Here is a 173,201-nt window from a genome sequence, read left to right on the forward strand (position 1 = left end):
CGATCTTGCCCAACGGGGGTCGTCCACACATGAATCATCAAGTTTATAGGCAGTTGATCGAGGCTTTGCGTTTCTGATTGCGATGTCGGTAAGTGGCATAGGACGGCGCCCTTTCCACTCGGAGACCCCAGCGCGGCGGTCTCCCTCATCCTTCCAAACGCCAAAACCCCAAAGTACCCCCAGAAATGTCTGGATGCGGGTGGAAAGAGCGGTCAGGGACAGACGAACGGGGACGGAAAAGTCGCCGTTTTCTGAGGTTTTACACCATTTTCAGGGCAATTTTAGAAGGACGGCTGGAGCGGGTAGCGGGAATCGAACCCGCATAGCCAGCTTGGAAGGCTGGAGCTTTACCACTAAGCTATACCCGCTCGTGCAGCCGCGAGGCCGCGCGGCCTGGCCGCGTTGTGCAGGGGCGCTTGCCACGGTCGGGTCGCTTTCGTCAACGACTCTCTGTATCGAAGCCTCGTTCGGGGGACCTTGATGGCGGATCGCCGGGGCGGCTTCTGCCTGGCGGGACCTGCAGAATGGCGGCTGTAGGCCATTTTCGCGCCGCACTGGGGCGTGCGAGGGCCTCGCACGTATTCTCTGCGAGTGCGAGCGATGGTAGCCTCGCCATGCCAGTTGAGGACGAGGACATCATGAACACTTCGCGGACGCGCACGGCTTCCGAGGTTCCGGCCACCGCACGGCGGCGCAATCCGCTGGACCTGCTGATGAACTCGGGTCTCGGCAAGCTGCTGCGCGGCATCGGCGTCGCGCCCCGGCAGGACAGCGGCGAAAGCCTGCTCGATCTCGCGGATGCGCTGCTCTCGCTGCGCGGGCGGGCGTCCGGGCCGGCGCTGGCCTCCGCCTTCTTCGACCTCTACGAGGCGAGCGACCCGGAAGCGCGGCAGGAATTCCTCGCCAAGGTCCACGACCTGCACCCGGCCGATGCCAAGGCGATCGACAAGGCGATCGCCCGGTGGAACGAGAAGCGCGACGAGGGCTCCGCCCTGGCGCTGAACGCCGCCAGCGAATCGCCGATGCGGCGCCTCATTACGCAGCTCAACCTGGCGCCGCAGGGCACGCCGCGGCTGATCGACTTGCGCGAGGATCTGCTGGCGGTGCCGAAGGCCGCCTCCACGCCGGGGCTGGCCGCGCTCGACCGCGAGCTGGAGAGCGCGTTCACCGCCTGGTTCAACGCCGGGTTCCTGGAACTGCGGCGGATCGGGTGGGACAGCTCGGCCCAGCTGCTCGAACGGATCATCCGCTACGAGGCGGTCCACCAGATCCAGGGGTGGGACGACCTGCGCCGCCGCGTCGAGCCGCTCGACCGGCGCTGCTACGGCTTCTTCCACCCGCAGATGCGTGACGATCCGCTGATCTTCGTCGAAGTGGCGCTGACGCCGCAGATTCCCGGCGCGATCCACCAGGTCATCGCCGAGGAGCGCGCGGTGACGCCGCCGAGCGAGGCGAACTGCGCGATCTTCTACTCGATCAGCAACTGCCAGGTCGGCCTCAAGGGCATCCCCTTCGGCAACCACCTGATCAAGCGCGTGGTCGGGCTGCTCAAGGAGGAACTGCCCCACCTGACCACCTTCGCCACGCTCTCGCCGGTGCCGGGCTTCGCCAAGTGGCTCGCCAAGGAACAGGGCGCAGAGGCGGCCGTCCCGGGCGCCAGGGAACTGCGCCACCTGGCCGCCCGCTATCTGTGCGAGGCGAAGGGCAAGGGCAACCAGCCGCTCGACCCGGTGGCGCGCTTCCACCTCGGCAACGGCGCGAGGCTCGAGGCGGTGCACGCCAATGCCGACCTCTCCGCAAACGGGCAGAAGCAGTCGCACGGCGTCATGGTGAACTACCTCTACGAACTTGCCGATATCGAGGCGAACTTCTTCGCGCTAACCGAGCTGGGCACGGTCGCCACCTCCAAGGCGGTGCAGGCGCTGGTCGAGGAGCCGGAGGGCGCGAGGAAGGCGGGCGGAAAGAAGACGAAGGACGCGGACGCGGTGCCGGCCTGAACGTAGCGCCCGCTCCAGGGCGTGTTCCCGCCCCAGCCCCGGGCCGGGCTGCGCCCTCAGCCCGCCAGCATGCGGGCGAACAGGAATTCGGCGTCGCGCTGCTCGCCGACCATGAAGTGGATGTCCGCCGCTTTGGCGAAGCCGTAGCGGGCATAGAACTTCTGCGCGCCGGGGTTGTCGGCATAGACCGAGAGCTGGATCTCGTCCGCGCCGAAGCGGACGGCCTCGGCCATGGCCCAGTCCATCAGCTGCGCACCGATGCCGCGGCCGGTCGCGGATGGGTCGGTGTAGAGCTGCTTGAGCTCGATCGTGTTGCCGCCGCGAGCGTGCTCGGGCCAGCCGCAGGCCATGACCAGCTTGCAGAAGCCGAGCAGTTGCCCGTCCTCCTCCGCGAGCATGACGCGCATCGTCGGATCGGCGATCTCGCGCGCGACCTTCTCCTCCGTGTGCGCCCCGGCCAGGAAGGTCTGCAGGTCGGCCGGGCGATAGAGATGGCCGAACTTGGCCACGAAACTGGTGGCTCCCAGCGCCGCAAGCGTGGCGGCATCGGCAGCAGCGGCCTGGCGCAAATCCATCACAGCGCCCGCGTCATGCACATCGAGAAGTCGTCCGACACGTAGTCGCCGAACGGCGCGCACTCGGCGAAGCCATGCGCGCGGTAGAGCCGCTGCGCCGGTGCGAACGGCTCGGGCCGGCCGGTCTCGAGGCTCACGCGCGCATAGCCCCGCGCGCGCGCTTCCTCGATCAGCCGCAGCAGGATCGCCTTGCCGACGCCGCGGTTGCGATAGGCGGGCGCGGCGCGCATGGACTTGAGTTCGCCGTGCCCGTCATCGAGATGCTTGATGGCGCCGCAGCCGGCGACCGTCCCCCCGTCCCAGGCCGAGAAGAAGGCGACATCGGGCTGGCGCAGGCGCTCGGCCGGCATGGCATGGACGCTCTCGGGCGGGGACCAGCGGTGCATCTCGTCGAGATGGAACTGGAGCAGCCCCAGCACCGCTTCGCCGGTGAGGTCGTCGGGGACGATGCGCAGTGTCTCGATCGGGGTGTGGGGCATGAGCTCAGGAATCCGCGTGCTTGTCGGCCTTGCGCCGCCCCATGCGCATGCCCGCTTCCAGCCGTGCCCGCAACTGCGCGTAGTAGTCGGCGAGGAAGCGCCGCTCATCGCCCCAGCCGTCGTTGCGCCCCATCTTGCCCGAGATCGTCGCGTAGACCGCCTCGATCGAATCCTGCCGGTCTTCGCGCAGGACGCGCTCCAGCGCCTTCAGCTCGAACTCGCCGTAGAGCGCGAGGTCGTCGTCGCCGAAGCGGTAGGCGCTCGCCTCCGGCGCTGCAGGGCCGCCGGCGGTCATCGCCGCCTCCAGCTTCTGGCGCGGCCGCTCGAGCACCCAGCTTCCCGCGATCACGTCCCCGGCGCGCAGGTGATCGCGGTTGAACAGGGGAAAGAGCATGAAGATCAGGAACCAGGCAGTGGCCGCCAGCCAGGCGATGCCGTTCTGCGCCCCTGCCATCATGACCAAAGGGATCGGCAGGAACAGCTCGATGTCGCGCAGCAGGTTGCGGGCGATCACCATCTCCGCGGTCAGCCGTCCGCCGTCGCGCGCGGCGATGCGGATGCCGGTGAGCCGCTTGCCCGGCGTGGCGCCGCGCGGGCCCAGCTCGAAGAACAGGAAATAGGCGTTGCGGAACAGGAACATCACGATGATCCACACGATCACCAGGAACTGCCGCGCCTGCCCTGCCGCTCCCTCCGCGCGAGCGGCCTGATCGAGCGTGCCCAGCCCTCCCGCGATCCGCGTCAGCGCAAGGGTAGAGCCGATCATCAGCACCAGGATGAAGAGGAGGTCGAGGATCAGCGCACCGGCCCTTGCGCTGCGCCCGGCGACCGTGACCGGCAGTGCGATGCCCTCAGGCGTGACCAGCACGCGCCGCCGGTCGGCAGCGGCGGCACGGGGCCTGCGGCGGGAGGCGGCGCTCACCGGGCGCTCCGGCGCGAGCGCGGCCCGGCGTTGCCGCGGAAGGCGAAGAAGTAGGCGCACCACAGCAGCAGCATGAAGCCACCGACGAGGAAGCGGCCTGCGGTCTGGTCCACCAGCTGGCGCGCGAAGCCTTCCAGCAGCGCCGCGACCACCAGCATGAGCACGACGCCGGTCATCACCAGCGCCGCCCGTCGGCCCGCCGCCGCGGTCGCCTCCAGCACCGGGCGTTCGCCGGGGAAGGCGACGGCGCGGCCGATGTGCAGGCCCGCGGCGCCCGAGAGCAGGATCGCGAAGAGCTCGGTCGTGCCATGGACGCAGATCCATCCGGCGAAGTCGAGCAGCAGGCCCTTGCCATGATAGAGCCAGCCCATCGCCCCCAGCAGCGCCAGGTTGTGGACCAGCAGCAGCAGCGAGGGGATGCCGAGCGCGAAGCCGAGCGCGAAGGCGAGGATCGAGACCTGCGCGTTGTTGCTGAACAGCTGCGCCGCGAAGCGGCTCATGCCGTCGCGCTCGGCATGACCGAACAGCGTCGCGCGCAGCACTTCGGCGCTCGCCCCGGGCACGCGCTCGCCCGCCATCGGCCGGGAGATCAGCGCGAAGTACCATTCGGGATCGTGCGCCACGAGCAGCCAGCCCACGACCACTCCCGCCACCATGACGGCCAGCGCCACCAGCACGTCGAGCCAGATCGCGCGCACGGCCGCGCTCCAGCCGCCGCCGAGGAACGCGCGCAGCCATTCCCACAGCGAGGAGCGGGGCCCGTAGACGACGAACCAGGCACGCTGCACCAGCGCTTCCAGGTAGGCGAGCGTGGCGCCGTCGAGCGAGGTCTCCCGCGCGATCGACAAGCTGGAGGCGACCGTGCGGTAGAGCTGGGGCAGGTCGAGCAGGTCCTCGTCCGCGATGCCGCGCAGGCGCCCCTTCTCCATGCGCGCGACGATGGCCTCCAGGCGCTGCCAGTCGCCCTCCCGCTCCAGGCGGAAGCGGTCGGAGCGCAGCGCGGCGGTCTCGATGGCGCTGGTCGCGGCAATGGCTGTCATCCGATCGCTCCTGATCGCTTGATGGCGAGATAGGCGTCCAGCAGGCGCGTACCCATCTGGTGCCAGGGTGCCTCGATCACGTCCACGCCGATCTGGCGCAGCCGCCGCACCACCAGCGCGCGCTGGCGCAGCAGCCCGTCGGCCGAGACCGCCATCGACAGCGCCTCGAGGTCGTCCGGGGCCGCTCCGGACAGATCCTCCAGTTCGTCGTCGGCCAGGGTGACGAAGAGCACGACATGGCGCGAGATGAGCCGGCCGATGCTCTCGATCATCAGCTCGGCGCTGGTCGGGTCGGTGAAGTCGGAAAACACCACGATCAAGGAGCGGCGCTGCAGGCGCGAGGCCAGCGTCGCCAGCGCGAGCGTGAAGTTCGGCCCCTCGGAGCGGTACTCCAGCCCGGCGGCGGCGCGCTGCAGCCGGTGGAACTCGGCGCTCGCGGCAATGAAGGGAGTGGAGACCTCGGGCCGGGCGGCGAAGCCGAACAGCGCCACGCGATCCCCGCCCTTGAGCCCGACGTAGGCCGTCGCCAGCGCTGCCGACACTGCGCGGTCCAGCCGCGGCATGCCGGCGATCGGCTCGCACATCGCCTGCCCGCAGTCGAAGGCGAAGACGATCTGGTTGTTGCGCTCGGTCTCGTATTCCTTGGCGTAGAGATGGACGTGGCGGGCCGAGCTCTTCCAGTCGATGCGGCGCCGGTCCATGCCGGGCTGGTACTCCGCCAGCGATTCGAACTGGCTCCCCTCGCCGCGGATGCGCCGGGCAAGCAGGCCGTACTGCGCATCCTTGAGGAAGGTCTGCAGCGCCGGCGAGCGGACCGCGGCGATGTTGGGCCAGACGCGCACACCCTCGTCCAGCGGACCCGAGAGCTGCCGCGCGCCGAGGCCGAGCGGGCCGGTCCAGCGCAGCCAGGCGCGGGCGACCGCGCCGGTCCCGCGACGGGCCGGGGTGAAGCCGCCGCTGCCGCTCCAGCCCTCCTCGCCCGGTGCCAGGGGAAACACCAGTCGCCCGCCGGCGGCGAGCCGGGGATCGCATTCGAGCGCCATCTCCACGCGCGAGGGGCGGCCGCGGAACGCGACCCGCGCCGTCATCGCGGCGGGGGCGCCGACCTCTACGTCGGCCGGCACCACCACGCGCAGGTCGCGCGTCCCGCCCGCCAGCAGCGCATCGACGAAGACCAGCCCCAGCACCACCAGCCCGAGCACGGGCGCGACGATCCACAAGGCCGGGCTGGCCGCGGCGATCACCAGCGCCACCGGCGCGCAGGCCGCCAGCACGATCGCGGCCCGGGCGGTGGGGACGATCGGCGCTTGGCCCGCGCCAGGCCGGCCGGGGGAAGAGGGGGCTGCCGGCACCGGGATCAGCGCGGCGCTTCGGTCTGCTCGACGAGCTGGTGGACGAGCTCCTCCACTTGCTTGCCTTCGATCTCGGCCGCGGGGCTAAGCAGGAGGCGGTGGCGCAGCACCGCGCCGGCCAGCGCCTTGACATCGTCGGGCACCACGTAGTCGCGCCCGTCCAGCGCGGCGCGGGCGCGCGCGGCGCCCGCCAGCAGCACCGCCGAGCGGGGCGAGGCTCCGGAGGCGAGATCCGCGCTTTCGCGGGTGGCGCGCACGAGGCGCACCACGTAGTCGACGACGCTGTCGGCCAGCTTTACCGAGGCGACCGCCCGGCTCGCCGCTTCCAGCTGGGCCGGGCTGGCGACGGAGACGATGCCGACTTCCGCGGGGGTCGGAGCCCCTCGGTTCTCGCCGTAGCGGGCAACGATGCGCCGCTCCTCCTCGACGCTGGGATAATCGACCAGCAGCTTGAAGAGGAAGCGGTCGAGCTGCGCCTCGGGCAGCGGGTAGACGCCCTGGCTCTCGATCGGGTTCTGCGTCGCGACAACGGTGAAGTGCGCAGGCAGCGGGTGGGCGGTCCCGTCCAGCGTCACCCGGCGCTCCTGCATCGCCTCCAGCAGCGCCGCCTGCGTCTTGGGCGGGGTGCGGTTGATCTCGTCCGCGAGCAGCAGGTCGCAGAAGATCGGGCCGTGGGTCAGCGTGAACTGGCTGGTCTGGAAGTTGAAGAGGTTGGAGCCGAGGATGTCGCCCGGCATCAGGTCCGGCGTGAACTGGATGCGCCCGAAGTCCAGCCCCAGGCTGGCCGCGAAGCACTGCGCCAGGAAGGTCTTGGCCGTGCCCGGGGGACCTTCAAGCAGGACGTGGCCCCGCGCCATGAGGGCGATCAGCAAGTGGTCGATGGTCTCGGCCTGGCCGACCACGCCCTTGGCCACTTCCGCCCGGATCGCATCCGCCAGAGCGCCCACCGCGCCGATGTCGGGCGTGATTTCGGGAGCCATCTCGGGAGCGTCCTCGACTGGGGATTCGGTCGCGGGAAGGTCGGTCATCGGATGAGTATCCTTTCGAGCGCGTGGAGGTCGCGCGCTGCCTCGATCAGGTCATGGGGACGGCGCGCCGCGCGCAGGCGGGCGGCGACGACAGAGAAGGGCTGCGCCGCGTGCCCGCGTGCAGCCAGGGCGCGATCGATCGCCGCCTCGGCAGCGGCGGCATCGAGCGTGCGGGGCAGCGCCAGGGCCTGAACCAGCCGCTCGCGGGTCCGCTCGGCGTAGGGCGCGGCGATCAGGTGCAGCCGACCGGAGCGGCGCACCAGCCCGGCGGCGTTGGCGACGAGCGCGCGCTTGCCGAAGGCGATCGCCCGGCCCGGGACCAGCGGCGGCCCGAAGCGCAGGAAGGCCCGCCAGCCCACCGCCAGCGCCGCCAGCAGGAGGCACAGCGTCGCGGCCAGGAACGGCGGCGTGAAAGCCAGCGTCAGCAGGTTCTGCGCGCGGGCATAGCCGTTGAGCGTCATGTCGAACATCACCGGCGCACCGGGTGCCACCCCGCTCGCGCGGACCAGCGCCTCGGCCAGGCGGGCGTTCGCGAGGCGGGCCATGCCGTAGTTGTCGAGAAGGTCGGGCTCGAACACCAGGATCAGCGGATGGAGCCCCGCGGTCTCGCCCGAATGGAGCACGCGGTCCTGCGCGATCGCCTCCAGGCCCGGATAGGCGCCGCCATCGTCCAGGTAGCCGGCGAGCGTCAGCCGACCGTCGCGGCTCCCCACGATCCGCACCAGCCCGGTCCCCCCGCCCGAGAGCACCTGCCGGTGATCGGGAAGCCTCCCGCTGAGCCCGGCCCCTGCCCAGGCCGCCCGGCGCGGGGGTAGCGGCGCGATGCTGACGGAAAGCTGGTCGAGGAACCCGCGCCACTCGGGCGGCATCGGCCCGCCGAGCCGGACCCAGCCCTGCTTCGCCTGCGCCTGCTGCTGCCGGCCAGGGCGAACCGCCAGCCACTTGGGCGTGACGACCAGCGTCGGCCCGATGCGCCGGCGGCGGGCGACGATCTTCTGGATCTCCTCGCCGTCGGCGAAGGCGGGCGGCGTCAGCACCAGCAGCCCGGGCCGCTCCAGCGCGCCGGGATTGCGCACCATGCCCACGGCATAGCCCCTACGCTCGAGATAGCGGGCCATCGCCGCATAGCCGTTGAGCCCCCGACCCTCGCCATGCGCCTGCCCGTCGTTGGCAGAGCCCATGCCGGTGCCGGTGGCGATCATCCACAGCAGCGCCACGAAGAGCAGCGTGCCGAGCAGCACGATGGCGAGCACCGCCCAGCGCGAGAAGGGGTTGGTGCCCACCGTCACCGGGGGGCTGACGCCGGGCGCAGCGCTCATGCCCGCAGCGCGATCTGCGCGAACTCGGCATAGGCGCCGCGCGCCGCCTGCCAGTCCTGCGCGTCGAGCGGGCGCAGCGCGAAAATGGCGCGCTCCACCCGGCCGGCGATTACCCCGAAGGCGCGGCGCCCTGCCGTGGGCAGCATCGGCAGCGCGGCGATCTCGCGCGCGGTGCTCGCGGCGGTCAGCCACTCGGGCCGGGCCTCGGAGATCTGGCGCACGCTGCGGTGGAGCAGGAGCTGCGCCGCCTCGCCGTAGCGGCCCTGCGCCGCCAGCCGGTCCGCGTCTTCCAGCAGCACCTCCGCCTCCGCCCGGCTGGGGACCCAATGGACCTCCTGAGCCGGCCGGCGATTGCGGCGCGCTTCCAGCAGGGGCTCGAGCACCAGGCGCCACAGCAGGAACAGCGCGAGCAGCACGGCCAGGCCGAGCAGGACGTACTGGAACACAGGCCAGGACAATCCGAGCAGCCGCCCGATCGGCTCGAAGATCGCCTCCAGCAGCCGGCCCAGCGCCCTCAGCCACCAGGGCACATCCGGAGTGGGCGGAGCCTTGGGTTCGGGCAGCGGTGTATACTGGAGGTCGGCGGCGGCACGCACGGCGCGCCAGTCTTCCGCCGCTTCCGCGGCCGGTCCCGCGCCCTGGCCCCTGCCGATCGTCACATGGGCCACGATTGCACGCCCCGGCAGGCGGTGCAAGGGGGCGTGCGCGGCAAGCCGGGAGCGACCGGCGCGCCCACCGGATCAGCCGCGGGGTCGGGCCTGGAGGTAGGTCCCCAGCGGACGCACGTACTTGCAGTGGAACGCCAGCTCCTGCAGCGCGGAATCCACGCGGGGGTCGCCCGGCGCGCCCTCGATGTCGGCGTAGAAGGTCGTCGCGGCGAAGCTGGCGCCGATCTGGTAGCTTTCCAGCTTGGTCATGTTCACGCCGTTGGTGGCGAAGCCGCCGAGCGCCTTGTAGAGCGCCGCCGCGATGTTCTTCACCTCGAAGATGAAGGTGGTCATCGCCGGCCGGCCCTGCAGCTCGAAGGGGTCGAGCGGCTCGCGCGCCAGCACGACGAAGCGGGTGGTGTTGTCGGCCGCGTCCTCGACGTTGTCCTCGACGACGTCCAGGCCGTAGAGCTCGGCTGCCAGCCGCGGGGCGATGGCGCAGGCCGCGGGATCGCCCTGCTCGCGCACCAGCGCGGCGGCGCCGGCGGTGTCGGCATAGGCCATCGGCACGATGCCGCGGTCCCTCAGGTAGTGGCGCGACTGGCCGAGCGCCTGCGGATGGCTGTAGGCGGCCGAGAACGGCCCGGTCGCGCCGGGCAGCGCCATCAGCGCGTGGTGGATCGGCGTGAAGTGCTCGCCCACGATCGACAGGCCGCTCTCCGGCAGGAGGAAGTGGATGTCGGCCACCCGGCCGTGCTGGGAGTTCTCGATCGGGATGATCGCCCGCTCGGCCCGGCCGTCCTTCACCGCGTCGAGCGCGTCCTCGAACGAGAAGCAGGGCAGCGGCAGGCAGCCGGCGTCGTACTCGTTCGCGGCCCGGTGGCCGTTGCAGCCGGGCGCCCCCTGAAGGGCCACCGCGCGGGCGGGCTGCGCCGCCGCGGCGGCTTCCATTTCGGCCACAAGGGCCAGCGCGGGTTCGGGATAGGCATGCATGACGAACGCGCGATTAGGCGGCCACGGCGATATCCGCAATGGCTCTTGCGCTGGCTCCAGCCGGAGATTAGAGCCCCAAGCCAACAGGATGAGCTAATAATCACCCGCGGGGCATGCTGAATGGACGATCGTTTCAATACAATCGCCGGTTGGACTCTGTTCTCAGGCATCGTCGGCCTGGGACTGAGCATCGCCAGCTCGATGTACTTCCAGGCTGACAAGCACCACGCGCCCGAGACCGCGGGCTATGCCGTCGAAGGCGTGGCCGAGGAAGGCGAAGGCGGCGGCGACGTGCCAATCGCCACGCTGCTGGCCGCAGCCGATGTCGCCAAGGGCGAGGCCACTTTCGCCAAGTGCACCTCGTGCCACACGATCAACGCCGGCGGCGCCAACGGCATCGGCCCCAACCTCCACGGCGTCGTGGGCGAAGGGATCGGCACCGGCGCGGGCGGCTTCGCCTTCTCGGATGCGCTCAAGAGCAAGGGCGGCACCTGGACCTTCGACGCGCTGAACGAATGGCTCAAGAGCCCCAAGGCCTTCGCGCCGGGCACCAAGATGACCTTCGCCGGCCTCTCCAAGCCGGAAGACCGCGCCAACGTCATCGCCTACCTGAACTCGCAGGGCTCCAACCTGCCGCTGCCCGCGGCCCCGGCACCCGGCGCCGCCCCGGCCGAAGGCGCTGAGGCCGACGCCGTCGCCGCGCCCGAAGGCGAGCCGACCGGCGTGCCCGCAGGGCCGGCGGGCGTCGCCGACCGCGCCGTCGGCGCGGTGTCGGAGACGCAGGCCAAGGTCGGCTCCAGCGAGCCCTGATCCTGCGCGAATCCTGCCCGGTGCATCCGCCCGGGTCGGTTGAAAACGGTCCGCCAGCGTCGCCGAGTCGCTTGCGGGCCGTTTTCGTCGCAAGACGGGCAAACGGCGGTGCCACGCCGCTCCACAAGGGGAGCTAGCCCGGGCACAGCGAGACGCCCGCCGGCGAGCGCGGGATAACGCCAAGGGAAACACGCGGAGCGAAGCGAACATCGGACCGGCGTCGGGGCGCCCGAAACGTGGGGGCGCGGGAGGGGTGCTGCGCGTGCGAATGGCCGGGTAGCAGCAGGAACAGCCCGGCTCGGCCCTGGGATCGGACTCGGTCGGGACGGCGGAGCGGGCTCGCAGTCTGCGCGCGTCCCGGTGAGCACCCGCGCCTCGGCGGGGTCGTGACCGGTCCGGGTCAGGCGCTGAGGCGAGGACCTCGGCTTTCCACCGCACCCCTGCCCGACGACACCGGCCCGATACACCGCGACGGACGTGGCCACGCCCGCTTCGGATGGCGGGACTTATAACCTATAAGGTTCAAAGCGTCAAGCATTTTCGCTCTGCGGTCCGGATCAGCGGCCCTTGAACCCCTTGGCGATGACGTACCACTCCGAGGAATCCTTGCGGCTCGCCGGCGGCTTGGCGTGCTTGACGCTGGCGAAATGCCGCTTGAGCAGTGCCAGCAGCGCGGTGTCGGTCCCGCCCGCCAGCACCTTGGCGACGAAGGTCCCGCCGGGCGCCAGCGTCGCGATCGCGAAGTCGGCCGCCGTCTCCACCAGTCCCATCGTGCGCAAGTGGTCGGTCTGCTTGTGGCCCACCGTGTTGGCCGCCATGTCCGACAGCACGAGGTCGGGCGCGCCGTCCAGCGCGCCTTCCAGCGCGGCGGGGGCCTCGTCGGCCATGAAGTCCATCTGGAAGATGGTCACCCCTTCGATCGGGTCGGTGGGCAACAGATCGATGCCCACCACGCGCGCCTTGGGGGACCTGAGCCGCAGCACCTGGCTCCACCCGCCGGGTGCGATGCCGAGGTCGACCGCCCGCTCGATGCCCTTGAGCAGGCCGAACTTCTCGTCCAGTTCGATCAGCTTGTAGGCGGCGCGGCTGCGATAGCCGTCGGCCTTGGCCTTCTTGACGTAGGGATCGTTGAGCTGGCGCGTCAGCCAGCGCGCCGAGCTGGTCGAGCGCTTCTTGGCGGTGCGCAGCCGCTCGCCGGGATCGCGACCGGAGCGGCTCATCGCGCGTTCACCGCGTTGCGCACCGCGTCCTGCGCCGCGCGGCTGGCGGGCGCATGGCCGAGCTCGGCGCCGCGGGCGAGGCCGCTTCCCGGGCTGTGCGAAGCGATCAGGCTGCGCAGGATGCCCTCGCGGATGCCCCGGTCGGCCACCCCGAGCCGGGCCGCCGGCCAGAGGTCCAGGATCGCCTCCAGGATGGCGCAACCGGCGACCACCAGGTCCGCCCGCTCGCGCCCGATGCAGGCGAGCTCACGGCGGTCCTCGATCGCCATCGACGACAGCCGCGCGGAGATTTCGCGCATCGATTCGGCCGGCACGATCAGGCCGTCGACCATGCGGCGGTCGTACTGCGGCAGCTCCAGGTGCAGGCTGGCGAGCGTGGTCACGGTGCCGCTGGTCCCCAGCAGGCGCAGCGGCCCGTCCTGGCCGGCGCTGGCGCGTGCGGGTGCGACGCGCTTGGAAAAGGCGGCAAAGCTTTCCGCCACCAGGCTGTGCATGTGGCGGTAGCGAGCGAGCCGCTCCTCCTGCGTGGTCCCTTCGGGCCCGCAGCTCTCGGTCAGCGAGACGACGCCCCAGGGCACGCTCTGCCAGTCGAGGATGCGCGGCACGGTGCCGGTGCTCTCGATCAGCACCAGTTCGGTCGAGCCGCCGCCGATGTCGAAGATCATCGCCGGGCCGAAGCCGTGCTCCAGCAGCACGTGGCAGCCCAGCACCGCCAGGCGCGCTTCCTCGCGCGCGCTGATGATGTCGAGCGCGATGCCGGTCTCGCGCCGCACGCGCTCGATGAACTCCGGTCCGTTGACGGCGCGGCGGCAGGCTTCGGTCGCCACCGAGCGGGCGAGGAAGACGTTGCGGCGCATCAGCTTGTCCGCGCAGACCCGCAGCGCGGCCAGCGTGCGCTCCATCGCCGCGTCGGAAAGCCGGCCCGACTGCGCGATCCCCTCCCCCAGCCGCACCACGCGGCTGAAGGCGTCGATCACGGTAAAGTTCTCGCCAGAGGGTCGCGCGATGAGGAGCCGGCAGTTGTTCGTGCCGAGGTCGATTGCGGCGTAGGATTGGCGGCCGAGCGGCTGCGCCAGCACCGCGGCGCGGGCCGGCGGCGGGGCAAGCTGCTCCACGGTCTGCCGGGCCGGCTGCGAAGACGCCTCCGCGCGCGCACCGCCCGCCGAGCGGCCCTCCTGGGCCGACGCGGCCATCGGCGTCTCGGCCCGCCGGGCCTTCCCCGCGCTGCCGCTCGCCTTTCCCCGCGCCGCTGCGCCGGGATTCACCTTCGCCTTGGCTGTGCCGGCAGTCTGAGGGCCGGTCGGCGAGCCCGCCTTCGCCCTGCGACCCTTGCGCCGCCGTCCCGGGCGGCCCGACACATCGACTTTCGCTGCCGGCGGATCTTGCTCCGCCATGTATCGTACTCGTTCCAATGTCTTCCCGCCCTTGCGGCGGGCACCTGGCGCCAATGCTAACGCCCTGCAAGGCCTGCGGCAAGTGCCCCTGCATGAACCCGCGATCAGGCGCTTGACGCGAATCGCGAGCCCCTCTAGAGGGGCGCCCTCCGGTGCCCCGTCGTCTAATGGTAAGACTACGGATTCTGATTCCGTCTATCGAGGTTCGAATCCTCGCGGGGCATCCAACACTTCCCCTCACAGCATTGCTCTCGACACCGGCGCGGGCCGTTCGCCCTCCCGAGTGACGCCCGCACGACGTCGCGCCGTGCGTTGGAGTGCCGGCGTTCGATCGTCGAGAGTGGGGCCCTGCATAGCTGCGTCTTCGCCGGGAGGGCCTGCCTCGCTGGCGAAGAGCACAACCGCCCCGGGCGGGTCAGGCGGTGAAGCGGCGCTCGCCCCAGCGGACGGCGCGGGCCTCGCTCGTCACGCCGGAGATGCCCTGGCTAGCGATCGTCGGCACGAAATGCCATTCGCCCCTCACCGCCTCGGGCGTGACCTGCATCGACACGTAGCCGCGGCGGCTGGTATCGACAAAGGACAGGCCGGGGTTGGCCGCCTGCATCGCCTTGCCGAGATCGGCCGGCGCCACCGCGGGCAGGTAGTCCTCGTAGCCGGGCGAGGTCACCGATTGGCCTGCATATTCGACACCCACCGGGCGCCCTTCGAGCGCGAGGTCGTTGCCCCAGGCATTGTGGCTGTCGCCGGACAGGACCACGAGGTTGCAGTCCGCCTCGGCCGCGGCGCGCAGCAGGCGCTCGCGCGCGGCGGGATAGCCGTCCCACGAGTCCATGTTGAACGGCAACCCGGCCCTCGACGCGGCGCCGATCGCCATGAGCGCGGCGGCGACCTTGGGGTCGCCCCCGCTGGTGGCGAGCTCGGCGATCTGCGGCGGCGCCTTGAGCGAGCCCATGACCACCTGCTGCGCCAGCACCTGCCACCGCGTGCCGGCCTTGGCCGAGGCCGCCATGTCCTTGTAGAGCCGGCTCTCCTGCGCCGCGCCCATCAGCGTGCGGTCGGCCGCCATCCACGGGCCATCGCGGAAGGCGGCGAGGGCCTTCATGAGGTCGCCCCCCTGGTTCCCGGCGCCCTTGAGCGCCACGCCGATGTCGAGCTGCTCGGTGCGGCCGGTCAGCCGGGTCTCGGGGCGGAAGATCGTCGCGAGCGCGCCGATCTGGTAGCTTTCGTAGCTCTTTTCGGAGACGGGCATCCACTCGCGGTAGGCTTTCTGCGCGGCGGCCTTTCGCACCGACCAGGGGCCTTCCTGGCCGGGCGTGTGGTTCTCGGCGCCGTCCCGGTATGCATCGTTGGCGCTCTCGTGGTCGTCCCACTGCGCCACCATCGGGAACGCGCGGTGCAGCGCGCGCAGGTCCGGGTCGAGCCGGTAGCTGGCGAGGCGCAGGCGATAGTCGGCCAGCGTCAGCGTCTCGTTCAGAGGCTCGATCCTGCGGCCCGGCATCGGGTGCTCCGGATAGTGCCCGTACTCGTATTCGTAGAAGTAGTCGCCGACATGGACCACGAGGTCGAGGTCGTCGCGCCGGGCGGCGTGGGCATAGGCGTTGAACCAGCCGAACGGCAGGTTGGCGCAGGAGAACAGGGCGATGCCGAAGCGACCGACCTCGCCCACCGGCAGGGTTCGCGTGCGGCCGACCTCGCTCATCGAGCCATCGGGCGCGACGAAGCGGTAGAAGTACCACGTGCCCGGTACGAGGCCGGTGACGGTCAGCTTGGCGCAGCAGTCGTGCGCGGGAGAGGCGGTCACCTCGCCGCCGCCCGCGACCTTGCGAAAGGCCTCGTCTTCGGCGACCTCGCAGCGCAGCTTCGTCTCGCCGCTGCCGACGTAGCGGGTCCATAGCAGGACCGAGCGGGCGGCCGGCTCGCCGCTAGCCACGCCATGGGTGAAGCCGCGCGCGGTGAGGATCTGCGCGACGCCCGGGGTGGAGAGCGCGGCCAGGCCGAAAGTTCCGGCCTTGAGCAGCAGGCGGCGGTCGAGAACGAGCGTCATGGGTCTGTCCTGTCCTGGTGTGCCGCCCGCCGGGAGAGTCGCTCGCGGCGGGCGCCGGAGATCGGGGCCGTCAGTACCGTGCGGTCAGCTCGATACCGTAGGTGCGCGGTTCGGCGGGGATGAAGGTGGGGTAGCCGAAGGAGCCGCCGGTGTTGCCGGCGTCGAGCAGGTAGTGCCGGTCGGTCAGGTTGCGGGCATAGCCGGCGACCTCGAGCCGGCCATCCATCAGCGCCACGCCGCCGCGCAGGTTGACGAGCGTGACCGCGTCCTGGCTGATGTTCTGCGAGTTCGGGATCTCGAAGTAGATCTTGCTGCGGTAGGTGACGCTGGGGGACAGGAACAGGCTGGCGGTCTCGGACAGCGGGGCGTTCAGGTTGAAGCCCGCCGCCCACTGCCACTTGGGCTGGAGCCGGAACTGGTCGCCGGCGTAGGCCCCGTTCTCCGCCTTGTCGTCGATCCCGCCGCTGATGAAGCCGACGTTGCCGAAGGCGCTCAGCCAGGAGGTGAAGCGCGCTTCCAGCTCGGCCTCGACGCCGAGGTTGGATGCCGAGCCGGCGCTGCGCGTGACCGACTGGCCGTTCTCGACCACCGAGACCTGGAAGTCGTCATACTTGTTGTAGTAGACGCCCAGCGAGCCCGAGACCATGCCGGCCGAGCCCTTGATGCCGACCTCGTAGTTCCACACCGTCTCGGATCGGATCAGGTCGAGGTCGGGCACGCCTCCCGCCGCCGCCGACAGCTGGACCACCGGCGAGCGACGGCCTTCCGAGATCGTGGCGTAGAGGTTGAGCGAAGGGTTGAGGTGATAGAGCAGGTTCACGCGCGGCAGCACCGCGGCGTAGGACTTGCGCGCGCGGAAGGTCTCGCCGCCGGTGTCGAAGAGCGGCAGCAGCGGGCGGCCGTAGACCGGGGCGTTGGGCTGGAAGGCGGCATAGCCCGAACGGCGCGTCTCGATCAGCACGCGGGCGCCGCCGGTTACCTCCAGCTCGGGAACGGGCTTCCAGGTGACGTCGCCGAACATCGACCAGGTCTGGTTGCGACCCTCGTTGCGATACCAGCTGGTGTAAGGCACCGCGGTGAACGCGCCGCCGGTCAGCAGCGCCGTGGCGCGGGAGGCCGGGACCGTGTTGTCGGCCGCGACGCAGCCCAGCCCCGGGATCAGGTTGGCGCTGCACTGCAGGTATGTGCCGAGCTCGGAGGACAGCGGCACGTACTGCGAGGAGTCCTCGATGAAGTAGTTCCACCCGAACGAGGCGCGCCACTGGTCGTCGCTGTAGGTGAAGCGGCCTTCGTGGCTGGCCTGCCATCCCTTCGCGCGTTCGGCGAACTCCAGGTACCATGCGGCCGAGCCGTCGGCGTCGAACACCTCGAGCGCGTCGAAGTCGCGGTAGCCGTTGACGGTCGTGAAGTTCCAGCCCTCCGCGAAGTCCCAGCTCAGCGTCAGGTTGGCATCGTAGACGTCGCGGTCGAGGCCCAGCTTCTCGGCGCCCAGCACTTGCGCCGACACAGGCGATCCGCCGAGGTAGGCCGCATCGTAGAGCCCCTCGACCGCGGTCGAGCCCAGGTTGCGCGAGAGGAACGGCGTGCCCGAATTGCGCTGCCGGTCATAGGTGAACACGAAGTCGGCGGTGAAATCGGTGGTGGGCGCGAAGCGCAGCGAGCCGCGCAGGCCGAGCTGGTCCTGAGCGTAGAGGTCGTCCTGGCCCGGCGCGAGGTTCTCGATGTAGCCGTCGCGCTTCTTCCACTGGCCGGCAATGCGCGCGGCAAAGACCTCGTTGCCCATGTTGACGAAGCCCTCGACGCGGGTCGCGTCGAGGTTGCCGTAGGCGCCCGTCAGCGCGGCCGAAGTGCCGGCCTCGGGCTTGGCCGAGACGAAGCTGATCGCGCCGATGGTGGCGGCGGTGCCGAACAGCGTCGCCTGCGGCCCCTTGGCCACTTCGACGCGGTCGAGATCGTAGACACCCTGATAGGCGCCGCGCGAGCGCGAGATATCGACCCCGTTGTAGTAGAGCGTGACACGCGGGCCCTGCTGGGCCGAGCCGCTGTCCGAGGTGATGCCGCGAATGACGAAGCCCGGGTTGTTGGCGCTCTGGACCTGGACATTGAGCCCGGGAACATAGTTGGACAGCTCGCCGATGTCGGTGACGCCGAGTTTGCGCATGCGCTCGCCGCTCTGCACCGAGAGGGTGATCGGCACGTCGACGGCGCGCTGCTCCACCTTCTGCGTGGTGACGACGATCTGGTTGGCATCGCCGTTGGCACCCGCCTCGTCGCCCTCGTCGGCCACGGCGGGGCTACCGGCCAGCGCCGTGCACGCCAGCAGCGAAGAAGCGTAAACGCCGAATTTCATGGACAATCCCCTGGAGTCTGTTGCCAGCGCTGCGACTATATCGGCCATGTGAATGTTTCGTGGCGGGTTCGGGCAGATATCACCGGCCGGATGCACTCGTGCCCTATCGGCTTGCGTCCTGCGTGACACCCATCAGCCATTCCGAGAACGTCCGCATCGCGCCGGTCACCGGCCGCGAGGACAGGCGCGTGAGCCAGTAGCTGCCGCGATCGACCGCCAGGTCGAAGGGCGCGACCAACGATCCGCTCTCGCGCTCGCGCCTGAACATGGGGAGCGGCAGCAATCCCACGCCGAGCCCCCGCGCGGCGGCGGCGGCGATGAGGTGCGATGCGTCGAAGACGGGCCCGCTGGCGACGACGCCGCGCACCTGCGCGGCGCCCAGCCAGGCCGTCCAGTCGTGCAGCCGGTACGAGCGCAACAGCGAAAAGCGCGCCAGGTCGCCGGGGCGCGCGATCTGCTCGGCGACGCCAGCACTGCACATCGGGGCGAGAGGCGCGGGCATCAGCAGCTCGGCGGCAACCCCGTGCCAGGACCCGTCGCCGAAGCGGATCGCGAGGTCGAGGCTCTCGGTCCACAGGTCGACCGCGTTGTTGTTGGTCAACAGCCGCACCGCCACGCCGGGATGCGCCGCCTCGAACTCGGGCAGCCGTTCCATGAGGATGCCGAGCGCGAACGTGCCGACCGCGCCGACGGTCAGGACCTCGCGAACCCCCTCGCCCGCCACGACGGACAGCGCCGCGTTAACCCGGCCGAGGGCATCGGACACGACGGGGGCCAGCACGTTGCCCTCGTCGCTGAGCACCAGCCCCCGGGTCGTGCGCCGGAACAGGGCCTTGCCGACATGGCTCTCCAACATCTTCACCTGCTGGCTGACCGCCGCCTGCGTGACGCACAGCTCGTCCGCCGCCCGGGTGAAGTTGAGATGCCGCGCCGAGGCCTCGAAGGCACGCAAGGTGTTGAGCGACAGGGTCCTGATATCCACGCCCGTTCCTAGATTTCCTGGGGACGGAGCGTAGAAACCACCGTTTGCCTCTGCTGGCAATGCTGGTGGAGATTGCCCCTGAAAGGTCCAACCAAGGGGAGAAAACTTCATGTTCGACAGGCGCAGCATCATGGCAGGGGCGATCGCCGCATTCGCGGCAGGCTGCGGGCAGGTGCATCCCGTCATGAGCAAAACTGAAGACGGCTCGGCGGGAGCACGGGGACTGGAGCGGATCGAGCGGGCTGCCGGCGGCCGGCTGGGCGCTTTCGTCCTCGATCCGACCAGCGGCGCCAGCTTCGGCTGGCGAGAGGACGAGCGCTTCGCCCACTGCAGTTCGTTCAAGCTCTCGCTGGCGGCCATGCTGCTCGCCCGCGCGGATCGGGGCGAGGTCGATCTCGACGAAGTGCTGCAATGGTCGCAGGCGGACGTGCTCTCGGTCAGCCCGGTGACCGCGCCGCACCTCGCGGACGGGCTGCCGGTGCGCGCGCTTGCCCGGGGCACGCTGGTGACCAGCGACAACACCGCCGCCAATGTCCTGCTGCGCCGCTTCGGCGGTCCGGCGGCGCTGACGCGGTTCTGGCGGGAGACCGGCGACCCCGTGAGCCGTCTCGACCGCTACGAGCCCGAGCTCAACAGCACTCCGCCCGGCACGCAGCTGGACACGACCACACCGGCCGCGATGGCCCGGACTCTGGCGAACCTGGTCACGGGCCCCGTCCTCGCACCCGGCAGCCGCGCGACCCTGCGCGAGTGGATGACCGCGGTGGCGACCGGGCGAGACCGCATCCGCGCCGGCTTCCCGGCCGACTGGATCTCGGGCGACAAGACCGGCACCGGCATCACCGAGACCCGCCACACCTATGTCGACCTGGCCTTCGGCGGTGCGCCGGGCACGCCCCCGATCATCGTCGCGGCCTATTTCGAGCCGGCGCGCCTGGTCGAACCGATGGATCCGGCCTCGACCGGCGTGCTCGCCGCGGTGGGGCGCCTCGCAGCCGCCACGCTGCGAGGCTTGGGACAAGGCCGCTGACCGTGCGCGCCGTGCAGGCTACTTCGGCGGGGTGACGCCGCGGCGTTCGAGGAAGCCGAAGATCGTGTTCCACACGTGGACGCTGATCTTCGGCCCGCGCACCGCATGGGTCTGGCCCGGGTAGAGCATCATCTCGAACGGCGCCGCCTCGGCCTGCAGGCGGGCCACCAGGGTACTGCTGTTCTCGAACACCACGTTGTCGTCCGCCATGCCGTGGATCAGCAACAGCGGGTCGGCGATCTTGCCCGCGTCCTCCAGCGTGCCGGACTTGCGGTAGGCCTCCACCACCTGGCGCGGGTCGCCCATGTAGCGTTCGGTGTAGTGCGTGTCGTAGAGCTCCCAGCGCGTCACCGGCGCGCCGGCAACGCCCGCGGCGTAGAGGCCCTGGTCCGCCTCCAGCATCTTGAGCGTCATGTAGCCGCCATAGGACCAGCCGTAGGTTGCGATCTTGGCGGGATCGACGAAGTCCAGCGTCTTCAGGTACTGCGCCCCGGCACGCTGGTCGGCCACTTCGACCGTACCCATCGCCTGGCGGATCTGCGATTCGAAGGCCACGCCGCGGTTGGCGCTGCCGCGGTTGTCGATCGCGAAGTAGATGTAGCCCTTATCGACGATGGCCTGCGCCAGAGCGCCCTTCCAGCCGCGCGTGACCGTCTGCACGTGCGGGCCGCCATAGTGCTCGAAGAACACCGGATAGCGCTTGCCCGGCTCCAGCGGCGGGGTGATCATCATCCAGTGCAGGTCCGACCCGTCGGCCGCCTTAATCATGCCGAAGCGGGTGGGACGATGGCTGGCCACGTAGGGGGCGTAGGGGTGCGTAGCGTCCAGCTTGTTCTCCTCCACCCAGGCGAGCCGCTTGCCGTTCCCGTCGGCGACGTAGGTCTGCGAGGGCTGGGTGGTGGAGGAGCGGGTGACGATCACGGTCGAGCCGTCGCGGCTGGCGACCGCCGCGTTCGACCAGCCGGCCTCGGTCAGCTGTTCAGGCGCGGCGGGCCGCGCGAGGTCGACGGCGTAGAGCTGGGGCGCCAGCACGTCGTCGCGGTTGCCGGTGAAGAGGACGCGGCCCCTGGCCTCGTCCACCGCGACGAGCTTGTCGACCACCCACGAACCCGAGGTGAGCTGCCGCCAGCGCCCGTCGCGGAAGTGGTAGAGGTGGCCGAAGCCGTCCCGCTCGGACCACCAGACGAGGCTGCCGTCCTTGAGCAGGCGGTAGTTGTCGGTGAGGTTGACCCAGCTTCCGGCGCGGGCCTCCTCGGTGAACAGCACCCGGCTCCTGCCGGTCGCGGGGTCCACCGCCAACATGTCGAGCCGGGTCTGGGCCCGGTTCTGGCGCTGGACGTAGAGCGTGCGCCCGTCGCGCGACCAGTCCACCCGCGCGAGGTAGATGTCGGGGTCGGAGCCGAGGTCCACGGCGACCGCGGCGCTGCCATCGGGTTTCATCACGTGGAGAGAGACGCGCACGTTGGGCGTGCCCGCCGCGGGATAGCGCTGCTCGTAGGTGCGGGTGCCGTCCGCGCCGATCGCGGCCCGGGTGACCACGCCGACCGGTGCCTCGTCGTAGCGCTCGACGGCGATGTGCGCGTCGTCGGGCGACCACCAGTAGCCCTTCATCCGCGCCATTTCCTCCTGCGCGACGAACTCGGCCTCGCCCCAGTGGACGGTGTCCGCGCTTTCCTGCGGGGTGATCGGCCGGTGCTCGGTTCCCGTGAGCGGGCCGACGAAGAGCCGCCCCTCGCGCACGAAGGAGACGAAGGCGCCCTTGGGGCTGAGCGCGGCGTTCAGCTCGTCCTGGGGCGAATCGGTGAGGCGCCGCACCGTGCCGTCGAGGCCGGCGAGGTAGAGATCGCCGTCGAGCGGCACGAGGATGGCGCGGCCGTCCTCGGTCCATTCGTAGGAGATGATGCCCTTGAGGCTGCCGACGCGCTGGCGCTCGCGCTGCATCTTCTCCGCCTCGCTCAAAGCCCGGCCCGAGCCGAGACGGAGCGAATCGACGAGCATGCGCCACTCGCCGCTGCGCCGGTCGAACGCCCACAGGTCGTAGCGCTCGCGGTCGTCGGCGCGGTTGCGCAGCACCGTGAGGTAACGGCCGTCGGGAGAGACCTTCGCGCCCCGCGGCTGCTGCCCGTCGAGCGAGGGGCTGGCGAACACGCGGTCGAAGGTGAGGGTACCGGCGGTCTGGGGCATGGCGGCGCTCCGGTGGGCGGCCGGTGCGGCCTGGGCGGCCCGGGCGGCAAGGCAGGTGGCGGGGAGGAAGGAGGCGGCGGGCAGCGCCGCCAGCAGGCCGGCGCTCAGCAATCGGGATCGGTTCATGCCCTCGTTCCTAGAACAGGATCGCCGCGATTTGAAACCTCATTGCAGCCGCGACGGGCGTATCGTCCACCGCCGCGCCGCGCCGGGCGCTCCCGCCTACCAGAGCACGCCGTGGCGGTCGGGCTGGAGCGGCTCGGGCGCCTCCTCGCCGATCGCCTGGAGCAGGTCGATCTCGATCGTGCGGCACATGGCGTTGAGCGGCAGGTCGTGCACGTCGTTGGCAAAGGGATCGACCAGTTCGTCGCCGATGGTCAGCACCGCCAGGAACATGAGCCCGGCGATGGTCGAGCCGAGCGGCGTCGCGAACTGCAGCGTCTCGACCAGGCCGATCGGCAGCAGCACGCAGAACAGGTGGGTGAACAGCACCGGCAGGAATCGGTACTGGAACGGCAGCGGCGTGTTCTTGAGGCGCTCCATCCCGCCTTGCGCATTGGCGATGTCGACCAGCACCGCCTCCATCTGCGTCTGCTGGATGGTGTCTATCCAGCCCTTGCGCCGCGCTTCGTCGATCCGCCGGCCCGTGCCGTCGAGGATGCCGTTGGCGACGTTCACCCGGCCCAGCGCCAGGTCCGCCTCGTGGCGCGGGAGCAGGCGGATCACCTCCTCGTCGGGGGGCAGCCGGCGCAATTGGCAGCGCAGCGCGTTGACGTAGGCGATCTGGCGATAGACGATCCGCCGCTTGAGGTCCGACGCCTCCGGATCGGGCATGAAGTTGCGCGCGGAACGGGCGATGTTGCGGCTGGCGTTGATCATCAGCCCCCACAGCCCGCGCCCTTCCCACCAGCGCTGATAGGCCGAGTTGCTGCGGAAGCCGAGGAACAGCGCCAGCGCCGAGCCGAACAGCGTCACCGGCAGTTCCGGCGCGTCGAAAGGCAGCACATAGTACGTGAGGGTGACGATGACGTCCCACACGAAGAGCAGGGTCAGCGGCTTCCAGATCTCCCGCGCGAGGCGCTTGGGATTGGGTATCTTGCTAACGATCATCGGGGCAGAGCGATCTCCGGTCGGCGCGCCTGGTCCGCAGCGTGCCGGGCGGCAGCCTCGGTGGAACGGGCCATGGCGATCGAGGTTCCGGTCGCCGGGCGGATCGCGAACCAGTCCAGGCGGTCCACCGCCACCAGGAACGCCAGCACTCCGCAGCCGAACAGGAGCAGCAGGCCGTTGCCCACCAGGGCGTCGCGAAGGCGGGTGCGTTCCGCCTGCGTCATGTTACGCATGGTCAATCTCCGTCGATCAGGTTGCAGCGCCTAAGCTGGGCACCTGTGATTTCGATTGCATCTGCGTTCTGCGACAAAATTTTGCTGCGGCGCAACATCCCGGTGTGCAGTGCAACAGACGAGACAAGATGCGGCCGCATCCGCATCTTCATATTGATCCGATTGGAAAATCAGGCGCTCGGGAAAGCGCGGCCCGAATCAGAACGGCAGCGCGTCACGGGCGAGGATGAGCGCGAGTGCGCAGCCGCCCACAATGAAGGGACGCAGCCGCTCGGCGCGCGAGACGTGGCGCGAAGATCGTGTGAAAGCCAGGATGCGACCCATGGGGCCGTCCATGCACCGGCCTGCGTTTCCAAACGATTAAGCGAGCCCTACGGGAGAGCAGAAGGCGCTCAGAGGCGGGCGGGCATCTGCTGGCTGGAGCAGTGGAACGAGCCGCCCCCGGCCAGCACGGCGTCGGCTATCACGCCCACTGTCTCACGGTCCGGGAACAGCGCGGCGATTGCGGCGACCCCGTCCGCATCGTGAGGGGTGCCGTAGATCGGCACGACCACCAGGCGCGAGGTGACCGCGAAGTTCATGTAGCTCGCTGGCTCGATCCGACCCTCCGTCTCGACCCGTCCGGGCGAAGGCACCTCGGCAACGGCCACGCCCATCGCCTCGGCCCGCGCCCGCGCATCGGCGTAGATCGCCGCGTTGGGATCGTTCGAGCCCGTCGCGCGGGGCAGCGCGAGCACGCCAGGCGCCACGAACCGCGCCAGATTGTCCACGTGCCCATCGGTGTGATCGTTGATGAGCCCCTCGCCCAGCCACAACACGCGGTCGTAGCCGAGGTCGCGCTGCAACCGCATCTCGAGGTCGGCGCGCGTCAGGTGCGGGTTGCGGTTGGGATTGAGCAGGCACTGCTCGGTCGTCGCCACCAATCCGGTGCCGTCCCCATCCAGCGCGCCGCCTTCCAGGACCCAGTCGGAGGTCTCCACCTCCAGCCCCGCCTCGCGGGCCAGCTCCTCGCCGATTTCCTGGTCGCCCTCCATCAGGTACTTGCCGCCCCAGCCGTTGAAGCCGAAGCGCATCGCCTTGCGCCCGCCCCTGCCGTCGGCGACGACCAGCGGCCCGGTGTCGCGCAGCCACACGTCGCCGTAGCGACGAGTCTCCAGCTGAACCTTGGCCGAGACGAGCTCCATCGCCCGCGCCCGGTTCGCCTCGTCCCGCACCAGCAGGCGCACGTCCTGCCCGCTCTCCGCCACGGCATTGGCGAAGGCCGCCATCTGCTCCTGCGCCGCGGCGAGGAAGCCGGGCCATTCGACCGGATCGTGCGGGAAGCCGATCCAGATCCAGTCCTGCGGGTGCCATTCGGGTGGAAGGGTGTAGTGCGCCATGGTCCTGCTTCGCGTGTCCTGCCGATGTCGCGCCGGCATCCCGGCGCCGGCACACCCTTCGACCACAAGGCGATGAACTGCAACGCCGAAAGCCGCTGGGATGCGACCGCCATGGGCCGCGGCGCCATGCTGCAGGGCGTTGTGCGCAGCAGGCGTATGCTCGGTTCGGCGCAAGGCACGCTCCAATCACCGGAGCAACCTACCTACTCCGCAGCAACGTTCATCAACCCGCAAGGTTGGCCTGAACACCCAGGAGATCCCTGGCGTCCCGGAGCGGTTCCCCACCGCAGTCCGCGCCGCCGGCGGGAGGGGGTTCCGGCAGCCGGACACGCCGACGGGCGGGAAGGCGGCCGGACGAAAAGCTGCAGCCCGCAGGCCCGACAGGTCGAGTTTGAAGGAGTAGCGCAATGAGTGTCATGTCCAAGAGCCCGCAGGGCCTCCTGTTGCTTGCCACGCTTGCCGTCGCGGCGCCCGCCGGACTGTCCGCGCAGACGCAGGAGCCGCCGGAGGCGGACGTTTCCGCGACGGTCTATGGCGCGCGTCCGGAGCCAGTGGCGATGACCGAGGGCCCCGAGGTGGAGGGCATCATCTCCGCTCGCAGCGGCGACAGGATGCAGGTCACCGCCCAAGACGGCACCCGTTCCGTCATCACCATCGACGACAACACCCGCATCACCGCCAAGAAGGGCCTGTTCGGCCTCGGCAAGGACAAGCTCGCGGCCACCTCGCTGCTCAACGGCCTGCCCGTCACGGTGAAGACCATGCAGTCGGGCGACGGGCTGGTGGCGAGCCGGATCCAGCTGCAGAGCAAGGACCTGCGGACCGCCTCGATGATCCACAACGGCACCGACCAGCGCTTCGCCGAGCAGACCGCGGCGACCGAGGCGCTGCGCGGCCGCATGGGCGACATCGACCAGTACAACGTCAAGAGCACGACCAACGTGAACTTCGACACCGGCAAGGCGGCGCTCTCGCCCCAGGCCAAGAACGACCTGTGCGCCACGGCGGCCTCGGCACAGGACATGGACAACGCACTGCTGCTCGTCGTCGGGTACACCGATTCGACCGGTAGCCCCGAGTACAACCAGGTGCTCAGCGAGAAGCGGGCCGGCAGCGTGGTCAACTATCTCCAGCAGGCCTGCGGCTGGAAGCCCTACCGCATGCTCACCCCGACCGGCATGTCGGAAGCCGATCCTCTGGCGGACAACACCACCGTCGAGGGCAAGGCGCAGAACCGCCGCGTCGCCGTCAACATCCTGGTCAGCAAGGGCCTGGACGGCCTGTAAGGCGCGCGGGGCGGGCTCGCTACCGCCCCCTGCCGCGGCCCGGCTTCTGGCCGCGCGCGGCGCGCCTCAGCGCGCGCCGCTGCAGCCGCCCCGCGCCGCGGCGCAGGACGCGTCGCGGATGGCGCGAAACTCGTCGCCCGGGCGCCAGTTGGGCCAGGCCGCGCTGTCGGCCAGCTCGCGGCCCAGCGCATAGTAGAGCGACACGTCCTGGGCGATGCCCGACCAGTCCCAGTCCTCGGCATATTCGTCCGCCGGGGCGTGGTAGCGGTTGTCGGTATAGTCCTGCGAGGCCTTCTCGCCCGCCGCGGTGCCGCCGGTGGCGAGATCGTTGCTGCGCTCCACGTTGAACATCGGCACCCCGCGCTTGGCGAGGCTGAAGTGATCCGAACGGTAGTAGCTGCCGCGCTCGGGGTGATCCTCCGCCACGTCGGTCAGTCCGCGCGCGGCGAGCGTCTGGCGGTAGATGTCGCCCAGCTCGGACTTGTCCCCGCCGACCATCGTGTAGGAGCGTGCGGGGCCGACCGGCAGCAGTGCGTCCATGTTCACGCCGCCGACGGTGTGGTCGAGCGGGTAGAGCGGGTTCACGCCGTAGTATTCCGAGCCGAGCAGGCCGGACTCCTCCAGCGTCAGCGCCACGAAGACCTGGCTGCGCGCCGCGGGGCCGGCGTCGGCGTTCATCTTGGCGATGGCCGTCATCGCCGCCACGCCGGTGGCGTTGTCGACCGCGCCGTTGCAGATGTCGTCGCCGGTCGCGTCGGGCGTGCAGCGGCCGAGGTGGTCCCAGTGCGCCGAGTACAGCACGTACTCGTCGGGGTGCGTGCGCCCGGGCAGGATGCCCACCACGTTGTTCGAGGTGGAGCGGCGGATCGCGTTGTCGAAGCCGAAGCTGGCCTTGAGCCCCAGCGGTACGGCGCGGAAGCCCTTCTGCTGCGCGGCGCGCGTCAGCGTGGCGAGGTCCTTGCCGGCGGCGGCGAGGATCGCCTCGGCCACGGGCTTCTGGACCCAGCCGTTGGCGACCGTCTGGTCCATGCCGTCACCCGGCTTCTGGACGTAGTACTGCGCGCCGGTCCAGCTGGAGTTGACGACGTTCCAGCCATAGGCGGCGGGGAAGGTATCGTGCACGATCAGCGCGGCGGTGGCGCCCTGCCGCGCGGCTTCCTCGAACTTGTAGGTCCAGCGGCCGTAGTAGGTCATCCGCCGGCCCTTGAACGGCCCTTCCTCGCCTTCCATGGCATAGTCCGGGTCGTTGACCAGGATGACGGCGGTCTTCCCCTTCATGTCGACGCCGGCGTAGTCGTTCCAGCCCAGTTCGGGCGCGTTGATGCCATATCCCACGAAGACCAGCTCGCTGTCCGCCACCCGGGTGCGCGGCGTCACGCGGTAGCTGGCGGCGACGTAGTCCTCCCCGAACTTGAACGAAAGCTGCGCGGCGGGTCCGGAGACCGCGAGCGGGCGGTAGCCACTGCCGGTGATCTCCACCGTCGGCACCGGCTGCAGCCACTGGCCGGCGTTGCCCGGCTGCAGCCCGGCCTTGCGGAACTGCTCGACGATGTAGGCGAGCACCCGCGGCTCGGCCGGGGTGCTGGGCGCGCGCCCCTCGAAGTCGTCGGCCGAGAGGCTTCGGGTGATCTCCTGCATCAGCGCCACCGGTTCGTCCGGCGTGGCGCCCGCGTCGGGCGGCGGCGGCAGGGCGGTGCCCTTGGGCAGCGAGGCGCCTTGCGTCCCGCCCGTGTTCGGAGCGGTGGCGCAGGCGCCGAGCAGGAGCGCGGCGGCAATGGGCAGGAAGCGCGTCATCGGGGATCCCCTCTGCTGGAACCGGCCACAGGTGCCAGACCGGCCTCCAACGCACAAGGCGCCGCACAAGACGCCGCGCGCCGCGCGAACAGGGCCCTTGCCCGGCGCCGCGGCGGAAGGCAGGAAGCGGCATGACCGCCGATCCGAGCCACGCCGACTGGACAGGCGCCCTTGCCCGTGCGCGGGCCCACGCCCCGTACCTCGCCGGCGCGCTCGACCGCCTTCCCGCGCTGGCCGAGCGGCTGGCGGCGGGGGACGGCGCCGGCGCCCTTGCCCTCGCCCGCGCGGCAGGAGCCGGCGCTCCCAACCCCGGCTCGGCGCTGCGGCGAGAGAAGCAGGCGCTTTCGCTCGCGCTCGCGATCGGCGATCTCGCCGGCGCCTTTCCCCTGCTGGAGGTGACCGGCACCCTTTCCGCCTTCGCCGACCGCGCGCTCGATGCCGCCATCGTCGAGGGCATCCGCCGCCGCGTGCCGGACTTCGACCCCGCGGCGGCCGCCACCGGCTTCCTGGCCCTCGCGCTCGGCAAGCACGGCGCGGGCGAGCTCAACTACAGCTCGGACATCGACCCGATCCTGCTGTTCGACCCCGCGCTGCTCCCCCGGCGCGAGCGCGACGAGCCCGGAGAGGCGGCGCAGCGGGTGGCGCGCGCGGTGGTCGAGACGCTCTCGCGCGTGGACCACGAAGGCTACGTCTTCCGCGTCGACCTGCGGCTGCGCCCTGCTTCCGAAGTCAGCCCGCTGGCGATCTCGGTGGGGGCCGCGCTCACACACTACGAATCCTCCGCGCTCGCGTGGGAGCGCGCCGCCTTCATCCGCGCCCGCGCCTGCGCCGGGGACATCGCCGCGGGAGAGGCCTTCCTGGCCGCCATCCGCCCCTTCGTCTGGCGTCGCAGCCTGGACTTCGGCGCCATCGCCGAGATCGGCCGCCTCACTGCGCAGATCCGCGCCAGCGCCCGCGGCGGTCCGGTCGTCGGGCCCGGGTTCGACCTCAAGAAAGGGCGCGGCGGCATCCGCGAGGTGGAGTTCTACGCCCAGACGCACCAGCTCATCCACGGCGGCCGCAACCCGGCGCTGCGCCTGCGCGGCACCCGCGCGACGCTCGACGCGCTCGCCGCCGCCGGGCTGGTCGCCGCCGAGGACGCGGCGCTGCTGGGCGCAAGCTACGACCGCCTGCGCACCGTCGAGCACCGGCTGCAGATGATCCAGGACCAGCAGACCCACAGTCTGCCGCGAACGCCCGAGGGGATCGACGCCGTGGCCCGGCTCGACGGCTTGCCGGACGGGCAGGCGCTGCTGGACGAGCTGGCGACGATCACCGAGGCCGTCGGGGCGCGCTACGACGCGCTCATCATGGCCAACACCCCGCTCGGCAGCGTGCCGGTGGCCCTGCCCGACCAGTCGTCGCTGGTGGAAAAGCTGGAGCGCCTCGGCTTCGCGGACCCGCCGGCGCTGGCCGCGCGGATCGAGGGCTGGCTGGGCGGCAAGGTCCGCGCCCTGCGCTCGGACGCGGCGCGCAACGCTTTCGCTGCGATCAGCCCCGACCTCCTCGCCGCCTTCGCCGCCGCGCCCGAGCCGGAGCGCGCGCTGGCCCGGTGGGAGCAGCTGCTGGACAACCTGCCGAGCGCGATCAACCTGTTCAACCTGCTGGAGGCCCGCCCGGCGCTGCTGGGACTGCTCGCGCGTATCCTCGGCCTGGCCCCGCCGCTCGCAGACGCGCTGGCCCGGCGCGCCGACCTGCTCGACCCGCTGATCGACGCCAGCGCCTTCGAGCTGCCGGGTGCGGTCGACCGGATCGTCGCCGAGCTCACCCGCTACGAGGTCGGCGACGACTACGAGCGCAAGCTCGACGCGGTGCGCCGCAAGGTCGGCGAGCTGCGCTTCAAGCTCGGCGTGCAGCTGATCGAGGGCGCCCACGACGCGATCGAGATCGGCCATGCCCTAGCCCGCATCGCCGAAGCGGCGCTCTCGGTGCTGACCGCGGCGACCGAGGAGGAGTTCCGCCGGGCCCATGGCACCGTCCCCGCCAGCGAGATGCTCATCCTGGGCCTCGGCCGGATGGGTGGCGGGGTGCTGACCCACGCCTCCGACCTCGACCTGGTGTTCCTGTTCAGCGGGGATTTCACCGCCGAGTCCGACGGCCGCCGACCGCTGGGCGCGACACACTACTACAACCGCCTTTCGCAGCGAATCATCTCCGCGCTTTCGGTGCCGACCGCGCAGGGCGCGCTGTTCGAGGTGGACACGCGGCTGCGGCCCTCGGGCGATCAGGGCCCGCCGGCCGCCAGCCTCGACAGCTTCGAGCGCTACCAGCGCGAGCAGGCCTGGACCTGGGAGCACATGGCCCTGTGCCGCGCCCGCGCGCTCCACGGCTCGGCCGCCGGGTGCGCCGAGCTCGACGCGATTGTCGCGGGAGTGCTGCGCGCGCCGCGCGATCCGGGCAAGCTGCGGGCCGACGTGCTCGAGATGCGTGCCACGATAGCCCGCCACAAGCCCGCCAAGGGCCCGCTCGACGTCAAGCTGCTGCGCGGCGGGCTCGTCGACCTGGAGTTCATCGTCCACTTCGTCCAGCTGCGCGAGCACGGCCCCGGGCTCGACCCCGACCTCGGCGAGGCGGTCCGCGCGCTCGCCGCGCTGGGACTGGTGCCGGCCTCGCTCGTGGAGGCGCACGACGCGCTCACCCGCCTGCTGGTCGCCGGCCGGCTGCTCGCGCCCGACGCCCAGGTGCCGGGCCCCGCTGCCTGCATGGCGCTGGAGCGCGCATGCGGCTATGGCGACCGGCAGGCGCTGGAACAGGGCCTCGCCCAGGCCCGCGCGCACGTCGCGCAGGCCTGGGTCGAGGCGTTCGGCGAAGCATTGGAGATCCGCGAATGACCACCCGAGCCGGCGTCGGCGACGCCTTCCCCGACATCGCCCTGGAGACTCCCGAGGGCGGCAGCGTGAAGCCGTCCGACTTCGCAGGGCGCAAGCTGGTGGTGTTCTTCTACCCCAAGGACAGCACGCCGGGCTGCACCACCGAGAACATCGACTTCTCCGCGCTCAAGCCCGAGTTCGACGCCGCCGGCGTGGCGCTGCTGGGCGTGAGCAAGGACCCCGCGAAGAAGCACCTGAGCTTCATCGCTAAGCACGACCTCAAGGCCCCTCTCGCCACCGATGCGGCGGAGAACGGCCTGTCCGACGCGCTCGGGATCTGGACCGAGAAGCAGAACTACGGCCGCACCTACATGGGCATGGTCCGCACGACCTACCTGATCGGTGCCGACGGCCGCATCGCGCGCGTGTGGGACAAGGTGAAGGTCAAGAACCACGCCGCCGACGTGCTGGAAGCCGCGAAGGCGTTGTGAGCGGCAAAACCGTCGCCGGCGCCATCCGCGCCGCGCTGTGCGAGCGCGATGCCCGAAGCAAGGTCATGGCCGCGCGCCGGGTGGCTCGCGACTGGCGGTTGGGTCGGCTCGCCTTCGCCTTCGAGGTCGCCATGCCGGACGCCCCGGGCCGTCCCGAGGCACCCGAGCTCCTGGCCCCCGGCCGCATGCCCAAGCGCGGCAAGGCCGGCTCGGAGCGGGGACGCATCGCCCTGTGGCACGCGCTCGCGCACATCGAGTTCGTCGCCATCGACCTCGCGCTCGACATGGCCGGCCGCTTCGGGGCCGAGATGGGACCGCAGTTCGTCTCGGACTTCCTGGCCGTGGCCGCGGACGAGGCGATGCACTTCGCGCTGCTCGACCGGCATTTGCGCACGCTGGGCAGCCACTACGGAGCGCTGCCGGCGCACGCGGGGCTGTGGAGCGCCGCGCACGACACGCGGCACGATGTCGGCGCGCGGCTGGCGGTCGTACCGATGGTGCTGGAAGCGCGCGGGCTGGACGTCACGCCGGGCACCATAGATCGCGTTCGCGCGGTCGGCGACGAACGCGGTGCCCGGATCCTGGAACGAATCCTTGACGACGAAATCCGCCACGTTCGTTTCGGCGCAAACCATTTCGACGCCTGGGCTGCTCGATTGGGCGCAGACCCTCAAGAACTGTGGAAATCCCTGGTTTTGCGTTACTTCCGCGGCAACCTGAAACCGCCGTTCAACGACTCGGCGCGGCTTGCAGCCGGTTTGTCGCGCGATCTTTATGCAGGGGTTGCTTGCGCCAAATCTAACGGGATAAGTCATGCCTCGCGAGACGGCGGGGGGTTCCGACCATCTCCATAACCGGATGCGTGCCTGACTCTTGCAGGTCGGGTGCGCTGCCAAAAACGTCGAGTCCTCAGCGGATTACGGCGGACAGCAAGGTATTGCGAGTGGTCGTAACGAATTTCTTCGCCAAGTTCCGCGCAGTGACCGGCCTCGTCGTCGCCGCGGGTCTCACCGTCGCCGCCCAGCCCGCGATGGCCAACAGCAGCGCCGCCGCGGCCGACATCTCCGCCCCGCTGCGCACCGCCCAGGCCGCGAACCAGTCGGTCGCCGGCGGAGAGGACGAGCAGTTCCGCCAGCTGTTCAGCTCCTGGCAGAATTACGAGGAGACCGGCCTCGCCGCGGCGAAGCCCAAGGTCCCCGTCTCTGGCGGCATGGCCTCGGTTTCCATCCCTTCGCGCAACCCGCTCACCGCCTCGCGCATGAGCAGCAGCTTCGGCATGCGCGAGCACCCGATCCTCGGCGGTCGCCGCGGCCACAAGGGCGTCGACCTCGCCGCCCCGGTCGGCACCCCGATCTACGCCACCGCCGATGGCACCGTCAGCCGCGCCTCGTGGTTCAGCGGCTACGGCCTGTTCGTCTCGCTCGAGCATGGCGGTGAGATGCAGACCCGCTATGGCCACATGTCGCGCCTCAACGTCGCGGAAGGCCAGCGCGTCCACAAGGGCGACATCATCGGTTTCGTCGGCAGCACCGGCAACTCCACCGGCCCGCACCTGCACTACGAAGTGCGCGTGAGCGGCGAGGCGGTGAACCCCATCCCCTACATGCAGTCCACCATCGCGTCCGCGGAAGGCGAAGCGAAGGGCGGCTGATCCCGGCTTTACGGTTGAGAGGAGGGAAGAGGCGGTCTTCGGGCCGCCTTTTCTTTTGCCTGCGGCCGCGTCGCCTGTTCAGGCCCGCCCTGCCGTCGGACGAAAAAGGGGCGGCCCGTCACGAGGTCGGGCCGCCCATGAGTTGGGGAGAAGCGGTTCGCACCGGGGGTCCGCCAGGGCGGGGGTGGTGCGAGGACCGGCACGACGGTTCTTCGCAGAACCCACCGCAGGCGACATTGATCGTCGTCAAATGGGCAGCCGTCCCCGGATCACACCGCCGAGCTGAAGCGGTGCAGAGCCTGGCGGCGATAGGGATCGAAGCGCGCCGCGATCGAGCGGGCATAGGGCAGCCCCGCCGGCCGGATCACCAGGTCGTTCCCGTCCGCCTCGCAGAGCCCCGCGTCGCAGTAGGGCAGCAGCAGCGGCCACGCCTCCGCCTGAAGGTCCGCATCGACCGCGGCGCGCCCCTGGCACAGCAGCGCCTCGATCACGGCGCCGCGACGGCGATCCTCCGCGCTGCGCCCGATGCCGCGCGTGGCCGTCAGCCGCTCCTGCGAGAGCATCATGCGGTACCGGCCGGTGTTCTTCTCGTTCTGCGCCAGAAGCGCGGGGAAGCTGCTGATCGCCGAGGCGCCGAGGCCGACGAGGACCGGCGCCGTGTCGTCGGTGAAGCCTTGGAAGTTGCGGCGCAGGTGCCCGCTGAGGGTCGCCTGGGCGAGCGGGTCGCCTGGCCGCGCGAAGTGGTCAAACCCCACCTGGACATACCCTTCCCCGACCAGGAACGCATGGCCGAAAGCCGCCATGGCGAAGCGCGCGGCGGCGTCGGGCAGCGCCGCGGCATCGATCCGGCGCTGCCGCGCGATCAGGTGCGGGACGTGGGCATAGCCGAACAGCGCCACCCGGTCCGCCCCCAGCGCGACGGTCCGCCGCAGCGAATCCTCGAGGTCGTGCAAGCTCTGCCCCGGCAGGCCGTACATGAGGTCGAAGTTGAGCGAGCGCACCCCCGCGGCGCGCAGCATGGCGGTGGCGTCCTCGATCATCGCCGCAGGCTGGATGCGGCCGATCGCCTGCTGCAGCGCGGGCGCGAAAGTCTGCACGCCCAGGCTCGCGCGCTCGACGCCGACGGTGCGGATCACGGCTCCCCAATCCTGCCCCAGGGTGCGCGGATCCAGCTCGATCGAGATGACCGGGCACGACGTCGCGAACTTCAGCGTCAGCGCATCGACCAGGCGCACGAAGTCGATCGCCGAGATGCCGTTGGGACTGCCGCCCCCAAAGGCGATGCGCCGCACCCGCGCGGCCCCAGGCAGCCGCTCGGCGACGAGGTCGATCTCGCGGTGCAGCGCGTCGAGGTAGCTGGCGACGCGCGCCGAGCCCCTTCCGGTGCGGTGGACCGCGCTGGTGTTGCAGCCGCAGTACCAGCAGATCTTCTCGCAGAACGGGATGTGCGCGTAGAGCGAGACTTCGCCCGTGGCCCCTTCCAGCGCGGCGCCGAGTTCAGCGGCGCCCGCGCCCTCGCCGAACTCGGCGGCGGTGGGGAAGCTGGTGTAGCGCGGCACGGGCACCGCGAGCAGTTCGGGATGATAGGTCCACATGCCGCGGACCCTGGCTCAGGCGAAGGCGACGATCATTGCGTTCGATCAACCCGCTTGCGCTTGTTGTCGGAATGGCACCCCTTGGCGCAGCAGGGGCCCTGCGGGGGCCCCGGCGGCGCGTCGCGCGGGACGAGGGGGACGAGCGCGGTGCCGCCGCCGCAGAGCGGCGCCGCCAGGGTGCGCGCCTGCGCCTCCAGCGGCCCGACCATCGCGGGCAGCAGCGCCAGCGTGCCGAACAGGGCGAGCAGCCGCGTCATCGCGCCGCGTCGTCGTCGATCAGGATGCGGTTGGCGGCGCCGTCGAGGTCCTCGTACTGGCCGCTGCGCATCGCCCAGAGGAACGCGCCGAGGCCGGCAAGGCCCATTGCCAGCGCCAGCGGGATCATGAAGCCCAGGATCGTCATGTCGCGCTCCTCACCTCTGCGCCCACCAGGTCCTTGCCCGCCGCGCGCGCCAGCCGCAGCGAATTGCCCACGACCAGCAGCGAGCTGCCCGACATCGCCAGCGCCGCCAGCAGCGGCGTCACGAAGCCGGCGATCGCCAGCGGCACCGCAAGGACGTTGTAGGCCACCGCCATCGCGAAGTTCTCCCGTACCACGCGCATGGTGGCGCGCGCCACCCTGACCGCAAGCCCCACGGGCATCAGCCGCTCGCCGACGAAGACCGCGTCGGCCGCCTGCTGCGACACGTCGCTCGCCCCGCCCGGCGCGAGGCTGACGTGGGCGCCGGCCAATGCCGGCCCGTCGTTGAGCCCGTCGCCCACCATCAGCACGCGGTGCCCCACCGCGGCCCGGCGCTCCAGCAGCGCGAGCTTGTCCGCCGGACGCATCATGGCGGTGGCGAAGAGCCCCAGCGCGCGCGCCACGTCGCCGACGGGGCCGGTGCGGTCGCCCGAGGCGATCGCAACCGGCAGGCCCAGCCCTGCCAGCGCCGCCAGCGTCTCGCGCACGTCGGGGCGCATCGGGTCGGCGAAGGCGATCCGCGTTCGCGCACTGCCGATCGCGAGGTCGACCGCGAGCCCGCCGGTCTCGACCTCGGGACGGAGCAGCGCGACGGGCAGGCCCTGCCAGTGGCCGCTCATGCCGCTGCCCGCGGTCTCCGCCACGCCTTCGATCGCGGCGGGCTCCACGCCGGCGTCGTACAGCGCACGGGCGAGGCCGCGGCTGAGCGGGTGGCGGCTCGCCTGGGCCAGGCTCAGCGCGACGGCGCGCTGCTGCGGATCGAGCGCCTCGAGCCCGGCGGGGCGCGGCTCGCCCAGCGTCAGGGTGCCGGTCTTGTCGAGCAGCACCTCGTCGACCTCCGCCAGCCGTTCCAGCGCCGAGCCGTCCTTGATGAGCAGCCCGCGCCGCATCAGCGCGCCTGCCGCCACCACCTGCGCCGCCGGCACCGCCAGCCCGAGCGCGCAGGGGCAGGTGATGATGAGCACGGCGGTGGCGATCGTCAGCGCCTTGTAGACGCCCGCGCCTGCCAGCATCCAGCCGCAGAAGCTGAGGAACGCGAGCGTGTGGACGGCGGGTGCGTAGAGCCGCGCCGCACGGTCCGCCACGCGCACGTAGCGCGAACGGGACTGCCCCGCCTCGTCCATCAGCCGCGCGATGTCGGCCAACGCGGTGTCCTGCGCCGCGGCGGTGACGCGCACGCGCACCGGGTTGCCGAGGTTGATCATGCCGGCATGGACGAGGTCGCCCGGCGCGGCCGGTCGCGGGTCGCTCTCGCCCGTCAGCATCGAGGCGTCGATGGTGGTGCGCCCCTCGACGATCTCGCCGTCCGCCGCCAGCGCCTCGCCCGCCGCGACCAGCATCAGCATGCCCGGCGCCAACGCCTCGGCGGCCAGGTAGTGCGCGGCGCCGTCCTCGCCGACCACGTGCGCGCCCCGGCCCATGCGTCCGAGCAGCGCGGCGATCCCCGAGCGGGCGCGGCCCCGCATCATCGCATCGAGCGTGCGGCCGGCGAGCAGGAAGAACAGCAGCATCACGGCGCCGTCGAAGTAGGCGTGCTCCCCGCCGGTGACGGTCTCGTAAAGGCTCATGCCCGTCGCCAGCACCACGCCGATCGAGATCGGCACGTCCATGTTGGTGCGGCCATGGCGCAGCGCCATCGCCGCCGAGGCGAAGAACGGCCGCCCCGAGTAGGCGATCACCGGCAGCGCGATCAGCGCGCTGATCCAGTGGAACATCCCGCGCGTCGCGACGTCGGCTCCCGACCACACCGAGACGGAGAACAGCATGACGTTCATCATGCCGAAGCCCGCCACTCCCAGCGCGCGCACCAGTCGGCGCATCTCCCCGTCGTCGCGCGCCAGCGGGTTGTCGGCGGCGCGCTCGGCCTCGAAGCCCAGCCGGCGCAGCGCCGCGATCAACGCCTCGGCGTCGAGCGAGGGCGCGTGCCGGACGGCCACGCGCCGGGCCGAGAAGTTGACCCGCGCGGCGGCGACGCCCGGCAGTTCGGCCAGCCCGCGCTCGATCTTGCCGATGCACCCCGCGCAGCGCATGCCCGGCACGGTGAGGCGGGTGTCGCTCAGCGTCTCCGCGACAGGCGCGGCCGGCGCGAGCGCAGTCATGCCCCGATCTCCCGCTCGGCGCGCCACCGGGAACCCTGCCCCGCGACTTCGAAGCGCAGGACCCAGCGGGCGGGTGGCAAGGCCTGCTCGCTCACCCAGCGCTCCCCTTCGCGGCGAAAGGTGAGCGCGACGTCGGGCAGGCGGCCGAGGGGATGGCGGGCCACGGCGGTCAGCGTGGCGGGGGCTGCGGGGGCTTCGACAAGCTCAGCCTGAGCGGGTCGGGGAGGGATTGGTCCTTCGCGGGCCGGTGCGAAGGCGCGCCCGCCCTCGGCCTGCGGCGCCCCCCGCTCATCCTGAGCCTGTCGAAGGGCCTGACCGTGTCGAAGGGCAAGATCCACCACCACCACACCCCCGCTTCCACGCCGCGCGTCGAGGTGCCAGCCCAGCGCCTTCTCGCGCGCCGCCTCGTCGAGCCAGCGGTTGAAGTCCTGGCTGGCGACATAGGAGTTCTCCACCACCGCGCCGCCGAAGGTGGTGCTGGCCAGCGTCGCCATCGCGACGTTGACGCCGATCACCACGCCGAAGCCGGCGACGAGGATGGCGGTCATGTGCCGGCCAGTGAACCGGGCAGGCGCGGTCTTGCGGATCGGGACGGTCATGGGGTCGCCTCCTGCGGCGTGTCGAAGCGGGCTGCGGAACGATCGGTCTCGCGCGCCTCGCCGCGGGCCTGGATGCGGAACGCGAAGTCCTGCGCGGGCGTGGTGGCGGGTGCGACGACGTAGACGCGCACGGCCCGGGTGGCGTCGGCGGGAACGGTGCGGGTGAGCACGCGGGCGGCCTGGGATCGCGAGGACTCGTCGGTCCACATGCGCGCGCCGGGCAGGCCCTCGATTGCGATCTCCATCGCGCGCGGGCGGCTCTGCATGTTGCGCAGGCGCAGCGTGTAGGCGTTGCGGACTGCGCCGTCGCTCATCAGGATGTAGGGCGGGTTGCGGTCCTTGGCGAGCGTCAGCCCGGTGTGGACGCGCGTGCCCAGCAGGAACAGGAGGGCCAGGCCGATCCCCGCCCACACGGCGAAGTAGGCGATGGTGCGCGGGCGCCAGATCAGCTTGAGGTGGCGGGTCGGCGGGCGCCCGGCCTTCTCGGCCTCGGCGTCCTCCAGCGTCGCGTAATCGATCAGCCCACGGGGGCGGCCGGTCTCGGCCATCACCCGGTCGCAGGCGTCGATGCACAGCGCGCAGGTGATGCAGCCGACCTGGGGCCCTTCGCGGATGTCGATGCCGGTGGGGCAGACCGCGACGCACTGGTTGCAGTCGATGCAGTCGCCGAACTGGCCGGGGTTCTTCTGCGCCTTCTTGAGGCTGCCGCGCGGCTCGCCGCGCCAGTCCTTGTAGGTGACGGTGAGCGACTTCTCGTCGGTCATCGCGGTCTGGATCCGCGGCCAGGGGCACATGTAGATGCACACCTGCTCGCGCATGAACCCGCCGAGCACGAAGGTCGTGGCGGTCAGCACCGCGACGGTGGCGTAGGCCACCGGATCGGCAGTGCCGGTCCAGAACGTGCGCTGCAGCGTCGGCGCGTCGGCGAAGTAGAAGATCCAGGCGCCCCCGGTGGCGAAGCTGATGACGAGGTAGATCGTCCACTTGAGCAAGCGCCGCGCGATCTTGGCGGGACCCCACGGCGCCTTGTGGAGCCGGAAGCGCGCGTTGCGGTCGCCGTCGATCAGGCGGTCGACGTGCTGGAACAGGTCGGTCCAGACCGTCTGCGGGCAGGCATAGCCGCACCACGCGCGGCCCACCGCGCTGGTCACCAGGAACAGGCCGATGCCGGCCATGATGAGTAGCCCGGCGACGAAGTAGAACTCGTGCGGCCAGATCTCGATGCCGAACATGTAGAAGCGCCGGCGGGCGAGATCGACCAGCACCGCCTGGTCGGGCGCGTAGGCGCCGCGGTCCCAGCGCAGCCAGGGCGTGCCCCAGTAGACCGCCAGGCACAGCGCCATGACCGTCCACTTGAGGCGGCGGAACTTGCCGTCGATGCGGCGATTGAAGACCGGCTCGCGCTTCGCATAGAGCGAGGGGGGCGGCGTGCCGGGCTTGCGGGCGAGTTGCTGATCCTGTGTCATGGTGTGATTGTCCGTTGGGACGCGGGCCGGGAGCGCCGGCCCCGTCCGCCTCAGCGTGCCTCCGTGGGGGTGGGGCTCGGCTGGCCTTGCGGGGCCGCGCGGGCGCCCTGCTCCGCCGGCTCGCGCGTCGCATCGGGCACGGCCGCGAAGCGCTCGCCGCCGCCCAGCGAGTGGACGTAGGCGGCCAGCATCTTGATCGTCACAGGGTCCAGCCGCCCGCCCCACGCCGGCATCACGCCCAGGTGCGGGCGGTCGATCTGCGCCGCCACGTCCTCGTGGCTGGCGCCGTCGAGCCAGATCGCGTCGGTGAGGTTCGGCGCGCCGAACTGGCGGCTCCCCTTGCCCGCCGGCCCGTGGCAGACCGCGCAGTTGTCGGCGAAGATCCGCGCGCCCGCGGCGTTCGGCCGCGCCTTGCCGGAGAACGAGCGGACGTGGCTCGCCACCTGGTCGATCTGCTCGGGCGTCAGCAGGCCATCGGCGCCGAAGGCGGGCATGATCGACTGGCGGGTCTTGTCGTCGCCCGGCTGGCGGATGCCGTGGATCAGCGTCTGCTCGATGGCCGCGAGGTCACCGCCCCACAGCCAGTCGTCGTCGTTGAGGTTGGGGAAGCCCTTCGAGCCCGCTGCGCCGGCGCCGTGGCACTGCACGCAGTTGACCTTGAAGGCCGCCGCCCCGCCCGCCACCGCCGCCCGCATCAGCTCGGGCTTGCCGGGCAGCGACTGGATCGGCGTGATCGCCAGCTCCGCCACCAGCCGCGAGCGTTCCTGCTGCTGCTGCGCCAGGTCTCCCGCCAGCTCGCTCCGGCTCGACCAGCCGAGCACGCCGTCGCTCGCCTTGGAGAGCATCGGCCAGGCCGGGTAGGCCACCGAGTAGCCCAGCGCAAAGACGATCGTCGCGTAGAAGGTCCAGAGCCACCAGCGCGGCAGCGGCGTGTTCAGTTCCTCGATCCCGTCCCACTCGTGGCCGACGGTCTCGGTCTGCGTGGCTTCGTCGAGACGTCCCTTGGGCTCAGACATCGTTCTCGTCCTTGAAGATCAGGGTGGCGGCGGCCTTGTTCTTCGCCCGGTGGCCGGGCCGGAAGGGCCAGGCGACCAGCACCAGGAACACCCCCAGCATCGCCAGCAGGCCCCAGCTGTCGGCGATGTGCCGCAGCATGTCGTAGGTGGAGTGCGCGCTCGCGGTCATCGGCCCTTCTCCGAGGCCAGCTCCTCCTGCGCGGCGGCGCTGTCGACGTCGACCATGGTGCCCAACACCTGCAGGTAGGCGACCAGCGCATCCATCTCGGTCACCCGCTTGGGATCGCCGTCGAAGTCGCGGACCTGCGCCTTGGGATAGCGCTTGGCGAGATCGCCCGCGTCCGCCTCGGGATCGGCCTGGGCGTTGAGGTCGGCCAGCGCGCTTTCGATGTCGCGGTCGGTATAGGGCACGCCCACGCGGCGCAGCGCGGTGAGGCTGGCTGCGGGATCGGGCACCTGGAGGTCGCGCTCGGCGAGGAAGCCGTATTGCGGCATCACCGATTCGGGCACCACGCTCTGCGGGTTCTTCAGGTGCTGGACGTGCCAGCTGTCCGAATAGCGCCCACCCACGCGCGCGAGGTCGGGCCCGGTACGCTTGGAGCCCCACTGGAACGGATGGTCGTACATCGATTCCGCGGCCAGGCTGTAGTGGCCGTAGCGCTCGGTCTCGTCGCGGAACGGACGGATCATCTGGCTGTGGCAGGTGTAGCACCCCTCGCGCACGTAGATGTCGCGGCCCGCCTGCTCGAGCGGGGTGTACGGGCGCACGCCCTCCACCTTCTCGATGGTGTTGTCGATCCAGAATAGCGGCGCGATCTCGACGATGCCGCCTATGGCGACGACGACCAGCGAGCAGATGCCCAGCAGGGTGACGTTCTTCTCGAGCGTCTTGTGGCGTTCGACGATGGTGGTCATGGTGTGTGTCCTTTCGTCGCTCAGGCTGCCGGAGCCGGAAGCGGACGGTCGCGCTCAGCGTCGTAGGCGGCGTCGCGCAGGGGGGCCTCGCGGCGCAGCTTGCCCAGGATCGTCGCCCAGACGTTGACGGTCATGATGACCGCGCCCGAGAGGTAGAGCAGGCCGCCGAAGACGCGCATGATGAACATCGGGTGGATCGCGGCGACGCTGTCGGCGAAGGAGTTCACCAGGTAGCCGTCAGCCCCGTACTCGCGCCACATGAGACCCTGGGTGATACCCGAGACCCACATCGAGGCGGCGTAGAAGACGATCCCCAGCGTCGCGAGCCAGAAGTGCCAGTTCACCATCCGCAGCGAGTAGAGGCGCGTCCGGCCCCACAGCCGCGGCACGAGGTAGTAGATCGCGCCGAAGGTAATCATCCCGTTCCAGCCCAGCGCGCCGGAATGGACGTGGCCGATGGTCCAGTCGGTGTAGTGCGAGAGCGAGTTCACGCTCTTGATCGACATCATCGGGCCTTCGAAGGTGCTCATGCCGTAGAAGGCGAGCGCCATCACCATCATGCGGATGATCGGGTCGGTGCGGACCTTGTCCCAGGCGCCGTTGAGCGTCATCAGCCCGTTGATCATGCCGCCCCAGCTCGGCATCCACAGCATGATCGAGAACACCATGCCCAGCGTCTGCGCCCAGTCCGGAAGCGCGGTGTAGTGGAGGTGGTGCGGGCCCGCCCAGATGTAGAGGAAGATCAGCGACCAGAAGTGGATGATCGAGAGCCGGTAGGAGTAGATCGGGCGCTCGGCCTGCTTGGGCACGAAGTAGTACATCATCGCCAGGAAGCCGGCGGTGAGGAAGAAGCCGACCGCGTTGTGGCCGTACCACCACTGCACCAGCGCGCCCTGCACGCCCGCGAACAGCGAGTAGCTCTTGGAACCGAGCAGGCTGACCGGCAGGTCGAGGTTGTTGACCACGTGCAGCATCGCCACCGTGACGATGAAGCCGAGGTAGAACCAGTTGGCGACGTAGATGTGCGGTTCGCTGCGCTTCACGATCGTGCCGACGAACACCGCAAGGTAGCTCACCCACACCACCGTCAGCCACCAGTCGACGTACCACTCGGGCTCGGCGTATTCCTTGCCCTCGCTGATGCCCAGCAGGTAGCCGGTGGCGGCGAGCACGATGAACAGCTGGTAGCCCCAGAACACGAAGCGGGCGAGGCCGGGGAAGGCCAGCCGCGCGCGGCAGGTGCGCTGGACGACGTAGTAGCTCGTCGCGATCAGGGCGTTGCCGCCGAAGGCGAAGACCACCGCCGAGGTGTGCAGCGGGCGCACCCGCCCGAAGTTCAGGTACGGCTCCAGGTTCAGCCAGGGCCAGGCGAGCTGCGCGGCGATGAACAGGCCCGCGGCGAAGCCCGCCATGCCCCAGAACACCGTCGCGATCACGCCCCAGCGGATCGGGTCGTCGTCATAGCGCCCGGCATCGGGGAAGCGCAGCACGCCGCGCGCGATGCCGTCGTAGTCGGCCCCGCGCAGCGCGAACCAGAGGGCCGCGAACGCCGCGAGCGCGACGATCCCCATGTGGACGGCGAACCCCTGGTCCGCCGCCAGCGCGGAGGCCATCACGGCCAGGAAGAGCACGACAAGCCACACGCCCGCCCGTGCAAGGACCGAAACCATAAGCTGCTCTTTTCGAGATGAGTTGCTGATCGGTCCCGGCCTTGGGCGCTCGGGGCTGGAGTCGCATTGACGGCGATCAAAATTAGGGGCGGAGCTTCGACAGGCTCCGCCTGCGCCGGTCGGCTGGGAGGAGGCGAGACGTTTCGCCCGTGCTTGACGTGAGCTGATCGCCGCTCGCGGCGCCGTGCTCCCTGCTCCCTGCCCCGCTCGGCTGCGCCTGTCGAAGCCCCGCCCCCCTGGGATAGCCCCCGACCCATTTTCCACCAGTTGCGCCCGATCAATTCGCTTCGGCGACCGGGAGCGCAAAGAGCGGGGGCCGCTCAAGAGGGGGGATCCGCAAGGTGCGGCCTCGGCGGCAAGGAAAGACACAGCTATGCGCACGATCACCCTGCTCGCCGCCCTGACCGCCGGCACGGCCGCCACCGCCCTCGCCACGCCGGCGCTGGCCGGAAGCCCGGATGGCAAGCTCCAGGTCAAGGTGCTCGCGACCGGGGTGCTGCCGGACGGCGGGATCGACAAGATCACGTCGATCGATCCCGGGCTTGCCGCGACGCTCGGGACCCTGGGCGTCGGCGACGTCGACGCAAAGGCCAGCGACAACGTCGTGCCGACGCTGGCGGTCGAGTACTTCTTCAGCAAGGCGGTCTCGGTGGAGACCATCTGCTGCTTCACGCAGCACCACGTCAACGGCGCGGCCGACCTGGCCGGCACGCGGCTTGTCGATCACGTGCTGATCCTGCCCGCCACGCTGACCGCCAAGCTGCATCTCGACACCGGCGGCCCGATCAAGCCCTACCTCGGCGCAGGGCCGGCCTGGTTCGTCGTCTTCGACGAGAAGCCGGGCGCCACGGCCGAGGCGCTGGGGGTGGACCGGGTGAAGATGTCCAATTCGCTCGGGTTGGCGCTGCAGGGCGGCGTCGACATCGCGCTGGGCCAGAGCGGCTACGGCATCTCGCTCGATGCCAAGAAGTACTTCGTCAAGCCGACCGCACGGTTCTACGCCGGGGAGGCCAAGGTGCTGGAGACCAAGCACGACCTCGATCCCTGGGTGGTCAGCGCCGGGCTGTCCTACCGCTTCTGACTTGACATATGTAACCACATCGGTTATATGCCCCGACATCCCGAGCCGGCGGTGTACACGTCGGCCCGGGTGTTTCGGGTCGGCGTCGCGGGCCGGGTACGGCGTACAAGTCGTGATCACGCCGCAGCGTCCGACCGGAGCGGTTCATCGGGCAGGGCGGCTTGCGGCCCTCCCCACCCCAGGTTTTCCGCACTTGCCGTGCCTTCTTCGCAAGGTCGGCCGCGGGAGGCCGGATACGGCGCCAGTTTGCGAGCCCGCACCGCCGATCCGAACCGCTTCGACCAGGGCCGAGCCGGGCTGCGCCGACTGCTACCCGGCCGTTCGCACGAGACGGTCTCCCCCCGTGCCCCTGCACGGGCGCCCCGACGCCGGCCCGATGTCATTCTTCGGCTNGCCCCGGCGTAACCCCGCATTCGCCAGCGGGCGCTTTCGCTTGCGTGTCGCGCGCGGGCGCCCTCAAACCTCGTGGAAGTTCAGCGTCGCGTTGAGGATGAACACCAGCGTCCCGGAAAACAGCGACACCAGCACCCGCGCCAACAGGTAATGGGTGTCGAGCGGCCCCGTCAGCAGCGCGAAGCCGCCCAGGATCACCGCCAGCCCGACCAGCGCGTTGACGAGGTAGTAGAAGTAGCCGGTGAAGATCCCGCGGTCGCTCTCGCGGAACACCCAGCTCCGCGCCAGCACGTAGTTGAGCGAGTTGGCCGCAAGGAAGCCCAGCGTCACCGCCACGAACTTGTCGATCCCCAGCTGCGACACCATCAGCCAGATCAGCGCCATGTCGACCGCGAAGCAGAAGCAGGAGGACACCGCGTTGCGCACGAAGAGCACCGCCCCGTGGCGGCTGAACAGCCCGGGATGTCCGGGATGACCGGCGCCCACGGCGGCGCGGCGGCCCGGCGCGATGGGAGAATGGAACATGCCTTGGCGAACTCCGGCGAGCGGTCAAAGTTTCCCGCAGTGCAGCATGCCCTGGCCGCGGCGCGACGGGCCGTTAACCCGCCTCGGCGACCAGCGCCTCATAGTCGAGGATCGTCACTTCGCGGCGGGAGGGCAGGTCGATCACCCCTTCCTGGCGCAGGCGGGTGAACTGGCGGCTCACCGTCTCGATCGTCAGCCCGAGCACGTCGGCGATCTGCTGGCGCGAGAACGGCAGGGTGAGCATGCGCTGGTTGGGCCGGTCGCGGTCGATCCGGCAGCCGGAGCCGGCCAGGCGCTCGACCATCTCGACCAGGAAGCTCGCCATCTTCTCGGCGGCGGACTTGCGCCCCAGCAGCAGCATCCAGCGCCGGGTGCGGTCGAGCTCGCCCAGCGTGCGCTCCAGCAGCTTGTGCTCCAGCGCCGGGTGCTCGCGCGCGAAGGCGTCGAAGTCGCGGCGCGAGAAGACGCAGACCTTGGCCTCGGTCAGCGCGGTGACCCCATGCCCGGTGGTCCCGCCGAAGGGACGACCGATGAAGTCGGAAGGGTAGACCACGCCGACGATCTGCTCGCGCCCGTCCTCGGTGTTGGTGGACAGCTTGAGCACGCCGTCGATCACGTTGGCGACCAGGACCGAATCCTCGCCCTCCCAGATGATCGATTCCCCCGCGTCGAGGTTGCGGGTGCGACCGATCGCATTGAGCGCGGCCAGTTCGCCGGCGTCGAGCGCCGCACAGATCGCCCGGTTACGGACGACGCAAAGGTCACAGCTGGCCATGGATCTCGTTCACCGGGGACATACGCTTCTCATCGAGGCGCATAGCGGAAAGTACGCGGGGTGGGAACCTCGCGCGCCGTCACAGCTGCCGCTTCTCGAGCTTGCGCGCCAGGGTGCGGCGGTGCAGCCCCAGCCGCCGCGCGGTTTCCGAGATGTTGAAGTCGCATTCCACCAGGGTGCGGTGGATGTATTCCCATTCCAGCGTCTTGATCGAGCTGGGGCGGCCTTCGACCGGCACGCTGGCATCGCCGCGCAGGCTGCCGAAGGCGGCCTCGATGTCGTCGGTGTTGGACGGCTTGGCTAGGTAATGCGCCGCGCCCAGCTTGATCGCCTCCACGGCGGTGGCGATGCTGGCGTAGCCGGTCAGCACCACGATCCGCGTGGCCGGCGAGCGCGCGTGCAGCGCCTCCACCACCGCCAGGCCCGAGGCGCCGCCGAGCTTGAGGTCGACCACCGCGAAGTCGAACGCCTGCGCCGCGGTGAGCTCCTCCGCCTCCTCCGGCCCCGCCGCCGAGGCCACGCGGTAGCCGCGCCGCTCGAACGAGCGCCGCAGGGTGCGGGCGAAGGTGGGATCGTCCTCGACGATCAGGAGGCTGGCGCCGGCCGCGGGCGCCTCTGCTGCAGGCTCGCTCATGAGTCCTCCTCGTCGGCGCCTTCGGGGGGCGGGTCCAGCGCCAATGTAGCGAGCGGGATCGTCAGTTGCACCACCGCACCGCCGTCGCGCCGGTTCTCGACCGAGACCGCGCCGCCCAGCTTGCGGATCACGTTGACTACCAGGAACAGGCCGAGGCCGCCGCCGTCCCGACCCTTGGTCGAGGCATAGGGCTGGCCGATCCGCTCCAGCATCTCGGGCGCGAAGCCCGGCCCGCGGTCGCTGACGGTGAGAACGAGCTCGCGCCCGCCGCCCGCGTCCTCCAGCCAGGCCTCGACCACCACCAGCGCGGGAGAGACCTCGACGGCGTTGTCGATGACGTTGCCGATCACCTGCCGCAGGCCCGGGTCGGCGATGATCGGCACGTCCTCGTCCAGCCGGTCGACCAGCCGCAGGTCTCCCGGCATGCGACCGCGCCATTCCTGCGCGATGTCCTCGACGAAGGCGCGCACCCCGGTCACCGCCGGGTCGATCCCGCGCACCTCGCCCGCCGACATCAGGATGCCCGAGACGATGGTCTTGCACCGCTCCAGCTCGCGCCGCACGTCCGCCAGGTCGGCCGCGCGGTCGGCGTCACCGGCGAGCACCGGGTCGCGGCTCCAGTCGCCCAGGATCACCGAGATCGACGACAGCGGCGTGCCCAGTTCGTGCGCCGCCCCCGAGGCGAGCAGGCCCATGCGGATGATGTGGTCCTCCTCCGCCGCCCGCTGGCGCAACGCAGCGAGCTGGGCGTCGCTCTCGCGCCGGTTGCGATCGAGCCGGGCGACGAAGACGATCAGCAGCACCGCCGCCAGCACGAAGCAGAACAGGCTCCCCAGGATGTAGAGCCGGAACGGGTCCGCGGCATAAGGCGCGGGCAGCGCCAGGGGCACGTAGCGGAAGGTCAGCAGCGTCATGCACAGGCAGGCGTTGACCGCCACCAGCCAGCTCCACCGTGCCTCCAGGATGATCGCGCCGATGACGATCTGCAGCAGGAACAGGAACGTGAACGGGTTGGTCGCCCCGCCCGAGTGGTAGAGCTGCCAGCTGAGCGCCACGACGTCGATCATCAGCGCCGAGAACAGCTCGCGCTGCGAGAAGGCCCGGCGGCGCTGCAGCACCCCCGCGACCGACAGGTTGATGACCATCAGCAGCAGCGGGGCCAGCAACAGCGGCGCGAGCGGCAGGCGGACCTTGAGCCCCTGCGAGACCACGACGATGGTCGCCAGCTGCCCGAACACCGCGATCCAGCGCAGCTGCGTCAGCAGGATCACGCTCGACCGGCTGGGCGTGCTGCCCACCACCGCCGGAGGCGCGAACAGCGTGGCCCAGCTGAGGGCCGGGCCCCGCCCGCTCACGCGCGGCGCCAGGCGAAGACGAGGCCGACGGCGCAGAGCAGCGCCATGCCGAACCAGGTCAGCGCATAGACCAGGTGGTTGTCGGCGAACTGGACCTGCGTCAGCCCGGCGACCGGGGCGGATGCCGAATTGCGAGGGCGCGCACCCTGCTCCGCCTGCGCATCGACGAAGGCGGGGGAGACCCGCTCCAGCCCGCGCGCGGCGGCGAGCGCGGCCACGTCGCGCGAATACCAGCGCTCGTCCTCCGGCCGGTTGGCCTGGAGCAGGCTGCCGCCCGGCTCGTTCGCGCGCAGCAGCCCGGTCACCGTGGCCCTGCCGGCGGGGACCGAGGCCTCCGCCACGGCGCGCGTCGTGCCCTGCGGCACATAGCCGCGGTTGATCCAGACGCGCCGGCCATCGTCCAGCCGCAGCGCGGTCATCGCCCAGTAGCCGGTGCCGAGCGCGGTGGCGGCGCGCACCAGCGTGCTCGACCCGGCCTCGTAGGAGCCGGCGACCCGCACCCGCAGGTATTCCAGCGCCTTCGCCTTGTCCCCGGCGAGCCGCGCATCGGGCGGCAGCGCCACCGGCGCGGCATGGACCCGCGCCTCGACCCGCGCGATCAGCGCGTGCTTCCAGTGCAGCCGCTGGACCTGCCAGACGCCGAGCGCGGCGAAGAGCGCGATCGCCGCAAGCAGAAGCGCGGCGAGCCCGATGGGCCGCCGCGCCGTGTTCCCGTGCCGTGACGGATCCTGCGTCAGGGCATCTGCCTCATGTCGTGCGTCATCGGCATCATGTTGTGGTTGAGGTGGTACATGACCCAGAGCGAACCCGAGAGCGCGATCACCACGATCACGATGGTGAAGATCAGCGCCATCACCGTCCAGCCGCTCTCCGACTTGGTGTTCATGTGCAGGAAGTAGATCATGTGGACCACGATCTGCACGATGGCGAAGGCCATGATGACCAGCGCGGTGGTCTGCTTGTCGGGGATCGCCCCGGTCATGACCAGCCAGAACGGGATCGCGGTGAGCACCACCGAGAGCACGAAGCCGACGACGTACTCGCGCAGCGAGCCATGGCCGCCGTGCTCCATCGCCTCGTGAGCGTCGGCCTCCGGGTGGGGGTGCGCGTGCTTCTCGCCGCGGGCGTAGTAGGATTCGGCCATCACAGCATTCCCATGAGGTAGACGAAGGTGAAGACGCCGATCCAGATGACGTCGAGGAAGTGCCAGAACAGCGACAGGCACATCAGGCGCCGCTTGTTGGCGGGGATCAGGCCCTTGGTGCCGACCTGGACCACCAGCGTGAACAGCCAGATCAGGCCGAAGGTGACGTGCAGCCCGTGCGTGCCCACCAGCGAGAAGAACGCGGTGAGGAAGCCCGAGCGCATCGGCGTCGCGCCCTCGTGGATCAGGTGGCTGAACTCGTAGAGCTCGATGCCGAGGAAGGCGGCGCCGAACACCGCGGTGACCAGCAGCCAGAGCTGGGTGCCGCCCTTGCTGCCCTTCTCCATCGCCAGCATGGCGAAGCCGTAGGTGATCGACGAGAACAGCAGCATGGCGGTGTTGAGCGCCACCAGCGGCAGGTCGAACAGGTCCTTCGGCCCGGGGCCGGCGGCCAGGCTGGTGCCCAGCACGCCGTAGGCGGCGAACAGCATCGCGAAGATGAGGCAATCGCTCATCAGGTAGATCCAGAAGCCCAGCATGGTGCTGGCGCCTTCCGGATGGTGGTGCTCCTCCAGCTCGTAGAACGCGGCGCGCAGCTGCTCGGGGCTGAGGTCGTGGGTCGGCTTCACGGTCGTCGCGGTCATGGCTCAGGCTCCCGCTGCTGCGAGCTGGCGGGTACGCGCGGCTTCGGTCTCGGCGACGGTCTCCGCCGGGATGTGGTAGTCGCGGTCGTAGTTGAAGGTATGGAAGATGGCGTAGGCGACGATGCCGAGGAACGACACCGCGGCCAGCCACCAGATGTACCAGATCATCGCGAAGCCGCAGACCGCCGAGAGCGCCGCCAGCACCACGCCGGCGCCGGTACCCTTGGGCATGTGGATCGGGAGGAAGCCCTCGACCGGACGGGTCACGCCGCAGCGCTTCATGTCGTCGTAGGCGTCGACGTCCTGGATGATCGGGGTGAAGGCGAAGTTGTACTCCGGCGGGGGCGAGGAGGTCGCCCACTCGAGCGTGCGGCCACCCCAGGGATCGCCGGTTTCGTCGCGCAGCTCGTGGCGCTTCCAGATCGACACCGCGAACTGGATGAGCATGGCCGCGATGCCGCCCGCGATCATGGCCGCGCCGATGCCGGCGATGACGAACCAGATCTGCAGCGAGGGATCGTCGAAAACTCGCATGCGGCGCGTTACCCCCATCAGGCCCAGGATGTAGAGCGGCATGAAGGCGAACCAGAAGCCGGGCACCCACAGCCAGAAGCTGACCTTGCCCCAGAACTGGTTGAGCTTGAAGCCGAAGGCCTTGGGCCACCAGAAGTTGATCGCCGCGAACAGGCCGAACAGCACGCCGCCGATGATGACGTTGTGGAAGTGCGCGATCAGGAACAGCGAGTTGTGGAGCACGAAGTCCGCGGGCGGGACGGCGAGCAGCACGCCGGTCATGCCTCCGACGGTGAAGGTCAGCATGAAGGCGACGGTCCACATCATCGGCAGCTCGAAGCGGATGCGGCCGCGGTACATCGTGAACAGCCAGTTGAACAGCTTGGCGCCGGTCGGGATCGAGATCACCATGGTGGTGATGCCGAAGAACGAGTTGACGCTGGCGCCCGAGCCCATCGTGAAGAAGTGGTGCAGCCACACGATGTACGACAGGATGGTGATGACCAGCGTGGCGTAGACCATCGAGGAGTAACCGAACAGCCGCTTGCCCGAGAAGGTCGAGGTCACTTCCGAGAACACGCCGAACAGCGGCAGGATCAGGATGTAGACCTCCGGGTGGCCCCAGATCCAGATCAGGTTCACGTACATCATCGGGCTGCCCCCGAAGTCGTTCGTGAAGAAGTTGAAGCCAAGGTAGCGGTCCATCGTCAGCATCGTCATCACCGCCGTCAGCACCGGGAAGGCGGCGACGATCAGGATGTTGGTGCAGAGCGCGGTCCAGGTGAAGATCGGCATGCGCATCATCAGCATGCCGGGGGCACGCATCTTCACGATCGTGACGATCAGGTTCACGCCCGAGAGCAAGGTGCCCACGCCCGCGATCTGCAAGGCCCAGATGTAGTAGTCGACGCCGACCCACGGGCTGTACGAGAGGTTCGACAGCGGTGGGTAGGCCAGCCACCCGGTCTGCGCGAACTCGCCGATGAACAGGCTCATCATGACCAGCACCGCGCCGGCGGTGGTCATCCAGAAGCTGAAGTTGTTGAGGAACGGGAAGCTGACGTCACGCGCGCCGATCTGCAGCGGCACGAGGTAGTTCATGAGCCCGGTGACGAAGGGCATCGCCACGAAGAAGATCATGATGACGCCGTGCGCGGTGAAGATCTGGTCGTAGTGGTGGGCATTGAGGTAGCCCTCGCTGCCGTTGAAGGCGATCGCCTGCTGGATGCGCATCATCACCGCGTCGGCGAAGCCGCGCAGGAACATGACGAGGCCCAGCACCATGTACATGATGCCGATCTTCTTGTGGTCCACGCTGGTGAACCACTCCTTCCACAGGTAGCCCCAGAGCTTGAAGTAGGTGAGCGCACCCAGGACGGCGAGGCCGCCGAGCACCACGACCACGAAGGTCGCGAGCACGATCGGCTCCTGCGGGATGGCGTCCAGCCACAGGCGGCCCAGCAGGGGGCTCCAGTGGGAGTGGTCTACGGCGGCTTCGGTTGCCATTGTCTGTCAGTTCCGGGAAATCAGGGAGACGTGAGCGGGCCGGGCGGCGGAGGGCGCGGGCGCGTCTTCCGCTCCGAGCCCGATCGACTGCGGCGCAGGCATGCCGGCGCCGTTGAGCGCGCGCAGGTCGGTCGGCGCCTTGACGGTGCCGTCGCGGGCCTGGCCGGGCATCTGGGCGCAGAGCGCGCGGACCCAGGCGAGCTCGCGGCGCACCGCGGCGTCGGGGTCGGCGTTCGCCTCGGCGGCGACCTGGCGGCCGTGCTTGTCGTAGGCGAGCATCGCCACGTTGCGGATGCCCGCCTTGCCGAGGCCGCCGCGCGCGTCGATGGCCATCATCTCGCTGTTGCACATCTTGCCGGGCTCGACGCACATGTCGACGATGGCGTCGTAGAGATCGGGCGCGACTGCGGCGTAGCGGATCACCGGCACCTTCTCGCTCGGCTTCTCCAGCTGGAGGTAGGCCGCGCGGTCCAGCGTCCCGCCCATCGGCAGGCCGCGCGGATCGCCCGGAAGCGGGTCGTCGGCGGGCTGGCCGGCGCGGCCGGGCTGCGCCGGGGTCGCCTTCACCCGCGCCACCCACTGCCCGAACTGCGCGTCCGAGACCGCGTGCGTGGCGAAGCGCATGTTGGAGAAGCCCGCGCCCGAGTAGTTGGCGGAGAAGCCGACGAACTTGCCCGGCTCGTTCATCACCGCGTGCAGGCGCGTCTCCATGCCGGGCATCGCGTAGATCTGGCCGGCCATCGCGGGCACGTAGAACGAGTTCATCACGCTCGAGGCGGTGATGCGGAAGCGCAGCGGGCGGCCGGTCGGCACCACCAGCTCGTTGACCGTGGCGATGCCCTGCTCGGGGTAGATGAACAGCCACTTCCAGTCGAGCGCGACCACGTCCACTTCGAGGGGACGGGTGTCGTGGCGCACCTGGGTGCGCGCGTCGATCCGGCCCAGCGAACGGTAGGGGTCGAGCAGGTGGGTGCTGACCCAGGTCACCGCGCCGAGGCAGATGATGATGAGCAGCGGCGCCGACCAGATCAGCAGCTCCAGCTGGGTCGAGTGGTCCCAGTCGGGCTCGTACTTCGCCTCGGTGTTCGACGCGCGGTAGCGCCAGGCGAAGACCACCACGGCCAGCATCACCGGCACCACGATCAGCAGCATCAGCACCGTCGCGATGACGACGAGATCGCCCTGCTGGCGCGCAACGTCGCCCGCCGGGTCGAGCACGACCGAATGGCAGGCGGACAGGGCGCCCGCCAGCCCGAGGGCGGACAGCGTGCGCAGGGCTCGGAAGCGACTCGGCGCGGAACGGCCGGGCGGGTTCATGCGTGACTCGGGCGGATGCATGGCGGTGCGCCTAGGCTCGTGCTGCGGATGCGAACATAGGACATTTTGTCCAATCCCCTTGTGCACCGCCAATGACGATAGGGCGGCGAACGTGAAGCCGCGCGCCTGTACGCGCCGGCCCGATTCGTGGAACGCGCGGAGGCATTCCCGCGTTCCACGCGTTAGTAGCAGACGAAGGCCGCGAACCTGCAGATGAGCACGACCACAGCCCATGCCGGCCCTGCCGGCGCTCCGACCCGCGAGGAACTCGGCCTGCCGACCTTCAAGGCGCAGCACACGATCTCGCCGGGAGAGATCGCGATCGGCGTCATCATCGGGCGGACCTCGGAGTTCTTCGACTTCTTCGTCTACGCCATCGCCTCGGTGCTGGTCTTCCCCAAGCTGTTCTTCCCCTTCGTCGACCCGCTGACCGGGACGCTCTACTCCTTCGCGGTCTTCGCGCTGGCCTTCCTGGCGCGGCCGGTGGGTTCGCTGGTGTTCATGGCGATCGACCGCGCCTACGGCCGCGGCGTCAAGCTGACGATCGCGCTGTTCGGGCTCGGCGGATCGACCGCGGCGATCGCCTTCCTGCCCGCCTACGCCGACGCGGGCGTCGCCTCGATCTGGCTGCTGGCGCTGTTCCGGCTGGGGCAGGGTTTCTCGCTCGGCGGCACCTGGGACGGCCTCGCCTCGCTGCTCGCGCTCAACGCGCCGGAAAACCGCCGCGGCTGGTACGCGATGATCCCGCAGCTCGGTGCGCCGTTCGGCCTGATCGTCGCCAGCCTGCTGTTCGCCTTCATGATCGCCACCCTGCCGGCGGCCGACTTCCTCGACTGGGGCTGGCGCTATCCGTTCTTCGTGGCCTTCGCGATCAACGTCGTGGCGCTCTTCGCGCGCCTGCGCATCGTCGTCACCGACGAGTTCGACCATCTCTTCAAGACCCGTGACCTCCAGCCCGTCAGCATCGTCGGCACCGTCCGCGACGAATGGCGCACCATCGTCATCGGCGCCTTCGCCCCCCTCGCCAGCTTCGCGCTGTTCCACATGGTCACCGTGTTCCCGCTCTCGTGGGTCTTCCTCTTCACCCGCGAGGCGCCCACCGGCTTCCTGCTGATCGAGGCGCTGGCCGCAGCCTTCGGCGTCGTCGCCATGGTCCTCTCGGGCCGCCTCGCCGATCGCTACGGCCGCCGCACGCTGCTGGGCGCCTGCGCCGTGGGCATCGCGGTGTTCAGCGGCTTCGCGCCGCAGCTGCTCGATGCCGGGACCGCGGGCGAGATCGTCTTCATGATCGCCGGCTTCGTCCTGCTCGGCCTCGCCTTCGGCCAGTCCTCGGGCGTCGTCTCCTCCGCCTTCGCGACCGAGCACCGCTACACCGGCTCGGCCTTCACCAGCGATCTCGCCTGGCTGTTCGGTGCCGGCTTCGCGCCGCTGGCCGCGCTGCTGCTGTCGATCAACTTCGGGCTGATCGCCTCGGGCGGCTACCTGCTCTCGGGCGCGCTGGCGACGCTGGCAGCCCTGTGGCTGAACAAGGAACTGGCGAGCCGCTGAGGCGCGCCCTTCGAAAAAAGGGCCGCCCTTGCGGGCGGCCCCTTTTTCCGGTGATGCTCTGCTGGGGTGGCGCTCAGCGCTCCAGGAACTCGATCACGTTGCCCGCGCCGTCGCGGATGAACAGGCCGCGGCCGAAGCGCTCGCCCACTTCCAGCACGATCGCGATCCCGCGCGCCACCAGGTCGGCGCGGAAGGCGTCGTAGTCGGCGACGGTGAAGGCCACGTGCTTGTTGCCGGCGGTCTTGAGGTCCTCGCGCGGATCCAGCCGGTCGGCGGGGATCGGCATCGGATCGGCGACCTGGAACAGCTCGATCCGCAGGCCGTCGCGCTCCAGGAACATCGCCTGCGTCCCTCCCGGGATCGGGAAGCGCCGCTCGACGCGGAAGCCGAGCACCTCTTCGTACCAGCGCGCCGCGGCCTCGATGTCGATCACCGACATCGCCGCGTGATGGAAGCCGAGCGCGGCCATCAGGGCGCCGCGGCCGCGATCACGCCCAGCGCGGCCTGGGCGTCGATCACCTCCCCGATCTTGGCGCGGATGTCGAACAGGTTCGCCTCGTGCGGGCGCGGGTCGCGGTCGGCGCAGGCATCCGCCACCACCAGCGGCACGAAGCCGTGGCACAGCGCGTCGAGCGCGCTGGCGCGGATGCAGCCCGAGGTCGAGTAGCCGCAGATCAGCAGGGTATCGACCCGCTCGGCCACCAGCATCGAGGCCAGCGCGGTGCCGAAGAAGGCGGAAGGATAGAACTTGGTCAGCACCCGGTCGCCGGGCTGCGGGGTCAGGCTCTCGGGAAAGGCGCCGAGCGCGGAGCCTTCCATGAAGTTCCTGAGCCCGGGCACCTTGCGGAAGAACATCCCGCCTTCGCTGCCGTCCACGAAGGAAACGTTGGTCAGGATCACCGGCACTCCGGCGGCGCGCGCCGCCTCGGCCAGCCGGACCGCCTGCGCCAGCGCCGCCTCGCCATGGGCGTAGAGCGGCGAGGCGGGGTCGAGGTACGCCATCACCATGTCCACCAGCAGCAGCGCCGGCCGGTGGCCCGGCTCCAGCCCGCCGCCGAAGCCGGCGCTCACGTAGTCGCCGGCAAGGTCGGCCTTCTCAGCAGTCATGCGTGGGTCCTCGTTCTTGCAGGCCGCTCAGCCGAGCTGGCCGGGAATGTGGTCCTCGTGGTTCTCCAGGTACCACGCGGCGATCTCCTCGCGCGTCGCCCACCACACGCCGGGCAGCGACTTGGCGTGCTCGATGAACTCGCGCAGTGCGCGCACGCGGTGGGCGCGGCCCGAGACGTGCGGGTGGAGGCCGACGTTCATGATCCGGCCGCTCTTCGCCCCTTCGGCGTGGAGCACGTCGAGCTCCTCGATCAGCGCATCGCGGAACTGGTCGGTTGTGAAGTTCTTGCGGGTGATAAAGGTGAAGTCGTTGATCTCGTTCGAGTAGGGAACCGAGACGATCGGGCCGTTGGGCGTGCGCAGCAGGAACGGCTGGTCGTCGTTCATGATGTCGCAGTAGAAGGTGCAGCCTTCCGCGGCGAGGATGTCGGCGGTCTGCAGCGTGCCGCGCAGGCTCGACGAGAGCCAGCCCTTGGCCTTGCGGCCGGTGAACTTCTCGAACTGCTCCAGCGAGCGCAGGACGATCTCGCGCTCCTTGGCCGGGTCGCCCGCGAAGCCGGACAGCAGTTCGCCCTGCTCCCAGTTGTGCGCCAGCAGCTCCCAGCCGCGCTCCAGCACGGCGTCGGTCATCGCCTTGCGGCGCTCGAAGGTCACCGCGTTGGTGGTGCAGCTCGCCGGCACGCCCAGCTCGTCGAACAGCTCGAACAGGCGCCAGATGCCCACGCGCTGGCCATATTCGCGCCAGGTGAAGTTCGGGAAGTCGGCCACGTTGCCGGGCAGGATGTCGGGCAGGATCGCCGGCCCACCCGCGTAGTAGGGCTTGTCGGTGTCCTTGGTGAGGTCCCAGGTCTCGAGGTTGAAGGTCAGGATCAGCGCCACCTGCGCGCCATTGGGCCACTTGAGCGGCTTGCGCTGCGGGAGGGGGACGTAATCGTATTCCATGGACTTTACCTCCGGAAGCTTGCGGCCGCACCGGGGCGGGGCCGCGATGCGCATGGGGCGCCTTATGCGGTCCCGACTAGGTCGGCCAGTAGCCCTCGGCCTAGCTGCGAATGACTCTATCCTCGCCTGTCGAGAAGCGCAGGCGCCGGTATCCTGCCCCGGGGACCGTAAGGCGCTAAGCCGGGCTCGCGCCACGCCTTGCCTTGAGATGGCATACCCTGGAGACCCCCTCCCATGACCCGCTCCGCTTCGCTCCCGCTCCTGACGCTGCTGATGGCCTGCGCCGCTCCCGCCATTGCGGCGGCTGCGCCTGCGCCTGCGCCCGTGCCGGCGCCCGCACCTGCGCCCGCCCCCGCGCCGATCGCCGTCACCGACCCCGTCACGATCGTCCAGGGCCCTGCCGGGCGAGCGCTGCTGCTGCGCGTGACCGCGCCGCTCGGCGGCCGCGACCTCCCGGTGCTGGTGCTCAGCCACGGCAATCTGCTGGGTCGCGCCGACTACCCCCCGCTAGTGGAGGCGCTCGCGCGCGACGGCTGGATCGTCATCCAGCCCGACCATCCCGATGCCTCGCGTGAAGGCTTCCCGCCCGCGCCCTACCCGGCCGACACCTGGCGGATCCGCCTCGAACAGGTCGACTGGATCGCCGCCCACCTGGGCCAGGTGCTGGACCGCGTGCCCGGCCTTCGCGCGCGGGCGGACAGCGGGCGCCTCGCGCTGATGGGCCACAGCTTCGGCGGCCACACCGCGGCACTGGCGATGGGGGCGCGGGTCGAAGACCAGGACCAGCCCGCCCCCACCGGACGGTTCCGTGCCGCGGTGCTGCTCTCGCCGCCGGGCAACTGGGAAGGGCTGACCGCGCAGTGGCAGCAGCGCGGCCCGTACATGAAGGTCGACTGGACCGGGCTGCGCGGACCGGTGCTGATGGTCAACGGCACGGCGGACACCACCCCGCTCACCGACCAGGGGCCCGCCTGGCACGACGACGGCTTCCGCCTGGCCCGCGCCGATGCCGATGCCTGCCTGATGCATGTGGAGGGTGCCGGGCACTACCTCGGCGGCATCGACAGCGTGCTGCGCGGTCCGCAGGGCGACGCCACGCCCGAGCGGCGCGCCCGCGTCTTCGCGGCGGTCACGGCGTTCCTCGACGCCGCCGTCTCCCGGCCGACCGGCGCTGCGGCGCAGTGGCCGGCGATCCGCGCCGGGCTCGCCTGCAAGCGCTGAGCGGGCGGGCCGGCCGGGGCGCGGCTCAGCCGGCCTTGAGCGCGACGAGGAGGTTGTCGACGATCTGCCTGCGCCGCGTCTCGAGCCGGGCCTCGGTCTCGGCGTCGGGCTGGTGTGCGTCGATCTCGGCGGCGGTGATGCCGTGGCGGGCCAGCAGCGCCTCGGTGACGATCTGGCGGTCGCAGACCACCCAGAGCTCGCGGGCCAGCGCCAGCACCGCCTCGGCGACGTCGTCGATCCGCGAAGACGGGAGGATCTGGCGCTCGGCCGTGATGTCGCCGCCGTGGGCGGGGAGGTCGATATCGAGGCTCATGCCGGCTTCCGTCCGTAGATGATGTAAGGATCGCGCCCGGGATTGGGCTGCCAGCCGCGCACGTCGACGAACCCGGCGGCGCGCGCCAGCGGCTCCATGTCGAGCCGCGCGGTCGAGCGCCAGAACGGCTCCCCGCCCCAGCGCGCCAGCCAGTCGAAGCGCCAGGCGGTGAGCCGGTCGAGGCTCTGGGTGCGCGCGACGTCGGCCATCACCAGGTCGCCGCCGGGCTCGAGCACGCGGAACGCCTCGGCGAAGATCGCCTCGATCGCCTTGACCGGCATCTCGTGGTGGATGGCATAGGCGGTGACGAGGTCGAAGCTGCCGTCCGCGAACATCGGCATGTCCTCCCCGACGCCGGTGTGAAGGTCCCAGGCAAGGCCCTTCTCGTTGGCGACGCGCTGGGCCTGCTCCAGCATGCGCAGCGACGGGTCGATGCCCGTCAGGTGCGCCTCGGGGAAGACCTCGGCGATCGCGACCGAGTGGTGCCCTGACGAAGTCCCGATCTCCAGGATCCGGCGGTAGTCGTCGCGCGGCAGGCTGCGCAGGACCAGGCGGCGGTTGCCGTAGATGTCGCCCGGGAAGATCTTCGAGACATACTTCTTGTGGACCAGCTCGCCGTGGACGAAGCCGTTCCAGGGCCCGGCGTCCCACCCGCCGCGGGTGCGGTGGAACCACACCTTCGACCAGTAGTGCGGCGCCGTGAAGTCGTGCTCGGTGATCGTGGTGCCGCCCTCGCGCAGCGCCTCCAGCTGGGGCAGCAGCGCCTCCTCGATCTCGGCGAAGGCCTGTTCGGCGGCGCGGCCGTGCTGCTTGGCGCACCATTCGCCGAGCAGGGCACGGGCCTGGTAGGCGGGGGACTGCGCCAGCGCGGCGTCGATCGTACGGTGGCGCTGCTCCATGTCCTCGGGCAGCGTCGCGGCATCGAGCCCCTGCGCGGCGAGCTCTCCTTCCACCTGCTGCTGCAGCCGCGAGGCGGCGAGCCGGGTGGTCACTTCGAAATCCATCAGCGCGCGCCCGCGCTGGCCGAGGCTGAACTGCATCGCTCGTTCTCCTGTTCCTGAGGGGCGATTGCCACGCCCCCGCCGTGCCGGCCAGCCAAGCGCCCCTGCCTGTTCGCAGTGCGACAATCGGCCCGCCAGCCCATTTGGACCCGCCCCGGGCTGTGACAGCTAGGGCGCATCAGATCAACGCCGGCCGCCAAAAGCCGTATAAGCCCGCATGGGGGGAAACTCGAATGAATACCAAGTGGAAGGCCGCTTCGGCCGCAGCAATCGCGCTCGCCGCCGGCCTTGCCTGGCCGGCCATGGCCCAGGAGACCGGCGCCTCCACCGACAGCGCCGGCGGCGACATCATCGTCACGGCCCGCAAGCGCGAGGAGAGCATCCAGTCGATCCCCGCCGCGGTCGCGGCGGTGACGCAGGAGACGCTGACCCGCTCGGGCGCGCAGTCGCTCGACGACGTGGTTCGCCTGACGCCGGGCGTCACCTTCAACTCGGGCAACGCCGGCGGCCTCGCCGCGCCGGCCATGCGCGGCATCACCAACATCACCACCACCACCTTCGACAACAACGTCGGCGTGTTCCTCGACGGCGTCTACCTCTCGGCCAAGTCGAACCTCGACATCGACCTGTTCAACCTCGCCCGCGTCGAGGTCATCAAGGGCCCGCAGAGCGCCCTCTACGGCAACAACGCCTTCGCCGGCGCCATCAACTATGTGCTGGACCGCCCCGGCGACAGCCTGGACGGCCGCATCAAGGCCTCGGTCGGCACCGACGACCTCTACGAAGTGGCGGGCAAGATCTCGGCCCCGATCACCGATTCGCTCAGCGTCATGGCGGTGGGTACCTATTCGCACTTCGGCGGCACCATCGACAACGTGCAGGGCTCCAACCTGGGCGGCTGGGACTACAAGTTCTCCGGCTCGGGCATGATCGACTTCGACCCGGGCAGCGGCCTCACCGCAAACCTGTTCTACTACCACTACGAGGACAAGCTCGACGGCGGTGCGAACTACATGTTCACCAACGATTGCGGCGGGACCATCTCGCCCGTGATCCTGCCCAACCGGGGCGGCAGCGACCGCCGCTTCAAGTGCGGCACGCTGGAGGCGCCCGACGCGGTGAACGTCGATACCGGCTCGTTCTCCAAGCGCAAGACCAACCTGGGCATCGCGCGCCTCGGCTACGACTTCGGCCCGGTCGCGCTGCGCTACACCGGCTCCTACGCGAAATACGACACCTACGCGCTGCAGGACCAGCACCTCAACTCCTACGGCGGCACGCTGACCACCGCGCAGCGCCGCTTCACCCAGCCCTACGTCGGCCCGGTGCGCGAATGGAGCAGCGAGCTGCGCCTCGAGTCCTACGGCAACACCGTGTTCGACTGGGCGCTGGGCGGCTACTACTACGACCGCAAGGCGAACCAGACGGTCAAGGTCGGCTACGGCTACGACCAGACCAGCCCGTCGCTGGACCTCATGAACATCGAGAACACGACGATGAAGTCGGTCTTCGGCCTCGCCAACTTCAAGATCACCCCCACCCTCAGCATCGAGGCGCAGGGCCGGTGGACCTGGGAGGACAAGGAGGGCGTCTACACCAACCGCCTGACCAACGCCGTGCTGCGGCCCGAGGACGACTTTTCCTACGGCACCTATCGCGTGACCGGCAACTGGGAGTGGGACGCCGACAAGATCCTCTACGCGGTGGTCGCCAGCGGCACCAAGTCGGGCGGCTTCAACAACACCGCGGTGGTCACCGAACAGTCCTACGGCCCCGAGAAGAACACCAGCTTCGAGATCGGCAGCAAGAACACGTTCCTGGACGGACGCGTCATCATCAACGTGGCCGCCTACTACATCGACTGGACCGACGTGCAGCTCTCCGTCCCGTCCGCGATCACCGGGCAGGTCAACCCCGTCACCAACATCGGCTCGGCCACGGTCAAGGGCTTCGAGTTCTCGACCGCCTTCAAGCCGACCCCCGAATGGGACGTCAGCTTCGGCTACAACTATGCCGATTCGACCTGGGACAAGGGCACCGTGGACTACAGCGCCTCGCGCATCTGCCCCACGGCGGCCGCCTGCGGCCTGACGCAGGTCGGCACCGGCATCGACGTGAGCGGCTTCATGATCCCGCGTATCTCGGAGCACCAGGTCGCCGCGGCGACCACCTACACGGTGCCGCTCGCCACCTCGGACCTGTACGTCCACGCCGACATGTCGTTCCGCTCCGAGCAGGGCACCAACGCCATCGCCCTGCAGAAGGTCCCGGCCCAGACCTTCGTCAACGGCCGCATCGGCTGGATCAAGGACGGCTACGAGATCGCGATCTTCGCCAAGAACCTGTTCAACGAGCGCTACGTGATCTCGTCCGTGAACGAGCCGGAGTTCGTCCCCTCGACGACCTTCACCACCGGCTTCATCGGCAACGGCCGCGTCGTCGGCGCGAGCGTCGAGGCCAAGTTCTGATCGTGCCGGCGCGCGGCAGGACACGCCGGATCGGGGCGGGGCCACGCGGCCTCGCCGCCCTCCTCGCGCCCATCCTGCCGCCCATCCTGCCGCTCGCCCTTCTGTTCGTCCTGCCGCTCGCCCCGGCGGGCGCGCAGCCGGCGCCCGGCGGCGAGACCGAGGCCGCCCCCGACTACACGCGCGCGGACGCCTGGGCCGTGCGCGAGACAGCGCCCTCGCCGCGCGAGGCCGACGTCTTCTACATCCACCCGACCACGTTCGCCTCGCAAGCCTGGAACCAGCCGATGGCGGACGCGCAGACCCGGGCCTGGACCCGGGCGAGCGTGGCCGACCGCCAGCTGAGCGCCTTCGCCGCCTGCTGCCGGCGCTTCATGCCGTTCTACCGCCAGGCCTCCACCCGCGCCTTCGTGGCCCGCGACGGCCGCGGTGCGCAGGCCTACGACCTCGCCTACCAGGACGTGCGCCGCGCCTTCCGCGCCTGGCTCGCGGCGCAACGGGCCGAAGATCGCGGGCGTCCCTTCATCCTCGCCGGGCACAGCCAGGGCGCCCTGCTCGGCCTGCGCCTGCTGAAGGAGGAAATCGCGGGCACGCCGCTCGCCGGGCGGCTGGTCGCCGCCTACCTCCCCGGCATCGGCATCCCGGCCGGCGCCCTGCCAACCGACGTGCCGCCGTGCCTCACGCCCGCGCAGACGCGCTGCCTGGTCTCGTGGAACGGCTTCACCGCCGCCGCCGACACGGCCGAGTGGACCCGCCGCTCGGTGGCGGACTACGGCGTGCCCGGGCACGACCCGGCGATCGTCTGCACCAACCCGATCACCTTCGACGCGGCCCGTCCCTTCGCTGCAGCAGCCGAGGGCAAGGGCATGCTCCCCGTCGCACAGAAGGCCGCTGCGCAGAAGGACGCCGCGCCGGCGGCGATGGTCGCCCATCCCGCCGCCGCGCGGTGCCAGGACGGCGTGCTGCAGGTAGAGCCGGCGCCCGGCGTCGCGGCTCCGCCCCTTCCCAACGGCAGCCTGCACATGCACGATATCGCCCTGTTCTGGGGAGACATCTCCGCCAACGCCGCGCTGCGCGTCCGAAGCTGGCGCAGGGAGCACCGATGACCCGCATGCCCGCCCTCGATCGCCGCGCCCTGCTCGGCGGCGCCCTTGCCGCCCCGGCACTCGCCGCGGTTCCCGCCGCCTTGCCCGCCCTCGCCGCCGCCCCCGCGGGAGCCCCCGCAGGCCCCTGGACCGAGGCCGGCAGCGTCGTGCGAGCCGGAGGCCGCCTCGCCTGGCGTGCGCTCGGACCGCGGGACGGCGCGCCCGTGGTCCTGCTGCACAAGCTGGGCGGATGGGCGTCCGACTGGCGCGGCGTTGCCCCGCGGCTCGGGGCCGGCCGCCGCGTGATCGCCTTCGACCTTCCCGGCCACGGCGATTCGGTGATGCTCGGCAACCCGCCCTATGTGCAGACCGTCGCCGAGACGGCGGCGATGCTCGTGGCCGCGCTGGACGAGCTCGGCATCGCCCGCGCCAGCTTCGCCGGCAACTCGCTGGGCGGAGTGGTCTCCACCGCCATCGCCGCCACCTGGCCGGCGCGGGTGGAGCGCCTGGTGCTCGCCAGCGTCAGCCTGTTTCCAGGCTACGACCGCGCCCGCCTTGCGGAACTGGAGGCGCAGCGCGATCCCAAGGTCTACACGGCCGACTGGCGCCCGGTCCCCCGCGCCGCGGGCGGGGCCGGCGACTTCGCCACGCTGGTGCCCGAGGTGGAGACCGAGCAGGACGCCAGCCGCGCCCGGGCCGACCGCTGGATCCGCCCGAACGAGCGCGGGGTCGGCCTGTTCAACACCCAGGCCGCGCTGGCCCGCACGATCGCCCCGCTGCTGTTCGTCTATGGCGATCGCGGACACTACGTGAAGTACGTGGAGACCGGCAGGGCGCTGCGCGGCGACGCGCGCGTGGTGCAGCTCGCCGAAACCGGCTCCTTCGTCCACCAGGAACGCCCGGTGGAGGTGGCCGCCGCGATGCGCCGCTTCCTCGACGGCGAGGGCTGAGACTCAGGCTACGACGCGGATGGTGAAGCGCCCTGCCGCCGCGCGCAGCGGGGCGAGCGCGGCGTATTCGGGCGAGGCGATGTAGGCCCGCGCCGCCGCCGCGTCGGCGAAGCCGAGCACGACGACGACTTCGCCAGCCGCGCCCTCTCCCTCCAGCACCTCGGCCACCGCGCCGCGGACGAGCATGTCGCCGCCGAGCAGCGCGTTCACCTTGCCCACCGCGCTGCGGTAGTCGGTGAAGGCCGCGGGATCGGTGACGGTCACGGTGGTGAGGATGAAGGCGCCATGCATCTCGGGTCTCCTGCTGCGGAAAGCACGGCCTAGCACCGGCGGACGGTGCCGCGCTGCGCGTACAGGACCCGATTCTCGCGCTGCGAGAATTCGCCACCGCTTCGAGCGCGCGGCGCCGGGCAGGCGTGCTAGCCCGCGGCCTCGACCAAGGAGAGCGTGCGATGATGCAGGAAGCCGAGACGATCTACAGCGAGATCCCCAAGAGCGTACCCGGCTGGATCGCCTCGCTGCGCCTGGAGCAGACCATCGCCAACCGCGACGTGCCCGCCGCGCGCCGCAGCGTCGTCCACCCGGCCGATGGCGCCGTCATCGCCGAGTGCCCCGAAGCCGGCGTGGCGGACGTCGATGCGGCGGTCGCCGCGGCGCGCGAGGCCTATCCCGGCTGGGCCGCGCTGTCGTGGTCGGCGCGCCGCGCACGGCTGGAAGCCTTCGCCGACGCCTTGTTCCAGAACCGCAAGGCGCTCGCCTTCATCATCGCCGCCGAGACCGGCCGCCCGCTGCGGCGCGCCTGGAGCGAGGTGTTCTTCTCGGTCGACTTCGTGCGGACCATCGCCGCGCAGGACCTGCCCGAGACCGTCTACGACCGCGCCGGGCTCAAGGCGCGCCTCGTCCACCGGCCGCTCGGCGTGGTCGGCGCAATCGCGCCTTGGAACGCGCCGGTGATCCTGGGCGTCGCCAAGATCGCCAACGCCCTGCTGGCGGGCGACACCATCGTCCTGCGCCCCGCGCCGCAGACGCCGCTCTCCGCGCTGTTCATGGGCCTGCTCGCGCGCGAGGTGTTCCCGGCGGGCGTCTACAACACCATCACCGGCGACGCGGCGGTCGGCGCGGCCATGGCGGCGCACCCTGGGATCGCCAAGATCTCGTTCACCGGCTCCACCCAGACCGGCCGGCTGATCGCCGCCGCCGCGGCGCCGACGCTCAAGAAGCTGACGCTCGAACTGGGCGGCAACGACGCGGCGATCGTGCTCGACGATGCCGACCCGGCGGAAGTCGCCGCCTGCGCCTACCGCATCTCGCTGGAGAACGCCGGCCAGTTCTGCGCCGCGATCAAGCGGCTCTATGTCCACGAGAGCCTGTACGGTGCGGTCCGCGACCGCCTGCTGATGCTGATGGAGACCGCCAGCGCCGGCTCGCCGTTCGAGGCCACCTCGACGATGGCGCCGCTGCAGAGCCAGGCGCAGCTCGACCGCGTGACCGGCTTCGCCGAGGACGCCGCGGCGCGCGGCTGCACCGTCCACCAGCGCCCCTTCGCGGCCGATACCCAGGGCTATTTCATGGCCCCGGCGCTCGTCGAGGGCTGCGAGGCCGGGATGCCGCTGGTCGACGAGGAGCAGTTCGGCCCGATCCTGCCGATCATGCCGTTCCGCGACGAGGAGGCCGTGCTTGCTGCAGCCAACGCGGGCGAATACGGCCTGGGGGGGTCGGTATGGAGCGCCGACGTCGAGCGCGCGCTCGCCCTTGCCGCGCGGCTGGAGAGCGGGACGGCCTGGGTCAACCAGCACGGCGCCTATTCGGCCGGGCTGCCGCTGCCCTTCGCCAAGCAGTCCGGCGTCGGTATGGACTATGCCCACTTCGGCGTGCTGGAACATGCGCGGGCCATGCTGCTCAACGCCCGCGTCCCGGACGCCGCCCCGGCCTGACCCGGTCGGATCGGCGAGCCGCATCGGCGGGCCGGCTCTTCGGGCCGGCTCGCCGGGCGCCGGCTCATTCCTCCAACTCGATGTCCCAGTAGAGCCAGTCGCGCCAGGTCTCGTGCAGGTGGTTCGGCGGAAAGCCCCGGCCACGCTCCTGCAGTTGCCAGCTGGTCGGCCTTATCGGCTGGACCAGCGGCGGCATGTTGGCCTGCTTGGGCGTGCGCCCGCCCTTCTTGAGGTTGCAAGGCGCGCAGGCGGTCAGGATGTTCTCCCAGCTGGTGCGCCCGCCGAGGCGCCGCGGGATCACGTGGTCGAAGGTCAGGTGGTGCGGGCTGCCGCAGTACTGGCAGGAGAAGCGGTCGCGGAGGAACAGGTTGAAGCGGGTGAAGGCGGGGAACTCGCTCGGCTTCACGTACTGGCGCAGCGCGATCACCGAAGGGATCTGCATCGTCCAGCTGGGGCTGTGCACCGCCCGGTCGTAGCTGGAGACGATGTCCACCCGCTCCAGCACCACCGCCTTGATCGCCGTCTGCCACGGCCACAGGCTGAGCGGATAGTAGGAGAGCGGCGTGTAGTCCGCGTTCAGGACAAGGGCGGGACAGTCGGAAAGACTTCGGGAGGGGTCCCCCTCCGCGCTGCGGAAACGGGCCGCGCGCTCGATCAGGTCCGACCTGAGCATGGCCTCCTGTCGCAGGCCCTGATTGCGGTTTCATGGCAGCGCATGGCCCTTTTGCAGCACTTGCGCGAGTCCGCGTCAAGATGGCTGTTCCCTGCCGCTTCCGCGCAATCCACAGGATGGCTTGCGAGCGGCACGAGGGGCGCTAGGACGGGCTGCGATGCGCACCCGCTTCGCTCCCAGCCCCAACGGCCCGCTGCACCTTGGCCACGCCTACGCTGCGCTCGTGGCGCATGACGCCGCGCGTACCCGCGGCGGCGCCTTCGTCCTGCGGGTCGAGGACATCGACGGCGAGCGCAGCCGGGCCGAATTCGTCGCGTCGGCCTTCGAGGACCTGGAATGGCTCGGCCTGCGGTGGGACGAAGAGGCGGTGTTCCAGTCGCACCGGCTGGCGCGCTATGCGGCGGCCGGGGAGCGGCTGAAGGACATGGGCCTGCTCTACCCCTGCACCTGCACGCGTGCCGAGATCGCCGCCGCGGCGCGCGCGTCCGGGCCGGACGGCCCGGTCTATCCCGGGACCTGCCGCGGCCGCGGCGTCGATGGCGCGCATGCCGCCTGGCGGCTCGACGTTGCCCGGGCCCTGGCCCTGACGGGGCCGCTCGCGTGGCGGGACGAAGCCGCCGGCACGCAAGTCGCCACGCCGGAGATCTTCGGCGACGTCGTGCTGCTCAGGAAGGACCTCCCGGCCAGCTATCACCTCGCCGCCACGCTCGACGACGCGGCGGACGGCGTGACCCTCGTCACCCGCGGCATGGACCTGTTCCCCGCCAGCCACGTCCACCGCCTGCTCCAGGCCCTGCTCGAGCTTCCCGTGCCCACCTGGCTGCACCACCCGCTGCTGCTGGAGGCGGACGGCCGCAAGCTCGCGAAGCGCCGCGGCTCGCCCGCGCTCGCCGACCGGCGCGCGGCGGGGGAGGACGGCAGCGCGATCGCCGATGCGTTGCGCGCCGGGCGGCTGCCTGCTGGCATTTCGCTGTCGCAGGGCCTACATCACAGGCCATGAACTATTTCATCGCCATCATCGTGGGCGTGCTGATGATCATGGTCGTCGTCAGCCTGGTGCGCGGCATCGTCGCGTTCATGAACAGCACCAAGGAAGACCTCCATCGCGATCCGAACGCGACGGGGCCGAGCCCGAACCAGATCCTGCAGAACAAGATGATGTTCAACCGCATCAAGTACCAGGCGGCCGCCGTGCTGGTCTGCGCGGTGCTGCTCGCGATGGCGCGCTGAGCCTTGGTCCGGCTCAACAAGATCTACACCCGTACCGGGGACGACGGTACCACCGGCCTGGTGGACGGCTCCCGCCTGCCCAAGCACGCGGCGCGGATGGAGGCGATCGGCGCGGTGGACGAGGCGAACAGCGCCATCGGCCTCGCCGTCTGCGCGCTCGCCGGCAGCGAGCATGCGCTCGCGTTGACGCGCATCCAGAACGACCTGTTCGACCTCGGCGCCGATCTGGCCACGCCCGCTGCACCGGGAGAGGACTTCGCCCCGGGCGAGATGACGCTCAGGGTCGTGCAGGCGCAGGTCGACTGGCTCGAGGGTGCGATCGACGCGGTCAACGCGCGGCTTGCCCCTCTGCGCAGCTTCATCTTGCCCGGTGGGAGCGAAGCCGCCGCGCGCGTCCACGTCGCCCGGGCCTCCGCACGCGCGGCGGAGCGCCGCGCCACGGCGCTGGCCGCCGCCGATCCGGTGAATCCCGCCGCGCTCGCCTACCTCAACCGGCTGAGCGACTATCTCTTCGTCCTCGCCCGGGCGGTCAATCGCGACGGCGCCGACGACGTGCTTTGGGTGCCAGGACAGAATCGCTAGGTTCCCTCGCTGCGCGCCAGCCGCTACCCCGCGGCGGCAAGGTAGAGAGAGGGAGTGTGGCAGTGCAGACAGTCGGCATCATCGGCGCAGGCATCATGGGCTCGGGCATCGCCCAGACCGTGGCGAGCAAGGGCATGGACGTGGTCCTCACCGACGTCAGCCTGGAGAACGCCGAAAAGGGCAAGGCCGGCATCGCCAAGGGGCTGGCCCGGCTGGTGGCGAAGGATAAGCTCACCCAGGCCGATGCCGACGCCCTGCTGGGTCGCATCACCCTCGCCGCCGACTACGCCGCGATGTCGGGCGCCGACCTCATCATCGAGGCGGCGACGGAGCGCGAGGACATCAAGCACACGATCTTCGAGGCGGCCGGAAAAGTACTGGGCGCCAACGCGATCATGGCCTCGAACACCAGCTCGATCCCGATCACCCGCATGGCGGCCTCCTCGCCCGACCCGGCGCGCTTCTGCGGGCTGCACTTCTTCAACCCGGTTCCGGTCATGGGCCTGGTCGAAGTGATCCCCGGCCTCGCCACCTCGCAGGACACCATCGCGAGGATGAAGGCCTTCGGCGAGACGCTGGGCAAGACCGTGGTCCTCGCCGGCGACGAGCCCGGCTTCGTCGTCAACCGTATCCTGTGCCCGATGCTGAACGAGGCGATCTTCGTGCTCGGGGCGGGCATCGGCTCGGTCGAGGACATCGACGCGGGCTGCCGGATCGGCCTCAACCATCCGATGGGCCCGCTGACGCTGGCGGACTTCGTGGGGCTCGACACCCTCTACGAGATCATGAAGGTGTTCCACGCCACCACGGGTGATCCCAAGTACCGCCCCGCGCCGCTGCTGCAGAAGTACGTCGAGGCGGGCTGGTACGGCCGCAAGACCGGCAAGGGCTTCTACGACTATTCGGGCGAGACGCCGGTCCCGACCCGCTGACGCGCGAGGCCCGCTGCCCTCCGAAGGGATAGCGGGCCGCCTGCCGGGCCGCTCCACCGGATTTCCCGTGCCCTGGCGGAACCGCCTGCTCGGCCGTTCCGTTACAGGGGCAAAGGAGATTTTTTCCGATGATCGAACGCCCCGACGACCTCGCCCATGAAACCGACCAGGACATGGAGGAAGAGGAAAGCCAGGCCCAGACCGTCACCGACGAGGCGCGGCTGCGCAACACCGCGGCACAGGGCCTGAGCGACAGCGAGAAGCCCTCCAACCCGCTCGACCCCGCCGACACGCCCGACGTCGTCGATCACATCAACCAGATGGAACGCGACGGCCGGGTCGACATGTCCGCATTCGACGGCGAGGAGACGATGGACGACCTCGAGAACCGCTACGGCAGCCGCCACGCCGCCGACGAGCAGTTCTCCGAAGACGATTCCTGATCGCTCACGCGCCCGCCTCGCGCTTGAGATCGTAGAGGATCTCCAGCGCGTCGCGCGGCGACAAGGCATCCACGTCCAGCGCGCGCAAGGTGTCGCGCAGCGTGTCGCAGGCCTCCTCGCGCGCTTCCTGCGCCGCGACGAAAAGCGGCAGGTCTCCTAGGCCGGCCGCCAGCCCGCCGGTCTCCGCGCGGCCCTTTTCCAGCTTGTCCAGCACCGACTTGGCGCGGCTGATGACTTTGGGCGGCACCCCCGCCAGGCGCGCCACCGCCAGTCCGTAGCTGCGGTCGGCCGGGCCGTCGGCGAGTTCGTGCAGCAGGACCAGATCCCCCTTCCATTCGCGCGCGCGCACGTGGTGCAGCGAGAGCGCCTCGCAGGTCTCCGCTAGCCGGGCGAGCTCGTGGTAGTGCGTGGCGAACAGGCAGCGGCAGCGGTTGGTCTCGTGGACCGCCTCGGCCACCGCCCAGGCCAGCGCGAGGCCGTCGTACGTGGATGTCCCCCGGCCCACCTCGTCGAGGATCACGAAGCTGCGCTCGGTCGCTTGGGCGAGGATGGCGGCCGTCTCCACCATCTCCACCATGAAGGTCGAGCGCCCGCGCGCCAGGTTGTCCGAGGCGCCGACGCGGCTGAACAGGCGGTCGACCAGCCCGATCCGCGCGGAGCGGGCCGGCACGAACCCGCCCGCCTGCGCCAGCAGGACGATCAGCGCGTTCTGGCGCAGGAAGGTGGACTTGCCGCCCATGTTGGGCCCGCCGATCAGCCACAGCCGGTCGTGGCTGGCGAGGCGGCAATCGTTGGCGACGAAGCGCTCGCCCTGGGCCTTCAGCGCCGCCTCCACCACCGGATGGCGCCCGCCCTCGATCTCGAGCGAAAGCCCGTCCACCACTTGCGGACGCGTCCAGTTTCCTTCCGCCGCCCGCTCGGCCTGGCCGGCAGCGACGTCGATGCGCGCCAGCGCGGCCGCGGTCAGCGCGATCGCCTGCCGCGACGCGACGGCCTCGGCGACCAGCGCCTCGAAGTGCGACTCCTCGGCCGCGAGCGCGTGCGCCCCCGCCTCGGTGATGCGCGCCGCCTCCTCGTGCAGCGCCAGCGCGTTGAACCGCATGGCGCCCGCCATCGTCTGGCGGTGCGAGAACCCGCTCTCAGCCTCGAGCAGCCTGTCGGCGTGGCGCTGCGGCACCTCGATGAAGTAGCCGAGGACGTTGTTGTGCTTGATCTTGAGCGCCGCGACGCCGGTCTCGTCGCGGTACTTCGCCTCCAGCGCGGCGATGGCGCGCCGGGCATTGCCGGACATGACCCGCAGTTCGTCCAGCGCGGCGTCGTAGCCGGAGGCGATGTACCCGCCCTGCCCGCGCTCGGTGGGTGGGGCCGGCACCAGCGCCCGCTCGAAGTGATCGACGAGCGCACCGTGGCCGGCGAGATCGGGCAGCAGCCGCTCCAGCAGCACCGGCACGCCCTCCAAATCCGCCAGCCGGTCGCCGACCCGGCGCGCGCCTGCCAGGCCATCCCGCAGCTGGCCCAGATCACGCGGCGAGCCGCGCCCGGCCACCACGCGGCCGAGCGCGCGACCGACGTCGGGAAGTGCCCGCAGCGCCGCACGCAGGTCCTCGCGCAGGAGCGCATGGCGGTGCAGCCACTCGACCAGCTCCAGGCGCTCGGCGATGGCCGCCCGGCTCATCAGCGGCGCCGAGAGGTCTTCCGCGAGCTGGCGCGCGCCCGCGCCGGTGACGCAGCGGTCGATGGCGTCGATCAGGCTGCCCCGGCGCCCGCCTTGCGCCGCCTCGAGGATCTCCAGGCTCGCGCGGGTCGCCTCGTCCATCGCCAGCACCGCGTCCCCGGCGCGGGCCTCGGGGGGCAGCAGCAGCGGCAGCGCACCCCGGCCGACATGGTCGAGGTAGGCGATGAGCCCGCCCGCCGCGGCCAGCATCGACCGGGTGAAGGCCCCGAAGCCGTCGAGCGTGGCGACGCCGTGGATACCCTTGAGCCGCGCCTCGCCCCCGTCGGCGGAGAACTCGTGCGCGCCGCGCCGGATCGCCCCCTCGGGGCCGGCCTCCCAGCCCTCGGGCACCACCAGCTCGCTGGCGCCCAGCCGCGCGAGCGCCGCCGCCAGCCGCTCGGGCGCGCATTCCTCCAGCGCCATGCGGCCGGTCGAGATGTCGCAGGCGGCGATGCCGACGCTGCCCCGCAGCTCGCAGGCGGCGGCGAGCACGTTGGCGCGGCGCGGCTCGAGCAGCGCCTCCTCGGTCAGGGTGCCGGCGGTCACGAAGCGCACGATGTCGCGCGCGACGAGCGCCTTCGAGCCGCCGCGCTTCTTCGCCTCCGCCGGGGTTTCGACCTGCTCCGCGATGGCGACGCGGCACCCCGCCTTGATCAGCCGCGCAAGGTAGCTCTCGGCGGCATGGACCGGCACGCCGCACATCGGAATGGGCTGGCCCAAGTGCTCGCCGCGCGTGGTCAGCGCGATGTCCAGGATCGTGCTTGCGGTCCGCGCATCCTCGAAGAACAGCTCGAAGAAGTCGCCCATGCGGTAAAACAGCAGGCAGTCGCCCGCCTCCTCGCGCAGCGCCAGGTATTGCGCCATCATCGGAGTCGCGCCGGAAGTCATGGCGGCCAGCGTTAGCGCCGGCGCACAGCCTTTGTGAAGCGCGCGTCCGGCGCCTTTCCCCTATCGCGTCGGCGCGACATTCGTTAGGGCGCAGGCGAAACCGGGAGAATACGCTTGTCCGACAAAGCCAAGGTCCAGTTCACCGAGCGCGAGGCGCTGTTCTATCACCAGACGATCCGTCCGGGTAAGATCGAGATCATCGCCAGCAAGCCCATGGCCACCCAGCGCGACCTCAGCCTGGCCTACTCGCCGGGCGTGGCCGTACCGGTGCAGGCCATCGCCGACGATCCCGCGACGGCCTACGACTACACCGCCAAGGGCAACCTCGTCGCGGTCATCTCGAACGGGACGGCGATCCTGGGCATGGGCAACCTCGGCGCGCTGGCCTCCAAGCCGGTGATGGAAGGCAAGGCCGTCCTGTTCAAGCGCTTCGCCGACGTCGATTCGATCGACATCGAGCTTGCCAGCGAGGACACCGAGGCGCTGATCGAGGCGATCGCGATGATGGAGCCGAGCTTCGGCGGCATCAACCTGGAAGACATCAAGGCGCCCGAGTGCTTCATCATCGAGCAGGCCCTGCGCGAGCGGATGAACATCCCGGTCATGCACGACGACCAGCACGGCACCGCGATCATCGCGGCGGCCGGCCTCATCAACGCCTGCCTCATCACCGGTCGCAAGCTGGACGAGATCAAGGTGGTGGTGAACGGCGCCGGCGCCTCGGCGCTCGCCTGCACCTCGCTCATCAAGTCGATGGGCGTGAAGCACGACAACGTGCTGGTCTGCGACACGCGCGGCGTGATCTATCCCGGCCGCGAGCGGGTGGATCAGTTCAAGTCTACCCACGCGGTCGCAACCGACAAGCGCACGCTGCTCGAAGCGATCGAGGGCGCGGACGTGTTCCTCGGCCTCTCGGCCAAGGGCGCGGTGACGCAGGACATGGTCAAGCGGATGGCTCCCGAGCCGATCATCTTCGCGATGGCCAACCCGGACCCGGAGATCACCCCGCCCGAGGCCAAGGCCGTCCGTCCCGACGCGATCGTCGCCACCGGCCGTTCGGACTATCCGAACCAGGTCAACAACGTGCTCGGCTTCCCCTTCATCTTCCGCGGCGCGCTCGACGTGCGGGCGACCGCGATCAACGAGGAGATGAAGATCGCCGCCGCCACCGCCATCGCCGAGCTGGCGCGCGAACAGGTCCACGAGGATGTCGCCGCGGCCTATGGCGAAGCGCAGCAGTTCGGCCGCGACTACATCATCCCCGCGCCCTTCGACCCGCGCCTGATGGAAGTCGTGCCGATGGCGGTCGCCAAGGCGGCCATGGACTCGGGCGTGGCGCAGAAGCCGATCGAGGACTTCGAGGCCTACCGCGACCAGCTGAAGGCCCGCCTCAACCCCACCACCTCGATTCTCACCCGCGTCTACGAGCAGGTCCGCGCCAACCCCAAGCGGGTGATCTTTGCGGAGGCCGACAACGAGGTCGTCCTGCGCGCCGCGATCCAGTACCGCGACTTCGGCTACGGTGAGCCGGTGCTGGTGGGCCGCACGCAGGTCATCCTCGACAGGATGGCGGAGCTCGGGGTTCCCAATCCGGAGAGCTACCAGATCGAGAACTCGATGGTCTCCGACCACGTCGCGCCGATGGTGGAGATGGTTTACGAGCGCCTCAAGCGCCGCGGCTTCCTGCAGCGCGACGTCCAGCGCATGGTCAACACCGACCGCAACATCTTCGCCGCGGGGCTGCTCAAGCTGGGCGTCGGCGATGCCCTGATCACCGGCATGACGCGCCCCTTCGCGCAGACGATCAAGGAAGTGCGGCGGGTACTCGACCCCGCCGAAGGCAAGCTCGCCTTCGGGATCCACATGCTGGTGGGCAAGAACCACACGGTGTTCATGGCCGATACCACCATCAACGAACGCCCGGATGCAGCGCAGCTCGCGGTGATCGCCCAGGAGACCGCCGCGGTCGCCCGGCGCCTCGGCCACGAGCCCCGCGTCGCCTTCCTCAGCTACTCGACCTTCGGCAACCCCTCGGGCAAGTGGCTGGAGACCACGCGCGAGGCGATCCGCATCCTGGACGAGGAGCAGGTGGACTTCGAGTACGAGGGCGAGATGGCGCCCGACGCCGCGCTCAACCCGAAGATCATGGCGCTCTATCCGTTCAGCCGCCTGTCGGCGCCGGCCAACGTGCTGATCATGCCGGGGCTGCAGTCAGCCAACATCTCGGCCAAGCTGCTCAAGGAGATCGGCGGCACCACCTCGATCGGCCCGATGCTGCTGGGCGCCGAGAAGCCGGTGCAGATCGTGCCGATGACGGCGCTGGCACCCGATGTGCTGACGCTCGCGGTGCTGGCCGCCGCGGGCATCGCCGGCTGAACCCGCGCCCGCACGCTGCCTGACCGCGGGGGGCCGGGCAGCGCGCGGGCCGCGGCGTCACGTGCGCCGGTAGCGGAAGTACCAAACCTCGTGGCCGTAGACGGTGCGCGCCTTGTTCTCGTAGCGCGTCTCGGGCCAGCCGCCGGGGCGGACCTGGAAGTCGCGCGGGCGCTCGCACTGCCATGCGAACTGGTCGGTATGGCGCTGCATCACCATCAGCGCATGGCGCAGGTAGACGGCATGATCGGTGCCGAAGCGGAACTCGCCGCCGGGCTTGAGCTTGGCCGCGAACATATCCACCGGGCCGTCGTTCATCATGCGCCGCTTGGCGTGGCGTGCCTTGGGCCAGGGATCGGGATGGAGCAGATAGAGGAACGATAGCGCCCCGTCAGGGACGCGGGAGAGCACCTCCAGCGCGTCGCCGTGATGGATCCGCACGTTGCCGATGGGCGGGTGTGCGCCGTTGTCGCCGCTGACGTGGAGCAGCGCCTGCGCGACGCCGTTGAGGAACGGCTCGGCGCCGATGAAGCCGTGGTCGGGCAGCATGTCCGCGCGCGCCGCCATGTGCTCGCCGCCGCCGAAGCCGATCTCGAAGTGGAGGGGGCAGTCGTGGCCGAACAGCCGCTCAGCGGTGACGGGGCCTTCGCGCGGCACTGCGATGCGCGGCAGCAGGTCGTCGACGAGTCCCTGCTGCCCGGCGCGCAAGGGCTTGCCCTTGGCCCGGCCGTAGAGGCGGTTGAGCGTGGTCGGATCGCCGGATTTGTATGCCGTCATGGCGCGCGCCACTGACACCCTCGCCGGTCCGGGTCAATGGAGTGGTGATGCCGGGGGCCCCTGGCGCGGATTGCGCATTGCCACCGGCCGCTCCGGCCTGCTTTATCCGCCCATGCTGCCCGCCATCTTCCTGCTGCTCGCCTGCCAGCTCGCCGGAGAGGCGATCCACCGCCTGACGGGACTACCGCTGCCGGGCGCGGTCACCGGCATGCTCCTGCTGCTGTCCTGGCTGGCGCTGGTCCCGCGCGAGCGGCCGGTGCTCGGCACCGTGACCGGCTGGCTCACCGCGCACCTGGCGGTGATGTTCGTGCCGGCCGCGGTAGGCCTGGTGGACGAGGGCGCCGTGCTGTCGCGCTACGGCCTGGGGCTGGCGGTCGCCACCGCGGTGTCGACCGCCCTCACCCTGGTGGTCACCGCGCTGGTGTTCCGCTGGGCGCTGCGCCGGTTCGCTGCGGAGGGCGACTCGTGATGGAGCCGGTGTTCCTGGCCCTCCCGCTCGTCTGGCTCACGGCGACGCTGGGGGTCTTCGTGCTGTTCGACGCGCTGTCGCGCCGGTGCGGGCGCCATCCGCTCTGCCACCCGGTGCTCTGGTCCACGCCGGTGCTGATCGGGGCGCTGCTGGCGACCGGGACCTCCTATACGACCTACAAGGCCGCCACCGCGCCGCTCAGCTTCCTGCTCGGCCCGGCGGTCGTCGGGCTGGCGGTGCCCGTCTGGCGAGAGCGCCGCCGCATCCGCAAGCTGGCGGTGCCGGTCACCCTGGCGCTCCTGGCCGGCGCAGTGACGTCGATCGCCAGCGCCGTGGGTGTCCTCGCGCTGCTCGGAGCCCCGCGCGAGATCCTCGCCTCGATCGCGCCCCGCGCCACGACCACCCCGGTCGCGATGGCGGTGGCGGGGCAGCTGGGCGGCATCCCGGCTCTGGCAGCCGTCATCGTGCTCTTCGCCGGCGTGCTCGGCGCCATGATAGCGACGCCGCTGCTCGATGCGCTGGGCTTGCGCGACTACCGGGTGCGCGGCTTCGCGGTCGGACTGGCAGCGCACGGGATCGGCGCTGCCCGTGCCTTCCAGGTGGATGCCACCGCCGGCGCGCTCGCCAGCCTGGCCATGGCGCTCAATGCGGTGCTCACCGCCGCGCTGCTCTCGCTTGTCGCCCTGGCGATCTGAATGGCCACAGCCCACGGCCCTGCAAGGGCGCGGGCTCCGGACGGTCAGGCCGCCTCGGCCGCCTCGTCCGGGTCGCGCAGCACGTAGCCGCGGCCCCACACCGTCTCGATGTAGTTGGCACCGCCGCAGGCATGGGCGAGCTTCTTGCGCAGCTTGCAGATGAAGACATCGATGATCTTCAGCTCGGGCTCGTCCATGCCGCCGTAGAGATGGTTGAGGAACATCTCCTTGGTCAGCGTGGTGCCCTTGCGCAAGCTGAGCAGCTCGAGCATCGCGTATTCCTTGCCCGTCAGGTGCACGCGGGCGCCATCGACCTCCACCGTCTTGGCGTCGAGGTTGACCACCAGCTTGCCGGTCCGGATGACCGACTGCGAGTGTCCCTTGGAACGGCGCACGACAGCGTGGATGCGGGCGATCAGCTCCTCCCGGTGGAAGGGCTTGGTCACGTAGTCGTCCGCGCCGAATCCGAACGAGCGGACCTTGCTGTCCATCTCCGAGATGCCCGAGAGGATCAGGACCGGCGTCTGCACCTTGGCGACGCGCAGCTTCTTGAGCACGTCGTAGCCGTGCATGTCCGGCAGGTTGAGGTCCAGCAGGATGATGTCGTAGTCGTAGAGCTTCCCGAGATCGAGGCCTTCCTCGCCCAAGTCGGTGGAGTAGACGTTGAATCCCTCCGCGGTCAGCATGAGCTCAATGGCCCGGGCGGTGGTCGGTTCATCCTCGATCAGCAGCACTCGCATGGGTTGCGTCCCTTCTTGCCCCGCTATCCGCCACGCCTGTGGACGTTTGACGAACTGGCTCTTTATTAACCATATGAGCGATGAGGGTTAAAGGTTAATTTGGGGTAAACTCCGTGAATGCCCTTAACAGATTGTAATCCGGGGCCCCGAAGGCAGCATGCGGCCGCGGGACCGATGGGAGCGCGTCCGCTTCCGGTTAATGGCTGCGCCCGTCGCGAGCGAGGGAGCGATGCCGACTCGGCGACGCCTGCAGAGCCTGGCTACGCCGTCAGCCTGCGGACTCGTCCTTGTCCGCCGCATCGGACGAGCGGACCACGCGCATCGGCGCGCCCAGCGTGCGCGGACGCGGCGGCGTGCCGGCCTCCCGGCCTTCGTCGTCGAGATCGGCGCGTCCGAGCAGTCGCCAGGCCGCCAGCAGCAGCAGGCCGTGCGAGAGCGAAAGGGCGAGGATGTCGACCATCGCCATGGCCGTAGCAGCAACGGGTTGACGGCGCGTTAAGCGTTGCGTGCTAGGCTGGCCGCCATGACCCGCGTCCTCCACGTGCTCGACCATTCGCTGCCGGTCCACAGCGGCTACACCTTCCGCACGCGCGCGATCCTCAAGGCGCAGGAAGGGCTCGGCATCGACGTGCGCGGGGTCACCGGGCCGCGCTACAACGCCGGCGAAGGCGGTCCCGAGCTTCACGACGGGCTGCTGTTCCACCGCACCCCCGGCGAGCCCAAGGGCCCGCCCGGCCTGCGCGAGTGGCGCGAGGTGGGGCTCTTCGCCGACGGGATCGAGCGCGCCGTGGCCGCATGGCGGCCCGATGTGCTCCACGCCCATTCGCCGCTGCTCTGCGGCCAGGCGGCGCTGCGCGTGGCACGCCGGCTCGGCATCCCGCTGGTCTACGAGATCCGCGCCTTCTGGGAAGATGCAGCGGTAGGCAACGGCACGGGGCGTGAAGGCTCGCTCAAGTATCGGCTGACGCGCGCGCTCGAGACCCGCCTGGCGCGCCAGGCCGACGCGGTGGTGACGATCTGCCAGGGGCTGCGCGCCGATCTCGTCCGGCGCGGCATTCCGGAGGACAAGATCACCGTCGTGCCCAACGGCGTGGACCTCTCGCTCTTCGGGGAGCCCCTGCCCCGCGATGCCGCGCTGGCCGAAGCCCTGGGCTTCGACGGCCCGGCAGGCCCCAGCCCCGTCGTGGGCTTCATCGGCAGCTTCTACGACTACGAGGGCCTCGACCTTCTGATCGCCGCGATGCCGGCGCTCGTCGCCCGCCAGCCGGAGGCCAAGCTGCTCCTCGTGGGCGGCGGACCGCGCGAGGAGGCGCTGCGCGCGCAGGCGGCGGCCTCTCCCGCGGCGGCCGCGATCCGCTTCGTGGGCCGCGTTCCGCATAAGGAGGTGGACCGCTACTACGCGCTGTGCGACGTCATGGCCTATCCCCGCAAGCGCAGCCGCCTCACCGACCTGGTCACGCCGCTCAAGCCGCTGGAGGCGATGGCGCAGGGCAAGCTGGTGGCGGCGAGCGACGTCGGCGGCCACCGCGAACTGGTGGAGGACGGGCGGACCGGCGTGCTTTTCGCACCCGACGATGCGGCGGCCTGCGCCGCTGCGCTGGCCCGGCTCCTGGAGTCCCGCGGGGAGTGGGAGGCCTATCGCCGGGCCGGCCGCGAGCATGTGGAAACGCGGCACGACTGGGCCTACAATGCCCGTCGTTATGGTCTCGTTTACCAGATGCTGGCACCACCGGACCCGGACGGACGGCTTGTCGCAGCCGCCTAAGGGTGCCGTAAGGGCCACTTAACGAAGCAGTACGGGGTAAGGTTCACGTGGCTCAGACCAGGCGCAGCACCACCGGAGCGGACCAGCCGATCACGCGACACCCGCTGTTTCCGGCCATTGTCGCGCTCTGGAGCGCTGCGGTGTTCGCGCTGGCCAGCATCGCCGTCAGCCCGGCCCTGCTGGAGAACTTGGTGGCGGCGACGGGGGTCGAGAGGGTCTTGCCGATGGCAGCGCCCCCCCTGGGGACCACGACTCGCGTGCTGCTCGCGCTGGCCATGGCGGCGCTGGGCGCCCTGGCAGGCGCGCTCGTCGCCCGCCGCATCGCTGCCGGCACCGCCCCGAAGCGCCTTCGCTCCGCCGCCCTCGCGGTCGACGCCGGCACGGCGCAAGAGGATGAGGCGCAAGCCTCGCTTCCCCGCCGCCGCCGCGCGCTGGCGATGGACCCCACCGCCGCGCAGGACTGGAGCGCCGAGGCGCCGACGGCGGATGGCGAGCCGCGGATCCTCAACGTGGCCGACTTCGACATCGAGGACTTGGACGGCAACGCCGTCGACGACGCCGCGTTCCGCCGCGCGCTGGGCAAAGCGAGCGAGACCGGTGCGGACGACCAGCCGCTGCCGCCCTGGCTCGACACCGACGCCGCATGGCGCACGCCGGACGACGCGAACGGCTCCGCGCCTGTCGGCGGGCCAGTGTTCCCGTCGGAGCGGGAGGCGACCGGGGCAGCGCCGGCGAGCACGCCCGCGCCCACCAGCGTCGAGAAATCCGGCCCCGGGTTCAAGCTGCTGCCGCGCCTGCCGCAGGGCGACTGGAGCGCGGACATGCCGGACGAGGCCCCTGCCCCGCGCCCCTTCGATGCGCCACCCGCGTCCGACGCGCGCTACGGCGCCGCGCCCGGCACCGCCGCCACGTTCGACGCACCGGCGCCGTTCGCGGCGCTGGAGGCCGCGGCCCAGGACGCGGCGCGGCTTCGCGATGAGGGCCGCAGCGCCGCGCAGCGCATCGCCGAAGCCCGCCTCGACGACCTTTCGCCGGTCGAGCTGGTCGAGCGCCTCGCGCTCGCCCTGGCGCGTCGCCGCGAGGAGGCCCGCCGCGCCGCCGAGGCGGCGCCGGACCTGCGGCCAGGCCCAATCTCACCTCTGGAATTCACCCCGCCCCCGGCGCTCGCCCCGGCCCCGTTCACGGCGCCGGTAGTGGCGCCCGTGGCCCCGGACGCGAGCCCCGGCGACACCGTCGCGGCGGCAAGGCCGGTCCCGGCCGCGCTGCGCCCCGTCACGACCGGCCTGTCCGGGGCCGAGGTCGAGCCGCTCCCCGGCTACCAGCCGCCCCGCTCGATCGGCCTGGCGGCCGCCACCCCCCCACGTGCGGCGCTCGACGCCATTCCCTTCCCGACCAGCCCGTTCACCGCCGAGGCCGGCGCCGGGCAGGACGACGAGGCCGCGGTGCTCGAACGGGGCTATTCCTCGCTGCTCGACCTGTCGCGGCAGGCGGGCGCACGGCGCGCCTTCCTGACGTTCGATCACGAGGACGGGGGCGAGGACGGGGGCGAAGACCCGGCGCTGCAGGGGCCGCCCTTGGACGCCGCGCCTTTCGCCCGCCCGGTGCTGGCCGCCGCGCCCGATGCGGCGCCGTTCGACCCGCCGGCGGGCACCGTCAGCGTGCCCGCGACGGCTGCGGAGGGTCCCCGCCCGTTCGACGCGCCGCCGCTGCCGGTGGCGAGCGAGACCGAGCGCGCCTTGCGCGAAGCGCTTGCCACGCTCCAGCGGGTGAGCGGCGCCGCCTGACCTGTGGCACTCCGCAGGTCGACCTGCGCTTGCGCAGGATCGCTCCGGCACTGTCCCGGATAATAAAATGCCGGGATTCCCGGCCTGGACGCCACCATCCTGCGCGCCGGGGCCGGTTCGCCATTGCAAAACCGTCCTGCAATCGTCATGGGGACCTTGGGGTCACTATGCCGCGTGGGGCTGTGTGCACGATTCGCGCGCACTCCGCAGGCGCGCCCGGTGGGCCCCGGCAAAAAAATGACAGGATGGGTTCTATCGATGGGATTTCCTAAGCCCCAAGGCCTTTATGATGCGCGCAATGAACACGACGCCTGCGGTGTGGGCTTCGTCGCCCATATCAAGGGCCAGAAAAACCATGCGATCATTATCCAGGCCCTGGAGATTCTGAAAAACCTCGACCACCGCGGTGCGGTGGGCGCCGACCCGCTGCTGGGCGACGGCGCGGGCATCCTGACGCAGATTCCCGACCAGCTGTTCCGTACCTGGGCCGCGGGCGCAGGCGTCACTCTGCCGCAGCCCGGCGACTATGCCGTCGCGATGTGCTTCCTGCCGCAGGACCAGGCCGCGCACGACTTCATCGTCGCCACCTTCGAGAAGTTCATCAAGAAGGAAGGCCAGACGCTCCTCGGCTGGCGCGACGTCCCCGTCACCACCGACGGCCTGGGCAAGACCGTGCTCGAATCGATGCCGGTGATCCGCCAGTGCTTCGTGGGCCGCGGCGAGAACTGCACCGACCAGGACGCGTTCGAGCGCAAGATCCTGGCGATCCGCAAGCAGACCCAGAACCCGCTGGCGGCGCTGGCGGAAAAGCACGGCATGCCCGGGCTCACCGAGCTCTACATGCCCAGCTTCTCCAGCCGCACGATCGTCTACAAGGGCCTGCTGCTGGCGACCCAGGTCGGCTCGTTCTACGACGACCTGCGCGATCCCGAGTTCGTCTCGGCGCTCGGCCTCGTCCACCAGCGCTTCAGCACCAACACCTTCCCGAGCTGGAAGCTGGCGCACCCGTTCCGCTTCATGGCGCACAACGGCGAGATCAACACGGTTCGCGGCAACGTGAACTGGATGAACGCGCGCCGCCGCACCATGGAATCCGAGCTGCTCGGCGCCGACCTCGACAAGATGTGGCCGCTGATCCCGCACGGCCAGTCGGACACCGCCTGCCTCGACAACGCGCTCGAGCTGCTGATCGCGGGCGGCTACAGCCTGGTCCACGCGATGATGATCCTCATCCCCGAGGCCTGGGCGGGCAACCCGCTGATGACCCCGGAACGCCGCGCGTTCTACGAGTATCACGCCGCCCTGATGGAGCCGTGGGACGGCCCTGCCGCCGTCGCCTTCACCGACGGTCGCCAGATCGGCGCCACGCTCGACCGCAACGGCCTGCGCCCCGCGCGCTTCCTCGTCACCGACGACGACCTGTGCGTGATGGCCTCGGAAAGCGGCGTGCTTCCGATCAAGGAAGACAACATCGTGCGCAAGTGGCGCCTCCAGCCCGGCCGCATGCTGCTGATCGACTTCGAGGAAGGCCGCATCATCGAGGACGAGGAGATCAAGACCAAGCTGGCCGAGGCCGAGCCCTACGAGAAGTGGCTCGACCAGGCGCAGTACAAGCTGGTCGATCTCGACGTGATCGAACCCGAGCTGGCCGAGCTGCCCAAGCCCACCGGCACCCTGCTCGATCGCCAGCAGGCCTTCGGCTACACGCAGGAGGACGTCAGCCGCTTCCTCGAGCCGATGGCCGTCATGGCCGACGATCCGCTCGGCTCGATGGGCACCGACACGCCGATCCCGGTGCTGTCGAACAAGTCGCGCCTGCTCTACGACTACTTCAAGCAGAACTTCGCGCAGGTCACCAACCCGCCGATCGACCCGATCCGCGAGGAACTGGTGATGAGCCTGGTCACCATGATCGGGCCGCGGCCGAACCTGCTGGGCCATGATGCGGGCACGCACAAGCGCCTGGAAGTGAGCCAGCCGATCCTGACCGACCTCGGCCTTGCCAAGATCCGCTCGGTGGAGGCCGCGCTCGATGGCGCGTTCCGCACCGCCACCATCGACATGACCTGGGACGCCGCGACCGGCGCCGCCGGGCTGGAGATGGCGATCAAGGAGATGTGCTGGGCCGCGACCGAGGCGGTGCTGGCGGACAAGAACATCCTGGTCCTGTCCGACCGCGCCCAGGGGCCCGACCGCATCCCGATGCCGGCGCTGCTGGCGACGGCGGCCGTCCACCACCACCTCGTCCGCCAGGGCCTGCGCATGCAGACCGGCCTCGTGGTGGAAACCGGCGAAGCGCGCGAAGTCCACCACTTCTGCGCGCTGGCGGGCTACGGCGCCGAGGCGATCAACCCCTACCTCGCGCTCGAGACGATCGAGGCGATCCGCGTGCGCAAGAACCTGCCGGTGTCGGCCGAGCAGGCGGCGAAGAACTACGTCTACGCCATCGGCAAGGGCATCCGGAAGGTCATGTCCAAGATGGGCATCTCGACCTACCAGTCCTACTGCGGCGCGCAGATCTTCGACGCGGTCGGCCTGTCCAGCGCCTTCGTCGACAAGTACTTCACCGGGACCGCGACCACGATCGAGGGCGCCGGCCTGATGGAGATCGCGGAGGAGACCGTGCGCCGCCACGCGGACGCCTACGGCGACAACCCGATCTACAAGTCGATGCTCGACGTGGGCGGCATGTACGGCCAGCGCATCCGCGGCGAGGAGCACGCCTGGACCAGCACCAACATCGGCCTGCTCCAGCACGCCGTGCGCGGCAACCTGCCGGAGAAGTATAGGGAGTTCGCGCAGACCATCAACGACCAGTCGGAGCGCATGCTCACGATCCGCGGGCTGATGGACTTCGTGCCGGGCTCGTCGATCCCGCTCGAGGAGGTCGAGCCCGCCAGCGCGATCGTCAAGCGCTTCGCCACCGGCGCGATGAGCTACGGCTCGATCTCGTGGGAGGCGCATACCACGCTGGCGCTGGCGATGAACCGCATCGGCGGCAAGTCCAACACCGGCGAGGGCGGCGAGGATCCGCGGCGCTTCAAGCCGCTGGAAAACGGCGATTCGATGCGCTCGTCGATCAAGCAGGTGGCCTCGGGGCGCTTCGGCGTCACCACCGAGTACCTCGTCAACGCCGATGACATCCAGATCAAGATGGCGCAGGGCGCGAAGCCTGGGGAGGGCGGGCAGCTTCCCGGTGACAAGGTGGACCGCACCATCGGCGCCACCCGCCACTCGACCCCGGGCGTGGGCCTCATCAGCCCGCCGCCGCACCACGACATCTACTCGATCGAGGACATCGCCCAGCTCATCCACGACCTCAAGAACGTGAACCCCAGGGCGCGCGTCTCGGTCAAGCTGGTGTCCGAAGTGGGCGTCGGCACGGTCGCGGCCGGCGTCTCCAAGGCGCGGGCGGACCACATCACCATCGCCGGCTACGAAGGGGGCACCGGCGCTTCGCCGCTGACCTCGCTGACCCACGCCGGTTCGCCGTGGGAGATCGGCCTTGCCGAGACGCAGCAGACGCTGCTGCTCAACAACCTGCGCAGCCGCGTGGTGGTGCAGGCCGACGGCGGCCTGCGCACCGGGCGCGACGTCGCCATCGCGGCGCTGCTCGGCGCCGACGAGTTCGGCTTCGCCACCGCCCCGCTGATCGCGGCCGGCTGCATCATGATGCGCAAGTGCCACCTCAACACCTGCCCGGTCGGCGTCGCCACGCAGGACCCGGTGCTGCGCGCGCGCTTCACCGGCCAGCCCGAGCACGTCATCAACTACTTCTTCTTCGTCGCCGAGGAACTGCGCGCGATCATGGCCGAGCTCGGCTTCCGCACGCTGGCGGAGATGGTCGGCCGGGTCGACCGGCTGAACATGAAGAAGGCGATCGGCCACTGGAAGGCCAAGGGCGTGGACCTCTCCAAGGTCCTCTACCAGGCGCCGCAGGGCGACAGCCCCTCGCTCAACTGGAGCCAGACGCAGGACCACGGCCTCGAGAACGCGCTCGACAACGCGCTGATCGAAGCCGCGGCCGAGGCCCTGGAAAGCCGCCAGCCGGTGCGCATCGAGAAGTCGATCATCAACGTCAACCGCACGGTCGGCGCGATGCTCTCGGGCGAAGTGGCCAAGCGCTACGGGCACGCGGGCCTGCCGGACAACACGATCAACGTGAAGCTCACCGGCGTCGCCGGCCAGAGCTTCGCCGCCTGGCTCGCCCACGGCGTCACGCTCGACCTCACCGGCGATGCCAACGACTACGTCGGCAAGGGCCTCTCGGGCGGCCGCGTGATCGTGCGCCAGCCGAGCCACGTCGACCGCGACCCCACCAAGAACATCATCGTCGGCAACACCGTGCTCTACGGCGCGATCTCGGGCGAGGCGTTCTTCAACGGCGTGGGCGGCGAGCGCTTCGCGGTCCGCAACTCGGGCGCCATCGCGGTGGTCGAGGGCTGCGGCGACCATGGCTGCGAGTACATGACCGGCGGCGTCGTGGCGGTGCTGGGCAAGACCGGCCGCAACTTCGCGGCAGGCATGTCGGGCGGCGTCGCCTACGTCTACGACGAGGACGGCGAGTTCGCCAAGCTGGTCAACGGCGCGATGGTCGACCTGCTGCCGATTGCGGCCGAAGCCGACGAGGAAGAAGGCACGGACGATTCCTGGGGCCGCCCGCAGCAGCGCACCGTCTCGGTCACCGACCTCGGCATGGGCGATCCGCTGCGCCACGACGCGGAGCGGCTGCGCATCCTGCTCGAACGCCACCACCTGCACACCGGCTCGAAGCGCGCCCGGGCGCTGCTCGACGACTGGTCGAACACGCTGGGCAAGTTCGTCAAGGTGATGCCGCGCGACTACGCCAGGGCCCTGCGCCAGCAGGAGGCCGAGCGCCTCCAGGCCGCCTCGGTCGCAGCAGAATAAGATTTAGGATCGCATCGAAATGGGCAAGGAAACCGGCTTCCTCGAACTCGACCGCCAGGACCGTACGTACGGTCCGGTCGAGGATCGCCTGAAGAACTACAACGAGTTCGTCGTCCCGCTCTCGCAGGACGCGCTCCGCGACCAGGCGTCGCGCTGCATGAACTGCGGCGTGCCGCACTGCCACACCGGCTGTCCGGTCAACAACATGATCCCGGACTGGAACCACCTCGTCTACGAGGACGACTTCCGCAACGCGCTCGACGTCCTGCACTCGACCAACAACTTCCCCGAGTTCACCGGCCGCATCTGCCCCGCCCCGTGCGAGGCGGCCTGCACGCTGAACATCATCGACGAGCCGGTGACCATCAAGTCGGTGGAATGCGCGATCGTCGACAAGGGCTGGCAGGAAGGCTGGATCGTACCGGCCCCGGCCAAGACGCGGACCGGCAAGTCGGTCGCGGTGGTGGGCTCGGGCCCGGCCGGCATGGCCTGCGCACAGCAGCTGGCGCGGGCCGGCCACTCGGTCACGGTGTTCGAGAAGAACGACCGCGTGGGCGGGCTGATGCGCTACGGCATCCCCGACTTCAAGATGGAGAAGCACCTCATCAACCGCCGGCTGGTGCAGATGATGGCCGAGGGCGTGGAGTTCAAGACCTCCACCGAAGTGGGCGTCACCGTCTCGGTGGCCTCGCTCAAGGAGAACTTCGACGCGGTCGTCTTCGCCGGCGGCGCCGAGGATCCCCGCCCGCTCAACATCCCCGGCTTCGAGCTGCCCGGGGTGCGCTTCGCGATGGAGTTCCTGACCCAGCAGAACAAGCGCAACGCCGGCGACGACGAGCTGCGCGCCGCGCCGCGCGGCTCGCTGACCGCGACCGGCAAGCACGTGATCGTCATCGGCGGCGGCGACACCGGCTCGGACTGCGTGGGCACCTCGAACCGCCAGGGCGCCGCCTCGGTGACCCAGCTCGAGATCATGCCGCGCCCGCCCGAGAAGGAGAACAAGGCGCTGTCGTGGCCGTTCTGGCCGCTCAAGCTGCGGACCTCCTCCAGCCACGAGGAAGGCGCCACCCGCGACTGGGCCGTGCTGACCAAGCGCGTAGTCGGCGACAACGACGTCAAGGGACTGGAATGCGTCCGCGTCGAGTGGAAGGACGGCAGGATGGAGGAGGTCCCCGGCAGCGAGTTCACGCTGCAGGCCGATCTCATCCTGCTGGCCATGGGCTTCGTGGGTCCGCGCAAGGCCGGCATGATCGACCAGTCGGGCGTCGAGCTCGACGCGCGCGGCAACGTCAAGGCGAACGTCTTCGAGTACCGCACCAGCGACGAGAAGATCTGGTCCTGCGGCGACATGCGCCGGGGCCAGTCGCTGGTGGTCTGGGCGATCCGCGAAGGCCGCCAGTGCGCCCGCGCGGTGGACGAGGCGCTGATGGGCGCAAGCCTGCTGCCGCGCTGAGCGTCCCCGACCTTCTCGAACGAGGGGCGTGCCGCAAGGTGCGCCCCTTTTTCGTTGCGGGTGTGGCGGCCGGGGCTTCGACAAGCTCAGCCTGAGCGGGATTTTGGGGGCCTTTCACGCCTCGCTTGCGCATGCCCTTGGAAGCCAAAGTGGACCGCTCAAGATGAGCCTGCCCCCGCCGCTCTCATCCCGCTCAGGCTGAGCCTGTCGAAGCCCCCCCAGGCTCAATCTGCCCACGCCGCTCTGATCCGCTCGCGCTGAGCCTGTCGAAGCCCTGTCACGCGCACGCGCCGACGCGATCACTTCCGTCGCACCCTTGACCGCCGGTCGCGCGCCGGCTCTCTCGCAGCCAAAGAGGGAGACCGCCGATGTTGCTCGAAGTCGCCGAAATCGAAGTGCGCCCCGGCGCCGAGGACCAGTTCGCCAGCGCCATGCGCGAGGCCGGCATCGCCCACCTGGCCGCCTGCGACGGCGTCGTCTCGGTTCGCTTCGGCCGCGGGGTGGAGAACCCCTCCAAGTTCACCTTCAACGTCGTGTGGACCTCGATGGAGGCGCACCAGGAGGCGCGCGGGCTGGAGGCCTTCGGCAAGTTCCGCGCGTGCTTCGGCGACCTCACCGTAGGCGGGGCCATGAGCCACTACGTCATGGACGAGGCCGTGCCCGGCGCCTCCGCCTGAAAGATCACCAGTCGATCGTGCCTCGCCCGTGCCGGGCGAGGAAGGCGTTGGCCTTGCTGAAGTGCGCGCATCCGAAGAACCCGGAGTGGGCCGATAACGGGCTCGGGTGGGGCGCCGTCAGCACCAGGTGATGGCCCTCGGCCAGCCCGGGCACGCGCATCGCCTTCTTGCGCGCGTGGTTGCCCCAGAGCAGGAACACGCAGGGCTCCGGCTTGGCCGCCACCGCGGCGACGGCGGCATCTGTGATCGCCTCCCAGCCGCGGTTCTGGTGCGAGCCGGCCTGCCCTTCCTCCACCGTCAGCGCGTTGTTGAGCAGCAGCACGCCCTGGCGCGCCCAGTGCTCGAGGTTGCCGTGCCCTGGCGCCTGGACGCCGCAATCGCGCGCCAGTTCCTTGTAGATGTTCACCAGCGAAGGCGGCACCCGCACGCCTTCGGGAACCGAGAACGCAAGGCCGTGCGCCTGGCCCGCGCCGTGGTAGGGGTCCTGGCCCAGGATCACGACGCGCACCGCGTCCAGCGGCGTCAGTTCCAGCGCCCGCAGCCGTGCGCCCGCGGGCGGATAGATCCGCTTGCCGGCCGCTTCCTCGCCCTTCAGCCATCCGCCCAGCCGCCGCGCCTCGGTCGTCGCCAGCGCGGGCGCGAGCGCCGCGGCCCAGCTTGGGGCGATGCTCTGCACGTCCTGTGTTGCCGTCATGCCCGCGACCTTTCGAAAAACCAGTGCGCCGGGGCGCGCCCGGGCTTGCGGGCATTGCGAAACACCCGACCAGTCCCTAAGCATTCCCGGATCATGGCTGTCCATCTCCACGAAGAAGATCTCCCCGAAGGCGTGCTCGCGCCGGGTCCCGTCGCCATCGACACCGAGACCATGGGCCTCATCACCGCCCGCGACCGGCTCTGCCTGGTGCAGATCTCGGACGGCCAGGGGGACGAGCACCTCGTCCGCTTCGCCGCCGGCAGCCGCTTTGCCGCGCCGAATCTGAAAGCGGTGCTCGCCGATCCGGCCCGCCTCAAGCTCTACCACTTCGCGCGCTTCGATCTGGCCGCGATCGAGCATTACCTCGGGGTCACCGCGGCGCCGGTGTTCTGCACCAAGATCGCCAGCAAGCTGGTGCGCACCTACACCGATCGCCACGGCCTCAAGGATCTGGTGCGCGAACTCCTCGGCAAGGAGGTGTCCAAGCAGCAGCAGTCCAGCGACTGGGGCGCGCCCGAACTGAGCGACGCGCAGAAGGACTACGCCGCGTCGGACGTGCGCTACCTCCACGCCATGCACGCGATCCTGGTGGAACGCCTCGCACGCGAAGGACGCACCGAACTGGCGCAAGCCTGCTTCGACTTCCTGCCCGCGCGCGCCCGGCTCGACCTTGCGGGCTGGCCGGACCACGACATCTTCAGCCACGAAGCCGCCTGATCGCGGCACTCTTCTCGCCCCGGGGAGTTTCCCGAAACGCCATGTCCGTCGACGCCGTCCAGATCCGCAACCGCCGCCGGCACTTCGCCGCGCCCGGCGGTTCGCACGACCGGCTGGTGGCGCTGCTGGCGAAAGTGCTGCCGGCCGGCATCGGGCTGGTGGCCGCGGTGATGATCCTGGTGCCGCTTTCCCCCCGCGGAGAGATCAGCTTCCTGCTGGACCGCAACAAGGTGGCGGTCACCGGCGAGCGGCTGCGCGCGGACGATGCCGCCTATCGCGGCAAGGACAACAAGAACCGCGACTTCGTGGTGACCTCCGGCACCGCCGTGCAGAAGACCGCGACCACGCCGATCGTCGAGATGCTGGACCTCAAGGCCCTCATGCACCTGAACGACGGCCCGGCCCAGATCGTCGCCCCCCGGGGCGCCTACAACTACGACACCGAGCAGATCGCGGTGGCCGGGCCGGTCAACTTCGCCGCGCCCGACGGCTACCGCATGACCACGCGCAACGTCGCCATCGACGTGAAGAAGCAGGTTGCGGTGGGATCGGGCGGGGTCGATGGCACCGTCCCCACGGGGACCTTCCGGGCCGATTCGATGAAGGCGGACCTGGAAGGCCGCACCGTCACCCTGGAAGGCAATGCCCGCCTGCGCATGACGCCCGGCAAGCTGAGGATACCGCAATGATGCCCGCCCCGAAGATCCTCCTGCGCGCGGCGATCGCCGCCCCGATCCTTGGCATCGCGGCCTTCGCGGCCGTGCCGCAGCCCGAGGCGCAGGTGTTCAGCGGCCACAACTCCGATGCCCCGGTGGACTATGCGGCCGACCGCATCGAGCTGCAGGACCGGCAGGACCGCGTGATCCTGTCCGGTAACGTCGACGTGAAGCAGGCCGAACTGCGCCTGCGCGCGGCCCGCACGGTGGTGAACTTCACCAATGCCGGAGCGCTCCAGATCCAGCGCATCACCGCGAGCGGCGGCGTCGTCGTCACCCGCGGCAGCGAGACGGCGACCGGGGACGTCGGCATCTACGACTTCAACCAGAAGATCATCACCATGACCGGCAACGCCACGATCAAGCGTGCCAATGGCGACACGCTGCGCGGCGGTCGCCTGGTCGTGGACCTCAAGAGCGGCGTGTCCTCGGCCTCGGGCGGCAAGGGTGGCCGCGTCTCGGGCACGTTCAGCGTGCCCAAGCAAAGCGGCAACTGATTTCGAATCGGGGCCTGGCGCCCCGATCGCTTCCACGCCGATGGCACTTCGCCGCGCGGGCCGTAGGCCGGCATGCCGGCGCGGCCCGGTGCGTGCGCAGCGCCTCAGAAGGCGCGATCGTGGACGAGCACGCGCATCGTCAGCAGGATGATCTGGATGTCGCGGGTGATCGTCCAGCCCTCCAGGTATTCGAGGTCGGCCTGAAGGCGGTTTACGAGGTCCGATTCGTGGTCGGTGGCGCCGCGGAAGCCGCGCACCTGGGCCAGGCCCGAGAGCCCGGGCTTGAGCGAGTGGCGCTGCCAGTAGCGCGTGTCCACTTCCCAGAACAGCTTGTCGCCCGCGAGCGAACCGGTGGCGTGGGGACGCGGCCCGACCAGGCTCATGTCACCCAGCAGCACGTTGAACAGCTGCGGCAGCTCGTCGATGCTGGTCTTGCGGATGAAGCGGCCGACGCGGGTGATGCGCTGGTCATCCTTGGACGCGGAGACGTTGCCGTTCGAATCGCACAGCGCCTGCGTCATCGAGCGGAACTTGTACATGTTGAAGAAGCGGTTGCCGCGACCCATCCGGCGCTGCATGAAGAACACCGGGCCGCGGTCCTGCACCTTCACCGCGATGGCGACGGCGATCAGCAGTGGCGACAGCGCGAGGATGGCGCTGCCTGCGAAGACGATATCGAACAGGCGCTTGATCGCGCGGTCCCGCAAGCCGAGCGGGCCGGCGGAGACCAGGAGCAGGCCGTGCTTGCCGACAACGCGCGCGCCCTGGGCGCCAAGGCGCACCACTTCGTCGTCCAGCACTTCGCCGTCGACGTTGGCTCCCTTGAGCATCATCGCCCATTCCGCGCGGCGTCCCGCCGGGCAGCTCACGATGACCCGGTCGATGTTGCGCAGGACCAGCCCGACGCGGTCCAGCGCGTCCGGGTCGTTGAGGTTGGGCCGCAGCCCCATCGCGGCCGCGGAGATCCGGATCGCGCCGCGCAGGTTCACCTGGGGGCCGCCATCGTCGATGATGAGCTCGTTGATGATGGTCTCGCCGCAGCGCCAGCGCACGAAGGCGCGCAGCTGCAGGCGCAGCCAGGCGATCGCCAGGATCGCCGCGAGCGCGCCGCCGTTGAAGCTCGAGCGCGAGACATTGGCGTCGGGGCGGATCAGGAACTGCACGAAGACCACCACCACGACCGCGATCACCATCGCGATCAGGCCGCGGAACACGCCCCTCCAGCCTTCCTGCAAGGTCGCGATCGAATAGGAGCCGTTGTAGAGCGCCAGAGTCAGGTAGATCGGCAGGATCAGCTGCGCATGGATCAGGCTTTCGGAGAGCCCCTCGGCGCCGGCGAGCACGTACCCGGTCGCCGCGAAGCCGAGGAACACCGCGGCGATGTCTCCCAGCACCAGCGCGAGATAGCACTGGAGACGGCGCCGCTCCCGCGAGGGCGCGACCAGCAGCTCCTCGGCCTCGGTGCGAACCTTGGTGTCGGGTCGCGCAGCGAAAGGCGCATTCATCGGATGGAGACTCCCGATTGCGTACTCACGCCGATGCCTCCCTGAACAGACATAGTCAGCGGATGCGGCATGAGGTTCATGCTGCGATGCAATACCTATATGCCTCTAGGGCAAAGTGGCGCAATCGAAAAAACCGATTCGTCAGCGCGTGGGTATTGTCCGTTGTCTGGATTCGGGCCGTGCGCTGCGGGCGATCACCAGCAATCCATCGGCCAACAACAGCTCGGCGTCCTGGCTGTTCGACAGCAAGGACTGGTGCAGCCCGATCAGCCGCGCCACCAACCGCGCCAGCTTGGGCCCGCGCCAGAGCTGCAGCTGCGTCGCCAGCGCCGGCTGGTCCTTCCAGAAGATCCGGCGGGCGGCCGCTTCCCCCTTGAGGAACCCGGCGACATCGCCCCCGCGGCCCATCCGCGCGTTCAGGGCCGCGAGCTGGGCTGTGCGGCGCTCGAACGCCAGCAACAGGCCGACGGGGTTCATCGCCTGCTCGCGCATGCGCCGCAGCTCCGGCGCGATCGCCTCCCGCCGCCCGCCCAGCACCGCGTCGACCAGGGGCGCGAAATCGTCGTCCTCGGTGGCGGCGCCGATCGCGTCGAGATCGGCGGCGGACACCGGCCGCGGCGTCTCGGGCGAGGCGTCGAGGTAGAGCGCGAGCTTGGCGATCTCGGACCGCGCAAGGCGGGTGTCCATGCCCGCGCCGCGCGCGATGCGCTCGGCCAGCTCGCTGCCGAGCTTCAGCCCCGCGCCGTTCGCCGCGGTGCGCACCGTGGCCGTCACCGAGGCGAGGTCCGGGGGGTAGAACATCGCCACCAGCCCGTCCGGCCGGGAGGCCAGCAGCTTGGCGGTGCGCGACTTGTCGGTGGCGCCGGTGGCGACGATCAGCACCGGGCACCCTTCGACCGCGTTGTCGAGCAGGGTCTGCACCGCGTCGTGGGCCTCGTCCCCGGCGGCGCGGACCCAGATGTGGCGCGCACCGCCGAACAGCGAGGTGGAGCGGGCCTCGTCCCCCAGGCGCACCGGGTCGCGCCGCAGCTCCGCGCCCGCCATCTCGACCCGTTCGCCGGGATCGGCCAGCAGCGAGACGATTCGCGCGGCGGCGTCCGATGCGCCCGATTCGTCGGGTCCGCAGAAGAAGAACACGCGCGCTTCGCGAGCGGCCCGCTGGGCGATCCCGGCGAACTCCTTCTGGGTGGCCTTCACGGGCCCTTACTGGTTGGTGTCGCCGCGCAGGCGCAGCGCGACATTGGTGACGATGCGCCCGGCCACGTCCTTGGCCATGTTCTCCAGCGCCGTCTGCTCGGCGGCGATGGTCGCGTAGTCGGAGGAGACCACGTCGATCCCGGCGTCCGAACCCGCGGTCTGGTCCAGCACGATCGCGCCGCTGCCGATGTCGACGAGCTGGTAGCGGGCGCGCAGCGTGCGGCGCTCCCGGCCCACGGTGTCGTCGGACAGCAGCGCGAAGCTTTCCAGGCTGTCATCGAGGCGCACGTCGAGGCGGTAGCGGGGCGACACCCCGCGCGCGCCGGAGACGCCCAGCTCGTCGACCAGCGCGTTGCGCACCAGCCAGCCGGCGCGCCCCTCGATGGCCGAGACCTCGACCCCCGCAAGGCCCTGCGCCACGGCGGCACTGCCGCCGCCCGCATACATCGGCTGCAGCCCGCAGCCGGCGAGCGCGAACGTCGCGAGAAGGGCGGCGAGGACCCTCACGCGACGAGATTGACCAGCCGGTCGGGCACCACGATCACCTTGCGCACCTGAGCTCCATCGAGCGCACGCTGCACTTTCTCGCTGGCGAGGGCAAGCGCCTCCAGGTCTTCCTTCGAGGTGCCCTTGGCGACGATCAGCGTGTCGCGCAGCTTGCCCTTGACCTGGAGGGCGACCGTCACTTCGTCGTCCACCAGCAGCGCCGGGTCGACCGCGGGCCACGCGGCGTCGGCGACGAGGCCTTCCCCGATCGCGGCCCATGCCTCTTCGGCCAGGTGCGGCATCATCGGCGAGACCAGCAGCAGCAGCGTGCGGATCGCCTGCGAGCGGGTCGCGGACGGCGCGGCCTTCTCGACCGCGCCGGTCAGCTCGTAGATGCGCGCGACGGCCTTGTTGAAGCCCAGCGATTCGATGTCGCGCGCCGCGGCATCGACCGTCTGGTGGACCTTGCGGTCAAGCGCCTTGTCCTCGCCGGAAGCGGCGCCGTCGAACTGGCCGAACAGGCGCCACAAGCGCTGCACGAAGCGGCCGCAGCCCTCGATCCCGGCCTCGGACCAGGGCAGGTCGCGCTCGGGCGGGCTGTCGGAGAGCATGAACCAGCGGATCGCGTCGGCGCCGTAGGTCGCGACGATCTCGTCGGGATCGACGACGTTCTTCTTCGACTTCGACATCTTGATGACGCGGCCGATCTCGACCGGGGCGCCATCGGCCCTGAGCCTGGCCGTCTCGGCGCCGCGCTCCACCTCGCTCGGCGCGAAGTAGACCGGCTGGCCGTTGGCGTCGTTGATGCGGAAGTACGTCTCGTGCGTGACCATGCCTTGCGTGAACAGGCTGCCGAACGGCTCCTTGACCTCGATCTTGCCGATGCGGGCGAGCGCACGGGTCCAGAACCGGGCGTAGAGCAAGTGCAGGATCGCGTGCTCGATGCCGCCGATGTACTGTTCCACCGGGAGCCACTCGGCAATTTTTGCCGGGTCGAACGGGCGGTCGTCGGGTTGGCTGGCGAAGCGCAGGAAGTACCACGAGGAATCGACGAAGGTGTCGAGCGTGTCGGTCTCGCGGCGGGCCGGGTGGCCGCACTGCGGGCAGTCGACGTGCTTCCAGGTGGGATGGCGCACCAGCGGGTTGCCGGGCGTCTGGAAATCGACGTCCTCGGGCAGCACGACGGGCAGGTGCTTCTTGGGCACCGGCACCACGCCGCAGACCTCGCAGTGGATGAACGGGATCGGCGTGCCCCAGTAGCGCTGGCGCGAGACGCCCCAGTCGCGCAGGCGCCACACCGTCTTGCCCTCGCCCCAGCCCTCGCTCTCGGCGCGCCCAATGACGGCGGCCTTGGCTTCGGCGACGCTCATGCCGTTCAGGAAATCGGAGTTCACCAGCACCCCGTCACCCGCCTCGGCCTCGCCGGCGAAAGGCGTGTCGGCCTCCGCCGCACTGGCCGCGACGACGCGCACGATCGGCAGCGCGTACTTGGTGGCGAACTCGAAGTCGCGCTGGTCGTGGCCGGGGACGGCCATGACCGCGCCGGTGCCGTAGTCCATCAGCACGAAGTTGGCGATGTAGACCGGCAGCTGCGCGCCGGTGAACGGGTGCCTTGCGGTGATTCCGGTGTCGAAGCCCAGCTTCTCGGCCGTCTCCAGCTCGGCGGCGGTGGTGCCGCCCTGCTTGCACAGCGCGATGAAGTCCTGGACGTCCTGCCGGCCCACGGCGGCCGCCTGCGCGATCGGGTGATCGGCAGCGACGGCGACGAAGCTGGCGCCAAAGATGGTGTCGGGACGGGTCGAGTAGACCTCGACCTTGCCGCCGGTGGAGAGATCGAAACTGAACTGCAGACCCTGCGACTTGCCGATCCAGTTCTCCTGCATCGTGCGGACCTTCTCGGGCCACTTGTCGAGCGTGGAGAGGCCTTCGAGCAGTTCGTCGGCGAAGTCGGTGATCTTGAGGAACCACTGCGAGAGCTTGCGCTTCTCCACCAGCGCGCCCGAGCGCCAGCCGCGCCCGTCGATCACCTGTTCGTTGGCGAGCACGGTCTGGTCGACCGGATCCCAGTTGACCGCCGATTCCTTGCGGTAGACGAGGCCGTTCTCGTAAAGGTCGAGGAACAGCGCCTGCTCGTGGCCGTAGTATTCGGGCTCGCAGGTGGCGATCTCGCGGCTCCAGTCGAGCGCGAAGCCCAGGCGCTTGAGCTGCGCCTTCATGTTGGCGATGTTCTCGCGGGTCCAGCCGCCGGGGTGGACGCCCTTTTCCATGGCCGCGTTCTCGGCCGGCATGCCGAAGGCGTCCCAGCCCATCGGGTGGAGGACCTCGAAGCCCTTCATCCGCTTGTAGCGCGCCAGCACGTCGCCCATCGTGTAGTTGCGCACGTGGCCGATGTGGATGCGCCCCGACGGATAGGGGAACATCTCCAGAACGTAGCTGCGCGGTTTGGTGGAGGTGTCGTCGGCGCGGAAGCTCTGCGCTTCGTCCCACGCAGCCTGCCAGCGCGTGTCCGCCTGTGCGGGATCGAACCGCTCGGTCATCTTGGTCTAAACTCCTGCGGGTGAACGGACCCGCCCAGTGATGCGGGCGGCGCGGTCCGCCGCCCGGTGAAACTTACCCGCCGATCGAATCGCGGCGCAGGTCGCGGGCGCGGGTGAGGATGATGTCCTCCAGCTTCTGCACGGTGGCCGCCTGGACCGGCGCGGGCACCCAACCGCCGCCCTGCGCCACTTCGCGCACCGCGGTGACGCGCAGCGCATCGGCGCGCAGGTCCTGGTCGAGGATCGCGATCGAGACCTTCACCCGCTCGGTGGGGCTCTTGGGGTTGACGTACCAGTCGGTGATGATGACGCCGCCGGCGCTGTCGGACTGCAGCAGCGGCATGAACGAGACCGAATCGAGGCTGGCGCGCCACAGGTAGCTGTTCACGCCGATGGTGGTGACCTGGGAAGGCGCCAGTTCCGCGCGCACCTCCTTCTTGCCGCCGCACCCGGCGAGCGCGAGCGCCGCCACGACGCAGAGGCCCGCGCCCATCGCCTTGGGCGCCAGCGTGCGCACGGTGAGGAGGCGGTTAACGGTGCTGCCTGTCATGTTCGTTCCCAGTCATGTGTTCGCGGCTCCAGGCCCGGCAACGTCGGACCTGTCCTCAAGACGCTCTATAGCCGCCGATGCACCAGCGGCAAGTGCGGCTTTCCGCGCCCGCCTAAGCGGTGCCGGGCTGAGCCGTTGCTGAACGCGGCGGCAGGGGGAGCGGCGCCCTCCCGCCCTGACCCCCGCCCGGGCCCGCGCCCTGGCGCCCGCTCTGGCTCCCGCGCTGGCCCTGGCGCGGGCTTGCTGTGGTCCTTTGCAGCGCACTCACCGCATGTTAATAGGGGTGACGCAATCTTGAGCTTGTGGGGCGCCTGCCGCGCTCCTTGAACGAACAGCGTGGAACGGGCACTCGATCATGGCAACCCAGCGTGAGAACGCAGCGAAAGGCGGCATGAAGGGCAGCCTGCTGCTGGCCGGCTGCGTCACCCTTCTCGCCCTGCCGAGCGCGGTGCTCGCCTTCTCCACCGACTTCGCGCCTTCTTCGCCCGGCGCCCCCGCAATCGATTCGCTGGATGCCGCATCGACGCCCGAGAGTCTCTCGCGCGCGATTTCGATGCGCTCGCTCGCCACGGGGCAGCCGTTCTCGTTCACGCCCGCCGGCACGCCCAACCGCCACGATCGCGCGGTCACCGTCGCGGTCCGGGTGGATCCGGAATCGGCGCAGGCGATCATCGTGCGGGGCCGTTCGCCGCTGCAGCCTTCCGGCCAGGAGGTCGCCCGCCTGCGCATCGCCCCCACCGCCTTCACGCTGGGCGTCTCGCGCGGGTACCAGAACTTCGCGCAGAACCTCGTCCCCCAGCCGCCGGCGCGGCCGGTGGCCGAACTGCCCGACCTGAAGAAGTTCAGCCTGAGTCCCGGCACCGTCCACGGCCCCGAGCCGCGCTTCTCGCCGCGCATCTCGATCGACGAGAAGCGGCCCGCCGGGCGCGCGCCCCGCACTTTCGCGGGCGAGGCGGGCGAAGTCGATCTCGGCGGCGCCTACCGCCTGACCGACAATCTCGACGTCACCGCCGGCGTCCGCTACTCGCAGGACCGCGAGCGGCTGGTGCCGCTGACCGACGGCAAGCAGGACAGCCAGGCGGTCTACGTGGGCACGCAGTTCAAGTTCTGATCTGGGTTCTTGCGCTTGCAATTTGCGCACGTCGCGTGCCGCAGGTGGGGTGCATTTGAGTCAGCCTCCGGCCTTGCCGCCGTCATATTCCTTCCATAGCACTGTCGCGGAGTGATGCTCCAAAGGCGAAAGGCTAGTTATGGCGCGTGTTGCAGTTGTTACAGGCGGAACCCGGGGAATCGGCGAGGCGATCTCGCTGGCGCTGCAGGAGCGCGGCCACACCGTGGTCGCCAATTACGCCGGCAATGACGAGAAAGCCCGCGCCTTCTCGGAGAGGACCGGGATCGCGACGTACAAGTGGGACGTGGGCGACCATGAGGCCACGCAGGAGTACTGCGACCGTATCGCCGCCGAAGTCGGCCCGATCGACATCGTCATCAACAACGCCGGCATCACCCGCGACGGCGTGCTGCAGCGGATGAGCTTCGACGACTGGAACGACGTCATGCGCATCAACCTGGGCGGCTGCTTCAACACCGCCAAGGCGACGTTCGCCGGCATGCGCGAGCGCGGCTGGGGCCGCATCGTCAACATCGGCTCGATCAACGGCCAGGCGGGCCAGTACGGGCAGGTGAACTATGCCGCCGCCAAGAGCGGCATCCACGGCTTCACCAAGGCGCTGGCGCAGGAAGGGGCCAAGTACGGCGTCACCGTCAATGCCATCGCGCCCGGCTACATCGACACCGACATGGTCGCGGCCGTGCCCGCCCCGGTGCTGGAGAAGATCGTCGCCAAGATCCCGGTCGGCCGCCTCGGCAACGCCTACGAGATCGCCCGCGGCTGCGCCTTCCTGTGCTCCGAGAACGCCGGGTTCGTGACCGGATCGACGCTGAGCATCAACGGCGGCCAGCACATGTATTGACACAGCGGCGCCGGGCGTCCGGCGTCAGGGGCGAGGGAGAAGGCGGGGGAGGAAGGCGGGGGCCGAGCGGCGCCCCGCCACCCTCAGGCGAAGCCCATCGTCCGGGCCCAGGCGCGCCAGAGGTCGGGCCAGGCTTCCACCGGCTTGCCGATCGCACGGCGCAGGCCGAAGCCGTGGCCGCCGTTGGCGAAGAGGTGCATCTCGACCGGAATGCCCTTCGCCTTGAGCGCGGCGCGCAGGCGCACGGTGTTCTCCACCGGCACGACCTCGTCGTCCTCGGCATGGAGCAGGAAGTGCGGCGGGGCGTCGGCGGGGACGTTGCGCTCGGGCGAGTGCGCCGCCTCCAGCGCCGCGCTGGGCGATGGGCCCAGCAGCAGGTTGCGCGAACCGGCGTGGGCAATCGCCGGATCCATGCTCACCACCGGATAGACCGGCGCGGCAAGGAACGGCCGTGCCGAGAGCCGGTCCGCCGCGTCGACGGGATCGTAGACCCTCGTCGCGAAACGCGTCGCGAGGTCGGCGCACAGGTGCCCGCCGGCGGAAAAGCCCATCGCGGCGACCCGCTCGGGATCGACGGCGAAGTCGCGCGCGCGGTGGCGGATCAGACGCATGGCGCGCTGCGCGTCGGCGAGCGGCGTGTCGGGGCCGCTGGACCATCCCTCGCCCGGCAGGCGGTAGAACAGGACGAAGGCGGTGAAGCCCCGCGCCGTCAGCCAGCGCGCGATCTCGTACCCTTCCTTGTCGACGACGATCCACTTGTAGCCGCCGCCGGGCGTGAGCAGCACCGCGGCGCCGTTCGGACGATCGGGACGGAACACCGCCATGCGCGGGCGGGTGACGCCATAGACCGCACGGTCGCTGACGAGCGCGTCGGTGGAGCGTTCGTCCACGGTCTCGGTGAGGGGAGAGGCGGGCCGGGAGGGCGGGCCCTTGGGCCAGAGGTCGATCGTCTCGGTGGGTTGCGGCAGGCCGGGCGGGAGGGCCTTGGCGGCGGCGGGCGGGGGCGTCTGCGCACCGGCCCGGGCGGCGAGGCCGGCGGCAGCCAGCGAGCCGGCGATCAGGGTCCTGCGATCGAGCATGTCGTCACTTTCGCTGTCAGATCAGGCGCGGAGCCCGGATCGTCGCCTCAGCGCCGCGAATGACGGGGAAGAAAAAAGAGGCGTGATCCGCCGCAGGGCAGCGGATCACGCGTCAGGGAGGGATCAGATCTTGGCGCGCGCCCCGAACAGGATCGTGCGGCCGAAGTGGTTGTTCTCGTAGTTACGCTCCGCGTAGATGTCGTTGGTGCGGTAGCGGTACTCGTCGGTCAGGTTGTTGCCGTCGATCGACAGCTCCAGCCATTCGGTGGCCTTGTAGCGGATCGCCGCATCGACGCTGGTGTACGAGCCGTAACCCTCGAAGATGTTGCCGGTCGCGCTGGTGGCGTCGCTGAACGGGCCGCGGTAGCTGATCGAGCCGCGGATGCTGAACTTGCCGTCGTCGTAGTACAGCGTGGCGTTCCAGGCCTTCTCCGACACGCCGAGCAGCGTGTTGTTGTAGATGGCCGAGACACCGGTGAGACCGCAGGCGCCGGTCGTCGCGTTGCGGGTGCAGGCCGAGACCGCCGGGCCGGTGATCTGGTAGTCCGCGCTGCTGTCGATGAAGGTGGCGTTGCCCTGGAAGCCGGTCTTGCTGAGGATGCCCGGCAGGAAGGTGAAGGGCATCTGCAGCGCGATCTCGACGCCCTTGAGCGTCGCACCCGAGCCGTTGACCTGCGAGGAGACCACGTATTCTTGGTTGGGATCGTAGTTGATGTAGGCCGGCGTGCTCTGGCCCAGAACGTCGCGGCCCAGGCCCAGCTGCGGCAGCGTGGCGACGTAAGTGCCCGCGACCGGGAAGCTCTCGATCTTCTTGATGAAGCCGGCCACCGAGAACAGCGCTTGCGGCGCGAAGTACCACTCGACCGAGAGGTCGAAGTTGGTCGCCCGGTAGGGATCGAGGAACGGGTTGCCGAAGGTGACGCGGTAGTTGAAGCCGTCGACCGAGCCGCCCGGGTTCAGGTTGCCCAGCGACGGACGGGTGATGACCTTGGCGATGGCGCCGCGCACGATCACGTCGTGGTGCGGGTAGAGCGCGATGTTCATCGCCGGCAGCCAGTCGTCGTAGCTGCGCTCCACCGTGGCGGCGACGCCGGCGGTGTAGCCGGTCGAGGTCTGCTTGGTGTGGGCGTAGCGGATGCCGGCGTTGCCCGCGTACTCGAGGCCGAAGATCTCGCCCTTCACGTCGAACTGCAGGTAGCCGCCCGAGGTCTCTTCCCGCACGCGGCGGTTGTTGCCGAGGTCCTCGATGGCGGTGCGGCCGTAGAGGTTGGTGTATTCGGCGGCGTTGTTGATGTCGGCCACCAGCCACGAATCGGTCGTGCCGTTCGGCTGGCCGGCATCGCCCAGGTCGATGAGGTCCGAAATGCCCGAGGTCACCGGCAGGCCGTAGACCGTGGACGAGCAGGTCACCGTGCCCAGGATCAGGTCGCGCGTGCCGTTGGCGCCGCAGGCGGCGGTGTCACGCTGGAACAGCTGGGTGCGGAAGTCGTAGCGCCGCCACACCGCGCCGGTCTTGACCGTGAAGCCGTCGGTCAGGTCCCATTCGGTGCGCAGCTGCGCGGTCTTGAACTTGTTCTTCACGTAGGAAGGACGGTCGCGGATCTCGGCGAGCTGGAAGTTCGCCGGGTTGGTCACGTCGAGGTCGTAGCTCAGGACCGGCGACTTCATGTCGCTGTAGTCGTAGCTGAAGCCGTTGGCGTTGCGGTTGTCGTAGGCGAACGTCGTCTCGACCGGGATGCTGGCATCCGACTGCGAGAAACCGCCGAGCAGCGTGAAGCGGAACGTGTCGCTGACGTCCTGGTCCCAGGTCGCGCCGACCTGGTAGAACTCGGTCTCCGACTTGCGCAGGTAGCTTTCGGTGCGGACATAGGCGTTGTTGATGGTCGCGCTGACCATGTTGCCGCTGTCGTCGTAGACCGGATCGACCACATCGAAGCGGCGCTCGTTCGAGCGGGCGAGCACTTCGAGCCACTGCTCGGCGCGGTCTTCCTTGAACGAGGAGTAGAGGCCGTCGATCGAGATCTTGGTGCGGTCGGTCGGCTCGAACTGGACCGAGCCGGTCAGGCCGAGGCGGCGGCGGTCATGCTCGACCACGCCGTAGCGCGGGATGCGCGGGTGGAACGAGAGCGAGGCCGCATCGCAGGCCGCGGAAGGGCGATAGCCGCCACCCGAGTTGACCGGGGTGCCGCCGGTCGGGCCGACGTTCGAGTAGAAGCAGGGCGTGCCGTCCACCGAGTTGAAGTAGGCCTGCGCCCAGCGCACGGTGTTGTTGCCGCTCTCGATCGTGTCCGTGTGCGAGTAGGCCGCCGAGAGGTTGACGCCGAAGGTGCCGGCGTCGTTGCGCCAGGACAGCAGGCCGGCGATGCGCGGGCCGACGTTGTCGGACAGGTCGTTGTACGAACCCTGGACGTTGAGCACGGCCGAAAGGCCGGCCTTCCCCGCCAGCGGATTGCCGGTGTTGAGGTCGACGACCGCGCCCAGCGAGCCTTCGTCGAGGCTCGCTTCGGCGGTCTTGTGGACGACCAGGCTGCTGAACAGCTCCGAGGCGAAGACGTTGAAGTCGAACGCGCGGTCGCGGTTGGCCGAGGCGCCGTCCGAGCTGGTGGCGATCGTCTCCAGCCCGTTGACGCGCACGCGGGTGAACTGCGCGCCGAGACCGCGCACGGTGATCGCGCGGCCTTCGCCGCCGTCCTTCTGGATCGAGATGCCGGGGATGCGCTGCAGCGATTCCGCCAGGTTCTGGTCGGGGAACTTGGCCATGTCCTCGGCCACGACCGCGTCGACCGCCGAGATCGATTCGCGCTTCACGTTGAGCGCGGCCTGGAGCGACTGACGGTAGCCGGTGACGACGATCTCTTCCGAGTTCACCGGGTCAGCGGCGGCGGCGTTGTCGGCAGCGGCGGCTTCGGCGTTCGCCGCGGCGGCAGCATCGGTGGCGGTGCCGGTGGTGCCGGTGGCGTCCTGCGCGAACGCGCCCGGCGCCCCCAGGGTGGTCAGCGTGAGCGCGCTGCCGGCGAACAAAGCGGCCTTAATAAGCGAAATTCCGGAAACATGCTGGCGCATGACTACATCCCCTCACGACCCCTCGGGTCCATTGATACCGGTGTCAGAAAGGAGCGTAGCAACGCGCGCTCTGTTTCCGGCACCTCTACTCCCGCTCCCCATCGGAGGAGCATCGCAGGCGATCCCGAGATCGCCCCACCTGTTCCAAAGATCGTCCTTGCGAGCAGTGGTAACCGGTGTCATTGTGTGTGCCGCAGGGAGAACGCCCTGTCAAGAACCTCTGCCGACGGGAGAACGATGGTGGAAAGCCACTTACAGGCCAGCCGGATCGCCGTGCCGGCGGACCTCGCCTTCTTCGGGATGCATCCCCGGTGATCGGCGCCACGCTCCTGCTCGCGGCCGCCACTTCGGCGCCCCTGCCCTCCGTCGCGCCCTCCGTCGCGCCCTCCGCCACGCCCGCCGCCACGGCACGGCCGGCGCCGCCCATGGCGGTGATCGACGAACGCGACACCGTCCGCGAGGAAGCGCCGCCCCACGGCGCCATCGGCATGAGCACGGCCTACCGTATCTCGGACGCCGCGCTGGCGCCGCGCACGATGGAATTCCGCCGCCGCGTGCTGCACAAGGGCGCCGCGATCGGCGCGCACCCCATCGCCCACGACGAGGTCTACTACGTGCTCTCCGGCGAGGGCGAGGTGGTCTCGGACGGCCAGCGCGCCACGCTCCGCCCCGGCATGACCGCCTACCTCTACGAAGGCGCGGTGGTCGGCATCTGGCAGCGCGGCGACGCGCCGCTCTCGCTGGTGATCGCCTACCCCAACCCCGCGCCAGCGCGGCGGCCTTGACAACCAGTACCAGATAGGTTATAAGCCCCGCCATCCGCTGCGGGACGGGCGCTCGTTCCGAAGCGGTGTTTCGGGCCGGCGTCGTGGGCCGTACGCGAGTGCAAGTCGTGGACCACGCCCACAGCGTCCCCCGGAGCGGTTCCGGGTACCGCGATCCGTCGAGGTACCAAGGCCTTCCGCAAACGGCCGGCCCTCACGAGGGTGGTTTCCCGGAAAGTAGCCTGAGAGAACCGGCGCTCGCCTGCGAGTCCGCGCCGCCGGTTCGTTCCGCTCCGCCAGGACCGAGCCGGGCTGCCAGCATGCTACCCGGCCGTTCGCACAGAGCAGGCCCCCTCCTTGCGTGCCGCAAGGACGCCTCGACGCCGGCCCGATGTCCCTTCTTCGGCTGCGTTCGCTTCCCAGGCGTTATCCCGCGCTCGCCGGCGGGCGACCTGCCGTGCCTGCGCTTGTCTCCCCTGCAGGGGAGCCGCGCCAGCCGCTTCCCCCTTCAGGTCCCCGGCTGCACGTAGGGCGCCGTCGCCCAGAGCTCGCGCTGCCAGCGGCGCGGGTCGTTCTCCAGCCGCACGACGTCGTCGAACACCATCGTCGCGCGGTCGGGGAGGCGATAGGGGGACCACTCGGACAGGCCCGGGCGCCCGGTCTTGGCGAGGCCGGTGAAGGCGCGCATCATCGTCGCGCTCAGCGCGCGCGCCGGCTGGTCGACGCCCGAGTAGCTGCCCTTCGCCGCCAAAGTGCCGAACACGTAGGGGATGTCGTCCGTGTGCGCGGCGCCGCGCAGCGGGTCGATCGGCGAGCGGCGATCCAGCTGGTACACCCAGGTCGCCTCTGCCCCGGCCGCGGCGCGCGCGTCCGCCTCGATCACCTGCCCCGGCCAGGACCGACCGGCGGTGGTCGCCGCATAGTAGACCTGCTCGGGCGTCCAGCCGGGCTCGTGCCGGCGGTACTGCTCCACCACCCACACCGGGTCGAGGTCGATCTTCACCTCGGGCTGGATGCGCGCGGCGATGTTGCTCCAGTCGAGCCCCTGGAGCTTGGGGCCGCGCGGGTTGAGGAAGGCGCGCGTCTCCTCGATCACGTTGCCCAGGATCATCGGCACGCCGCGCGACTGCGGCGCCGCGTCGGGCCAGAAGGGGTGGCGCGGCAGGTTGGTCATGTCGAGCACCGGCCCGAAATAGACCGGCCCGCCCATGATCGGGTCCACCGCGTCGAGCCCTTCGACCAGGCGCTCGACCGGCATCGTGCGCAGCCCCTCGACATCGCCGGGCGCCAGCTTGAGCGCGGCAATGAATGCCTGCGTGCGGGCCCAGGCGTGGCCGGGTCCGCTGGCCTGGACCTGCTGCCCGCTCATCGTCGCCGCCGCATGGAACAGGCCCGCCGCCGCGGGCATCGCCATCAGCGTCGCGATCTTGGCGCCGCCGCCGGACTGGCCGAAGACCATGACGCGCGCCGGGTCGCCCCCGAAGGCGGCGATGTGGTCGCGCACCCACTGCAGCGCCAGGATCAGGTCGAGCTGGCCGAGGTTGCCGCTGTCGGCATAGGCGGCGCCGAACGGCTTGAGCCAGGCGTAGCCGAGCGCGTTGAGCCGCTGGTTCACCGTCACCACCACCACGTCGCCGTCGGCGGCGAGGCGGGCGCCGTGCGTGAGCGGGTCGGTCACCGAGCCGGTGGTGTAGGCGCCGCCGTGGAAGTAGACCATGACGGCGCGCTTGGCGCGCGGGTCGGTCTCCGGCGTCCACACGTTGAGGAACAGGCAGTCCTCGGCCTGCGCCTCGTCGTCCATCGCGCGCTGGGGGCAGATCGGGCCGAACCGGCCGGCGGTGACGGGCGCGCCGTCCCAGGGCTCCGCGACCGCCCTGGCGAAGCGGGCGGCGCGGCCGTAGCGGATACCCTTGAAGGCGTGGACGCCCTCCTCGGCAACGCCGGCGTAGCGCCCGACCCGCGCCGGCTTCGGGCTGCGGGCCAGCAGCGGAACCGGCGCCGCGGCGGCCAGCGCCGCGGTGGCCTTGACGAGGGTGCGGCGCGTGATTCCGGACCTGGTCGCGTGCATGCTGCTCTCTCCCTTTTCTTCGTCGCCCCCGCGCGGGGGCTGGCGCTCCGCCTTCGGATGACGCCGGGCGTGGCCGGGCTGCGCTACCGCCGCACGTCGCCGCCGCTGGCGGAGAACGCCTCGAGCTCCTCCGCGCCGACCAGGCCCATGTCGCCCGGCACGGTGTGCTTGAGGACGGTGTAGGCAAGGCCAGCCTGCGCGGTGGCGACGAGGTCGCCGCCCTCAAGCCACTTGTGCAGCACGCCCGCCGCGAAGGCGTCGCCGGTGCCGATGCGATCGACGATGCCGGTGACGTCGACTTCCGCGGTCTGGTGCGCGCCCTCGCGCGAATCGAGCCGGGCGGCGATGCGGTGGTGGCCGGAGTGGACGACGTGGCGCGCGGTCGAGGCGATCAGCTGCAGCCGCGGGAAGGCGGCGAAGGCGGCCTGCGCGGCCTCGCGCCGGCGCTCCGAGCCGTCGCCGGAGAAGGCCTTGCCCAGCAGCAGCGAGATGTCGCGGTGGTTGCCGATCATCACCGTGGCCGACTGCATCAGCCCGGTAAGGATGCCGCGCGGATCGCTGTCCCAGGATTCCCACAGGAGCGCGCGATAGTTGCCGTCGAAACAGACAGGCACGCCGGCGGCATCGGCCGCGGCGACGGCGGCTTGCGCAAGCGCGACGCCGCCGGGGCCGAGCGCCGGCGTGATCCCGGACAGGTGTAACAGCCGGGCTCCCTCGAGAGCGGAAGCGAAGTCGAAATCGCCGGAGGAGGACCCTGCGAAAAGACTACCCGCGCGATCGTAGGTGATCGAGGAGGGCCGAAGCCCCGCTCCGCTCTCGAGAAAGTAGAGACCCATGCGTCCCGGTGCGCGGCCCACCAGGGTGGTGTCCACGCCCGCGGCGCCCAGGGCCGCACGCGCCTTGTCGCCGAGCGGGCTCGACGGCAGGCGCGTCAGCATCTTCACGTCATGCCCCAGCGAGGCGAGCCCCGCCGCGACATTGGCCTCGGCCCCACCGACGACCATGTCCAGCGCGTCGCACTGGACCGTCAGCCGGTGGCCGGGCGTGGCAAAGCGCAGCAGCACTTCGCCGAAACACAGGACATGCCCCGCCACGGCGCCCTCAGCGCGCCAGCCAGCCGCCGTCCACCGCCAGCACGTGGCCGGTGACGTAGTCGGAGGCGGGCGAGGCGAGGAACACCGCGGCGCCCGCGATGTCCTCCGGCTGGCCCCAGCGGCCGGTCGGGATGCGCTCCAGGATCTGGCGGTTGCGCGTTTCGTCGGCGACAAGGGCTGCGGTGTTGTTGGTGGTGATGTAGCCCGGCGCGATGGCGTTGACCTGCACGCCCCGGGGCGCCAGTTCGTTGGCCATCGCCTTGGTCACGCCGCTCACGCCCGACTTGGCGGCCGCGTAGCTCGGGACGCGGATGCCGCCCTGGAAGGTCAGCAGCGAGGCGATGTTGATGATCTTGCCGCCGCTCCCGCGCTCGACCATGCCCCTGGCCGCGGCCTGGCTGAGGAAGAACAGCGTCTTGAGATTGGTGTCGATCACCGCGTCCCAGTCCTCCTCGGAGAACTGGAGCAGGTCGTCGCGGCGGATGATGCCGGCGTTGTTGACGAGGATGTCGACCTTGCCGAGCCCGGCGACGGCCTCGTCGATCACGCGGCCGACCGGCTCGACGCTGGACAGATCAGCCTTGATGTTGACGGCCTTGCGGCCCGTGGCCGCGATCAGGGCCAGCGTCTCGGTGGGCTCGGAGCGACCTGCCACGGCGACGTCCGCGCCCGCTTCGGCCAGCGCGACCGCGATGGCCTGGCCGATGCCGGTGTTGGCGCCGGTGACGAGCGCGGCCTTGCCCGTCAGGTCGAAGGAAATTGCCATGATACCATCTCGCCACTGCGGGCGCCGTCACGCGGGTGTCCGCGTGCGGCGTTCCGGATTGTTCGTCGTTGCGTTCGGCGCCGGGCCGGCTCCTACTGGAGCTGGCAGATATCCAGCACGTTCATGTCGGTGTAGTCGAGGTTCTCGCCGCCCATCGCCCAGATGAAGGCGTACTTCTTGGTGCCCGAGCCCATGTGGATCGACCACGGCGGGCTGATGACGGCCTCTTCGTTGGCGATGACGATGTGGCGCATCTGGTCGGGCTCGCCCATGTAATGGAAGATGCGGTCGTTCTCTTCGGGCAGCTCGAAGTAGAGGTAGATTTCCGAGCGGCGGTCGTGGAGGTGCGGCGGCATCGTGTTCCACACCGAGCCTTCTTCCAGCACGGTGAGGCCGAGCAGCAGCTGCGCGCTCTCGCACACGCCGGGAATCACCAGCTGGTAGATCGTGCGCTGGTTCGAGTTGGCGAGGTCGCCGCGCGCCAGCGGGTTGGCCTGGTCGAGCGTGATGTGCTTGACCGGCAGCGCCTTGTGGGCCGGGACCGACGCGATGTAGAAGCGCGCGCCCTCACCCTCGAAGATCACCTCGTTGGTGCCCATAGGCACGTAGAGGCATTCCTTGTTCTTCATCTCGAAGCGCTGGCCGTCCACCGTGATCGCGCCCGGACCGCCGATGTTGGTGATGCCGGCCTCGCGGCGCTCGAAGAAGGACTTGCCCTCGGCGCTCTTGGGAACGGTCTGCAGCGGCAGCGGGAGCGGCGTCGCGCCCGGGACCGCGCCACCGATGATGAAGCGCTCGTTGTGCGAGTAGTTGAGGTTGACCTCGCCGTCCTTGAACATGCCCGTCACCAGGTAGCGGTCGCGCAGTTCCTCGTTGGAGACGCACTCCATCATGTCCGGATGGGTGGCGTGGTACGTCTTGCAGAACACTTCGAACTCTCCCGTTCAGCTCTCGGGAGCATTCGTATCCGGTTATGGTAACCGGTGTCAACGGCTCTCGGGGGGATAGGTGATCGCCGATGCGCGCCGCACCAGGTCGGACAGGAAGATCGACGGCTCCGACGCCGCGGAGCTCGGGTGGATCAGCTTCGCCGCGGCGGTGCGGGCCATGGCGCGGATCGGCCAGCGCACGGTCGTGAGCGGCGGCCAGATATGCGCGGCGGTGGCGGTATCGTCGAACCCGATGATCGACAGGTCCTCGGGCACGTCGAGGCCGCGCTCGCGCGCCGCGTGGAGGACACCCGCCGCCATCTCGTCGTTGCTGGAGAAGACCGCGGTGGGCGGCGTCGGCGCCGACAGCAGCTGCTCGCCCGCGGCGCGCCCCGATTCGAAGCGGTAGGTGCCGCGGGTCATGATCGCGGGATCGGGCTTCAGCCCGGCGCGGGCGAGGCCGTCGTGGAAACCCAGCTCGCGTTCGCGCGCCGAGCGGAAGCCCTCGGGGCCGGCGACGAAGCCGATGCGGCTGTGGCCGAGCTCGGCCAGCCAGGCCACCGCATCGCTCACCGCCTGGCGGTCGTTGGAGGCGACCAGGTGGGCATCGTCGTCGAGCCGCGCCGAGCCCATGCGCACCACCGTGCAGCCCAGATCGCGGCACAGCTGGGCCAGGTCGTCGCGCTCGGACAGGGGCGGCAGCAGCATGACGCCGTAGAGCCGCTGCTGCTCGATGAAGCGGCGGATGTCGTCGAACAGGGTGGGCGAGTGACGGTCCACCGGCCGCACCACCAGCGCGAACTCGGTGCTGCGGATGGTGTCGAGGATGCCCTCCTGCACCCCCAGCACCATCTGCGCGTTGGGGTTGTCGTGGATCAGCCCGATGAGGAAGTTCCGCCGCAGCGCCAGGGCCCGGGCCTGCAGGTTGGGCACGTAGCCGAGATCGGCGATGACCGATTCGACCTTCTCGCGCGTGGCCTGGTTGAGCAGCGGCGACTTGTTGATGACGCGGCTCACCGTCTTCTTCGAGACACCGGACAGGCGCGCGACGTCGTTGATCGTGGGTTTCTGCGCGTCTGCCATGCGGCGTCCTGGTGACCTCTCGTGGTGCAATCCGATTTTGTGACTTGCCTTCGCGCAGGTCGAAAGGCAAGATGACACCGGTTACCATTCCCCTGGCGATGCTTCCGGGCAGCGCCGCGGCATGGTGACGGTTTGCGCGGGAGCGACGCTCGGCGCGGACGGGAAGGGATCGACTGGCCGGCACTGACACCGGTTTCCAGACACGACCTGCATATCGGCACAATTTGGGTGTGGGGATTGGTTTGACAGAGACGGCAAAGACGGTCGCCGAGGCATTCGTCGCGGCGCGGCGCGAGAAGCGCGCACTGGTGTCCTATCCCGGGCAGGCGCCGACGGACCTGGGCGGCGCATACGTGATCCAGGACATGGCCATCGCACTCGACGGTCGCACCGTCGCGGGGTGGAAGGTCGGCAAGATCAACCCGCCGCTCGACGCGCAGCTCGCCAGCAACCGGCTGGCCGGGCCCATCTTCGACGACAGCGTGGTGAGGCCCGCCCCCGGCGAGGCACCGCAGATGCCGGTGTTCGCCGACGGTTTCGCCGCCGCCGAGGCGGAGTTCCTGCTGCACGTCGCGCCGGGCTGGGACGGCGTGGTGCCGACCGACGACGCGGGCACGCGCGCGCTGCTCGACGCCGTCCACCTCGGCATCGAGGTCGCGAGCTCGCCCTATCCGCGGATCAACGAGGACGGACCGCCGGTCACCGTCTCCGATTACGGCAACAACTATGGCATGGTGGTCGGCCCCGAACTGGCCGGCTGGCAGAGCGTGGACTTCGCCAGCATCCCGGTCCGCCTGGAGATCGACGGCGAAGTGGCCGGCGAAGCGACGACCGCGACCATGCTCGACGGCCCGCTCGGCGCGGTGCGGTTCCTGCTCGGCAATCTCGCCGCGCGCGGGATCGACTGCAGCGGCGGCACCTGGGTTTCGACGGGCGCCGTCACCGGCGTCCATCCGGTCCGCCCGGGCCAGGCCGTGCTCGCCACCTTCGAGGGGCAGGGAACGGTCGCTTGCGGCATCATCGCGGCGGCCTGACAATCGACTAGTGCGCGGCAGGACGAAGAGACGGGCCGCGAAGGGAGCAGGACAATGGATGCAGGAACCGGCACCCCGCAGGCGGCTCAGGCCAGCCAGGGCGGCGCCAAGGTAGGGCGCTATCGCTGGGTGGTGGTGGCGCTGCTGTTCGCGGCGACGGCCATCAACTACATCGATCGCCAGATGATCGGCGTGCTGAAGCCGACGCTGGCGGCCGAGTTCAACTGGTCGGAGTCCGACTTCGCGGGCATCGTCTTCTGGTTCCAGCTCGCCTACGCGATCGGCTATCTCTCGTTCGGCAAGGTCGTCGACATGTTCGGCGCCCGGCTGGGCTACACCATCGCCATCGTCATCTGGACGGTGAGCCACATGGCGCACGGCTTCGCCACCGGCGTCGTCTCGTTTGCGATGGCCCGCTTCGGCCTGGGCGTGGGCGAATCGGGGAACTTCCCGGCCGGTATCCGCGCCGTCACCGACTGGTTCCCCCAGAAGGAGCGCGCCTTCGCGATCGGCGTGTTCAACGCCGGCGCCAACGTCGGCGCGATCGTCACGCCGCTGCTGGTGCCGCTGCTGGTGCTGTGGTTCGACTGGCGCGTCGCGTTCTTCGTCACCGGCGTGTTCGGCATCGTCTGGCTGGCGGTCTGGTGGGTCGTCTACCGCCACCCCAGCGAGCATGCCCGCGTCACCCCCGCCGAGCTCGCCTGGATCCAGCAGGACCCGGCCGACCCGGTCGAGAAGATCGGCTGGGCCCGCCTGCTCACCGTTCGCGAGACCTGGGCCTATGCCCTCGGCAAGTTCCTGATCGACCCGATCTGGTGGTTCTTCCTGTTCTGGCTGCCCGGCTACCTGTTCGACCGCTACGACCTCGACCTCAAGACCTTCGGCCTCCCGCTCGCGGCGATCTACCTGATCTCGGACGTGGGCAGCGTCGCCGGCGGCTGGCTGTCGTCCAAGCTCATCAAGGCGGGCCGCACGCCCAACTTCGCCCGCAAGGTAACGATGCTGATCTGCGCGGTCTGCGTGCTGCCGATCTGGTTCGTCCAGGGCATCGACAACGTCTGGGCGGCAGTGCTGGTGATCGGCCTCGCGACGGCGGCGCACCAGGCGTTCTCGGCCAACCTCTACACCCTGCCCTCCGACGTCTTCCCGCGCGGCGCGGTGGGCTCGGTGGTCGGCATCGGCGGCACCGTGGGCGCCTTCGGCGGCATGGGCATGGCGCTCTTCGCAGGCTACATCCTCGATGCCACCCACAGCTACGAGGTGCTGTTCGCGATCTGCGCCAGCGCGTACCTGGTGGCGCTGCTGGTGGTCCACCTGCTCAGCCCCCGCCTCGCGCCCGTCCGCATCTGACGCGCGGCGCTGCCGGAAGGCGATAGGCCCGGCGGGACGCTGTCGTCCCCGCCGGGCCGCCGACGGCGCCATCCACGTGACCCGCACAGCCTGCACTTGGTCTTAGGCCCCTCGGCTGCGCGGGATCATCCTTCGACAGGATCAGGATGAGCGGAGTTGGGGGAAGGCCGGACGAAGCGGGGCCAGAGCCGCCGACGGCGATCGCGACCTCCGCTCCTGCTCCCCTTGGACGCTGAGCCCGGCCGAATCGCGCCGAGGGCCAACCAAACTCAGGACCCGCTCCCCCAGACCCGCTCGGCCTGAGCTTGTCGAAGGCCCCGCGCCCGTACGCGCAGGCCATCCTTCGACGGGCTCGCGTCGAGCGGAACCGGCAGCCGCACACGCGGGCTTCGATCGGGCGCGGAATCGGACAATCCGGAAACGACCGGGCGCCTGCGACGTTGTGGCGGCACGAGCATCCTCGAGGGACCTTGCCTTGCGTGCCTTCCCCTGCCCCAACTGCCGCCGCCTCAACCACTTCGAGGTCCGGGTCTGCCCGGGCTGCCAGGCGACGCTGGGCTATGACCCGGCGATCGACGGCTTCCGCTTCCTGGCCGACGAAGCCACCGTCTGGCGCGATGGCAAGGGCGGCGTCGCCGAGGTGGTGGTCTGCGCCAACAACAACGACTACCAGATCTGCAACTGGCTGGTGGCGACCGACGACACCACCCCGCTGTGCCGCGCCTGCCGCCACAACCGCACCATCCCGGACCTGACCGAGCCTTCGGTGCCGCCGCGCTGGGCCAAGATCGAGGCGGCCAAGCGGCGCCTGTTCCACACCCTCATCAAGCTGGGCCTGCCGCTGGAGACCAAGCTGGAGGAAGAACCCGGCGCGCAGGGCCTGGCCTTCGACTTCCTCTACGACGCCGCTGCGGAGCGCGACGGCACGCCGCAGGTCTACACCGGGCACGACGGCGGGGTCATCACGCTCAACCTGATCGAGGCCGACGATGCCGAGCGCGAGCGCATCCGCCTGGCGATGGGCGAGCCCTACCGCACCTTGCTGGGGCACTTCCGCCACGAGGTCGGGCATCACTACTGGTCGCGCCTGGTGGAGCCCGATATCGTCGAGGTCGAAGCCTTCCGCAAGGTCTTCGGCGACGAGCGGATGGACTACCAGGAGGCGATGAAGGCGCACTACTCGGACGGCGGCAACAAGGTCTGGACCGACGACTTCGTCAGCTTCTACGCCACGATGCACCCGTGGGAGGACTTCGCCGAGACTTTCGCCCACTACCTCCACATCGTCGACGTGCTGGCGACCGCCGGGGGGTTCGACCTGTCGCTGGCGGCGCTCCCGGGCGAAGCGGCGGCGCTGGAAGTGGAGCTGGACTTCGATCCCTACACCGCCGACACCGCGGCGCTGGTGGAGCAGATGGGCCCGCTGTCCTTCGCGATGAACGCGATCAACCGCTCCATGGGGCAGCCGGACCTCTACCCCTTCCACCTGTCGGACGCGATCGTGGCCAAGCTGGACTACGTCCACGAACTGGTTGCCAAGGCGCGCAAGGATGCAGCCCCCGCCCCCGCCGACACCGACACCGGCACCGCCCCCGCCGACACCGCCGAGGACCAGGCCGCTTCCTTGTCGATGAACCCGGGGTAGAAGGCCGGCTCGCGGACCGACAAGCGCCGCGGGAAGCTGCGAGATGCCGCGGCGAGCCAGGCCGGACCCAACTGCCATGCAGCCGTGCGGAAAGGAAGCGCAAGGCCGAGAGGCCGGCGATGCGGCCGGGCGGGAACGTTTGCCGGCTCCCCGGCATTCCTCACAAGTACCTGGAGGGGCGGCGAGGAGAGACGCCATGGAAATTCTTTGGGCCTTCGTCATCATCGGCGGGCCGATTCTGCTCGGGCTTGCCATTGCCTACGCGACGTTCAGCTACTGGCGGCGCGACCGCCGGGTCGACCGCGTCTCCGAAGCCTCGGCACGCGAGGTGCGCGAGGACATCCGGCAGGAAGAGCGCCGCGCGGGCTGAGCCCGCTGGCCGTCAGATGAGGCCGGCGAGCGGGCTCGACGGATCGGCGTAGCGGCGCGTCGGCATGCGGCCGGCCAGGTATGCGTCCCGGCCGGCCTCGACCGCCAGCCGCATCGCGCGGGCCATGCGCACCGGGTCGCGCGCCTCGGCGATGGCGGTGTTCATCAGCACGCCGTCGCAGCCCAGCTCCATCGCCACGGCGGCATCGGAGGCGGTGCCGACCCCGGCGTCGACCAGCACCGGCACCTTGGCACCCTCCACGATCAGGCGGATGGTGACCTTGTTCTGGATGCCCAGCCCCGAGCCGATCGGCGCGCCCAGCGGCATGATCGCCACCGCGCCGGCATCTTCCAGCTGGCGCGCGGCGATCGGATCGTCGGCGCAGTAGACCATCGGCGCGAAGCCCTCTCCCGCGAGCACCTCGGTCGCCTTCAGCGTCTCGCGCATGTCGGGATAGAGCGTGCGCGCCTCGCCCAGCACCTCCAGCTTGACCAGGTCCCATCCGCCCGCCTCACGCGCCAGGCGCAGGGTGCGCACCGCCTCGTCGGCGTTGAAGCAGCCGGCGGTGTTAGGAAGATAGGTGATCGTCTTGGGATCGATGAAGTCCGTCAGCATCGGCGCCTTGGGATCGGACACGTTGACGCGGCGCACCGCGACGGTGACGATCTCGGCGCCCGAGGCGGCCACGGCCGCCGCGTTCTGCGCGAAATCCTTGTACTTGCCGGTGCCGACGATCAGGCGCGAAGTGAAGGTGCGTCCTGCAACGGTCCAGGTATCGGCGGGGGTTTCGGTCACGAAGCGCGTCCTTTCGGGGAGCGGAGGAGGGAAGATCGGCGGACGCGAGGGTCAGCCGCCGCCCACGAAGTGGACGATCTCGAGCACGTCGCCATCGGCCAGGATGACGTCCGCCAGCGTCGAGCGCGGCGCGATCTCGCCGTTGCGCTCGACGGCCACCTTCTGCGGGTCCAGCCCGATCTGCGCCACCAGTTCCGCCACGCTGGAACCGGGGGCGATGCGGCGCGGTTCGCCGTTGACGGTGAGCAGGAGTTCGTCGGCCATGCCCGCGAAATAGCGCTCAGCAGGCGGCGTGCAAGTTCCGAATGTGTGCCAGCGCGACGAGCGCCACGCCCAGGATCGTCAGCACCGCTTCGGGAAGGCCGTGGCCGACGAGCAGCGCCGCGGCCATCAGCGAGAGACCGAGGCCGCCGATCACCAGCGGGGCGATGCGCCCGTGGCGCAGCACGCCGAAGCCGAGCGAGACGAGGCCGACGCCCAGCGCAAGCCCGAGGCCGATGCGGTGGATCTCGGGCGCGAGCAGCGCCTCCCCGCCCAGTCCGAGCACGCCGACCAGGACCACGCCCAGCACGCAATGCACGGCGCACAGGCCACTCAGGAGGATTCCGGCACGGTCGAGACGATCACGAATCGCAAGGAGGGCACTGCGCATGCGGGCCATGTATGTAACACTGTAACATCATTCAAGGCCTGACTCGCCATCGACACGGCCGAACGACGCAAGGCTTGCGCATTCCGGCGCGAAAACGCAGGAAACGCGGCCATGACGAAAGAAGCAGGCGCATGAGAGTGAACGACGGCCGCCCGATCATCGGGACCAGTGACGATATCGCCCCGATGGTTCGATGGCTGCTGAGCGTCGCCGCGCTGGTGGTGCTGATCGTGGCGGTGGGCGGGATCACCCGCCTGACCGAATCGGGCCTCTCGATCACGCAGTGGAAGCCGATCACCGGCGCCTTGCCGCCGCTCACCGACGCGCAGTGGCAGGCCGAGTTCGCACGCTACCGCCAGATCCCCCAGTACCTGGAGGTCAACGGTCCCGCCGGCATGACGCTGGCGCAGTACAAGTTCATCTACTTCTGGGAGTGGGTCCACCGGCTGCTGGCCCGGGTGATCGGCCTCGTCTTCGCGCTGCCGCTCGCGTGGTTCTGGTACAAGCGCACCATCCCGGGCGGCTACAAGCCGCGGCTGCTGGCGCTGCTGGCGCTCGGCGGGCTGCAGGGCGTGGTCGGCTGGTGGATGGTGTCCTCGGGCCTCAGCCCGGAGGCGCTCGACCGCGTGAGCCACTTCCGCCTCGCCGCGCACCTGCTGGTGGCGCTGTTCACGCTGGGCGGGCTGGTGTGGACCGCGCTCGACCTCAGGGCGCTCGGGCGCGGCGAGCCGCGCGCGCGGCTGACCGGCTTCGGCGCGCTGGCGCTCGCCATGCTGGCCTTCCAGCTGTTCATGGGGGCGATGGTCGCGGGCTTGCGCTCCGGCGTGGTGGCGGGGGGCGGCTGGTTCCGCTGGGACGCCTGGCCGCTGATGCAAGGCCGGTTCTTCCCCGAAGGCGTCGAGTGGGCCCGCGGCGCGCTCTCCGCCTTGGTCAACGATCCCTACCTGACGCACTTCGTCCACCGCTGGTGGGCCTGGGCGGTGGTGGCGGTGCTGGTGGCGATGGGCCGGCGGCTGCGGGCGGCCCGCCAGCGGCTCGCCTCGGTCGCCGTGCACAGCGCCTTCGGGACGCAGGTGCTGCTGGGCATCTTCACCGTATGGTCCGGCGTCACGCTATGGATCGCGGTGGCGCACCAGCTCTGCGGCGCCCTGCTCGTCGCCGCCACCGTCTGGGGCGCGCATGCGCTGGGCCGGCGGGGGTGAGCTTTGCCCGGAGGTATCATTTTACCTCTCTGGAAAGCCGCGCACTGCTTGACTTGCCGGCCGCTTTCGACGATTTGGCCGCCTTCCGCGCTTTCCGGGGATTCGCTCCCGTGGCTGGCGCACGCATATAGGGATAGACCAGCCATGAAGGCGCTCACGAAGGTCACCCGGTCGATCAAGCCGGCCGAGGTGGAGAAGAAGTGGCATCTGATCGATGCCGAAGGTCTGGTGGTCGGCCGCCTCGCGGTCGTCATCGCCGACCTCCTGCGCGGCAAGCACAAGCCGAGCTTCACCCCGCACGTCGATTGCGGCGACCACGTCGTCGTCATCAACGCCGAGAAGGTCCGCTTCACCGGCAACAAGCTGAAGCAGCAGACCTACTACAAGCACACCGGCTATGCCGGCGGCATCAAGGAAGTCACCGCGGACAAGGTCCTCGCCGGTCGCTTCCCCGAGCGCGTGCTCGAGAAGGCCGTGGAGCGCATGATCCCGCGCGGCCCGCTGGGCCGTGACCAGATGCGCGCCCTGCACGTGTACGGCGGCGCCGAGCACCCGCACGGCGGCACCCAGCCCGAAGCGCTCGACGTCGCTTCCATGAACCGCAAGAACAAGGTGGGCGCGTAATGTCCGATACCGATACCGTCCAGAGCCTGTCCGACCTCAAGGACATCACCGGCGACGTGACCGTGGCCGACGAGACCTTTGCCGCCACCCCGGTCGTGTCGAACGCCCCGCTGCGTGAGCAGCAGATCGACGCCCAGGGCCGCGCCTACGCCACCGGCCGCCGCAAGGACGCCGTCGCCCGCGTGTGGATCAAGCCCGGCTCGGGCAAGATCACCGTCAACGGCCGCGACCAGGAAGTCTACTTCGCGCGTCCGACCCTGCGCCTGGTGATCAACCAGACCTTCCAGGTCGCCGGTCGCGAAGAGCAGTACGACGTGATCGCCACCGTCAAGGGTGGTGGCCTGTCGGGCCAGGCCGGCGCCGTGAAGCACGGCATCGCCCAGGCCCTCGCCAAGTACGAGCCGGCGCTGCGCGCCGCCGTCAAGGCCGCCGGCTTCCTGACCCGCGACCCGCGCGTCGTCGAGCGCAAGAAGTACGGCCGCGCCAAGGCCCGCCGCAGCTTCCAGTTCTCGAAGCGCTGATCGCTTCCCGAACTTCGGCACCGAAAAAAATGGGGTCGCGGGAAACCGCGGCCCCTTTTTTCATGGCGTCGCCAGGCCCGGACCTGCGAGGCCCGAACCTGCGAGGCCAGGCCCCGCAGGTCCGGGCGGGACGCGCTCAGAGCGCGCGGAAGGTGAAGTTGCGGAAGCGCGCCTCGCCCTCTCCTGCCGCGTAGAGGCCCGGGCGCAGCATCAGGAAGCCGCCGCGCACGTTGTGGTGGTAGCCGGAGACCTCCATGCCGCGGTCGAAGCGCTTCCACGTCTTGCCGCCATCGCCGCTGGTGTGGAAGGAGACGATGTGCCGGTCGTTGCGCAGGCGCATCAGCATGCGGCGGCCGTGGTAGTTCGCCGGCCGGCCGCGCTCCATGCCGTACTGGTGCGTCACGAAGCGGTCCGTGTCGAAGCCGAGCCCGCAGTAGAGCTGCTGGTCGTAGAACAGCAGCAGCCCCGCGGTCGTGCCCGGGTCGATCTCGATCTCGCACTGGAACTCGTAGGCCCGGTCGCCGGCGATCAGCAGCAGCGGCGAGGAATTGACCGGCGCCGTCCCGCTGGCCTTCAGGTGCAGCGTCCCGCCGGCCACGCGCGCGCGCTCGGCCTCCTGCGGCGAGGGGCGGAAGAAGTTCCAGCGCCGCCCCAGCTCCAGCGTCGTGAACGGATCGGTCAGCGGCATGCCGTGCGGGCCCGACTTGCTGCCGCCGCGGGGCGCCTTGATCGGCCGCGACAGGTCGCCGCCTTCCATCCGGAACCAGCCATCGTCGGTCCAGGTCACCGGGTCCAGCAGCGTCTGGCGTCCGAGCGTCCAGTAGTCGCGCTCGAAGCCGTGATAGACCGACCACCAGTCGCCGCCGGGCCCCTCGAACAGCGTGGCATGGCCGCGCGACCACCAGGCCTCGGCCTTGTCGACCGTGCGCACGATGGGATTGTGCGGGCAGTTCTCCCAGGGGCCGTGGATCGAGCGCGAGCGCGCCGCGATGACCATGTGGCCGGTGGGCGGGCCCGCGGTGCCGCCGACCGCGGTGATGAGGTAGTAGTACGCGCCGTGGCGCACGATCTTGGGACCTTCCGGAGAGAAGCCCTCGACGTCCCAGTCCTCGGGGTAGTGCCACGGATCGTAGACGTGCTCGACCTTGCCCACGGTGGAGAGGCCGTCCGCGCTCAGCCGGATGCGATCGCCGCCCGAGAGGAACAGCCAGCGCGATCCATCCTCGCCCACGGCATGACCCGGGTCGATGTGGTCGGGCAGGCCGAGGTCGATGGGATCGCTCCACGGGCCCTCGATGCGATCGGCCCAGATCACGTAGTTGGCGTTGGGGCTCGCCTTGGCGGGGAAGTAGATGAAGTACCGCCCGTTGTGCCGGCAGATGTCCGGCGCCCACACCGATCCCACGTTCTTGGTCAGCGTGGCGACCTTGGGCTGCCAGTTCACCAGGTCGCGCGAGTGCCAGACCACCAGCCCCGGGTAGGAATCGAAGGTGGAGAAGGTCATGTAGTAATCGTCGCCGTCCTTCATGATCGAAGGGTCGGGATGATCGCCCGCCATCAGCGGGTTGAGGAACGTGCCGTCGCCGAGGTCGGCGATGCGCTGGTTGTCGAACCCGCGCTTGTACACGCGCTCGGCCTCCGGGGCCGCCCCGGGGGTCGCGCCGCCCGGCTTGCTGGGCGCTGCCAGCGCCTGCTCGCCCCCTCCGGCGACTGCGGCGAACGACGCCGCGCCTGCTGCGGCCGCCAGGGCCTGTCGACGATCCAGCTTCACACCCTCTCTCCTTGGTTGCACGCTTTGAATGCTTGAAGACGCGGATGCTAGCGCTATCACTCAGCATCCCCCTGTCAATGAAAACCACCGCGCGCGGCGGCCTGCGCTCTCCGGGCCGCACTCCCCGGGCCGCGCTCCCCGCTGCACCGCTCCTGCATGGCGCCTGCGCGGACAATCCGCAGGTCCCCGCCCACCGCCTGCTTGCCTGCAAGCGCATGGTTCCTCCCGTCCTACAGGGAGAGACGCCATGGATACCACCGCCCCGCCGGCCGCGACCTTCCGCTGGAAGCTGGCGCCGGCCCTCCTCGTCGTCGCGCTCGGGGACTGGATGTTCTACCAGCGCCAGTTCCACGGCAGCAGCTTCGGCGTCCTCGCGCTGGCGCTCGTCGCCGCGCTGCTCGCCGGCCACCCGGCGGTGCGGCGCGACAGGCGGGCGCTGGCGGCGATGGCCGCGTCGACCGTCTTCGCCTCGGCGCTCGCCTTCGATCCCGGCCCCCTGGCCTGGTGCCTGTTCTGGCTGGCGGCGGGCATGGCGGCGCTGCTGCCGCGCACCGGCCGCTTCGACGATGGCTGGCGCTGGGCGCAGCGGCTCGCCTGGCAGGGCCTGCGCGCGCCGTTCGGTCCCCTCCTCGACCTGTCGCGCCTCTCGCGCGTCGGCACCGTGCGGCGGCGAAACGGTGGCGGGCTGCGGGCCTGGATCGGGCTCCTCGCCCTGCCGCTGGCGGGCCTCGCGGTGTTCCTGGTGCTGTTCTCCGCCGCCAACCCGGTGTTCGAGCGAACCGTCTCCTCGCTGCTGGAGGCCTTCGTCTCGCCCGACATCGTCGTGCGGGCGGCGCTCTGGACGCTGCTGTTCACGATGGCGTGGAGCCTGCTGCGCCCGGCCCTCGCCCGGCGCCTGCTGCCCTCGCCCGGCGCGGCCCCGGACATGCCGCTGCCCGGCGTCTCGGTGGCCTCGGTGCGGCTGTCGTTGGTGCTCTTCAACCTGCTCTTCGCGGTGCAGAACCTGCTCGACCTCGCCTATCTCGGCGGGCTCGCGCCGCTGCCCGCGGGCGTGACGCTGGCGGACTACGCGCACCGCGGCGCCTACCCGCTGGTGGCGACGGCGCTGCTGGCGGCGCTCTTCGTGCTGGTGACGTTGCGCCCGGGCAGCGACACCGCGCGCTCCCCGGCGATCCGGCGGCTGGTGACCCTGTGGGTAATCCAGAACGTTGTGCTCGTCGGCTCCTCCATGCTGCGCACGATCGCCTACGTGGAGGCCTATTCGCTGACGCCGCTGCGGATCGCGGCGCTCGCCTGGATGGCGCTCGTCGCCTTCGGGCTGGGTGCGATCTGCTGGCGGCTCCTGCGCGGCCGCAGCGCCGCCTGGCTCATCAACGTCAACTGCGCCGCGGCCGCGCTGGTGCTGACCACGGCCAGCTTCGTCGACCTCGGTGCTGTCTCCGCCCGCTGGAACGTGGCCCATGCGCGCGAGGTCGGCGGGCGCGGCGCCGCGCTCGACTTGTGCCACCTGACGGCGCTCGGCGATCCCGCCGTGCTCCCGCTGCTGCGGCTCGAAGCGCGGCGCGGGCTGGCACCGGCGTTCCGCGCGCGGGTCCAGGCCACGCGCATGACCCTGCTCGACCGGATGGAGCGCGAGCAGCGCCTCGGCTGGACGCTGCGCGGCCAATGGCGCTTGCAGCGGGCCCGGGCGCTGGCCGCGCAGCTCCGGCCGCTGCCCCTTTCCCCCGGGCCGCGCAACTGCGACGGCACCCTGCTGCCTCCGCCGGTCGCCGCGCCCACCTCGGCGGCGGCCCCTGTTGCCGCCCCTGTTGCGGGCCCTGTTCCGGCCACTGTTCCGGCCACTGTTCCGGCCCCTGCCCCGACCACTGCTCCGGCCGCCACTCCTGCCCCGGCTTCGGTGCCTGCCCCGGCGCCCGCGGCGAAGGCCTCTTCGACGCGCGGCGCTGCGTTGACAGCGGCAGTCGCGAAGCGATGATGGGCCCCATGCCCAGCACCATCCTGGTCGTCGACGACGATCCCCACATCCGCCAGCTCCTCGTCTTCGCCTTCGGCAAGGCGGGGCTCGAGACGATCGAGGCCGGAGATGGCGAGGAGGCGCTCGCCCGGGTCGAGCAGCGGTGCCCGGACCTGGTGGTGCTCGACATCAACATGCCGCGGATGGACGGGCTGGAGGTCTGCCGCCGGCTGCGCGCGACCAGCCAGGTGCCGATCTTCTTCCTCTCCTCGCGCGATGACGAGATCGACCGGGTGCTGGGAATCGAGCTCGGCGGCGACGACTACGTGGTCAAGCCGTTCTCCCCGCGCGAGGTGGTGGCGCGCGCCATGGCGATTCTGCGCCGCACCGCCGCACCGCCGCCTGCGACCGACGCCGCCCCGGTCCTGCGCCACGGGCTGCTCGCGCTCGACCCGGAGAGCTGGACGGCGCAGTGGGACGGGCGCGAGGTGCCCCTGACCGTCACCGAGTTCACCATCCTGCGCACGCTGCTGACGGCGCCCTCGCGGATCTTCTCGCGCGACCAGATCATCGACCGCGTTCGGGGGCCCGGCTTCGCGCTGACCGACCGCACGATCGACAGCCACGTGCGCAACCTGCGCCGCAAGTTCGCCGAGGCGGGCGGCACCGACCTGGTGGAGACCCGCGCCGGCATCGGCTACCGCATCGGCCGCTGCGGAGCGCCGGCGCCCGGATGAGTGCCCGCATGAGCGCCCGGATAAGCGCCCGATTCAAGGCCTGGGTGGCGCGGCACTGGCCGGTGCTGCGGCTGCGCACGATCCTGCTCGGCACCCTGGTGTTCGTGGCGGCACTGCCGGGCGTGGGAGCGATCTTCCTGCGCGTCTACGAGAACGCGCTGGTGCGCCGGACCGAGGCCGAGCTGGTGGCGCAGGGCGCCGCCCTCGCCGCCGCGGCCTCGGTGGTGGCGGAAGGGATCGCGATCCAGGGGCCCCCGCCATCGCCGCCCGCGCGCTACCACGACCGTCCGACCGAGGTGGACCTGCGCTCCTCCCCGGTGCTGCCGCCGCGTCCGGCGGCCGTGCCGGCGGGTGGCGGTCCCGACCGTGCCGCGCTGGCGCTGGCGCGCCGCATGATGCCCGCCTTCCAGCAGACCAAGGTGACGACGCTCGCCTCCATCGTGATGCTGGATGCGCGCGGCGTGGTGCTCAACGGACGCGAGGCGGGCCGCAGTCTGGCGGCGCTGCCCGAAGTGCGCGCGGCGCTGGGCGGGAGCGCGGTGACCGTGCTGCGCGAGAACGCCGGCTACGGCGGGCGCTATCCGCTCGAGTGGCTGAGCCGGGCGGCGGGCATCCGGTTGCATCATGCGCGCCCCGTGACGGTGGGCGGCAAGGTGGTCGGCGTGCTCCTGCTCTCGCGCTCGCCGCGGGCGCTGTTCCTCGGCCTCTACGAGGATCGCGGCAAGATCGTGCTGGGGATCGTCGCGATCTTCCTCATGCTGGTGGGACTGACCGGCGTGCTCTCGCGCGCGATCGTGCGGCCGATGGAGGCGCTCAGCCGCGCCACCCGCGAACTGGCCTCGGGCCACCGCGTCGATGCCCGACGGCCGACGCTGCAGGTGGTGGAGATCCACGCGCTGTTCGAGGACTTCGCGCAGATGGCGCGCAGCATCGAGACGCGCTCGCGCTATCTCAAGGACTTCGCCTCGGCGCTCAGCCACGAGTTCAAGACGCCGCTGGCGGGCATCTCCGGCGCGATCGAGCTGCTGCAGGACCATGGCGCGGCGATGGCCCCGGCCGAGCGCGAGCGATTCCTCGCCAACATGGCCGCCGATGCGGAGCGGCTCTCGCGGCTGGTGCGGCGGCTGATGGAGCTCGCCCGCGCCGACGTGCTGGTGGGCGAGCGGGGCGCGCGGTGCCAGGCCGGCGACGTGCTGGCCGCGGTGGCGGACGGGGTGTCGGGAGATCGCTTCACCCTCGCCGCCACGCAGGTCGGGAAGGTGCCGCCGATGGCCGCCGATGCCGGCGCGCTCGAGACGGTGCTGATGATCCTGGCCGAAAACGCCCGACAGGCCGGCGCCACCCACCTGTGTGCCACCGTTTCGGCCCGCGAAGGGCGCGTTTTCATCGACCTTCTCGACGACGGCCCCGGCGTGCCCGAAAGCGACAGGGAGCGCGTGTTCGAGCCGTTCTTCACCAGCAAGCGGGAGCGCGGCGGGACCGGGCTCGGCCTCGCCATCGCGGTGTCGCTGATGGGGGCTTATGGCGGCGCTATTGCGCTCCTATTGTCATCGTCCGGAGCCCGCTTCCGCATCGACGGCCCCGCCGCGCCCGGGCCGCCCGGCGCCTAGCAGCGCCCGCAACTCCGCGGTTTCGCGACCCTCCAGGCCCTCCAGCGTCGCCCGCGCCATGGCCCGGTACGCCTCCTGCAGCGCCGGAGAGGTCGCCTCCAGCGCCGCCAGATGGCCCGCTATGGTCCCTGAATCTCCACGCAAAAGTGGCCCCGAAAGCGCTCCGAACCCTTGCTCCAGCGTGTTCTCCAGCGCCGCGTGGACCAGCGGCGCCAGCAGCGCCCCGGGCTGCGCCACGCCGGCTGCGGCAAGGCCCTCCATCGCACCGGACAGCAGCGTGACCAGGTGGTTCGCCCCATGACACAGCGCCGCATGATAGAGCGCCCGGTCCGCCTCCGCGATCTCCACAAAGACACCGCCAAGCGCCGCCACCACCGCCCGCGCCCCCTCCAAAGCCGCGCGGCCGCTCGCCGTGACGGCGAAGCGCGCGCCTACCAGGCGGCCGCGTTCGAGCTCGTGATCCCCGGTGAAGGTCATGACCGGATGGATGGCCGCGGTCCGCACGCCCTGTGATCGCAGCGGGTCGAGCACCGCCACGCCGCGCGCGCCGCTGACATGGAAGACCAGCGCGGCCCGGTCGGCTGGAAACGGCAGCTCCGACAGTTCCGTCACGACGCCCTGCACGGCGTCGTCGGACACCGCCAGCGCGATGAGGTCGCAGGCCTCGACGAGTTCGTGCAATCCCTGCACCGCGGTCCACCCCTGCGATGCGGCCGCCTCCTGGGCCCGCTGCACCGTGCGTCCCCACAGCAGCGGCGCCGCGGCCGAATGCGCGCCAAGTCCGCGCGCGAGCGCCCGCGCCACCCGTCCGCTGCCGACGATCCCGATCCGGCGCGCCAGGGTCACCCGCGATAGAGCGCGTCGAGCCGCGCTGCGTACCGTTCCTTGAGCTTGTGCCGCCGGATCTTGAGGCTGGGGGTCATCTCCTCGTTCTCGATCGAGAACGGCTCGTCCGCGAACGTGAACTGTCGCACCTTCTCGATTACCGAGAGATCGACGTTGACCCGGTCGATCGCACTTCGGATCGCGGCGCGGAACGCGGGCAGATCCTGCAATCGCGGGCAGTCGAAATGTTCGCCGTTCTCGCGCGCCCACTCCAGCGCCCAATCGGCATCGGGCACCACCAGGCCGACGATGTAGGGCCGGCGGTCACCCGAGACCATGGCCTGCGCGATCTCCGGCTGGAGCGTGAGCATCGATTCGACCTTCTGGGGCGAGACGTTGTCGCCCTTGTCGTTGACGATCATGTCCTTCTTGCGGTCGGTGATGGCGATGCGCCCGCGGTCGTCGATGTAGCCGATGTCGCCCGTGTGCAGCCAGCCCCCCTTCAGCACGTTCGCCGTCGCGGCCTCGTTCTGCCAGTACCCCGCCATCACCAGCTCGCCGCGGACCAGGATCTCGCCGTCCTCGGCGATGCGAAGATCGACACCGCGCAGCGGCGGACCGACGGTGTCGAACTTGACGCCGGCGGCGGGCCGGTTGCAGCTGATGATCGGGCCGGCCTCGGTCTGGCCGTAGCCCTGCAGCAGCGTCAGCCCCATGGCCTGGAAGAACACCCCGATCTCGGGATTGAGCGGCGCCCCGCCCGAGACCATCGCCTTCATCCGGCCCCCGAAGCGCGAGCGGATCTTGGGTCGCAGCGTGCGCTCGATCACGAGATCGAGCGGGTAGTCGAGGAGCGAGCGCTTGCCGGTCTCGCGCCGCAAGCCGCCACCGACCGCCCATTCCATCAACCGGTTGGCGACGGCGCCCTGCTTCTCGATCTGCTTCATGATGCGCGTGCGCAGCACCTCGAAGAGGCGCGGCACGACCACCATCACCGTGGGACGGACCTCCTCGATGTTGGCGGCGAGCTTCTCCAGGCCCTCGGCATAGTAGATCTGCCCACCCAGTCCGATCGGCAGGAGCTGGCCGCCGGTATGCTCGTAGGCGTGGCTCAGCGGCAGAAACGAGAGGAAGATCTCGCGCCTGTCGCGGCTGTCGCCACCCTTGTCCCAGCCGAAGTCCTCGGCGATGATCTGCGCTGCGCCCGCGACGTTGGAGAGCAGCATGCCGTGGTGCTGGCGCACCCCGCGCGGAGCGCCGCCGGTGCCGCTGGTGTAGATGATGCAGGCGAGGTCCTCGCGGCGCATGCCGGCCACGCGCCGGTCCACCTCGGCGCGGGCCGAGGCGGCATCGCCGGCGAGCAGTTCGTCCCACAGGTGGGTCTCGTAGGCGCCGCCCTGCATCGGCACCAGGGGCTCCATTCCGATGACGTGCCGGCACAGGTCGGTCTGCACGACCCCGGGCAGCAAGGCGCGGCCCAGCTTGGTGTTGGAGACGATCGCGGCGCGCGCGCCCGAATTCTCCAGGATGTGGATGTGGTCGCGCGTGGTGTTGGTCGTGTAGGTGGGCACGGTGACGCAGCCCGCCGCCATGATCGCCAGATCGGCCAGGCACCATTCGGGACGGTTCTCCGAGACGATGAGCACGCGGTCTCCGGCATGGAGCCCCAGCCGGCGCAGCGATGCCGCGATGAGGCTGACGCGCCGCGCCGCTTCGGCCCAGGTGATCGCCTGCCACCGCCCCTCGCGCTTCGCCCACAACATGGGCACCTCGCCCAGGGCATCGGCCCGGGCGAGGAACAGCGACACGACGCTCGCGCTGCGATCGAAATCGGCAAGTTCCATCACGGCGCGTCGTCCTCTCAGCATCTCGTCCCGAGGCAACGTCTAGGGCTCGGCGCCGGTTGCGGCAACCGTGGCTATTGCGCCACCGCCACGCCTTCGCTGCGCGGGTCCCCGGCGCCGACGAGCCTCCCATCCACGACCATCACGGCATTGGTCTTGAGCGGCATCTCGACCGCCTGGACCGAAGCATGGCCCAGCGCCGTCAGTGCCGGGATCATCGCCTCCAGCCGCGAACCCTTCTCGACGTTGACGGTATCCCCCGGCGCGAAGAGCACGGGCAGGGCCAGCGCCGTGTCGATCGGCAGCTTCCAGTCGAGCACGCCGATCAGCGCACGCGCCACCTGTACCGGGATGGTCGCCCCGCCCGCGGCGCCCACCACCAGCAGCAGCTTGCCGTCCGGGCCGTAGACGATCGTCGGCGCCATGGAGCTGCGCGGCCGCTTGCCGCCCTCGACCCGGTTGGCGACGGGCCTGCCGTCCTTCTCGGGCACGAAGCTGAAATCGGTCAGCTCGTTGTTGAGATAGAACCCGCCCACCATGATGCCCGAGCCGAAGGCGCTCTCGATCGTCGATGTCCACGAGGCGACATCGCCCTGCCGGTCGACGACCACGAAGTGCGAGGTCCCGTGCTCCTCCGGCCCCTCGCCGCGCGCCAGCCCCGGTGCGGGAAGGCCTGCGGACACTTGGGCCATCGTGCGCTCGGCGGAGATCAGTGCGCCCCGGCGCCGCAGGTAGGCGGGATCGAGCAGCTGCGCCACCGGCACGCCGACGAAGTCCGGGTCGGCCAGGAACAGCTCGCGGTCGGCGTAGGCGAGCCGCTCCGATTCGGCGATCAGGTGCCACGCCACGGGGGAGTCGGGCCCGAGCCCGGCGAGGTCGAAGCGCTCCAGCTGCAACAGCGTCGCCAGGACGGTCGTCGCGCCCGAGGACGGCGGTCCCATGCTGCAGATCCGATAGGCGCGGTACGGTGCGCAGACGCCGGGGCGCTGCCGCGCCGCGAAGGCGGCGATGTCGGCCTCGGTCATCTTGCCGTCCGAGGGCGTCTCGCCAGCGACCCTTGCGGCGATCTCGCGCGCCAGGTCGCCCTTGTAGAACGCCCCGGCGCCTTTCGCCGCCAGCGTCTCCAGCGTACCGGCGAGCGCGGGATTGCGGATGGTCGTGCCCACCGGGAGCGGCTTGCCGTCGACGCCGTAGAAGATCGCGCGGGCCTGCGGGTCGTGGCCACCCGTGTCGGGCTGCCGGGCCAGATACTGGAAGCCACGCGGCGACAGCGCGAACCCTTCGCGCGCGAGGTGAATCGCGGGCTGGAACAGATCGGCCCAGGGCAGCCGCCCGTGCTCGGCATGGATGCGGGCAGCCAGCGCTATGTTCCCGGGGACGCCGACGCTGCGCCCCCCGACGACGGCGGTGCGGAAGGGCAGCGGGCGGCCTTGCGCGTCGAGGAAGCGCCGGGGGGTCGCCGCGGCGGGAGCCGTTTCCCGGCCGTCCCACGATTCCACCGCGCCCTTGGCGTCGCCGAGCATGAGGAATCCGCCGCCACCGATGCCCGAGCTCTGCGGCTCCACCACCGTCAGCGCGAGCATGGTCGCGATCGCGGCGTCGCTGGCGCTGCCGCCGAGCCGCAGGATCTGCGCCCCGGCCTCTGCCGCGCGCGGGTCTGCCGCACTCACCATGCCGGCATCGAAGACGGCAGGCTCGGCAGCATCCACGCGCGGCGCGGGAGCGGTGGCGGTGCCGGCGGCGCAGCCCGACAGAGCCAGGAACAGCGGGGCGAGCGGGGCGAAGATCCCCGAGGTCAGGCGTCTCGACATCGCCGCGAGGCTTATTCGCTTCCCACCGCCTCTGCAATCGAGGTGAAGCCATCGCGGCGCATCAGCGCGGCAAGGCCGCGGCCGATGGAGCGGGCGATGCCCGGTCCTTCGTAGACCATCGCAGAGTAGAGCTGGACCAGGCTCGCGCCGGCGCGGATGCGGGCCCAGGCGTCCTTGGCAGTGGCGATCCCGCCCACCCCCACCAGCGGCACAGCCCCGCCCGTCGCCTTGCGAAAGTCGCGCAGGCGCTGCTGGGCAAGATCGCGCAGAGGCGCACCCGAAAGCCCGCCGGCTTCCTCCCGGTGCCGCGAGGCGAGCGCAGGCCGGGTGATCGTGGTGTTCGACACGATCAGCGCGCCGAGGCGCCGTTCGATGGCGATACGGGCGATGGCGTCGATGTCCGCGGGCTCGAGATCGGGCGCCACCTTGAGGAAAACCGGCGGCCGCCGCCCTGCCCCGCACGCCGCGTCGCGCGCCTCGATCACGGCGTCGAGCAGGCCGGTCAGCGCCGATTCGTCCTGCAGCGCCCGCAGCCCGGGAGTGTTGGGGCTGGAGATGTTGACCGCAAGGTAGCCGGCCACAGGCGCGGCCAGGCGCGCCATCGTAGCGTAGTCCGCCACCCGATCGTGCGAGTCCTTGTTGGCGCCGACGTTGACGCCGACGATGCCCGGTCGCGCCGCGCGGGCGCGCAACCGGCGCAGGGCCGCCTCGGCGCCGCCGTTGTTGAAGCCCATGCGGTTGATCACCGCACCGTCCTCGACCAGGCGGAACAGGCGGGGGCGCGGATTACCGGGCTGCGGCAGCGGGGTGATCGATCCCACTTCCGCAAAGCCGAAGCCCAGGCCGAGGAGGGCGTCTGGCACCTGCGCGTCCTTGTCGAAGCCCGCCGCCATCCCGACCGGATTGGGGAAGGCAAGCCCCGCCACCTCACAGCGGAACTCCGGCGGCGAATCGAGGGGTCGTCGGCGTCCGGAGAGGGCCAGGGCCTTGAGCGCGAGGCCATGGGCCGTCTCGGCATCGAGTCGGAAAAGGGCGGGTCGGAGCAACGGATAGAGCACAAGTCCGCATAACGACACCGGGGCACCGGCTCAAACGCTTCCTCGACCCGCAGCGGCGCATGAAAAAGCCCGTTAGGCTCGGGAGGGACCCGTTCATGTCGCGTTTATACAATGAATCGAACCGGCCGGAGCATAAATGAAACCCGCGACCCGAAGGGCTCGTAGCGGGATGCGCTCGAGTTCTTTATCAACTCAAGGCGGTTCCAGGCTTCGGCTGGGAACCGCCTTTTTTTCAGCCTCTTGGTTGCTGCGAAATGTCTTGGGCGGCTCTCTTCTTTTTTCGCCAGTGTCGTGCTCCGGTCGCCCGGCGGACGGCTTTTCCGGCACCTCCGGCATGGCTGCGGCCTGCGGATGAGATCCGGCGGAAAATGGCATTGAAACCGCCCGGCACCTGCACTACGTGAAATCGGAAGAAATCGCTCCGATTTAGTCGCAGGAACCGAAAGCGCCTTTTATGCGCCTGTCCAGCATGGCAGACTACGCCGTCGTCATCATGTCCGCCGCGGCGCGGCATTGCGGCACGTGCTCGCTCATCGAGCAGGCCGGCGGACGCCGTGCGCGTGTCTCGGCGACGCAGCTGGCGGAGGAGACGGGCCTGCCGGCACCCACCGTACAGAAGCTGGTGAGCAAGCTCTCGGCGGCCGGGCTGATGCGCTCGTCGCGCGGCGTGGGTGGCGGTCTGCGGCTCGCACGCCCGCCGGCGACGATTTCGCTTGCGGACATTGTCGAGGCGGTGGAAGGGCCCATCGCGCTGACCTCCTGCCTCGATCGCGTCAAGAGCGACTGCACGCTGGAGGGTTGCTGCAACGTCAGGAGCCATTGGCCGCAGGTGAACGCCGCCGTGCGCGGCGCGCTCGCCCAGGTGGCGCTGACCCAGCTCGTCGAGGAAGTTTGAGATGACCGAGGAAACCATCCCCATGGCCCCCGAGCGGGACGCCCCGGAGCGCGACCAGGCCGCGCGCGAGGCCGCCGCCCGCGTCGCCGAGTACGAGCACGGCTGGGTCGCGGACATCGAGCAGGAATACGGTCCCAAGGGCCTGTCCGAGGACACCATCCGCTTCATCTCTGCCAAGAAGGACGAGCCCGAATGGATGCTCGACTGGCGGCTCAAGGCCTATGCCCGCTGGCTGGAGATGACCCCGCCCGACTGGGCCAAGCTGGACGTCCTGCCGATCGACTACCAGGAGGCGTACTACTGGGCCGCGCCCAAGAAGAAGGATGGCCCCGCCAGCCTCGACGAGGTCGATCCCGAGATCCTGCGCGTCTACGAGAAGCTGGGAATTCCGCTGGAGGAGCAGAAGGTGCTCGCCGGTGTCGAAGGCGCGCGCAAGGTCGCGGTGGACGCGGTGTTCGATTCGGTTTCGGTCGCGACCACCTTCCGCAAGGAGCTGGAGCAGGCGGGCGTCATCTTCCGCTCGATCTCAGAGGCGATCCGCGAGTTTCCCGAACTGGTGAGGAGGTGGCTCGGCCGTGTCGTGCCGGTCCACGACAACTACTTCGCGGCGCTCAACTGCGCGGTCTTCTCGGACGGCACCTTCGTCTACATCCCCGAAGGCGTGCGCTGCCCCATGGAGCTGAGCACGTATTTCCGCATCAATGCGGAGAACACCGGCCAGTTCGAACGCACGCTGATCATCGCCGAGAAGGGCAGCTACGTCTCCTACCTCGAAGGCTGCACCGCCCCGCAGCGCGACGAGAACCAGCTCCACGCCGCGGTGGTCGAGCTGGTGGCGCTGGAGGATGCGGAGATCAAGTATTCCACCGTCCAGAACTGGTATCCCGGCGATGCCGAGGGCAAGGGCGGCATCTACAACTTCGTGACGAAGCGCGGCCTGTGCCAGGGCGCGCGTTCCAAGATCAGCTGGACGCAGGTGGAGACGGGCTCCGCGGTGACCTGGAAGTACCCCAGCTGCGTCCTCAACGGCGAGGACTCGGTCGGCGAGTTCTACTCGGTCGCGGTCACCAACAATCACCAGCAGGCCGATACCGGCACCAAGATGATCCACAACGGCAAGGGAAGCCGCTCGACGATCATCTCCAAGGGCATCTCGGCCGGCAAGAGCAACAACACCTATCGCGGGCTGGTGCGCGTGGCGGCCAATGCCGAAGGCGTGCGCAACTTCACCCAGTGCGATTCGCTGCTGCTCGGCAAGGAATGCGGCGCGCATACGGTGCCGTACATCGAGGTGCGCAACCCCAGCGCGCAGATCGAGCACGAGGCGACCACCAGCAAGATCAGCGACGACCAGCTGTTCTACGCCATGCAACGCGGCCTCGACACCGAACAGGCGGTGGCGCTGATCGTCAACGGCTTCGCCAAGGAAGTGCTGCAGCAGCTACCGATGGAGTTCGCGGTCGAAGCGCAGAAGCTGCTGGGTATCTCGCTGGAAGGCAGCGTGGGCTGACCACTCCCCCGGACATGAATGACGAAGGACAAGAAGCCATGACCGCCGCCCGCAAGACCTTGGGCATCAGCCGCGCCGAGAGTGCGCCCAAGGACGTCAAGGCCAGCTTCGCCCTCACCGGCGCGCGGCTGGAGACGCTCAAGGAGCGGGCCCGCGACCAGCGCCGCAACCCGACCGAGGCGCAGAAGGCGCTATGGGCGCAGCTTTCGGGATCGAAGCTCGGCGGGGTGAAATTCATCCGCCAATCGGTGGTGGGCTCCACCATCGTCGACTTCGCCTGCCCCTCGCGCTGGATCGTGGTGCAGATCAGCGCCGAGGACTCCAACCCGGACGTCAACGAATTGCAGGACCGCAAGCTGATCGAGGTCGGGATCCGCGTGCTGCGCTTCTCGGAAGAGGAAGTGATCGGCAACGTCGACACCGTGGTCCGCGACATCAACGCCGAACTCAACGTACCGTTCGACAAGCGATCGGCGCGCAGGAAGGCGGGTGCCCGCCCTGCCGCTGCCTTTGCGAGCGACGAAGGATAAACCATGCTCAAGATCGATAACCTCCAGGCCACCGTCGCCGACAAGCCGATCCTCAAGGGCCTGTCGCTCACCATCAATCCGGGCGAGATCCATGCCATCATGGGTCCCAACGGGGCCGGCAAGTCGACGCTGGGCTACACGCTCGGCGGTCGGCCCGGCTACGAGGTGACCGGCGGCTCGGTGGATTTCGACGGTCAAGACCTGCTCGAGATGGAGCCGCACGAGCGTGCGGCGGCGGGCCTGTTCCTGGGCTTCCAGTACCCGGTGGAGATCCCCGGCGTCTCCTTCGTCCAGTTCCTGCGCGAGGCCGCCAATGCCCAGCGCAAGGGGCGCGGGGAAGAGCCGCTTTCGGGCGGCGAATTCCTCAAGCTCGCCAGGGAGAAAGCCGGTCTGCTGCGCATGGACATGGACATGCTCAAGCGTCCGGTGAACGTCGGCTTCTCGGGCGGCGAGAAGAAGCGCGCCGAGATGGTGCAGATGGGCATCCTCGACCCCAAGCTGGCGATCCTCGACGAGACCGACTCGGGCCTCGACATCGACGCGCTGCGCATCTGCGGCGAGGGGATCAACGCGATCATGCGCGCGCCGGGCAAGGCGGTGCTGCTGATCACGCACTACCAGCGCCTGCTGGACTACGTGAAGCCCGACTATGTCCACGTCCTGGCGGGCGGTCGCATCGTCAAGACCGGCGGGCCCGATCTCGCGCTCAGGCTCGAGGAAGAGGGCTACGAAGCCGTGGTTCAGGAGACGGCATGAACGTCGAACTGACCCTGCCGAGCCGCAAGGACGAGGATTACCGCTACTCCGACATCGAGGCGCTGCGGGGCCTGTGGCCGGTCCTGCCCGAGGAGATCACGGTCGGCGACGGCGAGGACGGCGCGCTGCAGATCGTCGAGACCGGCGCCGGTGCGGTGGCGCGGCAGCTCGACATCACGCTCGGCAAGGGCGCGAGGTTCGACTTGCGCGTGCTGACCGCAGGGCCCGCTTACGGCCGCATTAGCGTGGCGGTAAGGCTGGGCGAAGGCGCCGACTTCACCTTGGGAGCCGCACAGCTGGCGACCGGCTCCGAGACGCTGGAAATCGTCACCGAAGTCACCCATGCGGCCGAAAACGCCAGGTCTTCGCAGATCGTGCGCACCGTGCTTGCGGGCCACTCCGTGGGCACATACCTGGGTCGGATCGCGGTCGAACGGGGGGCGGACGGCACGGATGCCGAGCAGTCGGTGCGCGCGATGCTGCTGGAACGCACCGCCACCGCCAATGCCCGCCCCGAGCTCGAGATCTACGCCGACGACGTCAAGGCCGCCCATGGCTGCGCCGTCGGCGAGCTGGACGCGCAGGGGCTGTTCTACCTGATGAGCCGCGGGCTCACCCCCGCGGCGGCCAAGCGCCTCATGCTGCAGGCCTTCGTGGCCGAGGCCTTCTCCGGTGCGCCGGACGAGGGGCCGCTGGGCGAGGCGGCCCTGGCGCGACTGGAGGCGATGCTGTGAGCGACACCCTGCTGACCGACGAGCTCGTGCTCAAGGACCAGTTCCCCGGCCTTCTGGCGAAGGGCGGCGCCGACTGGCACTACCTCGACACCGCCGCCACGGCGCAGAAGCCGCTGGCGGTGATCGACGCCACCGTGCGCGCGATGGGCGAGGACTACGCCACCGTCCATCGCGGCGTCTACGCCCGCTCGGCCGACATGACGCTGGCGTTCGAGGCGGCACGCCGCCGGGTCGCCGCGTTCATGAACGCGCGCGAGGACGAGATCGTCTTCACCCGCGGCGCCACCGAATCGATGAACCTGGTGGCGCAGACCTGGGGCGCGGCGAACCTCAAGGCGGGCGACCGCATCCTGCTCTCGACGCTGGAACACCACTCCAACATCGTGCCCTGGCAGCTGCTGCGCGAGAAGACCGGCGTCGCCATCGACGTCTGCCCGCTGACCGACGACGGCCGCATCGACCTGACCGCCGCCGAGCGGATCCTGACCCCCGCGCACAAGCTGGTGGCGTTCGCGCACGTCTCCAACGTCCTCGGCTCCGTGCTCCACGTGGAACAGGCGGCGAAGCTCGCGCATGCCGTGGGCGCCAAGCTGCTGATCGACGGCTGCCAGGCCGCACCGCGCCTGGCGCTCGACATGGCCGCGTTCGATTGCGACTTCTACGCCTTCTCCGCGCACAAGCTCTACGGCCCGACCGGCATCGGCGTGCTGTGGGCGCGCAAGGAGATCCTCGACGACATGCCACCCTGGCAGGGCGGCGGTGCGATGATCGACCGCGTGACTTTCGAGAAGACCACCTTCGCCTCCGCCCCCCAGCGCTTCGAGGCCGGCACGCCCAGCATTGTCGAGGCGGTCGGGATGGCCGCGGCGATGGACTGGCTCTCGGGCGTGGGGCTGGACCGTGCGGAGCGGCACGAACGCGACCTCGCCACGCTGCTGCGCGCCGAACTGCGCAAGCGCAACGACGTGACGCTGTTCGGGCCGGAGGATGGGCTGGGGATCGTCAGCTTCGCGCTCGACGGGGTGCATCCGCACGACCTCGGCACCATATTGGACGAGGAAGGCGTGGCGATCCGCGCCGGCCACCACTGCGCGCAGCCGCTGATGGAGCACCTGGGCGTGCCGGCGACCGCGCGCGCGAGCTTCGGCCTCTACAGCGACGAGGCGGACATCGAGGCGCTCCTGAAGGGAATCGAGCGCACCAGGAGAATCTTCGGATGAGTGACCACAAGCCCACCTTCAGCGTCGAGGAAGTCGATGCCGCGCCCGCGCCGCCGCGCGCCCGCGTGGAGGACGCCGAGGCACCCGTCGAGACTTCGGCCGCGAAGCTGGAGCGCAAGCGCGACTATCTCGAGGGCTTCCTGGCGGAGAAGCCGCAGGACCAGGATCCCGGCGAACCCGGCGGGGCGATCTACGAAGGCGTGATCGATGCGCTCAAGGAGATCTTCGATCCCGAGATCCCGGTGAACATCTACGACCTGGGCCTCATCTACGGGGTCGAGGTTTCGCCCGAGGCGTCGGTGGCGGTGACCATGACGCTGACCACGCCGCACTGCCCGGTCGCGGAATCGATGCCAGGCGAGGTCGAGATGCGCGTGTCCGCGGTGCCGGGCGTGCGCGACTGCGAGGTCAATCTGGTCTGGGATCCGCCGTGGGACATGGCCAAGATGTCCGACGAGGCCAAGCTGGAGCTCGGAATGCTGTGAGCGAGACGCTCGCCCTCGACCTTGCGATCACCCGCGCGGACTTCGCCGATCCCGACGACGCGGCGGCGCTCGTCGCGATGCTCGACGCCTATGCGCGCGATCCGATGGGTGGCGGCGAGCCGCTGCCGGACGACGTGCGCGCCCGGCTCGCGCCTGCCCTGGCGCAAGTGCCCGGCGCGTTCGCCTTCCTCGCCAGGCTCGGCGACGAGCCGGTCGGGCTGGCGATCTGCTTCATGGGTTTCTCCACCTTCGCGGCCCGCCCGCTGGTGAACATCCACGATGTCTCGGTGGTGCCCGCAAGCCGCGGCCGCGGCATCGCCCGCGCGCTCTTCGCCGCTATCGAGGACGAGGCGCGGCGGCGCGGCGCCTGCAAGATCACGCTGGAGGTGCTGAGCGGGAACCATCGCGCGCAGGACCTGTATGCAAGCATGGGGTACGGCGACTTCCAGCTCGACCCCGAGGCCGGACACGCGCTGTTCTGGCAGAAGAGGCTGACATGACCGAGACCACCACGACCACCCGCCCTGCCCGCCAGCGCCCCGCCGCCGTCGTCCTGACGCCCAACGCAGAGGCGCGCATCGCGCGCCTGATGGCCGAGGCGCCCGAGGGTGCGATCGGCGTCAAGCTCTCGACGCCGCGCCGCGGCTGCTCGGGCCTGGCCTACTCGGTCGACTACGTGACCGAGGAAGCCAAGTTCGACGAGAAGATCGAAACGCCGGGCGGCACTTTCTACATCGATGGCTCCTCGGTGCTCTACCTCGTGGGCAGCACGATGGACTGGCGCGAAGACGACTTCACCGCGGGCTTCGTGTTCGACAATCCCAATGCCAAGGGCGCCTGCGGCTGCGGCGAGAGCTTCACCGTCTGACCCGGCGCTGCGGAAGGCGCGCTCAGTTCTTCGGGAACAGCGCCAGCAGCGCCCCCAGGCGCTCGTGGAGCTCGGCCTCCTGCGCGGCATCGGAGTGGCCGAGGCGCACGACGGTGAGCAGCTGGTCGGGTGAGCCGATGACGTATTGCCCGTATTCGCCGAGGCACGCGTAGACGCTGCGCGGGGCGCGGCCGGGCCACAGCCTGGCGTTCGCGCCCTCCTCGGCGCGGTTCAGCCAGACTCCGGCCCCATATCCCGGCTCGCGCGGGGAGGGATCGAGCATGAACTGGATCCAGCGGCGCGGCAGGATCTGCGCCCCGCGCACCGAGCCCATGCGGCGCAGGAATTCGCCCAGCTTCCCCCAGTCCCGCGCGCTGGCCTGCATCATGCCCGATCCGACCATCGTGCCCTTGCGGTCGTAGGCGACCGTGGTCGAGCCCATCCCGATCGGCCCGAGCACGCGGGTGCCGAGATAGTCCGAGACGGCGCGGCGGCGGCGCACCGGGTCCGCATCGGGCGAGAGCACCCGCGCGGCGAGGTCGGCAAGGATCACGGCACTGGCGGAGGAATGCTCGAAGACCTGCCCGGCAGGCGCCTCCAGCGGCTGCGCCTCGGCATAGGCGGCCATGTCGTCGCGCCCGTCGAGGAACAGCATGCGCATGCGGTCCGATTCGGTCTCGACCCGCCCCGTCCCCGCTGAGGCCGTCTCGCTGTGGCGCAGGCCCGAGCGCATCTGCAGCAGCTGGCGAAGCGTCACCGCGCCGCGCGGGTCGCCCGGCCGCTGCCATTCGAGGACCGGCGCCGATTCGTTAAGCCGCAGCCGGCCGTCGCTCACCAGCTGGCCGATCATCAGCGCGGTGATGCACTGCCCCGCGCTCCAGCCCGGCAGGCGCGTCTCCGCGCGGATGGCGGCGCCGTAGCGCTCGACGATCACCGAGCCGCGCTTCATCACGACCAGGGCATCGGTGCGTCCCACCAGACCTTCGTCGAAGAGCCCGTCCAGGGCCCGCCCGAGCGCGTCGCGCGGGGCGCCGCCGGCATCCTGGATCGCCGCCTGCGCCTCAGCGCTCGGCGGCGGCGGGCCTTCCGGCGCGGCCGGGCCGCAGCCCCAGAGGGCTGGCAGCACGCTCATGGCAACGATAAGGGGAACGCGGCGCACCGACATGGCGCGCCGGTCATGTGCGAGGCGATGGGGAATGGCAACAGCGGCAGAAACGCGAGCAGGGGACAAGGCCGGGCGCGGTCCGGGCCGGGTGGGCCAGCCGTCCCGCTGGAAGCGCAACCTCGTCCTGGTGCTGGTGCTGGTGCTCGCGGGCGGGCTCGCCTGGGCCTGGCAGGGGCTGCGCGAGGAAGCGCTGGTGGGCGGCTCCTATGGGGCGCAGGTCGGCTGCGTCTGCCGCTTCGTCTCGGCGCGGCCGCTGGCGAGCTGCGAGGCGGACCTCGCCGCCGCGCAGATGAAGGGCGCGGCGCGGCTGGTCTCGCTCTCCGAAGCGACGGGACGCCGCAGCATCACCGCCTCGGTGCCGCTGCTCGCCAGCCAGAGCGCCGATTTCGACCCGCGTCGCGGGTGCCGCGTCCAGCCCTGGCAGGACTGAGGTTCAGACCGCGCTCTGGGTCGAATCGATCCAGCCGCCGCCGACGACCCGGTCGCCGGCGTAGATCACCGCCGCCTGCCCGGGCGCGACGCCGTATTCGGGCGTCGCGAAGCGGATCGTCGCCGCCGCGCCCTCGCCCAGGGTGCCCTCGAGCACGACCGGAACCGGCTTCGCGAGCGAGCGGACTTTCGCCGTCAGCGGGGCCGCGGGAAGCGGCCCGATGCGGTTGGTCTCGACCAGGCGCGCGGAGGCGGTCGCCAGCAGATGGCGCGGGCCCACGCGGACCCGCCGGCTCTCCGCCTCGATCCCGGTTACGTAGAGCGGCTCGGGCTGGCCGCCGATCTCCAGTCCGCGGCGCTGGCCAACGGTGTAGTGGATGACTCCGCGATGGCGGCCCAGGACCGCTCCGGTCTGCGCATGCACGATCTCGCCGGGCGCCTCGCCCTCGGGTCGGACCGAGCGCACCACCTTGGCGTAGTCGCCATCGGGGACGAAGCAGATGTCCTGGCTGTCGGGCTTCGCCGCGACGCGCAGCCCGGCGGCTTCGGCCAGCCGGCGCGTCTCGGTCTTGGGCAGGCCGCCCAGGGGAAAGCGGAGGAAATCGAGCTGCGCCTCTGTGGTGCCGTAGAGGAAATAGCTCTGGTCGCGCGCGGGGTCGGCGGCCCGGTGCAGCTCGGCGCCGGCGGGGCCGGGGACGCGGCGGACGTAGTGCCCGGTGGCCAGGCAATCCGCGCCGAGCTCGCGCGCCATGGCCAGGAGGTCGGTGAACTTCGGGCCCATGTTGCAGCGGATGCAGGGGATCGGCGTGCGGCCGGCGAGGTAGTCGTCGGCGAAGCGCTCCACCACCTCCTCACGGAAGGCGCTCTCGTGGTCGAAGACGTAGTGGGGGATGCCAAGGCGGTCCGCCACCGCGCGCGCGTCGCGAATGTCGTCGCCGGCGCAGCAGGCACCCTTGCGGCCCGTCGCCGCGCCATAGTCGTAGAGCTGCAGGGTTACGCCGATCACGTCCGCGCCGCTGGCAGCGGCCAGCGCGGCGACCACGGAACTGTCCACCCCGCCGGACATCGCCACGACCACGCGGCGCTGCGCCAGGGGTTCGGGCAGCTGAAACAGGTCGGCCGGGTCGAGCCCGGAGAGGAGGTCGGGAACTGCAGTCATCGTGCCCGCCCCATAGACCCGGATGCGGCGGATTCCTACCCGCCTGCCGCTTGCGGCGAACCGCCCGCCGCTGGTGAACGAAAGGTAAATGCGGCCTTTACGATCCCTTGACCATGCCAGGCCTACGAGGACCGCGTCATGAACAATGCAAGCACCCTTCATAGTCCCGAGCCGCATCTGCGCCGGCGCGGCAGCTTCGCCGGCTGCGCTGCCTCCGCCCTGGGCGGCTACCGCAGTTTAACGGATGTTAACTTCGATGGTTCAAGCAATGGCAATCCCGCCCACCCCAATGAGGATCGCGCCGTCATCCTGAACAGTGCCGGCCAGCGGGGGTAAGATGATCGAGAACCAGAAAATCCGTCCGGCTCAGGTGATCGGCCCCCTCGGCGAGCCGCTGACGATCGAAGACCTGCCGCCGTCGAACACCACCCGCTGGGTGGTGCGCCGCAAGGCCGAGGTCGTGGCCGCGGTCAACGGCGGGCTGCTGACGATCGACGAGGTTTGCGAGCGCTACCAGCTTACCTTGGAGGAGTTCGCCTCCTGGCAGCGCGCGGTGGACCGCTCGGGCATGCAGGGCCTGCGGGTCACGCGCATCCAGCACTACCGCGATCTTTACGAGCGTCAGCAGAAGTACTGAGCGCCACGCGCAAGTCGCGGGATGAAAGGGGGCGGCGGCGAGGAAGGTCTCGCCGCCGCCCCCTTTCCATTGCGGCGCGTCAATTCGCAGGCGATCGCCGCTGCCGGCCGGGACGTCGTTCGTCGATGCCTGTCGGCGCCGGGCGGAGTTCAGATTGCCACCTTGTCGCCGCGAGTATATGCAACGCGAGGATTTTTGGGGCCATAACGGGGGCCCGTCCGGTTGCGGGCGGACCTTCTGTGCGGCGGGACCAGGCACGCCGCCCTGAGGCGCGTGTGAGGCGTGCGGTGAGCGGATGAACTACGAAGGAAAGATCAAGCCCGGCCATGCCGCCGACGCGGAGCTGTCGACGGTCGACGCGATCGGCCATCCCCTGGTGGAGGCCGAGGAGCAGGACCGTCGCGGACGGCGCCGGATCTGGATCATCGTGGCCGTGGTGCTCGCCGCCGTCGTCGGCATCTGGTTCCTGCTGCACAAGGGCGGCAGCGATGCCGGGAGCGCGCCGGCCGCGCAGATCCCGGTGGTCTCGGTGACCGTGCCCGGCCGCTCGACGGTGGCCGGGGAGATCACCGCCACCGGGTCGCTCGCCGCACGGCGCGCCATGCCGGTCGGCTCCGTCGGCGAAGGCGGCGAAGTGCGCGAGGTCCGGGTGGAACCGGGCGACTGGGTGTCGCAGGGCCAGGTCCTGGCGGTGATCGACCGCTCGGTGCAGGCGCAGGCCGCCGCCAGCCAGGCGGCGCAGGTCGAAGTCGCCGCCGCCGACGCCCGCATCGCCCAGACCAACCTCGACCGCGGGCTGAAGCTGGTGGACCGCGGCTTCATCTCGAAGGCCGACATCGACCGGCTGACCGCCACCCGCGACGCCGCCAACGCGCGGGTCCAGGTGGCCCGCGCCACGCTGGCGCAGCTTCGCGCCCAGAACGCACGCCTCAACATCGTCGCGCCCGCGGCCGGCCTCGTGCTCGAACGCAACGTCGAGCTCGGCCAGGTGGTGAGCGGCGGCAGCGGCGTGCTGTTCCGCCTGGCCAAGGGCGGCGAGATGGAGCTGCTGGCGAACCTTTCGGAAGACGATCTCGCCAAGCTCTCGGTCGGAGTGGAGGCCAAGGTCACGCCGGTGGGCTCGGGCCGCTCGTTCACCGGACAGGTCTGGCAGATCTCCCCGGTGATCGACGCTACCAACCGCCAGGGCACCGCCCGCATCGCACTCTCCTACGACCCCGCGCTGCGGCCCGGCGGCTTCGCCAGCGCAGTGATCGAAAGCGGCGCCGTGGTGGCCCCGATGCTGCCCGAATCCGCGATCCAGAACGACAGCAAGGGCTCGTTCGTCTACGTCGTCGATGCCGATGGCCGCGCGCACCGTCGCCCGGTCCGCACCGGGCTGGTGACGGCCAACGGCATCACCGTGACGTCCGGCCTCAACGGGACCGAGAAGGTCGTGCTGCGCGCCGGCGGCTTCCTGAACGATGGTGATAAGGTAAAGACCCGTCTCGTCGCGGCCGGCAAGTGACGGGGTTCTGATCGCATGCGCAACATCTCCGCCTGGTCGATCCGCAACCCCATCATCCCGATCGTCTTCTTCATCGGCCTGATGATCGCCGGCATCGTCTCGTTCAACCGGATGGACGTGAACAACATGCCGGACGTCGAGTTCCCCGGCGTTCACGTCGGGGTCTCGCAGCCGGGCGCCGCCCCGACCGAGATCGAGACCCAGATCACCCAGATCGTCGAGGGCGCGGTGCGCTCGATCCCGGGGGTCGAGGAGATCCAGTCGACCGCCTCCGAAGGCTATTCCACCACGCTGGTGTTCTTCTCCGTCGGCACCAACGCCGACATCGCCACCAACCAGGTCAAGAACGCGGTCGACCAGGTCCGCGGCGAGCTGCCCGACGGCATCCTCGAGCCGCAGGTGCAGAAGATCGAGGCGGGCGGCGGCGGCAACCTCGCGTACTTCTCCGTCAGTGCCGACGACATGACCATCGAGCAGCTCAGCTGGTTCGTGGACGACACGATCGCCAAGTCGCTGCTCTCGGTCGAAGGCATGGCCTCGGTCGACCGGGATGGCGGCGTCGACCGCGAGATCCGCGTCGTCGTCGATCCCGACCGCATGATCGCCATGGGCGTGAGCGCCGATGCGCTCAACTCGGTGCTGCGCCAGGTGAACGTCGATGCCGCCGGCGGGCAGGCGGAGATCGCCGGATCGCGCCAGTCGGTGCGCGTGCTCGGCAACGCGGAAAGCGCCTACGACCTCTCGCAGAAGCGGATCAACCTGGGCGCAGGGCGCCAGGTCAAGCTGTCCGACATCGCCAGCGTCTACGACGGCTATTCCGAACGCACCGACGTCGCCCGCGTGAACGGGCGCGAGGTGGTCACCTTCGGCTTCCAGCGCGCGCTCGGCGCCTCCGACGTCGCGGTCTACGACGGCGCGATGGAGAAGCTGAAGGAGATCGAGAAGACGCATCCCGACATCCACGTCACCCGCCTGTTCTCCCAGGTCGACTATACCCGGGGGCAGTACACCAGCTCGATGGAGGCGCTGGTCGAAGGCGCCGTGCTGGCGATCGTCATCGTCTACCTGTTCCTGCGCGACTGGCGCGCGACGATGATCTCGGCGCTGGCGATCCCGCTCTCGGCGATCCCGACGTTCTGGTTCATGGACCTGCTGGGCTTCACGCTCAACTTCCTCTCGCTGCTGGCGCTCAGCCTCGTCGCCGGCGTGCTGGTGGACGACGCGATCGTCGAGATCGAGAACATCGTCCGGCACATGCGCATGGGCAAGAGCGCCTACCAGGCCTCGATCGACGCTGCGGACGAGATCGGGCTGGCGGTGGTGGCGACGACGTTCTCGATCGTCGCGGTGTTCCTGCCGGTGGGCCTGATGCCGGGCATCCCGGGCCAGTTCTTCAAGGCGTTCGGCCTCACCGTGGTCGCCGCGGTGCTGATGAGCCTGGCCGTCGCGCGCGTCATCACGCCGATGGTGGCGGCTTATTTCCTCAAGGCGCACGGCCATGCCGAGCATGGCGGCGGCAAGGCCATGGACCTCTACATGAAGGTTCTCGCCTGGACGCTGGACGGCAGCGAGGCGGAGCGTCGCAAGGCGCGCCTGGTGCCGCAGCCGCGCCAGTGGTGGTACCCGGTGGTGGCGGCCGTGGCGTTCGTCGTCCTGATCGGCGCCGGCCTGGCGCTCTCGGCGGCGCTGTTCCAGATGCTGCAGGGCGGCCTCACCACGATAGGGCTCAAGAAGTCCGCCTTCGTCCTGGCCGCGGTGCTGGCGCCGTTCGGCATCGCCATCGGCATCTGGGGGCTGGGCAAGCTGTTCCGCCTGCTCGCCTATGCCGGCGGCGGCCTGGGGCGGTGGTATCGCTATTTCACCGACCGCGTGATCGCGCGCATGCACGACCACCGCTTCTACGCCTTCTGCGCCAGCGTCTACGCGCTGGTGGTGACCTTCGCCCTGCTCGCCGGCCTGCCCCAGCAGTTCCAGCCGAGCACCAACGAGGACACCAGCCAGGTCAAGATCGAGATGGTGCCCGGCACCACGCTCGAACAGACCGAGGAGGTCGCCGGCCACGTTACACGCCTGCTGGAGCACCAGCCCGAGGTGCAACGCGTGCTGCAGTTTGCCGCCGAAGGTTCGGGCAACCTCTATATCGCGCTCAAGCCCGCCAACCAGCGCGACGCCACCAGCATCGAGTTCGAGCGCCGCATGGCGCCGCAGCTCCAGAATATCCCGGACGCGCGGGTGAGCTTCGCTTCCCAATCCGGAGGCTTCGGCAGCGGCCGCGACATCTCGGTGATGCTGTCCGGCAGCAATTCCGAACTGCTCAACCGCACCGCGCAGACGCTGGTCGAGCAGATGCGCTCGATCCCCGGCGTCGTCGCCCCGCGCATCGCCGCGGACCTGCAGCGCCCCGAGCTCATCATCGAGCCGCGCATCGACCTGGCGGCGCAGTTGGGCGTCACCACCGCGGCGCTCAGCCAGACGATCCGCATCGCCACGCTGGGCGAGATCGACCAGAACGCGGCGAAGTTCTCGCTGAGCGACCGCCAGGTGCCGATCCGTGTCATCCTGGACCGGACCTCCCGCCGCGATTTCTCGACGATCGAGAACCTGCCGGTGGCCACCAGCGACGGCGGCTCGGTGCCCCTGAAGCGGGTCGCCGAAATCCACTTCGGCGCCGGTCCGACGCAGATCCAGCGCTACAACCAGTCGCGCCGCATCTTCGTGGGCGCCGACCTCGGCGAAGGGCAGGTCAAGGGTCCCGTACTGGAAGCGATCCAGAAGCTGCCGATCATGCGCGACCTCCCGGCCGGCGTCTCCAACGCCCCCGTCGGCGAGGACAAGTGGCAGGCCGAGATGATCGCGAACTTCATCACCGCGGTCATCAGCGGCATCTTCCTGGTCTTCGCGGTGCTGGTGCTGCTCTACAAGCGGTTCGTCTCCCCGCTGGTCAACATGGCCTCGCTGCTGCTGGCACCGCTGGGCGGGATGCTGGCGCTCACGCTCATGGGCCAGCCGATCTCGATGCCGGTCTACATCGGCATCCTGATGCTGCTGGGGATCGTCGCCAAGAACTCGATCCTGCTGATCGACTTCGCGATCGAGGAGATGGCCAAGGGGGTGAACAAGCTCGATGCGATCATGGATGCCGGGCACAAGCGCGCGCAGCCGATCGTCATGACCACCGTGGCGATGACCGCCGGCATGGTGCCCACCGCCATGTCGCTGTCGGGCGATGGCGCGTTCCGCCAGCCGATGGGCGTCACCGTGATCGGCGGCCTGGTGCTCTCGACCCTGCTGACGCTCGTCATCGTGCCTGCAGCCTTCAGCCTTGCCGATGGTTTCGAGAAGAGAATCGGGCCCAAGCTGCGCAAGTCGCTGCTGACCTACGATCCGAGCCACACCGCCGGGGACGACTACCGACCGCATCCGGCCGAATAGGGGAAGCGCCACATTGCCGCCAGCGGGGCGTAGCGGAGCAAGCATGGCACCGGGTGCAGCCCGGCAGCAGGACCGGGCCCGCCGCATGCGGCTGTTCGCCACCGGCCTGCTGCTGGTGATGGCCGTCGCCTTCGTGGTGCTTCGCCGGGTGGCGGGCACCCACCCCGCGTGGGGCTATGCCGTCGCCTTCACCGAGGCGGCGATGGTGGGCGGCCTGGCCGACTGGTTCGCGGTCACGGCGCTGTTCCGCCGTCCGCTGGGCCTGCCGATCCCGCACACCGCGATCATCCCGGTGAACAAGAACCGCATCGCCGACTCGATGGCGACCTTCCTGCGCGACAACTTCCTGACCCCGCAGGTGGTGGCGCGCCGGGTGACCGGGTTCAACTTCGCCGGTGCCGCCGGCGGCTTCCTCAACGACCCGGGGCGGGGTGGCCAGTCGCGCCTGCGCGCAGGCGCGGCCAACCTGCTGGCGGACGTGCTCGAATCGCTCGACCCCGAGCGGCTCGGCGACCAGGTCCGCGGCGGCCTCGCCCGGCAGCTGGAGCGCGTGGAGGTGGCGCCGCTGCTCGGCCAGATGCTCGCCGCCATGATCGCCGACCGCCGCCACCTGCCGCTGGTCGACGGTGCCATCCGCTGGGCGGGAGAGGCGCTGGAGGCGAACGAGGAGATGGTGCGCACGATGATCCGCGAGCGCGCCAACGGCCTGCTGCGGCTGACCGGTCTCGACAGCCGCATCGCCAATTCCGTGCTCGACGGGCTCTACAAGCTGCTCGCCGAGATGATCGTGCAGCCCGACCACCCGCTCAAGCGCAAAGTGGAGGAAATGCTGGAGAGCCTCGCCGATCGCCTCGTCAACGATCCCGAGACCCGCGCGCGGGTGGAGAGCGCCAAGGGCGAGCTGATCGCCAATCCTGCGGTGGGCACCTGGTGGCAGTCGGTATGGGAACGCCTGCGCCGCAAGCTGATCGCCGCCGCCCGCGACCCGGACACCGCGCTCGGCGGGCAGCTGACCACCATGCTCGGCGAGCTTGGCGGCGCCCTGCGCGACGATCCGCGCCTGCAGAGCCAGATCAATCGCTTCGCCCGCCGCACGCTGGTGGGCGTCACCGCGCGCTACGGCGACGAGATCGTCCGGCTCGTCTCGGAGACGGTGAAGCGGTGGGACGCGCGGACCGTCAGCGACCGAATCGAGGGGGCCGTGGGCCGCGACCTGCAGTTCATCCGCATCAACGGTACTCTCGTCGGCGGGCTGTTCGGCGTGTGCATCCACGCGGTCGACCAGCTGCTGTGAGCAAGACGAGAGGCCCGTTCCTCAGCACGACGCGCTTCGACCTCTGGCGCCCGGCTGCCGGCGACCTGCACGGTTTGTGCCGGCTCCTGGCGGACGAGGAGACCCGCCGCTACCTCGGCCCTGCCCGCGCCGACCCGCACGCGCAGTTCGACCGGCTGATGCGCAACGCCGGCTCGTGGGCGCTGCATGGCTACGGCACGCTCATGGTGCGGCCCCGCGGCGGCAGCGAGATCATCGCCAGCTGCGGGGTGTTTCACAGCTATCGCGGCTTCGGGCCCGAACTGCGGATCGACGACGTGCCCGAGGCCGGCTGGATCGTCCGCCAGGACCACCAGGGCCAGGGCGTTGCGCGTGAAGTGATGGAGGCGGCGCTCGCGTGGTTCGACGCCGCTCACGGACCCCGCCGTATCGCCTGCATGATCGAGGCCGGCAACCGCGCGTCGGAACGCCTGGCGGCACGGCTGGGCTTCACCGCCTACGCCACGCACACGCTCGAGGAGGGCGAGAGCGAGGTGACGATGACGCTGCTGGAACGCGCGCGGTAGGAGCCGCCGCAGCCCGCACCGGGCTTATCGGCGGCGCTGCACAGGCATGCGCGGCTTGCGATCCACGACCCACTTCACGCGCCGCACGGCGTAGGAGGCGACCGGGTTGCCCGCCGCGTCCAGCGCCGGTTCGAACTTCGCCCGCTCCCGGATCTTGTCGCAGGTGACTTTCGCGAAGCGGGCCTCGTTGAAGCCGTTGACGACCACGCAGTCGCTCACCGCACCGGCGGGATCGATCATGAGGCGCACGTCGACCAGCGACTGCTCGCCCTCGCGCGCGAGGTCCGAGGGATAGCTGCCCCGCGGCAGCCACGTGTCCGGATCGGTCAGCGGCTTCGGCCAGCGCGAGAGCGAAGCCTGCTGCGCAGGGTCGAAGCCCCACGACCGGACCAGCCCTTCGGTGCAGCCATCGAGTGCCGCGAAGGCCTTGCCGAGCGGGCCGGTGCCGATCTGCACGCTCTTCCCGCCCCAGCTGACGATGAGCGAGGTCACCTTCGCCTCGCGCTCAGGGGTCACCCGCGCGGGGCTGCTGCTGCCGTCGCCATGGCCGTTCAAGGTGGTGCCCATGAAGAACAGCGTCGTCAGCTTCTGGCCGTTGCCGGCCTGCATGTCGCCCAGTGTGACGCGGGTGCTGATCGGCAGTCCGTCGGGGCCCGTGGTCAGCGTCACCTTGGTGGCTTCGGTGATGCCCGAGAAGCTGCGGCCGGCGGTCGTGAAGTTGAAGGTGTCCCCGGGCGCGAGCTGCTCGAACTGGACCAGGAGCGGATCCTCCACAGTCCCGAAGCCGCGCTGGAGGTGGCAGGCGTTGCCGGTGGAGTCCACCTTCCACGGCGATGTCGCGGTGACCACCTTGGTCTCCGCTAGCGCGGGGACCGCGGCCGAGGCCATGAGGGCAAAGGAAGAAATGACGATTCGCTGCATCGGCTTGTCCTCAAGCGGGATTTTCGGAAATAATGCCGCAATGCGATGGCCTTGCAAGCAGAAGCCCGCTCATTCACCAAGTGCTGTGCTTTTCCGTCAGCGAACGATGGCGGCGACGGGCCGCGGCGGAGTTCATCCGAGGTAGTATTTGACGGTTGCCGCGTAGTACGAGTCCACCGGCTTGCCATTTCGGTCGAGTGCTGGGTTGAAGCGGGTGCGGCGCACCACTTTGCATGCCAGCGCATCGAATTCCGGATCGTTATACGACTTGATCGTCTCGCACCTCGTCACGCTCCCCTGACCGTCGATGATCGCGCGGAAATTGACGCGCCCCTGCTTGCCGGTCGCCGCCATGGACGCCGGGTAGACGGCCTGTATCGCCCTGACCATCTGCATGAGATTGGTCGGGGCCGGGTATCGAGTCAGGCCGTTCTGAACCTCGGGATCGAGCCCCCAGGCTCGGAGCAAGGCATCGGTGCAACTGCGCATCGCGGCGAAGGGCTTGCCCAGCGATCCGGTATTCAGGATGAGATTGTTGCGGCTCCACGAGAGGGAAATCCGGTCCACCCCGGCCTCCATTTCCGGGGTGACGATGGCAGCCCGTCGCCTGACATCTATAAGACCGTCGTCAGGAGCCTTCAGTGCCGAAGACAGGAAAATCGACGGAACCGTACCGGTCCCGCGCGTCGTCGTTCCTAGCTGAAAACCGGAATCCTCATGCTTCCACAAGGTTCCATATCCGATCGTCACACTATGGCTATGGACCAGGCCTGCCAGATCATCGCCGTCGACTGACAGCTCGAACCCGTCGCCCGGCTGGAATCGCCGAATTTCGAGAACCAGCGACCGGTCGGGCGGACCGAAGGCACGCCGCAGCGCGCAGCCTGCGTCGGTAGCTTCAAGGTTCCAGGGCGTGGCAGGGGGCAAGGTCTTGGCGGTGAGCGCTTCGGCGGGTCTCGAGCCGAGTGCCCCAGCGATCAGAGCGATTGTCCAAATCGCTGCGATGCCAATCCTACGCATTGAAAGCCTCCGCCAAAATGAGCGCATCGATTGATGCCCCATAGCCAGCTACAAGAAAAGGCCCCGGAGCGGAGAGCTCCGGGGCCTATATTCATGAACGCGTATCGCCTGCCGTCAGAGCTTGCCGGTGAGCTCCGGAATGGCCGTGAACAGGTCTGCGACGAGACCCACGTCGGCCACCTGGAAGATCGGCGCGTCCTCGTCCTTGTTGATGGCGATGATGGTCTTGGAGTCCTTCATGCCGGCAAGGTGCTGGATGGCGCCGGAGATGCCGACCGCGATGTAGACTTCGGGCGCGACGATCTTGCCGGTCTGGCCGACCTGGTAGTCGTTGGGCGCGTAGCCCGCGTCGACCGCAGCGCGGCTGGCGCCGACGGCGGCGCCGAGCTTGTCCGCGAGCGGGAAGATGGTCGCCTGGAAGGTCTCGGCATCCTTCAGCGCGCGGCCGCCCGAGACGATCACCTTGGCGCTGGTCAGCTCGGGACGCTCGGACTTGGCGAGCTCGGCGCCCACGAAGCTGGAGAGGCCGGCATCACCGGTGCCCGAGACCGCCTCGACCGTGCCCGTGCCGCCGCTGGCCTCGGCCTTGGCGAACGCAGTGCCGCGGACGGTGATGACGAGCTTGGGATCGCTCGATTCGACGGTGGCGATGGCATTGCCGGCGTAGATCGGCCGCGTGAAGGTCTTCTCACCCTCGACCGAGAGGATGTCGGAGATCTGCATGACGTCGAGCAGCGCGGCCACGCGCGGCGCGATGTTCTTGCCGGTGGTGGTGGCGGGGGCGAGGAACGCGTCGTGGTCCGCCATCAGCTGCGCGACGAGCGGCGCCACGTTCTCGGCCAAGCCGTGCCCGTAGGCGGCGTCGTCGGCCAGGTGGACCTTGCCCACGCCTGCGATCTGCGCGGCCTCGTCGGCGACGGCGCGGCAGCCGGAACCGGCGACGAGCAGGTGGACTTCACCGAGCTTCGCAGCCGCGGTGACGACCGCCAGGGTGGCATCCTTGACGGCGGCGTTGTCGTGTTCGACCCAAACAAGCGTCTTCATGACTGAAATATCCTTCCCGGGCCGTGCCGTCAGGCGACGCCCAGTTCCTTGAGCTTGGCGACGAGCGCGTCGACGTCGGCGACCTTGATGCCGGCCGAGCGGACGGGCGGCTCGGAGACCTTGAGGGTCTTGAGGCGCGGGGCGATGTCGACGCCGTAGTCGGCGGCCGTCTTCACATCGAGCGGCTTCTTCTTCGCCTTCATGATGTTGGGCAGCGAAGCGTAGCGGGGCTCGTTGAGGCGCAGGTCGGTGGTGACGATCGCGGGCAGCGACAGCTTCACCGTCTCCAGGCCGCCGTCGACCTCACGCGTGACGGACACCGCATCGCCGTCGATCTCGACCTTGCTGGCGAACGTGCCCTGCGGGCGGCCGAGCAGCGCGGCGAGCATCTGGCCGGTCTGGTTCGAATCGTCGTCGATCGCCTGCTTGCCCAGGATCACCAGGCCGGGGTTCTCCTCGGCGACGATGGCCTTGAGGATCTTGGCGACCGCGAGCGGCTCCACCTCGGCGTCGGTCTCGATCAGGATGGCGCGGTCGGCACCCATGGCGAGCGCGGTGCGCAGGGTTTCCTGCGCCTTGGCCGGTCCCACGGAGACGGCGACGATCTCTTCCGCCTTGCCCGCTTCCTTGAGGCGGATGGCTTCCTCGACCGCGATCTCGTCGAAGGGGTTCATGCTCATCTTGACGTTGGCGAGGTCAACGCCGGTGCCGTCGGCCTTGACCCGCGGCTTCACGTTGTAGTCGATCACCCGCTTGACGGGCACGAGGATCTTCATTGCGATCTGTCCTCTCACTGCTGGGATGGCGAATTTAACCGCGCAATTAAACTTTGGTGGGCGAGCTATCGCGTCCCTTGCCGTTTGCGTCAAGCCCCGCCTGACGCAAAGAGCTTGGGCACCGGATAGCTCAGCTACACGCGCGCACCATGCAGAAACGGCGGGGGTTGCGAAACCCCCGCCGTCTTTCTGTTCGTCATGTGATCGCCGAAGGGATCATGCGCGCGAAGCGTTCGGTCAGGCGACCGCCTGCACTTCCGCGACGATCTTCTGCGCGGCGTCGCCCAGGTCGTTGGCGGGGACGATCGCGAGGCCCGAGTTGGCCAGGATGTCCTTGCCCTGCTGGACGTTGGTGCCTTCGAGACGCACCACCAGCGGAACCGACAGGTTCACTTCCTTGGCAGCGGCGACGATGCCCTCGGCGATGATGTCGCACTTCATGATGCCGCCGAAGATGTTCACCAGGATGCCCTTCACCGCGGGATCGGCGAGGATGATCTTGAATGCCGCGGTGACCTTCTCCTTGTTGGCGCCGCCGCCCACGTCGAGGAAGTTGGCCGGGAACATGCCGTTGAGCTTGATGATGTCCATCGTCGCCATGGCGAGGCCGGCGCCGTTGACCATGCAGCCGATGTCGCCGTCGAGCTTGATGTAGGCGAGGTCGTACTTGCTCGCCTCGATCTCGGCCGGGTCTTCCTCGGTCTCGTCGCGCAGCGCGAAGATGTCGGGGTGACGGGCCAGGGCGTTCGAATCGAAGCTCATCTTGGTGTCGAGGACGAGCAGCTGGCCGTCCTTGCTTTCCACCAGCGGGTTGATCTCGACCATGTCGCAGTCCATCGCGACGAACGCGGTGTAGAGCTGCTTCGCCAGCTTCTGGGCCTGCTTGTTGAGGTCACCGGTGAGCTTGAGCGCGAACGCCACGGCACGGCCGTGGTGGGCCTGGAAGCCTTCGGCCGGGTCGATGGTGATCGTGGCGATCTTCTCGGGCGTGTTGTGCGCGACTTCCTCGATGTCCATGCCACCTTCGGTCGAGACGATCATGGCGACGCGGCCGGTCTTGCGGTCCACCAGCATCGACAGGTAGTATTCCTTGTCGATGTCGACGCCGTCGGTCACGTAGAGGCGGTTGACCTGCTTGCCGGCTTCACCGGTCTGGATGGTGACGAGGGTGTTGCCGAGCATCTCCTTGGCGAACGACTCGACTTCCTCGATCGACTTGGCGAGGCGCACGCCGCCCTTGGCGTCGGCCGGCAGTTCCTTGAACTTGCCCTTGCCGCGACCACCGGCGTGGATCTGCGCCTTGACGACGTAGAGCGGCCCCGGGAGCTGCTTGGCGGCGGCCACCGCTTCCTCGACCGTGAGCGCGGCAATGCCGGCGGGGATGCCCACGCCGTACTTCGCGAGCAGTTCCTTGGCCTGGTATTCGTGGATGTTCATCGCTCAAATCGCTTTCTGCTGGAGGGTCCTTGGGAAGGCGCCGTAGCCATAGTTTCGCCGTGCCGCATAAGCACATCGTGGCCGGCTTGAAAAGTCCCGGATCCTGCGCAAATTCATAGGTGAGAGGCGAATGGGCCTCATCCAAATGATAAGAAGACGCAATAGCAATGATTGACCGGGACAGACTCGAAACGATCGTCCGGGAGGCCGGCCGCATCGCCCTTGCGGCGTGGCCCGGCGATGGCCACGCCCTCGAATCGTGGGAGAAGACCCCCGGCAGTCCGGTCTGCACGGCCGACCTTGCCGTCGATTCGTTCCTCAAGCGCGAACTGCAGGCGCTGCTCCCTGCGGCAGGCTGGCTTTCGGAAGAGACGACCGACACGCGCGAGCGCCAGCAGAGCGAGCTGGTCTGGCTGGTCGATCCCATCGACGGCACCCGCGACTACATCGGCGGTCGCACCGGCTGGGCGATCTCGGTGGCGCTGGTGAACACCCGGCGGCCGCTGCTTGGCTACCTCTACGCGCCCGTCCGCCGGCGCGAGGAGGGCGGCGAGTTCTGGTTCGCAGAGGCCGGCAAGGGCGCCTGGCGCAATGGCGCGCGGCTCAGCGCCAGCCGCCGGGAGGCCCTGCCCGGCGCGCGCGTCCCCGCCCGCAAGCTGGCGCGCGAGGATGCCGATCTGGTCCTGGTCGACCAGCCCAATTCCATCGCGCTGCGCATGGCGATGGTCGCCGCGGGCGAAGCCGACCTCCTGGCGACGCTGCGCTGGGGCTACGAGTGGGACATCGCCGCGGCCGGGCTGATCGCGCGCGAGGCCGGGGCCGCGGTGACCGACGCCTTCGGCATGCCGCTCAACTACAACAAGCACGACCCGCGCGCCTTCGGCGTGCTGGTCTCGTCCAACGGCATCCATGCCGCGGCGGTGGAGCGCCTGGCCGAACGGGCGGCGCGCCACTCGGCCTGACGGGGCCGGCGTTCGCGCTCAGCCTCCCTCGCCACCTTCCCCTTCGGCGTCCTCGGGCATCTCCTTGCCCAGGTCCTCGCCCTTCCAGGACGGGTCCTTCTCCATCCGCTCGATAAGCCTGTGGGCGAAGGCGCTCATGCCGCCGCCGTGCGGATTGTTGGCGACCGGGCCCAGCACGATCCGCGCCTCCGGCGAACGGCCCAGACGCAGCAGCGTGGTCCCCAGCGTCATGCGCAGACCAAGGTCGAACGGCGCCAGCTGGACGGCCCGGATGAGGCCGTCGACCGCCAGCTTCGGAGGCTCCTGGCCCTGCTCGACGAAGCTGCGATAGAAGTAGATCAGCGGCAGCGGATGGTCGTTCTCCCGCCGGTTGAGCGCGATGAAGGGCGCCCGCGCCGCCTTGTACGCCGCCGCGCGCGCCGTCTCGTCGCCCTCGTTCTCCTCGGCCTGGCGGAACAGGGCCAGGCCCTTCTGGACATAGGCGTTGACCTGGGAGGGATCGCGCGCGATCGCCGCATCGGCGGCCGCGATCGCCTCGGGGTCGTGGCCGGCGTCCACTTCGCACTCGGCGAGGGCGGCGAGCACGGCCGCGTCATCGGGATACTTCGCGGCCACTGCCCGCGCCTCCACCAGCAGCGTGGTCGCCTCTTCGCGCGTTACCCCGCGACGCGAGCGGATGCGCACCGGCATGATCTCCGCCTCCCCCGCCGACAGCGCCCGCAGCGAAACCGGCCCGATCGCGAGCTTCTCCGGCTTGAGCGTCACCGCGGTCATCTTCCGCTGCTTCAGGTACCGGTCGAGATCCTTCTCCAGCGTGTCGAAATCGCCGAACGCCTCGAGCGCCGCCGCACGCTGGCCCCGCCCCTTGGCCAGCAGGTCGGTGTAGCGGGGTAACTGGCCCTTCCGGTCGCCCCCGAAGATCAGGTAGTGATAGAGCAGCCAGCTCTTGCCGTAGAAGGCATCGTAGGTGGTGTGCTTGCGCTTGTCGTACTCGGTGGGATCGAGCAGGTCCGCCGCGGTGACGTCCTGCGCATAGAACAGCTCGCCCGCGCGGTGATTGGCGGGCCGGCCCAGCCAGAGGCTGCCATCGGGCTCGAACTTGGCCGAGGCGAAGAACTCCGCCGAACCCTCGCTCAGCCAGCGCGGCATCGCGGCCACGTTCGTGGAGATGAGGAAATGATGCGCATATTCGTGCAGCAGGATGATCATCGACCAGGTGACCGCCCCATTGGCGCTCTGCACCGCCGGCACGATCGCCAGCGAGCCGCCGGCCCGCGGCACGTAGAAGCCGCCCACGAACTTGTTGTCACCGCCATGAAGCTGGCGCACTTCGCGGGCATTCTTGACGACATAGACGGTGACCCGGTTCGACGGGCTGGGCTTGGCCACCTGCGAGCCGAGCACGTAGGCCATCCCCGCGTGGTACCGCTCGAGCTGCTGGGCGAAGCGGGTGATGTCCTTCTCGGAATCGTTGGCGTAGATGACGAAGTGCTCGCTCGAGGCTTCCATCCATGCGGCCCGAGCCGGCCCTCCCCACAACGCGGCCGCCAGCATCGCCGCCCAGATCCCGAAACGCATCAAGTCCCCCCGAACCAGTTCGGGGGCAGACTATGCCGACGGGGCTGCCGGTTTCAAGTTCCCCGGAAGAGGCGATCCAGCTTGAAGGACCAGGCATGAAGAACTGGGCATGAAGAAGGGGCCGGTGCACTTGCATGCGCCGGCCCCTTCCCCGATCCCGCTTCCTGCGGAAGCTCGCTTATCTTGCGGCGTTGACGTCGTCGGTGGTGACCGGGGTGATCTTGATCTCGACACGGCGGTTGAGCGCGCGGCCTTCCGCCGTGGTGTTGTCCGCCACCGGGTAGTTCAGGCCCATGCCCTGCGTCTGGATGCGAGAGGAGGACACCCCGCGGCTGATGAGGTAGCGGGCGACCGAATCGGCCCGGCGCTTCGACAGGTCGAGGTTGTAGGCGGCCGAGCCGGTCGAATCGGTATGGCCGTACACGTCGACCAGGCTGTTCGGGTACTGGACCATCGACTGCGCGACCTTGTCGAGCGCGGCCTGGAACGAGGGGCTGACCACCGTCGAATCGACGGCGAAGGTGACGTCGGGAAGGTTGACGAGGATCCCGTCGCCCTGCTGCGTGACGTCGATGCCGGAGCCGGCGGTCTGCTCCTTGAGCTCCTTGATCTGCTTGTCCATCTGATAGCCCACGACGCCGCCGGCGACGCCGCCGATGCCGGCACCGACGATGCGGGCGGTCTTGCCGCCGATGACACTGCCCAGCAGGTAGCCGAGGCCTGCGCCGCCGACGCCGCCGATGGCCGTGCGCGAGACCTTGCGCTCACCCGTGTTCGGGTCGGTGACGCAGGCCGAGACCGAGACCATCGCGAGGACCGCGGCGGCCGATGTGAACAGGCGGGACTTCTTCATCTTGTGGCCCTTCCTCTAGATGTGCCTCTTGGGAGGCATCTGTGTGCAGTAGTGAACTTGAACCGCAAATGGATGTCCCGCCTCAACCCGTCGCACCTGCATGGGTTCCCGGCGCTGCAACTTTCCGGCCCGCGCCGCCCCACGCGGAACGAACTTCGGCGGAGCCCACGCGAGTCCTTCGCGCGCGGCGCAATCTCTGCTAGCGCTGGGTCATTGTGACACCCTTCCCCTGGACCGACCTCCTCATCATCGCCGGCCTGATCCTGCTCAATGGCCTGTTCTCGATGTCCGAACTGGCCATCGTCTCTGCACGCCCGGCCAGGCTCAAGGTCTCTGCCGACAAGGGCAGCGGCGCCGCCCGCACCGCGCTCGATCTCGCCGCCGACCCCGGTCGCTTCCTCTCGACCGTGCAGATCGGCATCACCCTGATCGGCATCATCGCCGGCGCCTACTCGGGCTCCAGCCTGGGCCAGCCGGTGGCCGAACGCCTGGTCCTGCTCGGCATCCCCGCCCGGATCGCACCGGAGATCGGCTTCGCGCTGGTCATCATGGCCACCACGTATGCGAGCGTCGTCGTCGGCGAGCTGGTGCCCAAGCAGCTGGCGCTGCGCATGGCGGAGCCGGTGGCGCTGATCATGGCGCGGCCGATGAGCCTGCTGGCGCGGATCATGGGCCCCTTCGTCTGGTTGCTCGACCGCTCTTCGGGCGTGCTGCTGCGCCTCTTCTCGATCCGCGGCGGCGATGCCGAACGACTGACGGCGGAGGAGCTGCAGATGATCTTCGCCGAGGCGACCCGCTCGGGCGTGATCGAAGAGGAGGAGCGGGCGATGATGACCGGTGTCATGCGCCTCGCCGAGCGCCCCGTGCGCGAGCTGATGACCCCGCGCAACCAGATCGACTGGATCGAGGCCGACGCCGGCGAGGACCAGCTGCGCGCCAAGATCGCCGCCTCCCCGCACTCGCTGCTGCCGGTGGTCTCCGGGGAAGGCGCACCCGACAACGTGGTGGGCATCCTCAAGGTCCGCGAGGTCCTCGCCTGCCTGGTCGCAGGGGCGCCGATCGACGTGCGCACGATGATGCGCAAGGCCGAGGTGATCCCCGACCAGCTCGACGCCATGGACGCGCTGCGCAAGCTGCAGACCGCCGAAGTGGCGATGGCGGTGGTCCATGACGAGTACGGCCACCTGGAGGGCCTGGTCACATCGTCTGACGTCCTCTCGGCACTGGCGGGCAATTTCGTGGCCCACCAGGACGAGGGCGACGAGCCGATGGTCGTGGTGCGCGAGGACGGGTCGCTGCTGGTGTCAGGGGCCATGCCGGCCGATGCGCTGGCCGACCGCCTGGCCATGAGCCTGCCCGACGATCGCGAGTTCGCGACCCTGGCCGGCTACGTGCTGGCTGTCCTCAAGAAGGTGCCGCACGAGGGCGAGCACTTCGTCGAGCAGGGCTGGCGCTTCGAGGTCGTCGACATGGATGGCCTCAAGATCGACAAGATCCTGGTGAGCCGCGAAGCCGACGAGGATGCGGACGACGGCGTCAGCGGCGACGGCTGACGCTGCGTCCGCCCGGGCCAGGGATCGCCCGATCGCTCCGCCCACGAGAAAGGCCGGACTTGCGCCCGGCCTCCTGGTTCGTCGCTACTGGCTGGCTCAGCCGCCGACGGAGGTCTGCGCGTCGCGGCCATCGCCTTCGGGCGCGGCGAGGATGGCGCGGGTCACCTGGCCCTTGGCGACCGTGTAGGTCGAGGGATCCCCCACCGTCGAGCGGATCGCGGGATCGGCCGTGCCGGCCAGGTTGAGCGCCGAGGTCTCGATCTCGCTGCGGGCCTGCGGGCCGCCGAACAGCGCATCGAGCGTCTGCTGCTGGAGCGATTCGTCGGCCGGGCGCGGCTGGCCTTCCTTGGGCGGGGTGAGCGAGAAGTCCGGCGGCACGACCAGCGGCGTCTGGCGCTGCACCGCGAATTCGTCCGGACGCGAGCGGTTGAACAGGCCGGTGCTGCCGCAGGCCGACAGCAGGACGGCGCCGGTCGCGACGAGGACGAGGGCACCGGTTTTCTTCATGCGCATCAATTCAACTCGCATTCTTTTGAGTCTCGGGGACAGGGTCCGCCGCTGCATCGGGCTTGTCGCGCGAAAGCAGGGTTCGGGCAAGGATAATCAGGACGCCGATGGTGATGGCGGCATCGGCGAGATTGAAGATCAGGAACGGCCGCCAGCCGCCGATGTGGAGGTCGGCATAGTCGATCACGTAGCCTACCGAGATGCGGTCGAGGATGTTCCCCGCGGCGCCCCCGAGCACCAGGCCCAGCGCCCCGATCTCCGGCAGCTTGCGTTCGCGCAGCAGCCACACGAGCACGAACAGGGCGATCGCCGCGGTCATCGCCACCAGCGCCCAGCGGCCCTCGGGCGAGCCGGCCGTGAACAGGCCCAGCGAAACGCCGAAGTTCTGCGTCCAGGTCAGGTTGAAGAACGGCAGGACGTAGACCTGGCCGATGTGCGCCAGGTGTACCTCGTGCACGACCCAGTTCTTGATGAGCTGGTCGACCGCGAAGACGGCGAGCGCCGCCAGCAGGCCCAGGCCGCGCTTGCCCCAGGGGCTCACGCGCCGGCCTCCAGCACGTCCACCACGTCCTCGCAGCGGTCGCACAGGTCGCCGTCCTCCGCCACTTCGGGCAGGTGGCGCCAGCAGCGGCCGCACTTGTGGTCGGGAGAGGGGGTGACGCGCACGCTGTCCATACCCTCGGCGCCCTGCCCGCGCGTCACTGTCCCGGTGATGAACAGTTCGGCGAGATCCGCCTCGGGCGCGGAGGCGGGCACCGTGACCTGTGCGGCGAGGCTTGAGCCGATGACCTTGTCGCGGCGCAGCGGCTCGATCGCCTCGGTGACCTGCTGGCGCAGCACCCGCAGTTCCTGCCACTTGGCCACGTCGGCCGTGACCTCGGGAATCTGCGGCCATTCGAGCAGGTGGACGCTGCCGCCCTCGGGATAGCGCGAGCCCCAGGTCTCCTCGGCGGTGAAGACGATCACCGGCGCCGCGTAGCGCACCAGCGCATGGAACAGCAGGTCGAGCACGGTGCGATAGGCGCGGCGCTTCGGGTCCGTGGGCGCATCGCAGTAGAGGCAGTCCTTGCGGATGTCGAAGAAGAAGGCCGAGAGGTCCTCGTTGCAGAAGTCCAGCAGCACCCGCACGTAGGTGTTGAAGTCGAAGGCATCGACCGCGGCGCGCAGGGTCTTGTCCAGCGTGCCCAGCAGCGAGAGCACGTAGCGCTCCAGCTCGGGCATCTCGGCCACGGTGACGCGCTCGGCATCCTCGAACCCGTCGAGCGCACCCAGCAGGTAGCGCAGCGTGTTGCGCAGCTTGCGGTACTGGTCGGCCACGCCCTTGAGGATCTCGTCGCCGATCCGGTGGTCCTCGGTGTAGTCCACCGAAAGCGCCCAGAGGCGGATGATGTCGGCGCCGTTGGTCTCCATGACCTTGAGCGGGCTGATCGTGTTGCCCAGCGACTTCGACATCTTCAGGCCCTTGGCATCCATGGTGAAGCCGTGGGTGAGGATCGCCTTGTAAGGCGCATGGCCGCGAGTGGCGCAGGCTTCCAGCAGCGAGGACTGGAACCAGCCGCGGTGCTGGTCGGAACCTTCGAGGTAGAGGTCGGCCTTGGGGCCGGTGTAGCCTTCGGGGCGCAGCAGGTCGGGCCAGCGGCCCGATTCGAGCACGAAGGCATGGGTGGAGCCCGAATCGAACCACACGTCGAGGATGTCGGCGACGCGCTCGTAGTCCTCGGCCTTGTATTCGTTGCCGAGCAGGTCCTGCGCGGCCTCGTCCGACCAGCCATCGACGCCGTGCGCGAGGATCGCGGCGCGGATGCGGTCGTTCACCGCCTCGTCGACGAGGTATTCGCCGGTCTTGCGGTTCACGAACAGCGTGATCGGCACGCCCCACGCGCGCTGGCGCGAGAGCACCCAGTCGGGGCGACCTTCGACCATCGCGCCGATGCGGTTGCGGCCCTTGTCGGGCACGAAGCGGGTATCCGCGATCGCCGCCAGCGCGGCCTGCCGCAGCGTGGGCGCATCGGAGAGGTGCTCCTCCTTGGGGTCGATGGCACCGCCCTCGCTCTCCCAGCGCCGGTCGGCGGCGGACTTGGGCGAGATATGCGTCATCACCTTGTCCATCGGCACGAACCACTGCGGCGTGCAGCGGTAGATCACCTTGGCCTTGGAGCGCCACGAGTGCGGGTAGGAGTGCTTGTAGTCCGCCGAGGCGGCCAGCAGCGCGCCCGCTTCGCGCAGGTCCGAGCAGATCGGGCCGTCGGGCGCGTTGAACTTGGGGTTGATGACCGAGCCCTGCCCGGCCAGCCACGGCCAGTCGGCACGGTACTTGCCGTCGGCCTCGACCACGAACTTGGGGTTGATGCCGTGGGCCTTGCACAGCTCGAAATCGTCCTCGCCATGATCGGGCGCCATGTGGACGAGGCCGGTGCCGCTGTCGGTCGTGACGAAATCGCCAGCCAGCAGCGGACGCGGCTCGGCAAAGAAGCCGCCGAGCGCATGCATCGGGTGCCGCGCGATGGTGCCGGCGAGGTCGGAGCCCTTGAAGGAGTTTCTGACTGACGCGCCATCTTCGCCCGAAGCCGGATCAAGGACGAACGACAAACGCTCAATGCCCAGATCCGAAACGTCGATGCCCTTCAGTTGCGAATTAAGCCGAGCGGTAAATGCAGGGAGCAATTCCGTAGCGATTAGGAAGCGCTGGCGGTCGTAGAACCAAGGAGCTGCTTCACAAGCGCGCGCTAAACCTGCTCCACTTTCGATGTCGTCCGGGCCAACGGAAAGCCAGCAATCTACCAAAGAATACTCAACCTCAGGCCCATAAGCCAAGGCCTGGTTCACCGGGATCGTCCACGGCGTCGTCGTCCAGATCACCGCATGGGCGCCGACCAGTTCCGGCACCTTGGATTCAACGATTTCGAACGCCACGTCGATCTGGGTCGAGGTGATGTCCTCGTACTCCACCTCGGCTTCGGCGAGCGCCGTCTTCTCCACCGGCGACCACATCACCGGCTTGGCGCCGCGATAGAGCATGCCGTTCTCCGCGAACTTCAGCAGTTCGCCGACGATGGTGGCCTCGGCCTGGAAGTCCATCGTCAGGTACGGGTTGTCCCAGTCGCCGTTGATACCGAGGCGCTTGAGCTGCTCGCGCTGGACGTTCACCCACCCTTGCGCATAGGCGCGGCATTCGGCGCGGAATTCCTCGGCCGGAACCTCGTCCTTGTTCTTCTTCTTCTTGCGGTACTCTTCCTCGACCTTCCACTCGATCGGCAGGCCGTGGCAGTCCCAGCCGGGCACGTAGGGCGCGTCCTTGCCCAGCAGCGTCTGGGTGCGCACCACCATGTCCTTGAGGATGTGGTTGAGCGCGTGGCCGATGTGCATGTCGCCGTTGGCGTAGGGCGGGCCATCGTGCAGCACGAACTTCTCGCGGCCACGACGCGCCTCGCGGGTCTTTGCGTAGATCTGTTCCGCCTGCCAGCGCGCAAGGATGCCCGGCTCCTTCTGCGGGAGCCCGGCCTTCATGGGGAAATCGGTCTTCGGCAGGAAGACGGTGCTACGATAGTCGCGCTGTTCGGTCATGACGGCACGCGCACTAGAGCAATTGCGGGTTTGTTGGAAGTCCGGCGATTGGCCTGGCGGGCTACATGCCGGCGAGCAGGTCCCTCGCCCGCTCGCAGTCGCGGTCCATCTGCGCGATCAGCGCGTCGAGCGAATCGAACTTCGCCTCCGGCCGCAGGAAATGGTGAAACGCCACCTCGATCTCCTGTCCGTAGAGGTCTCCGGCGAAGTCGAAGAAGTGCGGCTCGAGCAGTTCCTTGGGCGGATCGAAGGTGGGGCGGATGCCGATGTTGGCCGCGCCCTTCAGCACGCGTCCGTCGGGCATGCGCCCCGTCACCGCATAGATGCCGTAGAGCGGGCGCAGGTAGGTGCCCATGTCCAGGTTGGCGGTGGGATAGCCGATGGTGCGGCCCAGCTTGTCGCCATGCTGGACGCGGCCGCGGATCGCGAAGGGGCGGGTCAGCAGGCGCGCCGCGGCCTGGCAGTCGCCACCCTTGAGCGCCTCGCGGATGCGGCTGGACGAGACGGTCGCGCCGGCGTCGCTGACCGGCCCGACGGTGCGGCCTTCCAGCCCGTGCCGCGCGCCGATCTCGCGCAGGACCTGCGGGTTGCCGCCGCGCGCCCGGCCGAAGGTGAAGTCCTCGCCGGTGACGACGCCGGCGGCGCGCAGTTGGCCGACCAGCATCTCCTCCACCCAGGCCGCCGCGGGCATCGCCGCCAGCGCGGTGTCGAAGTGCAGCACCAGCATGGCGTCGGCCCCGGCCGCCCCGAACAGTTCCTGCCGCTGGTCCAGGGTGGTGAGGCGGAAGGGCTCGGCATCGGGCTTGAAGTGGCGGACCGGATGCGGGTCGAAGGTGGCGACGATCGCCGGGCGCCCTTGCGACCGGGCCCAGGCGATGGCTTCGCCGACCACGGCCTGGTGCCCTTGGTGAAACCCGTCGAAGTTGCCCAGCGCCAGCACGGCGCCGCGCAGCGAATCGGGAACGGGCTGGCGGTTGTCGAGGCGAATCATCGGTGCGGCGGCTATAGGGCGCGCCGAAGCGTCACGAAAGCATGCGCCGGGAACGCGCCCTGCCCCGCATGCTCCGCGCGCGCCGTCTCGCGCCACTCGGGGCCGAGCGGGGGCATGACCGTGTCGCCGGGGTAGGCCTCGTGGATCTCGGTGAGCTCGACCCGCTGGGCGAGCGGAAGGAACAGCGCGTTGATCTCCGCCCCGCCGATCACCGCGACGTCCCCATCCCCCGCCAGCGCGAGCGCGTCCTCCACGCTGCGGGCGACTTCGGCCCCGTCGGCGCCCCAGCCGGCGTCGCGGGTGAGGACGATGTGCCGCCGGCCCGGCAGCGGCGCCGGAAAGCTCTGAAAGGTCTTGCGGCCCATCACCATCGGCTTGCCCATGGTCAGCGCCTTGAAGTGCCGCAGGTCGGCCGGCAAGCGCCAGGGCAGGGTGCCGTCGCGGCCGATCACCCCGTTGGCCGCGCGGGCGTAGATGAGGAAGATGTCCTGCGCCATCAATCCAGCATCAGTCGTGTGACGTGGCCCATCTTGCGCCCGGGCCGCGCCGCCGCCTTGCCGTAGAGGTGCAGGTGGTTGGCGGGATCGGCCAGGATCGCCGGCCAGTCGTGCGCCTCGTCTCCGATCAGGTTGCGCATCTGCACGCCCTTGGCGGCGAGCCCGGTGCCGCCCAGCGGCAAGCCGCAGATGGCGCGCACGTGGTTCTCGAACTGGCTGGTCACCGCGCCCTCGATGGTCCAGTGCCCCGAGTTGTGGACGCGCGGCGCCATCTCGTTGAACACGGGGCCCGCCTCGGTGGCGAAGAATTCCAGGGTGAGCACGCCGACGTAGCCGAGCGCCTCGGCCACCTGGCCGGCCAGCCCGCGGGCGGCAGGGACCTGCGCCACCACCGCATCGGGGGCGGGCAGGGTGCTGGTGTCGAGGATGCCGCTCTCGTGGACGTTGTGCGCGGAATCGAAGAAGCGGATGTCGCCGTCCGCGCCGCGGCACAGGATCACCGAGAACTCGGCGGAGAACCTGACGAAGCCCTCGTAGATCAGCGGCACCGGCGGGAGGTCGAGCCCCTCGGCGTCGGCTGGCGCCATGATGCGCCACTGGCCCTTGCCGTCGTAGCCGTCGCGCCGGGTCTTGAGGATGCCGGGCGTGCCGATCGCTTCCACCGCGGCGGCGAGGCCGGCCGCGTCGTCGACCGCGGCGAAGGGGGCCGGAGTGCCGCCCAGCCCCGCGACGAAGCGCTTCTCGCTCAGCCGGTCCTGCGCCGTCTCCAGCGCGCGCGGGTGGGGTGCGAGCTTCGCCGCGTCGATGGCGCCGAGCGGGCCCACCGGGACGTTCTCGAACTCGTAGGTGATGACCGCGCAGTCGGCGGCGAAGGCGGCCATGGCTTCGGCATCGTCCCAGGCGGCGCAGGTGAATTGCGCGCAGACGTCGGCGGCGATCGAATCCGCTTCGGGCGCGTAGACGTGGCAGCGGTAGCCGAGCTGTGCCGCCGCGACCGCGATCATCCGGCCGAGCTGGCCGCCGCCGAGGATGCCGATGGTTTCGCCGGGAGGGATCATCACGCCTTTACGCCTGCCTTGCGCCCGCGCCCTTCGCCAAGCTCGGGGCGAGCGGACCTTGTTCCAGTTCACAATCTCAGGCCCGCGCACGCCGGCCTGTCGAAGCCCATCTCCCGCGAGCGGAGCCGGTCAGACCGGCCTTTCCGCCACGCCCGCGGTCTGCGCCGCGCGGAAGTCCTTGAGCCGCCCGGCGAGCCCCTCGTCGCCGGTCGCCAGGATGGCGGCGGCGAGCAGGCCGGCATTGGCGGCGCCCGCCTCGCCGATCGCCAGCGTGCCGACCGGGATCCCGGCCGGCATCTGCACGATCGAGAGCAGGCTGTCCTGGCCCGACAGGGCCCGGCTCTGCACCGGCACGCCGAGGACCGGCAGGTGCGTCATCGAGGCGACCATGCCGGGCAGGTGGGCCGCGCCGCCGGCCCCGGCGACGATCACCTTGAAGCCCTCCGCCTCGGCACCCTTGGCGAAGGCGACCAGCCGGTCCGGGGTCCGGTGCGCCGAAACCACCCGCGCGTCGTAGGCCACGCCCAGCCGGTCGAGCATCTCGGCGGCCTTGCTCATGGTCGGCCAGTCGGACTGGCTGCCCATGACGATGGCGACGGGAACGCCGCGCTCGGCCTCGGCCATCGCTCAGCGCTCCGAGAGGTAGTAGCGGTCGAGCACGGCGAGATCGTCGGACAGCTCGTAGACGATCGGCTGGCCGGTCGGGATCTCGAGGCCCGTGATCTCCTCGTCCGAGATGTTCGAGAGGTGCTTGACCAGCGCCCGCAGCGAGTTGCCGTGCGCCGCGACCAGCACCGTCGAGCCGGCATGGAGGTGCGGCACGATCGAACCTTCGTAGTAGGGCAGGACGCGCGCGATGGTGTCCTTCAGGCTCTCGGTCATGGGCACGTCGATGCCGGCATAGCGCGCATCGGCCGAGAGGTCGAAGGTGCTGCCGCGCTCCAGCAGCGGCGGCGGCGTGTCGAAGCTGCGGCGCCAGATCTTGACCTGGTCCTCGCCGTGCTTGGCCGCCGTCTCGGCCTTGTCGAGGCCGGTGAGGCCGCCGTAGTGACGCTCGTTCAGGCGCCAGTCCTTGGTCTCGGGGATCCACAGGATGCCGGCGGCCTCGAGCGCGAAGTGCAGGGTCTTGATGGCGCGCGTCTGCACCGAGGTGAAGGCGACGTCGGGCAGCATGCCCTTGTCCTTCAGCAGCGTGCCCGCGGCGCGGGCCTCGGCCTCGCCCTTCTCGGTGACGTCGACGTCCCACCAGCCGGTGAAGCGGTTCTCGAGGTTCCACTGGCTCTGGCCGTGGCGGAGAAGGATCAGGCGAGGCAAGGCGTAGCTCCCTTATCTGTCAGGACCGGACGTGTGCGGCCGCGGGAGGCCCTAGCTTTCCGGCGGCGATTTGGGAAGCCTGACCGATTCGTCATCGCCGGGCGGGGGCGAGGCCGGCGCGGCACCCGCCGTGAGCGCCCGCGCCTGCACCTTGCGGCGACGCAGGTTCTCGCGCAGCTTGGCCGCCAGCCGCTCCTCGCGCGTCAGCTTTTCCGCGCCTTCGGCTGGCCCGCGGCTCCCGGATCGATCCTGGCTCATGCCGCCGGCCATGCCGCCGCCGGCAACAAAGCGCAAGCCGTGCTTGACAATCGGCCCGGTCGCGGACAATAGCGCGCCCCTGCCCCGGATCTCCGGGCGCAACCGGCGCTGCTGTAGCTCAGTGGTAGAGCGCACCCTTGGTAAGGGTGAGGTCGGGAGTTCAATCCTCCCCAGCAGCACCATTCTCCCCCACGATCAGGATGATGCACGCAACCGCGCCGCGGTGCGCCTTGCTGCGCTGCGGCACGTGTCACCGAACCGTCATCGGATCATCACCGGAGCGTCATCGAACGCTCCTAGGGGCCGCCCGGACAGACATAACGTCTCATCAGGGAACCCTCAGCCATGAACCGTTCGCTCCAGCTCGTCGCCGGGCTGCTCGCCTCGGCCTCGTTCACCACCATCGCCCATGCGGGCGAAGTGGCGGGCCACGTCAACGATGCCACCGGCACGCGGGGCCTGCAGTCCGCCACCGTCCGCATCGTCGAGCTCAACCGCACGGCGGAGACGGATCGTGCGGGTCGCTTCGTGTTCGGCGACGTGCCGGCCGGCACCTACACGCTGGAGGCCCGCTACGTCGGTGCCGAGGTCACCACGCAGACCGTGACCGTCCCCGCGACCGGGCGCATCGCCGGCGACTTCAACCTCGACGCGATCGGCGGCGGCGACATCCTCGTCACCGGCCAGACCGCGAACCTGACCAGCGCGCTGTCGCGCCAGAAGGCCGCGGACGGCGTCGAATCGGTCCTGACCCGCGACGCGGTCGGCCAGTTCCCCGACCAGAACGTCGCCGAGTCGCTGCGCCGACTGCCCGGCCTCAACATCCTCAACGACCAGGGTGAAGGCCGCTTCGTCTCGGTCCGCGGCCTCGATCCCGACCTCAACGGCACTTCGGTGAATGGCGTGCGCCTGCCCGCCCCCGAAGCCGACACGCGCTCGGTCGCGCTCGACGTGATCTCGTCCGACACCATCGAATCGATCGAGGTGAAGAAGAGCTTCACCCCCGACATGGACGGCGACTTCATCGGCGCCTCGGTCGAGATCAACACGACCAGCGCCTTCGATGCCAAGAACAACCGCTACAACGTCAGCGCCGAGGGCAGCTGGAACGACTATTCGGGCAAGGTGACCCCGAAGGGCGCCTTCGACTTCACCCAGAAGATCGGCGAAGACTTCGGCGTGGCCGGATCGGTCAGCTACTACAAGCGCAAGTTCGAGACCGACAACGTCGAGACCGGCGGCTGGCACCAGAACGACGACGGCGTCTGGGCCGACTCGGTCGAGTACCGCGACTACGACGTCGAGCGCACCCGCATCAACGCGGCGCTGTCGTTCGACTGGCGCGTGTCCGACACCACCAAGGCCTACGTGCGCGGCAACTGGGCGCAGTTCGACGACCAGGAATACCGTCGCCGCACCACGCTCGATTTCGGCGACTTCGAGGACGACGGCCCGAGCGCGATCTCCGGCGACACGGCGAGCTTCGACGGGTCGGACGAGCGCATCACCGTCGAGCGCGACCTCAAGGACCGCTTCGAGCGCCAGCGCATCCGCTCGGTCGCGATCGGCAGCGACACCGACACCGGCACCTGGAAGTTCAACTGGCAGGGCAGCTACGCCAAGTCGACCGAGTACGAGAACGGCTCGATCGACCCGACCTCGTTCCGCGCGCGCTTCCGCGACGGCACCGTGGTCGCCATCGACAACAGCCGGAGCTACTACCCGACCTACTCGGTCAGCGAAGGCGCCGACAGCTTCAACGATGCGTCGGAATACGAGTTCGACAAGACCGAGCTGACCGCGCTGTCCGACAGCCAGGACGAGGAATGGGCGCTCAAGGCCGACCTCGCGCGCACTTTCGCCGGCACCGACGGGGACTTCACGGTCCAGGCCGGCGCCAAGGCCCGCTGGCGCAAGAAGTCGTACGACTTCAACATGACCTATCTCGATCTGGCGGATGGCGCGGACTACACGCTTGCCGACGTGCTGGGCCAGCAGACGTACCGCCTGGTCGACATGGGACCGGTCTCCAACAAGACCGGCCCGCGCGACTTCCTGGACGCCAACCCGGACGCCTTCGAGGTCAATCCCTACGAGAGCGGCCTTGCCTCGGCGACCGACGATTACTCGGTCAAGGAAGACATCATCGCCGGCTACGCGCTGGCCCGGTGGGACAGCTCGACGCTGCGTGTCATCGGCGGCGTGCGGATGGAGCACACCCGCAACACGCTGAACGGCAACCTCGTCACCGATCTCGAGGAAGAGGAAGAGTTCTTCGTCGAGCCCGTGCAGTACAAGCGCAGCTACACCAACTGGCTGCCCAGCCTGACCGTGCGCTACAGCCCGCAGCAGAACCTCGTCGCGCGCCTCGCCGGCTACAAGACGGTGGTGCGCCCCAAGTTCTCGCAGCTGGCCCCGCGCTACACCGTGAACGAGGACAACGAGGCCGAGTTCGGCAACCCGGACCTCAAGCCCTACCAGGCCTGGAACTTCGACGCCGGGTTCGAATACTACTTCTCGAACAACGGCGCGCTTTCGGTGGGCGGCTTCTACAAGTCGGTGAAGGACTACACCTACGAGCAGGTGCTGCGCGACGGCGCGGTGGTCGACGGGGTCGAGTACGACCAGGTCACCCGCCCGATGAACGGTGACAAGGCCGAGATCGCCGGTGTCGAAGTCGGCTTCAGCCAGGTCTTCTCGATGCTGCCGGCGCCCTTCGACGGCCTGCTGACGCAGCTGAACTACACCTACACTTACGCCAAGGGCACCGTGCTCGAGGAAGGCGAGGACGCGAACGGCGATCCCATCGACATCCGCCGCCGCATCACACTTCCCAGCGCCTCGAACAGCACCTTCAACGCCGTCCTCGGCTACGAGAAGGGGCCGATCTCGCTGCGCGCCGCCGGCACCTTCCGCGACAAGTACATCGACGAGGTCGGCGGCACTGCCGAGGAGGACCGCATCGTCAACCAGCACTTCCAGCTTGATCTTTCGGCCAAGTACAAGGTCAATGAGAACATCCGCCTCTTCGCAGACTGGGTGAACGTGAACAACGCCAAGTACTTCGCCTACCAGAACCTCGGCGGCGCCAAGCGCGTGCTGCAGTACGAGGAATACGGCCCGACCGTGAAGTTCGGCGCGCGGGTGACCTTCTGATGATCGCGCGCGAGATCGCGAAGGTCGCGGCACGCCAGGGGGCAGGGATCCTGCTCCCGGCGCTCCTGCTCTCCGCCTGCACCACGACGGGGACCACGGCCGACGCGCCTCGCCCCCGCTATCCCGCCGTCGACATCCCCGCCGGGGGCGAGACGGTTCCGGTGGGCACCGGCAACGCCGACGCCGCGGACGACCCGGCGATCTGGCGCAACGCCGCGAACCCCGCTGCCAGCCTGGTGCTCGGCACGGACAAGAAGGCCGGGCTCTACGTCTATGGGCTCGACGGCAAGGTGCGCGACTTCTCGCCCGCCGGGGCGCTGAACAACGCCGACCTGCGCGAGGTGCGCATGGCCGACGGATCAACGCGGATCCTGGTGGGCGCGAGCGACCGCACCGACCGGGCCGAGCCGCGCATCGCGCTGTTCGCGCTGGACGGCGCGACGGGCAAGCTGACCGTGCTGGGAACCGAGACCTTCCTGAAGGCCGGCCACGCCCCGGCCGAGGCCTACGGCTTCTGCATGGGCGCCCCGCTCGCGGCCGGCGAGCTGGCGCGCGCCTACGTCGTGCTCAAGGACGGCACCGTCGCCGAAAGCCGGCTGGTGGAAAAGGCCGGGCGGATCGCGGCCGAGCACCTGCGCGACGTGACCTTCGCCACCCAGTCCGAAGGCTGCGTGGTGGATGACGCGACGAGGACGCTCTTCGTCGCGGAAGAGGACGTCGGCATCTGGAAGGTGCCGCTGTCCGGCGCCGCGCTCGCCTCCCAGGCCTACGCCCGGGTGGGCGAGGCGGACGGGCTGGTCGACGACGTCGAGGGGCTCGCCATCGCGCGTCAGGCCGATGGCCGCGCCTGGCTGGTGGCGTCGAGCCAGGGCGACAACGCCTATGCCCTCTACGACCTGGCCTCCGGCAAGCTCGCCGGGCGCTTCCGCGTCGAGGGCGGGACGCTGGGGGGGACCAGCGAGACCGACGGCATCGAGGTGCTGCTGGGCGACTTCGGGCCCGCCTTCCCGGACGGGCTGTTCGTCGCGCAGGATGGCGACAACGCACCTCGCGCACAGAACTTCAAGATGCTGTCCTGGCGCTCGATCCGCACCGCGCTGGGCCTGGATTGATTCCTCCGCCGCCTCTCCATTCGCATCCTGGGCAATGCTCCGGCTCCTTGCCGGGCACGCCCGGGATGCGATATGGCGGCCGGCGATGGTGAGGGAAACGAATCGGTGAAGCGTCTCCGCACAATTGGTGGCCTTGTCGCGGCGGCCTGCGCCGCGCTTCCGGGCCTTGCCCAGGCCGATGTTCTGCAGATCGGCGATGCCGGCGCCGAGTGGGTGGCCGGTGGCCCGGCGACCGTGCCCAGTGCGGCAGAGCTCGCCCCGGTCGACGCCGCTTCGGGCGTCGGGTTCGTCGGCAGTACCTTCGCCTCCGCGCCGGGACAGGTGGAAGAAACTCCGCTGGAGGTCGACACCGGCCTGCACCCGCAGTCGATCACCCACGCGCTCGACGCGGCCGGGCCCACCCGCTGGCGCCTGCGGGTCGCCCAGCTTGCCGCCAAGTACGACATCAGCCCCGCGCTGCTCGAGGCCGTGGTGTGGCAGGAAAGCCGGTGGAACGAACGCGCGGTCTCGCCCGTGGGAGCGCGGGGCCTCGCGCAGCTGATGCCCGGCACGGCCGCGCAGATGGGCGTCAATTCCGGCGACCCGATGGCGAACCTCGAAGGCGGCGCGCGTTACCTGCGCATGCAGCTCGACGCGTTCGGCGGCGACATCGAGAAGGCGCTTGCGGCCTACAACGCGGGCCCCGCCCGGGTGACGAAGGCGGGCGGCATCCCCAACATCCGCGAGACGAAGCTCTACGTCGCCGCGATCATGGCGCGCCTGACGGATCCGGTCCGGCAGTAGCCTGACGCGCACCGCCACGGGGCCTTCGACGAGCTCAGGCTGAGCGGGTCGAGAGCGTGCTCGTGTTTTGCGACCGTCGCCGTGCCCCCCAATTTCGCCCGGCCTGAGCTTGTCGAAGCCCCCGCCGTCGCGCGCGCGATCCCAGGAACCGCAAAAAAGAAGCGCGCCGCCTTCCGGCAGCGCGCTCCCTGAACTCCCGCGGGGTGGGCTGGATCAGCCGAGCATCGCCTTCGCCATGGCCCGCACCTCGTCCCCAAGGTCCGGACGGTCGAGCGCGATGGCGAGCGTCGCCTCGACGAAGCCGAGCTTCGAGCCGCAGTCGAAGCGGCGGCCCGCGAAGGTGACGGCGTGGAACGGCTGCTGCCCGATCAGCTTGGCCATCGAGTCGGTCAGCTGGATCTCGCCGCCGGCGCCCTTGCCCTGCGTTTCGAGCAGGCCCATGACTTCCGGCTGCAGGATGTAGCGGCCGGAGACGATCTTGTTCGAGGGCGCCTCGGCCACCTTCGGCTTCTCGACCAGGCCCTTGACCTCGGTCAGCGCGCCGCGGCTCTCGCCCGGCGCGATCACGCCGTAGCTGGAGACTTCCTCCATCGGCACTTCCAGCACCGAGACGAGGTTGCCGCCGACTTCTTCGTAGGCCTCCACCATCTGCTTCATGCAGCCGGGCGAGCCGTACATGAGCTCGTCGGGCAGGAAGATCGCGAAGGGCTCGTTGCCTACCACCGCGCGCGCGCACCAGACCGCATGGCCCAGGCCGAGCGGCACCTGCTGACGCACGGTGACGAGGTTGCCCGGCTGGATCCGCGTCGGCTCGAGCGGATCGAGCGACTTGCCGCGGCCGGTCATCGTCGCTTCCAGCTCGTAGGCGGTGTCGAAATGCTCGACGATCGCGGTCTTGCCGCGGCCGGTGACGAAGACGAACTCCTCGATCCCCGCCTCGCGCGCCTCGTCGACGGCGTACTGGATCAGCGGGCGGTCGACGACCGGCAGGAGCTCCTTCGGGATCGCCTTGGTGGCGGGCAGGAAACGCGTGCCGAGCCCCGCGACGGGGAAGACGGCCTTGCGGACGGGCTTGCGGAAAGTGTTTTCGCTCATGGGTCCGGATCATGCCTCGTTCATGTTGCAATGCAGTTAAAGCGCGTAAGTGCGCGGAGCGCAACACGGCCCCGTCCAGGCGAGGGGCCTTTATTCCGCCGTGAATCGCGGGCCCTCCCGTTGCCCGCCGCGCGTTTGGCGCTAAAGCGGGCGGATGGACAAGATCATCATCGAAGGCGGCAAGCGTCTTGCCGGCACCATTCCCGTTTCCGGCGCCAAGAACGCGGCTCTCACCCTTCTGCCCTGCGCGCTGCTCACCGACGAGCCGCTGACGCTGCGCAACCTGCCGCGGCTGGCCGACATCGACGGCTTCCAGCACCTGATGAACCAGTTCGGCGTGTCCACCGCCATCGCCGGCTCGCGCCCCGAGGACTTCGGCCGCGTGATGACGCTCCAGGCGACCCGCATCACCAGCTCGGTCGCGCCTTATGACCTGGTACGCAAGATGCGCGCCTCGATCCTGGTGCTCGGCCCGATGCTGGCGCGCACCGGAGAGGCCACGGTGTCGCTGCCCGGCGGCTGCGCCATCGGCAACCGCCCGATCGACCTGCACCTGAAGGTGCTGGAAGCGCTGGGGGCGACGATCGAGCTGGCCGCCGGCTACGTCAGGGCCATCGCCCCCGACGGCGGCCTGCCGGGCGGGCGCTACTCCTTCCCGGTGGTCTCGGTCGGCGCGACCGAGAATGCGCTGATGACCGCGGTGCTGTGCAAGGGCAAGTCCACGCTCCACAACGCCGCGCGCGAGCCGGAGATCGTCGACTTGTGCAACCTGCTGGTCGCGATGGGCGCGCAGATCGAGGGGATCGGCACCAGCGACCTGACGATCCACGGCGTCGCCCGCCTTCACGGCGCCACCTACATGGTGATGCCCGACCGCATCGAGGCGGGCTCCTACGCCTGCGCCGCCGCGATCACCGGCGGCGAGGTGACCCTGAAGGGCGCCAGGATCGAGGACATGGAGGCAACCGTCCAGGCCCTGCGCGATGCTGGAGTCCATGTCGAGCCCACCGCCGAGGGGCTCCACGTCGGGGCCAACGGCAAGCTGCGGCCCGTGACCCTCTCCACCGCGCCCTATCCCGGCTTCGCCACCGACATGCAGGCGCAACTCATGGCGCTGCTGTGCCGTGCCGAGGGCTCCAGCGTCCTCACCGAGACGATCTTCGAGAACCGCTACATGCACGTTCCCGAACTCAACCGGATGGGCGCGCGCATCGAGACCAAGGGCCGCACCGCCATCGTCCACGGCGTGCCCAGCCTGACCGGCGCCGACGTCATGGCCACCGACCTGCGCGCCTCGATGAGCCTGGTCATCGCCGGGCTTGCCGCCGAAGGCCAGACGCAGGTTCACCGGCTCTATCACCTGGACCGCGGCTACGAGCGGCTGGAGGAGAAGCTGGCACTCGTGGGCGCGCAGATTGAACGCGTCGGCGGGGATTGACGGCAGCCAGAAACCAGAGGGCCCCATGGCGCGTTGCTGCTCTCGAATTGCCGAGAGGAGAATCGACATGGGCCTGATCAAGTTGGCGGCCGCCGGTGCGGTCGGCTACGCGCTCTACAAGTACGCGACCCAGGAAAAGCAGAAGGCGGCCTTCGCCAGCGGCCCCGCTCCCGTGCGGGATTCCGGGCCGGAGCACATGACCACTCCGCCCAAGACCTGGAGCAAGACCGACGAGGCGATCGACGAGAGCTTCCCCGCTAGCGATCCGCCGTCGACCTACTGAGACCGTCCGCAAGGACCGAGCAAGGGTGGAGGGAGCCAAGGCTGCCTCCACCCTTTTTGCTGCACGCGCGATGCGCCGCCGTTGTCCGTCGCCCTTGTCCGTGGCCGTTGTCCGTCGCCGGGAACGAGTCTGCATGCCAAGTCGTTGAAACCTCTACAGGAGCGGCACGAGGCCGATCCCGGGGAGAAGGCGATGGCGATCCATTTCGTGGCGGACCTGCAGTTCGACGGCGGAGAGCGGACACGCCACGCGCACCCGCACGGCTTCGCCGATACCGCCGAGCGCACCCGCCGCATCTGCGAGACATGGCGCGCCCGCGTCGCGCCCGAGGACAGCGTCTGGATCCTCGGCAACGTGGGCAATGCCGTCCACCTCGCAGGGCTTCCCGGATCGAAGCACCTGGTGCGTGCTGCGGGCGACCCGCCGGCGTGGAACTGCCTCGCGACGCGCCGCTACGCCAGCGTCTGCGAGATGCGCCGGCTGGACACCGAGCATGGCCTCGTCACCTTGCTCGCGCATCCCGGCGCGGCGGGCGAAGAGGAGCGCATGGTCCTGCACGGCCGCGCGCGCGGCGACTGGCGCCGCCGCGGCTTCGTCTGTGTCACCGTAGCGGAGTTGGGCTGGGGGCCGGTGAGCCTCGACCAGATCATGAGCCAGGCCGCCGGGGACGCCCTGAGAGACGCAGCCTGAGCCCCGGCGCTGATGTCGCGCTGATGTGGCGCTAACACGGCGCTAACGCCGCGCTAGAGCGTGATCATCTTAGGCTGAAGCATAGCCGC

At 70.0% G+C, this 173,201-nt stretch carries 160 protein-coding genes and 3 tRNA genes; 71 read left to right on the forward strand and 92 right to left on the reverse strand.

All coding sequences use genetic code 11. From position 1 onward, the window contains the following. Positions 1-294: 294 nt before the first annotated feature. A tRNA-Gly gene (locus tag ACFFJC_RS04580) sits at positions 295-368 on the reverse strand. Between the two features lie 270 nt (positions 369-638). On the opposite strand from ACFFJC_RS04580, the gene ACFFJC_RS04585 reads away from it, so the two are divergent. Then, the gene (locus tag ACFFJC_RS04585; RefSeq protein ID WP_379486317.1) at positions 639-1,997 is read left to right on the forward strand and encodes a malonyl-CoA decarboxylase; all 1,359 of its coding nucleotides are present in this window, start codon (positions 639-641) and stop codon (positions 1,995-1,997) included. Positions 1,998-2,053: 56 nt separating this feature from the next. Here ACFFJC_RS04585 and ACFFJC_RS04590 read toward each other — a convergent pair whose 3' ends face one another. From ACFFJC_RS04590 to ACFFJC_RS04630, 9 genes are all read right to left on the reverse strand, one after another. Then, on the reverse strand, positions 2,054-2,572 hold the full coding sequence (locus ACFFJC_RS04590) for a GNAT family N-acetyltransferase (RefSeq protein ID WP_379486318.1): 519 nt from the start codon (positions 2,570-2,572) through the stop codon (positions 2,054-2,056). After that, positions 2,572-3,051, reverse strand: coding sequence for a GNAT family N-acetyltransferase (locus ACFFJC_RS04595; protein ID WP_379486319.1), 480 nt, complete (start codon positions 3,049-3,051; stop codon positions 2,572-2,574). The genes ACFFJC_RS04590 and ACFFJC_RS04595 overlap by 1 nt, the downstream gene beginning before the upstream one ends. A 4-nt stretch (positions 3,052-3,055) precedes the next feature. Beyond that, positions 3,056-3,973 carry an RDD family protein gene (locus ACFFJC_RS04600; protein WP_379486320.1) on the reverse strand — a complete coding sequence of 306 codons (918 nt, stop codon included), beginning with the start codon at positions 3,971-3,973 and terminating at the stop codon, positions 3,056-3,058. Further along, positions 3,970-5,013, reverse strand: a complete 1,044-nt coding sequence (locus tag ACFFJC_RS04605) for a stage II sporulation protein M (RefSeq protein ID WP_379486321.1) — start codon at positions 5,011-5,013, stop codon at positions 3,970-3,972. The genes ACFFJC_RS04600 and ACFFJC_RS04605 overlap by 4 nt, the downstream gene beginning before the upstream one ends. Further along, positions 5,010-6,290 carry a DUF58 domain-containing protein gene (locus tag ACFFJC_RS04610; RefSeq protein WP_379486466.1) on the reverse strand — a complete coding sequence of 427 codons (1,281 nt, stop codon included), beginning with the start codon at positions 6,288-6,290 and terminating at the stop codon, positions 5,010-5,012. Before ACFFJC_RS04610 ends, ACFFJC_RS04605 begins: the two co-directional genes overlap by 4 nt. An 80-nt stretch (positions 6,291-6,370) precedes the next feature. Continuing rightward, positions 6,371-7,345: an AAA family ATPase gene (locus ACFFJC_RS04615; RefSeq protein ID WP_379486467.1), complete on the reverse strand. Its 975-nt coding sequence runs from the start codon at positions 7,343-7,345 to the stop codon at positions 6,371-6,373. Between the two features lie 44 nt (positions 7,346-7,389). Beyond that, positions 7,390-8,712 (reverse strand): DUF4350 domain-containing protein, encoded by a 1,323-nt coding sequence (locus tag ACFFJC_RS04620; protein WP_379486322.1) that lies wholly within the window; start codon positions 8,710-8,712, stop codon positions 7,390-7,392. Beyond that, the gene (locus ACFFJC_RS04625; RefSeq protein ID WP_379486323.1) at positions 8,709-9,371 is read right to left on the reverse strand and encodes a hypothetical protein; all 663 of its coding nucleotides are present in this window, start codon (positions 9,369-9,371) and stop codon (positions 8,709-8,711) included. The genes ACFFJC_RS04620 and ACFFJC_RS04625 overlap by 4 nt, the downstream gene beginning before the upstream one ends. A gap of 81 nt (positions 9,372-9,452) precedes the next feature. Further along, complete coding sequence (locus ACFFJC_RS04630; RefSeq protein WP_379486324.1) at positions 9,453-10,352, reverse strand: prephenate dehydratase; 900 nt, start codon at positions 10,350-10,352, stop codon at positions 9,453-9,455. A gap of 120 nt (positions 10,353-10,472) precedes the next feature. Between ACFFJC_RS04630 and ACFFJC_RS04635 the strand changes: the two genes are divergently transcribed. Then, on the forward strand, positions 10,473-11,162 hold the full coding sequence (locus ACFFJC_RS04635) for a c-type cytochrome (protein ID WP_379486325.1): 690 nt from the start codon (positions 10,473-10,475) through the stop codon (positions 11,160-11,162). Positions 11,163-11,719: 557 nt separating this feature from the next. Here the strand turns inward: ACFFJC_RS04635 and ACFFJC_RS04640 are convergent. Both ACFFJC_RS04640 and ACFFJC_RS04645 read right to left on the reverse strand, forming a co-directional pair. After that, positions 11,720-12,382: an RlmE family RNA methyltransferase gene (locus ACFFJC_RS04640; protein ID WP_379486326.1), complete on the reverse strand. Its 663-nt coding sequence runs from the start codon at positions 12,380-12,382 to the stop codon at positions 11,720-11,722. Continuing rightward, positions 12,379-13,776 carry a Ppx/GppA phosphatase family protein gene (locus ACFFJC_RS04645; protein ID WP_379486327.1) on the reverse strand — a complete coding sequence of 466 codons (1,398 nt, stop codon included), beginning with the start codon at positions 13,774-13,776 and terminating at the stop codon, positions 12,379-12,381. The genes ACFFJC_RS04640 and ACFFJC_RS04645 overlap by 4 nt, the downstream gene beginning before the upstream one ends. 153 nt (positions 13,777-13,929) lie before the next feature. Between ACFFJC_RS04645 and ACFFJC_RS04650 the strand changes: the two genes are divergently transcribed. Beyond that, positions 13,930-14,003: transfer RNA gene (locus ACFFJC_RS04650), tRNA-Gln, on the forward strand. 188 nt (positions 14,004-14,191) lie between these two features. On the opposite strand, the gene ACFFJC_RS04655 is transcribed toward ACFFJC_RS04650, so the two are convergent. The 3 genes from ACFFJC_RS04655 to ACFFJC_RS04665 form a co-directional block, all read right to left on the reverse strand. After that, entirely contained in the window at positions 14,192-15,820 is a 1,629-nt protein-coding gene (locus ACFFJC_RS04655) for an alkaline phosphatase D family protein (RefSeq protein ID WP_379486328.1), read from the reverse strand. A gap of 70 nt (positions 15,821-15,890) precedes the next feature. Next, positions 15,891-18,170 (reverse strand): TonB-dependent receptor, encoded by a 2,280-nt coding sequence (locus ACFFJC_RS04660; protein WP_379486329.1) that lies wholly within the window; start codon positions 18,168-18,170, stop codon positions 15,891-15,893. Between the two features lie 103 nt (positions 18,171-18,273). Continuing rightward, complete coding sequence (locus ACFFJC_RS04665) at positions 18,274-19,152, reverse strand: LysR family transcriptional regulator (protein ID WP_379486330.1); 879 nt, start codon at positions 19,150-19,152, stop codon at positions 18,274-18,276. A 184-nt stretch (positions 19,153-19,336) separates the two neighbouring features. On the opposite strand from ACFFJC_RS04665, the gene bla reads away from it, so the two are divergent. Then, positions 19,337-20,182 carry a class A beta-lactamase gene (gene bla / locus ACFFJC_RS04670; RefSeq protein ID WP_379486331.1) on the forward strand — a complete coding sequence of 282 codons (846 nt, stop codon included), beginning with the start codon at positions 19,337-19,339 and terminating at the stop codon, positions 20,180-20,182. An 18-nt stretch (positions 20,183-20,200) separates the two neighbouring features. Here bla and ACFFJC_RS04675 read toward each other — a convergent pair whose 3' ends face one another. From ACFFJC_RS04675 to ACFFJC_RS04700, 6 genes are all read right to left on the reverse strand, one after another. Then, a complete protein-coding gene (locus ACFFJC_RS04675) occupies positions 20,201-22,492 on the reverse strand; it encodes a S9 family peptidase (protein ID WP_379486332.1) in 2,292 nt (763 codons plus the stop codon). Between the two features lie 96 nt (positions 22,493-22,588). Further along, the gene (locus tag ACFFJC_RS04680; RefSeq protein WP_379486333.1) at positions 22,589-23,476 is read right to left on the reverse strand and encodes a bestrophin family protein; all 888 of its coding nucleotides are present in this window, start codon (positions 23,474-23,476) and stop codon (positions 22,589-22,591) included. After that, a complete protein-coding gene (locus ACFFJC_RS04685; RefSeq protein WP_379486334.1) occupies positions 23,473-23,709 on the reverse strand; it encodes a hypothetical protein in 237 nt (78 codons plus the stop codon). Before ACFFJC_RS04685 ends, ACFFJC_RS04680 begins: the two co-directional genes overlap by 4 nt. Positions 23,710-23,711: 2 nt before the next feature. After that, complete coding sequence (locus ACFFJC_RS04690; protein ID WP_379486335.1) at positions 23,712-23,861, reverse strand: hypothetical protein; 150 nt, start codon at positions 23,859-23,861, stop codon at positions 23,712-23,714. A gap of 46 nt (positions 23,862-23,907) precedes the next feature. Then, on the reverse strand, positions 23,908-24,045 hold the full coding sequence (locus tag ACFFJC_RS04695) for a hypothetical protein (protein ID WP_379486336.1): 138 nt from the start codon (positions 24,043-24,045) through the stop codon (positions 23,908-23,910). A 56-nt stretch (positions 24,046-24,101) separates the two neighbouring features. Further along, complete coding sequence (locus tag ACFFJC_RS04700; protein WP_379486337.1) at positions 24,102-25,088, reverse strand: agmatine deiminase family protein; 987 nt, start codon at positions 25,086-25,088, stop codon at positions 24,102-24,104. A 407-nt stretch (positions 25,089-25,495) separates the two neighbouring features. Between ACFFJC_RS04700 and ACFFJC_RS04705 the strand changes: the two genes are divergently transcribed. Further along, complete coding sequence (locus ACFFJC_RS04705; protein WP_379486338.1) at positions 25,496-26,374, forward strand: OmpA family protein; 879 nt, start codon at positions 25,496-25,498, stop codon at positions 26,372-26,374. A gap of 66 nt (positions 26,375-26,440) precedes the next feature. On the opposite strand, the gene ACFFJC_RS04710 is transcribed toward ACFFJC_RS04705, so the two are convergent. Continuing rightward, positions 26,441-28,168, reverse strand: a complete 1,728-nt coding sequence (locus ACFFJC_RS04710; protein ID WP_379486339.1) for a M28 family metallopeptidase — start codon at positions 28,166-28,168, stop codon at positions 26,441-26,443. A 131-nt stretch (positions 28,169-28,299) separates the two neighbouring features. Here ACFFJC_RS04710 and ACFFJC_RS04715 point away from each other — a divergent pair, with 131 nt between their 5' ends. The 4 genes from ACFFJC_RS04715 (at position 28,300) to ACFFJC_RS04730 (ending at position 33,159) form a co-directional block, all read left to right on the forward strand. Further along, positions 28,300-31,038: a bifunctional [glutamine synthetase] adenylyltransferase/[glutamine synthetase]-adenylyl-L-tyrosine phosphorylase gene (locus ACFFJC_RS04715; protein WP_379486340.1), complete on the forward strand. Its 2,739-nt coding sequence runs from the start codon at positions 28,300-28,302 to the stop codon at positions 31,036-31,038. After that, a complete protein-coding gene (locus ACFFJC_RS04720; protein WP_379486341.1) occupies positions 31,035-31,508 on the forward strand; it encodes a peroxiredoxin in 474 nt (157 codons plus the stop codon). Before ACFFJC_RS04715 ends, ACFFJC_RS04720 begins: the two co-directional genes overlap by 4 nt. Then, positions 31,505-32,362: a ferritin-like domain-containing protein gene (locus ACFFJC_RS04725; protein ID WP_379486468.1), complete on the forward strand. Its 858-nt coding sequence runs from the start codon at positions 31,505-31,507 to the stop codon at positions 32,360-32,362. The genes ACFFJC_RS04720 and ACFFJC_RS04725 overlap by 4 nt, the downstream gene beginning before the upstream one ends. An 89-nt stretch (positions 32,363-32,451) precedes the next feature. Then, positions 32,452-33,159, forward strand: coding sequence for a M23 family metallopeptidase (locus ACFFJC_RS04730; protein WP_379486342.1), 708 nt, complete (start codon positions 32,452-32,454; stop codon positions 33,157-33,159). Positions 33,160-33,428: 269 nt separating this feature from the next. On the opposite strand, the gene ACFFJC_RS04735 is transcribed toward ACFFJC_RS04730, so the two are convergent. From ACFFJC_RS04735 to ccoN, 10 genes are read right to left on the reverse strand one after another with little or no spacing between them, the layout of a single operon-like run. Continuing rightward, positions 33,429-34,754: a radical SAM protein gene (locus tag ACFFJC_RS04735; protein WP_379486343.1), complete on the reverse strand. Its 1,326-nt coding sequence runs from the start codon at positions 34,752-34,754 to the stop codon at positions 33,429-33,431. 32 nt (positions 34,755-34,786) lie between these two features. After that, positions 34,787-35,011 (reverse strand): hypothetical protein, encoded by a 225-nt coding sequence (locus tag ACFFJC_RS04740; RefSeq protein ID WP_379486344.1) that lies wholly within the window; start codon positions 35,009-35,011, stop codon positions 34,787-34,789. Beyond that, positions 35,008-35,157, reverse strand: a complete 150-nt coding sequence (gene ccoS, locus ACFFJC_RS04745) for a cbb3-type cytochrome oxidase assembly protein CcoS (RefSeq protein ID WP_379486345.1) — start codon at positions 35,155-35,157, stop codon at positions 35,008-35,010. The genes ACFFJC_RS04740 and ccoS overlap by 4 nt, the downstream gene beginning before the upstream one ends. Then, a complete protein-coding gene (locus ACFFJC_RS04750; RefSeq protein ID WP_379486346.1) occupies positions 35,154-37,313 on the reverse strand; it encodes a heavy metal translocating P-type ATPase in 2,160 nt (719 codons plus the stop codon). The genes ccoS and ACFFJC_RS04750 overlap by 4 nt, the downstream gene beginning before the upstream one ends. Then, positions 37,310-37,912, reverse strand: coding sequence for a FixH family protein (locus tag ACFFJC_RS04755; RefSeq protein WP_379486347.1), 603 nt, complete (start codon positions 37,910-37,912; stop codon positions 37,310-37,312). The genes ACFFJC_RS04750 and ACFFJC_RS04755 overlap by 4 nt, the downstream gene beginning before the upstream one ends. Continuing rightward, positions 37,909-39,378 carry a cytochrome c oxidase accessory protein CcoG gene (gene ccoG, locus ACFFJC_RS04760; RefSeq protein ID WP_379486348.1) on the reverse strand — a complete coding sequence of 490 codons (1,470 nt, stop codon included), beginning with the start codon at positions 39,376-39,378 and terminating at the stop codon, positions 37,909-37,911. The genes ACFFJC_RS04755 and ccoG overlap by 4 nt, the downstream gene beginning before the upstream one ends. 50 nt (positions 39,379-39,428) lie before the next feature. Then, positions 39,429-40,394: a cytochrome-c oxidase, cbb3-type subunit III gene (gene ccoP / locus ACFFJC_RS04765; protein ID WP_379486349.1), complete on the reverse strand. Its 966-nt coding sequence runs from the start codon at positions 40,392-40,394 to the stop codon at positions 39,429-39,431. After that, on the reverse strand, positions 40,387-40,563 hold the full coding sequence (locus tag ACFFJC_RS04770; protein WP_379486350.1) for a cbb3-type cytochrome c oxidase subunit 3: 177 nt from the start codon (positions 40,561-40,563) through the stop codon (positions 40,387-40,389). The genes ccoP and ACFFJC_RS04770 overlap by 8 nt, the downstream gene beginning before the upstream one ends. Continuing rightward, positions 40,560-41,309, reverse strand: a complete 750-nt coding sequence (gene ccoO / locus ACFFJC_RS04775) for a cytochrome-c oxidase, cbb3-type subunit II (RefSeq protein ID WP_379486351.1) — start codon at positions 41,307-41,309, stop codon at positions 40,560-40,562. Before ccoO ends, ACFFJC_RS04770 begins: the two co-directional genes overlap by 4 nt. Positions 41,310-41,329: 20 nt before the next feature. Then, positions 41,330-42,979, reverse strand: coding sequence for a cytochrome-c oxidase, cbb3-type subunit I (gene ccoN, locus ACFFJC_RS04780; protein ID WP_379486352.1), 1,650 nt, complete (start codon positions 42,977-42,979; stop codon positions 41,330-41,332). Between the two features lie 373 nt (positions 42,980-43,352). Between ccoN and ACFFJC_RS04785 the strand changes: the two genes are divergently transcribed. Then, a complete protein-coding gene (locus ACFFJC_RS04785) occupies positions 43,353-44,060 on the forward strand; it encodes an OmpW/AlkL family protein (protein ID WP_379486353.1) in 708 nt (235 codons plus the stop codon). Between the two features lie 456 nt (positions 44,061-44,516). Here ACFFJC_RS04785 and ACFFJC_RS04790 read toward each other — a convergent pair whose 3' ends face one another. The 5 genes from ACFFJC_RS04790 to ACFFJC_RS04810 all read right to left on the reverse strand — a co-directional run bounded on the left by ACFFJC_RS04790 (position 44,517) and on the right by ACFFJC_RS04810 (position 48,362). Continuing rightward, on the reverse strand, positions 44,517-44,978 hold the full coding sequence (locus tag ACFFJC_RS04790) for a GtrA family protein (protein WP_379486354.1): 462 nt from the start codon (positions 44,976-44,978) through the stop codon (positions 44,517-44,519). A 73-nt stretch (positions 44,979-45,051) separates the two neighbouring features. Beyond that, entirely contained in the window at positions 45,052-45,753 is a 702-nt protein-coding gene (locus tag ACFFJC_RS04795; protein ID WP_379486355.1) for a Crp/Fnr family transcriptional regulator, read from the reverse strand. A 79-nt stretch (positions 45,754-45,832) separates the two neighbouring features. Beyond that, positions 45,833-46,387, reverse strand: a complete 555-nt coding sequence (locus tag ACFFJC_RS04800; RefSeq protein WP_379486356.1) for a response regulator transcription factor — start codon at positions 46,385-46,387, stop codon at positions 45,833-45,835. Next, positions 46,384-47,706: an ATP-binding protein gene (locus ACFFJC_RS04805; RefSeq protein ID WP_379486469.1), complete on the reverse strand. Its 1,323-nt coding sequence runs from the start codon at positions 47,704-47,706 to the stop codon at positions 46,384-46,386. The genes ACFFJC_RS04800 and ACFFJC_RS04805 overlap by 4 nt, the downstream gene beginning before the upstream one ends. Before the next feature lie 32 nt (positions 47,707-47,738). Beyond that, positions 47,739-48,362 carry an SURF1 family protein gene (locus tag ACFFJC_RS04810; RefSeq protein ID WP_379486470.1) on the reverse strand — a complete coding sequence of 208 codons (624 nt, stop codon included), beginning with the start codon at positions 48,360-48,362 and terminating at the stop codon, positions 47,739-47,741. Here ACFFJC_RS04810 and ACFFJC_RS04815 point away from each other — a divergent pair. Further along, positions 48,315-48,464 (forward strand): hypothetical protein, encoded by a 150-nt coding sequence (locus ACFFJC_RS04815; protein WP_379486357.1) that lies wholly within the window; start codon positions 48,315-48,317, stop codon positions 48,462-48,464. The two genes, ACFFJC_RS04810 and ACFFJC_RS04815, sit on opposite strands and share 48 nt — an antisense overlap. 11 nt (positions 48,465-48,475) lie before the next feature. Here the strand turns inward: ACFFJC_RS04815 and cyoD are convergent, their stop codons facing one another. The 4 genes from cyoD to cyoA are packed head-to-tail and all read right to left on the reverse strand — an operon-like array spanning position 48,476 to position 52,887. Further along, positions 48,476-48,886 (reverse strand): cytochrome o ubiquinol oxidase subunit IV, encoded by a 411-nt coding sequence (gene cyoD / locus ACFFJC_RS04820; RefSeq protein ID WP_379486358.1) that lies wholly within the window; start codon positions 48,884-48,886, stop codon positions 48,476-48,478. Then, positions 48,886-49,530: a cytochrome o ubiquinol oxidase subunit III gene (cyoC, locus tag ACFFJC_RS04825; RefSeq protein WP_379486359.1), complete on the reverse strand. Its 645-nt coding sequence runs from the start codon at positions 49,528-49,530 to the stop codon at positions 48,886-48,888. The genes cyoD and cyoC overlap by 1 nt, the downstream gene beginning before the upstream one ends. Before the next feature lie 3 nt (positions 49,531-49,533). Then, positions 49,534-51,549, reverse strand: a complete 2,016-nt coding sequence (cyoB, locus tag ACFFJC_RS04830) for a cytochrome o ubiquinol oxidase subunit I (protein WP_379486360.1) — start codon at positions 51,547-51,549, stop codon at positions 49,534-49,536. A 6-nt stretch (positions 51,550-51,555) separates the two neighbouring features. After that, positions 51,556-52,887: a ubiquinol oxidase subunit II gene (gene cyoA / locus ACFFJC_RS04835; RefSeq protein WP_379486361.1), complete on the reverse strand. Its 1,332-nt coding sequence runs from the start codon at positions 52,885-52,887 to the stop codon at positions 51,556-51,558. Positions 52,888-53,079: 192 nt separating this feature from the next. Here cyoA and ACFFJC_RS04840 point away from each other — a divergent pair, with 192 nt between their 5' ends. Then, positions 53,080-54,414, forward strand: a complete 1,335-nt coding sequence (locus ACFFJC_RS04840; RefSeq protein WP_379486362.1) for an MFS transporter — start codon at positions 53,080-53,082, stop codon at positions 54,412-54,414. 73 nt (positions 54,415-54,487) lie between these two features. Here ACFFJC_RS04840 and ACFFJC_RS04845 read toward each other — a convergent pair whose 3' ends face one another. The 3 genes from ACFFJC_RS04845 to ACFFJC_RS04855 are packed head-to-tail and all read right to left on the reverse strand — an operon-like array spanning position 54,488 to position 56,463. Beyond that, positions 54,488-54,883, reverse strand: coding sequence for a VOC family protein (locus ACFFJC_RS04845; RefSeq protein ID WP_379486363.1), 396 nt, complete (start codon positions 54,881-54,883; stop codon positions 54,488-54,490). Further along, the gene (locus ACFFJC_RS04850; RefSeq protein WP_379486364.1) at positions 54,883-55,521 is read right to left on the reverse strand and encodes an isochorismatase family protein; all 639 of its coding nucleotides are present in this window, start codon (positions 55,519-55,521) and stop codon (positions 54,883-54,885) included. Before ACFFJC_RS04850 ends, ACFFJC_RS04845 begins: the two co-directional genes overlap by 1 nt. Before the next feature lie 27 nt (positions 55,522-55,548). Then, complete coding sequence (locus ACFFJC_RS04855; RefSeq protein ID WP_379486365.1) at positions 55,549-56,463, reverse strand: polysaccharide deacetylase family protein; 915 nt, start codon at positions 56,461-56,463, stop codon at positions 55,549-55,551. Positions 56,464-56,697: 234 nt separating this feature from the next. Here ACFFJC_RS04855 and ACFFJC_RS04860 point away from each other — a divergent pair, with 234 nt between their 5' ends. Then, the gene (locus ACFFJC_RS04860; RefSeq protein ID WP_379486366.1) at positions 56,698-57,684 is read left to right on the forward strand and encodes an alpha/beta hydrolase family protein; all 987 of its coding nucleotides are present in this window, start codon (positions 56,698-56,700) and stop codon (positions 57,682-57,684) included. A gap of 25 nt (positions 57,685-57,709) precedes the next feature. Here the strand turns inward: ACFFJC_RS04860 and ACFFJC_RS04865 are convergent, their stop codons facing one another. Together ACFFJC_RS04865 and ACFFJC_RS04870 are read right to left on the reverse strand one after the other, a co-directional pair. Continuing rightward, entirely contained in the window at positions 57,710-57,997 is a 288-nt protein-coding gene (locus ACFFJC_RS04865; protein ID WP_379486367.1) for a hypothetical protein, read from the reverse strand. Beyond that, positions 57,994-59,037 carry a class I SAM-dependent methyltransferase gene (locus ACFFJC_RS04870; RefSeq protein ID WP_379486368.1) on the reverse strand — a complete coding sequence of 348 codons (1,044 nt, stop codon included), beginning with the start codon at positions 59,035-59,037 and terminating at the stop codon, positions 57,994-57,996. Before ACFFJC_RS04870 ends, ACFFJC_RS04865 begins: the two co-directional genes overlap by 4 nt. A gap of 194 nt (positions 59,038-59,231) precedes the next feature. Here ACFFJC_RS04870 and ACFFJC_RS04875 point away from each other — a divergent pair, with 194 nt between their 5' ends. From ACFFJC_RS04875 to ACFFJC_RS04885, 3 genes are read left to right on the forward strand one after another with little or no spacing between them, the layout of a single operon-like run. Continuing rightward, the gene (locus tag ACFFJC_RS04875; protein WP_379486369.1) at positions 59,232-61,466 is read left to right on the forward strand and encodes a TonB-dependent receptor; all 2,235 of its coding nucleotides are present in this window, start codon (positions 59,232-59,234) and stop codon (positions 61,464-61,466) included. 2 nt (positions 61,467-61,468) lie between these two features. Continuing rightward, complete coding sequence (locus ACFFJC_RS04880) at positions 61,469-62,569, forward strand: DUF3089 domain-containing protein (protein ID WP_379486370.1); 1,101 nt, start codon at positions 61,469-61,471, stop codon at positions 62,567-62,569. Beyond that, on the forward strand, positions 62,566-63,498 hold the full coding sequence (locus tag ACFFJC_RS04885) for an alpha/beta fold hydrolase (RefSeq protein WP_379486371.1): 933 nt from the start codon (positions 62,566-62,568) through the stop codon (positions 63,496-63,498). The genes ACFFJC_RS04880 and ACFFJC_RS04885 overlap by 4 nt, the downstream gene beginning before the upstream one ends. 3 nt (positions 63,499-63,501) lie before the next feature. Here ACFFJC_RS04885 and ACFFJC_RS04890 read toward each other — a convergent pair whose 3' ends face one another. After that, on the reverse strand, positions 63,502-63,789 hold the full coding sequence (locus ACFFJC_RS04890) for a DUF1330 domain-containing protein (protein WP_379486372.1): 288 nt from the start codon (positions 63,787-63,789) through the stop codon (positions 63,502-63,504). Between the two features lie 161 nt (positions 63,790-63,950). On the opposite strand from ACFFJC_RS04890, the gene ACFFJC_RS04895 reads away from it, so the two are divergent. After that, positions 63,951-65,432 (forward strand): aldehyde dehydrogenase family protein, encoded by a 1,482-nt coding sequence (locus tag ACFFJC_RS04895; RefSeq protein WP_379486373.1) that lies wholly within the window; start codon positions 63,951-63,953, stop codon positions 65,430-65,432. A 64-nt stretch (positions 65,433-65,496) separates the two neighbouring features. Here the strand turns inward: ACFFJC_RS04895 and ACFFJC_RS04900 are convergent, their stop codons facing one another. Continuing rightward, positions 65,497-66,105 carry an HNH endonuclease gene (locus ACFFJC_RS04900; protein ID WP_379486374.1) on the reverse strand — a complete coding sequence of 203 codons (609 nt, stop codon included), beginning with the start codon at positions 66,103-66,105 and terminating at the stop codon, positions 65,497-65,499. Between the two features lie 157 nt (positions 66,106-66,262). Here ACFFJC_RS04900 and gluQRS point away from each other — a divergent pair, with 157 nt between their 5' ends. The 5 genes from gluQRS to ACFFJC_RS04925 all read left to right on the forward strand — a co-directional run bounded on the left by gluQRS (position 66,263) and on the right by ACFFJC_RS04925 (position 69,292). Beyond that, on the forward strand, positions 66,263-67,105 hold the full coding sequence (gluQRS, locus tag ACFFJC_RS04905) for a tRNA glutamyl-Q(34) synthetase GluQRS (RefSeq protein WP_379486375.1): 843 nt from the start codon (positions 66,263-66,265) through the stop codon (positions 67,103-67,105). Beyond that, the gene (locus ACFFJC_RS04910; protein WP_379486376.1) at positions 67,102-67,335 is read left to right on the forward strand and encodes a hypothetical protein; all 234 of its coding nucleotides are present in this window, start codon (positions 67,102-67,104) and stop codon (positions 67,333-67,335) included. The genes gluQRS and ACFFJC_RS04910 overlap by 4 nt, the downstream gene beginning before the upstream one ends. 3 nt (positions 67,336-67,338) lie before the next feature. Further along, on the forward strand, positions 67,339-67,917 hold the full coding sequence (locus ACFFJC_RS04915; RefSeq protein ID WP_379486377.1) for a cob(I)yrinic acid a,c-diamide adenosyltransferase: 579 nt from the start codon (positions 67,339-67,341) through the stop codon (positions 67,915-67,917). A 62-nt stretch (positions 67,918-67,979) separates the two neighbouring features. Further along, entirely contained in the window at positions 67,980-68,849 is an 870-nt protein-coding gene (locus tag ACFFJC_RS04920; protein ID WP_379486378.1) for a 3-hydroxyacyl-CoA dehydrogenase family protein, read from the forward strand. A gap of 128 nt (positions 68,850-68,977) precedes the next feature. After that, a complete protein-coding gene (locus ACFFJC_RS04925) occupies positions 68,978-69,292 on the forward strand; it encodes a hypothetical protein (RefSeq protein ID WP_379486379.1) in 315 nt (104 codons plus the stop codon). A 4-nt stretch (positions 69,293-69,296) separates the two neighbouring features. Here the strand turns inward: ACFFJC_RS04925 and mutS are convergent, their stop codons facing one another. Continuing rightward, entirely contained in the window at positions 69,297-71,894 is a 2,598-nt protein-coding gene (gene mutS / locus ACFFJC_RS04930) for a DNA mismatch repair protein MutS (RefSeq protein WP_379486380.1), read from the reverse strand. Between the two features lie 114 nt (positions 71,895-72,008). Between mutS and ACFFJC_RS04935 the strand changes: the two genes are divergently transcribed. After that, positions 72,009-74,270 (forward strand): NADP-dependent malic enzyme, encoded by a 2,262-nt coding sequence (locus ACFFJC_RS04935; RefSeq protein WP_379486381.1) that lies wholly within the window; start codon positions 72,009-72,011, stop codon positions 74,268-74,270. Positions 74,271-74,327: 57 nt separating this feature from the next. On the opposite strand, the gene trmB is transcribed toward ACFFJC_RS04935, so the two are convergent. Further along, positions 74,328-75,044, reverse strand: a complete 717-nt coding sequence (trmB, locus tag ACFFJC_RS04940) for a tRNA (guanine(46)-N(7))-methyltransferase TrmB (protein ID WP_379486382.1) — start codon at positions 75,042-75,044, stop codon at positions 74,328-74,330. Positions 75,045-75,156: 112 nt separating this feature from the next. Between trmB and ACFFJC_RS04945 the strand changes: the two genes are divergently transcribed. Both ACFFJC_RS04945 and ACFFJC_RS04950 read left to right on the forward strand, forming a co-directional pair. Next, positions 75,157-75,513 (forward strand): CidA/LrgA family protein, encoded by a 357-nt coding sequence (locus tag ACFFJC_RS04945; RefSeq protein ID WP_379486383.1) that lies wholly within the window; start codon positions 75,157-75,159, stop codon positions 75,511-75,513. Continuing rightward, positions 75,513-76,208, forward strand: a complete 696-nt coding sequence (locus ACFFJC_RS04950; RefSeq protein ID WP_379486471.1) for an LrgB family protein — start codon at positions 75,513-75,515, stop codon at positions 76,206-76,208. Before ACFFJC_RS04945 ends, ACFFJC_RS04950 begins: the two co-directional genes overlap by 1 nt. 44 nt (positions 76,209-76,252) lie before the next feature. Here the strand turns inward: ACFFJC_RS04950 and ctrA are convergent, their stop codons facing one another. Both ctrA and ACFFJC_RS04960 read right to left on the reverse strand, forming a co-directional pair. After that, positions 76,253-76,948: a response regulator transcription factor CtrA gene (ctrA, locus tag ACFFJC_RS04955; RefSeq protein WP_007688003.1), complete on the reverse strand. Its 696-nt coding sequence runs from the start codon at positions 76,946-76,948 to the stop codon at positions 76,253-76,255. A gap of 268 nt (positions 76,949-77,216) precedes the next feature. Next, on the reverse strand, positions 77,217-77,414 hold the full coding sequence (locus ACFFJC_RS04960; RefSeq protein WP_379486384.1) for a hypothetical protein: 198 nt from the start codon (positions 77,412-77,414) through the stop codon (positions 77,217-77,219). Positions 77,415-77,471: 57 nt separating this feature from the next. Here ACFFJC_RS04960 and ACFFJC_RS04965 point away from each other — a divergent pair, with 57 nt between their 5' ends. From ACFFJC_RS04965 to ACFFJC_RS04985, 5 genes are all read left to right on the forward strand, one after another. After that, entirely contained in the window at positions 77,472-78,713 is a 1,242-nt protein-coding gene (locus tag ACFFJC_RS04965; protein WP_379486385.1) for a TIGR04063 family PEP-CTERM/XrtA system glycosyltransferase, read from the forward strand. Between the two features lie 47 nt (positions 78,714-78,760). Then, positions 78,761-80,497 carry a hypothetical protein gene (locus ACFFJC_RS04970; protein WP_379486386.1) on the forward strand — a complete coding sequence of 579 codons (1,737 nt, stop codon included), beginning with the start codon at positions 78,761-78,763 and terminating at the stop codon, positions 80,495-80,497. 258 nt (positions 80,498-80,755) lie between these two features. Next, on the forward strand, positions 80,756-85,405 hold the full coding sequence (gltB, locus tag ACFFJC_RS04975) for a glutamate synthase large subunit (protein WP_379486387.1): 4,650 nt from the start codon (positions 80,756-80,758) through the stop codon (positions 85,403-85,405). Between the two features lie 19 nt (positions 85,406-85,424). Then, entirely contained in the window at positions 85,425-86,858 is a 1,434-nt protein-coding gene (locus ACFFJC_RS04980; protein ID WP_379486388.1) for a glutamate synthase subunit beta, read from the forward strand. A 368-nt stretch (positions 86,859-87,226) separates the two neighbouring features. Further along, positions 87,227-87,535: a putative quinol monooxygenase gene (locus ACFFJC_RS04985; protein WP_379486389.1), complete on the forward strand. Its 309-nt coding sequence runs from the start codon at positions 87,227-87,229 to the stop codon at positions 87,533-87,535. 4 nt (positions 87,536-87,539) lie between these two features. Here the strand turns inward: ACFFJC_RS04985 and ACFFJC_RS04990 are convergent, their stop codons facing one another. Then, complete coding sequence (locus tag ACFFJC_RS04990; RefSeq protein WP_379486390.1) at positions 87,540-88,229, reverse strand: uracil-DNA glycosylase; 690 nt, start codon at positions 88,227-88,229, stop codon at positions 87,540-87,542. Between the two features lie 93 nt (positions 88,230-88,322). Here ACFFJC_RS04990 and ACFFJC_RS04995 point away from each other — a divergent pair, with 93 nt between their 5' ends. The 3 genes from ACFFJC_RS04995 to ACFFJC_RS05005 are packed head-to-tail and all read left to right on the forward strand — an operon-like array spanning position 88,323 to position 90,159. Then, positions 88,323-88,946, forward strand: a complete 624-nt coding sequence (locus ACFFJC_RS04995; RefSeq protein ID WP_379486391.1) for a ribonuclease D — start codon at positions 88,323-88,325, stop codon at positions 88,944-88,946. A 41-nt stretch (positions 88,947-88,987) separates the two neighbouring features. Next, positions 88,988-89,635 (forward strand): LPS export ABC transporter periplasmic protein LptC, encoded by a 648-nt coding sequence (gene lptC, locus ACFFJC_RS05000; RefSeq protein ID WP_379486392.1) that lies wholly within the window; start codon positions 88,988-88,990, stop codon positions 89,633-89,635. Further along, positions 89,632-90,159, forward strand: coding sequence for an LptA/OstA family protein (locus tag ACFFJC_RS05005; protein ID WP_379486393.1), 528 nt, complete (start codon positions 89,632-89,634; stop codon positions 90,157-90,159). Before lptC ends, ACFFJC_RS05005 begins: the two co-directional genes overlap by 4 nt. A gap of 104 nt (positions 90,160-90,263) precedes the next feature. Here ACFFJC_RS05005 and ACFFJC_RS05010 read toward each other — a convergent pair whose 3' ends face one another. From ACFFJC_RS05010 to ACFFJC_RS05030, 5 genes are all read right to left on the reverse strand, one after another. Next, positions 90,264-91,664: a sugar transferase gene (locus ACFFJC_RS05010; protein ID WP_379486394.1), complete on the reverse strand. Its 1,401-nt coding sequence runs from the start codon at positions 91,662-91,664 to the stop codon at positions 90,264-90,266. A 141-nt stretch (positions 91,665-91,805) separates the two neighbouring features. Then, the gene (holA, locus tag ACFFJC_RS05015) at positions 91,806-92,861 is read right to left on the reverse strand and encodes a DNA polymerase III subunit delta (RefSeq protein ID WP_379486395.1); all 1,056 of its coding nucleotides are present in this window, start codon (positions 92,859-92,861) and stop codon (positions 91,806-91,808) included. Positions 92,862-92,867: 6 nt separating this feature from the next. Beyond that, complete coding sequence (gene lptE / locus ACFFJC_RS05020) at positions 92,868-93,368, reverse strand: LPS assembly lipoprotein LptE (protein ID WP_379486396.1); 501 nt, start codon at positions 93,366-93,368, stop codon at positions 92,868-92,870. Then, positions 93,365-95,884 (reverse strand): leucine--tRNA ligase, encoded by a 2,520-nt coding sequence (gene leuS, locus ACFFJC_RS05025; RefSeq protein ID WP_379486397.1) that lies wholly within the window; start codon positions 95,882-95,884, stop codon positions 93,365-93,367. Before leuS ends, lptE begins: the two co-directional genes overlap by 4 nt. Before the next feature lie 73 nt (positions 95,885-95,957). Continuing rightward, a complete protein-coding gene (locus ACFFJC_RS05030; RefSeq protein WP_379486398.1) occupies positions 95,958-96,434 on the reverse strand; it encodes a DUF3576 domain-containing protein in 477 nt (158 codons plus the stop codon). A gap of 355 nt (positions 96,435-96,789) precedes the next feature. Between ACFFJC_RS05030 and ACFFJC_RS05035 the strand changes: the two genes are divergently transcribed. Next, positions 96,790-97,545: a hypothetical protein gene (locus ACFFJC_RS05035; RefSeq protein ID WP_379486399.1), complete on the forward strand. Its 756-nt coding sequence runs from the start codon at positions 96,790-96,792 to the stop codon at positions 97,543-97,545. A gap of 139 nt (positions 97,546-97,684) precedes the next feature. Next, entirely contained in the window at positions 97,685-98,407 is a 723-nt protein-coding gene (gene phbB / locus ACFFJC_RS05040; protein WP_379486400.1) for an acetoacetyl-CoA reductase, read from the forward strand. Positions 98,408-98,490: 83 nt separating this feature from the next. Here phbB and ACFFJC_RS05045 read toward each other — a convergent pair whose 3' ends face one another. Both ACFFJC_RS05045 and ACFFJC_RS05050 read right to left on the reverse strand, forming a co-directional pair. Beyond that, the gene (locus ACFFJC_RS05045; protein WP_379486401.1) at positions 98,491-99,486 is read right to left on the reverse strand and encodes an alpha/beta hydrolase; all 996 of its coding nucleotides are present in this window, start codon (positions 99,484-99,486) and stop codon (positions 98,491-98,493) included. Positions 99,487-99,609: 123 nt separating this feature from the next. Further along, positions 99,610-102,549: a TonB-dependent receptor gene (locus tag ACFFJC_RS05050; RefSeq protein ID WP_379486402.1), complete on the reverse strand. Its 2,940-nt coding sequence runs from the start codon at positions 102,547-102,549 to the stop codon at positions 99,610-99,612. Positions 102,550-102,974: 425 nt separating this feature from the next. Here ACFFJC_RS05050 and ACFFJC_RS05055 point away from each other — a divergent pair, with 425 nt between their 5' ends. Next, positions 102,975-103,334: a cupin domain-containing protein gene (locus ACFFJC_RS05055; protein WP_379486472.1), complete on the forward strand. Its 360-nt coding sequence runs from the start codon at positions 102,975-102,977 to the stop codon at positions 103,332-103,334. Between the two features lie 487 nt (positions 103,335-103,821). Here the strand turns inward: ACFFJC_RS05055 and ACFFJC_RS05060 are convergent, their stop codons facing one another. From ACFFJC_RS05060 to ACFFJC_RS05080, 5 genes are all read right to left on the reverse strand, one after another. Beyond that, entirely contained in the window at positions 103,822-105,381 is a 1,560-nt protein-coding gene (locus ACFFJC_RS05060) for a carboxylesterase/lipase family protein (RefSeq protein WP_379486403.1), read from the reverse strand. An 83-nt stretch (positions 105,382-105,464) separates the two neighbouring features. Then, the gene (locus ACFFJC_RS05065) at positions 105,465-106,475 is read right to left on the reverse strand and encodes a sugar kinase (protein ID WP_379486404.1); all 1,011 of its coding nucleotides are present in this window, start codon (positions 106,473-106,475) and stop codon (positions 105,465-105,467) included. A gap of 7 nt (positions 106,476-106,482) precedes the next feature. After that, the gene (gene kduD, locus ACFFJC_RS05070) at positions 106,483-107,241 is read right to left on the reverse strand and encodes a 2-dehydro-3-deoxy-D-gluconate 5-dehydrogenase KduD (RefSeq protein ID WP_379486405.1); all 759 of its coding nucleotides are present in this window, start codon (positions 107,239-107,241) and stop codon (positions 106,483-106,485) included. 92 nt (positions 107,242-107,333) lie between these two features. Beyond that, positions 107,334-108,170 (reverse strand): 5-dehydro-4-deoxy-D-glucuronate isomerase, encoded by an 837-nt coding sequence (gene kduI / locus ACFFJC_RS05075; protein ID WP_379486406.1) that lies wholly within the window; start codon positions 108,168-108,170, stop codon positions 107,334-107,336. A 57-nt stretch (positions 108,171-108,227) separates the two neighbouring features. Then, the gene (locus tag ACFFJC_RS05080; protein ID WP_379486407.1) at positions 108,228-109,253 is read right to left on the reverse strand and encodes a LacI family DNA-binding transcriptional regulator; all 1,026 of its coding nucleotides are present in this window, start codon (positions 109,251-109,253) and stop codon (positions 108,228-108,230) included. Between the two features lie 242 nt (positions 109,254-109,495). Here ACFFJC_RS05080 and ACFFJC_RS05085 point away from each other — a divergent pair, with 242 nt between their 5' ends. The 4 genes from ACFFJC_RS05085 to ACFFJC_RS05100 all read left to right on the forward strand — a co-directional run bounded on the left by ACFFJC_RS05085 (position 109,496) and on the right by ACFFJC_RS05100 (position 113,652). Further along, positions 109,496-110,287 carry a 2-keto-4-pentenoate hydratase gene (locus tag ACFFJC_RS05085; RefSeq protein WP_379486408.1) on the forward strand — a complete coding sequence of 264 codons (792 nt, stop codon included), beginning with the start codon at positions 109,496-109,498 and terminating at the stop codon, positions 110,285-110,287. Positions 110,288-110,341: 54 nt separating this feature from the next. Continuing rightward, positions 110,342-111,637, forward strand: a complete 1,296-nt coding sequence (locus ACFFJC_RS05090) for an MFS transporter (RefSeq protein WP_379486409.1) — start codon at positions 110,342-110,344, stop codon at positions 111,635-111,637. A gap of 475 nt (positions 111,638-112,112) precedes the next feature. Beyond that, a complete protein-coding gene (locus ACFFJC_RS05095; RefSeq protein WP_379486410.1) occupies positions 112,113-113,282 on the forward strand; it encodes a zinc-binding metallopeptidase family protein in 1,170 nt (389 codons plus the stop codon). 196 nt (positions 113,283-113,478) lie between these two features. Continuing rightward, positions 113,479-113,652, forward strand: a complete 174-nt coding sequence (locus ACFFJC_RS05100; RefSeq protein WP_379486411.1) for a hypothetical protein — start codon at positions 113,479-113,481, stop codon at positions 113,650-113,652. A 12-nt stretch (positions 113,653-113,664) separates the two neighbouring features. Here ACFFJC_RS05100 and ACFFJC_RS05105 read toward each other — a convergent pair whose 3' ends face one another. From ACFFJC_RS05105 to ACFFJC_RS05115, 3 genes are read right to left on the reverse strand one after another with little or no spacing between them, the layout of a single operon-like run. Next, entirely contained in the window at positions 113,665-114,447 is a 783-nt protein-coding gene (locus ACFFJC_RS05105; protein ID WP_379486412.1) for a thiazole synthase, read from the reverse strand. A gap of 51 nt (positions 114,448-114,498) precedes the next feature. Next, positions 114,499-114,711 carry a sulfur carrier protein ThiS gene (gene thiS / locus ACFFJC_RS05110; protein WP_379486413.1) on the reverse strand — a complete coding sequence of 71 codons (213 nt, stop codon included), beginning with the start codon at positions 114,709-114,711 and terminating at the stop codon, positions 114,499-114,501. A gap of 16 nt (positions 114,712-114,727) precedes the next feature. Further along, positions 114,728-115,099 (reverse strand): MerC domain-containing protein, encoded by a 372-nt coding sequence (locus ACFFJC_RS05115; RefSeq protein WP_379486414.1) that lies wholly within the window; start codon positions 115,097-115,099, stop codon positions 114,728-114,730. Positions 115,100-115,230: 131 nt separating this feature from the next. On the opposite strand from ACFFJC_RS05115, the gene ACFFJC_RS05120 reads away from it, so the two are divergent. The 3 genes from ACFFJC_RS05120 to rpsI all read left to right on the forward strand — a co-directional run bounded on the left by ACFFJC_RS05120 (position 115,231) and on the right by rpsI (position 117,446). Next, positions 115,231-116,301, forward strand: coding sequence for a COX15/CtaA family protein (locus tag ACFFJC_RS05120; RefSeq protein ID WP_379486415.1), 1,071 nt, complete (start codon positions 115,231-115,233; stop codon positions 116,299-116,301). Positions 116,302-116,445: 144 nt separating this feature from the next. After that, entirely contained in the window at positions 116,446-116,925 is a 480-nt protein-coding gene (rplM, locus tag ACFFJC_RS05125; protein WP_379486416.1) for a 50S ribosomal protein L13, read from the forward strand. Further along, complete coding sequence (gene rpsI / locus ACFFJC_RS05130; protein WP_379486417.1) at positions 116,925-117,446, forward strand: 30S ribosomal protein S9; 522 nt, start codon at positions 116,925-116,927, stop codon at positions 117,444-117,446. Before rplM ends, rpsI begins: the two co-directional genes overlap by 1 nt. Positions 117,447-117,582: 136 nt before the next feature. On the opposite strand, the gene ACFFJC_RS05135 is transcribed toward rpsI, so the two are convergent. Continuing rightward, a complete protein-coding gene (locus ACFFJC_RS05135) occupies positions 117,583-119,217 on the reverse strand; it encodes a family 43 glycosylhydrolase (protein ID WP_379486418.1) in 1,635 nt (544 codons plus the stop codon). Positions 119,218-119,464: 247 nt separating this feature from the next. Here ACFFJC_RS05135 and ACFFJC_RS05140 point away from each other — a divergent pair, with 247 nt between their 5' ends. The 3 genes from ACFFJC_RS05140 to ACFFJC_RS05150 are packed head-to-tail and all read left to right on the forward strand — an operon-like array spanning position 119,465 to position 123,518. After that, positions 119,465-121,192, forward strand: coding sequence for a DUF4153 domain-containing protein (locus ACFFJC_RS05140; RefSeq protein WP_379486419.1), 1,728 nt, complete (start codon positions 119,465-119,467; stop codon positions 121,190-121,192). Positions 121,193-121,200: 8 nt separating this feature from the next. Beyond that, positions 121,201-121,908: a response regulator transcription factor gene (locus tag ACFFJC_RS05145; protein ID WP_379486420.1), complete on the forward strand. Its 708-nt coding sequence runs from the start codon at positions 121,201-121,203 to the stop codon at positions 121,906-121,908. 8 nt (positions 121,909-121,916) lie between these two features. Next, complete coding sequence (locus tag ACFFJC_RS05150; RefSeq protein ID WP_379486421.1) at positions 121,917-123,518, forward strand: sensor histidine kinase; 1,602 nt, start codon at positions 121,917-121,919, stop codon at positions 123,516-123,518. Here ACFFJC_RS05150 and ACFFJC_RS05155 read toward each other — a convergent pair. From ACFFJC_RS05155 to ACFFJC_RS05170, 4 genes are all read right to left on the reverse strand, one after another. Beyond that, the gene (locus ACFFJC_RS05155) at positions 123,456-124,364 is read right to left on the reverse strand and encodes a Rossmann-like and DUF2520 domain-containing protein (protein ID WP_379486422.1); all 909 of its coding nucleotides are present in this window, start codon (positions 124,362-124,364) and stop codon (positions 123,456-123,458) included. The two genes, ACFFJC_RS05150 and ACFFJC_RS05155, sit on opposite strands and share 63 nt — an antisense overlap. Then, positions 124,361-126,187 carry an AMP-dependent synthetase/ligase gene (locus ACFFJC_RS05160; RefSeq protein ID WP_379486473.1) on the reverse strand — a complete coding sequence of 609 codons (1,827 nt, stop codon included), beginning with the start codon at positions 126,185-126,187 and terminating at the stop codon, positions 124,361-124,363. The genes ACFFJC_RS05155 and ACFFJC_RS05160 overlap by 4 nt, the downstream gene beginning before the upstream one ends. A gap of 74 nt (positions 126,188-126,261) precedes the next feature. Next, on the reverse strand, positions 126,262-127,998 hold the full coding sequence (ggt, locus tag ACFFJC_RS05165) for a gamma-glutamyltransferase (RefSeq protein ID WP_379486423.1): 1,737 nt from the start codon (positions 127,996-127,998) through the stop codon (positions 126,262-126,264). Between the two features lie 11 nt (positions 127,999-128,009). Beyond that, entirely contained in the window at positions 128,010-129,056 is a 1,047-nt protein-coding gene (locus ACFFJC_RS05170) for a quinone-dependent dihydroorotate dehydrogenase (RefSeq protein ID WP_379486424.1), read from the reverse strand. A gap of 454 nt (positions 129,057-129,510) precedes the next feature. Between ACFFJC_RS05170 and ACFFJC_RS05175 the strand changes: the two genes are divergently transcribed. The 9 genes from ACFFJC_RS05175 to ACFFJC_RS05215 are packed head-to-tail and all read left to right on the forward strand — an operon-like array spanning position 129,511 to position 136,054. Then, a complete protein-coding gene (locus ACFFJC_RS05175) occupies positions 129,511-129,951 on the forward strand; it encodes an SUF system Fe-S cluster assembly regulator (protein ID WP_379486425.1) in 441 nt (146 codons plus the stop codon). 1 nt (position 129,952) lies between these two features. After that, complete coding sequence (gene sufB / locus ACFFJC_RS05180) at positions 129,953-131,461, forward strand: Fe-S cluster assembly protein SufB (protein WP_379486426.1); 1,509 nt, start codon at positions 129,953-129,955, stop codon at positions 131,459-131,461. 38 nt (positions 131,462-131,499) lie between these two features. Beyond that, a complete protein-coding gene (locus tag ACFFJC_RS05185; protein ID WP_379486427.1) occupies positions 131,500-131,991 on the forward strand; it encodes an endonuclease domain-containing protein in 492 nt (163 codons plus the stop codon). Positions 131,992-131,994: 3 nt separating this feature from the next. Beyond that, entirely contained in the window at positions 131,995-132,747 is a 753-nt protein-coding gene (gene sufC, locus ACFFJC_RS05190) for a Fe-S cluster assembly ATPase SufC (RefSeq protein ID WP_379486428.1), read from the forward strand. After that, entirely contained in the window at positions 132,744-133,481 is a 738-nt protein-coding gene (locus ACFFJC_RS05195; protein ID WP_379486429.1) for a SufD family Fe-S cluster assembly protein, read from the forward strand. Before sufC ends, ACFFJC_RS05195 begins: the two co-directional genes overlap by 4 nt. Continuing rightward, positions 133,478-134,701 carry an aminotransferase class V-fold PLP-dependent enzyme gene (locus tag ACFFJC_RS05200; RefSeq protein ID WP_379486430.1) on the forward strand — a complete coding sequence of 408 codons (1,224 nt, stop codon included), beginning with the start codon at positions 133,478-133,480 and terminating at the stop codon, positions 134,699-134,701. Before ACFFJC_RS05195 ends, ACFFJC_RS05200 begins: the two co-directional genes overlap by 4 nt. Further along, positions 134,698-135,186 carry an SUF system Fe-S cluster assembly protein gene (locus ACFFJC_RS05205; RefSeq protein ID WP_379486431.1) on the forward strand — a complete coding sequence of 163 codons (489 nt, stop codon included), beginning with the start codon at positions 134,698-134,700 and terminating at the stop codon, positions 135,184-135,186. The genes ACFFJC_RS05200 and ACFFJC_RS05205 overlap by 4 nt, the downstream gene beginning before the upstream one ends. Then, entirely contained in the window at positions 135,183-135,686 is a 504-nt protein-coding gene (locus ACFFJC_RS05210) for a GNAT family N-acetyltransferase (protein WP_379486432.1), read from the forward strand. The genes ACFFJC_RS05205 and ACFFJC_RS05210 overlap by 4 nt, the downstream gene beginning before the upstream one ends. Next, complete coding sequence (locus ACFFJC_RS05215) at positions 135,683-136,054, forward strand: HesB/IscA family protein (RefSeq protein WP_379486433.1); 372 nt, start codon at positions 135,683-135,685, stop codon at positions 136,052-136,054. Before ACFFJC_RS05210 ends, ACFFJC_RS05215 begins: the two co-directional genes overlap by 4 nt. 22 nt (positions 136,055-136,076) lie before the next feature. On the opposite strand, the gene ACFFJC_RS05220 is transcribed toward ACFFJC_RS05215, so the two are convergent. Continuing rightward, positions 136,077-137,219 carry a serine hydrolase domain-containing protein gene (locus ACFFJC_RS05220; protein ID WP_379486434.1) on the reverse strand — a complete coding sequence of 381 codons (1,143 nt, stop codon included), beginning with the start codon at positions 137,217-137,219 and terminating at the stop codon, positions 136,077-136,079. A gap of 31 nt (positions 137,220-137,250) precedes the next feature. Between ACFFJC_RS05220 and ACFFJC_RS05225 the strand changes: the two genes are divergently transcribed. After that, positions 137,251-137,649, forward strand: coding sequence for a hypothetical protein (locus tag ACFFJC_RS05225; protein WP_379486435.1), 399 nt, complete (start codon positions 137,251-137,253; stop codon positions 137,647-137,649). 3 nt (positions 137,650-137,652) lie between these two features. Here the strand turns inward: ACFFJC_RS05225 and mnmA are convergent, their stop codons facing one another. Beyond that, positions 137,653-138,807: a tRNA 2-thiouridine(34) synthase MnmA gene (gene mnmA, locus ACFFJC_RS05230; protein WP_379486436.1), complete on the reverse strand. Its 1,155-nt coding sequence runs from the start codon at positions 138,805-138,807 to the stop codon at positions 137,653-137,655. 138 nt (positions 138,808-138,945) lie between these two features. Here mnmA and ACFFJC_RS05235 point away from each other — a divergent pair, with 138 nt between their 5' ends. The 6 genes from ACFFJC_RS05235 (at position 138,946) to ACFFJC_RS05260 (ending at position 146,222) form a co-directional block, all read left to right on the forward strand. Then, entirely contained in the window at positions 138,946-139,143 is a 198-nt protein-coding gene (locus ACFFJC_RS05235; protein WP_379486437.1) for a hypothetical protein, read from the forward strand. A gap of 1 nt (position 139,144) precedes the next feature. Next, positions 139,145-139,444, forward strand: coding sequence for a CtrA inhibitor SciP (sciP, locus tag ACFFJC_RS05240; RefSeq protein WP_379486438.1), 300 nt, complete (start codon positions 139,145-139,147; stop codon positions 139,442-139,444). A 295-nt stretch (positions 139,445-139,739) separates the two neighbouring features. After that, complete coding sequence (locus ACFFJC_RS05245; protein WP_379486439.1) at positions 139,740-140,951, forward strand: efflux RND transporter periplasmic adaptor subunit; 1,212 nt, start codon at positions 139,740-139,742, stop codon at positions 140,949-140,951. Between the two features lie 15 nt (positions 140,952-140,966). Then, positions 140,967-144,383 carry an efflux RND transporter permease subunit gene (locus ACFFJC_RS05250; protein WP_379486440.1) on the forward strand — a complete coding sequence of 1,139 codons (3,417 nt, stop codon included), beginning with the start codon at positions 140,967-140,969 and terminating at the stop codon, positions 144,381-144,383. Positions 144,384-144,468: 85 nt separating this feature from the next. Continuing rightward, positions 144,469-145,677, forward strand: coding sequence for a DUF445 domain-containing protein (locus ACFFJC_RS05255; RefSeq protein ID WP_379486474.1), 1,209 nt, complete (start codon positions 144,469-144,471; stop codon positions 145,675-145,677). Then, positions 145,674-146,222, forward strand: coding sequence for a GNAT family N-acetyltransferase (locus ACFFJC_RS05260; protein ID WP_379486441.1), 549 nt, complete (start codon positions 145,674-145,676; stop codon positions 146,220-146,222). The genes ACFFJC_RS05255 and ACFFJC_RS05260 overlap by 4 nt, the downstream gene beginning before the upstream one ends. A 24-nt stretch (positions 146,223-146,246) precedes the next feature. Here the strand turns inward: ACFFJC_RS05260 and ACFFJC_RS05265 are convergent, their stop codons facing one another. The 5 genes from ACFFJC_RS05265 to sucC all read right to left on the reverse strand — a co-directional run bounded on the left by ACFFJC_RS05265 (position 146,247) and on the right by sucC (position 151,420). After that, on the reverse strand, positions 146,247-147,143 hold the full coding sequence (locus ACFFJC_RS05265; RefSeq protein WP_379486442.1) for an energy transducer TonB: 897 nt from the start codon (positions 147,141-147,143) through the stop codon (positions 146,247-146,249). 132 nt (positions 147,144-147,275) lie between these two features. Next, positions 147,276-148,163: an energy transducer TonB gene (locus tag ACFFJC_RS05270; protein ID WP_379486443.1), complete on the reverse strand. Its 888-nt coding sequence runs from the start codon at positions 148,161-148,163 to the stop codon at positions 147,276-147,278. A 114-nt stretch (positions 148,164-148,277) separates the two neighbouring features. Then, entirely contained in the window at positions 148,278-149,207 is a 930-nt protein-coding gene (locus tag ACFFJC_RS05275) for an electron transfer flavoprotein subunit alpha/FixB family protein (RefSeq protein WP_379486444.1), read from the reverse strand. A gap of 29 nt (positions 149,208-149,236) precedes the next feature. After that, positions 149,237-149,983 carry an electron transfer flavoprotein subunit beta/FixA family protein gene (locus tag ACFFJC_RS05280; RefSeq protein WP_379486445.1) on the reverse strand — a complete coding sequence of 249 codons (747 nt, stop codon included), beginning with the start codon at positions 149,981-149,983 and terminating at the stop codon, positions 149,237-149,239. A 237-nt stretch (positions 149,984-150,220) separates the two neighbouring features. Continuing rightward, positions 150,221-151,420 (reverse strand): ADP-forming succinate--CoA ligase subunit beta, encoded by a 1,200-nt coding sequence (sucC, locus tag ACFFJC_RS05285; RefSeq protein ID WP_379486446.1) that lies wholly within the window; start codon positions 151,418-151,420, stop codon positions 150,221-150,223. 167 nt (positions 151,421-151,587) lie between these two features. Here sucC and ACFFJC_RS05290 point away from each other — a divergent pair, with 167 nt between their 5' ends. Further along, positions 151,588-152,382, forward strand: coding sequence for a 3'(2'),5'-bisphosphate nucleotidase CysQ (locus ACFFJC_RS05290; RefSeq protein WP_379486447.1), 795 nt, complete (start codon positions 151,588-151,590; stop codon positions 152,380-152,382). A gap of 18 nt (positions 152,383-152,400) precedes the next feature. Here the strand turns inward: ACFFJC_RS05290 and ACFFJC_RS05295 are convergent, their stop codons facing one another. Together ACFFJC_RS05295 and ACFFJC_RS05300 are read right to left on the reverse strand one after the other, a co-directional pair. Continuing rightward, entirely contained in the window at positions 152,401-153,960 is a 1,560-nt protein-coding gene (locus tag ACFFJC_RS05295) for a DUF1570 domain-containing protein (protein ID WP_379486448.1), read from the reverse strand. Positions 153,961-154,138: 178 nt separating this feature from the next. After that, positions 154,139-154,813 carry a YiaD family glycine zipper/OmpA-like lipoprotein gene (locus ACFFJC_RS05300; RefSeq protein ID WP_379486449.1) on the reverse strand — a complete coding sequence of 225 codons (675 nt, stop codon included), beginning with the start codon at positions 154,811-154,813 and terminating at the stop codon, positions 154,139-154,141. 215 nt (positions 154,814-155,028) lie between these two features. Between ACFFJC_RS05300 and ACFFJC_RS05305 the strand changes: the two genes are divergently transcribed. Further along, the gene (locus tag ACFFJC_RS05305; protein ID WP_379486450.1) at positions 155,029-156,366 is read left to right on the forward strand and encodes a hemolysin family protein; all 1,338 of its coding nucleotides are present in this window, start codon (positions 155,029-155,031) and stop codon (positions 156,364-156,366) included. Between the two features lie 96 nt (positions 156,367-156,462). Here the strand turns inward: ACFFJC_RS05305 and ACFFJC_RS05310 are convergent, their stop codons facing one another. The 9 genes from ACFFJC_RS05310 to ACFFJC_RS05350 form a co-directional block, all read right to left on the reverse strand. After that, positions 156,463-156,879 carry a DUF3035 domain-containing protein gene (locus tag ACFFJC_RS05310; RefSeq protein WP_379486451.1) on the reverse strand — a complete coding sequence of 139 codons (417 nt, stop codon included), beginning with the start codon at positions 156,877-156,879 and terminating at the stop codon, positions 156,463-156,465. A gap of 4 nt (positions 156,880-156,883) precedes the next feature. After that, positions 156,884-157,414 carry a signal peptidase II gene (gene lspA / locus ACFFJC_RS05315; protein ID WP_379486452.1) on the reverse strand — a complete coding sequence of 177 codons (531 nt, stop codon included), beginning with the start codon at positions 157,412-157,414 and terminating at the stop codon, positions 156,884-156,886. Next, positions 157,411-160,437: an isoleucine--tRNA ligase gene (locus tag ACFFJC_RS05320; protein WP_379486453.1), complete on the reverse strand. Its 3,027-nt coding sequence runs from the start codon at positions 160,435-160,437 to the stop codon at positions 157,411-157,413. Before ACFFJC_RS05320 ends, lspA begins: the two co-directional genes overlap by 4 nt. Before the next feature lie 61 nt (positions 160,438-160,498). Beyond that, positions 160,499-161,428 (reverse strand): bifunctional riboflavin kinase/FAD synthetase, encoded by a 930-nt coding sequence (locus ACFFJC_RS05325; protein ID WP_379486454.1) that lies wholly within the window; start codon positions 161,426-161,428, stop codon positions 160,499-160,501. A gap of 11 nt (positions 161,429-161,439) precedes the next feature. Continuing rightward, positions 161,440-161,925 (reverse strand): dihydrofolate reductase, encoded by a 486-nt coding sequence (locus ACFFJC_RS05330; protein WP_379486455.1) that lies wholly within the window; start codon positions 161,923-161,925, stop codon positions 161,440-161,442. Further along, a complete protein-coding gene (locus tag ACFFJC_RS05335; protein WP_379486475.1) occupies positions 161,925-162,983 on the reverse strand; it encodes a 5-(carboxyamino)imidazole ribonucleotide synthase in 1,059 nt (352 codons plus the stop codon). Before ACFFJC_RS05335 ends, ACFFJC_RS05330 begins: the two co-directional genes overlap by 1 nt. Before the next feature lie 129 nt (positions 162,984-163,112). Beyond that, a complete protein-coding gene (gene purE, locus ACFFJC_RS05340; RefSeq protein WP_379486456.1) occupies positions 163,113-163,607 on the reverse strand; it encodes a 5-(carboxyamino)imidazole ribonucleotide mutase in 495 nt (164 codons plus the stop codon). 3 nt (positions 163,608-163,610) lie between these two features. Continuing rightward, entirely contained in the window at positions 163,611-164,297 is a 687-nt protein-coding gene (gpmA, locus tag ACFFJC_RS05345; protein WP_379486457.1) for a 2,3-diphosphoglycerate-dependent phosphoglycerate mutase, read from the reverse strand. A gap of 51 nt (positions 164,298-164,348) precedes the next feature. Next, the gene (locus ACFFJC_RS05350; RefSeq protein ID WP_379486458.1) at positions 164,349-164,555 is read right to left on the reverse strand and encodes a hypothetical protein; all 207 of its coding nucleotides are present in this window, start codon (positions 164,553-164,555) and stop codon (positions 164,349-164,351) included. 107 nt (positions 164,556-164,662) lie between these two features. Between ACFFJC_RS05350 and ACFFJC_RS05355 the strand changes: the two genes are divergently transcribed. From ACFFJC_RS05355 to ACFFJC_RS05370, 4 genes are all read left to right on the forward strand, one after another. Beyond that, positions 164,663-164,737: transfer RNA gene (locus ACFFJC_RS05355), tRNA-Thr, on the forward strand. 163 nt (positions 164,738-164,900) lie between these two features. After that, a complete protein-coding gene (locus ACFFJC_RS05360; protein WP_379486459.1) occupies positions 164,901-167,711 on the forward strand; it encodes a TonB-dependent receptor in 2,811 nt (936 codons plus the stop codon). After that, positions 167,711-168,823, forward strand: a complete 1,113-nt coding sequence (locus ACFFJC_RS05365) for a phytase (RefSeq protein ID WP_379486460.1) — start codon at positions 167,711-167,713, stop codon at positions 168,821-168,823. Before ACFFJC_RS05360 ends, ACFFJC_RS05365 begins: the two co-directional genes overlap by 1 nt. A 72-nt stretch (positions 168,824-168,895) precedes the next feature. Further along, the gene (locus ACFFJC_RS05370; protein WP_379486461.1) at positions 168,896-169,606 is read left to right on the forward strand and encodes a lytic transglycosylase domain-containing protein; all 711 of its coding nucleotides are present in this window, start codon (positions 168,896-168,898) and stop codon (positions 169,604-169,606) included. A 213-nt stretch (positions 169,607-169,819) separates the two neighbouring features. Here ACFFJC_RS05370 and ACFFJC_RS05375 read toward each other — a convergent pair whose 3' ends face one another. Beyond that, a complete protein-coding gene (locus ACFFJC_RS05375; protein WP_379486462.1) occupies positions 169,820-170,701 on the reverse strand; it encodes a UTP--glucose-1-phosphate uridylyltransferase in 882 nt (293 codons plus the stop codon). Positions 170,702-170,855: 154 nt separating this feature from the next. Here ACFFJC_RS05375 and murA point away from each other — a divergent pair, with 154 nt between their 5' ends. From murA to ACFFJC_RS05390, 3 genes are all read left to right on the forward strand, one after another. Further along, the gene (gene murA, locus ACFFJC_RS05380; RefSeq protein WP_379486463.1) at positions 170,856-172,139 is read left to right on the forward strand and encodes a UDP-N-acetylglucosamine 1-carboxyvinyltransferase; all 1,284 of its coding nucleotides are present in this window, start codon (positions 170,856-170,858) and stop codon (positions 172,137-172,139) included. Between the two features lie 67 nt (positions 172,140-172,206). Beyond that, positions 172,207-172,422 (forward strand): hypothetical protein, encoded by a 216-nt coding sequence (locus ACFFJC_RS05385; RefSeq protein WP_379486464.1) that lies wholly within the window; start codon positions 172,207-172,209, stop codon positions 172,420-172,422. A 144-nt stretch (positions 172,423-172,566) separates the two neighbouring features. Beyond that, positions 172,567-173,112: a metallophosphoesterase family protein gene (locus ACFFJC_RS05390; protein ID WP_379486465.1), complete on the forward strand. Its 546-nt coding sequence runs from the start codon at positions 172,567-172,569 to the stop codon at positions 173,110-173,112. Positions 173,113-173,201 lie beyond the last annotated feature (89 nt).

Origin of the sequence: Novosphingobium soli, from assembly GCF_042432915.1 — a bacterium.
Classification (GTDB): domain Bacteria; phylum Pseudomonadota; class Alphaproteobacteria; order Sphingomonadales; family Sphingomonadaceae; genus Novosphingobium; species Novosphingobium soli.

Bases quoted from the DNA above. Each gene is read 5' to 3' on its own strand.
- ACFFJC_RS04585 (WP_379486317.1), top strand. From the start codon at position 639: ATGAACACTTCGCGGACGCGCACGGCTTCCGAGGTTCCGGCCACCGCA.
- ACFFJC_RS04590 (WP_379486318.1), bottom strand. From the start codon at position 2,572: ATGGATTTGCGCCAGGCCGCTGCTGCCGATGCCGCCACGCTTGCGGCG.
- ACFFJC_RS04595 (WP_379486319.1), bottom strand. From the start codon at position 3,051: ATGCCCCACACCCCGATCGAGACACTGCGCATCGTCCCCGACGACCTC.
- ACFFJC_RS04605 (WP_379486321.1), bottom strand. From the start codon at position 5,013: ATGACAGCCATTGCCGCGACCAGCGCCATCGAGACCGCCGCGCTGCGC.
- ACFFJC_RS04615 (WP_379486467.1), bottom strand. From the start codon at position 7,345: ATGGCTCCCGAAATCACGCCCGACATCGGCGCGGTGGGCGCTCTGGCG.
- ACFFJC_RS04620 (WP_379486322.1), bottom strand. From the start codon at position 8,712: ATGAGCGCTGCGCCCGGCGTCAGCCCCCCGGTGACGGTGGGCACCAAC.
- ACFFJC_RS04630 (WP_379486324.1), bottom strand. From the start codon at position 10,352: ATGCATGCCTATCCCGAACCCGCGCTGGCCCTTGTGGCCGAAATGGAA.
- ACFFJC_RS04635 (WP_379486325.1), top strand. From the start codon at position 10,473: ATGGACGATCGTTTCAATACAATCGCCGGTTGGACTCTGTTCTCAGGC.
- ACFFJC_RS04640 (WP_379486326.1), bottom strand. From the start codon at position 12,382: ATGAGCCGCTCCGGTCGCGATCCCGGCGAGCGGCTGCGCACCGCCAAG.
- ACFFJC_RS04645 (WP_379486327.1), bottom strand. From the start codon at position 13,776: ATGGCGGAGCAAGATCCGCCGGCAGCGAAAGTCGATGTGTCGGGCCGC.
- ACFFJC_RS04655 (WP_379486328.1), bottom strand. From the start codon at position 15,820: ATGACGCTCGTTCTCGACCGCCGCCTGCTGCTCAAGGCCGGAACTTTC.
- ACFFJC_RS04660 (WP_379486329.1), bottom strand. From the start codon at position 18,170: ATGAAATTCGGCGTTTACGCTTCTTCGCTGCTGGCGTGCACGGCGCTG.
- bla (WP_379486331.1), top strand. From the start codon at position 19,337: ATGAGCAAAACTGAAGACGGCTCGGCGGGAGCACGGGGACTGGAGCGG.
- ACFFJC_RS04675 (WP_379486332.1), bottom strand. From the start codon at position 22,492: ATGAACCGATCCCGATTGCTGAGCGCCGGCCTGCTGGCGGCGCTGCCC.
- ACFFJC_RS04680 (WP_379486333.1), bottom strand. From the start codon at position 23,476: ATGATCGTTAGCAAGATACCCAATCCCAAGCGCCTCGCGCGGGAGATC.
- ACFFJC_RS04685 (WP_379486334.1), bottom strand. From the start codon at position 23,709: ATGCGTAACATGACGCAGGCGGAACGCACCCGCCTTCGCGACGCCCTG.
- ACFFJC_RS04690 (WP_379486335.1), bottom strand. From the start codon at position 23,861: ATGAAGATGCGGATGCGGCCGCATCTTGTCTCGTCTGTTGCACTGCAC.
- ACFFJC_RS04695 (WP_379486336.1), bottom strand. From the start codon at position 24,045: ATGGACGGCCCCATGGGTCGCATCCTGGCTTTCACACGATCTTCGCGC.
- ACFFJC_RS04700 (WP_379486337.1), bottom strand. From the start codon at position 25,088: ATGGCGCACTACACCCTTCCACCCGAATGGCACCCGCAGGACTGGATC.
- ACFFJC_RS04705 (WP_379486338.1), top strand. From the start codon at position 25,496: ATGAGTGTCATGTCCAAGAGCCCGCAGGGCCTCCTGTTGCTTGCCACG.
- ACFFJC_RS04710 (WP_379486339.1), bottom strand. From the start codon at position 28,168: ATGACGCGCTTCCTGCCCATTGCCGCCGCGCTCCTGCTCGGCGCCTGC.
- ACFFJC_RS04715 (WP_379486340.1), top strand. From the start codon at position 28,300: ATGACCGCCGATCCGAGCCACGCCGACTGGACAGGCGCCCTTGCCCGT.
- ACFFJC_RS04720 (WP_379486341.1), top strand. From the start codon at position 31,035: ATGACCACCCGAGCCGGCGTCGGCGACGCCTTCCCCGACATCGCCCTG.
- ACFFJC_RS04735 (WP_379486343.1), bottom strand. From the start codon at position 34,754: ATGTGGACCTATCATCCCGAACTGCTCGCGGTGCCCGTGCCGCGCTAC.
- ACFFJC_RS04740 (WP_379486344.1), bottom strand. From the start codon at position 35,011: ATGACGCGGCTGCTCGCCCTGTTCGGCACGCTGGCGCTGCTGCCCGCG.
- ccoS (WP_379486345.1), bottom strand. From the start codon at position 35,157: ATGACGATCCTGGGCTTCATGATCCCGCTGGCGCTGGCAATGGGCCTT.
- ACFFJC_RS04750 (WP_379486346.1), bottom strand. From the start codon at position 37,313: ATGACTGCGCTCGCGCCGGCCGCGCCTGTCGCGGAGACGCTGAGCGAC.
- ACFFJC_RS04755 (WP_379486347.1), bottom strand. From the start codon at position 37,912: ATGACCGTCCCGATCCGCAAGACCGCGCCTGCCCGGTTCACTGGCCGG.
- ccoG (WP_379486348.1), bottom strand. From the start codon at position 39,378: ATGACACAGGATCAGCAACTCGCCCGCAAGCCCGGCACGCCGCCCCCC.
- ccoP (WP_379486349.1), bottom strand. From the start codon at position 40,394: ATGTCTGAGCCCAAGGGACGTCTCGACGAAGCCACGCAGACCGAGACC.
- ACFFJC_RS04770 (WP_379486350.1), bottom strand. From the start codon at position 40,563: ATGACCGCGAGCGCGCACTCCACCTACGACATGCTGCGGCACATCGCC.
- ccoO (WP_379486351.1), bottom strand. From the start codon at position 41,309: ATGACCACCATCGTCGAACGCCACAAGACGCTCGAGAAGAACGTCACC.
- ccoN (WP_379486352.1), bottom strand. From the start codon at position 42,979: ATGGTTTCGGTCCTTGCACGGGCGGGCGTGTGGCTTGTCGTGCTCTTC.
- ACFFJC_RS04785 (WP_379486353.1), top strand. From the start codon at position 43,353: ATGCGCACGATCACCCTGCTCGCCGCCCTGACCGCCGGCACGGCCGCC.
- ACFFJC_RS04790 (WP_379486354.1), bottom strand. From the start codon at position 44,978: ATGTTCCATTCTCCCATCGCGCCGGGCCGCCGCGCCGCCGTGGGCGCC.
- ACFFJC_RS04795 (WP_379486355.1), bottom strand. From the start codon at position 45,753: ATGGCCAGCTGTGACCTTTGCGTCGTCCGTAACCGGGCGATCTGTGCG.
- ACFFJC_RS04800 (WP_379486356.1), bottom strand. From the start codon at position 46,387: ATGAGCGAGCCTGCAGCAGAGGCGCCCGCGGCCGGCGCCAGCCTCCTG.
- ACFFJC_RS04815 (WP_379486357.1), top strand. From the start codon at position 48,315: ATGGACCCGCGCCTCGACCCGCGCGATCAGCGCGTGCTTCCAGTGCAG.
- cyoD (WP_379486358.1), bottom strand. From the start codon at position 48,886: ATGGCCGAATCCTACTACGCCCGCGGCGAGAAGCACGCGCACCCCCAC.
- cyoC (WP_379486359.1), bottom strand. From the start codon at position 49,530: ATGACCGCGACGACCGTGAAGCCGACCCACGACCTCAGCCCCGAGCAG.
- cyoB (WP_379486360.1), bottom strand. From the start codon at position 51,549: ATGGCAACCGAAGCCGCCGTAGACCACTCCCACTGGAGCCCCCTGCTG.
- cyoA (WP_379486361.1), bottom strand. From the start codon at position 52,887: ATGCATCCGCCCGAGTCACGCATGAACCCGCCCGGCCGTTCCGCGCCG.
- ACFFJC_RS04840 (WP_379486362.1), top strand. From the start codon at position 53,080: ATGAGCACGACCACAGCCCATGCCGGCCCTGCCGGCGCTCCGACCCGC.
- ACFFJC_RS04845 (WP_379486363.1), bottom strand. From the start codon at position 54,883: ATGGCCGCGCTCGGCTTCCATCACGCGGCGATGTCGGTGATCGACATC.
- ACFFJC_RS04850 (WP_379486364.1), bottom strand. From the start codon at position 55,521: ATGACTGCTGAGAAGGCCGACCTTGCCGGCGACTACGTGAGCGCCGGC.
- ACFFJC_RS04855 (WP_379486365.1), bottom strand. From the start codon at position 56,463: ATGGAATACGATTACGTCCCCCTCCCGCAGCGCAAGCCGCTCAAGTGG.
- ACFFJC_RS04860 (WP_379486366.1), top strand. From the start codon at position 56,698: ATGACCCGCTCCGCTTCGCTCCCGCTCCTGACGCTGCTGATGGCCTGC.
- ACFFJC_RS04865 (WP_379486367.1), bottom strand. From the start codon at position 57,997: ATGAGCCTCGATATCGACCTCCCCGCCCACGGCGGCGACATCACGGCC.
- ACFFJC_RS04870 (WP_379486368.1), bottom strand. From the start codon at position 59,037: ATGCAGTTCAGCCTCGGCCAGCGCGGGCGCGCGCTGATGGATTTCGAA.
- ACFFJC_RS04875 (WP_379486369.1), top strand. From the start codon at position 59,232: ATGAATACCAAGTGGAAGGCCGCTTCGGCCGCAGCAATCGCGCTCGCC.
- ACFFJC_RS04885 (WP_379486371.1), top strand. From the start codon at position 62,566: ATGACCCGCATGCCCGCCCTCGATCGCCGCGCCCTGCTCGGCGGCGCC.
- ACFFJC_RS04890 (WP_379486372.1), bottom strand. From the start codon at position 63,789: ATGCATGGCGCCTTCATCCTCACCACCGTGACCGTCACCGATCCCGCG.
- ACFFJC_RS04895 (WP_379486373.1), top strand. From the start codon at position 63,951: ATGATGCAGGAAGCCGAGACGATCTACAGCGAGATCCCCAAGAGCGTA.
- ACFFJC_RS04900 (WP_379486374.1), bottom strand. From the start codon at position 66,105: ATGCTCAGGTCGGACCTGATCGAGCGCGCGGCCCGTTTCCGCAGCGCG.
- gluQRS (WP_379486375.1), top strand. From the start codon at position 66,263: ATGCGCACCCGCTTCGCTCCCAGCCCCAACGGCCCGCTGCACCTTGGC.
- ACFFJC_RS04910 (WP_379486376.1), top strand. From the start codon at position 67,102: ATGAACTATTTCATCGCCATCATCGTGGGCGTGCTGATGATCATGGTC.
- ACFFJC_RS04925 (WP_379486379.1), top strand. From the start codon at position 68,978: ATGATCGAACGCCCCGACGACCTCGCCCATGAAACCGACCAGGACATG.
- mutS (WP_379486380.1), bottom strand. From the start codon at position 71,894: ATGACTTCCGGCGCGACTCCGATGATGGCGCAATACCTGGCGCTGCGC.
- trmB (WP_379486382.1), bottom strand. From the start codon at position 75,044: ATGACGGCATACAAATCCGGCGATCCGACCACGCTCAACCGCCTCTAC.
- ACFFJC_RS04945 (WP_379486383.1), top strand. From the start codon at position 75,157: ATGCTGCCCGCCATCTTCCTGCTGCTCGCCTGCCAGCTCGCCGGAGAG.
- ACFFJC_RS04950 (WP_379486471.1), top strand. From the start codon at position 75,513: ATGGAGCCGGTGTTCCTGGCCCTCCCGCTCGTCTGGCTCACGGCGACG.
- ctrA (WP_007688003.1), bottom strand. From the start codon at position 76,948: ATGCGAGTGCTGCTGATCGAGGATGAACCGACCACCGCCCGGGCCATT.
- ACFFJC_RS04960 (WP_379486384.1), bottom strand. From the start codon at position 77,414: ATGGCGATGGTCGACATCCTCGCCCTTTCGCTCTCGCACGGCCTGCTG.
- ACFFJC_RS04965 (WP_379486385.1), top strand. From the start codon at position 77,472: ATGACCCGCGTCCTCCACGTGCTCGACCATTCGCTGCCGGTCCACAGC.
- gltB (WP_379486387.1), top strand. From the start codon at position 80,756: ATGGGATTTCCTAAGCCCCAAGGCCTTTATGATGCGCGCAATGAACAC.
- ACFFJC_RS04980 (WP_379486388.1), top strand. From the start codon at position 85,425: ATGGGCAAGGAAACCGGCTTCCTCGAACTCGACCGCCAGGACCGTACG.
- ACFFJC_RS04985 (WP_379486389.1), top strand. From the start codon at position 87,227: ATGTTGCTCGAAGTCGCCGAAATCGAAGTGCGCCCCGGCGCCGAGGAC.
- ACFFJC_RS04990 (WP_379486390.1), bottom strand. From the start codon at position 88,229: ATGACGGCAACACAGGACGTGCAGAGCATCGCCCCAAGCTGGGCCGCG.
- ACFFJC_RS04995 (WP_379486391.1), top strand. From the start codon at position 88,323: ATGGCTGTCCATCTCCACGAAGAAGATCTCCCCGAAGGCGTGCTCGCG.
- lptC (WP_379486392.1), top strand. From the start codon at position 88,988: ATGTCCGTCGACGCCGTCCAGATCCGCAACCGCCGCCGGCACTTCGCC.
- ACFFJC_RS05005 (WP_379486393.1), top strand. From the start codon at position 89,632: ATGATGCCCGCCCCGAAGATCCTCCTGCGCGCGGCGATCGCCGCCCCG.
- ACFFJC_RS05010 (WP_379486394.1), bottom strand. From the start codon at position 91,664: ATGAATGCGCCTTTCGCTGCGCGACCCGACACCAAGGTTCGCACCGAG.
- leuS (WP_379486397.1), bottom strand. From the start codon at position 95,884: ATGACCGAGCGGTTCGATCCCGCACAGGCGGACACGCGCTGGCAGGCT.
- ACFFJC_RS05030 (WP_379486398.1), bottom strand. From the start codon at position 96,434: ATGACAGGCAGCACCGTTAACCGCCTCCTCACCGTGCGCACGCTGGCG.
- ACFFJC_RS05035 (WP_379486399.1), top strand. From the start codon at position 96,790: ATGGCAACCCAGCGTGAGAACGCAGCGAAAGGCGGCATGAAGGGCAGC.
- phbB (WP_379486400.1), top strand. From the start codon at position 97,685: ATGGCGCGTGTTGCAGTTGTTACAGGCGGAACCCGGGGAATCGGCGAG.
- ACFFJC_RS05045 (WP_379486401.1), bottom strand. From the start codon at position 99,486: ATGCTCGATCGCAGGACCCTGATCGCCGGCTCGCTGGCTGCCGCCGGC.
- ACFFJC_RS05050 (WP_379486402.1), bottom strand. From the start codon at position 102,549: ATGCGCCAGCATGTTTCCGGAATTTCGCTTATTAAGGCCGCTTTGTTC.
- ACFFJC_RS05055 (WP_379486472.1), top strand. From the start codon at position 102,975: ATGGCGGTGATCGACGAACGCGACACCGTCCGCGAGGAAGCGCCGCCC.
- ACFFJC_RS05060 (WP_379486403.1), bottom strand. From the start codon at position 105,381: ATGCACGCGACCAGGTCCGGAATCACGCGCCGCACCCTCGTCAAGGCC.
- kduD (WP_379486405.1), bottom strand. From the start codon at position 107,241: ATGGCAATTTCCTTCGACCTGACGGGCAAGGCCGCGCTCGTCACCGGC.
- ACFFJC_RS05080 (WP_379486407.1), bottom strand. From the start codon at position 109,253: ATGGCAGACGCGCAGAAACCCACGATCAACGACGTCGCGCGCCTGTCC.
- ACFFJC_RS05090 (WP_379486409.1), top strand. From the start codon at position 110,342: ATGGATGCAGGAACCGGCACCCCGCAGGCGGCTCAGGCCAGCCAGGGC.
- ACFFJC_RS05100 (WP_379486411.1), top strand. From the start codon at position 113,479: ATGGAAATTCTTTGGGCCTTCGTCATCATCGGCGGGCCGATTCTGCTC.
- thiS (WP_379486413.1), bottom strand. From the start codon at position 114,711: ATGGCCGACGAACTCCTGCTCACCGTCAACGGCGAACCGCGCCGCATC.
- ACFFJC_RS05115 (WP_379486414.1), bottom strand. From the start codon at position 115,099: ATGCGCAGTGCCCTCCTTGCGATTCGTGATCGTCTCGACCGTGCCGGA.
- ACFFJC_RS05120 (WP_379486415.1), top strand. From the start codon at position 115,231: ATGAGAGTGAACGACGGCCGCCCGATCATCGGGACCAGTGACGATATC.
- rplM (WP_379486416.1), top strand. From the start codon at position 116,446: ATGAAGGCGCTCACGAAGGTCACCCGGTCGATCAAGCCGGCCGAGGTG.
- rpsI (WP_379486417.1), top strand. From the start codon at position 116,925: ATGTCCGATACCGATACCGTCCAGAGCCTGTCCGACCTCAAGGACATC.
- ACFFJC_RS05140 (WP_379486419.1), top strand. From the start codon at position 119,465: ATGGATACCACCGCCCCGCCGGCCGCGACCTTCCGCTGGAAGCTGGCG.
- ACFFJC_RS05145 (WP_379486420.1), top strand. From the start codon at position 121,201: ATGCCCAGCACCATCCTGGTCGTCGACGACGATCCCCACATCCGCCAG.
- ACFFJC_RS05150 (WP_379486421.1), top strand. From the start codon at position 121,917: ATGAGCGCCCGGATAAGCGCCCGATTCAAGGCCTGGGTGGCGCGGCAC.
- ACFFJC_RS05160 (WP_379486473.1), bottom strand. From the start codon at position 126,187: ATGGAACTTGCCGATTTCGATCGCAGCGCGAGCGTCGTGTCGCTGTTC.
- ggt (WP_379486423.1), bottom strand. From the start codon at position 127,998: ATGTCGAGACGCCTGACCTCGGGGATCTTCGCCCCGCTCGCCCCGCTG.
- ACFFJC_RS05175 (WP_379486425.1), top strand. From the start codon at position 129,511: ATGCGCCTGTCCAGCATGGCAGACTACGCCGTCGTCATCATGTCCGCC.
- sufB (WP_379486426.1), top strand. From the start codon at position 129,953: ATGACCGAGGAAACCATCCCCATGGCCCCCGAGCGGGACGCCCCGGAG.
- ACFFJC_RS05185 (WP_379486427.1), top strand. From the start codon at position 131,500: ATGACCGCCGCCCGCAAGACCTTGGGCATCAGCCGCGCCGAGAGTGCG.
- sufC (WP_379486428.1), top strand. From the start codon at position 131,995: ATGCTCAAGATCGATAACCTCCAGGCCACCGTCGCCGACAAGCCGATC.
- ACFFJC_RS05195 (WP_379486429.1), top strand. From the start codon at position 132,744: ATGAACGTCGAACTGACCCTGCCGAGCCGCAAGGACGAGGATTACCGC.
- ACFFJC_RS05205 (WP_379486431.1), top strand. From the start codon at position 134,698: ATGAGTGACCACAAGCCCACCTTCAGCGTCGAGGAAGTCGATGCCGCG.
- ACFFJC_RS05215 (WP_379486433.1), top strand. From the start codon at position 135,683: ATGACCGAGACCACCACGACCACCCGCCCTGCCCGCCAGCGCCCCGCC.
- ACFFJC_RS05220 (WP_379486434.1), bottom strand. From the start codon at position 137,219: ATGTCGGTGCGCCGCGTTCCCCTTATCGTTGCCATGAGCGTGCTGCCA.
- ACFFJC_RS05225 (WP_379486435.1), top strand. From the start codon at position 137,251: ATGGCAACAGCGGCAGAAACGCGAGCAGGGGACAAGGCCGGGCGCGGT.
- mnmA (WP_379486436.1), bottom strand. From the start codon at position 138,807: ATGACTGCAGTTCCCGACCTCCTCTCCGGGCTCGACCCGGCCGACCTG.
- ACFFJC_RS05235 (WP_379486437.1), top strand. From the start codon at position 138,946: ATGAACAATGCAAGCACCCTTCATAGTCCCGAGCCGCATCTGCGCCGG.
- sciP (WP_379486438.1), top strand. From the start codon at position 139,145: ATGATCGAGAACCAGAAAATCCGTCCGGCTCAGGTGATCGGCCCCCTC.
- ACFFJC_RS05245 (WP_379486439.1), top strand. From the start codon at position 139,740: ATGAACTACGAAGGAAAGATCAAGCCCGGCCATGCCGCCGACGCGGAG.
- ACFFJC_RS05250 (WP_379486440.1), top strand. From the start codon at position 140,967: ATGCGCAACATCTCCGCCTGGTCGATCCGCAACCCCATCATCCCGATC.
- ACFFJC_RS05255 (WP_379486474.1), top strand. From the start codon at position 144,469: ATGCGGCTGTTCGCCACCGGCCTGCTGCTGGTGATGGCCGTCGCCTTC.
- ACFFJC_RS05265 (WP_379486442.1), bottom strand. From the start codon at position 147,143: ATGCAGCGAATCGTCATTTCTTCCTTTGCCCTCATGGCCTCGGCCGCG.
- ACFFJC_RS05270 (WP_379486443.1), bottom strand. From the start codon at position 148,163: ATGCGTAGGATTGGCATCGCAGCGATTTGGACAATCGCTCTGATCGCT.
- ACFFJC_RS05275 (WP_379486444.1), bottom strand. From the start codon at position 149,207: ATGAAGACGCTTGTTTGGGTCGAACACGACAACGCCGCCGTCAAGGAT.
- ACFFJC_RS05280 (WP_379486445.1), bottom strand. From the start codon at position 149,983: ATGAAGATCCTCGTGCCCGTCAAGCGGGTGATCGACTACAACGTGAAG.
- sucC (WP_379486446.1), bottom strand. From the start codon at position 151,420: ATGAACATCCACGAATACCAGGCCAAGGAACTGCTCGCGAAGTACGGC.
- ACFFJC_RS05290 (WP_379486447.1), top strand. From the start codon at position 151,588: ATGATTGACCGGGACAGACTCGAAACGATCGTCCGGGAGGCCGGCCGC.
- ACFFJC_RS05295 (WP_379486448.1), bottom strand. From the start codon at position 153,960: ATGCGTTTCGGGATCTGGGCGGCGATGCTGGCGGCCGCGTTGTGGGGA.
- ACFFJC_RS05300 (WP_379486449.1), bottom strand. From the start codon at position 154,813: ATGAAGAAGTCCCGCCTGTTCACATCGGCCGCCGCGGTCCTCGCGATG.
- ACFFJC_RS05310 (WP_379486451.1), bottom strand. From the start codon at position 156,879: ATGCGCATGAAGAAAACCGGTGCCCTCGTCCTCGTCGCGACCGGCGCC.
- ACFFJC_RS05320 (WP_379486453.1), bottom strand. From the start codon at position 160,437: ATGACCGAACAGCGCGACTATCGTAGCACCGTCTTCCTGCCGAAGACC.
- ACFFJC_RS05325 (WP_379486454.1), bottom strand. From the start codon at position 161,428: ATGATTCGCCTCGACAACCGCCAGCCCGTTCCCGATTCGCTGCGCGGC.
- ACFFJC_RS05330 (WP_379486455.1), bottom strand. From the start codon at position 161,925: ATGGCGCAGGACATCTTCCTCATCTACGCCCGCGCGGCCAACGGGGTG.
- ACFFJC_RS05335 (WP_379486475.1), bottom strand. From the start codon at position 162,983: ATGATCCCTCCCGGCGAAACCATCGGCATCCTCGGCGGCGGCCAGCTC.
- purE (WP_379486456.1), bottom strand. From the start codon at position 163,607: ATGGCCGAGGCCGAGCGCGGCGTTCCCGTCGCCATCGTCATGGGCAGC.
- ACFFJC_RS05350 (WP_379486458.1), bottom strand. From the start codon at position 164,555: ATGAGCCAGGATCGATCCGGGAGCCGCGGGCCAGCCGAAGGCGCGGAA.
- ACFFJC_RS05360 (WP_379486459.1), top strand. From the start codon at position 164,901: ATGAACCGTTCGCTCCAGCTCGTCGCCGGGCTGCTCGCCTCGGCCTCG.
- ACFFJC_RS05365 (WP_379486460.1), top strand. From the start codon at position 167,711: ATGATCGCGCGCGAGATCGCGAAGGTCGCGGCACGCCAGGGGGCAGGG.
- ACFFJC_RS05370 (WP_379486461.1), top strand. From the start codon at position 168,896: ATGGCGGCCGGCGATGGTGAGGGAAACGAATCGGTGAAGCGTCTCCGC.
- ACFFJC_RS05375 (WP_379486462.1), bottom strand. From the start codon at position 170,701: ATGAGCGAAAACACTTTCCGCAAGCCCGTCCGCAAGGCCGTCTTCCCC.
- murA (WP_379486463.1), top strand. From the start codon at position 170,856: ATGGACAAGATCATCATCGAAGGCGGCAAGCGTCTTGCCGGCACCATT.
- ACFFJC_RS05385 (WP_379486464.1), top strand. From the start codon at position 172,207: ATGGGCCTGATCAAGTTGGCGGCCGCCGGTGCGGTCGGCTACGCGCTC.